Source organism: Enterococcus diestrammenae (genome assembly GCF_049384045.1).
Lineage (GTDB): Bacteria > Bacillota > Bacilli > Lactobacillales > Enterococcaceae > Enterococcus_C > Enterococcus_C diestrammenae.
Map to the genome: position 1 here is coordinate 1 of NZ_JBMRGR010000004.1, position 214,469 is coordinate 214,469.

Here is a 214,469-nt window from a genome sequence, read left to right on the forward strand (position 1 = left end):
GCATTTGGGTACACTGGCAAAGTTGATCATCATAAAAACCCTCCTCATATTTAGCAATAAGCTAAGTATAAAGGAGGAGTGATTGGTAGAAAATGCGTTGGATTATTTCTCGCTTACATTTAAAAGCTACTTTAAGCGATATTCAGTGGGAAAAAATTAAGGCCGACAATGATGGTCATATTTATACGATTCCACAATTTGCTCAGAAAGATGGTACCGTGGATGCGTCAACTAGTTATGGTGGCGAAGCTTTCTGGATTCAAAAACGTGTACTCAAATGGGCGAACTACCCAGAAATTAATACTGTCGAACAGTATTTTGATTTGATCAATAAGTATTTAGCTGAAAATCCTGATACTGATGGTCAAAAAAATATTGGTTTTGAAATCTTATCTGATGACTGGCGTTACTTCTGTTTGGAAAACCCACCGCAATTCTTAGCGGGATATCCAAATGATGGCGCAGCTATTGTCGATCCAGACACAATGGAAGCAAAAGTATATGACAAAATTCCAGAAGCCAAAGAATACTACAAGATTTTGTCTGAACAATTTGAAAAAGGAACGATTGACCCTGAAACCTTTACTGCTAAATATGACCAGTATATTGCAAAATTATCTTCTGGTCGAGTGTTGGGGATGATCGACCAAGGTTGGAACTTCCAATCTGCAAAAGATTCATTGGTTTCTCAAGGGAAAGATGAATTAACTTGGGCACCTCTTGATTTGACTTTGGATGAAAATGTTCAACCACAATACCGAGAAGGTGGCGTCTTGTCTACTCAAGGCGGGATTGGGATTACCACTAGCTGTAAAGATGTTGATGGCGTATTGCAAATGTGGGATGACATGGTTTCTGAAAAAGGGATGATCCTGCGCAACTGGGGCGAAAAAGGCGTTGACTATGAAGTTGACGACGACGGCATGTTCTACCGCACTGACGAACAATGGGCAAATTGGAAAGATACCGATTATGTTCAAAAGAATAGTGTAGCGTTTGGTTATATGCCTGGTTACCGTGGTTACTTGCCAGATGGAAAAAATACAATTTTGCCTTCTGAACAAATCTCTGAATTCCGCAAAACATTATCTGATATCGATAAAGAAGTGTTGGATGCTTACAAAGTAGACAACTGGACTCAAATGGTACGCTTGCAAGATCCAATTCAACCATGGTTCCCAATCTATACAGAACGGAACAAATGGACTTCTTCTGATCCAGCTGGGATTGCTAGTCAAAACATGCAAGAAGTGAAAATGCAATGGTTACCAAAAGTCATCATGGGCGGACCAGCAGCTTACGAACAAAACTGGGAAGATTATATGACTGCTTATGATAGTCAAATCGATTACAAAGCCTTTGAAGATACATTGACTAAAGAAGTGAAACGTCGGGTAGAAATCGAAAAAGAACTAGAAGCAAAAGTTGACAAATAGTCTGCTGTAGCGAGGTGATGGGAGTTGTGAAAATAACAACTCCCACAATCTTGCTTTGCTACATACTCGAAGATTTGGGGGAATAAGAAATGAGCGAAAATTCAACGATGTTAGATTCAAACGAGGGTATTCCAAAAGCAAAACGAAAAACATTTTGGGAACGTATCTGGGCTCAAAAAGATCTGTGTTTACTTTGTCTGCCATTTGTCATTTACATTCTTTTCTTTAATTATGCACCGTTATCTGGCTGGTTGATGGCTTTCCAAAAATACCGTCCTGGTACTGGTCTTTTTGATCAAGAATGGATTGGACTTGAAAATTTCCGAATGTTGTTTGCTGATCCAAACTTTTTACGGGTTGTCCGCAATACTTTGGCAATGAGTTTAATCAATTTGACTTTGAGTTTTGTTTTCTCGATTGGCTTTGCGGTCTTATTGAATGAAGTCAAAAATAAACATTTAAAGAAAATCATGCAAACTGTCTCTTATCTGCCTCACTTTTTATCATGGATTATTGTAACAGGGATCGTGTTGGATGTGCTGAGTACTGAAACGGGGATTATTAACCAACTACTGATGCAATTTAACTTTGTAGACAAGCCAATTAGTTTCCTTTCCGAACCGAAATATTTCTGGTGGATTGTTGGTTTCTCTAATGTTTGGAAAAGTACTGGTTGGGGAAGTATCATCTACCTTTCTGCGATGTCAGCTATCAACGAAGAACTGTATGAATCCGCCGAAATGGATGGTGCCAGCCGCTTGCGGAAAATCTGGCATATCACTTTACCAGGAATTAAACCAACAATCTTTATCCTCTTATTAATCAATATCGGAAATATCCTAAATGCTGGGTTTGAAGTGCAATACTTGTTAGGGAATGGCTTAGTTCAACAAGTTTCCCAAACTATTGATATTTTCGTGTTGAAATATGGGATTAGCTTGAACAACTACTCCTTTGCTACAGCAGCCGGGATTTTCAATGGTGTGATCAGTATCATCTTGATTACATTAGGTAATAAACTTGCCAAAGTTGCTGGCGAAGAAAGTTTGTTCTAATCAGAGGAGGAAAAAAAGATGAAACGAGTTGCGATTTCAGATCGAGTATTCGATATATTTAAGTGGATTTTTCTAATTTTATTCATGTTGGCAACCCTGTATCCAATCTTAAACACCTTAGCAGTCGCCTTTAACGACGGACTAGATGCTTTGCGTGGAGGGATTTATCTGTGGCCACGAACTTTTACCTTGGATAATTTCAAAGCTGTTTTAGCCAAACAATCGTTACTAAACGCAGCTTTTATCTCGGTGGCTCGAACGGTGATTGCTACTTTATCACAATTGTTTTTAACATCATTGTTGGCTTATATCCTTAGCCGAAAAGAATTTATCTTTCGGACGCCGGTTACCTTATTGTTCATCTTCACCATGTATTTGAATGCTGGGATGATTCCTAATTACATGTGGTTGAATAAAATCGGTTTGACGAATACATTTTGGGTTTATATCTTGCCGGGGATGATCAGTGCTTTTAACTTATTGGTTATCCGGACTTATATCCATGGAATCCCTGAAAGTTTAGTCGAAAGTGCCAAAATCGATGGGGCCAGTCATATCCGGATTTTCTGGAGCATTATCTTGCCATTGTGTAAACCAGTGTTGGCAACCGTTGCTTTATTTATCGCTGTTGGTCAATGGAACTCTTGGTTTGATGCGATGTTGTACAACGGCTTTAATGAAAAACTTAGTACGTTGCAATACGAATTGATGAAACTCTTGTCTTCTGTAACAAGTCAAGGGGCCAACGCCAATGATATGCAAAATGCCGCTCAAGCAGGTGGTGGCGGCATGGTGACCCCAACTTCGGTACGGGCAGCTACGACAATCGTCACAGCCTTGCCAATCGTCTGCCTGTATCCATTCTTGCAAAAATACTTTATCAGTGGTCTGACTATTGGTGGGGTTAAGGGTTAATTTAAGGCTTAAAAGAAAGGTTTTAAAAGGTGTTTATTATGGGAAAATCTGGAAATAGTCAAGCGATTATGGACAAGTTGAGTTTGGTAGCCGATTACTTATTGGTAGGCGCGCTCTGGCTACTTTGCTCAGTACCGCTTGTTACGATGGGGGCAGCAACTAGTGCCATGTATCGCACGGTTTATCAATGCATGTTCCAAAAAGAAGGCTATGTCTTAGGGACTTTTTTCAAGGCATTTAAACAGTCCTTTTTCCAAAGTTCATTGATTTGGACGGGGTATCTGGTGTTGGCAAGTTCTTTTCTGCTAAATCGTCAACAACTTGCTGGGAGTTATTCCTTGCTTTCAGATGCTATCCAAATTGTTTTAGGGATTTGTTTGTTGGTTCTCTTGCCCTTGGTGGTGTTGGTATTGGCTTATATTGCTCGTTTTGAAGATCCTTTAAAAATAATTTTACGCAATTGCGGTCTTTTAGCGCTAACCCATCTTGGAAAAATGATCCAAATGCTCGTCTTGTATACCGTAGTGATTGTAGGGATTTGGCTATTACCAGTTTTTGCTCTGGTGTTATTACCTGTTGTAGTGAAAAAAACAGTACCCATTTGTGAAAGCTTATTTGGATTTTGTACCATTGAAAATGTATCATAAGGATTAATTATCAAGATAAATCACATTCAGAAACACGGCAATATTCGAGCTAAATACATTGTAATGCTACTGTTTCCAGAAGCTGTCGGTAAATCCTACAGGCTGTAGTAGCAATGCCAATTTAGTTCGGATATTTTTCTTGCAGAAACGACTACTCTTCTTGTTTGATTAGCTGCATGATTTTGTAGTATATCCCAGTTGATCGTAGCAGAGTATTGTCGGATTGTTTCTTATTGTAAAGTTGAAAGAATGTTGGAGGAAAAAAAATGATTACCCATTCAGAGGCAAAAGTTGAAGCACAAAAAATTGTGGCACAAATGACCATAGACGAAAAAATTGGTCAAATCAATTTCCGCGCCCCAGCCATCCAACGCTTGGGCATTACGGATTATAACTATTGGAATGAAGCCCTTCATGGCGTGGCGCGGGCGGGAGTTGCCACCGTCTTTCCGCAAGCGATTGGCTTAGCAGCAATCTTTGATGATCAGTTGATGGAAGAAATTGCTGGGGTGATTGCTGAAGAAGGCCGTGCAAAATACAACCAGTACCACGCAGAAGGAGACAATGATATCTACAAAGGATTGACATATTGGTCGCCTAATATCAACATTTTTCGGGATCCACGTTGGGGTCGCGGGCAAGAGACTTATGGCGAAGATCCTTATTTGACGTCTCGACTTGGTGTGGCTTTTATCAAAGGCTTGCAAGGGGACGGCCCTTATCTGAAATTAGCGGCCTGCGCCAAGCATTTTGCGGTTCATAGTGGACCAGAAGCGGATCGCCATTCTTTCGACGCGGTAGTGAATGATAAAGATTTGTATGAAACTTATCTACCTGCTTTTGAAGCTGCTGTAAAAGAAGCCGATGTGGAAAGTTTCATGGGAGCCTACAATGCAGTAAACGGGATTCCAGCATGTGTGCACCCCGAATTGTTACAAGATATTTTACGTGGTAAATGGGCGTTTGAAGGGCATGTTGTCTCAGACTTTGGCGCTTTGGAAGATGTTCATGAGCACCATCACTATACTGAAAATGCGGCGCAAACCATGGCCTTGGCGATGAAGATTGGTTGCAATCTATGTGCAGGGAATGTTTCTGATAGCTTGCATCAAGCGTTAGCAGAAGGCTTGGTGACAGAAGCAGAAATTACACAAGCAGTAGTAGAACTTTACACAACTCGCGTTCGGTTGGGTATGTTTGATGAGACCAATCCTTATAATGCTATTCCTTATGAAGCCAATGATAGTAAAGAGCATATGGCACTATCTTTGAAGGCTGCCGAAAAAGCTTTAGTTTTGTTGAAAAATGATGGCATCTTACCGATTAAAAAAGAAAGCGTAAAAAATGTGGCAGTCATTGGCCCAAATGCTCGTAGTATCGAAGCGTTGCAAGGCAATTATTTTGGTGTTGCTTCACGAAATGTGACTTTCTTAGATGGCATTCAAGACTATCTGGAAGATGACGCGCGGGTGTATTATGCGCCGGGGTGTCACTTGTTCCAAGAATATGCAGAATCGACCTTGTCTCGTCCTCATGAGCGAGCATCAGAAGCAATCATCGCTGCCAAACATGCTGATACCGTGGTGATGTGCCTTGGCTTGGATCCGACAATCGAAGGAGAACAGGGAGATTCCGGTAATGTCTACGGTTCTGGTGACAAAGAGACGTTGGGCTTGCCGGCAGAACAGTTTCGCTTGTTAGATCAAATTTTAGCATTGGATAAACCAGTGATTTTGGTAGTGGCAGCTGGTTCAGCAATTTCTCTGTATGGTCGAGAAGAGCATCCAAATCTTCATGCTATCCTTCATGCTTGGTATCCTGGTAGCCAGGGTGGAAAAGCGTTAGCGAAAGTCTTGTTTGGCGAAATTAGCCCAAGTGGTAAATTACCAGTGACATTCTATCGGACCACTGACAATCTACCGGATTTCAAAGATTACGGCATGAAAAATCGGACTTATCGTTACTTGGAGGAAAGTCCTTTGTATCCATTTGGTTACGGTTTGACGTATGGCCAAATTGCTTTGGCTGATCTGCAAGTAGAGACGCAAGAAAAAGACTACTTGATCAAGGGAACCATTACCAATACCAGCGATTGCGCTATGGAAGAAGTACTACAGGTTTATGGTAAAACCGATTCGAAACATGAAACGTTAAATGGTAAACTCGTGGCCTATAAACGGGTAGCATTGGCAGCCGGAGAAACAAAAACGGTGACGGTACCTGTTGCCAAAATCAATCTTACTGTGGTTAATGAAGCGGGGGAACGATTATTTGATGGCGAACAAATTACCTTTACGTTAGGGACAACCGCGCCATGTTCACGGGCTCAAGAATTAGGCCAACCGGTACCACTTGTGGCGACAGTCCCACTTGTGGAAACCGTAGTAATTTAGTAGGAGAAACGGATGAAAACATATACGAATCTTTTTAAAACATATGGTTATAATGAAAATGAAATCCAAGACCGTTTAACGCAAATCTGGGAAGAAATTTTTGTCGGACCGGATAAGGTTTATTTTGAAACAGCAGATGCAGGTTATCTAGTGGATACCGGAAACGATGATGTACGGACAGAGGGCATGAGTTACGGCATGTTGATGGCGGTTCAGTACGACAAAAAGGAAGTCTTTGACCGGCTTTGGCGCTGGGTGATGACTTATATGTATATGGATAGCGGGGAACATGCCCATTATTTCGCTTGGTCGGTCGCTCCTTATGGTCAGAAAAATGCTTATGGACCCGCTCCGGATGGGGAAGAATTCTTTGCCTTGGCGCTGTTTTTTGCAGCCAATCGCTGGGGGGATGGAGAAGGGATATTCAACTACTCTCATCATGCCCGAGAATTGTTGAACTATTGTATTCATAAAGGGACTGAATTTCCTGGCATGCCTATGTGGAACAATGAAAACAAATTAATCAAGTTCATCCCGGAAGTAGAATTTACCGATCCTTCTTATCATGTACCGCATTTTTATGAACAATTTGCTCTTTATGCAGAACCTAGCGACCGGCCATTTTGGAAAGAGGCGGCGAGGGCTAGTCGAAAGTATTTGAAAAAGGCCATTCATCCAGAAACTGGGTTGAATCCAGAATACAGTTGGTACGATGGCAGTCCACAATTGGAAAGTGAACATCCGCATTTCTTTAGTGATGCCTATCGGACAGCCATGAATGTGGCGCTTGATATGCAGTGGTATGGTGAAGATGTTGTACTCAAAGATCGGTTGGCTCATTTGCAACAATTTTTCCATGCACTACCAGCTGGGGCAGAAAATTACATTTATACTGTGGAAGGGGAAAATACTGGAGAAGAAATCTTACATCCAGTAGGCTTGCTAGCAACCTTAGCCGCGGCCTCTCTTGCAAATCCTGAAACAGAAATCGCCCGAGAATTTGTGACACGTTTCTGGCAAACGCCCCTTCGTAAAGGCGTGCGCCGATATTATGATAATTTTTTGTATGCTTTTGCCTTTATGGCTTTGAGTGGTAACTATCGTATTTACTAATTTTTTGACTGGTCAGCAGAGGTATTGAGGAAAATCTCAGACTAGGCTGACCAGTTTTTTACATAGGGAATTTCATTTAGGAGGAATAAATGACGTGTGGCAACGAATCTGGGAATATCAGGAACAGGATTACCGCAGTGCTCCTTGCGAGATTGAACAACAAGTACAAGTAGTGCGAATTCGGTTAAATCATTATGGGGATCAATGGCGTGTATTGTTTTCTAACCTTTATGGCGGAGGGCCGTTAGTGTTTGATAAGGTGACTGCACAGGTGAAATCGGCAGAGCTCGTTGCACGCACACCGGTAGTTCCCCTGACTCTTCATGGAAAGGCGGAAATACAGCTAGCCCCTGGTTGTGAGCAGTTGGCAAGTGATCCTATTTTATTATCAGCTGCACCAGGAGAAGTGTTAGAAATCACTACTTATCTAGCCAAACCGGTGCAACTGACTAGTTTTCTAGTGAGTTATGCTCGTTTGCAACAGGAAGTGCTGAATTATCGTTGGGTTGAGAATTTCTGGACCCAGCCCTTAGATAATTATCAGCTCTTTCAAAAGGCGTTGTGGAATCCACGAATGTACGTTATCTATGGTATTTCGGGCCTACAATTGCAAGGAAACAGTCAGACCCTGATAGCTTTTGGGGATTCGTTGACACAACAGGGATTTTGGACGGATCATTTCAAACAGCGCCTGGTGACAGAAGGCTTTTCACAAGTGGCACTCGTAAATCGTGGTATTGGGGGAAACCGGGTATTGCTAGATACAGATGCTACAGCCGATGACTTTAGCCGTCATGGGCGAGCTGGGGTGAAGCGATTTTTGTCAGACGTTTTTGCGGATGGGCCGGTTAGTGGCTTGATCCTTTTTCATGGTATTAATGATTGTTTGACGATTGGCGAGAGACCTGTCGCTGAGGGATTAGCCGAATTAACCGCGGCTTTTCGTTTTATGATTGAGGAAGCCCATTTGCGGCAAGTGCCAGTGATTGGAGTGACACTTCTTCCTTTCAATCAATCGGCCTTTTACAGTGAAAAGTCCGAAAGTTTGCGTCAAGGATTGAATCATTGGCTGCGTAATAAAGCGCCAATTGATGCACTATGGGACTTTGATCAAGTCGCCGGAGATCCTCAAGATTCTCAAAAACTCTACCAATTATTTGATAGTGGCGACGGGTTGCATATTTCCAGTGTAGGTGGGAATCATTTGGCGGCTGCGGTTGATTTCCAGCAGTTGGCTACGTTACTTGGTATTGATTAAGCGAAAAATGGAGGGGTTCAAATGAAAGTCTTTACTACGTTACTATATGACAACAAACCCAATGTATCCTATACAAGTTATCTTCATGAAGGCTCAGAGGAAATTGATAAAGACCGGCAATTTCCGGCCATGATTATTTGTGGTGGGGGAGCATATCTAGGGATTTCTGATCGTGAAAAAGAACCGGTGGCCTTGCATTATTTGCAAGCCGGTTTTCAAGTTTTTGTATTGGATTATCAAACAGAAGCCACTGGTAATGCGCAATATCCGAATCCACTTTTAGATTTGGCGATGTTGATGAAACAAATTCGCCTGCAAGGGGAAACGTGGCAGATTGATAACGATAAAATTGCCATTATCGGCTTTTCAGCAGGAGCCAATCTTTGTGCTCAATTAGCAACCCATTGGCACAATCGTTGGCTAGCAGAAGGGGTTGGAACCGGCGATAATCAGCTTCTGAAACCCAATGCTGTTATTCTCGCTTATCCGTTATTGGACTTCATTGTCCAAGAAAAATATGCCAATCTAGATCCTCGGATTGACCTAAGTCTCAGCTATACCGACACCACGAAGCGAGATTTTATGCATCATGCCAATAAAGTCTTTTTAGGCAAAGAGTATACAGAAAATCGGATGAAAGAGGCAAGCCCTTATTATTTCTTATCAGGAAAAACACCGCCTACATTCCTTTGGACAACAGCCCAAGATGATCTTGTCTACCCGCAACAATGTTTGCATTATGCTAATAAAATGATGGAACTAGGTGTGCCAGTAGAGTTGCATTTATTTGAAGAAGGGCAGCATGGCCTCTCGTTGGGAACCTACCAAGCATCTGGTGATCCCACGTTGCAAAACGCTGATGTCGCTCAGTGGCAAAATTTAGCTTTACGTTTTTTACACCGGCGTTTCGGTGAATTTTAAAAGAATGAGGAAAACAGATGAAGAAAAGCCTTGAAACAATCCAGAATCCGATTATTCCCTTGGATTATCCAGATCCAGACGTCATTCGGGTGGAAGATACGTATTATATGGTCACCACTACGATGCACTTTATGCCTGGCTGTGAAATTTTACGTTCTTACGATTTATTGCACTGGGAACATGCGGCGTTTGTCTATGAGCGCTTGGATAGTACGGCAGGCCAGCGCTTAGCAGAGGGGAAAGACAGTTATGGCAAAGGAATGTGGGCGGCCTGTTTACGGTATCATGAAGGACGTTTTTATGTCTTTTTTGTCGCCAATGATACCGGCTTGACCTATTGTTATACCGCTGAAAAAATTGAGGGACCTTGGGATAAGAAAATCATTGAAGGTTTCTATCATGATTGTTCCGTGTTGTTTGAAAAGGAACGCGTTTTTATCGTCTATGGAAATAGTAATATCTGGTTGACGGAATTGAAGCCCGATCTCAGTGGCCCGAAAGTTGGGGGCATCCATCGTGTGATTGTCTCAGAAAAAAATCCTCGGTTAGGCTATGAAGGAGCTCATTTTTATCAAATCAATGGCAAGTATTACCTTTTCTTGATTCACTCAGATCCAAAGGTTTGGCGACGGATTGAGGCTTGCTTTGTAGCGGAGGATTTGGAAGGTGAATTTGTCGGCGGTGATGTCTTTAATGATGATAACGGGTATTGCAATCAAGGTATTGCCCAAGGTGGCATCGTGGATACGCCAAAGGGAGACTGGTATGCGATCTTGTTTCAAGATTATGGTGCAGTAGGACGGTTACCCATACTTTTACCAGTAACTTGGCAAGACGATTTTCCAGTTTTTGGTGAGGAAGAAAAGACGCCACAGCAATTTTTTATTACCGACAATCGACCGGAATATGTGTATTCGCCTCTTGTAGGGAGTGATGATTTTAAAACGTTAGCAAAAACGCCTTACCGACTAAAACCGCAATGGCAATTTAATCACGAACCGGACTTGTCTGGCTTCTTATTGGATCCAAAACGTGGCTGTGTGGAATTAACGACGACACGGCTTGCACAATCTGTGACAACGACGCCAAATGTCTTAACACAGCGGATGCGCTATCCAAAATGTGCAGCCACTGTGACAATCGATGGGACAAAAATGAAAGATGGGGATTGTGCCGGATTAGCTGCCTTTCAATCCGCTTATGGTTTTATTGGCTTATCCAAAGAGGAAGGCCAGTATTATCTTGTCATGGAGACCCGTGAACTAGATGATTCCAGTTTGCAAGCAATGCCTAAAGAGGCAACTAGCGGTAAATCCACTCGTATTTTGTGGAAAAGTGGAAAAGTCACGCTAAAGGTAGCCGCTGATTTTCATGAAATGACGGATTTGACCCGGTTTTATTACCAAAATGAAGGGACTTTTTTGCAATTAGGAGAGGCACATCCGGTGGCATTTAAAATGGATCATTTTAGCGGCTGTCGTTTCGGGCTATTTATCTATAATAGGAAAACCATTGGAGGCACTGCGTCGTTTCAGTCCTTTGATTACCAATTTTAGGAAGCGGGATTTGTTAGAAAAGCTCTAGTCCAATTGCTGTTTTGGTGGAAATATGTTATACTGTGTGCTACACGAAAGATATTGTTACGCGAGAAATACAAGGATATTTTTAAGAAATTTGATCCAACTGGCGCAGCTTCAGGGCTGCAAGGGTGTGTTAGTAGGTTATGGGAACACACTGTTTGAATGAGAAATACTTGATTTTAAGTAATAGTCTGATCCAACTTTAGAGTAAAGATATTGAGTAGTTAGATGGCCTTCTTCCGTCAGGGAGAGGGCCATCGTCTATTTTGGGGATGGCATCATCATAAAAGCCGAGTAAAAGAAGCTGATCTGTGTTAGAGAGCAAGGGGGAAAAATAAAGTCCGTCTAGGCCTAATTTTTAAGAAATTACTAACATAATAAAAGTTATTCTACCAACAATGGTGGCGAATTCAAGAAATAAGGAAGGCTAAATATGAACCGGTTCAAAAATATTAGTGGAAGCTATTGCATTTTTTTGAAAGGGTGTTATTATGTGTTTGAACCGGTTCAAATAAAATAGAATTGAGGAGCAACTTATGAAATTCGTAGACAAATTGTCGGAAAAATTATTGCCAATTGTGTCAAAAATCAATGGTCAAAGACATCTGCTGGCAATCCGTGACGCCTTTATTATTACGATGCCACTTGTTATGGCAGCTTCTTTTATGGTCTTATTGAATGCTTTAGTATTTTCCAATGCGACGGTGCAGAAATTTGTTGATTTAAGCTTTTTGTCAGACTTGGCAGTAATTGTCAATAATGGGACGATGAGTATCTTAGCGATTGTGGTCTGTTACAATATCGGGGTTAATTTAGCAAATTACTATATCAAATCCAAAAAAATTGATGATCCTTCCTTCAATGCTGTCCATGCTGGGGTTTTGAGTTTGGCGACGATGTTTATCTTGATGCCAATCAATACCACTGTTACTTTGGCTGATGGCGCAACAGCGGATGTGGCTGGGGTTTTCCCACAAGCATTGACGTCTAGCTCTGGTTTGGCAACAGCGATGATTTGTGCCTTATTGAGTACTGAATTGTTTGTTCACTTAGCCAAATTCAAAAAATTAAAAATCAAGATGCCAGATGGCGTGCCACCAGCAGTTGCCACTTCTTTCAATTCTTTAGTTCCTGAAGTATTGGTAGTTTTAGTTTTTGGGATTTTCGTCTTTGTTTTAAAAACGGCTACTGGGTTGAATGTGCCAGACTTGATTAACTTGGCGATTCAAACCCCATTAAAAGGGTTTGTCTTATCTGTACCGGGGATGCTTTTCTTACAATTCTTCTCCGATTTCTTGTGGGTGTTTGGGATGCATGGGTCAAGTATTTTAGCCCCAATCAAACAAGCGCCAATGTTGCAATCGATTGAAGAAAATATGACTGCTTTCCAAAATCATCAAGCAATTCCAAACATCATTACCGAACCATTTGCCAATGCATTTGGCTTGATTGGTGGTGGGGGCTGTATCTTGCCATTGGTTATCGCAATTTTGTGGGTATCTCGTCGCCGGGATGAACGCCAAATTGCTAAGATGGGGTTGACGACTTGTCTGTTTAATATCACTGAACCAGTCATGTTTGGTTTACCAGTAGTTATGAACCCAATCTTTATGATTCCATGTGCGATTATTCCTTCGATTAACTTAATCATTGCTTATTTTGCTACAAGTGTTGGGCTAATTGGAAAAACCGTTGCCGCAGCACCATGGATTACGCCACCGGTGATTCAATCTGTCATCGCAACAGGGGGCAATCTGATGGCCGGTGTCTTAACGGTAGCCTTAATTGTATTGGATGTCTTCTTGTTCTTGCCATTTGTGATGGCTTCCAATAAAGCTGCCCAAATGAGAGGAGACGAGTTGATTGGGTAAATATCCCTATCAAAATCCTGACTTGACGATTCGCCAGCGAGTTGCTGATTTGCTTGGTCGGATGACGATAGCAGAAAAAGTCGGTCAGGTAAACCAACATCTTTATGGTTGGGAATGTTATGAAAAACAAGCAGATGGCAGTGTCCGTCTAACAGATAAATTTAAAGAACACGTGGCTTGGGGAGGCGGTCTTGGTGCCTTGTATGGCTTATTTCGCGCCGATCCTTGGTCCCAAGTCGGCTTTGATAATGGCATCGCGCCAAAGGATAGTTGGCGTTTAGTAAATCAAGTGCAGGAATATGTCATGAGTCAATCTCGTTGGCAAATTCCCGCCTTGATCGTCGAAGAATGTCCCCATGGTCATCAAGGATTAGGGGGCGTCTCTTATCCTACCAATCTTGGTCGGGGGAATACCTTTAACACGGAGTTGATGGCAGAGTCTAGTCATTTGATGGCTCAAGAACTTGCTGCCAAAGGGGTTCACCTTGCGTTGGTTTCCACCTTGGACTTAGCCAAAGATCCACGATGGGGGCGCACAGAGGAATGTTTCGGGGAAGATCCGATTTTAGCTGCCAAAATGAGTGAAGCGGTAGTGAAGGGGTTCCAAGGGACATTGATTACCGAAAATCAAGCTTATTTGGATCAAACGGTGGCTGAAATTAACAAACAGCCGGGACAAATTGGGGTCGTTTTGAAGCACTGTATTGCTCAAGGAGAAGCTTTAGGTGGGCATAATTCGGGAACGGTTACCATCGGTGGTCGCGAGTTTAACGACGTTTACCGGCCGTTACTTCATAGCACCCGTAATGCGGTAGGTGTGATGGCGGCTTACAATGATGTGGATGGTGTGCCATGCCATATCAATGGGGAGCTTTTCCAAACCATCATGCGCAAGGAAATGGGCTATCAAGGGATCGTCATGGCTGATGGTGTCGCCCTAGATCGACTGGGAGATGTCTTTGACCGGCAAATCGATGGGGCGGCAGCTGCTCTGAAAGCCGGCGTTGATTTGAGCTTGTGGGATCAAACATATCTGACTATCCAGGAAGCAATCGCCTCAAATCTGGCGTCTGAAGCAGATTTAGATGTCGCTTGCGGTCGCGTTTTGGGGATTAAATTCCTATTAGGTTTATTTGAACAACCTTTTGTGGAAGATCCAGGTGCGGCTTTTGATGAATTGATGACTGCTTCCCAAGCCATGAACTTGAAAGTGGCAGCGGAATCTTTAACCTTGGTAAAAAATGATGGCTTGTTGCCTTTGTCACAAAACTTAAATAAAATCGCTGTGGTGGGACCGGCCGCAGATGGCTTATATGAATTGTTGGGAGATTATACGGCACCCCAAGATCCTAAATTAGTAGAGTGTACGATTTTCCATCAAGTGGCCAAAGCTTTTCCTAATGCAGAAGTGGTTTATGCTCAAGGTTGTGAAGCCCGCAATTTGGTAGATCAAGATGCCAAAATGGCAGAGGCTGTGGCTCTTTGTCAAGATGCAGATGGCATTGTCTTAGTTTTAGGTGGTTCTAGTGCCCGCAATTTTGATATGGAATTTTTGAGTAATGGAGCAGTTTCTTCTAAAGGAATTAATATGGATTCTGGGGAAAACGTGGATGTTGCTTCGTTAAGTTTAGGTGGCCGTCAATTGGAATTGCTAGAAGCCTTAGCGGCAACAGGAAAACCAATTGTCAGTGTCATGATCCAAGGGCGTCCGTATGATATTCAACGGGTAGAAGAATTATCCCAAGCAGTCTTGGTGGGATGGTTCCCAGGGCAACAAGGAGGCGCAGCTATCGCCGGGACGTTGGCTGGAGACTTTAATCCTAGCGGTCGTCTAGGCGTTAGCTATCCCTTGAACGCCAATCAATTGCCGGTTTATTATTACCAACGGGCAGCTTCTAAACAAGACAATTACTATGATCAATCAGGGGCACCGCTACATGAGTTTGGTTTTGGTCTGAGCTATACGAAATTTAGCTATGACTACTTGCACGTGACGGCAGATTCTGACACAATAACAGTGAAGGTCTCTGTGACCAATCGTGGCACCTACGCTGGGAGTGAAAGTGTCTTGCTCTTTGTTCGGTTGTTGGGAGGATCTGTCATTCAACGCCACAAATTGTTGAAAGATTTCATCAAAGTGACTTTGGAACCAGGGGAAACTCGTGAGCTGACCCTGCATTTGACCCCTCAACAGCTTACCTATACAGATAGTGATCGTCAGTTGAAACCAGCTGTCGGTTGTCGGGTGTTGGTAGGAAATCTTGAGGAAGAAATCTTTTTTACGAAATAAACTCTTTTAGGCGGTCGGCTGTTGCAGGCCGCCTTCTCTAGCAATTGCTGCCCAAAGTCAATCGGAATGTCACTTGTGATAGAAAGAAGGAAAGTCAACTATGTCATCAATTCGAGAAGTCGCCAAACTGGCAGGCGTATCTGTCGGTAGTGTCTCCCGCTATCTCAATGGGCAGCAATTAAAGGCTGTCAATATGGAAAAAATTGCTGCAGCGATCGCCACATTGGATTATAAAGAGAATATTATTGCCAAGGGCTTGAAAAACAATCGTAGTTTTTCGGTGGGCTTACTAATGAATAGTATTTCCAGTCAATTCGGGGCCGAGACTGTCAGTGCGATTGAAGGCGTGATGGAAGCTAAAGGCTACTCCATACTCCTCAGTGGTTTCAAAGGCGACGTTTCCCAAGTGAATAAAAAGATTGACTACTTAATGCAGCATTCTGTAGATGGCTTAATTGTCTTTATGTCTGAGCAGGATTGGGATGGAATGGAACGCTTGGCTGACTTGCCGATTCCTGTATTGACCATCAACAGTCCGGTTCAGCTAGCTGGCGTGGATCGGGTTCAAGTCGCCGACCGCAAAAGTGTCAGAGAAGTCATCAGCTATTTTGCTGAACAAGGGCATCAACGCATCGGCCTCTTGGCAGCTCCTCAAAATGATTATGTTGCTCGTGAACGGTTGATTGGGGCCAAGGAAGCGCTAGAGACACATCCTGAGGCACAGTTGGTGACGACTTTTGGGGATTATTCGCGGCTGAGTGGTTATCGCGGGGCGGAAGAATTGTTAGCGCAAGATATCACGGCTTTATTGGTGACAAACTACAATATGGCGATGGGGGTTTTGGAGTTTTTGCAACAGTCAAAAGACCCTCGAAGTCAGCAATTACTTTTGGCCCATTATGACTACACCCGCGAAATGGCCGACTTGTTACCCAATCGAATCATCATCAAACCGGCTACTGCAGTTATCGGACAACTTTGTGGCGAACGTTTGCTAGCTCGGATGGCCGATCCAACGAGTGCAATAGATGAGGGCGTCTGGGTAGAAAATGAATTATTTGGTCTAGGAGGCAATTTGCTACCAGATGGAAAGCAACGGTAAAAATTAGTAAACTGGTACTCGTTGGTTGCGTTTGGGCGCAATAAAAACATAGTCAAAAACACGACACAATGCTATTAATAGAAACCTTTTCATTGTAGAATGGCAATGTGTAAAAAAGATTCGCTAATGAAGGAGGAACACAGATGTATCAATTTCCAAAAGGCTTCTTGTGGGGAGCCGCTACGAGCGCACCACAATCAGAAGGCGCGGCAGCCATCGATGGCAAAAGCCCTTCTACTTGGGATAAATGGTTTGAAATGGAACCAGAACTTTTCTATGATCAAGTCGGTCCAGAAAATACGTCAAACGTGTACGAAATGTATAAAGAAGAAGTCGCAAATATGAAGGCGATGAATTTGAATTCGTATCGGACTTCCATCGCGTGGACTCGTTTGTTGCCAGATGGTAAAACTTTAAATCCAAAAGCAGTGGCTTTTTATCGGAGTTATTTCCAAGAACTAGTGGACAATGGAGTTGAACCCATCATCAACTTATTCCATTTTGATATGCCTTGGTGGCTGATGGAAAAAGGCGGTTGGGAAGCTCGGGAATCCGTTGATCACTTCGCCTATTACGCAAGTGTCGCTTTTGAACAATTTGGCGATATCGTGAAAAAATGGGCGACGTTTAATGAACCACTTGTTCACATTGAATGTGGGTATTTTGGGGATGCCCATTGGCCGAAAGTTCATGACTTCAAACGGGCTTTGCAGGTGGGCTACCACACGATGTTGGCTCATGCCAAAGCAGTGGCAGCCTTTAGAGCATCCAAATACAACGATGGCCAAATTTCAATCATTTTGAACTTGTCACCAGTTTATCCAAAAAGTGATGCGCCAGAAGATTTAGAAGCAGCGAAGTGGGCGGATCATATTTACATCCGTAGCTTCTTAGATTGTGCTGTTAAAGGGGCATTCTCTGAGGAGTTTGTCGCGATGCTTAAAGAAGCTGATCTGGCTCCTGTGACAGAAGCTGGTGACAAGGACATCTTCTTGAACAATACCGTGGATTTTGTTGGCTGTAATTATTACCAACCAATGCGGGTTCAAGCCGTTCCTGCAGCTGAAAAAGTCTGGCCGATTCGAGAACCAAGAGATTTGTTCCGAGGCTACGATTGGCCAGAAAAACGTATCAATCCACACCGGGGTTGGGAAATCTATCCACGAGGAATTTATGATATCGCTATGCGTCTGAAAAACAGCTACGACAATATTCCTTGGTATATTTCTGAAAATGGGATGGGTGTTTCTGAAGAAGAACGCTTTGAAAACCTTGATGGGGTGATTGAAGACGATTATCGGATTGAATTTATTGAAGACCATTTGGAAGAATTGCATCGGGCGATCCAAGAAGGCTCACCATGTTTTGGTTACCACTTATGGACGTTTGCTGACTGCTGGAGTTGGTTGAATGCTTATAAAAACCGATACGGCTATTACCGTGTTGATATCAAAAATGGTTTCAAGCGGACACCGAAAAAATCCAGTTTCTGGATGGCCAATGTTATCGAAAACAATGGCTTTGAACGGGAACATGTGTAATCCTTGACGATAACTCACTGAGAAAAGAGGCGAAATGCACTTTTCTCAGTGAGTTTTTTGTGAATAAAGAACTTATAAAAAATTTAGGCAGTATAGAGGCTGATGGTTCGGGATTTAAGTGGCGTATCATGCTGTCAGATTGATGTTACGAAAAAGGTGACATTTAGCTCCGAAATAAGTGAGACGTACTAGCTAGACCAACAATAGCATCATGAAAATAAAAATGATCATTAATTTTATGGTGTTTAAAAAATGAACCGGTTTATTTATGGAAACGAAGGAAAACTCATGGGCATGGGATTCTATCTGACTATGTCAAAATTGGCCTAGAGACAGCAATAAAAAACATATCAGGAGTTTAACAAATGCCCTTGAAAGCGGTTGATGAAAGGTCTATTATACAGAGGTCTTATGGATTATTTAAGAGAGAAAACTGCCTGTTTGATAACATGGCATCGCTAAATGAGCGCCTGCTTAAATCAAGTTATCCAGTGAGAAGAAAAAAATCTCACGACTGAGACGTAGAAAGGCCGGAAAAAATGAAACATATTCAACTATTAATTAAACCCGCCTCTTCCTTATGTAATTTACGGTGTAGTTATTGTTTTTACGCTGACATTAGTTCATTACGCCAAGTACGATCGTTTGGACGGATGAAACCCGAAGTGACGACCAAGCTGATTGACCATGTTTTTCAAGATTTAGAAGATGGGGATCATTTGACGATTGGTTTTCAAGGAGGAGAACCGACGCTAGCCGGTTTGAAGTATTTTCAAAATTTTGTGAAGCAAGTAAAAGCCCAGCCGAAACAAGTGACGGTGGATTATGCTATTCAAACCAATGGGCTGCTTTTAGATGAAGCCTGGTGTCAATTCTTAAAAACAGAAGCTTTTCTGGTGGGCTTATCCATCGATGGGGGCGCCGATTTTCACGATCGGCATCGTCCGGATGGCGCCCGTCGAGGGACTTACCAACGGGTGTTGGCGACAAAAAAACGGCTTGAGGATTTTGAAATTCCCTACAATGTCTTGTGTGTCCTGACGGAGGAAATGACGACGGAAGCGGAGAACATTTGGTCGTTTATTTTGCAGGAGCAGATCAAGTATATCCAATTTATTCCTTGTCTAGCCGAGCTAGGGGAGGAGGAAAATGCCTTTGCGGTCACTCCTCGGGGGTTTGCTCAATTTTACCGACAGCTCTTTGATTTGTGGCAAAAGGCTTTAAAAAATGGTCACTATGTTTCCATTAAACTGTTTGACGACATTGCCAATTTATTGGTCAATGGCGTGATGGGTGCTTGTGGCATGTTAGGCCGTTGTCAGATGCAATATGTGATTGAGGCCAATGGCAATGTTTATCCGTGTGATTTTTATGTGTTGGACGAACTTTGCGTAGGCAATATCACCCAACAGACGTTAAGAGAGCTGTTTGAACAACCATTGACGCAACAGTTTATCTGTGATCAGCCTCATTATGGGACTTGTGATACTTGTGAGTTTTTCAAGATGTGCCGCGGGGGTTGTAAGCGCATGAAAGAGGCTTGTTATGTCACCTCAGATACGGATGATTTTTGCGGGTATCGCGAAGTCTTGAAGAAAGTCGCCGCGCCTTTAGTGGCATTGGCGAGTTCACCGGTGGGACGTTGAAACGTTTGTACTAAAAGAGAGTAAAAAGAAAAGAGGGACTTTAAGTGAAACTGCAGTATTTTGGAACAGCGGCGGCAGAAGGGGTACCAGCCTTGTATTGTGAGTGTGAGTTGTGCCAAACCGCTCGTCGCAAGGGTGGCAAGGATATTCGTACCCGTTCCCAGTCACTACTGGATGAGCAACTACTGATTGATTTTCCAGGGGACACCTACGCCCATTATTTGCAATATGGGTTTGATTTATCCAACATTGGCCATCTACTGGTGACCCACAGCCATTCCGATCACTTTTATGCGGAAGATTTGGTGTTGCGTCTCAGCGGCTATGTGCCAAAGGTCTCCCAAACCTTAAATGTATACGGCAATCAACGGGTTTATGATTTTATGAAACGGGTCTTTGATCTGGAAGGTTACTGGGAGGAAGAGCGGGTGAAGTTTCATTTGATGACGCCTTTTCAAACGGTGGCCATCATGGATTATCAAGTTACTCCTTTAGCTGCTGACCATGATCAACGGGAAACATGTTTGCTGTATGGGATTAGCGATGGAAAAAAACAGATGCTTTATGCCCATGATACTGGCGAGTTTCCTGAAGAGACTTGGTCTTTTCTAGAAGAGACGCGGCCGTATTATGATTTTGTTTCCATCGATTGTAACCATCAAGCTGACGATAGTCCCCGCAATCATCAAGGCTTTCCTAATAATCTCAAAACGCGGGAACGGTTGTTGGCGTTAGGTATTGTCGATCACAAGACACAGTTTGTCTGCAATCATTTTTCTCACAATAGTAAACTGACTCATCAGGAAATGCTGGATCTGGTAAGCCCTTATGGATTCGATGTCGCCTATGACGGGTTAATTAAGGAGTTTTAAGCAACATGGAAAAAATGAAACAGCTAATCGAAACAGAAGGTCGTGCCTTAGCGAAAGTGACTTTAGGAACGGCGTTATTGGGATTTGCGTATGCTCAGTGGATGAAACCCAATGCCATCATCAACGGCGGGGTCACTAGCTTATCCATGATTGCCAATGAATTGACCGGTCTCCCATTGCTCTTGATGACAAATGGGATCACCTTAGTTTTATTAATCTTAAGTGGCATCTTTTTGGGACGAGGTAACTTGCTGCGTTCAGTGTATTCGAGCATTTGTTACAACTTATTTTTTAGCTTGTTTTATTTAGCCCCAATCAGTGCCCAGATCAACTTGCCGGTGGATTTTTTATTTGCTAGCTTGTTTATCGCAGCAGGCTATGCTTTGTGCCTGTCTTCGGATACCTCCACCGTTGGCTTGGACGTGGTGGCTTTAATCGTCCACCGCTATCGCCCCAAATTAGGGGTGGCCAAAGTGTTACGTTGGCTGAACTGGAGTGTCTTGGTTTTAGGCTTGTTTGCCTATAACTGGCAGGCGGTGGTCATCGGGATTGCTTTTAGTTATTTTAATAGTTTGTTATTAGGCCTCTTCTTACAGGAAGCGGATAATCCCTTGCTGCGTTGGTGGGGTCGCTTTCAGTCGAGGGTTTATCATACATCAAAATAAAAACATTGGGCTTGAGGAGCTCAGAAAAATGAGCTCTTCAGCCGACATTTGGGAGGAAACAAATAATGACAATCACATCAATCCAAGCGAGTAATGAAACTTTAGCTTGTGCCAAAGCCTTTAACCGCTTTTGGCAGCGCTTCACCGGTGAAACGCTGCCTCTGCAAGGGGAACAAGGCGACTTAGTCTTGCAACTGGATCCGGCAGTCCCACAAGATCAGATTTTGATTACGGCTGCCGCCGATGCCATTACAGTCGCTGCTGAAAATGAAAGCGCCTTGTTTAAAGGAACGATGATGGTGTTGCAACGCTTATTGGGAAAAGTTGCGATTATCTCGGAGACCATCACGTTGAGTCCCCAGAAAAAGTTATTGATGGTAGATATGGGACGCAAATTCTTTCCGCTGACAACCTTGAAAGAGTTGGTAGATAGTCTAGCAATCTTTAATTTTGATCAATTGCAACTGCATTTTTCTGAAAATGAAGGCTTTCGAATCGAGTCTGAACGCTACCCTTGGTTGGCATCTGCTGAGCATTTGACCAAAGCCGAAGTGCGGGAATTGATCCAATATGCCCAAGCGCAACACATCGAAATTATTCCGGATTTTGATTCTCCAGGGCACTTGAAGCATGTCTTGGCGGATAAACCGGAATGGCGGTTGGATAAACTTGCAGAAGATGGAACCTTGGTTAAGGATGAAAAAGCTCTAGATATCTTAAATCCAGAGGCAGTGGCATTTATTTGGTCAATTTATGAAGAGTATGCTCAGCTGTTCGTGGACTGTCGTTATTTCCATGTCGGTGCGGATGAATTTGTACCTTTCGATGATCTGCATAACTATCCAACATTAGCAAATTATGCTGCCGAAAAATACGGCCCTGAGGCAAGTGGTATCGAAGTCTTTATTGAGTATGTCAACAAAACGGTGGCTTATGTGCGGCAATTAGGGTTTATTCCGTTGGTTTGGAATGATGGCTTTTATCGAGTGAATCGGACAGAAGGCTTGCATTTGACCAAAGATTGTATGATCAGCTATTGGACGCGGTGGAATAAAAACATGGCCCCAATCCAAACCTTCATCGATTTGGGTTACACCGTGATTAACCATAACGACAATTACTTCTATTATGTACTAGGAGAGCATGCTTCATATACCTACCCAACCTATGAAAAAATCATGACCGGCTGGACACCAGTGGACTTCCCACAACAACAGGTTGTCAATGAGGACCAATTGACTTCAGTAGCAGCTAATGCAATTGCCATCTGGAGTGATATTCCAGATGCGCTGACCCCGGCAGAAGTCGTGGAAAATGTCTTTTATTTGATGGCGGCGCTAATGCAAAAAGCCGATCAACGATTATTAGGGAATCAGGACGTGATTCGCAATATCTATCAGGGATTACTTCAATAAGAAATAGGAAATAGGGAAAGAGGAAAATGATATGAAGAAAAATGTCTTGTTTTTACTAGCAGATGACCAACGTTTTGACACAATCCATGCACTAGGCAATCCTGATATTCAAACACCCAACTTGGATCGTTTGGTAGCAGAAGGCGTGACCTTTGAAAACGCCTATATTCCTGGTGGGACTTCTGGTGCAGTTTGTATGCCGTCACGGGCGATGATGCAAACCTCTAAACACTTGTTTGATCTGCAAGATCTCGGTGCGGTGATTCCTGATGAGCACGCGATTTTAGGTGAAGAACTCCAAAAAAATGATTATCACACAGTAGGGATTGGAAAATGGCACAACGGCACCAAAGGCTATGGTCGGGCCTTCTCAGATGGTGGTGAAATCTTCTTCGGTGGCATGTGGGATCATTGGAATGTGCCCGTGAATGAGTTTGACCCTGCAAAAGAGTACCGGGATTGGCGGACTTTTACCCAAGATCCTTTTTCTACCAACCACACGATTCAAATGCCGGCAGATCATTTGACGATGGGTAAACATTCTACCGATTTGTTCGCGGATAAGTTGATTGAAAAAATCCATGATGTTGCGACGATGGAGCAACCCTTCTTTTTGTACGGGGCCTTTTTAGCACCTCACGATCCACGTACTATGCCAGAAGCCTATAAAAACATGTACGATCCAGCTAAGATTCCTTTGCCGGAAAACTTTTTACCAGAGCACCCTTTTGAATTTGATGTCAAACGGGAACGAGACGAAAGCTTGGAAGCTTATCCCCGTCCTGAAAGTCGGGTTAGACAGCATATTGCTGATTATTATGCCATGATTAGTCATATCGACGCCCGCATTGGGACCATTCTCGATGCATTGGAAGAAACTGGGCAGTTGGAAAACACACTGATTATTTTTAGTGGGGACAATGGCATATCCATCGGTCAACACGGCCTAATGGGGAAACAAAATCTCTACGAACATAGCATTCATGTTCCTTTGGTTATGGCCGGACTAGGCTTACCAAAAGGCAAACGAGTGACCCAACGAGCACTGTTATTGGATATTATGCCAACGATTTTAGATTACACCGATACGCCGATTCCTGAGGGCCTGTTTGGACAAAGCCTCTTGCCGGTGATTGCTGATGAAAAACCTGGACGGGAAATGATTTATTTGAGTTTCACCCAAAGAATCCGCGGATTGCTGCAAGGTGACTATAAATTAATCGAGTATGCGACGGATTTTGGAGCCCACACTCAGTTGTTTAATATTAAAGAAGATCCTAAAGAAATGGTGAATTTGGCTGAAGATCCTACTTTTGCTGAAAAACTAGCAATCATGCAGGCAACATTGGTCCAACAAGCCGAAGTGATGGGAGATTTTGAGTTTCCACAAGGCAAAGAATACTGGGAAAAGAAAGCTGAGTTGGCAGGAAAATGACAAAACAACCAAATATTTTATTTATCGTAACAGACCAACAACGAAAGGATACCCTTTCTACCTACGGCAATCTGCCTGTGAACACGCCTAATTTGGATACGTTGGCAGATGCTAGCTTAAATTTTGACAATGCTTATGCGGTTTGTCCTATCTGCACCCCGGCTCGGGCTTCCATGCAAACGGGACTGTACCCCATGCATCATGGCATGTTAACCAATTCGTATAATTACGGCACGATGGTTCAAGAATTGCCCGATACGCCAGAATTATTGAGTCGCCGTTTGGCAGCGGCAGGTTATCAAGTGGGGTATACCGGCAAATGGCACTTGGGGACTGGTGCTGAGGCGGTACGCAAGGATCAGTATATCCAACAATTCATGGGAAATATTCACTTTGCCGAATTGGCTCAAAATACCCGCTCCGTTCCTACGACAGTTGGCTACCAAGGGGATGATTTCCCAGGACATGGCTTTGGCGGTTATATATACGATGAGTTGAAGGCCTATGTGGCAAGTCTGGGTAAAGAAACCAAGATTGAGCATGTGATTTCTGGAAACTATACATCCCATCAAGCTGGGGAAATCACTTCGGGGTTGGATACGACGATTGAACACTTCTTAGTAGAACGTACTAAAAAATGGTTGACGGAATTTAAGCAACAAGAAGAACCTTGGTATTTTCAATTGAATTTCTGGGGACCTCATGAGCCATATTATGCCCCTACAGAATTTCTGGACCAATACCGGGATCTGGAAATTGAACCTTGGGCAAATTATGCCGGAGATAGCGAGAATAAACCACGTATTCATGATGTCAAACGAGCCAATAATACCGATTGGGAAGAATTTGTACCGTATATTCGTCATTATTATGCCAATATGAGTCACATCGACTACCAAATCGGCCGCTTGCTTGATTTTTTGAAGGAACAAGGACTTTACGAAGATACTTTGATTATCTTCAGCTCGGATCACGGGGAATCATTAGGGATCCACAATGGGTTATGTGACAAGGCCATCTTCATGTACGAAGAAATCACTAGTGTACCATTGTTGATGAAACTACCTCAGGGGATGGAAGCGACGAGTGTCTCACAAGCAGCCGACGGTAAACTACGGGTGCCTGAGTTTGTCCAAACTTGCGACCTTTATTCGACGATTCTCAATGCAGCAGGCTTGCCAGCTGAAGCTGTCGCGAGAGATGGCCGCTCGGTTTTACCTTTAGTCCAAGAAGGTGAAAAAGTCAGTCACTGGCGGGATTGTGTCGTGACGGAATGTTCTGGTATCGGAGCCGTTCTCTTTTCGCAACGGGCTCTACGTTGGCAAAACTGGAAATATGTCTTCAATGCAGGAGATACCGATGAACTATATGATCTAGCGGAGGATCCGGGAGAATTACAGAACTTGATTGATGAAAAGCTTCCGATATTGGAAGAACTCCGACAAAAATTAGAAGATTGGATGGAAGCGCAAAAGGATAATCTGATCTTCGAATACCGCTATTTGTGTCGCCGGTAATCGATTGTTTATACTGGATTCTACTAATTAATGATTGAATAGCTAAAAAAGCCTACCCAGAAGATTTGCTAGTGGCAATCATTGGGTAGGCTTTTGCGTAATTGAAGAAGTTTACATCTATCTGCTAATGTCTGTCAGTTGGCCCATACAAACCTAAGAAATTTTATTTCTTTTAATTTAAAAAAATATTGAAATTTAATTTCTTATATGTATAATAGCAATTGTAAACGATTACTTTATTGGAGGGAAATTTGATGAACAAGTTGACAGATTTTATCGAGAAATACATTGCACCGCCATTGATTCGTTTTGCAAACTTGCGTTATGTACAGGTCATACAGCGTAACGGATTAGGAATCATGAGTTTGTTGATTATTGGGTCGATGTTTTTATTGGTTGCTTCATTTCCATATCAACCGTATCTTGATTTTCTAGGAGATTTTCGTTGGAAAATTGCTGCAGCATCAGGTGTAGGGACAGCATTTATTGGATTATATACCGTCATTACAACGTCCTATGCAACAGTGGAATGGTACAACAAGAATAAAAAAGAACATACGGATATTATGCAACCGATGATTTTGGCCGTGGCTTCCTGGTTTTTACTAAATCCAGCACAAACGGTACAAACAATCGCTGGTGCAACGCCGGAAGAAATTGCTAAAAATGCTCAAAGCATAGCTGATGGAACAACAACTGCAACTGCTTTTTCTGGTGTATCTACAGCTTATCAAGGGGCATTAGGAGTTTTTGCTGCGATTATCGTAGCCATTGCCACTGTTGAAATGTATCGTTTCTTCGTACGTCGCAACTTCACCATCAAAATGCCTGAAAATGTCCCACCAATGGTTTCTAACGCGTTTAGTGCTTTAATTCCAAGCTTGTTTGTTATTATTTTCTGGTGGTTGATTGGTTCTGTTTTAGAATTGAACTTACCAGAAATGATTATGAAGGTCTTCCAACCATTAGTAATGGTTGGTGATACCCCGGTTGCCATGTTAGTTGCAACGATTATTAACCGTGGTTTGTGGGCTGTCGGTATCCACGGTGGGAATATCGTTGGTGGAGTTGCCGGAACTTTCTGGACTCAGATGGTGGCCGAAAACCAAACAGCTTTCCAATTGGGCGAAAAATTACCACATATCTATACCAGTATTTTCCAAGACAACTATATCATGATTGGGTTGGCACCGCTGTGTTTGGCCTTGTTATTAGCAAAATCTAAACGCTACCGCTCATTAGGCGGCTTGGCTACTGCGCCAGCATTATTCAACATTGGGGAACCGTTGATTTTTGGTTTGCCAATTATGATGAACCCATTGATGATGATTCCGTTTGTTTTAGGACCGGTGGTTATGAACATTTTGGCAATTATTTTCGTCTCTTTGAACTTGTTGCCAATCCCAGTCTTATCTGTACCATGGATTACCCCAGCACCGATTAAAGCCTTTCTATCAACTGGTGGGGACTGGCGAGCGTTAGTTTTCGTCTTAGCTGGTTGGGTAATCAACTTCTTGATTTTTTATCCATTTGTAATCGCATTGGATCGTCAAGAACAAATTACTGAACAAGAAAACTAGAAAAACTGATAGAGGAGGCGTGATGGCAGCTTCAACAGCCCGAAAGAGCACAGAATTGTCTGCTATAAAGGCAAACAATTTCTTGTAACTTTTACTGTTGATAGAGGTCATCACGTCTCTTACGAATTAGGAGGAGACGATATGTTAGGTGTCTCAGTTTATTTAAAAGATTTAGATGTGTCATATTTGGAACAAGCAGCCAAGATTGGTGCCAAATACGTGTTTACCTCATTGCATATTCCTGAAGAAGATTTTTCTGACATTGATGTGAAATTACCATTACTTTTGGAAACCTGCCGCAACAACGATTTGTTATTGGTGCCGGATGTCTCACCAGTAACTTTTGAAAAATTGCAAATTCCCGCGGGGGATATGGAGGCGCTGAAAGCTTTAGGTGTCAAAGCGGTGCGTTTGGATTACGGCTTTGATGATATCCATCAACTGGTGACGTTACAAAAAGATTTCATCTTGTTTTTAAATGCTAGTGTAGTTAGTTTGACCTTCTTACAACAAGCAGAAGCAGCCGGCTTAGATTTGAATGAGATTCAGATGGCTCATAATTTTTATCCAAAAACCGACACGGGTTTATCAGCGTCTGCTTTTGAAGCTGATAACCGTAAACTGGTGGAACGGGGATTGAAAATCATGGCTTTTGTACCGGGGGATGCCTTGAAACGTTTTCCTCTTTATCAAGGACTACCAACGTTAGAAAAACATCGTGGGGTACATCCTTTTGTTGCAGCCGTAGAATTAATCAAAGACTTTGGCGTGACAGATATCTTGATAGGTGACAGTTTGGCACGTTTTGCCACCCTTGAAATGATTCAGCGCTATTTACAAGAACGAGTTCTCACCTTACCAGTCGCTTTATATGGTGGGCATCAAGATTTTTATGGACAGGAATTGGCTGTGCGTCGAGATATTCCAGAAAAAGTAGTACGTTTAGCCACTCCGCGTATTCCTAAAATTGCTATTGAAAAAACTTTGCAACGAAAAAAAGGGATGATTACCATGGAAAACGAGTTGGGTGGTCGCTATAGTGGCGAAATCAACTTGTGTCGAGAAGATTTACCATTTTCAGCAGCTACTAACTGCATCGGCTTTGTCCATCCTGAGTTTGTCGATTTATTGCAGTGGGTGGATCGTGACACGAAAATTCGTTTTGAACCAATCGATTTTGTATAAAGAGGGAGAAACTAATGGAAGAACAACAATTACGAAAGATGGTGGGTCGCCATTTTGTTGTTGGTTTTGATGGGCTAGTTGTCAATGACCACATTCGCAAAATGATTACCCAGTATTATGTCGGTTCGATTATTTTATTTAGTCGCAACATCCAATCTCCTCAACAAGTGTTTCAATTGATTAGTGATTTGCAACAATTAGCAGAAGATGCGGGCTATGATTATCCTTTGCTAGTTTCTGTCGATCAAGAAAATGGAGTAATTCGGCGTCTAGTCAATGGCTTTAGTCAGCTACCTGGGGCGATGGCAATTGGTAGTACCGGCCAAGTGCAAAATGCTTACGACAGCTATCAAGCTTCTGCCGACGAATTAGCAACAGTAGGGATTCACTGGAATTTGGCACCAGTGGCAGATGTGAACAATAATCCTACCAATCCAGTTATTGGTGTGCGCTCTTTTTCAGATTCTTTTGAAAGAGCAGCTGATTTTGTAGCCGAAGCTGTCAAAGGCATTCAGTCCCAGCATGTTGCCGCAACCTTAAAACATTTCCCAGGTCATGGGGATACAGCTGTGGATTCACATCTATCCTTGCCGGTTATTCATCACGATGCGGCTTACTTAATGGAAAACGAGTTGCTTCCATTCAAAGCTGGGATTGCAACTGAGGTAGCATCAGTCATGTTGGCTCATGTCTTTTTTCCTAAAATTGAAACTGCTGGGTTGCCGGCTAGTCTTTCAGCAAAAATGGTTTCATTATTGAGGGAGGATTTGAGATATGAGGGAGTAATTGTGACAGATTGTCTAGAAATGAAAGCTATTGCTGATGAAATTGGCACGGTAAGAGCTACGAATATTGCTTTAGCTAACGGCGTAGACATTGCTATGATTTCCCATACGGAAGCGCTGCAAACAGCTGCTATTGAGCAAGTATTGGAAAACGTCATAACTGATAAAAGTTATTTACAACAATTGGTGTCAACGGATCAGACTATTAAAGGATTTTTAGCAAATTATGGGGTTTGGACCAATCATCAAATGCTTTCAGATGAACTTTTGGAGGAAAAAAAATACCGACATACACAATTAGCTAAAGCCATTTATCAACAATCTGACATGGTCGTCAAAATGGGAGGCAAAACACCATGGAAAACGACAGATAAATTATTAGTAATTAGTTTTGAAAATGCGATTTTTTCTAACGTAGAGGACGCAAATCACTTGACGGTTCCTTTGAAGGAAATCATCCATGAAAAAGTTGCTAACGCAGTTTTTCAGACTTTTTCTTTAACGGAATCACCAGAAACAGCTTTAGCAATGCTGGATAATCTAGATAATTACGATCATATCTTATTCACTAGTTTCAATATAAAAAATGAAGCAGATTTGCAAGGTCAAATTTATCGTAAACTACGACAGTCAACAGCGGATGTTGCTGGAATTGCTTTGCGTAATCCCTATGATAGTCGTTGGCTACCGGAAATTGAAACGTATATAACCCCTTTTGAGTTTACTGAAGCAGCACTGCGCGTAGCCGTGGCTAAGTTGTTTGTATGAGAAAGATTATGAATAATAGTAGCTACGACAGAATTACTAACTTTTTAGAACAAGGTCGACAGGAAAAACTTTTTCCTTGTGGTTATTTGGAAGTACTTGATAAAACTACGACAATTGCTCAGTGGTCAGTCGGACAAATTCCAGACAGTCAAGATGAGCCTACAAGTCAGACCCGTTTTGATTTAGCCTCTTTAACGAAAGTTGTGGCCACTTTACCAGCTATTCTATTGTTCATGGAAGCAGGAGAGCTTACACCTCAAACGACTTTAGGTGAAAAATTACCGGCTACCAGACTGACGGCTCTGGCTCCAATAACTGTAAATCAATTATTAACCCATACGGCCGGATTACCCTCCCATGAACGCTTTTATGAACAAACCGAAAGAGATGTTCTTAGGGCAATCTTGGCGGTACCGTTTAACCATCAACCTGGGGAGCGGGTTGTCTATAGTGACTTGGGATTTATGTTACTGGGTAAATTGGTGGAAGAACTTAGTGGACAGTCGTTGAATGATTTCTGTCAAGAAAAAATCTTTGAACCTTTAGGAATGAAGCAGACAAGTTTTTCTCCGACGGGCGGAGTGCCTACCCGGGTAAAAGGTGCCCCAGATGACGGCAATGCCCGCTTTTTCAAAGAAGCGCTGGGGCATGCAGGGCTATTTAGTACTAGTGAAGATTTAGCAAGTTATTTACGATTTTGGCAGCGAAATTTTCAAAATAAGAAATTATATCAAGAGGCCACAACTTATCAGACAAAAGGGCAAGGGGATTGTCGTGGTTGGGGGTGGGTTAAACAGACTGGCAGCCAGAGTTTTTTTGCGGAGGCTAACTTAGAAGCATTTGGCCATACTGGTTATACGGGGACGAGCATATTTTGGGATCCCAAATGGCAAGAAGGTATAGTTTTTTTGACAAATCGTGTCTATAACAGCACTGATGCTCGCTTTGTAGATTATCGCAAACAATTGCATCGTATTATTTTCGAAGAGTTTGCTAGGGACAATAAAAAAGCATGAAGGGAGTCTGCTATATGACAGCATTTCTAATCGGTGGCGACTGCGGTGGTACGAAGTCGACCTTCGTCACAGTGACAGTTGATAATGGGAAATTGCGAAAAAAGATGACTTTGGGGCCTGCCAACGTTATCGCAGATCCAGTCAATAGTTTAACAGTAATTAAAGCTGGTGTGACTCGCTTGTTAGCAGAAGAACAGGATAATTGTGTTGGAATTGTGTTGGGAGTTGCTGGCCTTACTACAGCTGGAATCCAAGAACAATTGCAACGAGAATTTGCTTTCTTTGCGGGTCCTGTATGGCTGTTGGATGATGCCCAATTGGCCTTATATGGCAAGTTGATGGGGCGAGATGGAGCTTTGTTGATTGCGGGGACCGGTTCGATTGCTTATGCTCGGTATCAAGGTGTCTTTACCCGAGCTGGTGGTTTTGGGCATCTTTTAGGAGATGAGGGTAGTGGCTACTGGATTGGTCGGGAAGCTTTTCTGAGGGTGTGCAAGGCTTGTGATGATCCGAAAGTCACCGACGAATTGACTAAAGAAATGCTAGCTAACGAAGGGACCACCGACCCTATGATGGTGGTTCGGCATTTTTATCAGATGACTAAGTCAGATGTAGCGGCTTACTCCGCTTTTGTCGCAGCTTCCAAAACAGCTGCTGCTCGAGAAATTTTGTTAGCGGCTGCGGAGAAACTTGTCGAATTGGCATTAACTTTGAAATGCAAGGCACAGTTGCCAACCGGCTTACCTTTAGCTTTTTCGGGATCGATTTTGTTACAAAATCAGCTAGTTCAAGAAACGATACGGCAACGATTGGCCGAGGATTTCAAGGTATTGCCAGTAGTGAATGAGGAAATAAGCCTCTTGCAAGGTACTTATTATTATTTTTGGGAGCAACAAGTCTAATACCTGAAAAAATCCTTTGGCAGATAAAGTTGCTTGTGAATAGGAGAGACGAGAATGGTTTTAGCTGTAGGAATTATGAGTGGCACTTCATTAGACGGGATTGATACAGCGTTAGTCGAAATCACGGGAGTGTTGGAAAAGACGAGGGTGAAATTAGTAGATTTTGCTACAAAGCCATATCCTAAAGAGCTATTGAACCAGCTACATCACGCTTTGGAAGCAGAATCAGTGACGGTGCAACAAGTTTCTTCTTTAAATTTTCAACTAGCACTTTCCTATGCAGCAGTGGTGAAAGAACTTTGTGAACAAAACCAATTAACGACGGGGGAGTTAGCTTATGTAGCAAGTCATGGTCAGACTTTGTTTCATCAACCAGAGACACTTGGAGATTTTCCACCATCAACTTTGCAATTAGGAGATGCGGGCGTATTGGCCCAACTGTTGCAATGCACAGTTGTTTCTAATTTTCGTGAGGCGGATATGGCTGTCGGTGGACAAGGTGCACCTATCGTACCATTTGCTGATTTTTATTGTTATCAAGGAAACAAAGATCGAATCTTACAAAATATCGGTGGCATCGGTAACCTTACTTGGATTAAAAAAGGTGGCTCGCCAGCTGATGTAGTGGCTTTTGATACCGGTCCAGGAAATATGGTCATTAATGAGCTTACCCGACACTTTTATGATGAGGCTTATGACCATGACGGTAAGCATGCGGCTAACGGGCAAGTGTTGCCGGAACTAGTGAATCATTGGCTATCGTTGCCGTATTTCGCACAACCTTATCCGAAAACTACTGGACGGGAACTTTTCGGAAAAACATTTGTGGCGAAGATAATAGGCGAAAATTTTGAAATCGCACCGGATGATTTGATTGCTTCAGCAACGATGTTAACAGCAAAATCCATCACTCAGGCTTGTGCACAACTGACCACCGAGCCTTGTGAGTTGATCATAGCGGGTGGTGGAGCATATAACCCAGTCATGATGGCCATGATACGTCAGACAGTAGATGCCAACTTTATTGTCAAAACTCAAGAAGATTTAGGTTTTTCTTCTGACGCGAAAGAGGCAATAGCCATGGTGATTTTAGCACAACATACACTACAAAAAATTCCAAACAATGTGCCCAGTGCTACCGGAGCCAGAAAACCAGTAGTGCTAGGCCGGGTGACTTGGGCCTAAAAAAAGCCACCGATAAACGGTGAGCTCATAAGACAAAATTAAAATGTTTGGGCTAATTCTTGTGCTTTAGCCGAAGCTTCCGCCATGATGGCTTCACCTTGTTCGGGATGGTGATCGATACCTTCCACAAACAATTGTTCAACCTCTGCAACACCGACGAATTGCAAGATTTGTTTCACGTATTGGGAAGCGAAATCTTGACCTTGGTAAACACCACCGTTGGATTGGATGTGCAACGCTTTTTTTCCTTCGGTCATAGGGACAGGACCAGTTTCGGTGTAACGGAAGGTTTTACCAGCTACGTTGATGGTATCAAACCAAGCTTTTAAGCGGGTAGGGATGTTTAAGTTCCACAAGGCATTGCTGATAACGATTTTGTCTGCTGCCAAAAATTGCGCAGTAGAGGCATCAAAAGCTTTGATCTTCGCTTGTTGACTAGCCGACAGTGTTGAAAAATCCGTACCGGAGCGTAGTTGTTGCCAAGCTAGTAAGATTTCACCGTCGATTTCGGGAATGGCTTCTTCGTAAAGGTTAACGATGGTGATGGTATCATCTGGATTTGCTTTGCGGTAAGCGTCCAAAAATTCATCGAAAAGGCGGACGGAACGGGAAGTTTCACCAGTCATGGGATGGGCTTTAATAGCTAAGAGTTGGGTCATCGTAATACTCCTTTTAATTTAAAATATTTTTTGAATCTGGCACTTATTTTAAGTTAGTAATTATCGAAAAACAAACTTTGTGCTTGTCTTGCTTTTCACATGAATCAAAATAACTATAAAAATCATCCTATTGCTGATAAAGCAAAGGTTGGAGGAAAAATAGAATCTAAGACGAGGAGGTCCGCCGATGAAATCAATCGACTTGGACAAACTTACCACTGAAAAACGAAATACCGAGACTTTTGATTTGGATCAGATGTCTGTAGCAGAAGCTTTAAAAAAAATGAATCGAGAAGATCAATTGGTGGCGACAGCCGTGGAAAATCAATTGTCCGCGATCCAACCTGTTATTGAAGCGGTTATAGCTGCATTTCACCAGGAAGGACGTCTTATCTATATGGGTGCTGGAACTAGCGGTCGCTTAGGGGTCTTGGATGCTGCGGAGTGTGTGCCAACGTTTGGCGTGAGCCCAGAAATGGTTGTCGGTTTGATTGCTGGAGGACCTAGTGCAATGACGGTGGCAGTAGAAGGTGCAGAGGACAATCCAACACTGGGACAAAAAGATCTCGAAGGTTTACATTTAACTACCAAAGATGTGGTCGTTGGTATAGCGGCTAGTGGTCGTACGCCGTATGTTATCGGCGGTCTAGATTATGCAAACAAACTAGGAGCTACAACAGCATCGATTGCTTGCAATTTGAATGCTGAAATTTCAAAACACGCCAGCTTACCTATCGAGGTGGATTGTGGTCCGGAATTTCTGACAGGTTCTACTCGCTTGAAGGCAGGAACAGCTCAAAAATTGATTTTGAATATGATTTCTACCATTGCCATGATTGGCATCGGCAAAGTGTACAACAATCTCATGGTAGATGTTCGACCAACGAATGAAAAACTGGTGGAACGTAGCAAACGAATTATTATGGAAGCGACAGGTGTTGATTACGATACTGCTGCCAAAATTTTCACTCTTGCTGAAGGAAATGTTAAATTGGCGATTGTTATGATTTTGGCAGATGTTTCCAAATTAGAAGCCACTGAACGTTTGCAGGAATCCCAGGGGTTTATTCGTAAGGCTATTAGGTAAATCTGGAAAAATTATGGGTTTACTAGCAGTGACTCTCTAAGATTTTAAGAATAAAAAAATCGGTCTCCTTACACAAAAGTAAAGTGAGGATCCGATTTTTTTGATATTAGTTGCTTACAAATAATTTTGTCGGTATTCTTGCACACTATGATAAGATTGTCGAACTTTTTTTGCGTTATTGTGATCGTTTCCGATGTAGATATAAAACAATAGATCAATTGCCATCAGATGAGCGACAATCGAGTTCGTAGCCGCGCTTCGGAGATCGGATTCTTTTCCTCGGGAGACCTGTAAGGAGACATCACCCAATTTACTGAGGGGATTGTTTCCTAGACGTGTCATGGTGATGATGGGAATACCTAGGTCTTTGGCTGTTTCACCAAGATGTAAGATTTCTGGTGTTGCACCCGAGTTGGAAATTAGCCAAAGGAGGGACTGCTCTTTTTTGTTGACTAATTGGGGTAATAAACTATTGTAATCGTGTGTTACTGTGACAGAATTACCTAGACGGCTCCATTTTTGTTGGATATCAATGGCTACTAATTCGGAGGCACCAACACCAGCTACGAAAAGCCGCTCTTTTTTTTGAATCAACTGGATTGCTGCTAAGAGAGCCTCCTCTTTGAGAATTTCGGCGGTTTCTTTGATGGTCACTTGTGCATTGCGAGAAAAGCTACTTTTGAGTTCGTCGATGGAAGCACCAGGAGCCAAATCTGCGTAGCCTTGTCCTGTCAAAGGTTGTTGATTATCCACTGAAAGTTGCATTTTGAAATCGGTAAAGCTTTGAAAACCGACCTTTTTAACAAATCGTACCACTGTAGGAGCGCTGACTTTGGCAGCCTGTCCTAGTTGTTCAGCCGTCATAGAAGGAACCTTCCCAGGGTGAGTTTGGATATAGTTATATAAGCTGAGTTCAGCTATAGATAGTTCATTTTCCATACTTTCGATGCGATTAAGTACGCCCATAAAGGTACCACCTTTCAGACTATTAAATCCTTAAGAAACTTAAAAAAACAACTACGGCGGCAAGCTTCTCATGGTACTCATAGTATAGCATAGTCTTTGATTATTTAGACAGCTTAGTATCGGATGCGTACATAGGAAAAAACTTGCATTTTCCCAGTATTTCCAGTAGACTGTAAGCTGTGTGTGATACACACCAACTGCTACTTGGTTTGACGATTCACCAACGTCATACTCAGCTGCAGGGGACATTTTGAGAAAGAGGTGAAAAAAATGGCAATTTCTAAAGAACGTAAAAACGAAATCATCAAGCAATTCGCTCGTACTGAAGGAGATACTGGTTCTCCAGAAGTTCAAATCGCTGTTTTGACTGAAGAGATCAATGAATTGAATGCGCATATCCGTGTTCATAAAAAAGATCACCATTCACAACGTGGTTTGATGAAAAAAGTTGGTCACCGTCGTAACTTGTTAGCATACTTGCGTAACAAAGACGTGGCTCGTTACCGCGAATTGATCCAAGCTTTGGGATTACGTCGTTAATGAAGCGAAAAGCGAGGTTCACATCGAATCTCGCTTTTTTTGGTATTTTGACGTCTATTTCCAACGAATTTGGTAAGAACATTGACTCTTTTACTAGAGGAACCGATGAAAAAGTGACTTGCCACAGAGAAATGAGCCCTTTGGTGAAGGGGCAGATGCAATAATTACAGCCTGTGACGGTGGTGTAGCCAACTACTAACCAAAGAAAAGCCTAAAAGCTCGCTAATTATTTAGCGAGAAGCGGGGAAGCTTCTGGGTTTTTCTTTGTTTAGTAGGAGAGCCCACGGTCACAGAGAAATGGAGCGGAAAATGACGAAACAAGTATTTGAAACAACTTGGGGCGGACGTCCCTTAAAAGTGGAAGTTGGTCAATTGGCGAAACAAGCCAATGGTGCCGTTTTGGTACGTTACGGTGATACTGTGGTCTTGAGTGCGGCAGTTGCCTCTAAAGAAGCCAAAGATTTCGACTTCTTCCCTTTGACTATCAACTATGAAGAAAAAATGTATGCTGTTGGGAAAATCCCTGGTGGCTTTATCAAACGGGAAGGCCGGCCTTCAACGGATGCGACCTTGACTGCCCGTCTGATCGACCGTCCGATTCGTCCGATGTTTGCAGAAGGTTTCCGTAATGAAGTCCAAGTTACCAACATCGTTATGAGTGTGGAACAAGATTGCTCTCCAGCGATGGCAGCAATGTTGGGTTCTTCATTGGCGTTATCGATTTCTGACATTCCCTTTGATGGACCGATTGCCGGTGTTGAAGTCGGTCGGGTGAATGGCGAATATGTCTTGAACCCAACTGTTGAACAAGCTGGCAACACGGATATCGATTTGACAGTTGCTGGTACTAAAAATGCCATCAACATGGTGGAATCTGGTGCCAAAGAAGTTTCCGAAGATGACATGTTGGGGGCGTTGCTTTTTGGGTTTGAAGCCATCAAAGAAATGGTTGCTTTCCAAGAAGAAATCGTCGCTGCTGTGGGTAAACCGAAAATGGCCATCACTTTGTTACAAGTGGATGCTGACTTGAAAAAAGACGTTTACGACAACTATTATTCAGTGATGAAAACAGCTGTCATGACGGAAGAAAAATTAGCTCGTGAAGATGAAATCGAAAAAGTCAAAGAATTGGTGAAAGAAGTCTACGGTGAAAAATATGCCGAAGATGAAAATAGCGACCAAATCACCAAAGAATTGAAACAAATTGCCGAAGACTTGGAAAAAGACGTAGTACGGGAATTGATTACCATCGACAAAATCCGTCCTGATGGTCGTCAACTGGATGAAATCCGTCCGTTAGCTTCTGAAGTTGGTTTGTTGCCACGAGTTCATGGTTCAGGACTCTTCACCCGGGGGCAAACCCAAGCGTTATCTGCTTGTACCTTGGCACCTCTTGGGGAACACCAAATCATCGATGGCTTAGGGGTGGAAGACTCAAAACGTTTTATCCACCACTATAACTTCCCACAATTCTCCGTTGGTTCGACTGGTCGGGCCGGCTCTCCTGGTCGCCGAGAAATCGGACATGGGGCTTTAGGGGAACGGGCTTTGTTCCAAGTGATTCCTGATGAAACAGAATTTCCTTACACCATTCGTTTGGTAGCGGAAGTCTTAGAATCAAATGGTTCTTCTTCTCAAGCGTCAATCTGTGCGGGTACTTTGGCATTGATGGATGCCGGTGTGCCAATCAAAGCACCAGTAGCTGGGATTGCCATGGGTCTGGTTTCTGATGGAGAAAACTACACCATCTTGACAGACATCCAAGGTTTGGAAGACCACTTAGGAGATATGGACTTTAAAGTGGCTGGTACTCGTGAAGGGATCACTGCTTTGCAAATGGATATCAAGATTCAAGGGATTACAGAACAAATCTTAACTGAAGCTTTGGCGCAAGCGAAAAAAGCTCGTTTTGAAATCTTGGATCAATTGCAAACGACCTTGGCAGAACCTCGTAAAGAGTTAAGCCAATACGCACCGAAGATTGAAATGATTCAAATCGATCCTGAAAAAATCAAAGTGGTTATTGGTAAAGGTGGCGACACCATCAATAGCATTATCGACGAAACCGGGGTCAAAATCGATATCGATCAAGATGGGAAAGTTTCCATTGCTTCAGCTGATGCGGATGCAATCAAGAAAGCCATCAAAATCATCGAAGAACTTACCAAAGAAATCAAAGTTGGCGAAGTTTATTTGGGCAAAGTGGTTCGGATCGAAAAATTCGGCGCTTTTGTCAATTTGACGAAGGGGAAAGATGGCTTGGTTCACATCTCCCAATTGGCTAACGAACGAGTAGATAAAGTGGAAGATGTGCTTAAACTTGGAGATGAAGTTTTGGTGAAAGTGACCGAAATCGATCGTCAAGGCCGCATCAACTTATCTCGTAAAGCTTTGTTGAAAGACGACAAGAAAAACGCACCAAAAGCTTAATAGCCATTAATTAGTAAGGTTTGAAGATCACCGTTAAAGCGGTGGTCTTTTTTTGTGATAAAGGACTTATAAAAATTCAAGCTCCATAAAGGCTAATGTATCAGGATTTAAATGGTGACTCATGCTGTCATATTGATGTTACGAAAAAGGCGAAATTTAGCGGTCTAGAATTTGGATTGACGGTAGCTAGACCGGCAAATGCCAAATCCAAAGCAATTTGTCATTGCTAGTTCATCTTAGCGGTTTCTGCTTAGATGTAACTGTATGCGCAAATACCCCTTTAGCTGTGCCTATGGGCTTCAAACTTAGAGTAAGTGTCACTAGTGCACCAACTCTAAGTACTTTCATCTCAGACTTTAGAGCTACTATCAATCCGATTCTGTTTTGCTAAATCTCACCATTTTTACGGTACATATGCATCTCTACAAGAAAATAATTTGCTGGATTTACGAAGCAAAGTGAATAAATCGCTTATCGATAAAACAGGGCGGTCTTGCTGGAGGAGAATGCCTCGGGTTGTAGTGTTAAGGATGTCCGAGGAATTACTCGTTGTTGTCCAACGATTTTGTTGGACTTACAACAAGTTTGACTTCGGCAAGGTAAATGACAACTGTTTTTTGTTGGCATTTACCGGTCCCACTACCAACCGAGGCATTCTCCGTAAGCAAGACCGGCCGGCTTTCTTACGTGTTTGGAGGGAATAGGATCTTAAGCTTGCTTCTCTCTTTTCAGAAAGGTGTTGCGTTGAAAGCTCATTGATTAGGGCGGACCCAGTAACGTGTTCCCAATTTTTTTTTGCCTTACGCGGCTTTTTGGGAAAGTGCCTTTTGGTAAATAAGGTACATTTTTCTGGGGTGGTTGTTATGTATGAACTTTTTTTGGATAAGAAGGCGCGGCTGTTTTTCAATTTGTATCGCCAGTTACAAAGGGAAAATCGCCAATCGTTAGAAGGGATAGCTAAAAAATTAGCTATTTCCCAGTGGTCGGTGATGCGCCTGATTCGCCAGTTTCAATCAATGGGGTTGCACTTACGTTTGGGGATCGATATTTTACGTCAGGAGGGGCGCTTATACTTATTGACACTGGAGGACTTTGATGAAAGGCAACTATTTTTTAGGTTAATGGAAAAAAGTTTGGTTCTCCAGCTATTACAACTTTTATGGCAGCATCCTAATTTTACGGTAGCGGACTTAGCTAAAGCTGTGTTTCAGAGTCCTCCTACGATTCGGCGGGCATTGCGGGAAATCCAGCCCCTGTTGGCCCAATATCAGCTTGACATCAAATTAGGGCAGCCCCCACTTTTACGGGGTAGTGAAGCTGAAATTCGTTTCTTCTATCTTCACTTGCAGTTTTTAACAGCAGGGGTGGAATTTCAACTGAATCAGCAGAAAATTTTGGAGGAATGGCAGAAAGCAGCGATTAGGCGGGATCGTCAAGGGTTGCGGGTGAAAGAAGACTGGTTTGATCGCAATCAGGTGCAAGGTATGCTGAGTCTACCAGATTATCGATTTTCCGGTAAAGGCTTTGATTTTTTATGGCAACAACTCTCGGGATTAGAAACCATTTGGATTCCTTCACTTTTAGAAGAGCTGCTGCCTAAGGAATGGCTGAGAAACCAGAAAGATGGTGGTAAGGAAATCTATCTGGAGTTCTATCGCTTACATCTTTTAGCCTGGCTATTTTCCGGGAACTTAGCGCTATCTTTGGCACCATTGCCGGATAGGCCACAAGGAAATCAACTACTAGAAAAGCTCTTTCACCAACATCTGCCTGGTTATCAGCAATTATTGGACAAGCATCCGGAGCTGCCGTACTGTCATGAACTGATTTTTAGCAAATACCAGCAACAGGCTCAGGTTCATTGGCTATCTTTTCCTCTTATCGAGTAAGCGAAGCAGGTGAGGAGTGACCTGCTTTCTGTGGAAAACTGAAAAAGTGATTAGTGAGAAGTATCGCAAATTTGCGCTACTTCTTTTTTTCGCTAAAGTAGATCTTTCGATTATTTAATCCTAGAAATGCCCAAGGGACGATTATTGTGAAAATAACTTTGGCTTCTTCAAGACTTTTTTTGTGGGGTAAGGTAAAATAATAGATATAGCAAGGATGTAATCGATACCAAAGGAGGGGGAGACATGGGTTTATTCCAGCGACTGTTTGGTAAAAAAAACACGACGCCAGAAACAGCCCCGACGGTTGTTGACTCAGTAAAAGTCGAAAAAACGGCTGTGTCGGAGGAATGGCAAGAGCTACCGTTTTATGTGACAGCGGATGTCCCAGAAAAAGAACTGGTGACGGTGGTGGCGACGGCGATTGCGGCAGGTGATCAGCCAAACTCACAGTTTGTCGTGAAAAAAATTCAAGTCAAAAATCCGGAAGCTCAGTTGGTAAGTTTGATTGCCACGAGCATTGCAGCAGGTGATCAGCCGGATTCACAATTTATCGTCAAAAAAATTTATCAAAGAAAATAGATGGGGGAATGGGTTATGTTACGTAAGTTCAAAATCACAATTGATGGCAAAGAGTACTTAGTAGAAATGGAAGAAATCGGTGGCGTGCCACAACCTGTCACGCCAGTCCCACCAGTAGCAGCTGCTGCACCAATACCAGAACCACAACCAGCGGCACCTACGCCAGCACCTTCAGCACCAGTTGTTTCCACCGGTGATACCCATGGAGCTTTAGAAGCACCTATGCCGGGGACGATTTTTAAAATCTTGGTAAATATTGGGGACACAGTGAAGACCAATCAACCGGTAATGATTTTGGAAGCCATGAAGATGGAAAATGAAATCGTTGCGACTCAGGATGGAACAGTCAAAGCAATCCATGTTAGTCAAGGGGCGATGGTGAATCCTGGTGACCCATTGCTTACCATTTCATAAAAAAGGGGTCCTGGATATGACTAAGACGATACGATTTATGGAAACGGTCTTGCGGGATGGGCAACAAAGTCAAATCGCCACCCGGATGCCGACAGCCGATATGTTACCAATCTTGAAAACCATGGATGAAGCCGGATACTACGCCTTGGAGATGTGGGGTGGGGCGACGTTTGACGCCTGCTTACGCTTTTTAAACGAAGATCCATGGGAACGGCTACGATTGATTCGTAGCGAAATTAAACAAGCCAAGTTGCAGATGTTGCTTCGCGGTCAGAACTTATTAGGCTATAAAAATTATGCCGATGATGTGGTGCGGGAATTTGTCATTAAATCCATCGAAAACGGCATTGATGTGGTACGGGTGTTTGATGCACTAAACGATACGCGAAATTTGCGGACCTCGGTGGAAGCGTGTAAAGAAGCTGGTGGCCATTGTCAGACAGCGATTTGCTATACGACCAGTGATTTTCATACAGTAGACTATTTCGTGAAATTGACCAAAGAAATGGCCGCCCTCGGAGCAGATTCCCTCTGTATCAAGGATATGGCTGGAGTTTTGACGCCAGCAACGGGATTTGAATTGGTGAGCCGAATCAAAGACGTAGTGGATTTGCCATTGCAAGTCCATACTCATGCGACAGCTGGTATTAGCGAGATGACTTATCTCAAGTGTGCTGAAGCTGGAGCGGATATTATCGATACGTGTATTTCTTCTTTTTCTGGTGGGACTAGTCAGCCGGCGACGGAATCGGTGGCGATCGCCCTTGAAGGATTAGGTTTTACTACCGGCTTGCGACAAGATCGATTAGAAAAAATCGCCGATCATTTTGATCCAGTACGGGACCGTTTCCGTAAAGCGGGGACCTTGAATCCCAAGGTCAAAGATACTGAACCAAAATCTTTGGTGTATCAAGTGCCTGGGGGGATGTTGTCAAATCTTTTGAGTCAATTGACGGAACAAGGCAATGCCGATAAATACGATCAAGTACTAAAAGAAGTACCAAAAGTGCGAGCTGATCTGGGGTACCCGCCACTGGTGACCCCTTTGTCGCAAATGGTCGGTACGCAAGCCCTGATGAACGTGCTTTCTGGTGAAGAATATAAGTTAGTGCCTAAAGAAATCAAAGACTATGTCAAAGGTCTTTACGGTAAGCCACCAGTAGCAATCGCCCCAGAAATGGTGCAAAAAATCATCGGGGACGAACCCGTTCAAACCGTCCGTCCAGCTGATTTATTGCCACCGGAAATGCCGGGATTTGCAGAAGAGATCAAACAATACGCGCGGTCTACTGAAGATGTATTAAGCTATGCAGTCTTTCCACAACAAGCCAAAGACTTCCTAGGTCGCCGAGAAGACCCTTTTTACGATGTTCCAGTGCAAAATGTGTCGGTGTCATTGGATATTTAAGCTACCGATTGCTAGACGGTAAAATTTCGAGAGCCAAACTAGTTTGACGAGGGAGGCACATGAAGAAACTTACTTTAAACAAAAAAATTTTACTGGCAGAAATCTTGGTGATAGGGTTCTTTCTGATAGGTCATTTATCGCCGAGTTTAGCCATTCGGACCCATCTGTTTTTTTCTGGACATCCACTAGCCGGAATTAGTTGTCAGTTAACTTTTGTAGAGGCAAAGAGTGATTCTCTGGACGTCTATGAACTATCAGAGGCCGTTCAGGAAAAAGCTACTGGTAGCGTCTTCACTTGCTATGAAGTAACCCATTCTGTGGGTATTCTTTATTTTGCTAAGGCGCAAGGACAAGCATAAGATATAAAAGTCGAAAACAAAAAGAAGCCTCCGTTACTGGTTAATTGGTAACGGAGGCTTCTTTTCAACGCTTGGGTTAGTTTGTTTCACTAGGCAATAAAATAGTCTGACGGCTGCCATCGTCGTAGGCATACACTTCTTTTGGCAAGTCATAGCTATAAGGGAAAGGCAAGTCGATGGCCATCTCCACATTGCTATCTTCTTGAGAAAAGTGCATAGTGACGGTGCCGTTGTTATTGATTAAATCGAAGGCGATCAAATTACTCAATGGAATCACGCCTTTTAAATCAAGGTCAATGATTACCCAAATGCTGTCAATAAGCTCACCGGGCATGCTGGAGACAATGCCTACGGAGGCGTAACGGCTGCGATGACTGTCAAATACTTCATACATAATCAAAACCTCCTAAAAAGAATCAAAGTCACTGATTTGTCGTCAAATGACCTGGTTAATGGTTTGTTTTCACTTATTAAAAGAAAGAAGTCTCTAGTTGTATGATACTGGAAAGGGGCCAAAATGAAAACGAATGTGTCTTGGCCTTTAAGTTTTGGCAAAAAAGAGCCTCCATTTATCAAAATGGAGGGAAGTTCAGCAATCAGGTCTCGTTGGTTTTTAATTTTTTTAAGGCGTAACGATCATAAATAAGGCGGAAGAGACAACCGATTACTAAAAGTAGCCCAACCCAGTCAAAACGCTTTTCGACGATGAAGTAATAAATGAAAAGTAGCAGGCAAGCAATCAATAAAACAGCATCAAGATAAAAAAGAAATTTCCATACCCTCATCATGATTCCTCCTTAATAACGCTACCAACTATAGGATAGTCTCATTATAAACGATAACTATCAAAATGGAACAACTATTGAGGGTGCTTGGAGGCCTAAATAAATAGCACTTACAAGAAGTGGTCTCTTGCAAGTGCTACATTAGTCATGATTTAGTTATTTAAATAAACTTATTCGGCTTCTTTTTCACCAATAACTTCTGGTTGCGCTGCTTCGCCGGCTTCTTCGTCAGCTACTTCTTCTGCTTGAGGTTCCATGATGGCTACGATTTGTTCTTCACCATCGGTAACGATTGTATAGTCGTCCACTTTTGGAAGATCAGCAACTGTCAAAGCATCACCAATTGCCAAGTCAGTGATATCGACTTCGATACGTTCTGGCAATTTGTCAGGTGTTGCAGAAACAACCACACTGTACAAGTTTTGGGCAACAACACCACCGGATTTAGCACCGACAGATTCACCAACCAAGAGGATTTCTGCTTCGACTTCGGTTTCTTCAGACATGTTGACTGATAAGAATTCCACGTGAGTCAAAGTACGGGTGAAGGTATCTGCTTGGGTCTCTTTGATCAAAGTATTGACTTTTTTGCCGTCAACATCCATAGTGATGACGGTGTTGGCACCGTGGTCACGCAAGATTTTTTCTAGTTCTGCTGCAGAAACTGCTACCGGTGTACTTTCCACTTGGTAACCATTGATGATAGCAGGGACTTTCCCTTCATGACGCAATTTGTTGCGTAGGGAACGGGGACGGACTTCACGTTTTTCGACTGTTAATGATACTGACATAACTTGTTTCCTCCTAAATATTGAGTGTACTGCAAGGCGTCCTGTAGAAATCGATGCTCGCTTTGTTGCAACAGTGTTTTTCTGCTTCATACAAAGCGAATGCGCTGCCGTAGTAACGGTTTTTGTCACCTGAAATTTACCGGGTGATTGCCGAGGCTTCCACGACGGGAGGCACGATTGCCGTTGGCCTTGAAGAACAGTCATTTTTTAAAAGCAAATCTCGTTACTCTGCACATTGGATGGTGCGCACGATTGTACGCAAAAAAGGTAGTTGAAGACACAACTACCCAGCTTAAAGTTAAGTTCAACTTCGCCACCAGGCATGACACTGTGTGGAGCAAGAATTATTTACTTTACCTATTAACCTTAGGACGATTTTTCAATAAAGTCAAGGAAAGTGCTGGCGGGGCTTTTCATAAATTAAAAATATTGTCCCTTTTTTTCGGCGAAATCATCCCAGGAGAAAAAGCTCTCCGCCGTGTCAGGAAGAGGATTAGCCAGTTTTGAAGGAGACAGATCTAGGAAAAAAGATTGGAGCAAAAGACATGCGTTTGGATAAACTAATTGAAAAGCAGTTACAGACCAGCCGCAAACAGATGAAACGTTTATTTTTATCAGGGAAGGTGCGCGTCGATGGGCAAATCGAGTTGCGAGAAAACCGTAATGTCGACTCTAAGCTTCATGAAATTGTGGTTTCTGGGGAGCGATTAGTAACTGAAGAGCATTATTTTTTGATGAATAAACCAGCCGGTATCGTCACGGCAAATCACGATCACCAGCATCAAACCGTGATAGACCTACTAGCCCCTGCTGATCGGGTACCGGGAATCTATAGTGTGGGTCGATTGGATCGAGATACGACGGGCTTGGTTTTACTCACCAATAATGGGCCACTGGGGTTTGATTTGTTGCATCCGACCCGTAAAGTTAGTAAGGTTTATGAGGCCTTGGTGAACGAGTTGGTGACAGAAGCTGATGTGCTCGCTTTCGCTCAAGGAATCGTTTTTACTGGAGGAGAAGCTTGTCAGCCGGCTAAACTGGTGCCCCTATGGTATGATGACAAAAATGGTTACAGTCAAGTCCAGCTGACGATTGCAGAAGGCAAATTTCATCAAGTGAAAAAAATGTTTCTCGCTCGAGGAAAGAAAGTCATTGCTTTGAAGCGCATCGCCTTGGGACCATTGAACTTGCCTGCGGATTTGCCGGTAGGTGGTTACCGCCCTTTGTCATTAGCAGAGCTGGGGAGCTTGAAACCATACTTTTTATCCTAAAGTAAAAAAGCACTAGAAAGAGGGACTACTGTGAATTTTCAAACCTTATTATTTGATGTAGACGATACGTTATTGGACTTTCAGGCAGCCGAAGACCAGGCTCTACAGCGATTGTTTCGTGAGAAGAAGGTAGCATGGTCTCCAGCAATCAAGGCAGCCTATCAGCAAGTCAATCAGCAGTTGTGGCGGGACTATGAACTGGGGAAAATTTCTCGAAATGAAGTCACGGATACACGCTTTGGTAAGTTTTTTGCGACGTTGAATCAACGAGTGGATAGCCCTAAAATGGATCAACAATATCGGAGCTATCTGGCCCAAGGTAGTCAGTTATTGGCAAATAGTCGGGAAATTGTTGCCGACCTAGCCCAAAAGGCGGACTTGTATATCGTGACGAATGGTGTTTCAGAAACACAACGAAATCGTTTGACCAAAGCGGGGTTGTTGCCTTATTTTAAAGATATTTTTGTTTCTGAAGAGACGGGGTATCAAAAACCTATGAAAGAGTTTTTTGACTATGTTTTTCAGCGGATTCCCAATTTCAAGGCTAGCGAAACAGTGATTATCGGCGACTCTTTGACTTCGGATATTCAAGGGGGGCAAGGGGCAGGGATTGCTACCGTATGGCTGAATCCCGAACAACAGCCCCTCCTTCCAGGGATTACCCCCACTTATGAAATTCGTCAATTAGCCGAACTTTACCAAATTTTAGGATCAGACAATCCCTTAGCCAATAGGAAAAAATCCTTAGCAACGGGTCAAAAGTAAGCGGGAATGCGAAAAAACGTGGCATTTTCCCATCATTCTCTCTATAATGTTAGCTAGTGCGTCCAGCCAGCAGAAAGCCAGAATGACATGACTTAATGACGGTGTCACTCTTTCTTTCTGGGATTTGAAAAAAGGAGAGTTTTTCTATGCCTGCCAATAAACCTATTTTAATCGGTGTCACCGGTGGTTCAGGAAGTGGTAAAACCAGTGTCAGTCGTGCCATTTTCAATCATTTTCCCGATCATTCCATCATGATGTTGGAACAAGATTCTTACTACAAAGACCAATCAAACTTGAGCTTTGAAGAACGTCTGAATACCAACTACGACCATCCCTTTGCTTTTGATACCGACTTATTGATTGCCCATGTGGAGCAGTTAATGCGCTTTGAAAGTATCGAAAAACCCGTGTATGACTATGTTGCCCATACTCGTTCAGAAGTAACCATCTTGCAAGAACCCAAAGAAGTCATTATTTTGGAAGGCATTTTGGTTTTGGCAGATGAACGGTTACGTGACTTGATGGATATCAAACTCTATGTGGATACCGATGATGATATCCGTATCATTCGACGGATCAAGCGAGATATGGAAGAACGGGGCCGGACGTTGGATTCGGTCATCGAACAATATCTATCGGTGGTTAAACCGATGTACCATCAATTTATCGAACCCACCAAGCGGTATGCTGATATCATCATCCCAGAAGGTGGCGAAAACCATGTCGCTATTGACCTTTTGGCGACAAAAGTCGGTACTTTTTTAAACCATGATTAGTTAATTCTTAAGAAAAGACGCTCCTTGTTGTAAAGACAACAAGGAGCGTCTTTTCTTGATTTCCATAAATGAATTCATCGCCTCCAGAAAATGAGACGTGGCAAAGAGTAGAGGGGATTAAGATTAGCCAGTCTCCTTGAAAAGAAATAATCCCTCAAATGGGCATCTTGAAGTTCCAAACGGGCAAGCGCTTATTTCTAGGAACAGGTAGAAGGGTCGCTAGCGGAGTTGATGAAACGTAGCCCATTTCCCTTGACTAGTTTGCTATTGTCATCGGAGTTTTCCTGAGAGCGTTGAGTCAGTCAAAATGCGGATTATTTAAATTTTTGTTGAACAGTATATACTAAATAGTATATACTGTTTTCGAAGAGGAAAGAGGGGACGAGATGAAGCGGATTTCCCGTAATAAGTTGGTTATTGCGATTATTTATAGCTTGATATCCTCCATTGGACTAAACATGTTTTGGCTGCCAGGAAATATTTACGCCAATGGGCTAACTGGGCTGTCGCAACTACTAGTCCAACTGGGAAGGGATTATGCCGGTCTGCACCTCACCTTGCCTGCTGTAGTTTTGCTTTTTAATCTTCCTTTGTTACTTTTGGCTTGGTATAAGATTGATCGCATCTTCACCTTGTATACGATTTTTGCGGTGGTGCTGACATCAGTGGTGATGAAACTAGTGCCCGTGATTCAGCTGACCAGGGATCCAGTCATTTGTGGTGTCTTTGGTGGTGTGCTACATGGGTTTTCAGTGGGGCTGACGTTAAATAGTGATTTTTCTACTGGTGGATTAGATATTATTGGCATCTTGGTAAAGAAGGTCACTGGACGAAGTATCGGTAGTTTTTTCATTGCTTTCAATCTTATTTTGCAGTTCTTTGCGGGGGCGCTATACGGTTGGCAGTATGCTTTTTATAGTGCCGCAGCGGTCTTTATCAGCGGTCGGGTCGTGGATTATGTCAATGTAAAACAAAAACGAGTGCAAGTGCTGATCGTCACCGAACATGCCCAACAGTTGACGGCTTGTTTGCAGGCTGACTGTGGTCGTGGGATTACGGTTATCAATGATGTGGAGGGCGCCTTTGATCATCAACAGAAAAAACTCTTGATGATGGTGGTCTCTCAGCGGGAGCTTAAGTTGGTCAAAGCCGTGGTTGAAAAAGTGGATCGAAAAGCGTTTGTCTCTGTGGCATCGGGAATCAGTGCTAACCGCGTTTTTTATGAGTATTAAACGAGAGACTGTATCAGCATGGGACAGCTCTCTTGAAGTCAACAAACCATCGAAGGAGGACACCGATGACGACAACTAAAAAAGTTTTTCAAGAAGTTGCTAATCAATTGCGGCAACAAATCGCAAAAGGAGTCTATCAACCAGGGCAAAAATTACCTTCAGAATATGAGCTGGCCACCTTGTTTCAAGTTAGTCGATTGACTATTCGTAAAGCTTTAGCACTTTTGATGGATGAACATCTTTTGGCGAAAGAACCTGGTAAAGGGACCTATGTGATGAAGCCCAGTAAAGTTGCTAGTGGTGCAGGTGGCTTGCAAAGTTTTACGGAAAAAGCGAGACAAGAGGGACGAATGCCAATGACCAAAGTCTTAGCTTGTGAAGTGGCGACTGAACTGCCTCAATCGGTCGCAGTCTTTTTTGGCGATCAAGAGGAATTGATCGTACCCGTTTGGCGGATACAGCGGCTTCGTTTTTGGGAGGATGAGCCCATGACATTGGAAGAGCAATATGTACCTCAACGTTTTCTGCCAGAGGTTTCTAAGGAATTATTGCAGGGTTCGTTATTTGAAGCATTAGAAAAACAGGTAGAAATCGGCTATTCCCATCAAGAAGTCGAAGCAGTGCTGGCAGATGAAGAAAAAAGTCGGTTATTAGCGGTCACGGTGGGGGCACCGTTACTTTTGGTTCATTCGCTAACCTATTCACCGGCCGGGATACCGGTGCTTTATGATACATCTTACTATCGAGGGGATAAGTATACCTTTCGCAATACATTACAGAGGAAGCGATATCGATGAGAGACTACCAAGGGTTAGTAGCAACTCACTGGGAGGATTTTTTACAGGTACTGGCTCAGATGATGGCCATTCCTAGTGTCAAGGGGGCACCGGTTGCTGGAGCACCTTTTGGAGAAAAGCCGCGGGCAGCCTTAGATTTGGCCTTATCTTTGGGGAAAGCATGGGGCTTTAAGACGGGGCTGGTCAACGAGGCAGTGGCATACGTTGAATGGCAAGGGCAACATACGCCAGCTACTTCTAAGGATTATATTGGAATTGTTGGACATTTGGATGTGGTGGCGGCAGGTACGGGATGGCATTTCCCGCCTTTTGCTTTGACCCAAGACCAAGAAACCTTGTATGGCCGCGGAATTCTTGATAACAAAGGGCCCATCATGAGTTGTTTATACGGGTTAAAACTGTTAAAAGATCAAGGCTATCAGCCGGATAAGACGGTTCGCATCCTACTGGGAAGTGACGAAGAAAGTGGCATGTCGGATATTCCTCTTTATCTAGCAAAAGAAGTGCCGCCGACTTTTGGGTTTACACCTGATTGCAAATATCCCGTGGTTTATGGTGAACGGGGAGTGGTAGGCGTTTCCTTAGTGACAGCCTTCGCGCCAGAGGAACTGGCCAAGATGGGGACAATTGTCGGAGAGCAAAATCCTGCTAGCGTACCAGATCAGTTGGCAGTGACTTTGAGTGATGGACAGACCCTGACTGCAACTGGGGTGAGAAGTCCTAGTAATGCTCCAGAACTAGGTAAAAATGCGATTACCCTATTGGCGGAAAAATTGGCGACGACCGCTTTGCTGGCACCTCGAATCAGGCAGTATTTTCAATGGGTGGTTACGAGTTTTCATGAACAACATCACGGAGAAGGCATTGATTTAATGTTAGCAGATCCAGACTCGGGAAAACTGATAGTTACTCCGATATCGCTACAGAAAATCGCAGAAGACCAGTTGGAGTTGCGGCTTTCTTTTCGTTACCCAGTGACGGTGTCAGAAGATAGGGTCTTATCAGGACTTGAAAAAGCACTTTTTTCCGGGACCCAACTGACTGTAACCCGACGCCTGCCTAGTGTCGTCAAAGACAAAGACGGGGTCGAAATTCAAAAATTAACTCAGGTCTATGAACAAGCTACCGGGTTATCTGGCAGACCAGTGACTACCACCGGTGGTACCTATGCACGAAAAATGCCGAATATCATCGCTTTTGGTCCTTCTTTTCCGGGACAAAAAGGCATCGCCCATAATCATGATGAATATATGACAGTAGCTGATTTACAAAAGAATTTAGAAATTTATATCGCAGCGATAGAAGCATTGACGACAGCGTAAATGAACAGAGAAATGAGGGAAAGACGATGTGGGGAATTATTGCAACTTGGCGAATGGCTCATGATGGCGTTTTAGCCGCTAAAGAAATGTTAGCAGCTGATGCTTTTGCGGGGGATGCCATGGAAACCGCCATAAAAATGGTGGAGGATTATCCTTATTATAAATCGGTAGGCTACGGGGGCTTGCCCAATGAAACAGGTATTTTGGAGATGGATGCCGCGTATATGGACGGGACGACTTTTGCTATCGGGGCTGTCGCAGGCATCACTGATGTTCCCAATCCAATCGCTGTCGCCCGTCAGTTGAGTCATGAGAAATTCAATAGTTTTCGGGTGGGGGCAGGGGCGACCCAGTATGCCATGCTGGCAGGCTTCCCCCGCAAAAATATGCTGACTGAGCGCGCCCGCCGAATTTGGGAAAAGCGCTGTGAAGAGATTGCTAAAACGAATTTAAGTCCGTATGATGGCCATGATACGGTGGGGATGGTCTGCCTTGATCAAAACCAAAGGATGACGGTGGGGACTTCCAGTTCTGGTTTATTTATGAAAAAAGCAGGACGAGTGGGGGATTCGCCTTTATCGGGATCGGGTTTTTATGTGGATGCGGAAATCGGAGGCGCAGCTGCTACCGGCTTAGGGGAAGACTTGATGAAAGGTTGTCTTTCTTATGAGATTGTCCAGTTGATGGCAAGTGGGCTGACGCCACAAGCCGCTTGTGACAAGGCGGTTTACGACTTTACGGAAAAACTGACCCGACGGTATGGCAAGGCAGGAGCTTTCTCATTAGTTGCTATGAATAATCAAGGGCAATGGGGAGTGGCGACCAATGTTGAATTTACCTTTAGCGTAGCAGTTAAAGATGGGGTGTGTGGCATCTTTATGGCCAAACCAGGTGAAAATCAGACGACAGTCATTGAACCGATTACGCAAGAATGGTTGGATGCCTACGAGAAGCGAATTAAAGCACCAGTTTAATGGAAGAGTTTGTATCTTCTTGAAATCGTGAGACTAAAAAAACGGGCAACCATCGTTGGTAGCCCGTTTTTTGGTCTTATGAAAGAAAGCTGATAACACTTAAATACGCAATTTACTAAACGCGGGAAAAACGATGAGCGCGTTTGGAGACTAGAGATTGCTTTTATTTCGGTTTGCAATCAGTTAGAACTAATTTTGCTGTTGTTTTTCTCTTTTTACAAAACTTTTCCGATAAATTAATTCTGAACCCAATAAAACGGTTTTCGTAATGCGACGGGGATAGGTGAGTTGGTCGGCTAAGAGCTCGATGGCAGTTTTGGCCATTTCCTCAACATCAATTCGATAGGTAGTCAAAGGAGGAGAGACAAACTGTGCAATCTCGTTGTCATTGATGGAAATGATGGCAAGTTGCCCGGGCAATTTGATACCTAGTTCATTGAAGGCTTGCAAGGCACCAATTGCAAGGGTATCTGAAGCAATAAAGCAAGCTTCTGGTAGTGCATCACCTAGCTGATGCACCATATCGCTCGCTAGTTGGTAGCCTTCATCAATACTAAAAAGGCCTTCCGAATAGATATATTGCTCTTGCAACAGACCTTTAGAAGTTAAATAATCTCGAAAAACACGCTCGCGACTATCTAATTCCTCTTTTCCAGTTTGCGGATTACGATAGGTTCCACCGATAAAACCAATCCGGGTAAAGCCAGCTGCGAGAAATTCGTCGATGGCATCGCGTGTCATGGAGTCTGTGTCTGGCTTGACAGTGTCAAAGTGTTTAGGACAGAGGTTAATTTCAAGTAGCACCCCTTTTAACCCTTTTTGTTTCAAAATCATTAAGTCATCATGAGTTAAATCTCCCACACCAATAAAACCAGTGATGTCTTCTGGCAGCTGCGCTAATTGTAAACGATCGGTAATAAATTGAATCTCCATGTTGGCTTCTTTACCGAATTTAAGCAGTGCATTTTGGACTTGGGTGAAGTACATATCTTGAATAACTTGTGCTCGATTGAGGAAGAAAGGAATGGCGATCTTATACAATGTTGTTTTTATTTTTGAGCGATCATAACCCATACTCAAAGCGGTAGAGATGATATGCTTTTTCGTATCAGGAGTGATGGAGAGGCTTTCATCCCCTTTAAACAAACGAGAAATGGTAGCCTGAGAATAGCCCGAGGCTGCTGAAATATCTTTGATGGTAACCATAGTAAACCCTCACTTTCCTCTTTATCATAACGCAAGTAAAGAATAAAGTAAATTTATTTACTATTTAAATCGTAAATCATTCAAAAATACTAGTGATTTAATAGGGAATTTTGCTTCTTTCAGCATAAATTAGCAAAAAAATAAATAAAAGTATTTACAAAATTAGTAAATTAATTTATTATAAAAATGTAGATAGCGTTTCCACAAATGATAAGGGAGTGTAAAATATGAAAAAATCAAGATTGGCTATTTTGACGTTAGGTGCAACAGTGTTGGCATTGGCAGGTTGTGGACCCAAAGAAAGTTCTAGTGCTGCTGATTCTGGTTCCGACGGTAAAGGGCAAGAAGGTACAGTTGAATTATTAGTATGGGAAGATCAAGCGAAGACTGCTGGGATTGAAGATGCGGTTGCTACTTTTGAAAAAGAAAATAATGTCAAAATCAAAGTGGTAGAAAAAGCTTACGCTGGTCAGATTGAAGACTTACGTTTAGATGGGCCAGCCGGTACTGGCGCAGATGTCATCACGATTCCTGGTGATCAAATCGGAACTGCAGTGACAGAAGGTTTAGTGAAAGAGTTAGATGTAGATGATGCCACTAAAGAAATCTACACGGAAGCAGCAATGACTTCACAAATTGTGGATGGCAAAGTGTATGGCTTACCAAAAGCCGTGGAAACCCAAGTCCTTTATTACAACAAGGATTTAATTTCTGAAGACCAATTACCTACGACATTGGATGAATGGTATGACTACTCCAAGAAGATTACCGATAATGAAAAAGACAAATATGGCTTAATTGCGACGTTTGATCAAATCTACTATGCTCAAGGGATTATGGGGGGATATGGTGGCTATATCTTTGGTCAAAATGACGATGGTAGCTACAATCCAGATGATATCGGCTTAGCAAATGATGGTGCCATTGAAGGGGCAGAAGTCGTTCAGAAATTTTACGCTGATAAGGTATTGCCATCTGGTCTTGTTGGTGAACAGGGTACAAATGTTTTGGACTCCTTGTTTACTGAAGGAAAAGCAGCTGCTGTGATTTCAGGTCCATGGAATTTGGCGCCATACAAAGAAGCTGGGATTGACTATGGGGTCAAAGAATTGCCAATGTTGGGCAATGGTGAACATATGGGTTCATTCATCGGTGTGAAGAGCTACAACGTCTCCAGTTACTCTAAACATCCGGAAATTGCTGAAAAGTTTGTTGAATTCATCACTAACGAAGAAAATTCAAAAGTTCGTTATGAAAAAACACAAGAAGTACCTGCTGTAGCTGCTTTAGCTGATGATCCCGTCGTACAAGAAAGTGAAGGGGCAGTGGCTATTGCTACTCAATCCCAGTACGCTGAATTGACGCCAGGGATTACTGCGATGAATGCTGTTTGGGAACCTATCGATGCAGCTTTGCAAACGATTGCCACTGGTAAAGCAGAACCAAAAGCTGCCTTGCCAGCAGCAGTGAACCAAATCAAGTCTGCGATTGCAGCGACCCAGTGAGAAACTAACTAATGAGGGTCTGTAGATAAAACTGCCGACAATATGTGACACCAAGCTTGGGAGTCAGAGAAAAGCCAACTGAATGGTTCTTTTATGGCTCCCAAGAACTTTTTTAAGACAATGGTAGCTGACGTAAAGTCGGCGGACCGTTGTAGAACATAGGGGAGAGAATACAAATGGAAATGAACATCACCCAAGATTCATCTCGCAAAAAAAAGGCGGCGCTTCTCTCAATCATTCCTGGAGTGGGGCAATTTTACAATAAGCAAATTATCAAAGGCGCAATTTTTCTTATTTTCTTCGTAGCTTACCTTTTCGTTTTTAAAGATCTTTTCAATATGGGAATATGGGGACTCCTTACCTTGGGGACTGAGGTTCCACGAGACAACTCCATTTTCTTATTGGCGGAAGGCTTAGTTGCCTTGATTGTCATTAGTTTTGGTTTACTTTTTTACTTTTTGAATATTCGTGATGCGTATAAAAATGGTGAAAAAATCGGTATGGGACATAAGCCAGCAACCATTCGAGAATCTTACCAAGCATTGTTAGCAGAAGGTTATCCATATTTAATCAGTAGTCCAGCCTTCTTACTGCTAGTCTTCTCGGTCATTTTTCCGATCCTTTTTAGTATTGCGTTAGCTTTTACGAATTATGACTTGTATCACTCAGCACCGGCAAACTTGGCTGATTGGGTGGGACTGGAGACTTTTGCCAAAATTTTTACCGTGGATATCTGGCGGAGTACCTTCTTTGGAGTCATGGGGTGGACGATTGTCTGGACCTTGGTGGCTTCGACATTGCAAGTGGCGATTGGCGTGTTTCTTGCTATCGTAGTGCATCAAAAAGAAGTCCGCTTCAAGAAGTTTTTCCGGACGATTTTGGTTCTTCCATGGGCCGTCCCAGGTTTCGTGACTATCTTGGTCTTTGCGGGCCTGTTCAATGATAGTTTCGGTGCAGTGAACAATGTCATTTTGGATTTCTTCCATATTTCCCCGATTCCTTGGCTAAATGATGCCAACTGGACTCGGCTTGCATTGTTGATCATCCAAGGCTGGTTAGGCTTTCCGTACATCTTTATCGTGACCACTGGGACCTTGCAATCGATTCCTGATGATCTATACGAAGCAGCGACTATCGATGGCGCAACGGCTTTTCAGAAGTTTAAAACGATTACTTTGCCCTTGGTCTTGTATGCGATGGCACCAATCATCATCACTCAGTATACTTTCAATTTTAATAACTTTAATATCATCTATCTCTTTAATGCAGGTGGGCCGGCTGTACCAGGGTCCACAGCAGGAGGAACCGATATCTTAGTTTCTTGGATATATAAACTGACGATGCAAAACAGTCAGTATGCATTGGCAGCAGCTTTGACGATTCTCTTATCAATTTTTGTCATTGCTATCGCATTGTGGCAGTTCCGTCGCACCAATTCATTTAAAGAGGAGGTCTAAGTCATGGAAGTACATGTTTCAAGTATTAAACGCCAACGTACGATAAGAATGACCTTTACCTACTTATTGCTAGTGGCAATGGTGGTTGTGATCATTTATCCATTGTTATGGGCAGTGGGGGCTAGTTTCAACCCTGGGAATAGCTTGGTTTCCACCAGCTTAATCCCTGCTAATCCAACTACAGTCCACTATGAGAAACTATTTGCTGGTGAAGGCTCGTTGCTTTATGGTCAGTGGTATGTCAATTCATTGAAGATCAGCTTCTTTACCATGTTACTGACCCTCATCAGTGTTTCTTTCACGGCTTATGCATTTTCTCGTTTCCGCTTTACCGGACGAAAAAATGGCTTGATGCTCTTCTTGCTTTTGCAGATGATTCCGCAGTTTTCAGCATTGATTGCAATTTTTGTCTTGGCGCAAATGTTGGGTATGATTAATAGTCATTGGCTGTTGATTTTGATTTATGTCGGCGGTCAGATTCCCATGAATACGTATCTTTTGAAAGGCTATTTTGATTCGATTCCACTGGATTTGGATGAGAGTGCCAAGTTGGACGGAGCCAGTAATACAAGAATCTTCTGGCAAATTTTGATGCCTTTGTCACGGCCGATGTTAGCCGTGGTGGCTATGAATGGATTCACTGGACCTTTGGGAGACTTTGCTTTATCCTCAGTGCTATTGCGCAATCCAGAGTATTATACGTTGCCGATCGGTTTGTACAAATTGGTGACAGATAAGATGGGGGCTAGCTACACCACTTTTGCGGCGGGGGCGATTTTGATTAGTATCCCGATCGCTTTAGTCTTCTTGTTATTGCAAAAACATTTCGTGTCAGGCTTGACCGCCGGCGGAACGAAAGGATAGTTGTTGGTATGAATAACTATATGAAAGAATCCCGTTTACTTCACGGAGGCGATTATAATCCGGATCAGTGGCTAGATTATCCAGAGATTTTGGCTAAGGATTTGGAAATGATGGGACAAGCTCATGTGAACACAGTCTCGGTGGGTATTTTTGCATGGAGCGCGCTGGAACCTCGTGAAGGGGAATTTCACTTTGAATGGTTGGACAAAATCATGGATGATGTCCATGGGATGGGAGGCAACGTTATTTTAGCCACACCTAGTGGCGCGCGGCCGGCTTGGCTGTCCCAGAAGTATCCAGAAGTTTTACGCACCAATGCCAAACGGGAAAAGATGCTTCACGGTGGTCGCCACAACCATTGTTTTTCTTCACCAATCTATCGAGAAAAAGTTGCCATTATTAACCGTAAATTAGCTGAGCGTTATGGACAGCATCCGGCTTTGTTGATGTGGCATATTTCCAATGAATATGGTGGGGATTGCCATTGCGAGTATTGCCAGGAGAATTTTCGCACTTGGTTGAAAGCCAAGTACGGTAGCCTGGAAGCTTTGAATAAGGCTTGGTGGGGACCGTTTTGGAGTCATAGTTTTAGTGACTGGTCGCAAGTGGCGTCTCCGTCACCTTTGGGAGAGTCGGCGGTCCATGGGTTAAACTTGGACTGGAAACGGTTTGTGACAGATCAGACCATCGATTTTTATCGTCACGAAATCAAAGACATTCGGCGTTTGACGCCAGATGTGCCAGTAACCACTAATTTTATGGCAGACACGATGGACTTGGTACCTTTTTACAGCTTGGATTACGAAAAATTTGCCAAAGAGGTGGATGTCGTAAGTTGGGATTGTTATCCCGCATGGCACAACGATTGGGAGACCACCGCTGATTTGGCTAGTAAAGTCGGCTTTATCGACGACTTGTATCGCAGTTTGAAAGGGAAATCTTTTTTAATCATGGAATCCACGCCAAGTGGGGTTAACTGGCATCCGGTAAATAAGACCAAACGACCGGGGATGCACCTGTTAAGTGCAATGCAACACATTGCTCATGGATCGGATAGCAATCTTTATTTTCAATGGCGGAAATCTCGTGGCTCTTCGGAAAAATTCCATGGAGCAGTAGTGGATCATGACAATTCGACGGACAACCGAGTTTTCCAAGAAGTCGCCCAAGTTGGTAAGTTGATGGAAAAGATTGCCGCTGTTAAAGGTGCCAATAAACAAGCAAAAGTCGCCATTTTATATGATTGGGACAATAATTGGGCCTTAGACGATGCCCAAGGATTTGCGCAAGCTACCAAACGTTACCCCCAGACTTGCCAAGCTCATTATCGCTATTTCTGGGATCGGGATATCCCAGTGGATGTGGTGACGCCGAACTATGATTTGAGTCAGTACGATTTAGTGGTGGCACCGATGTTGTATTTATTGACGGAAACCAATATGCAGCATTTAGCAGATTTCGTCAAAGGTGGCGGCCGCTTAGTGAGTACCTATCTCACCGGAATCGTCAACGAGTCCGATTTGACGTATATTAATGGTTGGCCGGCCACTTTGCAAGAATTATTTGGTGTCAAAGTTAAGGAAACCGACGTCTATTACCCAAGAGATCACAATCAAGTGGTAATGGCGGATACAAGCTATTCTGTGAAAGACTATGCAGCTTTGTTGGAAGTTTTGGATTCGGAAATTGTGGCTCGTTATGGTGAAGATTTCTATGCCGGAGAAGCTGCTGTGACGAAGAAAACCACTGGTAACGGTACTGCCTACTTTGTGGGAGCACGAACGGACAATGATTTCTTAGTTGAATTTTATCAAGAAGTAACGGCAGGTTTGAACTTGGTTCCATCTTTGGTAGTCGCTGGGGATCCGGAAGTTTCAGTCCAAATGCGCACCGGTTCTAAAGGTGACTTTACCTTTGTTATGAATTTTTCTGAAATGACTAAAACAATCACCTTGGCGAGGGAGCAAGTGGATCTCTTGACTGGTAAAACAGTGCCAACTCAGCTTGAATTGCAACCTTATCAAGTGTGTGTGTTTCAAGGTTAGCTAGATAATAAAGCAAGTAAATGATAGATGCCCGTCAAGGTACGACGGGCGTTTTTTGTGGATAAAATATTGAGTGACGTTTGACATTTTCCAAAATCCTGATATGATGAACAACATGCGATGAGCCGAAAAGTCGACATCTGTCGACGATTCAACCATAGCCGCAACGAGGATCGCACCTCACCTGCCGGATTTGCAGGGTGGCTGAAGGGCAGGTAGTGGACGACCAGCCTTTCTATCGTCAATCTGACGGTATTGGAAGCAGACGGGTAGCCTTAATTGGTTACCCGTCTTTTTGCTGTGAAACACAGTGATTGGCTGCTGAAAGCAGACAGAACTGATGTTGAACAGTACTAGGCGACGAAAGGAGCGTAGTCCCCTTCGTATAGAAACACGACAGCTAATTATTAGGCGCGGACACTTTGTTTAACCATCCAGTCTTCTCTTGTTATACTAGAAGCAGGACAACCAACGTTTAAGTTAAGAAGGGTTGGCAACGATTATGGAGGTGACAAGATGATTCGTTATGGCATCATCAGTACCGCGCAAGTAGTGCCCCGCTTTGTAGCTGGAGTGAAGGAAAGTCAGTCTGGCGAAGTGGTGGCGCTGGCTTCTCGAAATCTGGCTAAAGCCCAACAAGTTGCGACAGAGCTGGAGATCCCTAAGGCTTATGGGAGTTATGAAGAATTGTACGCAGATTCGACCATCGATATTGTTTATATTGCGACTTACAATCAAGGGCATTATGCTGCAGCTAAACAAGCTTTGTCGGCTGGGAAGTCGGTGTTATTGGAAAAGCCATTTACATTGGCCGCTACCGAGGCGGAAGAACTTTTTGCCTTGGCAAAAGCAAAAGGGTTATTTTTGATGGAAGCCCAAAAAGCCTTATTCTTGCCAGCGACGACGGCAGTCCGTCAAGGGATTGCCGCTGGGGTGATTGGCGAGGTGAAGCGCATCGAGTCCGTAACTTCTTATCCCCATATCGACCATATTAGCTGGTTTCATGATTTGGCGGCCGGTGGTGGGGTGTTGCGGAGTTCCGGCAGTTATCCGTTGCAATACATGCAGCAAATTACCGGTGAAAAAATTACCAGTATCACGGGAACGAGTATCATGCCCGCTGGTGAAAGTGATTTACAGACGACCTTAGCCCTACAGCTAGGTGAAGGGATCTTAGCGAGCGTATTTTTGACGGTGGAGCTGGATTTGCCTAGCCAAATGACGATTTACGGTACGAAAGGCAAGATTGTTATTCCTCATTTTTGGAAGGCCAATCGCGTGAGTTTTGAGCCGACTGGTGAAGTCAATCAGCGTTTCTTTCCTTTTGACAGCGAGTTTGTTTACGAGGTGGAGCATGTCAATGATTGCTTGAAAAAAGGACGAAGCCAAAGTCCGGTGATGACGCCGGAGTTGACCATTGAGACGGTCAAGCAAGTGGAAGGTCTGTATCATAGTTGGCAATAAAACCAAATAGCCTACCCAGAAAATGGGGTAGGCTATTTATCTACTGTCATTTATTTTATCGGGATTCGGATCCGAAATAAGACGCCCTTTGGTTGCCAATCGTGAACGGAGATGCGGCCGGCGTGGGCAGTGACGATTTGTTTCGCGATGGCTAGGCCAAGACCGTAGCCACCAGTTTGTTTGCCACGGGCGGGATCAGTGCGGTGGAAGCGTTCGAAGATTTGCTTCTTCTCGTCGTCAGGGATGGCTGGTCCGGTATTTTTGACCTCTAGCAGCCAGGTGTCCCCTCCAGAGATTTCCGATTGGAGCAGGATCCTATCGCCGGCGGTAGTGTATTTCAGTGCATTGTCCAATAAAATAACTAAAAGTTGATGGATTTTACGCTCGTCGACAGAAACCGGAGTTTTGGCAAAATTTTCCACAAGAAAGAGCTTATCTTCCATCTCGGCAATCTCTTGAAATGGCGGTACTAAGCCCTCGATGAAGCTAGCTGGTTGCAAGGGTTGCTTATCCAGCACTTCTTCGTTGGCATCGCTTCTGGCAATGGTTAATAAATCCGTAGTAAGCCCATTGAGTCGTCGGGTTTCATTTAAGGCTTGGGCGATGCTTTCTGATTCTTCCATAATCGTGTGATTGGGCTTGGTGAAGAGTCGCTGTAAGGAATTTTGGATAATCGTTAGTGGCGTCCGCAACTCGTGGGAGGCATTTTCGACAAATTCCTGTTGCTTTTTCCAGGAGGCCAAGATGGGTTTCATATTTTGTTTGGAGATAAAGTAACTGACCGCAATGGACAACAACCAAAACAAAATCATACATAAAAGCAAAATTGTTTGGAAAGTTTGCATCGATTGGGTAATCTGATCGGTGTTTTCCATAAATTGAGCGTAGGCAACGTTGGAATCACCAGCGTCAGCAACCGGGATAGTCAAGGAATGGAAAGTCATCTTGCTACCGGCCTCTTCTCCGTCAGCGATGCTAATCTCTGTCACTTGCTCCAGCTTGCTAGTATCCAAGGTCAGGTTTTGTAATTCGTTAAAGCGCCCTCCTAAGACTTCTTTATTCAAAAGTTCTCCGGTGGCAGACCAGAGGATGACTTGAGAGTTGAAACGATTGCCAGCAGGATCATCAGTTTCGCCAGCGTTTTTTGGGGGAACCGGCATGTTTTCGATAGGATTTAAAAAAGGATTGTCCTGCTGGTAACGCTGGATTTCCCAATCAATCCGTGTTTGATTCTGAGACATTTTCTTCAAGGACTCATCCGTTTGACGATACGCAGAACTTTGCAACATCTGTAAGGTAATAAAACCCAGTGCCAAGAAAATCACCGCAAAAGCTGCCACATTTAAGAAGAAAAACTTAAGCCGCTGCTTGCGGGAGCTATCCGTATTCACTGGCAATCAGTCCCTTCTTTTATATTTTTTCTTGTAAAATGTACCCGACGTTGCGGAGGGTTTTGAAGTGTTTGTCCACCCCGCTAGGTTTTAAGTGTTTCCGCAAATGGCTCATGTACACTTCCACAACGGTGATGGTAGTCTCAGAGTCAAAGCCCCAGATACGGTCGAAAATCTGCTCTTTAGTGATAATCACATCTTTATTTTGGATGAAATAAACCAAAAGCTCGAATTCTTTTCCCTGAATCGGGAGCAGTTGACCATCCTGACAGCTGACTTCATTTTTTGCCAAGTTGCATGTAAGGGGGCCAAATGTCAGCAAGTTTTCATCATATAACCCAAGGGAACGCTTCAGCAGGGCTTTGACCCGCAAAATCAGTTCTTCTCGATAAAAGGGTTTGGTCAAATAATCGTCCGCCCCTTTTTGGAAGCCGGTCACCTTGTCTTCTAGGCCATCTTTGGCTGTCAGGATTAAGACTGGTGTCTGGATATTTTGTTGCCGGAGCTCGGCTAAGACTTGATAGCCATTTTTTTCCGGTAACATCAAATCCAGCAAAATCAGATCGTAGACGCCGGTCTCCGCTTCGTACAAGCCTTCAGCACCGTCATACGCTTGGGTGATTTCGCCAATACCACTGAGAATTTCTTTGATATCTTCAGAGAGAGTTTGCTCATCTTCTACTACTAATAGTTTAATCATTTAATTCACCTCGTCTTCGCCAAAAACTAGTTGTTCTTACAGCTAAAGTTTTGGCGTTTTTTGCGTAGTTTACTTTCATTCTACCATTGTTCCCATAAAGCCAGCTTAAATAGCATTTAAAAAAAGTTGTCGGGGTTAAGGGGCAGTTAAGTTGCAGGTTCTAAAGTATAGACAGCAAGGGCGCTTGAAAGCTTGCTTCGTCAGCAGTCGACAAGCGCTACACGTGATTTGCAAGTACCTCTCAGAGCGAGAAGGAGGATATCTATGAAACTAAAGAAAGCTTTTGAGCGTAAAGAAACCAAATACACCATGTCAGAAGAAACATTTCACCAATTTCAAACAGAACTCAATCAATGGATGCAGGTAGATGAATTCGGTCTACACACGATTATGTCCCTTTATTTTGACACTCCAGATTATGTGATGATTCAACATTCCATGGAAAAACCAAAATACAAGGAAAAGTTCCGCATCCGGAGTTATGGCGTACCTGATGAGCAGTCGACCATCTTTTTGGAAAGCAAGAAAAAAATCAAAGGGATTGTTTATAAACGTCGGATCCCCGTCAGCTATCAAGCTTATCGCAATTGGCAAACAGGGCAGGGACCATTTCCTGAAAGCCCCGACACACCCCAAATTAATCGCGAATTAAAATGGCTTTTTGCTCAGTACCATGAGTTAGCGCCGCGAGTGCTGATTGCGTATGACCGAATGTCGTATTTTTATGAAGAGGATCCAGATTTTCGTGTGACCTTTGATCAGCGGATACGCTATCGGGATACGGATTTGGATTTGACTAAAGGAAGCGGCGGCGCCTTGGTGGCTCCAGAAATTGGCGTCTTGATGGAAGTCAAAGCAATGGGAGCTTATCCTTTGTGGTTTGTTCATCTATTGACCAAATATGGTCTTAAGAAAGATAGTTTTTCAAAATATGCCTTCACCTATCGTCGTCACTTAGCTGATCATTTGGCACCGATTGAACAATTGCGAGAAGGCCGTGCAAAAGCGGCGAGTTTGGAGGAGTTATCCTCTTGGCAGATTGCTGCTATGAGTGAAAGCACACCACCTGCAAGTAACAGTCGGACTGCTTGGAAAACAGTAGCACCGACTTATTCACACCACTCAAAATAACCATCTGGAGGAATTTATCATGTTAGAAAGTTTATACACCAACGGGACTGAAAGCTTGTCCTTTTCACAATTAGGCATTTGCATGCTGATCTCCTTGGCCCTAGGACTGCTAGTGGCGGCGATGCATATGTACCGCAATACCTACTCAAAGAATTTCATCATCACTTTAGTTATTTTGCCCGTCTTGGTGCAGTCCGTCATCATGTTGGTCAACGGCAACCTCGGCACCGGGATGGCGGTCGTGGGGGCTTTTAGCTTGATTCGTTTTCGCTCAGTCCCAGGGGGCTCACGCGAAATCACCAGCATCTTCTGGTCAATGGCAATCGGCTTGGCTACCGGGATGGGCTATGCCGGCTTTATCGTCGTCTTGTCGGTGATTGTCGCTATCGCTTTAGTTATTTTGTACAGCCTGCCTTTTGCGGAACATCCGAAAGTTGCCGAACGGGATTTGAAAGTTACGATTCCCGAAGACTTGGATTATCCTCATTTGTTTGATGATCTGTTTGAAAACTATGCTCACAGTTCAAATCTGGAATCCGTCCGCACCACGACGATGGGGAGTGTCTACGAATTGCGCTACCGTCTTCTGTTGAAAGATAGCAACCATGAAAAAGAACTCATCGACGAAATCCGTGTCCGTAATGGTAATTTGCCGGTCGTTTTAGGTAAAGCCGCCACTAATCGAGATGAATTGTAAATTCCTTGAAGACACTGAAGAACGTGGCAAAAACAGGAAGTCACTTTCTTCGGTTCCACAATTGATGGCAAGAAAAAGGTGAAATTTAGCTCCGTAGGAATTGGTATGACGGTAGCTAGACCGGCAAATGCCAAATAAAGACCGATTTGTCATTTGCCTCTGAGCTTCAAACTTAGAGTAAGCGTCACAAGCGCCACTAACTCTAAGTATTTTCATCTCAGTCTTTAAAGCTACTGTTATACCAATTCTACTACGCTAAATTTCACCTTTTTCACGATATGTTTGCTACATTTTCAAGAAAGAGAATTGCTAGCCTTGAATAGCAAAAGATAGTCAATCAATTATCAACAAAATAGGGTGGAATTGCTTGATTTATAGCTTATGCTAGTTCGTTTGAAGCAGTGCTTTTCTGCTTCATGCTAGCGTAAGCGACGCAATGAACTGTATGCGTAGTCTCTATGACTAGCAGTCCAATGGTATACGGCACGAGAATCAAACTGATTTTTCGCTTTTTGAAAGATCAATTCTTTAATACGAGAAAGGATGCCAGTTGGACTTGCAAGATTTACCTAGTCCAATGGTATACGGCTCGAGAATCAAACTGATTTTTCGCTTTTTGAAAAATCAATTCTTTAATACGAGAAAGGAGTGGTTCCATGAGACCACGTAAATATTTAGCTTCATTTTTGGTGACGGCAGCGATTTTGTCTGCTTGTAGCCAACAACAAACTAGCAATAACACTGAAAATACTACAAATCAAACTTCAGAAAGTTTGACAATCAGCGAGGCTAGTAGTGCAGCAAACACGAGTGACGATAGCACCACTTTGACCGCAACAGCCACTGAATCCAGCGAAGCAGAGCTGTCGGAATACTACGGCAAATACGAAGAGGAAGATTTGGTTACCGAATACGATGGGGATAGTGCCACGACCATCACTTTGGGAGATACCAGCGAAGTCGATGGCGACGGTGCAGAAGTTTCCGACAGTACCGTCACCATTACTAAAGGCGGAACTTATGTGGTTTCTGGGACTTTAAGTCAAGGACAACTCGTGGTCAACGCTGGCAAGGAAGAGAAGGTTTACCTGATTTTGGATGGTGTGAAGATTACTAACAGTAGCGGCCCAGCTATCGATATCGAACAAGCCGAAAAAGTGATCACCACCTTGAAAGAAGGTAGTGAAAATACTTTGACGGATGGTACAGATTATCAACTAGCAGATGGCGAAACTGAACCAGATGCGGCTTTTTATAGTAAAGAAGATTTGACCATCAATGGTACCGGTTCGTTGACGGTTACAGGCAATTACAGCAACGGAATCCGCGGCAAAGATGATGTGGTACTCGTCAGTGGCACCTATCAAATCACTGCGAAAAATAATGCTATTAAAGGCAAGGATAGCGTGTCGATAAGAGGTGGTGAGTACACCATCACGACGGCAGAAGGGGATGGGATTCAAGCCAATAACGCCGAAGATACTACAAAAGGTTGGGTAGCCATCGATGGTGGGACCTTCACGATTAATAGTGGCCGAGATGGCATTCAAGCTGAGACGACATTAAAAACACAGAATACCGAAATGACGATCAAAACAGCAGATGGTGCCAATTCCGGGTCTCTCGATGCGGAAGAAAGTTACAAAGGCTTGAAGGCTACGACAGACTTAATCGTCACAGATGGCACTTACACCATCGATGCGGTGGACGATAGCATTCACGCCAATGGAACGGTGACAATCGACGGCGGTACTTTACAGCTGGCCTCTGGCGACGATGGGATTCATGCTGATAATAAGCTAACCTTCAATGACGGCCAGATAACGATTTCCCAATCTTATGAAGGCTTAGAAGCTGCGGAACTTTACTTTAATGGCGGTGTCATTGAAGTCACCGCCCAAGATGATGGAGTCAATGCTGGTGGCGGTAGCGATACCGACGAAACAGCTGGTCAATTTGGTGGCGATACCTTTGGTGGTGGGGGCCCTGGTGGTGGCGACCAAGCCGATGAGACTAAGTTTATCGAAATGGCTGGCGGTACATTGTTGGTCAATGCAGATGGCGATGGTGTGGACAGTAACGGCAATATTACCATGACTGGTGGTACGATGCTGGTCAACGGTCCGACGAACGGTGGCAATGGTGCGTTGGATTACAATGGTACGTTTGACATCAGTGGTGGGACCTTAATGGCCGCTGGTAGTACCGGGATGGCTTTGAACGTCAGTGACACCTCCACACAAACCGCCTTGGCAGTGACTTTTGATAGTAGTCAAGCGGCGGATACGTTGATTTCTTTGACGGATAGCGAGGGCAATTTGATCACGGCTTTCCAACCAACGAAATCTTTCCAACACTTAGTCATCAGTACGCCTGACCTTGCGACTGGCACGGTGAACTTGGCCAGTGGTGGCACAGCAAGCACCTTGTCAGACCAAGGTTTAGCTACTGCTGATACTACGATTACTGATAGCACAACCCTGTCTCAATTGACTCTAAGTGAGACGGTCAGCAGTCTGTCCCAATCCGGTGAAGCTGTCTCCAGCGGTATGGGGATGGGTGGGGGTATGGGTGGCCCTGGTGGTTTCTAAACTGCTTTTCTCAAAAAGCTTAACTGTAGCTATCAGTTTAGCTACAGTTAAGGCTTGCAATCTAGGCTTTATTCAAAAATAAAATTTGATACAAGGAGCGAAAACAGATGAATTTTATCAATCGGGCCCTCCAGAGTTTATGGGCCAAAAAAGGTCGCAGTTTGATTTTAATCGGGGTCTTTTCGGCCATTTTGATTTTTGTTTTGGCGGGACTGACGATTCGCAGTGGTGCCGAGTCTGCGACGAATGAAGCAAAGAAAAGCGTTGGAGCCACCGTCACGTTGAGTGCTGATCGGCAAAAGATGATGGAGCAAGCCAAAAGCGATAGTGGCACTAGTGAAGACGAAGCGAGCTCTCGCCCCGATCCTGGGAGTTTTACCAACACGCCAGTAAACTTGGAAGATGCGGAAAAAATTGCCGCCCTAGATGGGGTGAAATCCTACAGTTTTGAAGTCAGCACCTCAGCCACAAAAGGTGCTGACATTGAACCAATTGCCACAGAAGCGGAGTCTACAGAAGCGGAGTCCACTGAAGCAAGCACTAGCGATAGTGAAGCTGCTCAAAGTATGGGTGGCCCTGATGGCGAACAAATGCCAGGCGGCGGCATGGCACAAATGAGCATGGGGGATTTCCAGATCACTGGTGTCCTGGCTTCAGCTGATTACACCAGTTTTTCAGAAGGGACAGCAACCTTGACAGACGGAGAAGCCTTGACTGCTGACGATGTCGGCACTGACGCTGTGTTGATCGAGTCGGCCTTAGCCGAAGCCAATGACTTGGCTGTCGGCGATCAGTTTACTTTGAAAGATGCCGATGACAAGGACGTCACCGTGACAATCAAGGGTATTTACGAAACTTCCGACACCGGTACTTCCATGGGGAGAAACTTTAACTTTATGAATCCGGCCAATACGATAGTTGCTTCTTATACCTTAGCCAATCAATTAAACGGTGACGAAGCAGCCACCATTGATTCGGCAGTTTATCAATTGGAAGATCCACAAGAGATGGATGCTTTTGTGACAGCAGCGGAAAAACTGATTGATACCGATACTTTTAGTTTGCAAACCAATGATCAAATGTATCAGCAAATGCTCTCTCCATTGAATAATGTGTCAAGTTTTGCCAAAAATATCATCATCTTGGTGGCAGCAGCTGGGATTATCATCTTAACCTTGATCGTCATGATGTTGATTCGAGAACGGAAATATGAAATTGGCGTCTTGCTTTCCCTTGGTGAAGCTCGGAGCAAAGTGATTTTGCAGTTCTTCACTGAAGTTGTCGTCTGCATGGTGTTTGCTTTAGGGATTGCTTCGGCTAGCGGTAACTTAGTAGGCAATGCCGTGGGTCAACAGTTATTGAACCAACAAACCACTACGACAGCCAATGCCGCCCAAGATAACGCGGCTGCAGATAGGCCCTCAGAAGGCGGCCCTGGTGGCAGTCAAGGTGGACAAGCGCCAAGCGGAGGCCCAGGTGGTGGTCGTGGGGGTATGAATTTTGCCAGTGCCTTCACACAAACAGACGCCGTCAAAGAGTTGGACATCACTGTTTCACCTCAACAAATTGCCATGTTAGCAGGGATTGGGTTAGGAATTAGCCTGTTATCCATCTTATTGTCATCGGCGGGCATTTTACGACTGAATCCTAAGAAAATTTTGATTTCCTAACGCCATCACTTTAGAAAAGAGGAATACTTATGACATTAACCACCAAAGACTTGGGCTACTGGTACGGTCCAGAAGCGCCGCTGTTTCAGCATATTAACTTAATTTTTGAGCCGGGAAAAATCTATGCCATCTTAGGTTCTAGCGGCTCTGGCAAGACGACTTTTTTGTCCTTGATTGCTGGACTGGATACTCCAAAAGAAGGGGATATCGAATACAACGAGCAATCCCTCAAAAAAATTGGTTTGCGGCAATATCGTCGCAAAGACGTCTCCATTGTCTTTCAGGCTTATAATCTACTACCTTATATGTCAGCCGTAGACAATGTGGTTTGTGCGATGAAAATCGCCGGTACCCAACAAGCCGATCCGCAAGCCTATGCCCTTGGTAATCTGGAAAAACTCGGCCTCAACGAAGAAACCGCCAAGAAAAAAGTCACTCATCTTTCCGGTGGCCAACAACAACGGGTAGCCATTGCCCGGGCCTTGTGTTGCGACCATCAACTGATTGTCGCTGACGAACCGACAGGTAACCTTGACGCCACTACCTCAGCCGATATCGTCAAGCTCTTCCAAGAAATCGCCCATGAACAGCAAAAATGCATCATCTTGGTCACTCACGAGCAAGAAGTTGCTGATGCTTGTGATGTGGTCTATGAATTGAAAGATCAGACATTCCAAATGCGGGCTTCTTAACTTGCTGACGGAAAAGTAGGAGGAAAAAGACATGAAACCTACTGGAGAAGCGCCGTATTTGTGATACTATAGCATTAGCAAAGCCAGCTAGCAGCAGTCAATCGGTGACTTGTGCAGGCTGGCTTTTTGAAGGGAAAACTAAGTGGGGGTTTGGACCGCCAGTAAGAAGGTGAAGCAGATGCGTTTGATCATTGATGGCGATGGCTCGCCAGTGAAAAATGAGGTCATCGGGCTGGGGCAGCGATTTGGGTTATCAGTGGTGATTGTCACTAGTGTCGATCATTTTACCAACAAAGAATATCCTCCTCACGTCAGTTTTATTTATGTGGACAAAGGGGCAGACCGGGCGGATTATCGCATCGTCAAGGAAATCCAGCCGGGCGATTGGGTTATCACCCAGGATTATGGCTTGGCCTCTTTAGTTTTAGGCAAACACGCCCGCGTTTTTCACCACAGTGGCAAAGAGTACACCCCTGACAATATTGACGAACTTCTGACTCAGCGTTTCATAGGAGCACAACTACGCAAAGCTGGCAAGCGTACCAAAGGGCCGAAACCTTTTACTGCACTAGATCGCCAACAGTTCACCAAAATTTTGACACAGATGCTCCATCAAACAATGATAACGGGCACCTCGATACCATCAGAGTTGGAGAATTAGCAGTGGGGAGAGAAAAAGACCACCGGGCGTTTTGCCTCTCCCTAAAACCACTCGTATAATAAATGCAAAATAGCAGAAATGAGGAAGCAGTGTGACCAAGATTTTGATTGTTGAAGATGATCGAGCTATCGCGCAAAAAATCGGACAGTTATTGGCTACTCATGGTTATCAGTGGGAGGCAGTTTACAGTATGCAGCAAGCTTTGACAATTTTGACAGCAGAGCAGCAACTGGATTTGCTTTTAATCGATCTCAATTTACCCGATGGCTCCGGATATGCTGTTGGTACGCAAGCGAAGGCAGCGAAAATTCCTTTTATTTTTTTGACAGCAATGGAAGATGAAGCGAGCGTTGTAACAGGCTTTGACCTAGGTGGGGACGATTATATCGTGAAACCTTTTCGACCGATGGAATTGCTCTCCCGAATCAAAAACGTCCTGCGTAGACGGGGCAAAAGTCAAGCCGTCTTTACGGTAGAAGATCTCACTGTTGATGTTATCAAAGGATTAGTGACCAAAAAAGGGGAAGAGCTGTTTCTTTCGCCATTGGAATATCGGTTGCTACTTGTTTTTATCAATCACAGCGGGCAAGTACTCACGAGAGATCAACTTTTTCAAGAAATATGGGATTTGGCGGGGAATTTCGTCAACGATAACACTCTAACTGTCTATATCAAGCGTTTACGAGAAAAGATTGAAGTCGATCCACAACATCCGACTAAAATTAAAACAGTACGAGGCTTAGGATATAAATTGGAGGTCTAATTATGCTAATCTTTCGTAATCGTGATATCGCCCATAACACTTGGCTAGCTATGGTACTTTTGCTCTTGGGAGTTGTTAGTACGAGCTTTTTTTCATGGCAAGCAACGATAATCGTTGCTATCTGTGGTACAGCTATCATCTTATGCAATCTTATTTTACAAAAAAAGCAACAACAGCAGCTAGCCCAACTTAGTGAAGTCATCAATCAAGTGCTGCATGGAGAAGAGATGCTGGCGGTGGCAGCGGAAGAAGGAGAGCTTGCAATCCTTAGTAATCAAATCCAAAAGATGACAATCCGATTGCGGGAACAAGCCGATACGTTAAAACACGAAAAACAGCAATTGGCGCAGGCCCTTGCCAATGTCGCTCATCAGGTCCGAACGCCGTTGACCACCTTATTTTTGGTAGTGGATCGTCTCGGCTCACCCCAACTGGAAAAAAAAGAGCGCCAGCAATTGAATCGGGAGTTAGACAGTTTGTTGAAACGAATTGATACGTTGGTGACAGAACTGTTAAAAATAGCTAAGCTGGAAGCAGGGACTGTAGAGTATCATCCGCAAAAAGTAAAAATTGCGGATTTGATCGTAAAAGCCCAAGAACCTTTTGCCATCCCCCTCGAATTAGCAGCAATCGATTTTCAGGTGGTGGGGGATCAGGAGGCAACGATTTTTGCTGATATTACTTGGACTGTGGAAGCTCTGGGTAATTTAATCAAAAATGCTCTGGAACATACACCGGCTGAAGGAAAAATTTTCGTTTCCTACGAAGAGAATACCTTGTATACTGAAATTCTGATTCAGGATAGTGGTACGGGGATTCATCCGAATGATTTGCCTCATATTTTTGAGCGCTTTTATCAAGGTCAGCAACCCCATCCTGGCAATTTAGGCATTGGCTTAGCCTTGGCTCGAATGATCATTTCTCAACAAAATGGTAGTCTTATCGGAAAAAATTCTGCTACTGGCGGTGCAGCCTTTTCCATCCGCTTTTATCGTCGGACAATCTAACAAAAAAGCTAGCCGGATTCCAAAAAATGGAGAATCGGCTAGCTTTTTTGTTAGACTAAGTTGTTCTGTTTGGCTTCACGAATGAGCTCAACTACCGCATACAGTTGGACTAAGCAAAGACCACTAAGTCTAACTAGCATCTTTGGAATGAAGACGGAACCGACACATGATGTTCTTTATCATGTGTCGGTTCCGCTTTATTTTGAGAGCTGAAGGAGTTGATTGACGAATTTGGGCTAAGCAGTCATCCGCGGTTTTGCTTTTAACACCTCCACAATACAATCTTGCGGACAAGCTTCCTGACAGGCGCCGCAATTGATGCATTTGTCAGGATCGATGACGGCGACGTTATCGACGATGGCGATGGCATCCGTAGGGCAGGCTTTGACACAGCTACTACAGGTGATACAGCCGACATCACAGATTTTGCGAACAGCACCGCCTTTATCCAGATTGCGACAGGCGACAACGGGAGCGCCGGTGACGGGTTTCATACTGATGAGTTGTTTCGGACAAGCGGCGATACATTGGAGACAGCCGACACATTTCAGCGGGTCGACTTCTGCCACACCAGCCACCACGTGAATGGCGTCGTAGGCACAAGCTTGGACACAATCACCATAACCCATACATCCATAACCGCAGGCTTGTTGGCCGCCGAAGACTTGATTGGCGGCGTAACAGGTTTGGGCCCCTTGATAATTCATTTTTTTGCTGGTTAACTCACAGCGGCCGTTGCAGCCAACGAAAGCTGCGGTGGGGCGTTGTTCGTCGGCCGTAACGCCGAGTAAAGCGCTGATTTCTTGTCGAACTTCAGCACCACCAGGAGCGCAGAGGTTCGCTTCAGCTGTGCCATCAGCCAGCGCTTTAGCATAGCCATCACAGCCGGAAAAACCGCAAGCCCCGCAGTTAATTCCTGGCAAGAAGCTCCGGACTTTTTCCTCTTTTTCATTGACCGGTACTTGAAAGACGATCGTAGCGATGGAGAGGCCGACCCCGGCGACGAGTCCTAAGCCAGAGACGATTGCCACCGGAATAAGAATACTTTCTAACATGATTGCAACTCCTTTCTATTGGAAGAGGCCTTCTGCCAAACCGGCAAAGCCTAGAAATGACATAGAAACGATGGCCGCTGCGATTAAAGTAATCGGCATCCCTTTTAGCGCATCAGGAATATCGGCGGTTTCCAGGCGTTGACGGACACCAGCAAACAAGACCATGGCTAATAAGAAACCGAGCCCAGCTGCTAGGGCGTTGACGAGACTTTGACCATAGCTGTATTCCTTGGTGAAATGTAAAATTGTCACTCCGAGAACGGCACAGTTGGTGGTAATCAATGGCAGGTAAATGCCTAAAGCATTGTAGAGTGGCGGCATGTATTTTTTCATTACCACCTCTACCAGTTGTACGAGAGCAGCAATCGTCAGAATAAAGACGATGGTTTGCAAGTAATCCAGACTCATAGGCACCAGCACCCAAGCGTAGAGGGGATAGGTAACTAAGGTGGCCAAAACCATAACGAAGGTGACAGCTACGGACATGCCCACAGCGGTGTCCAGTTTTTTGGAAACTCCGAGGAAGGGACAAATCCCTAAAAATTGTGATAAGACAAAATTGTCGGTGAGAATTCCAGCAACTAAAATCGTAATCATCATTTGCATGGAGTGTCTCCTCCTTCTTCATTTTTGGCTGCAATACCGCCACAAGCCTCTGCAATGGGACAAGCGGTGCAGTCTGGTTCCGGACTCTTACGGTTACTGAGGCGATTGACTAACATGACCAACATCCCGAAGACGAAAAAGCCGCCAGGAGGGAGCAAGAAAATCGTCATGGGTGTGACGAAGCTAGGAGCGATAGCAAAGCCGAGAAAAGTTCCGGCTCCTAGTAATTCGCGGATCCCTCCCATGCAGATCAGTGCCAGAGTAAAGCCAATTCCCATCCCTAAACCATCTGCTGCTGCATGTAAAACAGGATTGTCTTTGGCGTAAGCTTCGGCTCGTCCTAAAATGATACAGTTGACAACAATCAATGGTAGATAAATCCCCAAGGTGGCATCGAGGCTCGGCGCTTTAGCTTTGATAATCAGTTGCACGACAGTTACAAAGCCGGCAATAATCGTAATAAAGGCTGGAATCCGTACCTTATCAGGAATCACATTGCGTAATGCTGAGATGACGATATTAGAGCCAATCAAGACGACAGTGGCAGCCACCCCCATCCCAAAGCCGTTGAGGGCACTCGTGGTGACGGCCAATGTCGGACAGGTCCCCAGCATCAGGCGGAGCACCGGATTTTCTTTGATGATGCCGCGAGAAAAGACTGTTGTTAATTTTTCATGTTCCATGTCAGCCCACCTCCTTTTCATAGAGTGCCAAAGCTTTCGTCACGGCCCCAGCTACCGCATTCGAGGAGCGAGTGGCACCGGTGACAGCTTGAATTTCGTTGTCCGCCGCTTTTTGTTTGACGACTTTGGGACTGCCGGTAAGGTTGTCAAATTGCTTGGTGAAGTCGCTGCGAGTGACGTTTTGCCCTAAGCCGGGAGTTTCTTGGGAAGCGTCCAAGATTTCAATGCCAGCGACTTGTCCTGCCGGCGTGATGGCAGTCATGACGGAAACCTCACTGCCATAACCGTATTCGGCGGTAATGGCGATAAAACCGGCAGTTTCTCCCGCAGCAGTGATCGCTTCGTAAAGTTGACCGTTGGCGGCGTCGTTGGTGAGTTGTTGGTAGTCTTCTGCTTTAATTAGTTTGGACATAGTGGTTTGTTGCTGTTGCCATTCTTGGGCGGCGATTTCATCGGAAAAAGCATAGCGAGTCCCAGCGACCGCTCCCGTAACCACTAAGCAGATGACGACGAGGCAGAAAGTTGCTGTCAAAATACTTTTGCTATTCTTCATTAATGGCCACCTCCTTTTTCGTCCCAAAGGCTTTCGGAATGGTATAGCGATCAATTAATGGGGTGATGATATTCATCAGCAAAATCGCATAAGACACCCCTTCTGGTAAAGCGGCAAAAAAGCGAATCAGTACGGTGATCAGACCACAACCGAAAGCGAAGATAATTTGGCCGGTGCGCGTGGTAGGGGAGGTGGTGTAATCCGTCGCCATAAAAATCGCTCCCAAAAGTAAGCCCCCAGACATCATCTGATATAGCGGTTCCCCTCCTAAAAGCCAGGAGAGCAGGCCTACAGTACCGATGAAAATCACAGGAATGGTGGGTTCAATGATCCTCCGCCACAAAAGATAAGCAAATCCTAATAATAGCGCCAAAGCCGAAGTTTCCCCAAGGCTACCAGAGCGCACGCCTAAGAACATATTCAATAAAGAGGGAATTTCGGCGCCCGTCTGCAAAGCCTGGAAATAACTAGCCGAGGTGACAGTATCCGTCCCTTGATGGAGATAGTAAAAAGGTTGATTCCAGACGCTCATCGCCGAAGAAAAGGACATCAAAAGAACGATACGGGCGGTGATTGCTGGATTGACAAAATTTTGTCCCACGCCTCCAAAGCACTCTTTGACGATGACAATCGCTACGATGCCACCGATTGCTGCCATCCATAAAGGCAAGGAGACCGGCAAGTTGAGACCCAATAACAAACCGGTGATGACGGCTGTCAGGTCATAGGTAGCATTGGGACGTTTTAAGAGTTTGCGAAATAAATACTCGCTTAAGACGCAACTGGTGACACAAGTCAAAATAACTAATAAGGACCGTAAACCAAAAATAATCCCGGCTGCAATGACTGCTGGTACGAGAGCGATGATGACATCCCGCATTATTTTGATACTGGATGAGCCGCTGTGGAGATGTGGACTGGCGGTAACAAGGAAATTATCAGACATTATTGTGCCCCCCTTTCGATGACTTTACCTTCTCGCATGTACTGCACCAACCGGCGATTCGACGGACAGACAAAGGCACAGCAGCCACATTCCATACAAGCCGCGACGTGATGTTCTTTGAGACTTTGGGCGTCTTTATTTTTTAGTGCCCGTTCGATTTCTAAAGGTAATAAATTCATAGGGCAGCCTCGTGTACAACGTCCACAACGAATACAGGGCATTTCTTGCGGTTGTGTTGCTGTTTTGGCGGATAAACAAGTGATGGCGTTGGTTTGTTTGGTGATTGGCAACGTCAGATCAAATTGCGCAATTCCCATCATGGGTCCGCCTAAAATGATTTTGGCACCAGCTGTTTCTTTTAAGCCACCACAAAAGGTCAGAATATCCTCAATCGGTGTGCCGATGGGAACCCGTAGATTTTTAGACTCAACAATATTGTCGCCATCCACAGTGATGCGCTTTTCAGTCAAAGGCATTCCAGTGTCCAAATAGTGTTGGAATAAGGAGATGGTGGAAATGTTTAATATCAGACAACCGGCAGATGCGGGTAATTCTCCGGGGGCTACCTTTCGGCCAGTAGTAGCGTAAATCAACATTTTTTCCGCCCCTTGAGGATAGCGGGTTGGTAATTTCATCACTTTGATCCGCTGGTGGTTGTTAGGGTCTGGCTGACGGTTTACGGCTTCAGCTAAGGCGGTAATGGCGTGGGGTTTATTGTCTTCAATACCGATGATGCCGGTTTTAATCTGAAGTTGATCCATGACCGTCAGCATACCAGTGATAATCCGGTCAGTGTTTTCGATGGCTTCGCGGTAATCAGAGGTGATATAAGGTTCACATTCAGCGCCATTGATGACTAGCGTATCTAGGGGTTCTTTGGCGGCTAGCTTTACGTGAAGAGGAAAGCCTGCACCACCGATACCTACTAAGCCGCTATCACGAGCCGCTTGGATTAGTTCCTTCTTATTGGTAATAGTCACTGGGCCCATCTCAGCAACAGGTGTATCGTTGCCGTCGTTTTCAATGGTGAAAGCGTCGATCCGTTTGCCATTTGCTAGCAAAATGGGTTTGATATGTTTGATTTTTCCGGAGACGGGGGCATGGATTGGTGCTGAGACAAAGGCTGAACTATCAGCGATGACTTGGCCGACTTGCACCAGCTCTTTGGCTTTGACTAGTGGTTGGCAAGGAGCGCCGATATGCTGCTGCAAGGGAATTACTACGAGCTTAGGGGCAGGTAAGGGCACCGTTGCCATGGTTGCAGTGGGTTTGTGGTGAGGTACGGAGACCCCACCTTTGAATTTTTCCATCATTTGGGCTAACATGAGTGTCGTCCCTTCTTTTGTTTGTATTTTAAAGCGCTATCATTATTATAGACCGCTCACTTGTTAAGAACAACAGTCTTTGTGAAATTTATTTTTATTATTTCCATATTAAAAGGGGGATAACGCTAGATTTATGGCTAATTGAGAATAGTGTTCAATTGGAAGATGTGAAAATTTTTCACAGACTTTTTTACGTATCTTTTTTAAAGGGACGAAAGAACATCGTAATTTTTTTGTTTACATGTTATTTTCAGTCGCTGACCTCAGAAAGTAAAATGAAACTAGAAGGGAGGAGCATTGTTGGTGGGTTTTAAATTCAATCTGTTACGCTTAGGGCTTTTATGCTAAAATATGGGAGAATGAAAAGATGAAACTTCATGAAGGCACGCGTCTGTAAGTGGCGAAGGCTTTGATAACGAGGCACAATCATGAGTTATCTGATTTGTCGCTACACTTGACAGCAGTGTCTTACAACAGGAGGAAAAACTTTTGAAAATTGTAATGTTATATGGCGGGCGCAGTGCGGAACACGAGGTCTCCATCTTGTCAGCCTACTCCGTTTTACAAGCGGTATATTATCATTATTATCAAGTGCAACTGGTGTTTATCACCAAAACTGGCGAATGGGTACAAGGGCCGTTATTGACAGAAGCCCCTCAATCGGAAGACGTTTTACACTTAACTTGGGGTGAAGGAGTGGAGAATGCCACTGGTAAAATTATCCAACCTTCCAGCATCAAAGAAGAAGAGGCCATCGTGTTCCCAGTGCTTCACGGACCAAATGGGGAAGACGGTACGATTCAAGGCTTTTTGGAAACAATCGATATGCCTTATGTCGGTGCAGGCGTTTTGACGAGTGCCTGTGGGATGGATAAGATCATGACCAAATATATTTTGCAGGCTGGGGGGATTCCGCAAGTTCCTTATGTCCCAGTTCTGAAAAATCATTGGAAAGAAAATCCAAAACAAATCTTTGAACAATGTGAAGGCACCTTGTTGTACCCAATGTTTGTGAAACCCGCTAATATGGGATCCAGCGTAGGGATTTCTAAAGCAGAAAATCGGGAAGAGTTGCAAAATGCCCTCCACGAAGCTTACAAATACGATACGCGAGCAATCGTAGAACAAGGAATCGAAGCCCGCGAAATCGAAGTAGCAATTTTGGGGAACGAAGATGTACGTACGACGGTTCCTGGCGAAATCGTGAAAGACGTGGCCTTCTATGATTACAACTCAAAATACATTGATAATAAAATCGTGATGCAGATTCCTGCTGAAATACCCGAAGATGTCCAACAGAAAGCTCAAGATTATGCGAAAAATGCCTATATCTTATTGGGAGGCAGTGGCTTGTCTCGCTGTGATTTCTTCTTAACCAATAAAAATGAACTTTTCTTAAATGAGTTAAATACGATGCCTGGGTTCACTCAGTTTTCGATGTATCCTTCTTTGTGGGATAAGATGGGACTGAAATACGGGGATTTGATTGAAGAATTGATCCAATTGGGAATGAATCGCTACAACCAACGCCATGAATTTTTGACTGATGTATGATAAATACCTGAAGCTCTGAGATAACTCTCAGGGCTTTTTCTTTGTAAGCGAATGGCTTGATAGTTGACTGAAAGACGCGCTAGGCTAGCTTTTATGGTACAATCACAGAAGGTATTTTGTGATAAAAATTGTGAGGTTATGAAGATGAAGTTAACCATTAAAGAAGTAGCAGAACTATTTGGTGCTACGCAAGTGACTGATGAAAGCCCTCTTCATCAAGTGGAGTTTGATAGTCGTAAAATTACAGCGGGGGATTTGTTTATCCCGCTGGCTGGAGCGCGAGATGGGCACGAGTTTATTGAAGCGGCTGTGGCAAATGGTGCGGTAGCGACATTTTGGAGTCAAGACCCAGCGTTGGTTCCCGCAGGAGTGACGGTGATTCCTGTGACAGATCCGTTGGCAGCTATGCAACAGTTAGCGGTGTATTACAAAGAAAAAATTGCGCCAAAAACAATTGCTATCACTGGGAGTAATGGGAAAACCACAACCAAAGACTTGACTGCAGCGGTTTTGGCACAAAAATTTGTCACTTATAAAACCCAAGGCAACTACAATAACAATATCGGTATGCCTTATACGATGTTGCATATGCCGGAAGATTGTCAGATGTTAGTGCTGGAGATGGGAATGGACCATGCCGGCGAGCTGACGGAATTATCAGAGATGGGCCGACCAGACGCGGCTGCTATCACGATTATTGGAGAAGCCCATATCGAAAATCTTGGCTCTCGCGCAGGGATTGCGCAGGCGAAAATGGAAATTGTTGCTGGTTTGAAAGCTGATGGCCTATTGTTACTACCTGCGGATGAACCTTTGTTGACACCACTAGTAGCTGGTTTGACGCAACAAGTGCGAACCTTTGGCATTGCTGATGGGGATATCACTGCAACCGTCACAGGGGAAAGTAAAGAACGAACCACCTTTGAAGTGGCTGGCGACCCATTTGAGATTCCCGTCATTGGTGCCTATAACGTCAAAAATGCGTTGATTGCTTATGGAATTGGTCAAGCGTTTGGGCTGACGACGGCTGAAATTCGCCAAGGCTTGGTAACGGTCACCTTGACGAAAAACCGTACCCAGTGGCTGACAGCGACAAATGGGGCTCAAGTCTTAAGCGATGTCTACAATGCAAATCCGACGGCCATGGCCTTAGTGTTGGATACATTTGGGAAACTAGAAAGCAATGGGGGCCGGAAACTGGCGGTCTTGGCAGATATGTTGGAACTGGGACCAGACTCCAGAAAAATGCACGCGGCTATGGCAGAGCATATCGGAGCAAGCTATGATGTGATTTTCTTGTATGGCTCTGAGATGACGGCCCTTTTCCATGCACTAACGGAAATGGATGCCGATCTAATGGTTTACCATTTTGATAAGCCAAATAAAGCGGCTTTAATTCAAATGATTCAAGCAGAATTATACCCCCAAGATAGCATTGTCCTCAAAGGAAGTAATGGTATGGGGTTGGCGGAAGTTGTAGCGGCTTTGGTGGAAGCGTAAGTAACTATCCTACTAGCTGAAGTAAGTATTTTGGTGCTAAAGAAAGCAGCCACTTGTAATTGTTGCCTCCTATACGAGAAAGCAACCGTTACAAGTGGCTGTTTTTTTGAATACTATGATGCTCCTCTTAAGCCATCAATAATGTTTTCTTTTTTTAGTTTATGAAAACCATAAAGCATGGTGATAAAAACAATGATGAAAACACAGGCAATACTGATGGCTATTGCCCCCCAAGGAATAATGAATGGTTGCTCGATACCAAAGTTCACTATTTTGTACAGAAGAAAATCTAACGCTAAGGCTAAGGATAAGCCCCAGAGTAAGGCCTTGCTACCGTATAAGAGACACTCGTAAGCCATCATCTGAGTAAATCCTTTGGGGCTCATTCCCACTGATTCCAGCATTGCAAATTCTCGTCGCCGTAGCATCAAGTTAGCAGAAATCGTGTTAAAGACATTGGCAATCGCAATTAACGAAATAACTGCAATAAAGCTATAAGCGATGACTTTGACTAGCAATAGCATATTTCTCAAGGTTTGTTCTTCCTGTTGAATATTGGAGACGAAAAAGTTAGTTAAGCCAGCTGCTTGCGCCATAGTTCTCATTTTTTTAGTAGCTTGGTCGGCATTAGAGCTAGTGGCTTGGTAAAGATAATGATGACTGGCGGAGCTGATGCCAGTATCCTCCATCGTTTCAAAGAGTCGATTGTAGTTATCTACTGGTAGATAAGCCGTTAGATAAGGATTATCGCTGCTGCTAAAGAGAGCGGGTAACTCGTTAATATAATGTTGCAAGGTAATAGGGTTTTTTAAGGTCACCATTTTGCCAGTATCATCACTACCACGAAGAGTCAACTGACGTGGTTGATCATCTTGAAACAAGGGATAACGTTCAGTCTTGCCAGTTTCTTGGCTGTAGGAAGTGATGACCTGATTTCCAAGAGCGTTGAGTTTTTTATCGAAATAATCCTCTTCTGGTAAAGCTAATTGCTTAAGCCAACCTTTGAAAGTCTGATCATCGAAGGCGACAATTTGGATGGAACCATAATAGATGTCTTTTTCCTTTGGCGCATCCCCCTCGTAAACTTCTAAATCGTCGGGATAAAATGGTGGATTATTTCCGTGAATAGCTCGGGGATTTAGCTGTTTTTTCGAAAGGGTGGTGGTGACAAAGTCTGATACCGACCATCCCCCTTGCTCGATTTCTGTCAACTGGTCATATTTAGCAAAAAGCTCTTTCAATTTGTCTTGATCAGTGACGTCATAGGCAGCCATTCGGACATCGCATTTTTCTTGCTGAAAGGAGTAGGCGATGCTTTTTTCACCGTACATTACCAGAGCAGAAGCCCCTATAAATAGAACAATTGAGACGATTAATGAAAGAATGGTGGGACGATAAGCTTTTTTATTTCGCTTGAAGTTTTTTTGGGCCAAGGTACCTGACAGTCCAAATAGCTTACCTGAGAGTTTTCCCGTACGTAGTTTTTTAGCATTCAGCTTGATTTGTTGTTGTTGAGAAATCACGGCCATTACGGAATGCTTTAGTGCTTGGCGGGCAGGTAACCAGGCGGATAATAAAATCATGATCAAGCCAATACAGGCAGCTGCTACTAAAGACTGCCAATTAACAGTTAAGGTAAGTTGCTGGATGACTGCGATAAGTTCCTGTTCTTGAAGTTTATCAGCTAAAGCGATGAGTCCGGTTTTTCCTAAGATGACAAACGCTAAACCTACCAAAATACCTAGGGGAATACCAATTAAAGCAATTGAAAATCCTTCAAAAATAACCGAGCGCCGAATTTGCTTTTTGGTTGCCCCGATGGAAGCTAATAAACCAAATTGTTGCAACCGCTCATTGACCGACATGGCAAAAGCATTGTGAATCAGTAAAATAGAGCCACCGGCAATTAGTCCAGCGAAAATCGCCGCTATCCCCAGAATCATCCAGTTTTTGTGAGTAGTCATACCGTCTGTTCCGTGGCCTTGAAGCTCTGATAACTCATTGTTTAAGGAAATTTCTACGTTTTCTGTATTTTTTGGTTGATGCTTTTTCTTAAAGGTCTGCCATTTTTCGGGGTGGGTTAGTTTTAAAAAGCGAGTTTGTTCTTGATCCAGCGTTGAGACACCTGCTACATAGAATTCATAGCTACGATTGCCGCTTTCACTGCTATATTTAGGTGATACAAAGCCTGCTATTTTATAGGTTTCTTTGCGATTGGGGGCTTTTTTTGCCAATAAATCAAGCAACTGCTCATCGCCTCTCGTTTCTCCCTGAGAGAAGGTAATTAAATCTAGTGAAAACAGGTCGCCAACTTTTAAATTTTTAGAAAAATCCTGGCGATAAGCTTCAGATACTAGAATTTCATGATTGTTTTTGGGGAGATGACCTTTGATTTTTCCTAATGGTCTTTTTTGAAAAGCGAGAAGATCATAGGCGTGGACCCATACACTACCGTAGGCTTCTTCAGAGGTATTATTAGGTGCCTGTGGATTGTTCAATAGTAAGTAGCCTGCAGTAGCGGTGGTATAACTTTCTTGAACTTCGCCTTTTTGAGGCAAGGTAGCTAAAAAATCAACTCCTTTTTGATCTAAGGTATCATAGCGTAAGGTGTAATCCCCGTTGTTGGTAATCGCATTTTTTATCAATAAGTGATGGGTGGAAGCAGCTAAAGTGGTGACAATGGTCATTAGTCCCACTGATAGAACGACACCGATAATCGTTACTAGTGTTCGAGTTTTATTTTTCTTTAGATAAGCCAAGGCGACCTTGTTTAAAATATTCACGAACGTAACACCTCATCTCTGGTGATCCGACCATCTTCAATTTGGATGATTCGATCTGCTTGCAAAGCGATAGCCTCATCATGAGTGATGACTAGCATCGTTTGGTTGTATTCTTTGTTGGACCGACGTAGTAACTCCATGATTTCTTGAGAATTTTGGCTGTCCAAGTTGCCAGTGGGTTCGTCAGCTAATAAGATGGCTGGTGCATTCATCAAAGCCCGCCCGATGGAGGTTCGTTGTTGTTGTCCGCCAGATAGTTGATTGGGGAGGTGACTTTGGCGAGTTTCAAGTCCGAGGGCAGACAGCAATTTTGAGAGTCGCTTTTGATTGACTTTACGGCCGTCTAATAAGACGGGCAAGGTGATATTTTCCACGACGGTTAGAACGGGGATTAGATTGAAAAATTGGTAGATAAGCCCAACTTCACGTCGGCGGAAAATCGCCAGTTCTTCGGGGTTTTGTGCATAGATATCCTTGCGATCAACAGAAACTTTGCCACTGGTAGGTGTATCTACGCCACCTAATAGATGCATCAACGTTGATTTACCCGAACCAGAGGGACCAATGATGGCGACAAACTCGCCTTTTTTGACGGAAAAAGAAACCCCGTCTAAGGCATGCACTGCATTTTCGTTCTTTCCATAAATTTTCGTAAGGTTTTCGACAGTTAATATATCCATTTTGAGGAAAAGCTCCCTTCATTTTTTTGCTTGCTACTATCATAACCCATGACTGTGACGGTGAAATGACTGTTAAGTGACTAATTGGTCACATGAGTTTTTTTCGTTTTTAAGGGAGCTTTGAAAACTTGATGAAAGTTTCATCCTGTGGTAGAATAGTGAAATGCCGAAAAGAAGAACCAGTTGGAAGAAACTCATCCACGAATTGACTAATAGTCTGGCGCAACAGCGTATTTTTGTTGCCTTTACGTAGAGACTGGGAGCCAAGTTTTGACGGACTTGTACCCAGTCTTTTTGCGGATATAAAGCATGAGGTGGCAACCGTGCCTCATCCATCTTTTCTGAATGCCTTCGTGAAGCGGTTTTCGGCGACGAAGCAGCTAAGAGCAATGACAGGGACCATTTCTTTTGGACTGTGGGAGAACCCGTGCATCTGAGGTCAGCCTACAAGGGCACGATCTCAAAGCCAAACCAACGCTTCAATCAACATCAACGTCGTGTCGGGAAACTCGACAATTAAACGACGACTAGGAGGATATTTTTTGAAATTTAATGAACTGAACTTGTCACCGGAACTGTTAAAAGCAGTGGAACGCTCTGGCTTTGAAGAAGCAACCCCAATCCAAGAAGCGACGATTCCTTTGGCTTTGGAAGGCCGCGACGTCATCGGGCAAGCCCAAACAGGGACCGGTAAAACAGCTGCGTTTGGTTTGCCAATGTTGGAAGAAATCGACGCAAGCAAACATGAACTACAAGGATTAGTCATCGCCCCAACACGGGAGTTGGCTATCCAAACACAAGAAGAATTGTACCGCTTAGGTCGGGACAAACGGATCAAAGTCCAAGCTGTCTATGGTGGTGCGGATATTGGTCGTCAAATCCGTGGCTTGAAAGACCGTCCCCACATTGTGGTTGGGACTCCAGGCCGGATGTTGGATCATATCAACCGTCACACTTTGAAACTTGGCACAGTTCAAACATTGGTTTTGGACGAAGCAGATGAAATGTTAAACATGGGCTTTTTGGAAGATATCGAAAAAATCATTGCCCAAGTCCCTGAACAACGTCAAACTTTGTTGTTTTCTGCAACGATGCCAGCCGCTATCAAAAATATCGGCGTGAAATTCATGAAAAACCCCGAACATGTCCAAATCAAGGCCAAAGAAATGACAGCGGATTTGATTGATCAGTACTATGTGCGGGCCAAAGACTTCGAAAAATTTGATGTGATGACTCGTTTATTGGATGTCCAAACACCAGATTTGGCCATCGTTTTCGGTCGGACGAAACGTCGGGTAGATGAATTGTCTCGTGGGTTGGAACTTCGTGGGTACAAAGCAGAAGGTATCCATGGGGACTTGTCTCAACAAAAACGGATGAGCGTCTTAAAAGCCTTTAAAGAAGGGCGCTTAGATATTTTGGTAGCGACTGACGTGGCCGCGCGTGGCTTGGACATCAGTGGCGTGACTCACGTCTACAACTACGATATTCCTCAAGATCCAGAAAGCTATGTTCACCGTATCGGTCGGACTGGCCGGGCTGGTAAAGGCGGGATGTCAGTAACTTTCGTGACACCAAACGAAATGAGTTACTTGCACACCATCGAAAACTTGACCAAAAAACGCATGACTCCTTTGCGTCCACCAACGGAAAAAGAAGCCTTCAAAGGTGCGTTAGGTGCAGCCGTGGAGCAAATCGAATCCAGTTTGCAAGAAAATGGCTTGGAAAAATATGCTCAAACTGCAGAACAACTTTTGGAAGGTTACGATCCGGAAACTTTAGTGGCTTTATTGTTGAAAACTATGGCTAAAGATCCAGCTGATCAAGTACCAGTCAAAATCACTCCTGAACGTCCGTTGCCATCTGGTAAAAAAGGTGGATATAACAAAAATGGTCGTCGTGGTGGCGGCGGTGGCGGAAATCGCAATCGCAAAGATGGTGGCAGCTATCGTGGTGGCAAGAGCAAAGGCGGCTACGGCAATAAAGATAGTTACAATAAAGATAAAAAATACAGCAATGATCGTCGCAAAAACGATCGTCGGGACAATGACCACAAAGATGGCGGTAAAAAACGTGGCTTTGTGATTCGCAGTAATAACGACTAAGTCTTGTCATAGACAGCAAGTAAAAATGGCGTGCAATCGCAAGTTTTGGCGATTGCACGCCATTTTGTTTTCAGATTTCATCTACTATACTAGCCTCTGCGAATACTGGACCAAGCTTAAGTCCAACTAGCACCGTCAAACTAAGTAGTGACAAAATCTCAAGCACCTAAACTCGAAACAGTGATTAGTCATCAGTAAGGCTAACTTGCTTGCTTTTTGGGCGAGTTACTCAAGCGTTGTATTTTTACTACAGATTATCAGTAGTGACAAAAGTGTTAGTTATTCTTTATAGGACTGAGGGGAAAATTACTTTTTTAGTATCTAAGGGGAATGATTTGAAAATATCTGTAAATAGTTATACAAAGGGATTTTTATTTGTATATTTTTCTTAAATGTTTATTTTTAATCTTGCTAATTCGCTGAATACGAAAAAGTTTAGAAAATGAATAGAATTTTCAATGACTAGTCTTTTTTCATGGTTTTTATTTAGATTTTTGGTAGAATGGGACTAGCTTGTTTTTTGTGGGACGATTTTGGTGACGAGGTTGAACCCCAAACTCCTGCTGTACATAGTGTTCATCGAAGAAAACAGGGAGTAAGCAACAAGCTGATAAAGGAGCAGTTGGTCATGATTAAAGGAATCGGGATCGATGCGGTGGACCTTGTCCGTATCAAAGAAATTATCGAAAAGAAACCACGCTTTGCCGCCAGAGTGCTCACTCCTGACGAATTAGCTATTTTTCAACAATTGCCTCCCAAGCGCCAAGTAGAGTTTTTAGCTGGACGTTATGCGTGTAAAGAAGCTTTCGCCAAAGCTTGGGGGACCGGCATTGGCAAAGTGACCTTTCAGGAGCTAGCGATTTTAAATGATGAGCTAGGAGCGCCTTATGTCAGTCAATCCCCCCATCAAGGACAAGTTTTTGTGAGTATCACCCATACGGATACGGTGGCGGTGGCTCAAATTTTATTGGCAGAATGACGCATCAAAAAGCTGACTTGATAAGTATCACTGGATGTATTTTGTAACCTTAATTGTTTGAAAGAAGGAATCATTGGTGGAATCACTGCATCGCCCAACGCGGATTATCGTCCATAAAAAAGCTATTCAAGAAAATATCGCAAATGAGCTGGCCCGTTTACCTAAAGGCCGTGAACTTTTTGCTGTGGTAAAGGCAAATGGCTATGGTCATGGAGCAGTGGCAGTAGCGCAGGCAGCGATTGCTGGTGGGGCAACTGGTTTATGTGTAGCCACTATTGATGAAGGGATTCAGCTGCGGGAGGCAGGGTTTACCGAGCCAATATTAATTTTAGGGGTCATCTCGCCGCTGTATTTGCCATTGGTGGCGGAATACCAGTTGGCATTTCCGGTGGGGAGTCTGGCTTGGCTGAACAAAGCTGCTAAGTTTTTGCAAGAAACCCCCGTGGCTCAGCCCTTACTGGTTCATTTGAAAGTAGATAGTGGCATGGGGCGGATCGGCTTTTCTACCCCTGTTGAAGTCTCCGAAGCAGTAGCAAAAATAGCACAGATTCCTCAAATGGCCTTTGAAGGGATCTTTACACATTTTGCGACAGCTGATGAGGCAGAGACGAGCTATTATGAAACCCAGGCCCAACATTTTGCGGATTGTTTGGCAATCTTAGACCAGCTTCCTCGCTACGTCCATTGTGACAATAGCGCCTCGGCTTTGTGGCATGATCAACCTTTGGGGAATATGGTACGATATGGGGTAGCTTTGTATGGGTTGAATCCTTCTGGTGGGACCCTTGAAGCCAGTTATCCGTTACAGCCGGCCTTGGAATTAGTTTCCCGTTTGGTACAAGTGAAGCAGGTGGCAGCGGGTACGGGTATCGGGTACGGCAAAACCTATACTAGCTCCCAAGACGAGTGGATTGGTACGGTACCTATCGGATATGCCGATGGTTGGATTCGCAAGATGCAAGGATTCAAAGTATTAGTAGCCGGCCAGTTCTGTGAGATTGTCGGTCGCGTCTGCATGGATCAGATTATGATTCGTTTGCCACAAGCGTTTCCTGAAGATACTTTGGTCACCTTGGTAGGGGAAAATGATGGGCAACGGATTACTTTACAAGATGTGGCGGATCAGCAAGAAACGATTCATTACGAAGTGGCTTGTCTGTTGAGCTCACGGATACCACGAGAATATATAGATTAGGATGAGGTATAGACTATGGTGAAACGCGGAGACATTTATTTCGCTGATCTTTCGCCGGTGGTTGGATCAGAACAAGGTGGGGTACGCCCTGTCTTGATTATCCAAAACGACCGGGGCAATCACTTTTCCCCGACTGTGATCATCGCAGCTATCACGGCGAAAATGGCAAAACCCAAGCTACCTACACACGTCGGCATCAAGGCCAGCGATACGGGAATTTCCCGAGATTCAGTGATTTTATTGGAGCAAATCCGAACAATCGATAAAAGTCGTTTGAAAGAAAAGGTCTGCCGTCTAGATGATAAAAAAATGTTGGCAGTGGATCAAGCGTTAAAGATTAGTATTGGTGTTGTCAATTTGACGGAAGCGACCAAATCAGCTATTTGACAACCTACATATCAATGACTAACGAGCAACCGATGGCGTAAAGCTGTGGGTTGCTTTTTTATAGACGAAATAAATAAAAAAGTTGTCAGTGAAAATACTCGATTACCAAGTATTTGAACGCTTGCTTGGCCAATAGCTTCAGCAACTTTTACTGGAATGCAATCTTGCTTAGCAATCGCTGCTTAGAATTGGTTGATTAAATGGCAGCGAAGAATAGGGAGGCGGTTGTTGGGTTAGTCATCATTAAAAAATGGGACTTTTATTTTTGGTATATTCAGAAAATTATTCTTGACCTGTGAGGCAATGTTCGCTATTTTTAAAATAGGAGTAGTTGCAATCTCTGGGGGGAGATTGGGCGAAATAGTAGGAATGATGGAGGGCAGTGAGAGTCGCAGAAAATGGGGTGAGAGTATGCGAGCGCTTTTGAGTAATACCACAGCACGAAGATTGCGTTTGATTGAGGCCTTGGCGCGGTTAAATACTTGGGTTTCCATCGAGCAGTTGGTACAGTTATTGAATTGTACGGACAAAACCTTGATGAAAGATGTGGAGATTATCAATGAAGAATGGGGAACTTATCTGAAGTTGGATTTTTCCAAAAGACGGGGATTAGCGATTCGTGCAGGGCAGACGAATAAAATTAAAAATGTCTACCAACAAGTCTTACAAGAATCCAGTGAATTTCAGTTTTTAGAGCGTATTTTTTTTGAACCAGACAAAGATGCCGAGTATTGGATCAATGAATTGTTTGTCAGCGAGACCTCCTTTTATCGAATGGTGCGGCAGATTAGTAAAGAGTTGAAAAACTATGGGCTCACCTTGGAGCGGAAACCTTTTTGTGTGACGGCACCGGATGAACGCTGGGTTCGTTTATTCTATCAAAGTTACTTTGAGGAAGCTTATGGGGGACGACCTTGGCCCTTTAAGATTAATCAAAAGGAAATGTTTTGTTATATTATGCGGAGTGCCAGTGATTTTGGCGTGATGTTGGATGATCGGGAACTGATTTTGGATGCTTTTTTGCTGATGATTACGATTATTCGAGCAAACCAGGGCTTTTTACTGAATGAGGCGGTCTACCAGCAACCAGAAGATATCATCGATCAGGTCATTTTGCAGTCGCGAAACGATATGGTGAAGCTTTTAGCTACTAGTGAGTATATCTTAGTGGATAAATGGTATCGGGAAGTTAGTCACGGCGTTTTTTATGAGTTTTATAATTGGGACAATCCTCAACAGGAAGTCCGTATCCAAAAAGCGGTGAATCACTTTTTGGATAAGCTGGTAAAGGCAGCGGATTTTTCTTTGGCGACTGAAGACCGAGAGAAAATCAGTCAGCGGATGATGTTATGGTATTTATCCTATACGATTTATCCTTATGACCGCACTATTTTGCTAAATCCGAGTGAATCGTCAGCGCGGAATATCCGTCGCTTGTATCCGGTATTTAGCAAGTTAGTGGAGGTCAACTTAAAAGAAATTGAAAAAGAATGTAATTTTCCCTGGGCAAAAGTCAAAGAAGAGGAAATCCTTTGTCTGATTTTGAAAGACTGGGCGCATCTTCCACGACATCTGGACTCACTGCGTCCACCAGTATCGTTGCTAGTGGTTAGCGATCGTGGCTTGAAACATAGTAAAATGTTACGAGACATCATCAAAGGCCAGGTTAAAGATAAGGTGAAAATTGATCTTTTCATTCACTCCACGTTGTTCATTAGCCCAGCGGAATTGGAATACTTTCATGAGTATGATATAGTAGTCGCAAATAACCCGGTACCGGAATATCATGATGACAATTTGCTGATGGTGGATAATTTTATGTCAGAGGCAGACTGGGATCGGTTGTACCATCGGATTCTCCGTATCCAAAATCGCAATTGGGATCATTATCTGCAAGAGCTGGATGTCAATCTCTTTAAAATGGGGGGAGAGGTCTACCCTCATCGACGAAAAAAACCGACGATTGCGACGTTTGTGATGGAAGAAGAGGGCACGGATTCGTTGGTTGAGTAAGCCTTTACGGTACTAGGGATAGGTGAGAAAAGAGGCAAAAACAAGATGAGTAATCAGCAGTGGCAATTGGTCAAGGAACATTTTTCTGAGGAACGGCAATACATTGACGGCTTTTATTATCGCCTGCGAACTTTAGCAGAAGATGAATATGAATTGGCCGTCATTCATGGTGGGGTTTGTGGAGAAAACATTTACCACCCGCGGATGAAAGTCAAAGAGACAAAGGGTATGTTGGTGCCTCTAAGTATGTACGATAATTATTCGTTTCCAGTGGTGAATCTCAGCTATGAAGACGCGCCGGAACGTTTGACAGATGAGCTACAAAGTTTACTGCAACAATTTTTGCAAGCTAAGGAATTGATATAAGTTAGTAGAATCGTTTCTAGATGAATGGAGACGATTCTTTTTCTATTGTCTCGTCGCTGGGGCAGCTTAGAAGAGAGGAGCATGATTCGGATGTTAAAAATGATTGTCTTTGATATGGACGGTTTATTGGTGGATAGTGAGCAGGTGTATCAAAGGGGGTGGATCAAGGTTGCCAATGACCATGGGATGACATTGACCAAAGAAGATATGGCTGGCTGGAGTGGTCGGAGTTTGAAGCAAACCCAGGCCAATCTGATAGCTCTGTTTGGTTCAGAAGAATTAGTCAACCAATTGCGACAGGAGCGGGAAGCATTTATCCAAGAAGAGCTAGTTACCGGGCAGTTGCAACTAAAGCCATACGCCCGGGAAGTCTTGCAAGTGGCTCGCAAAAAAGGACTGATCTTAGCTTTGGCAACTTCTACCTATCAAAAGCGGGCGCAGCATTTTCTTGATTACTTAGATTTTGGACAATATTTTGATTATCTGACATTTGGTGATCAAGTTGTCCAGATGAAGCCCGATCCTGAAGTGTATTTGACTTCTTTGGCAAAAGCTGGCGTGACAGCCCAAGATGCCATTGCGGCTGAAGATTCCTTATCGGGGGCGCTGGCTGCGACACGGGCGGGCTTACCGGTGGTTTTTGTACCAGATTTAGCTGCGGGGAATGCTTATACCGAAGAGGAAAAAGCTGGATTGAATATCTTGATGGAAGGGGCGAGTCTGAAAGTATTGATTGATTATTTGCAGCAGTTGTAAGAGGTCTTGCAAGTAGGTACAATCAGACGAACTGCTCGTTGGCTATTGAAAAGTAGCTTTAGCAAGGCAAGCCCGGATAATTTGACGGGCTTGCCTTTTACTAATCACAAAATTATCTTTTCCTGCAGAATCATGCTAAATTTAAAGTAAATATTAAGCTGGAAAAAAAGCTTGAAATTTGTAAGTGCTTGCATCTAGGACAGATGACAAAAAGTGTCTAAAAGCCGTGACATAGGCAAATTCTAGTGTAGCTGTCACTTTTTTTTCGTGCTAAAGTTTTCTAGACTATTCTATATAGCTTGACGAATGTGCTTCCTAAAGTTCAGGTGGACCATTCCCTCAACAGGGGATACCGATTTTAAGAGGATATTAAGTTCGTGGAGCCTTTCCAGTGATTTAAAGAAAGGGTTGTGGCAAGATGCAACACATCAAAAATGTCTTTCATTTGTATAAATTAGATTGGAAACGAATCTTTAAAAGTCCGGTGGCGGTATTTTTAATCATCGCTCTAATGATTCTACCTTCCCTATATGCTTGGTTTAATATCAAAGCATTATGGGACCCTTATGGCAATACCGGTGAGCTTCCGATTGCCATCTATAGTGATGATGTTGGCGGGAAGTTGCAGGATAAGAGTATCGCTATCGGGGATGAAGTCCTCGATACTCTGAAGGACAATAAACAACTAGGCTGGCGTTTTGTGAAGTCAAAAAAAGCCGTCACAGAAGGGGTGAAATCTGGGAAATACTATGCCGGTATTTATTTGCCTAAAGATTTTTCCAAAAATCTATTGAGTTTTGTCTCAGGGGATATCCAAAAACCAAAAATTGAGTATTACATCAACGAAAAAATCAATGCGATTGCCCCTAAAATTACCGATAAAGGGGCGAGTAGTCTCCAGGATCAAATCTCAGAAAACTTCATAAAAACCGCTAGTGATACCGTGGTTAAAGTGATGAATGAAGTAGGCTATGATATTGATGCCAATCTCTTAAGTATCAACAAGGCCAAAAATATGATTTTGGATACAGATAAAAATATCGATACCATCGATGGCTATGCGAAACAGATTGTAGAACTTAACGGCAAAATGCCAGAAATCAAGGCTAAGATTGCCAAAGCCGAAAGTTTTAGTGACTATCTCCCGCAAGTGGATGCAATGGGGGCCAAACTTGTTGCCCTCAACGATAAAATGCCGGAGTTGGAAAAACAAGCCAGCATGATTTTGACCTTGCAAGAAAAAATTCCAGAAATCCAAAATGCCGGTGAACAATTGGCACAAGTAGATGGGGATTTTGCGACGATTGAGGAAACCATGAACAATGGGATCAACGAAGCAAAACAAGGCTTAGAGATTATCCAGCAAGTCCAAGCTATCTTACCAGATGTGAAGTCGATGGGAGAAAATGCCGATAGTTTTGCCGCACAGCTGACAGATGCGGCAGGCAAGCTAAAAACCACTTTACCTGGGGTGGCGCAAAATGCGGGGAGTATCATCGACGGTCTTAAAATGGTGAATACGACGGTAGCAAGTGTGGCAAAAACCGTCGAAACCGCTGTGGCTGATGGTGAACTGACGGAAGAAGAAAAAGCCGCGATAGGAGATTTACTGACCGCCTTTGCCAGTGATCTGGGGGATCAGATGCAATTTGCCACGGATTTGCAAAGCTTTGTGACCCAGCTGCCGAATTATCAAGAGAGCAGTCTTTTGCAAGAATTGGTGAGCCGTTTAGACAATGTCAAAACCTTGTTGCAGGGATTGCAACAGCGTGTCAATGAACTGAATACGGCGGTTCAAAATGGCTCTGTCGAAGAGGTTAAAGCTGCGTTACAAACTGTCAAAAGTATTGCTGACGAACTCAACGGTATCCTCAACTTGATCGACACGCAACAAATCCAGTCCGAGCTACAAAGTGGACTGGACAAAGTGATTGCAACCATGACAGACGCCCACAATGCCATCAGTAAAGCCCAAGCCATTGACTTTGAAAGTTTGTTGGAAGGGACAAAAACAACGGTTGCTAATGCTGTTACTTTATTAGAAAAATATCAAAAAGAACTCCCTGCCATTAAACAAGAAGTCCATGATGCCAATACGATGCTTAACGGACACATGGATGAAATCGTCTCAGGCATCAATGAAGGCGCCGATCTTTATAACAATGAGCTCCCCGTCTTAAAGGAAAAACTTGCACTGGCAGCAAACTTTGTTACGAATGATTGGCCGGGAATCAAAAAGGAAATCCAAGATACCATGACGATGGTGGATGAAAAGTTACCGGAAGTCACCTCTGCTTTGGAGATGGCGACTGATTTGATCGAAAATCACTGGCCAACGCTTAAAGAAGGCATCCATAAAGCCGCTGAAGCTATCCGCAAGGGAGAAAAAGACGTCAACTTAGACGAACTGATCAAGCTTTTGAAATCAGATGCCAATGCTGAGAGTGACTTTTTCACGAAACCTGTGGAATTGGTGTCCCATCAAATGTATCCAATCGCCAATAATGGTTCTGCCAGCACGCCTTTCTACACGGCTTTGTGTCTTTGGGTCGGGGCGTTGTTACTTTCTAGTGTTGCCACCACAGCTTACCATCTGGAAGATGAGGATAAGAAGAAATATAGCAAACGGGAAACCTTTGTCGCTCGGATGCTGACGTTTCTAACAGAAGGCCTCTTCCAAGCGTTGGTGGTGGCTTTAGGAAATATCTTTTTATTGAAAGTTGATGTGCGAGAACCGCTTTACTCAGTACTCTTTGCGGTGTTGGTGGGCATGGCCTTCATGATGATTGTCTATGTTCTGGCGGCCCTCTTTGGGAATATCGGTAAAGGGATCGCCATTATCATCTTGGTGCTCTCGATTTCTGGTGGCGGGGGGAACTACCCGATTCAAGTCTCCGGCAAGTTCTTCCAGATGATTAATCCTTTGCTGCCGTTTACTCACGCGGTAGACTTACTTCGAGAATCAGCCGGAGGAATATACTGGCCCAACGCCACGACCAATATTTGGATCATGATCGGCTTGTTCATCGGCTTTTGTCTGATCGGCGTGATTGCCTATCCAAAAGTGGATGTCCTCACTCAAAAACTGGAAAATGTCTCCAAGGAAAGTCATTTCTTCCATTAAAAGCAAAATGCGTAAAAAACGCCGGCTGCTGACACAAAAGTTGGCAAGCGGGCGTTTTTACGCTAGACTGACCATGAAGGTTGATAGGAGAAAGGAACGATTGACATGACGATACCGGCTATTCGGCTAGTAATTAGCGATATTGATGGTACGATTTTGAACTCACAGCATCAACTCACTTTAGGATTAAAACAAGTGGTAGCTCAGCTGCAAGCAGCAGGACTACCTTTTGTCTTGACCTCAGCTCGTTCTCCCAAAGCGATGATGGCGATTGCGACTGAGCTAGGACTCACCACACCATTAGCTGCTTATAATGGCGGCTACATCGTAAATCCTAGCGACTCAGGGGCTTTTGAACCCTTGTTTAGCCAACCACTAGATTTCACAGAAGCCAATAAAGTCATCCAACTGGCCATTCATAATTTTCCTAATGTGGCAGTGAACATCTATGCTGCTACCGATTGGTTTGTGCCGGCCAGAAATTCATGGGTAGCTCAAGAGGAAGTTATTACTGGCATGACGGCAGAAGAGGTAGTCCTATCAGAATTTTTAGCACAGCAACCAACCATCCATAAAATCCTTTTTATCGGTGAAGAAGAGGAGATTACCAGTTTGGAAGGCGCAATCAGCAAATTGGTGTTGATGGAGTCCGCCAAATACCGTTCGAAAGACAACTACCTCGAATTCACCAATAAACTCGTCTCCAAAGAGTTGGCGCTACAAAAATTGGTGGCCCATTACCAAATTGTCCCTGAAAACGTAATGGCTATAGGGGATCATGACAATGATGTCAGTATGATCGCTGCGGCGGGCTGGGGGGTAGCGATGGGCAATGCCACTGAAGCTTGTAAAGAAAAAGCCGATTGGGTTACCGTGGATAACGATCATGATGGGGCGGCCTTGGCTATTCAGAAAATCTTAGAAGACTTGCCTGCCAATGATTGAGTATTGCGAAGCCCAAAAGTCCTGATAATTGGGAGCCAGACTGCCATTTATCAGGACTTTTTTTCGTTAAAATGACCGGTGTTTTTTACTGTCTTTTTTGCTGTAGAAAATGATTGACTTTTTGACGGCCAAAGCGTAGCATACATTTTGTTTGCCGATTTTCTGAAAACAAACAGAGAAGTATCGGGAAAACTAGCTACCCAAAGCTTTGGTTAGCATAGTTGAATTTTGATAAAGATGAGGGAAAAAAAGTGAATTATTTAAAACGTTTGTTAGTTGGGCGGCCTTTGAAGTCGGCGGAAAATGATGAGCAGAAACTCAGTCGTTTTGCCGCGTTGGCCTTGTTGTCCTCGGATGCTTTATCATCCATCGCTTACGGGACAGAGCAGATTGTAGTCGTGTTGGTGACCCTCTCTGCAGCTGCAATTTGGTATTCCTTGCCAATTGCTGCGTTTGTCATTATTTTATTGGTTTCGTTGACGCTGTCTTACCGGCAAATCATCCATGCCTATCCTCATGGTGGCGGTGCCTATGTGGTTTCCAGTGAGAACCTCGGAAAAAATGCTGGCTTGATTGCTGGTGGTTCGCTGTTAGTGGATTATATGCTGACGGTAGCCGTTTCCGTTTCCGCCGGGGCTGAGGCAATCACCTCGGCCATCCCCGCCTTGTATGGCCATCAAGTGGCCATCAGCGTGGTCATCGTCTTAGTGATTATGATGATGAATCTGCGGGGGCTACGAGAATCCGCTAGTTTCTTGATGGTGCCTGTATATACCTTCGTGGCGGTAATTAGCATTTTGATTCTTTATGGTCTGTTTCAAATTGTCACAGGAGCGGCTCCATTTCATGCGACTTCAGCCGTGGGAGCAGCAGTGCCAGGAATCAGTATCGCTTTGATCTTACGGGCCTTTTCTTCAGGTTCCTCCTCTTTGACTGGGGTTGAAGCCATCAGTAACGCCGTGCCTTTCTTCAAAAAACCACGGGCAAAAAATGCCGCTGCCACGTTAGCAATCATGGCAACTATTTTGGGCTTTTTCTTTGTCGGCATTACTTTTTTGAACTACTGGTATGGCATCGTACCTGAAACAGAAGTTACCGTCTTAGCTCAAATCGGGAAAGCTGTCTTTGGTCACGGGGTGATGTTTTACGTGCTCCAATTTGCAACAGCCTTGATTTTAGCCGTAGCTGCTAATACTGGTTTCTCTGCCTTCCCAGTTTTGGCTTATAACTTGGCGAAAGACAAATTTATGCCCCATATGTATCAAGACCGGGGGGACCGCTTGGGTTATTCTAACGGGATCATGACTTTGGCTGCCGGATCCATCATTTTGTTGTTCATTTTCCATGGCTCCACTGAACGCTTGATTCCATTGTATTCCATCGGCGTCTTTATTCCTTTTGCGTTGTCACAGACGGGGATGGTCATTCACTGGCGGAAGTTAGGTAAAGGTTGGTTAGCCAAATCCATCGCCAATATCGTCGGAGCTTTGATCTCCTATGCGATTATTGTGATCTTGTTTGCTTTCCGTTTAGGTGATATTTGGCCTTTCTTTATTATCATGCCCGTTTTACTCTTTATCTTTTATCAGATCCACCATCACTATCAAAATGTTGCTGAACAGTTGCGTTTGGAAAAAGATGTTGCCCTTCATACGTATGATGGTAATACCGTCATCGTCTTGGTGGGTAATGTGACGCGAGTAAATATCGGGGCGTTGAACTATGCCCAATCCATCGGTGACTATGTAGTGGCGATGCACGTTTCGACGGATGAGGATGTTGATAAAGAACGAGAAATCGAAGCTGAGTTTAAAGAGAAGTTCCCCGAAGTCCGCTTTTCTGTCGTGCATTCGAGCTATCGGTCCATTGAAAATCCGATCATTCGGTATGTGGATTTGGTAAGTAAAAATGCTCGTAAGCATAATTACACCACTACTGTCATCGTGCCTCAGTTTGTCCCAAGACATGGATGGCAAAATATCCTGCACAACCAAACGAGCCTCCGCTTACGGATGCGCTTGTCGTGGCGGGAAAATATCGTCGTGGGTACCTACAGTTATCATTTGAAGAAATAATAAAAAAGCCAAATGCCGGTGGAATTTCCGGCATTTGGCTTTTTTATAGATAAAGAACGTATAAAAAATTATGCTCCAAAAAGTATGATGTATCAGGAATTAAGTGGCGTATCAAGCCGTCATTGTGACGCCCGAAAAAGGTGGAATTTAGCTCCGTAGGAATTGAGATGACGATAGCTAGACCGGCAAATACCAAATACAAAGCAATTTGTCATTTGCCTTTGAGCTTCAAACTTAGAGTAAGTGTCACAAGTGCCACCAACTCTAAGTAATTCATCTCAATCTTGAAAGCTACTGTCATCTCAATCCTACTGCGCAAAATTTCATCTTTTTTACGGTACATATGCTACCCTATAAGAAAATAATTTGCTGAATTTACGAAGCAAAGGGAATAAATCGATTATCGATAAAACAGGGCGGACTTGCTGGAGGAGAATACCTCAGGTAGTAGTGTTAAGGATGTCCGAGGAATTACTTGTTGTGTCCAACGTTTTTTGTTGGACTTACAACAAGTTTGACTTCGGCAAGGTAAATGACAACAGTACTTTGGTTGGCATTTACCGGTCCCACTACCACCAGAGGGATTCTCCGGAAGCAAGTCCGGCCGGCTTTCTTAGACTAAACGTCTTATGGACATCAAGTTATTAAAAGCGAATGTCCTAGGAATAAAAAGGGAATCAACCTGTCCTCATTTATTGAGACGTTTTAGCAGGATCGAGTTTGCGTTCGACGATTCCTAAAACCCAGTCGGTGATAATAGCCATCAAAGCAGTCGGCAATGCACCGGCTAAGATGATGGAAGCACCGTCTGTTGCGTTGGTCCCGCGAATGATGATGTCCCCCAAACCGCCAGCACCCACGAATGCCCCGATAGCGGTGATTCCGATGGCGACGACTAATGCGTTACGGATCCCGGCCATAATTACTGAGACAGACAGAGGTAGTTCAATCATATATAGGCGCTGCCAAGAAGTCATGCCCATGCCTTTGCCCACGTCGAGAATGTTTTTATCCACTTGATTCATACCGGTGTAAGTGTTTTTGACAATCGGCAATAAGGAATACAAGAAGACGGTGACGATGACGACATTGACACCTAGGCCAAGGCCAATCATCAATATCGAAATCATTGCTAGGGAAGGCACGGTTTGGATGATATTAGCAATCCGGATAATCCAGTCGGCGATTTTGTGATGACGGCTGATCCAGATGCCCAAAGGAACCGCGACGATAGCTGCAAACAGCACGCCATAGATGGAAATCAAAAAGTGACGGAGAAATTGGGCGAAGACATAGCTGCCATTTTCTCTAAAATAGTAAATAAACTGTTCTAAGAGGTTCATCTGTTGCAAATCCATGTCCTCACTTCCTTTCCTCAAAATAGTTGTGGTTACTCAAAAACTCTTGGGCTACGACACTAGGTTCCACCAGATTATTGTCGGCCTGATAATTCAGTCGTTGCATTTCTTTTGTGTCAATGGTACCGGCTAACTTAGCAATGGCTTTTTTAAGCTTTGGTTCTTTGGCTATCAGTTGGTCGTTAATAATCGGGGCAGCATCGTAAGGCGGGAAGAAATGGCGATCATCTTCTAACATCACCAAATCATAGCTGGCAATGCGACCGTCTGTTGAATAACCTAGCACGATATCCATTTTGCCTGCGGATACCGCGTCATAAACGAGCCCGATTTGCATGGGTAAGATTCGGCTGAAAGAAAAACCATATTCTTCTTGGAACCCTTCGTAGCCATCCCCTTCTCGGGTAATCCAGGCAGTATCGACACCAGCCACCAATTCGCCAGCGTGTTTTTGCAAGTCACTGACTGTTTTCAGTTGGTATTTTTCAGCAGTATCTTTGCGGACCAAGAAGACGTAGGTATTGTCGAAGCCGTATGAAGGCATATAGGTCTGTTGGTAACGACTTTCAAATTCTTTTTCGACGATTTTAAAAGCTTCTTTGGGATCTTTTACAGGATCTAACCCAAGAGTAGTCGTCAAATCGGTCCCAGTATAACGAGCCGCTGAGATTTCGGCATCGCCATTCATCATGGCTTGGTGATTGATGGTGGTTGTCGCTAAATTGTTGATAATCGTCGTGTCATAGTCGGTATAATGTTCAATCATCCCTGCCACCAATGAGGCAAGGATTTGCGATTCTGAGGTAATGCCCCCGGTAATCGCGATGGTTTGGTCAGAAGAAGCACTAGCTAAGCCTGGCAATGAACAGCCGGCTAACGTCAGTAAAGAGACTAGAGCTAGTAGTACTGTTTGGAGTTTTCGTTTCAAATTATTGCGCCTCCCTTACTTGTTGCGGCGTCAGTTTTTGTTCCAATTTACCTAGGATAAAATCCGCCAACAAGGCGAGAATCGTTACGGGGATTGTCCCGGCAAAAATCAACGGTGGTTGGTAGTTATTCAATCCGGAGAAAATCATATCCCCCAGACCACCGGCACCGATATAAGAAGCCAAAGTTGCCCAGGCGATTACGTAGACGGCAGCTAGCCGAATCCCCGCCATAATCGTCGGCATCGCCAGTGGCAGTTCCACCATGCGAATGGACTCAAAATTGGTCATGCCCATCCCTTTGGCGACATCACGATAGTTGGCATCGACCCCTTTCATCCCGATATAGGTGTTTCGCAAGATCGGTAGGAGAGAATAGATAAACAAAGCGATAATCGCTGGTAGTTTGCCAACGCCAAAGAAAGGAATCATCAAGGCTAACAAGGCCAAAGAGGGGACCGTTTGTAAGGCACTGGTGATGGAAATCACGACATTGGCCACTTTAGGGGTACGCGTCAGTACAATCCCTAAAGGCACGGCAATCACAATCCCTAAGGCTAAGGCAATCGCTGAAATATACAGATGTTCGGCAGATTTTGCAATAATTTGGCTGCCGTATTGATTGAAAAAGTCAGTCATGGGCTTAGGCCTCCTCTTTCGCTGATTCCACGGCCTCACTAATCGTCGCTTCATCTCCCCAGAGGACATCGTAGACAATATCGACTAAGGAAGCGCGTGTCAGGATCCCGACTAAGCGATTGTCATCGTCGACTACAGGGACATATTTCAAGCCCCGTTTCAAAATCCGTTGCAAAATATTGCGTAATTGCGTTTTTTGATTGACGGAAATAACATTTGGATTCAAAATATCTCCCACGCTGGAAACTTTCCCACGCATTTTCTCCATGGTTTCCACGTCGATAAAACCTTTGAGAACATTGCTGTCATCGGTGACTAATAACGTATCAACCCGTTTTTCCCGCATCAGTTTGATGGCTTCTCGTAAGGATTTTTCTGGCGTGATGCTGACAGCTTTATTCAACATCACTTCCCCCACGGTGGTGGTATCCGGTTTGGCTTGCAACAGCCGATCTTCACCAATCAGTTCTTCAACAAACTCATTGGCTGGGTTTTTCAAAATGTTTTCTGGTGTATCAAACTGGATAACCTTGCCTTCACTCATGATGACGATACGGTTGGCTAGTTTTAACGCTTCATCCATATCATGGGTGACAAAGACGATGGTTTTACCCAGGCGTTCTTGGAGATCTTTTACCAAATCTTGTAAAGCATCGCGGGTGATGGGGTCCAAAGCGCCAAAAGGTTCATCCATCAAGATGATGTCTTGATCGGCTGCCAATGCCCGGACCACACCGATTCGCTGCTGTTGTCCACCAGAGAGTTCGCTAGGGTAGCGATCCAGCATTTCCCGTGGCAATTCGACTAAATCAATCATCTTTTCAGCCGTTTCATTGCGGGTGACTTCTGATACCTTCAGTAGGCGCTGAACTAAAGTGATATTTTCCCGAATGGTCATGTGGGGAATCAAGCCAATATTTTGAATGACATAACCAATTTTGCGGCGAAGTTCGACAGGGTTGAATCCTTGAATATCTTGATCATTGATTAAAATCTTGCCTTTAGTGGGTTCGTTCATCCGGTTGATCATCCGCATACAAGTAGTTTTCCCAGAACCAGAAGTTCCGATAAAGCAGATGAACTCTCCTTGATCAAAGGAAAGGTTAACATCTTCCACAGCCATTTTGCCGCCTTTGTAAATTTTAGTGACATTTTGAAATTCGATCATAAACTTTCACCTTCTATTTTCATTTTTTTACTCGCAAAACACCGTCGCCTGCTTTCGACGGTCAGTTCGATATTAGAAACAACATAAAATCCATTTCTTAGTGAATAAACCGCTGTTAAGGTATTGCTGTGTAACAGCCGGCTTTTCGCGAAGTATCATCATTAAGTGTGTCAAAGATTGGCAAAAAATTCAAATATACTGATTTTATCTGAAAAAAACCTCTCATAAAAGTGGCTAAAAATCGCTGCTATATAACAAAATATTACAACTTGTTACAATTGATAGGAGGGATTTAGTTGGGATAGGAGTGGGAGATAGAGGGGATTGAAGGGGAGCTAAGGAGATAACAATTTTTAAACATTAAAAAAAGCTGAGAAAAAACAGTAAGAACTGTGCTTCCTCAGCATTATTTTTTTATTCTTCTGGGTAGATATTGGCTTCGATGGCTGCTCGTTGGTCCGCCAAAAATGGTGGCAAGGCAAAGCTTTCGCCTAATGTTTCCAATGGTTCATCGATGGTAAAGCCGGGGGATAAAGTAGCAAATTCCATTCGATTGCCACCGGGTTCACGAATATAGAGGCTCTTAAAATAACCGCGGGAAACAATTTTTTCAATCTGCCAACCTTGACGTTGGGCCTTTTGATGGAGTGCTTCAAGGGCCGTTTCATCTTTCACCGCAAAGGCGACATGGTCGATGGCACCGCGTCCCATGTGCATTTTTTTATCGGTATTGGTGGCGATGATGTCCAGATGATCCGTTTCATTGAAGACAATCCGCCCCGTCTCATCCGCTTGCCAACCAAGTAGTTGTTTGAAAAAGGTGAGGGTTTTTTGTGGCTCTTGGACATGGATTTCAGTCCCATTTAAGCCAAGTATTTGATAGTCTCCAGGAATCTCATTGGCAACTTGGCGTTCCTTTGGTAATGGATCAGAAGCGACTTCAGTTAAGGTGAGCGCCACTTGATCAGGATCTAAAAAATGCAACTGGGTTTCTTCTCGGAGAACCTCGATGCCTTTTTCTTTCAACCTTTTTTCCCAATAGGTAAGGCTCCCCATGGGAATTTTCAGACCGATAGTCGCAAGAAAATGGTCGTTGTCATAGCGATTTCCTAAATGAGGGACGACAAAAAAGGTGACGACTGTTCCTGGCGTGCCTTGGTAATCACCATAATAGTAATGGAGCATGCGGTGATTGTCTTGGTTGACGGTATTTTTTACAAAGCGCAAGCCCAGTGTTTCGGTATAAAATGCCAAGTTAGTGTGACGATTTTTGGTGAGTAATGAAATATGATGAAAGGCTGTTGTCATGAAAATTCCTCCTAAGTCGGTCAATGAAGACTTACTAAAAATAAGTATAAGAGGTTCTGATGAAATCTGCCAGAAAATTGTCTTGTAGTCGAAAGAAGTAGGAAAACGTGCTAAAATAGCCAAGATGAAAAAGGCGCAACCCGCGCTTTATAGACTGAGGTATTATGGAATTTTCACAAGTTAAAATTCCATAATACCGAGTCTAAAAATGTCTGGCTTCACGAACTCGTTCAGCCTTTCTAATACTTATAGAAAAGAGTGACGCAAATGTTAACAACTGAAGATTTTGATTTTGATTTACCAGAAGAACTGATTGCCCAAACGCCTTTGCAAGAGCGGACGGCTTCTCGCTTGTTGGTGGTGGATCACCAAACAGGTGCAATCGCTGACAAGCATTTTCATGATATTTTGGCTGAATTAAACCCTGGGGATGCTTTGGTAATGAATGATACCCGGGTTTTACCAGCCCGGCTCTATGGTGAAAAGCCGGATACGGGCGGTCATTTGGAAGTCCTACTTTTGACCAATTTGGAAGGAGACACCTGGGAAACCTTGATCAAACCTGCCAAGCGGGCTAAAGTCGGCACAGAAATCAGCTTTGGCGATGGTCGCCTGAAAGCAGTGGTTAAAGAAGAATTAGAACACGGAGGCCGGATTGTCACCTTCCAGTATGAAGGAATCTTTTTGGAAATTTTGGAATCTCTTGGTGAAATGCCCTTGCCACCTTATATCAAAGAACGTTTGGAAGATCCAGAACGGTATCAAACGGTTTACGCCAAAGAAAATGGTTCCGCGGCGGCACCGACAGCGGGGCTTCATTTCACGAAAGAACTATTGGAAGAAATTGCCGCAAAAGGGGTAGAACTGGTGTATCTCACCTTGCATGTAGGTTTGGGAACTTTCCGCCCGGTTAGTGTGGACAATATCGCCGAACATCACATGCATAGTGAGTTTTACCGACTGACACCAGCTGCGGCAGAAAAACTCCGAACCGTCAAAGCTCAAGGGGGCCGAATCGTCGCAGTAGGAACCACCTCGATCCGTACCTTGGAAACGATTGGTACGAAATTCAACGGGGAAATCAAAGCGGATAGTGGGTGGACCGATATCTTCATTACGCCAGGGTATCAGTTTAAAGTAGTCGATGCTTTTTCTACTAACTTCCATCTACCAAAATCGACACTAGTGATGCTCGTCAGTGCTTTTGCCGGCCGTGAATTGATCCTAGATGCGTACCAACACGCCATCGAGGAGAAATATCGCTTCTTCTCCTTTGGGGATGCCATGTTTGTTAAATAGCTTCATGAAAAAGAGAAGTCTCTTTCCCTTGGAAGGAACTTCTCTTTTTTCCTATGTAAGTGAAAAGCCTCCTGTTGAGTTACTTTCGGTCTTTAGGGAGAGGGCACAATGGCTTGAGATACTAACGTGGATCTAAAAATACAAAGAAAGACCGGGCTCTCGAGTGCCCGGCCTTGTATTTGATGGAAGGATTTGATGGGAAAGAGTTAATTTGCAGATTATACATGCAAAGTAATAAATCTCTTGTCATAAACAAAAAACTTTGTTGAACTACATTTTCTACGCTAAAATCATGTGGATCTATTTTGTTGTGTTAAATGTGTTACTTTTGTTACGTATCTTTCTTCTTATTACGTGTTGTGCAAGTTTTGACAACCTTTGATACGCATTCACTATTTGTAAGTTTACCTCACACATATAAATCTAGGTGAATCTTGTACGTCTAACAACATTTTTACCTGTTTACTTTTCGCGATGCTTTTCTTCGAGATCTCCTTTCCCTTCAAAATTCATCCCTTCCTTACACTCATAATATAGCATATTTCGTAAGCGTTTACAAGCGTTAGGCTTTTGATTGTTAGATGATTTGAAAAGTATATTTGGGAGCTAGACCACTTTGAGTCATTTGTTTTTTATTAGTAAGGAAAAAAGCAGTAAGTAGAACGAACTTTTTGGAAAAAAGGAGTAAAATCCGATCAAGATGCCTATTTAGCGAGTATTTGATTTAAAAACGTCAAAAAATAAGACTAATTTATGAATTTTCGGCAAATGCTTTGAAAATATTAAAAATATCGTGTTATAGTAAAGTAAGGCGAGTAATTAACGAACATTTTAAAGGAGGAATGCCAATGACTGATTATCAAAAATCAATTCAGGAGATACAAGAACAACTTTCTTCGATTAGCGAGAGTGGTTTGACGCAAGAAGAAGCAGCAAAACGATTAGCAGAAAACGGCCCTAATCGCTTTAATGAAGAAAAGAAAGAGTCACTAGCAAAGAAAATTCTCTATAGTTTAACGGATTTTACCACGATTGTTTTATTGGTGGCAGCAGTGATTTCTTTTTACACGGCAATTGCGACGGATCATGGGGATTACTTTGAAGGAATTTTGATTGTTGCTATTGTAATCATTAATTCGATTTTGTCGATTGTCCAAGAAGGCAATGCCGAGAAGGCTTTATCGGCGCTACAAGATATGAATAAACAGACGGCCCTTGTCATCCGGGATGGCCAACAACAAGAAATCAATGCTGAAAAGCTAGTTATCGGTGATTTGCTTGTTTTGGAAAACGGGGCAATGGTACCGGCTGATGCTCGGCTAACGCAAACTTCCCAAATGCGGGTTGAGGAGTCCGCGTTAACCGGGGAGAGCGAACCAGTGGAAAAGGATGCCGCTTTTCTTGCGACGGCGGACTTACCGTTAGGCGATCAAGCCAACATGATTTTTAAAGGAACGACCGTCGTCAATGGCCGTGGGCGTGGGTTGGTGGTTGCGACGGGGATGGCTACCCAAATGGGGAAAATCGCGGGACTTTTGGAAAACAATGGCCAACAAGCAACGCCGCTACAAAAACGCCTGAATCAATTAGGCAAACGAGTCAGTATTTTAGCCCTTGCCGCCTCAGGACTGGTCTTCTTATTAGGTTATTTGCAAAATGAAGATTTGTTGGAGATGTTTTTGACGGCAATTTCGCTGGCAGTGGCAGCTGTACCGGAAACTTTGATGGTGATCGTGACCTTGACTTTGGCTCATGGTGTCCAAAAAATGGCGAAGAAACATGCCATCATTCGTCGCTTGCCAGCGGTGGAAACCTTAGGAACGGCTAGCGTGATTTGTTCGGATAAAACCGGGACACTGACGCAAAATAAGATGCGGGTGCGGCGCGTGTGGTCACGGGGAGATTTGGTCACAGACGTAGAAGAGCAGATGACGGAAGAAGCCATGGAAGTCTTGAAGATTGCTACCTTATGTAGTGATGTCTTAGTGTCACAAAATGAGGATGGCGAAACGGAGTATGCCGGAAATCCCACCGAAATCGCAATCGTCCGGGCCTTTGAAGAAAACTTCCATACCAAAAAAGAATTAGCAGAAGAGTATGTTCGGATTGCTGAGTTGCCTTTTGATTCTCAGCGAAAAATGATGACCACGGTCCATAAAAAAGGGAAAAAATACATTTCCGTTACCAAGGGGGCGTTTGATGTCTTGCTGTCCCGTTTTCGTTATGGTGATGTGGACCAAGCTGCTGTTGTTAATGATCGTTTTGGGAAAAAGGCTTTGCGAGTGATTGCGGTAGGCTACCGAGTCTTTGATGAAGAACCGACAGAGATTACCTCTGAGTTTCTGGAAAAAGATCTACAGCTGATGGGCTTAGTGGGGATGATTGATCCCCCTCGTCCGGAAAGTAAAGGAGCCATCGCTAAGGCCCGCAAAGCTGGAATTAAGACAGTGATGATTACCGGTGACCACGTGGTGACAGCGAGTGCGATAGCCAAAGAGTTAGGTATCTTAAAGAATAAAAAGCAAGCAATCAGCGGGGTACAACTGCAAGCGATGACTGACGAGCAATTGGATAGTCAGGTGAGGGATTTACGGGTGTATGCCCGAGTGACGCCTGAAGATAAGATTCGCATCGTCAAAGCATGGCAGCGGACTGGAGCTGTAGTCGCGATGACGGGGGATGGGGTCAATGACGCCCCCGCACTAAACGCTAGTAATGTTGGTTGTGCTATGGGAATTACAGGTACAGATGTTGCTAAGGGAGCCGCCGATATTATTTTGACAGATGACAACTTCGCCACGATTGTTGATGCGGTAGCCCAAGGACGGACAGTGTATCAAAATATCCGCAAAGCCATCAATTTCTTGTTGAGTTGTAATGTATCGGAAATCTTCACCGTTTTGATTGCGATGCTAGTTGGCTGGGGTTCGCCTTTTACCGCGGTTCAATTGTTATTTGTCAACGTCGTCGCAGATGGACTGCCAGGCTTTGCTCTAGGACGTGAGCCAGCGGAAAAGGGCATTATGGACCAGCCACCGATTCCCTCCAATGAAGGGGTTTTTGCCCGTGGTTTATGGCAAAAAATCGGTATCAATGCGCTGAGTTTTACTGTGGTCGCCTTATTTGGCTACTATCTTGGACGATTCGTAGATGGTGTCAGCCATTGGGTACCTGCCAGTGAGTCAGTTGGTCAAACAGTGGCTTTTCTGGTACTGGCTTATTCTTCAATTCTTCACGTCTTTAATGTTCGTAGTGAGCGTTCGATTTTCCATGTCAAGCTGTCTTCCAATAAATCCTTGTTTGAAATGGCAGTCCTAGCCCTTTTGATTACGACGACAATTGCCTTGTTACCAGTTACGCAAAATTTGTTTAGTTTGGTGCCTATTAGTATCAATCACTGGTTATTAGTCGGCCTTTTGTCCATCGTACCGATTTTTGTCAATGAGATGCTAAAATTCCATTTTAGCCCAGAAGCTGAAGAGGAATAGACTTAGAAACAAGCTCGGTAGGAAATAAGCGCGAAAGAAGATTGGCCAAAAGTTGGTGAATTCAAGTCCATAAAAAAGGAGTCGCCTGCGGATAGTAACGCAAGGGCGACTCCTTTTTTATAGATAAAGAACTTATAAAAAATTATGCTCCAAAAAGCTTGATGTATCAGTAATTAAGTGGCATATCATGTTCTATATTGATGTTACGAAAAAGGTGATATCTAGCGACCTAGAAATTGGGTTGACGGTAGCTAGACCGGCAAAAGCCAAACGAAAAATCTGTTTGTCTTTTACCTTGCGCATTCAAACTTATAGTAAGTGGTACCAAGCACCACAACTCTAAGTAATTCATTACGCATCTTTAGAGCTACTGTCAATCCAATTCTACTCTGCTAAATCTCACCTTTTTCACGGTACTCATGCTACCTACAAGAAAAAAATTTGCTGGATTTACGAAGTAAAGGGAATAAATCGCTTATCGGTAAAACAGGGCAGACTTGCTGGAGGATAATGCCTCGGGTAGTAGTGTTTAGGATGTCCGAGGAATTACATGTTGTTGTCCAACGATTTTGTTGGACTTACAACATGTTTGACTTCGGCAAGGTAAATGACAACTGTTTATTGTTGGCATTTACCGGTCCCACTACCACCCGAGGGATTCTCCGGAAGTAAGGCTGCCCTGTTTTTTTGTAGATTAAGGTAATTATAAATTTTAATCTATGTGAAATTTTATTTTTCCAAGGTTTATAGAGAATTACATACTGTTTTTCGATGGCACAATAATGGTGAAATTTAGCTTTCTAGGAATTGAAATAGCTATAGCTGGACCGGAAAATGCCAAATACCAAGCAAATCAGTTGCGGTCATTTTTTGCGCGTAAAGCAGAGAGAATCGAGATGGTATCGACGATTTCTTGTAGTGCAGCGCCAATCAGGGTGGGGATGATGCCGGTGGCTGCCACAAGCATTAAGCCGACACAGATAAATAGACCAATTAAGACAGATTGGCGGGCGATTTTCATAGTATCTTGGGCAATGGTCACAGCTTGCGCCACTGGGGACAAATCATCTTTCAAAATCACGGCATCAGCACTTTCGCTAGCAGCTGTCGATCCATGGGCCCCCATCGCAATTCCTACATCGGCAATCGCCAGTGCTGGTGCATCGTTGACTCCATCCCCTACCATCATCACTGGTCGCTCAGCTTCCGGGATATTTTGAATCACTTTAATCTTATCAGCTGGTAAACAATCGGCGTAGACCTCTGTGATGCCAGCCTCTTGGGCGATGTGATTGGCGATAGTTTGATGATCACCGGTCAACATTTTCAGATGACGCACGCCGGCTTTGCGTAAGGCTTCCATAGTAGCCGCCGCTTCTGGACGTAAAATATCATCAAAGGTTATATGTCCGACTGGTTTTTGATCCACAGCAACATAGACTGCTGTCTGGTCTTTTTGGTGACATTTAGGACAGCCGACAAAATCTGCCTTGCCGATCGTCAGCTGGTGACCCGCCACTGTTGCTTGGATTCCTTGGCCAGTCCGTTCTTCCAACTCTTCCACGGCTAGTAAAGGAAGTTGGCGTTTCTTAGCTTCTTGGACAAGGGAACGGGCTAAGATATGGGTTGATTCCTGTTCGGCACTCGCGACTAATTGCAACAATTCTGCTTCCGTATGCGTACCGGCAGCCACGGTAATTTTAGCTACTGAGAGACTTCCGGCGGTAATGGTTCCAGTTTTATCAAAGGTAATCGTCTGGGTGCGAGCCATTTTTTCGATGGCAGTCCCATTTTTGACGACGATACCATTGCGACTAGAACGACTCATGCCTGCGATCAAGGCAATCGGGGCAGCCAATATCAAGGGGCAAGGGGAAGCCACTACTAATACTTGAGCAAACCGGACGGGATCTTTGGAAACAAACCAAGCTATCCCACCAATCAAGTAAGCAATCACAGTAAATGGAACGGCATAGCGATCCGCTAATCGTACAAAATGAGCGGGCTTGTTTTGTGATTCTTTGACCAATTTAACCAAGGTTTGGTACTGGCTGTCAGCGGCTTTTTTGGTAACCTTAAAACGCAAAGGGGCATCACCATTTAACGAACCGGACATCACTTCATCCCCGACGACTTTGTCCACCGGTTTGGATTCACCAGTCAGAGAGGCCTCATCGACAAATGAGCTGCCTTCTGTGACGCGGCCATCAACGGGAATGACTTCTCCAGGTTTGACTAGTACGATGGCGTCCATGGGTACCTCATCTACCGGCAAATCAACAATCCCAGTATCCTTGATAACGTGGGCGATTTGCGGCGAATTATCCAACAAAGCCGTCAACTCACGACTGGCTTGGCGGCTAGCATAGTCTTCCAAACTATCCCCACCAGTCAACATAATCAAGACCACGAGACTGCTCCAATAATCGCCAACAGCTAAAGTAGCCACAATCGCTGTAATAGCGAGAATATCCACCCCATATTTGCCAGATGCGAGGGTTTTAACCATCCCAATAAACATGGAGATGGTCATCCAACCTCCGATAATTACGATCAGCCAAAAAGCTAACTGTGGCTGGTGAAACCCAAATTCTGCCAACAAGGCCACCGCCCCGACAATCAGGACTAGTAATAATTTTTTGAAGTTTGTCATCTCTCAAAGCACCTCCATTGAAAAATCTTGTGCTGAAGTTACGGGGCTCACCCCGTCATCAGTTGAGACGATCTTTTTTACACCATAAGAATAACGTATGTTCCAGGTTTAGAGATATCAAACAGGCTTAAGTGATAATGAAAATCGTTTCTTCAGCAAATCGCGGAAATCTGCGCGTATGATGAGTATGTGCCTGTTTAATTGGTACTTGTAAAGGAAAATCCAAATAAAAAAACAGCTTTCCTTAGTAGGACTAAGGAAAACTGCAAAAGAGCTGATTTGTCGTTTGTGTAGATTAAGCTAAGGAAACTTCATTTGGCAGATGGTTGTAAAAGGCAGCTTTGGTAGCGGAGATATAAGGATTTAACCACAGGTAGCCGATACCAAACGTCAGCAGTGCCAAAATATGCCAGCCAATAAAACTTAAATCAAGGATAAACAGTTCCATCTTATGACCATCCATCAGTTTACGGCTATAGGTAATTACATCCAGTGTCTTCGGCCGTTCCCCCGTACTTTCAATAATATCATAGAAAATATAGGTAGTTTGGGAATAAGCGTAGTACTTGATAAACATCGGAATCAACAATAGTAAGGCCCACAAACTTAAGAAGATGGACGTTACGATAGTAATCAAGAAAATACCCAAAAAGTATTTTCCTGAAAAAGCTCGCAATGCATCAGGAATCGGATTGATCATTTGCTTTTGTCCCCGTAATAAGTCCAAATAAGTCCAGTTAATCCCGCTGGAAAAGAGGGCACCGATGATGGAACCAACGATACTACCGCCACGGCTACCAGCGCCTCCGTTGTCATTGATTGCGTTTTGCATCTGATCAGCGGTGGCACTCCAATCAAAAGTAGTAGCCAAGACAATCACTGGGACTAATAGAACCAATAATGAAATAATAACAATGATCGTTGGGATTAAGTTGAGGAAAACAGCCTGCGTCCAACGTCCGGCCAAAACCGCCTTCGCTTCGTTTTTTAACTCTGTTCGTGTTGTCAAATTTTTCACTCCTTCAATAGGTAATCACTCTTGCTAATTTCCAGTATAGCAGAAATGCCAGAGCTGTCTTGTATTTTGCTATTGTTTTCCTCAAAAACCAATAAAAAGATGGAAAAGTCGGTGATTATGTATGAAACAGGTTGGGTTACTCCCTAGATCCCAGTAGAGTAATTGCTTGGTCGAACATTTGTTGTTCCCTCATGGTGGGAGGGATGAGCAGTTTGCTAGAGGATGGCAGGATGCGTATCATTTTTGGGATTTTCATTAAGAAGTCGCCAGCGCTATTTACTTTTAAAGAGGGACTCGCTATGATAGTTTAGTTGACGAAATTTCTGCGACAATGCCGTTTTTAAGGCCATTAGTCGTGCTATCACAAGATGAAAGTAGGGTAAAAATGACGCAACCAGCCATTTCTTATCGTTTGATAAAAAAAGAAAAACACACCGGGGCTCGTCTCGGGGAATTGATTACGCCTCATGGGACTTTTCCGACACCGATGTTTATGCCAGTAGGAACGCTAGCCACGGTGAAAACCATGTCTCCAGAAGAACTCAAGGAGATGGGAGCAGGAGTCATCTTAAGCAATACCTATCATCTCTGGCTTCGTCCAGGTGAAGATTTGGTAGCTGAAGCTGGTGGCCTCCACAAATTTATGAATTGGGATCAGCCAATTTTGACAGATTCCGGTGGTTTCCAAGTCTTTTCGCTGGCGGATATGCGTAACATCACCGAAGAAGGGGTCCACTTCAAAAACCATCTTAATGGCGCACCACTGTTTCTTTCCCCAGAAAAAGCTATCGATATCCAGAACAAACTAGGCTCTGATATTATGATGAGCTTTGATGAATGCCCACCTTTTGATGAAAGCTATGACTATGTGAAAAAATCCGTCGAACGCACCAGTCGTTGGGCTGAGCGAGGATTGAAGGCGCATGCCAATCCAGATCGTCAAGGTCTTTTTGGGATTATTCAAGGAGCCGGATTTGAAGATCTCCGCAAACTTAGCGCTAAAGAATTGGTGGGGATGGACTTCCCTGGTTATTCCATTGGTGGTTTGTCAGTAGGGGAACCCAAAGCCGAGATGAATCGGGTATTAGATTTTACTACGCCATTGATTCCCGACAACAAACCCCGTTATTTGATGGGGGTCGGGGCAGCGGATTCCTTGATTGATGGGGTGATCCGCGGCATCGATATGTTTGACTGCGTTTTGCCAACTCGGATCGCTCGTAACGGAACTTGTATGACCTCGAAAGGCCGATTAGTAGTGAAAAATGCGAAGTACGCACATGATTTCCGTCCGATTGATGAAAAATGCGATTGCTATACTTGCCGTAACTACACTCGAGCTTATATTCGTCACTTGATTAAGTGTGACGAAACATTTGGGATTCGTTTGACTTCTTATCATAACTTGTATTTCTTGTTGAACTTGATGAAACAAGTCCGTCAAGCAATTATGGATGATAATTTGTTGGAATTCCGCCAAGCCTTTTTCGAGGAATACGGCTTTAACAAAGAAAATGCGAAAAGTTTCTGATCTTCACATAAAAAACATAGTGAAAACCTAGAATATTTGTTATAGTGTTCTCTGTAACCTGTAGTTGGGAATCGTTTTCGTAAACGATCGACCCGTATCCACAGCAAAAATAATTAATGAGGTGAATTTACTAATGGAATTTCTAATTTTGATCATCCCGATGGCTTTAATGATGTTCTTCATGTCTCGCTCTAGCAAGAAGCAACAACAACAACGTCAAGATACGCTGAATGCCATGAAAGTTGGCGATGAAGTGATTACTATCGGCGGTTTGCATGGTGTCCTTTCAGAAGTCAATGAAAAAACAGTGGTCTTGGATTGCGAAGGCATCTACTTGGAATTTGAAAAGAGTGCTATGAAAACTGTGACTCCTGGTAAAGGGGTAGTCAACGACGATACCGTGACTACTGTCTCGGAAGAAGCTGAAGTGGCTGAACCAACAACTGCGGTTGAAGAGACCACCGGCGACACGACAGAAGAAACTAAATAAGCAAGCTACACCTGATGGTCAGTGATGGCGTCAGGTGTTTTTTTGACCCTAATTTTGTGGATTGCGGATGTTAGCCAGTCCTTTTAGAAAGTTCAAACTGGACCTTTTCAGAGGCTGCTGGTAGACTAAAAAGAAAAGTGGGTGGGCAAGTGAAGCTAGTGGATAAATGGTATTTTCGTGATAGTTTGCGCCGTAAGGAAAGGGAATTTAACGAATCAGGCTACAAGACGGTTACCCAAGAAGCGTTGTGGAACTACTGTGTTGATTACTTGTGGCCCCGTCAAAAAGCGACTACCCGTAGGCAACAGAAACGTGTGCTAGCTTTGATCACGCCCCATGCTTTTTTTGATTATCAACAGCTTAAAGCTCAAACCAAACAGACGACATTGGCAGACATGGGGGATTTATCGGATCTTTTTTAGTTTGTCTAGAAAAATAGGTAGCAAACTTCCAACTCGTTTGGAAGTTTTTTTGTACGCTAAGGTATTATGACATTTCACAAGTGAAACTTTCATAATACTAAGTCAAAAAATATCTGGCTTCACGAACTAGTTCAGCTACCGCAGAACGAGTTCGTTTCGCCTTTCTTCTCTAATTCTAAGCCGATTTTAAAATTGCTAAAAAAGTAAAATCATGCGCAATTTTTCACATCTTAAAAAAAGTGTAAAAAAAGTTTTTTGCAGAAGGAAAATAGCTGTAAATGCTTTCTTTATTGATGTATCAATCTTTTCAAAGCGTTGATATAATGGGGAGATTTGCTGGTTCAAAAAAACTGTGAAAAAGTTCACACAAAACTATTTACAAGTGAAAAACTTTCGTGTATCATTCTGTATGTGAAATGGTTAACAAAGAAAACATGGTCCACAATATAGGAGGATGACAATGGCTAAGACATTGGAAAAAGACGTAAAAACTGTTGACACGAAGACAGTAATCGATGAACTAGCAGCAAAAGCAAATGTTGCTGCAAAACAAATGGAAAACTTCACGCAAGAACAAGTTGACCACATCGTACATGAAATGGCGATGGCAGCCTTGGACCAACACATGATGTTGGCGAAAATGGCCGTTGAAGAAACTGGTCGTGGGATTGTGGAAGACAAAGCAATCAAAAACATGTATGCGTCAGAATATATTTGGAACTCTATCAAACATGATAAAACTATCGGGGTTATCGCTGAAGATGATCAAAAAGGGCTGATCGAAGTTGCTGGTCCAGTCGGTGTGGTTGCAGCTGTCGTTCCTACAACGAACCCAACTTCAACAACCATCTTTAAAGCAATGATTTCCTTGAAAACAGCCAACTCTGTAATCTTCTCTTTCCACCCATCAGCACAAGCTTGTTCAGTGGAAGCAGCGAAAATCGTACGGGATGCCGCGATTGCAGCTGGGGCTCCAGAAAACTGTATTCAATGGATTGAAAAAGAAAATTCATCCATCGAAGCAACGCAACAATTGATGAATCACCCAGGTGTGGCAATCGTCTTGGCAACTGGTGGTCCTGGCATGGTAAAATCTGCTTACTCAACTGGTAAACCTGCCTTAGGTGTAGGGGCTGGTAACGTTCCAGCTTATATCGAAAAAACTGCTAAAATCAAACGTGCGGTAAACGACGTGATCGTTTCTAAAACTTTTGATAACGGAATGATCTGTGCTTCTGAACAAGGGGTGATCGTTGACAAAGAAATTTACGACGAAGTAAAAGCTGAATTTGAAGCTCATCAATGTTACGTCGTGAAAAAAGCAGAATTGAGCAAATTAGAAGATGCTGTGATGAACGAAGCGAAAACAGGCGTCAATGCTAAAATCGTTGGTCATTCAGCAGTTGAAATCGCTACTTGGGCTGGTATCAAAGTGCCAGCTGGGACTAAGATGTTGATCGCGGAATTAGATGGTGTTGGTGCGGATTATCCATTGTCTCGCGAAAAATTGTCTCCAGTCTTGGCTATGATGAAAGCTGAAAATCACGAACATGGTTTTGAAATGGCTTTGGGAATGCTAGAACTTGGCGGTTTGGGTCATACAGCAGTTATCCATACGGAAGATGAAGACTTGCAATTGCAATATGGCTTGAAAATGAAAGCTTGCCGGATCTTGGTAAATTCACCATCTGCTGAAGGTGGGATCGGGAATATCTACAATGAAATGATTCCTTCATTGACTTTGGGCTGTGGTTCTTACGGACATAACTCCGTGTCTCGGAACGTATCTGCTATCAACCTGATCAATGTGAAGACGATCGCGAAACGGAGAAATAATATGCAATGGTTCAAATTACCTTCTAAGATTTATTTCGAAAAGAACTCTCTATTGTACTTGGAAAAAATGGAAAACGTTGAACGAGTAATGATCGTTTGTGACCCAGGAATGGTCCAATTTGGTTACGCTGATCGCGTACGGGAAGTCTTGGCTCGTCGTAAAAACAACGTGAAGATCGAAATCTTCTCAGACGTTGAACCAAACCCTTCAACAAATACTGTATACGCTGGTACGAAAGTTATGGTTGACTTTGAACCAGATACCATCATCGCTTTAGGTGGCGGTTCTGCAATGGATGCGGCGAAAGGCATGTGGATGTTCTATGAGCACCCAGATACGTCATTCTTCGGCGCAAAACAAAAATTCTTGGATATCCGTAAACGGACTTACAAGATTGATAAACCTGTGAAAACACAATTTGTATGTATCCCAACGACTTCTGGTACCGGTTCTGAAGTTACACCATTTGCTGTTATCACAGATAGTGAAACACACGTAAAATACCCATTGGCTGACTACGCGTTGACACCAGATGTGGCGATTGTGGATTCTCAATTTGTCTTGTCGGTACCTGCTGCCGTAACCGCTGATACAGGGATGGACGTTTTGACTCACGCCATCGAATCTTATGTGTCAGTAATGGCTTCTGATTACACTCGTGGTTTGAGCTTACAAGCAATCAAGATCGTCTTCGATTACTTGCAACGCTCAGTCGAAGTCGGCGATCTGGAATCTCGTGAAAAAATGCATAACGCATCAACTATGGCAGGGATGGCCTTTGCCAATGCCTTCTTGGGAATTTCCCACTCAATCGCTCACAAAATCGGTGGGGAGTACGGTATTTCTCACGGGCGTACTAACGCGATTCTTTTGCCACATATTATCCGTTACAATGCCAAAGATCCTCAAAAACATGCGATGTTCCCTAAATATGATTACTTCCGCGCAGATACTGACTACGCCGATATCGCGAAATTCTTAGGCTTGAAAGGCGAAACAACTGCTGAATTGGTTGAAGCCTTGGCAACTGCTGTATACGAATTGGGTAGAACGGTTGGTATCCAAATGAGCCTTAAAGCACAAGGGGTTACTAAGAAAACCTTGGATGCTACCGTTGATCGTATGGCTGAATTGGCTTATGAAGACCAATGTACGACAGCTAACCCGAAAGAACCGTTGATTTCTGAATTGAAAGAGATCATCATCGACGCTTACAACTGCGAAGCGTAAGCCCCAACAAAAGTAAATCACCACACTGCAACCCGCGAGACTTCTTAGCCGTCTCGCGGGTTGTTTTTTGTACACTAAGGTCTGATAGGTTTTAGTCGATGTGAAATCCTGTTTTGTCAAGGGTTATAGGAATTCTCCGGAAGCGAGTCTACTCTGCTAGTGATCCCTACGTGTTACGAGGACCACTAAACGTAATGGCGATCTAGAAGTGCGTTGCTAGCAAATACTCTTCACTGAGCAGCAATCAAGAGAATTGATGAATTTGCGAGAGTAGTAGGGTTGGTTTTGCTAATAAGTAGGAAGTAATAGGCATGATTAAAAAATGATGAGTTTTGGAATAGATAAAATACATATAATAAAGTAAAATAAAAGGGGAATATCATAAAATGGGGGCGTAGCGGATGATGAAATGGCGATGGACGACGAAGAAATGGACGCTTTTATTCCTGACGATTATTTTTTCTTTGCTATTTTTGCCTTTCGTGGGTCATCTGATGGCGGCTCCGACGGCTTTACAGCATAAAATTGATGGCGTAAAGGCGCAAAAGATGGTCGCCAACGAAGCTTATTATGCATTGCGGAAATCAGAGGACTCCCAGCAAGTCACTCGTCGTTTGGAAAATGAAATTATCCATCTAGAATCGCTGCTGGTAGCGCTAGAAGAGGGGAATGTTCAAGGGGCGCTGCCTCACGAATTGGCGATTGCGAAAAGTCGCTTAGTGGGAATTCGTGGGACCAATCCGACTTCGCCGAAAATCCAGCATCAAGAAGCTCGCGTGGCCCAATTGCAGTATTTTATCGATCATCCTGATAAGAAAGTGATTGATTTTGATTATGCCGAAAAGCTCCCGTTGTTGCCGTACTTAGCAGGGATTTTTCAGCAAATTCCTGGCGGCTTATTTTTTTTATGTTGCGGCTTGTTCATGGCAGCCAGTTTTTGTAAGCCTCAGTTTGCTGCTGATTTGGCTAGCTGGGAAAAATGGCCCTCTACGTCAGGAGGGCCTCAGTGTTGGGGAGCTACTTTTCAACGAGGGTTTGGTTGGTGTTTGGCGTTAGTAGGGGGAGCTTTTGGCGGGGTTAGTCTGTTGGTCTGTTTGAAAGATGGGCTAGGGGATGGTCAGTTACCGTTGTATTATCATGATTTTGCTGGTCAGTTACAAGCCATGACGCTGTGGCAATACCTGTTACGTTGTAGCGTATCGCTTTTATTGGGGCTTCTACTTTTGGCAGTGGGGACTAGTGTGTTGGCAAGATTTACCAAAAGGCTGTCGCTCCACTTGGGTGTTTTGGCGCTTTTATTGTTGCCCTCCCTATTTCCAGAGCTTCATCAACTGGTTAATGAAAGAGTGGCCCAGTTTTTGCCAATGAGCTATCTGGATTTGCCAAAGTTTATTTTGATGACAAATCCTTGGCAGAGCTTCTTGTTAAGTTGGGAAAAAGGGCTGACCTTGTGTCTCATTCTGGTAGCGTTCTTAGTAGCGGTGGGCCAAGTGGTAGATAGACGCAAAAAAAGTTCGGATGTAGTGCTAACTTCTGACCAGCAAATGGAGCGAAATCATTCTAAATGACGATGACGGAGGATAAAGTTGCTAAAAGCTTCATTAAAAATGCGGCAGAGTATGTTATCATACAAGAAGAAGAGAGCAGAAGGGGGCTTTGATTTTGTCAGAATTAGCAGATGCAATTGGTCAATTGAGCACTTCCCAAGAATTGTTGAATGAATTTGCCCGTCAAATGGAGCGACACCCGATGTATAGTAAGCCGACCTATCAAGAAAAAATCAATGATCTACGAGATTATTCCAACGGCTTGTCCGTAGTTACTTATCTGGTGCCACCGCAAAAAGAAACTCCCGCTGGTGACTTTAGCATAGCTACCATTTTGCGAGAACAGTTGGGCTTGATTGGCAATGTCTTGGCAGCCTTTGATTCAGAGGAGGGGCAGCAAGCAGCAACGACAGCATTTGACTTGAAAGATGCGGATCGACGACGAATCACTATGAGCTTGCAGGGCATGATCGAGTTGAACAATCTTTTGCGCCAAGAAGAGGATGTGACTTTGAGCCTCTCGGAGTCAAGCGCAAAAGCAACAACCCCACCGGTAGAAGCGAAAAAAGGCGGCTTCTTCAAGAAATTATTTGGCGGACGTTAAAAAACAGAACCTCCTTCGTTGTGTAACGAGGCGGTTCTGTTTTCTTATAGATAAAGAACTTATAAAAAATTAAGCTCCAAAAAGCCTGATGTATCAGTAATTAAGTGGCCTATCATGCCGATATTTTGATGCCCGAAAAAGGTGGGATGTAGCTCCGTAGGAATTGGGTTGACGGTAGCTAGACCGGCAAAAGCCAAACGAAAAATCTGTTTGTCTTTTACCTTGCGCATTCAAACTTAGAGTAAGTGGTGCAAGCACCACAACTCTAAGTAATTCTTTACGCATCTTTAGAGCTACTGTCAATCCAATTCTACTCTGCTAAATCTCACCTTTTTCACGGTACTCATGCTACCCACGAGGAAATAGTTGCTGGGTTTACGAAGCAAAGGGAATAAATCGCTTATCGATAAAACAGGCCGGACTTGCTGGAGGAGAATGCCTCGGGTTGTAGTGCTAAGGATGTCCGAGGGCTAAAGGAGCATATCGCATACAGTTCACCTAAGCAGAAATCGCTAAGGTGAGCTAGCAAATTACTTGTTGTTGTCCAACGATTTTGTTGGACTTACAACATGTTTGACTTCGGCAAGGAGCTATCAGAAGCATGACGCATACAGTTCATCTAAGCAGAAATCGCTAAGATGAGCTAGCAAAATGACAAATGTTCTTTAGTTGGCATTTACCGGTCCCACTACAACTCGAGGGATTCTCCGGAAGCAAGACCAGCCGGCTTTCTTATTTAGGAAGGTTCTCGTAGGCTGTATTTGCGGATATCTATGCTCCGGTTTTCGCACCATTCCAGAAGACTGCCAGAAAAGACGAGGGGGACATGGCGCAGATCTACCAGATTTTTTTGCCCAGTCAGTGTCATGAGCATTCGCAACTGCTTTTTCCAATCTTCAACAAGTTGGATGCCGGCCTCGATACCTTGATTTCTGACGGTATGAAGAATTTTTCCAGAAACTCCACAAGCGCGGGCCCCTAGTAAAAGGGCTTTGTAGATATCGTAGGCATTGCGGATACCACCAGAGGCGATGAGGTCGAAAATTTGGGGTACTTCTAAGGCTTCTAGCAAAGATTCTGGGGTGGATTGACCGAAATCTTGCAAGTAGGCGAGCTCTTGTTGGGGTCGGCGGGCATTTTCGATTTGGGTAAAACTTGTTCCCCCCCGGCCACTGACGTCGATGGCACTGGCACCAATGTTGACCAAGTCTTGGACCGTTTCACGACTCATGCCAAAACCAACTTCTTTGACGATGACGGGAACCGAAACATGGTGGATGATCGCCTCGATTTTGCTAAGCCAGCCACGAAAATCCCGATCCCCTTCAGGCATGACCAGTTCTTGGGGAACATTCACATGGACTTGGAGAGCGTTGGCTTCAAATAAGTCCACTGCTCGCTGGGCATCGGTGACGGAGGAGCCGGCGCCGATATTGGCTACCAGAAAACCCTCGGGATAGGTCTCCCGTACGATGGTAAAGCTATCCGCAGTAGTTGGATCTTTTAAGGCAGCGCTGACAGAACCGGTAGCCATCATCAAGCCAGTTGCTTTGGCGACGGTGGCTAATTTGTGGTTGAGTTCCCGGGTCATGTTACTGCCACCCGTCATGGCATTGATGAAAAACGGTGCGGTCAATTTGGTATCCAAGATTTCGGTGGTGAGGTCGGTTTCTGCTAAAGCCATTTCCGGAAAGCCGGTATGGACCAAGCGAATCAAGTCAAAATCATTAGGCCCTGCTTGGAAGAAAGCGTTGGCCAAGTCGGCGTGTTGGTCTTTACGGTTCATCAAAGGTCCTCCTATCAAAAGTGAATGCTTTGGGAAAACCCGGCAAGCAAATTGCCGGGTTTTAAGTCGTGTTTTAGTTTTGTGGGTAATGATAAACGTGCAGCGGTAGCGGAATGATTTCAGCCTTTTCCCAAGCGCTCATCAAAGGTAAAATTCCAGTTTTTTGGTCAGTAATAACGATGCCGCAGTCACCACCGCCGGCTCCAGAGGATTTAGCCGCTCCGTGGTATTGAGTAGCTAAATCACACATGGTCTTCAAAGCCGGTGTTTCGATAACGACACCGGTAATCCGCGTCAGCCGATGCAAGAGACCGCGATTTTCGATGATTTTTTCTTTAATCAAAGGGATATTTTTTTGATTAAAGGCTTGAATCATTTCCTCGACGCATTGCCGACTATCCGCGAGAAATTCGCGATAGCGCTCTTGACGATGTTCCTTGGACTCGTGGACTTGATCTACCAAATCACTGGTGGAAGCAGGGCTACCCGTCCAGCCAATCAAGAGGCGCAGGTTTTTCGGAGCAGCAAGGGGCTGAATCATCAACTGAGGCCAAGTGGCTTGCAAAAGTTCGGTCATGGTAAGTGTTTCTTGGGCGGTTTTGACCCACTGGGGATCGAAAGTGGAAAAGGCAATCCAGCCGCCGTAGCAACTAGCGGCAATATCGCCACAAGAGCCATTGCCTTGGACTTCTAAGTGGGCCAAGGCGGAAATTTTGAAGACAGTCATCTGATCCATGCCCAAACCATAGAAGGCGTCAAGGGCTTTGACGGTGGCTACTGTGACGGCACCACTTGAGCCTAGCCCGTATTTGCGACCGCTGGAATTGTCCAGTTCACTGGTGACTTTTAAGTCGTAGAAGGCGAGCGTCCGTCCTTGTTCTTGGGCGTATTTTTCAGTCAAATGAATCGCCGCCAAAATATAGTGAAAAGGATTTTCCCGGACATCTAGGACTAGCTGGTTTTTGCGGCGAGTCCATTTGATGGGCAAATCGCTGTATTGTTGCGATTGGATGCTACCGTTACCTTGGGTTTTGGCAATCGTGACGGTAATAAATTGGTCCACCGCGACGATCACGGCAGGATGACCGGGCTCCACCACGGCGTATTCACCGGCGATAAAGAGTTTCCCGGGGACGGATACTTCAATCATAAAAAGGGACTCCTAACTGAGTGTATCGGTATTTAAAAATAACGATAACGAATAATTTGTCTTAGAGATAACTGATGCCAGGGCCAGCATGGGCTAAAATTAGCCGGTCTGAGGAGAAGCTGTTCGAAAATGCTTGTTGAACAGCAGCTTCATCTTGGCGACGGCACAATACTTTGACGTTGGGACCGGCATCCATAGTGAAATAACATTCGGTACCCGTGGCCCGCAGCTGACGGACCAAATCCATCGCCAGCAAACTCTGAGGCGACCAATAAGTAAAAGGCGGTACTGCCGCCAAGGTGGTGGCGTGCATCTTGAGGCCGTTAGCTTCAGTAATTCTCCCCAAGGCAGTGAAGTCTTGGGTAGCGATGGCTTGTTTGATGGCAGCTAAATCTTCAGGGAGACTAGCTAACCAGCCTGGGTAAAAGGCGGACGTTGCCACGGTCCGGCGCATACCATCACGGCTGGAGACGTCTTTTTGTTTGTCGTTGATTAAGACGAAAAGCATCGCCAAATCATTTTCAAAACCATTGGCAGCAAGGGGATGAGCCAAACTAGTGATATCATCGATCCCTTGTTCCCATTCGACAAAGCCGCCGAAAATACTGCGACAGGCAGATCCTGAGCCCCGACGAGCCAGACGAGATAGTTGGCTGTCATCAAGCCCTAGTTGCAAGGCAGCATTTCCAGCAGCTGCTAAAGCGGCTAGTCCGCTGGCGGAAGAAGCTAGACCGGCTGCAGTAGGGACAAAATTCTCGCTGGTCACCGCTGCTCTAAGTTTTGTACCGGCTAGCTCTCGGAGTAAATCGAGAAACCGGCTAATTTTAGCAGTAGCCGCAGTGTTTTGCAGTTGACCATCTAACAGAAAAGTGTCAGCTTGCAACGCAGGGTCGAAGCTGACGGTCGTTTCCGTATAAAAAGCGTCTAAGGTAAGGGATAAGCTGTTGTTCATCGGAAGAATCAATTCTTCATCTTTTTTGCCCCAGTATTTAATCAAGGCGATATTGGTGTAGGCCCGGGCTTTTCCAGTGTGCATAAAATAAGGTGCTCCTTGCAAGAATAATAGGATAGCAAATGCTAATAAAACAGAAAAAATGGTTGTTTAGTGAAATTACAACCAAGCAGAAACGGCAGGACGGCAGCCTAATGCTTGTAACCAAGTTTCTTGGGCGCCAGCTGCGGTTAGTTGATTGGCGATGATTGCTGCGCTTTGGGTGTCACTGGCTAAAGCGATCATACAACCACCTCGTCCACCCCCAGTTAGTTTGGCTCCGAGGGCACCATTGTTCAAAGCGACTTGTACCAGATGATCTAAGGTGCCGTTGCTGACAGAAAGTTGTTGCAACAAGGCTTGAGCTTCATTCATTAAATTGCCAAGGCGATAGGACTGGTTGGCAGAAATTGCCGTTTTGGCTTCTCGCGTCAAGTCTCCTAAACGAGTAATAATTTGCTTGGTAGCAGTGGGAGCAACTGACATCAAGTGGGCTACATCTGCCACGGTATCGCGGGTTTTCCCTTTGACTCCCGTATCAGCGACGATCAGGCAGCCATCCAAGTTAAGGGGAAAAGGGATAAAGGGTTGTTGACGTTCAAATAAAATCGGCTCGGTGCCACTAGTGGCTGCGGCATCGATGCCACTAGGATTGCCGTGGGCGATTTTTTCGGAAGTATTTACATAGTGTAACAGACCAGAGGGTGTTTCTTCCACTTGCTGCCAAGCCAAAAAGGCGCGGGTCACCGCTACCGCCACCGCCGCACTCGACCCCATCCCCCGTTCGGCAGGGATAGTGCTAGTGATGCGGCAAATAACTGGGCCGGTAGCAAAATCGTGACGTAAAAGGTGTAATAATTCTTTGAGGTTGTTTAAGGCGGTGGGGGCTTTGGCTAAAGGACCAGAAAAATAGCTAGAATCTAGCCAATCTTCTGGCGCCGACTGGATTGTAGCCGTCACTTGGGCCGCCGAAAAAGGCAACGCAATCGCCGGCTCACCATAGACGACAGCGTGTTCTCCCATTAAGATGATTTTTCCATTGGCCTGACCGGTGGCAAGCTCCCTCACAATCGTACACCTCATTTATTACTGAATTTGGGCAAAAAAAAGCCCACTCTGGTTCATTTGTAGTGGTTCATGGTGGTACCGAGACCACCAACAAAGTGGAAACCTGACAAAGTTGTCATTTTCCTCGCTTCCTTATTCTACTAAATAATCGGGATTCCGTTAAGAGTTTCAGAAAAAATGCTGGGATTTCCAGCGGTTTCTTAATGAATTTTTGGAAAAAGCCCCTAGATTTTGCGATTTGTTTAATTAGAAATGAGTGCAGTAGATTCATTTGACCGTAAACCGTTTTCTGCGTTATAGTGGCTCAAGTGACTTTTTGAGGGCACAATAATGAGACGAATGAGAGTTGGAGGACGATGGCTGTGATCGTATTAGCAGGGACAATCGGTGCGGGAAAATCAAGTTTGACGGAGATGATTGCCAATCACTTAGGCAGTGAAGCTTTCTATGAATCTGTGGATAATAATGAAGTGTTGCCGCTTTTTTATGCTGATCCCAATAAATATGCTTTTTTGTTGCAAATTTACTTTTTGAACAAGCGTTTTGATAGTATTAAACAAGCTTTGAAAAATGAGGACAATGTTTTGGACCGTTCCATTTATGAGGATTCGTTGTTATTTCATTTGAATGCGGACCTCGGTCGGGCGACAGAAACGGAAGTCCGGGTTTATGACGAACTGTTGGCGAATATGTTGGAAGAATTGCCTTATGCGGCTCATAAAAAACATCCCGATCTTTTGGTGCACATCAAAGTCTCCTTTGAAACGATGCTAGCCCGGATTGAAAAACGGGGTCGTCCTTATGAACAATTGGACTACGATCCGAGCCTCTACGATTACTACAAAGAGCTAAATAGTCGTTATGATGCTTGGTTTGAGGCCTATAATGAAAGTCCAAAAATCCAAATCAATGGCGATTTGTTGAACTTCGTGGAAGACGAGCAAGCAGCGGTGGAAGTCTTGCGTTTGATTGACGAAAAATTGGCTGAAACCCGTCATATGCAGACGGTGGGCTGAGTTAGATTAGCTGAAATAGTTGAAGCAGCGGTGGGGAATCTTGTTGAAGGCTTTCCCGTCGCTGTTTTTGTAGACTAAGGTATTATTAATTTTTCACAAATGAAAATTCCATCATACCAAGTCTAGCAATATTTGGCTTCACGAACTAGCATTCTTCGGTATTAGTTCCTTTCTTTGGGCTTTGTCTGGACTACTGTTATAATGAAAGTAATAGTAGGATGATTATTGCTGAGGAGGGAGCGGATGGAAAAAATTCGCAGTTTTAATGAGGAAAAATCCGCGTGGGTCCAAGTAGACGCCCATGAAGTAGAGACTATCCGTCTAGTACAAGAGAAATATCAGATTTCTGACGAGATGCTGACGTACTCACTAGATAAAAATGAACGAGCGCGGGTGGAGTTTGATTCGGAAAACCAGGCTTTTCTGTTAATCTTTAATGTCCCTCATCGGGAAAAGACCGAAAATCATTATGAAACTAGTCCGATGACGTTTATCATCAAAGGGGGGCGTTTGTTTACTTTTACGACTGTGAAAACCCAGTATGTCAACGAACTGATGGAGCGTATTTTACACAAAACACCGCTACAAGGCGAGTATAGCTTGTTATTTCATACCTTGTTTGTCATCAGTGACGCCTTTTTCCCTTTGATTGAAGAGGTTAATAGCCAACGAACGCGCCTAAATAACAAGTTAAGGGAAAAAACTACCAATAAAAACTTGATTGCCATGAGTGATTTGGAGATTGGCCTGGTTTATCTGGTATCAGCTACTAAGCAAAACGCGGTGTTGTTGCAACAAGTGCAAGCCCAAAGCATCTACCATCATCTCAATGAAGTGGAAAAAGAACAGCTGGAGGATGCCTTGATTGAAGCGAAACAAGCGGTGGAAATGACCCAGCTGGCCTCGCAAGTTTTGGAGCAGCTTTCCGGTGCCTATAACAATTTGTTAAATAACAATCTGAACGACACCATGAAGTTTTTGACAATCTGGTCTTTGTTATTGACGGTTCCCACAATTGTCACTGGCTTTTTCGGGATGAATGTGCCGTTGCCTTTTTCAAACTCGGTATTTGGCTGGGGAATCGCGATGCTGATCAGTATTGTTTTGGCGGTGTGGATGTTATTAGCAATGTGGCGAAAGATCAAATAAACAAAGGGACTGGGGTGTTTTATGCTAGTTTTACACGAACCGAGACTTGACGAATTGGCTTTTCGTCAACAGCTTTTAGCTGATGAAGCGACGATGACGTATAATGAAGCTTATGGAGGGACAATCGCTTTTCCTGAAGAACGCTGGAAAAACTGGCACCAACGTTAGGTGGCTAATCATTCACCAGCCTTTTTTTACCGTTATTTAAAAAAGAGCCAAACGGAGAAATTTGTAGGAGAAGTTGCCTATCATTTTGACGAGGAGAGTCAGCACTATTTGTGTGATGTTATCGTTTTTAGTCCTTATCGTGGGCAGGGATTTGGTGATCAAGGGTTAAAATTATTGATCCAGGCGGCTACGGATAACCAGTTAACGACGCTTTTTGATCACTTAGCTCCAGGAAATCCAGCGGTGTCACTTTTTTTTGAAAAATGGCTTTACTATCGAAAATGAAACAACAGAGGGGACGCTGGTCAAACGCGTTTTATAAATGAAGAGACAAAAATCAGGTTAGTCGATTGGCCAGCCTGGTTTTTGTCTCTTTTGATTTACTATTACGCAATGACCAACCCCAAACTGGCACCAATTACCAAGGCCTGGGCTGGATCCACCGTCAACCCTTTTAACTGTTGGGCAGATAAGCCGATTTTTTCGAAAGTGTTCGTGGTGAAATCCAGACCGGCTAAAGATGTGTGGAGCCAGTTGGTGCCGTGGAGATCATTTTGTTTTAGTTGGAGATTTTTCCAAGTCAGGTCGTAAAACTCGGCTTCCCGCAGGCGACAGTTGGAAAAGGCGATACTTTTGAGGTTCGTATTTGCAAATGAGGCGTAATCCAGTAAGCAGTCTTCAAAAATGACATCCCGCAAGTAGCTTTCAGCAAAGTTGGTGCCAGTCAGTTTGCAATGGCGAAAGGTAACTTGATGAAAGCTTGCGCCCAACAGTTCGGTATTGGCTAAATCACACTTATCAAAGAGGACATTGCTAGCTTCAAACCGCTCGAGGCGATTTTTGACAAGGATGACTTTTTCTAGCTGACACTGGCGTAAGACAAGGTTATGACAGGTGAGGGAGCTTTGATCACTATCTTGGAAGAGACAATTTTGGTAAATTTCTTCGTCGTCTAAGAAAAAAGCGCCGGGAGAAAGATTGTTTAACTGGGGGGAGCTGATGGCCTGTGTTTTTTTCATGGTGATGCTCCTTCCTTTGTGAAAATAACTGTATCCAGTTTACCATGATGTCAGGAGTAATAGGGGTGCAAAAAGCTCTTTTTAGTGATGAGGTACCAGTGTTTTGCTGTATTAAAATATCAGGTGTACTGTTATATTTTATTTGTGTTTTTCTTCACTAGCGGAGCAAAAGACGAAATAAGTGTGAAAAACTTCTTTTGTGAATTTTTTGCAAAGGTTTTCCTTTCAGAAAGTAATGGAATTATTGATAATATAGGAGGAAATTAAGAAAGTTTGAAATCCTTTTATTTTTGTCAAATTCACAAGCATAAAGTTAGATTTGTGAAGAAAGTCTCGTTAGAATGAGGGTGTATTTAAAACTAAGGAGATGTAATACAATGACTAAAACTGTTATTATCGGTGCGAACCACGCAGGGATTGCAGCGGCAAATACATTGTTGGATAATTTTGCAGATCAAGAAGTCGTGTTAATCGACCGGAACACCAACCTTAGCTATCTCGGTTGTGGTACGGCGCTGTGGGTGGGCCGTCAAATCGAGGATTATCACGGCCTGTTTTATACGAAAAAAGAAGATTTTGAAGCAAAAGGTGCTAAGATTTGGATGGAAACGGTGGTCGACAATGTCGACTTTACCGAAAAAGTCGTGACTGGGACAACCAAAGATGGGGAAAAAGTGGTGGAAAGCTATGACAAACTAATTTTAGCCACTGGATCGCGACCAATCTCACCTAAAGTTCCCGGGAACGATTTGGAAGGGTTGCATTTCTTGAAACTTTTCCAAGAAGGACAAGCTGTCGATAAAGAAATTTCTAAAGATAGTGTGAAAACGGTAGCGGTTATCGGTGCCGGTTATATCGGGGTTGAAATCGCTGAAGCTGCCAAACGTCGCGGGAAAAAAGTCTTGTTGTTTGATGCAGCGGGACGTTCATTACCTAGCTACTATGACAAATGGTTTACAGATGACATGGATCAAAACTTGGCAGATCATGGCATCGAATTACACTTTGGTGAACTAGTTCGAGAATACAAGGGAACGACACGAGTTGAAGCAGTGGTATCTGACTCTGGGGAATACCCAGTAGATATGGTGATTAATGCCATTGGTTTTGGACCAAATGCTGAGCTGGGGAAAGACCATTTGGAATTGTTTGCGAATGGTGCTTACTTGGTGGATCGTCACCAACAGACCTCTGATCCAGCTGTCTATGCAGTGGGAGATTGTGCGACAATTTACTCCAACGCTTTACAAAAAACGACGTATATCGCTTTGGCTTCCAATGCCGTTCGTAGTGGGATCGTCGCAGGTTTCAACGTCGGTGGTAAGGTTGTCGAATCTGAGGGGGTTCAAGGCTCAAATGGGATTTCGATTTTTGGCTTGAATTTGGTTTCCACTGGCTTGTCCGTCGAAGCAGCTGAGAAAAATGGCTTGGCTGTCAGCTACGTGGACCACGAAGCTTTGCAACGACCAGCCTTTATGGAACACAATGCACAGGTGAAAATCCGGATTGTTTACGAAACGGAGAGTCGTCGCATCGTCGGGGCACAGTTGGCTTCCACAGAAGACATTTCCATGGCGATTCATATGTTCTCCTTGGCCATCGCTAAATCGGTGACCATCGATGAATTGAAATTGACGGATTTGTTCTTCCTGCCACATTTCAATGAACCTTATAACTACATTACCCAAGCAGCTTTGAAGGCGAAATAATCGAAGCTGAACCAATCAGTAAAGAAAAATCGGTAGCCGCGAGGGTTGCCGATTTTTCTTTTTAATTATGGAAAGCGCTTTCTGATATGTGTTATAATTAGTAGGTAAACACGGCGGAAATTCGCGGCTTATTCAATTGTCATTGTTTTTTTATTCCTACTTATTGTTTGAAAGGAGCGCCTCTGATGCTGATTACTTTTAACCAAATGGCTCGCTTTAAACCTACCACGACTGCCAAACGACTAAAGGCTTATTATCATAGTCAAGAGAGTCGTCCAGCCGTTTTTCTGAGTTATTTGTGCTTGATAAATGTGGTGGCGTCATTGTGTCCGACGGTGGTCAAATTAGAAGTCCAACTGTATCGTGAGGAAGTGCGGGAGTTGTTTTTTGCCAATCGTGAGGTGCCAGAGATTAGCAAATATTTGTGGCGTTTTCGCCGTTTTTTTACGGTGGCAGAATGCTGTGACTTGCTAAAAGGCAATGTAACGGAGCGGGTATCGGCATCTCGAGTGGCGGTTTTCGGTAATGAGATGGCCTTTTTTGGCCTAAATCAGCTGTCAATCAAGGGTTTTACTGCAGTAAGCGGCAATTGTTTAAATCCAATCCGGAAAGGGAAGCACACTTTTTCTATTGAATATTCAGAAAATTTAGAGAAAAGTGTTGACAGCTTGCCCCAGTTTAAGGTATTTTGTTACTAACAACTGACGTAGGTGATAAAAATGACGAATTTTAAACAAACATTGGAATTGTTATTATTATAGTTTTGGACTCTTTCTGGTATCATTTTAAGAAGAGTCCTATTCGCATTGCATAAAGGAGAACCTTTGTGGAATGCTTTTTTTATACTTTTTTTCACCAAGAAAAGAAATTGTTTGTGGTTGTTTTTTGTTTTAGAAGAATTTAGCAATTTAGTCAAAGGGGGCTGGAAGATGCGCAAGATTCAATTTTTTGATACGACGTTACGAGATGGGGAGCAGACGCCGGGAGTCAATTTCAATACAAAGGAAAAGGTTCAAATTGCCTTACAACTGGAAAAATGGGGCATCGATACGATTGAAGCGGGGTTTCCCATCGCATCGATAGGGGATTTTGAAGCGGTACAGGCGATTGCCCAAGCGGCTTCTCAGATGACGGTGGCTGGGTTGGCCCGTTGTCAGAAAAAAGACATCAATCGGGCGTATGAAGCATTAAAAGCGGCTCGCTATCCTCAGATTCATGTTTTCTTGGCCACTAGTGATGTTCACATGAAGTACAAGTTGAAAATGACGCCGGCTGAAGTCTTGGCAGCGATTAAAGAGCATGTCAGCTATGCGGCGACGCTTTTTGAAAAGGTTCAGTTTTCACCAGAAGATGCTACCCGGACGCGGAAGACCTTCTTGTTAGAGGCAGTCCAGACTGCCATCGATGCTGGGGCTACCATCATCAATATCCCGGATACGGTAGGGTATAGCAATCCGACCGAGTACGGCAAACTCTTTGCTTACTTAATCGACAATATCAAATCCGATCAAGAAATCATCTTTTCTTCTCATTGTCACGATGATTTGGGAATGGCCACGGCCAATGCGCTAGCTGCTATCGAAAACGGCGCCAACCGAGTGGAAGGAACCGTCAATGGTATCGGCGAACGGGCGGGGAATACGGCTTTGGAAGAAGTCGCTGTGGCCCTGCATATTCGCAAAGAGTACTACCAAGCAGCCACTAGCATTAGACTTGCGGAAACCAAACGAACCTCAGATATTGTCGCTCGCCTTTCAGGTGTAGCGGTGCCTCGCAACAAAGCGGTGATTGGCGCCAATGCCTTTGCCCACGAGTCCGGCATCCATCAAGATGGTGTCTTAAAAAATCCGGAAACCTATGAAATTATCACGCCACAACTTGTCGGCGTGGAAAATAACTCTCTGCCACTAGGGAAACTTTCCGGTCGTCATGCCTTTGTCACCAAGCTACAAGAATTGGGCTATCGGCTATCAGAAGAGGAAATCAAACCGGCTTTCCAACGCTTTAAGGCGTTAGCAGATAAGAAAAAACAGATTACCGATCAAGATTTGCTGGCCTTGTTGGCAGATGAAGTACGCTCTGAAGCTGATAGTGCCCATTTGACAGGGCTGCAGGTACAATACGTATCTTGCGGTCGTCAAGGTGCAATCGTTTCAGTGGCACAAGGCGAGACGACTCGCGTGGCTTCAGCAGTAGGTTCAGGCTCGATCCAAGCAATTTACAATGCCATCGATGATATTTTCCAACAGCAGCCGACTTTGGTGAGCTATGAAATCAATGCCTTGAGTGGTGGCGAAGATGCCCAAGCGGAGGTGCATATTTCCATCGAATGCCCTGAGACCAAGCGCCGGATCAATGGTATCGGCGTGGACTTTGATGTCTTGGAAGCATCAGCTAAAGCCTACGTACAGGCAAGTTCATTTTTGAAAAAGGAGGCGGCACAATCAGATGACTAAACATATCGTAGTACTACCCGGTGATGGGATTGGCCCAGAAATCATGAAAGCGGCTATCGCGGTCTTACAGGCCGCTGCGAAAACCAGCGGCGAACAGTTTACTTTTGAAGAAAAAGCTTTTGGCGGAGCAGGTATTGAGGCTGCTGGTGTCGGTCTGCCTGCAGAGACTTTAGCTGCCTGTCAAGCCTGTGATGCAATCTTGTTAGGCGCAATTGGCGGACCAGCTGGCTCCCCGTGGGAAAAGGCACAGCAAACCCCAGAACAAGGCTTGTTAGCCTTGCGCAAGGCCCTGAACTTGTTTGCCAATATTCGCCCAATCGCCGTACCAGATGCGTTGCTACCTTTGTCGCCGGTGAAAGAAAAGATTGTCAAAGGATGTGACATGATTATTGTCCGGGAGCTGACTAGCGGTATTTACTTTGGTACGCCTCGAGAGCTAGGGTCGATGGAAGCTTATGATACTTGTCGTTATACGGTGGCAGAAATCAAACGTATCGCCCATCGTGCCTTTGCCATCGCGATGACCCGGGGCAAACACGTGACTTCTGTCGACAAGGCCAATGTACTGGCTACAAGCAAACTTTGGCGCAAAACCGTCGAGGAAGTGGCGAGAGATTATCCCGAAGTGACGTTGGTGCATCAATTGGTGGATTCTTGTGCCATGCGTATCGTCCAACAACCGACGGAATTCGATGTGATTTTGACGGAAAATCTTTTTGGCGATATTTTGAGTGACGAAGCATCCGTCTTGCCTGGGACGCTAGGGGTGTTGCCTAGCGCTAGCCATTCGGAAGGCGGCGTCTCCTTGTACGAACCTATCCATGGTTCAGCGCCGGATATTGCCGGTCAAAACCTCGCCAATCCCACCTCGATGATGCTTTCGGTGGTCTTGATGTTGCGCCAAAGCTTTGAGATGCATGAGTTGGCCGATAAGATTGAAGCAGCGGTCTATGCCGTGATGAATGAGGGAATCGTCACTGGTGATTTGGGGGGCAAGGCTACCACTAGCGAAGTCACTGAGGCGGTTATTGCTAAATTAGGCGGCTAATGCTTGCGTTTGCGGTATTGGTCAGGAGCGGGTTGGGCAGTTTAGAAGATGGGAGAAGGATTGAATGGGGAAAACACTATTTGACAAAGTCTGGGACCGACATGTCATCAAAGGCGAAGATGGCGATGCCCAGTTGTTGTATATTGACTTGATGCTAATTCATGAGGTGACTTCACCGCAAGCCTTTGAAGGATTGCGCCAAGCTGGGCGGCAGGTGCGACAGCCAGAGAAAATCTTTGGCACGATGGACCACAATGTGCCCACGGTGGACATTCATAACATTACTGATTTGATTGCTAAAAAGCAGATAGATACCCTACGTCGCAATTGTGAGGAATTTGGCATCGAACTTTGCGACAACGGTTCGGAAGGTCAAGGTATCGTTCACATGGTGGGACCGGAAATGGGGTTGAGCCAGCCGGGGAAGACCATCGTTTGTGGAGATTCCCATACGGCAACCCATGGCGCATTTGGAGCGCTGGCGTTTGGAATCGGGACTAGTGAAGTGGAACACGTCTTTGCGACCCAAACCCTCTGGCAACGAAAACCCAAACGGATGGGTATCGAAATTAGTGGGGACTTGCAACCTGGTGTTTATGCGAAAGATGTCATCTTGGCCTTGATTGCCAAATACGGGACGGATTTTGGCGTGGGGTATGGCGTGGAATTTTACGGCGATACCATCCGCAAGATGTCTATGGATGAGCGCATGACCATCTGTAACATGGCCATTGAAGGTGGCGCCAAGATGGGGATGATTGCGCCTGATGAGAAAACCTTCGAATATGTAGCTGGACGTCGATTTGCACCAGCGAATCTAGCGGCTGCTATCGCTGACTGGCAGACCCTTTACACGGATGAAGATGCCCAATTTGATGCGGTCCTGACTCTTGATGCAGCGGCGTTGGAACCCTTTGTCACTTGGGGTACAAATCCGGAAATGGGGGTGCCGGTAAATGGGCGCTTCCCTGAAATCACCGATCACAATGACGAGTTGGCCTATGAATATATGGCCCTAGCTCCCGGTCAAAAGCCAGCGGATATTCCAGTAGAATATGTTTTCATCGGCTCTTGTACCAACGGCCGACTGTCGGATCTACAAGAAGCGGCCCAAATTGTAGCGGGTAAGCAAATCAAAGCGGGAGTGACGGGGATCGTCGTTCCGGGATCGCGACCGGTGAAACAAGCCGCGGAACACTTAGGACTAGATGAAGTCTTTCGGGCTGCCGGTTTTGAATGGCGGGAACCCGGCTGCTCCATGTGCCTAGGGATGAATCCAGACCGGGTACCAGAATTTGTTCATTGTGCTTCGACCTCCAATCGTAATTTTGTCGGACGGCAAGGGAAAAACTCGCGGACCCACCTTTGCTCGCCAGCTATGGCAGCTGCCGCAGCTTTGCACGGGCATTTTGTGGATGTGCGAGAAATTGTAAAGGAGGCCTTGTGAGATGGAGGCATTTACTGTATACACCGGCAAAACGGTTCCTTTTATGAATGACAACGTGGACACCGACCAAATCATTCCCAAAAGCTACCTAAAGCGGGTGGATAAAAAAGGTTTTGGTGAGTTTTTATTTGATGACTGGCGCTACCTTGCTGATCGCACACCGAATCCGGAATTTGTGTTGAACTACCCGGAGTACGGTGACGCTACGATTTTGATTTCTGGGGATAATTTTGGCTCTGGTTCGTCGCGGGAGCATGCCGCGTGGGCGTTGATGGATTACGGGTTCAAGGCAGTTATCGCCGGTAGCTTCAGCGATATCTTTTATATGAATGCCACTAAAAATGGCCTCTTACCGATTGCTTTGCCAAAAGCCGCTCGAGAACAGTTGGCAGCTTTGCCCGCAACGGCGGAGATTGTGATCGATTTGCCGGCTGAAGTGGTGCGTTCTGGGAGGAATGTCTGGTCTTTTGATATCGATGCCACTTGGAAAGACAAACTAGTGAATGGCTTGGATGAGATTGGCATTACCTTGCAAGATGATGAGTTGATCACTGCCTATGAGAATGAAAAAGTACCCGATTATTGGCGCTGAGGCGTTGCGCATTTTGAAATGGTAAGTATTGAGAGAACAGGTCTATAGCAGGCCTGTTTTGCTTTGAATTGGGCAAAAGGATGCTATACTGAAAGGAAACTTGGAGGCACAATTTATGACCGAAATCCGATTATTAACTGAGGCAGATCAACAAGCGTTAACCATACCCAATGAGGCCTTTCCTTTGATGGGACGGTTGGTAGTGACCCGGACAGCCGAAGCGTGGGGGTATCATGAAGAACTGTTACCCAAAGAAGCTTGGGAGGAGCAGACATTCCCTGATGAAGATTATCAGATTGCCACGGTGTTGCAAAAGGGGTTTGCGGTGGGCGCTTTTGAGGGGGAAACTTGTGTTGGACTGGCACTTTTTGAGATGGACTGGCTGAAATATGTCTATTTAGCAGACCTTAAAGTGAACCGGCAGGCACGGGGGAAAGGAATTGCCGCTGCTTTGTTAGAGGCAGGACGCAAGGAAGCAGTCAACCGAGGGAAAGCCGGCATCTGGACGATTGGTCAAGACAATAACTTAGGCGCTTGCCGGTTTTATTTGAAACAGGGATTTGTCATCGGTGGCTTGAATACCAATGTTTATCGCCACACGCAACAAGAAGGCAAAGGGGATGTTTATTTTTATTGGGAATAGCAAAAAACGGCTATCAGAAGGGCAGCGCGCCTCTGATAGTCGTTATTTTTGTCTTCGTTGTGTCAGCTAAACCTAAAAAAAGCGGAATGGGTTGTTTATAAAATGACCACCAGGTAGCCACTGTCGATGACGACCCGCAGGCTACCATCCCCTCTGGTTTGCGATTCATATTTCTCCCGCAATTGATTGTAGGAAGAAGGGATGGGGTACTGGACAGCTTGACCATTGATGATTAGCAAGTCAGCGACATTACGACTCGGTCCACTGGCATCAGGATACCCAAAATCAAAGAGAGAGACCCCAATCATTTCTCCAGGGACAGTGGTTACGAAGCGATTGCGGGCAGGACCCGCACCGATAATCGCCAACCGGTATTGGCTAAGCCGCTTGTGTTGTTGATTGACTAAGGGCTGAGCAAGAGTCAGTAATTGTTGGACGCGGTCTTGGTCTTCTTTGTAGGTGGCTTGTTGGGAAATCAATAGCTTGGTAGTGAAAGCTAGTTGACTAAGTGTGAAGTAGCCGACTAAAAGCAGGAGCCCTTTTTTCAATTTAGAGGTAGTCACGGATAGACTAGCTAGAAAGAAGCACAGCGCGATTACAAAAGGAAACTGCGGTGCCATACTTCTTGGCGGCAAAAGTGTCCCAGCGGCAATGACAGTTCCGACGGCGGATATCAAGAGGACCATCAGACAGATCAGATAGCTTAAGCGGCTTTGGAATGAGACTGTTTTGATTTTTACAAGGGGAAGCAGACTCAAAAGACCACCTATCAAAAATTGTGGACCATAAACCGGATTGATTTTCCAAAAAGAGGGAGCAATGGTAATTTTGCCGATGCTCTTAATCAGGGAATCCAGCGCTTCAGTGAAGGGGACTTGCCCCCAAAGCCGGTCGTTGCTACTGTGGTCCACATTTGCAATTTTTGTAATCTGTAAGACAAGTGTATCCCCCACAAAATATAAGCCAACTCCGAATCCAAAGACGAGGAGATAAGGTACAGCTTGTTTGATTAAGTCCATGAGAGCAAGGTTTTGTTGTTGTTTACTAAATTGCAGAAGCTGAAGTAATAAGATGCTAGCGGTCAAAGCGGTAAACAATAGTAGAAAGGATAAATAAATGCTACAAGCAAAACTGAGACAAAGGGTGGCAGCAATCATTTGCCACCAACTAGGAAATTTCATAGTAGTGCCAGCTAGTAGATAAGCTGCTAGAATGGTTAAAAAGAGACCGAGCATAAATTCAAAAATTTGGAGAACAAAATAAAATTGTGTCATAAAAAAAGGGCTGGTGACAAATAAAGAAGGAATCACCGCCAACTGGAGAGTTGAAACCTGGCCTTTGAGGCATTTCGCAAACAAGGTACAAAGTAGTAAACTACTGCTAATGAGTAGCAAAATCCCTAAAAGGTTTGCAAGATAAAGATTTGCGACATTTGATCCCTCCAGTTTTTTTAGCAATACTTGGCCAAAACGTCCGATACTAATCCAATGTTTCAAATAATCTTGAGGCACACTCAAATATTGATTGGTGTCCATCCCAAAAGTGATCTTCCCTAAAGAGAGGCCATAACATATCAATACCAAGATGATTGTATAAATGGTCAGTCCCTTTTGCTGCTTAATGAATCTTGGAAAACGAATAGCTCTTTCCGTCACTTCTTCCATTTCTTCCCACTCCTTACAATGCCTATAAGAATCATTAGGCGGCTAAATTTGCTTTAGATGACAGATGCTATTAATTAAAATAGCATCAAAGTGCATTTGTGGAAAGGGCTTCTGAAATCGAGTCCCATAAAAAAGAGGGACAAAGAAGCAGTTTGTTTGAGCATAGTCAAAAGCTTTTTTCTATGGGGAGCTTTAAGCAATTGGCTAAGGAAGAGCAACAATTTCTTTTTCATGAAAATCCCTTGACATTTTTTTCCAAACACCGTATACTGATAAAGTTGAGAAATCAAGCAGAGGCACCCGCTTCTCGCCTGAGTGAGTAGACTCGCTGGGCAGATACGTTTCAGACTACTATGGGTAGTGTGGATTTGGGTGCGAGTTCGATTGTCGAGCTCGTTTTTTTTGTGAGATTTGCTCGCGAATATACTTGGAGGTGAATGACCATAGCAAAGGATATGATGGTAAACGACGGCATTCGTGCACGTGAGTTACGTTTGATCGACCAAAACGGTGAACAGCTAGGGGTAAAATCAAAAGCTGAAGCATTAGCAATCGCAGAACGTTCCAATTTGGACGTAGTGTTGGTAGCGCCAAATGCCAAACCACCAGTTGCGCGGATCATGGATTATGGGAAGTACCGCTTCGAACAACAGAAGAAGGATCGGGAAGCCCGCAAAAAGCAAAAAGTCATCAATATCAAAGAAGTTCGCTTAAGTCCAACGATCGATGTCAATGATTTCAATACGAAACTGAAGAATGCACGTAAATTCCTTGAAAAAGGCGATAAAGTCAAAGCTTCTATCCGCTTCAAGGGTCGTGCCATTACCCACAAAGAGATTGGTCAGAAAGTTCTTGATCGCTTGGCAGAAGAAACTGCCGACCTTGCGACTGTCGAACAAAAACCGAAAATGGACGGCCGTAGCATGTTCTTAGTATTGGCTCCTAAAGCTGATAACAAATAACATCTTGCGACAAACATTGCACTTATTTTGAGGATGCTGGCTCTGAGTAGGCGACTACCCAGACTGTATACGTGTTAAAAACTAGCTTGGCGCAAGTCGAGAATCACTTTTAGCACATTAACAATAGTAGGAGGAAATCACAATGCCAAAACAAAAAACACACCGCGGTTTAGCAAAACGCGTAAAACGTACCGGTAAAGGCGGATTGAAACGCTTCCGTGCATTTACAAGTCACCGTTTCCACGGCAAGACCAAAAAACAACGTCGTCAATTGCGTAAAGCAAGCATGGTGTCAAAAGGCGATTACAAACGTATCCGTCAACAATTGTCACAAATGCGCTAATCTCGCATAACCCGATATTAAAATAAACGAACTATTCTAGGAGGAATACATCATGGCACGTGTCAAAGGTGGAACTGTAACTCGTAAACGTCGTAAAAAAGTCCTAAAATTGGCTAAAGGCTACTACGGTTCAAAACATACATTATTCAAAACAGCTAAAGAACAAGTAATGAATTCATACAACTACGCATATCGCGATCGTCGTCAAAAGAAACGCGATTTCCGTAAATTGTGGATTGCTCGGATCAACGCAGCAGCACGTATGAATGGCTTGAGCTACTCAAAATTGATGCACGGCTTGAAATTGGCTGAAATCGACATCAACCGCAAAATGTTGGCTGACCTTGCTGTCAACGATGCAGCAGCATTTACTGCATTAGCTGACCAAGCAAAAGACGCTTTGGCTAAATAAGCAAACAAACGTTGAGTTATCAACATTCGCCCCACTCCTTGTGAGTGGGGCTTTTTGCTTGATTTAGAGATAAGCTATATATTGAAGAACGGCTGAACCTTTAAAAAGCTAGCGGTCGTTAGTGGTCTTAGAATGGATAGCTGTTGTTTGGTATAATTAGTTACAGGAATATTTCCAACAGTTTGAGGTTGGGGTGGCTTTGAGCTTCTGTTTTCTGCTATTCTAGAAAGGAGACAGTAGATGAATCTTGGGATGTATTTTCGAAAAAACGCGCGCATTGTTTTTACGGACGGTAAGGAAACGATAGGATTTGTGGAAACCTACACTCCGGCATTTGATACTGAGGCTGAACTTTTTGATGAAATTGGAATTAAAGATAGTCCAGATTACCCTTGTTTTTTAGGAGTCAGCGCCGAAGAAATCGAATCAATAGAAATCATTGAATAGCACTTGATCAGGGCTGTGTCTGTGTATAGGGAGGAATGGTGAGCAGTGAAAACAATAAGCGTTTATCAGTGTGTGTTTGACAAAGAGATCCCTATGGAGTACGTAGGAAAGGTAAAGTATTCTGGTGAATCTTTTGGCGTTGATTCTTTGACCGATGGAGAAGTTTATGATGTTGTCCGAGATGAAACAGGCATGATTAAGATTGTAGATGATAGCGAAGAGGATTATATCTATGACCTTGTTAATCCAAAGCCGTTTAACGGTAGCTCGCCAGGAGGAAAGTTCAGAATTATTGACGATCCAAATAAGGAATTGGGAAAATATATTCTTCAGTGACAGTCGGTTATAAATATTTTGGAAGTAAGCGATGAAAATAGAAGAATATGATGTGGTTCGCACAAAAGATGGCCGAGAGCATACTGTCCTCTTGATTCATGGTGAAGATGAAGCGTATGAAGTAGCTGACGAAGAAGATGTTTTTGCTATTCCGAGAGAAGATACAGCAGAAGCAATCTGGAAAAGAAGCGAACATCCAATCGGACATTTTTAGCACTTAGTCATTAAAAAATGATTGAGTGCTATTTTTACGAATTTACGTTCGCTTTTGTTCAACAAAATATGGTATAATATTGTCATAATCCTTTAGATTATATCCGTTTAGTGGGCTTGGAAAACGCTTGTTTTCTAGGCTCACTTTTGATTTAATTATGTTAACGGATATAAATAGCGGAAAGAAGGATTATGATGGAATCTTATGGAATAAGGTCAGTGAGTAAATTTAATATTGAGGGAACGAAAATAGAAGTAACACGAACGGAAAACTCAACAATAATTGTCGGTGAGATATTAAAAACCGATTCTTCAATAAAAATAGGTAATATAGAATTTACAATTTTTAATTGTAAATATTTTAAAGAAAAGAAGTCCGATATAATTGTTGATGGAAATCCATTCACTGAGTTTAAGGAAGTGAATCCCTTTAAAATATACTACTCATCCAAAGAAAAATTGTTAATTGCCAATAGTAGTATTGGTATTTGTACTCCATTTTTGAAGTATTTAAAACAGAGTAATCCTGAATTAGTTTCATATTCTGGTATTGATTTTGATTTTGTTAAAATAGTAAGAAATAAAGCTTTAGTTGATCAAGTTTGGTTCAGTACCTCCGATACACATGCAAGAACTAAGAGTTTCAATGGTGTAAGAGTGGACAAAAATAAAGAAGCCATGAAAGCAATCAGTGATGGCAAAGCCAGTTTTATTAAGGTGCAAATAGATGTGGCATCCAATGGACAAAATAAAAAGAGAACCATCGGGTTCTCAAAAAAAAGTGGGCTTACTATTTTTAGAAATAACGATCCCAGTATAGATGACCTTCAAAAAAAATTACAGTTATTTTTAGATGCTTATAACACTTACGGAAGTTTTAAGTAACATCTGAAAGTGCTAAATAATGTTTTGATATTTCTTCCAGTTGTTTTAGATTTTCAGATTGAATTTCCATAAAATTTTTCTCAATAATAATAACAGACTCGCCTTGCTCGAATTTTAGTGAGAATGACTCAACTTCATTCTGATTTATTCTTCTTACCATTAATCCATACACTGGATTGTACCCTGAAAAAGAGAGCTTAAGAGTATATGTCGGATTTATAAGCATTGGTCCAATTTGTCGCTCGGTTCCTTGGTTGTCTTGTTTTCCTATGGTATTAAAGAGTTTTGAAAAAAAATCATTTGCTTTATCGAGTTCTTTCTTTGAGGATTTGAAGGACAAAGTACATTTATAAGAGCAGGTAATTTCTTGCAATTCCTCATCTATCTGAATACTTGATATCCTGTATTTTCTTATATCTGGAGATTCAATTTCAAACTCTAAATAATTTTCTTCATCATTCAATATTGATAGTTGAGAAGTTTGAGTAATAAGGCTAGTAAGGCGACTAGAAGACACATTGAATGCATCTTCATTGTAGGTTTGAAAGGCGTAATATAATTCCCAAGTCACTTGTGGTTTTCTCCAAAGATGATTTAAAGCATTATTGACAATAGAGAATACAAAAAAAGAGTCATTATAGAAGTACAATGCCAGGGCTACAACTACTGTTACTAATGTCCATATGGATTCATAGCCCGGTAGTAGATCTGGATTTATAAATTGTACAATTAAGTAAGCAGTGGATAGTGCTAGTATTAACAAATACTTGAATATTTTGCCCATAGGTATCACCTCTCATCCTATTCTATCAAATAAAAAAGGGGGCTACAATGAGAACGCTGAAAACAAGTAAAACCGCCCACAAAGTGAACGGCCGCCCCACGATAGATGAGAATTTTTTGACCCAGATTTGACCCAGATTTGACCCAGAAAAAATTTTAGTTTGTTGAAATGCTATAACATAGAAATCGTAAAACTATTGGCATTAAACGTTATTTATCTTTTGATAAAATCGTCTAAAATACCTATGATTAGCTGACCAAGCAAAAGACGCTTTGAACAAATAAGCAAACAAACGTTGAGTTATCAACATTCGCCCCACTCCTTGTGAGTGGGGCTTTTTGTTTGATCCAGAGCTAAGCTACATATTGAAGAACGGCTGAACCTTTAAAAAGCTAGCAGTGAGGTGGCTTTGCTAACTTTTCCAATCTCCGGTAAAATATAAAGAAACAATCGCTGGAGGCTAACATGGAAGAATATCAGATCACCGAAGCAATCCCCACCGTCTCAGAGTTTTTGGAGTTACGGAAAAGCTGTGGGTTATCCCCTCGAGGAGTAGTTGCGAGTGAAGTTGGTTTGAAAAATAGCTGGTATAGCATCTGTGTCCGACGTTCAAGGGACCAACAGCTAATTGGCATGGGACGCATCGTAGGAGATGGGGGGATAGCCTATCAACTGGTAGATATCGCGGTGCATCCCGCTCAGCAACAAAAAGGAATTGGTAAGCAAATCATGGCACAGTTGCTGATGTATCTTGAAAGGCAAGTCGATCCAAAAGCCTACGTTAGTTTGATTGCTGACCTTCCAGCAGACCAGCTGTATCAACAGTTCGGTTTTGTCCCCACAGCCCCCCAAAGTGTCGGAATGTATTTCAAACAGGGACTCTCAATAGATAGCCAACCAGATTAGAAGCAGCATAATTTAGAAAGAGGGAAACAGATGGCAAAAGCGTATACCAAGGATCTGATTCGTCAGACGATCATTGATTTATTAAATGAAGCGCCTCTCAGTCAGATTACTGTCAAAGAGATCGCCGCCACTTGTCAGATTAATCGCAACACCTTTTATTACTATTATTCCGATGTCTACGAACTTTTGGCGGAAATCTTTCAGACAGAAATCGAACAAGTAATCGAGGAATACAATGATACCTTATCGTGGGAAGAGAGCTTTTATGTTGCGACTAAATTTGCTCTGGACAATAAAAAAGCGATTTATCATATCTACAATTCGATGCGGCAAGAAGAAGTCATCAACTATGTTTACAATGTCGCTGGCAATGTGATGACTCGCTACGTGAAGCGGGTGAGCGCCAATATTCCAGCGAAAGAATTGGATCAGCTGTTGATTGCTCGCTTTTATCAGGCGGCCTTGACGGAAATGCTGTTACGCTGGATTGCGACAGGCATGAAAGAAGATCCACAAAAGGTGATTTCTCGAATTGGTTTGTTATTTGATGGCAATATCGAGCTTTCATTGAAACGCAGTACGGAGTTGGACTAAAGCTTTTCATCAAGGGGGAAAGGGCTGTTGTGCTACGGTGAATATTCTATTAGGCAGTGAGCACCAAATGTCTGGTTTTTTAGCATAGAAGAGTGATTATCCAATGTTTTCTCGCTTTTTTTTGGCTACCATAAAGGTGTCAAAAGATAGAAAGAGGGAGAACGGTATGGAATTAAAAACTGTTGATTCACGCTTAACCTTAACAAATGGCAACTACCATTCACTGGTTCATGCTAGAAAACCCAAAGGAATTGATGACAAACGGGCCTACCTGATTGGCACTGGGATTGGGGCCTTGGCAGCAGGGTGTTTTTTGATTAGAGATGCCCATATGTCAGGGGAAAAAATCACTTTCTTAGAACAGTTGGACTTACCTGGTGGTTCCTTGGACGGTTCCCTAATTCACGATCGCGGCTATGTAGCTCGTGGTGGCCGGGAAATGGGGCATCACTTTGAAGTGTTGTGGAATTTGTTTTCCAGCTTACCTTCAACCGAAGATCCTAGTATGTCTGTCTTAGATCATTTTTACTACACCAATTTGGATGATCCTAACTCCAGTAATTGTCGGATTACTGAGAAACAAGGGGAACGTTATGACAATGGCAAGTTCAATCTTGGTCAAAAATTAGCACGGGAACTGGCCGAATTCATCATGACTGCCGATGACCAACTGGAAGACAAATCGATTGAAGAGGTCTTTTCAGAGGAACTCTTGGCCTCAGACTTTTGGATTTATTGGCGGACGATGTTTGCCTTTCAAAATTGGAACTCGGCTTTAGAAATGAAATTGTACATGAATCGCTTTATTCACCATGTTGGTGGCTTGACCAAACTGGATGCGTTACAGTTTTCCCGTCATGATCAGTTCACATCCTTTGTAATGCCCATGGTAAAATATCTGCAAGATCATGGTGCAAAATTTGAATATGGGGTCACTGTTGAAAATGTGGTCTTTGATTTAGCTGAAAATAAAAAAGTTGCCACCAAAATTGTCGCTAAGGCAAAAGATGGCAAAGATATCTCGATTCCTTTAAAAGAAACCGATTTAGTTTTCATTACCAATGGCTCGATTACAGAAGGCTCAGGCTATGGGGATGATCAGACGCCAGCACCCTTCAACCAAACACCAGCGGGTTGCTGGACTTTGTGGAATAATATCGCAAAACAATCGACAGAATTTGGCCATCCAGAAAAATTCTGTGATGACCCAGAAAAAACCAACTGGGAATCTTGTACAGTCACGTGTCACGATGATAGTGTGCCTAAGTATATCGAAAAAATTACCAAACGCTCGCCCTATGGTGGTAAAACGGTCACCGGTGGGATTGTTACGGCTAAAGACTCTTCTTGGTTGTTGAGCTGGACCATCAATCGGCAAGGGCAATACCTCGGCCAACCAGAAAACGATGTCGTCGTTTGGGTCTATGGTTTGTTTTCCGATGTGCCTGGCGATTATATCCAAAAACCGATGCGGGATTGCACTGGTAAAGAAATCACCAAAGAATGGCTGTTCCATTTAGGGGTTCCGGTCAATGAAATTGAAGAAATGGCCAATACTTGTACCGCAGTGCCTGTTATGATGCCTTTCATCACCTCCCAATTCATGCCTCGGACGGCTGGGGATCGGCCTTACGTGGTTCCTAAAAATGCCGTGAACTTCGCTTTCTTGGGTCAATTCGCAGAAACACTGGACGATCCAGGACGGGATACGGTCTTCACTATTGAGTATTCTGGCCGGACAGCCATGGAAGCAGTCTATGTCCTGACTGGTGTCGAACTAGGGGTTCCTGAAGTCTACGCCTCTCGCTACGATATCCGTTATTTGCTAGAAGGTGCCAAGGAGTTGCTGGATGGCGAAAAACCGGATTTGAAGCTACCTGCATTGATTCAACACGGTTTGGAAAAGAAGATTGCCGGGACGGATATTGCCGTGCTTTTAAAAGAACACGGAATTATTTGAATGCTAGAACAAGAAAAGAAGTAAAAAAGGAGTTTCAGGCAGTGTCTGAAACTCCTTTTTTACATTCTCTTTCTTATTTTCTAATATGCAAATTCACATACTGCATGTGAAGGCTTTTATCGTGAAAAAAATCTTGTTTACCCTTTAGTTATCCATTATGATTTAATTAATCCCTTTTAATGAAGAGTGTAGGTGTTGGCTATTAAGACCAGCGGATTACCAAGCTTCAGTCAGGGAAAAACAACACATTTAACAGCTGTCGTAAAAGAGTAGGAGCGGCTTTTTTACTAAAGAGACAGCTTTACTATAGGGGAAGACAGAAATGAAAATTGAAAAGAAGAGGCTCGTGCAGGCGGGTCAAATCGTGATGGTGGCAATCATCATCATCTGTGCCATCTTCAGTATGCAGCCGCTGAAGGATGAAAAAGGTGCGAAGGTGGCTCTAGATCAAGGAAAGCTTAATTACACCGGTGATTTGGTGCGTCGCAAGTTTAATGGTAAGGGAACCTTGAAATTTGCGGATGGCAGTGTCTATACCGGTACTTTCAAAGACGGCTACTTCAATGGTCAAGGGGACTTTCAGGCGAAGGACGGTTGGCATTATGTGGGGGGCTTCAAGAAGGGCAAAGCACAAGGGAAAGGTGTTTTGACCTTAGAAACGGGCGCAATTTACAAGGGGCAATTTGAGGATGGGGTGTATCAAGAAAAATGAGGATCAAATGGTTTAGTGGCATTCGGGTTGTGGGCTTGGTGATGGTCCTCTTGTATCACTTTTATATCACCCAATTTTCTGGTGGCTTTGTGGGAGTCGATGTCTTTTTCACCTTCTCTGGTTTTTTGATTACTGCCTTATTTATCGATGAGTTACAAAAAAAGGGAACTATCGATTTATTGGGCTTTTATCGTAGGCGACTCGTCCGGATTTTTCCACCATTATTGTTGGCAGTCCTTGTATCGATGGTGTTTACTTTATTGGTGGGGAAAGATTTTGTAGCAGATATTGGCAAACAAATTGCTGCAGCTCTCGGTTTTACGACGAATTATTTTGAGATTGCCAATGGTGGCAGTTATGAAAATAACTTTTTCCCCCATCTATTTGTCCATACGTGGTCATTAGCGGTGGAAGTCCACTTCTATCTGATATGGGGCTTGTTGGTGAGCTTGCTGGGTCGCAGTATCAGTCGTTCAGAAATGAACCAACGACTGAAATTAAGCCGCTTTCGTGCGATGCTTTCCTTATTATCACTGTTCTTTTTGCTAATTACTTTTTTAGCGATGTTTTTACGGGCATTTGGACTGACGGAGTATTCTCCCATCTACTTTTCCAGTGTGTCCCATAGTTTTCCTTTTTTCATTGGTGCCTTTTTGGCGACTTTAACCGGGGTAAACAATGTCCCAAAGAAATTCATGGTGAGGGTCGAGCAATGGCAGCTTAAGCAAACGTTACTCGTTTTTTTTAGTGGTTTAGCCGTCTTAGTCGTCTTGGGATTGGTTTTGAACTTTAATCAGCGGGTTACCTACCTGTTTGGGTTCTTGTTGGCAAGTGGAGCGACGGCGCTGATGATCTATGGGGCGCGAATTTTGCATGAAAAAACGCCAAATAGCAAGGAGCCCAAAGTTTTAACTTTCTTTGCTGACATCAGTTACGGCATGTACTTGTTCCACTGGCCGTTGTTTACGATTTTCAGCAATCGAATCAGTAACCACCACTTGGCCGTTTTATTGACTGTTGGGTTATCGATACTCTTTGCGGCACTCTCTTACTATATATTGGAACCTCTGGTGGTAGGGAAAACACCGCAATTCTTTGACTGGGAATTGCGTTGGAACTGGCGCTACATTGGTATCCCCATGGCGGTGGTTGGAATGTTGTTATTGGGGACGACGGTGACAGTTGCAGCTGGCGCACCCCAGATGACCAGCCTTGAGCAACAGTTATGGACCAGTCATCTGCAACAAGATGAAGATGCGCTGCGGGATATGCGGGATTTGGTGGATCAGAAAAAAGCCACGGAATACCAGATGACAAAAGGCGTTAGCGTTATTGGAGATTCCGTGACCCTCGGTGTGCGTCAAGCCATTCTCGACCAAATCACGGATAGTCGCGTAGATGCGGCAGGGGGGCGTCGTCTTGAACAGGCCAATGCAGTGATGGCGAAACAGCAAAAGAAAAAATTGTTACGGGAATATGTCATCATTTCCTGTGGAACCAATACTTTTGCTGATTATGAACAGCGAATCAAAGAGCTCATCAATGACCTGGAACCAGGACACAAACTGATTTTTGTGACCCCTTTTGACGGGCGAGCCGATGAAACTTGGGATTCGCAAAAATTAGCCAATTTTGAACGCACCTTGCCAGATAAATATGATTTCATCACCATCGCCGATTGGAATAAAATCGCCGCTGAGCACATGGAAATATTTGTCGGCTCTGACACCACGCATTTTGCTGGAAATCCTGAAGGGGAAAAACTCTACTTGGAAATGTTACAAAAGGCCATTGCTGAGGCCAAAGCCAAACCGGTAAAATCAAATCAAGACTAATCCATCCCCTGGCTCTTAAATGAGGCGGGGGTTTTTAGTTTGAATAAAAAATTATGGAAAAATCATAAGCAAATGTTCGAATATACTATGGCAAACGCTCGTTGCTTCCTGCTTTCTTCGACCCGTCTTTCAAGTGTTTTCAGCCCACCAAAAAGCCTCCAGCACGCGTGCTGGAGGCTTTTGATCTTATCGGGAAGACCGGATTTGAACCGACGACCCCTTACTCCCGAAGCAAGTGCTCTACCAAGCTGAGCTACTTCCCGAAAATTGCTACAGGTCAACTATAGGACGACCATTGATTTTTTTCAAATAAAAAGAGTTTTTGAGCAAGCTATTAGGCTGGCTAGAGGATATCCTCTAAAATGAAGAGACCAAGCAAGTATTTTTGCTAAATCCAAGAAAGGTGTGGACACGATGACACTAGATTTCACCGGTACCATCTCCAAAGATTGTCTGACTCTGACTTTTGCCTCTGATCGTGGCGAAATCCAGCTTTTGCCGGCGACGACCAAGATGAAAGCAACAACTGAGTCGCCAAAAATTTTTGTATATCTGAAGGCACAGCAACCGACTCTTATCACCCAAACAGCGGTAAATCAAAAGCTGATTACTGAATATCAAGCAGACCAACTACTGCTGATCACGCCACCTTGGGAGCTAGAAATTCCTTATTTGATTGCCATGCTACATCAAACGTGGACGGACAATGGCTTAAAAGTGGCGACACTCACTGAAAATGCAAGTAAAGTTCCAGCTAATCAGCAGAAAACTTTAAGTGACTATCAAGAGGAGCTTTTTTTAGTATTAAAAGCTCTAGGCATCCATACAGCAAAAGTTCGTCACAAGCCCGCTAAAGCGCAGCACCGCTGGAATAAGGCAGTGTCAACTATTTCCTTTTTTATCGACCATGAAGGAGCGACTGGTGAGGCCCAATGGCAAAAGCGTAACGAGATGCTTTTGAAAAAAGGCGCTCAGCTAAAGATGAATCCTCCGTTAAAAAAGGATGGGAGCATTGGTTTTGATGTGCGTTTTGCCGAAAAACTCCGAGGAGATTTAGCCGCTAAAATCAGTGGTGATCGAACCACTGAGGATATTGTCCTCAAAAGTGTCAATGAACTGGGGCTCTTCTTATACTATGGCGGAACCAATGGCTGGTTGGTCTTGAAAGATCAGGCTGGTAAAACGATTGATGAATATACCGTCGTGAAGTAGCTAGGTAACCGATAGCAAGAAAATCTGTCAAAGGATTCTCAAAAAAAGCGATGATGGGAAAGTTTTTCCGGTATAATAAAAGCAGACTTGTGCACAGGACGAGTCTGCTTTTTAGTTGTCAACCTAGAGGAGGCTTGCAGGATGGATTTTGCCCAACAAGATTTTGATTATTATGAACGGACCGTCGGCAATATGTATCGGAAGTTTTATACGAAACGAATTGTGACAGTGGCCATCGCTTTAGTGATTATTTCCGGCTATAGTTGGCTGATAAATGAGCACTTGCTGCTAAATGGCTTATTGATAGTGATTTTGCTTGGACTGCTGGTTTATTTGGTTTTACAACGAGGAAAGTTTCCTGAGATCTATCAAGAGTTGTTGGCAGGAAATCAGCCCCAAGTGGTGATTGATCAAGTACAAGAAGATGAGTATAGCTATAATATTTATCGTGAAGAGGAAAAAATCGCGCGAGTGAATAAAAATGGGGTCCGTAATTTACCTTCTGCCAATAAAACCTATACCTTGATGGCCGGATTTGACAAGAAGTTTTTCTCGAATCAACCGCTAAGGCTAGTTTACTACGATATGTTGGAGCTGACCTATGAGGAAAAATTCCGCCTCAGTCGTGGGGGCTACAGCTCGATGCCGCGCTTTTTACGCCGCTTTACTTGGAGTAATTTGAAGGCCTCGGCAGGAAATGCAGTTAGTTTTATCATAGGCAACCTTTTTTTCTTATTCATTTTGTTCCGCTTAATTCGCTATGTGATTTCATTAATTCGAATGATGTTTTGACGAGGATAGGTGACTGTCCTCGTTTTTTTAGATTTTTTGCTTTTCTTACCGCTAAGAGAGAAAAGATCAATGTTATCAAAGAACAGTCAGGAGAGCAGGTTGGCATGATTGATAGACAGAAGACCCTATTTTATTTTAAAAATTGATATTCCGATTTTTTGTAGCAACTTGCATTATGTTTTAGAAAGAGAGGTTTTATCCTCTTTTCTCATGATAAAGAACTTATAAAAAATAAGCTTCAAAAAGGGTTGATATATCAGGAATTAAGTGGCGTATTGTACCGTCATTTTGATGCCCGAAAAAGCTGAAATTTAGCTCCGTACAATTTGGCTTGACGGTAGCTAGACCGGCAAATGCCAAATACCAAGCAATTTGTCATTTTTCTCTGAGCTTCAAACTTAGAGTAAGTGTCACAAGTGCCACCAACTCTAAGTAATTCATCTCAGTCTTTAAAGCTACTGTCAACCCAATTTTACTCCGCTAAATCTCACCTTTTTCACGGTACATGTGCTCTCTACAAGAAAATAAATTGCTGGATTTACGAAGCAAAGGGAATAAATCGATTATCAACAAAATAGGGCGGACGTGCTGGAGGAGAATGTCTCGGGTAGTAGTACCTAGGATGTCGGAGGGCTAAAGGAGCATGACGCATACAGCTCACCTAAGCAAATCTCGCTAAGATGAGCTAGCAAAATGACAACTGTTTTTTGGCTAGCATTTGCTACCACCCGAGGGATGATCCGGAAGCGAGTCCGGCTGGCTTTCTTAGTGGCGTACATAAAAGTTGAGAGCTAATTTGCGTATTTAGTAGCAAAGGAGTTGAGGAGATGTCCAATCTTGCCGAATCGTTAACGTTACAAAAGCAAATAGATAGTATAATCCAGGGATTCCAACTATTCATACAGGTTTTTTTGCCTTATTTTGGTATGTTAGCTGTTATTTGGGTAGCCAAACTATTATGGCGGAGGTATCAGCAAAAACAAAGCAAGATTTTGGCGGCTAATTGGAACTTTTCTGATATCGATCAAATGGATGGCCTAGCTTTCGAAAAATTTTGTGGGGTTCTATTAAAAAATCTTGGTTGTTCTCAAATTCGCCTAACACCAACAGTTGGGGATTACGGTATCGATGTTTTGGCAGTGACAAAATCGGGCCGAAACATTGGTCTTCAGTGCAAACGTTATCGCAATCAAGTCGGAATTAGAGCCATTCAAGAAGCCTATTCGGGCAAAGCTTTTTATCGTTTGGAGGAAGTTTATGTGGTGACGAATAGCCATTTTACGGTCGCTGCTCGTAAAATGGCCTTACGTAATGATGTTCAGCTTGTGGATCGAGAAAAACTCTTGAAATGGCTGAAGGCAGCTCAAAGAAATGCTGCCAAAGAAATAGGAAAATGACTTCTAGAATAGCTCAAGAACGAAAATTTTAGAAATACATGCCTTATTTTCAAGATTAAAAAACAGGCCCCGCAACAACGGGACCTGCTCTTCATTCTCATTCAACTTTTACGATAGTTATTTCACGGCATATTTTGCTGCTTGCGTTCCAGCTTGACGGCCGAAGATGATGATATCGGCTACAGCATTTCCGCCGATACGGTTGTTCCCGTGGATACCACCAGTGACTTCGCCAGCGGCATATAGCGCAGGGATGGCTTTGTCGCCTTCACCGATAACTTGGGTTTCCGTGTTGATTTTCACGCCGCCCATCGTATGGTGAATCCCTGGTGCAATCGCGATGGCATAATATGGCGCTTTTGATAAGTCATTGTCCATCCCGGTAGTCCGGCCAAATTCAGCATCGTTTTTGTCGGCTACAGCTTTGTTCCAAGTGTCTAAGGTCGCTTTCAAATCAGCTTCTGGCATATCGATTTCTTTGGCCAAGGCTTCGATAGTATCGGCTGATTTGACCAGACCGGATTTTTCATAGAAATCGATGGCTTTGACTCGTTCTTTGACGCCGGCATCAAAGACTAACCAAGCAGATTTTTCAGGTAAGTCAATGATTGCCGCGGAGACTTTATCGCGGGTTTCCATTTCGTTGAAGAAACGTTTGCCTGCTTGATTGACTAAGATGGCACCTTCTCCTCGAACGGCTTCAGTGATCAATAATGATTTCGTTTGATCAACGGTAGGGTGAATTTGGATTTGATCCATATCCACGGTTTGGCCGCCTAAAGCTTCAATCATTTTGATCCCATCACCGGTGGAGCCTTCTTGGTTAGTCGTGACATAGCCTTTAAGTTCCGGTTTGTATTGTTCAATCATATCCATGTTGGCACCGAAACCACCAGTAGTTACGATGACCGCTTTGGCAGCAATGGTTTTTTCTTTGCCATCGACTTTGACTTGTACGCCGTTGACGGTTCCATCCGCTTCGTTGATTTTGACGACGTCTGAATTGACGAATAAAGGAATTTCATTTTCATGAACGTTGCGCAAGAGGCCGTCTACCAAATATTCTCCGACAGCTGAACCGTCTGTAGGGCGGTGGGTCCGTTTGACGCTCATGCCCCCAGTGGTGGTCAAATTGTCCAGCGTGATATCCATCGAATCCAACCAATCAATGGCTGCGGCTGAATGATCGACTAAATAGCGGAGCAGTTGAGGATCATTGGTGCCGCCACCACCGGCTAGTGATTCTTCATAGAATTTGTCATTGCTATCTTTAATTCCTTGAGCATCTTGGAATTTAGTTTCTGAGGCATTCATCCCAGCAGAAGATTTTAACGTGTTCCCACCGGCAATCGGCATTTTTTCTAAAATAACTGGATTGGCACCCGCTTCTTTGGCAGAAAGGGCAGCAGCCATCCCAGCACCACCGGCACCGACGATGACGACATCATAGGCATCTTTCATTTCAGCTGGATCCGTGTATTCTTGTGCTGAAGCGCCAGAAGTCGCATCGCTGGAAGCAGCTGTGGAAGCCGTCGTGGTTTGTTCTGTTTTGCTAGTTGATTCCTTCACAGTGTTTGTGCTTGACGAGTTGGTTTGTTGATCAGAAGAACAGCCTGCCATCAGTAAAATAGCTGACAGTGTCAACAGTTTCCCTAAAGTTTTTTTCATTCATTGACCCTCCGTTATCTATTGTGTGAAAACTCACGAACTTAGTATAACAAAGAAGGCGGATAAATAACACTATAAGCCAATCAAAAAAATGCTCTTAAAAAAACTAGGTAATTAAGCTTGGGGCTCCGGCTGAATTTCGGCGAATTGTTGGAAAACTTCATGAAACGCTGGAGCGGTCTTCTTAAGAGAAGTGAGTCGATTTTTTTCGGTGGCGATGAAGCAATGTTTGCTACTACCGGTAGTCATCAATTGATTAGTTTTGTCATCGTATATGCGATAAGCAAAATCCATACGAGTACCAGTATACTGTTGTACATAGACTTCGATGCGGACCCGGTCGCCATAATGGATCATGTTTTTGTATTGGCAATCGACAGCGACAACCGGGACACTGATCCCAGCAGCTTCCAAAGTGTGAAAAGGCATGCCGAGAAAAGTCAGTAAATCGATGCGGGCCTCTTCAAACCAACGAATGTAATTGGAATGGTGGATGATCCCCATTTGATCTGTTTCATAATAGTGGGGTTCGCGTAAATAACCTGGATAAGGTGAAATCATGTTGGTGCCTCCTTAATAGGGAATCGGCCCTAATTTTTTTTAGCTTATCATGGGTTTGGGGATTTGCAAAGAATTTTTGGTGAGAGATCAGCGTAGTAAAAAATCAGTTGGGAAAGGGAATCTTTTCCTGGAGGTAGATGGTGAAATGATCCTTGATTTGTGTTATTTGTGCCGGTGCTAGGTCGTATCAATCAAACTCACAGGGCTAGTGTTATGCTTATTTTACGAGAGGGTCCAATGAAAACGGCTTGACTTTTTTCACTGAGTCTAGTAGATTTGTGTTAATATCAACAATCTGTGATGGAAAGAGTAAACAGTTGGCAGGTTTTTCAGAGAGAGGGAACATGGCTGGAAGTCCCTTACCCCGACTGGCGAAAGACATTCCGGAGATGAACGCGTGCAAAGCCGTTCCGTTTTGAGTACGTTACACTCGAAAGGAAGATCGCGCCAATCATGTAAGGCAGATCCTCGAAAACCAGGTGGTACCGCGTATGACTAGTCATCCGCCCTTGTGTCGAATATCGGCAGGAGGGCGGTTTTTTTTGTTGCTAAGGTAGGATAGAAATGCCACAAGTGAGCTTCTATTGGTCTAAGTCTAACGGTTTTTGACTTCACGAACTCGTGTCTTTCCAATCTTTTCAAATGGTTTTTGTCGCAGTTTCAATAAAAAAGGAGTTTTGATTATGAATTTTCAACGTCCAAAAGGTACCAATGATATTTTGCCAGGAGTTTCGGAAAAGTGGCAATTTATTGAAGAGACAGCTCGCTTGTTGTTTCGGGATTATCAATACCAAGAAATCCGCACGCCAATTTTTGAACACTATGAAGTAATTTCCCGGAGTGTCGGGGATACCACCGACATCGTGTCTAAGGAAATGTATGATTTTTATGACAAAGGCGAACGTCATGTGACCTTGCGTCCAGAAGGCACTGCCCCAATCGTGCGGGCTTATGTCGAAAACAAACTTTACGGTCCAGAATTTCCAAAGCCTTACAAAATGTTTTACACTGGTCCGATGTTCCGCTACGAACGTCCCCAAAAAGGCCGTTTGCGTCAGTTCCATCAAATCGGGGTGGAAGCATTTGGCTCAGCAAATCCAGCGACGGACGTGGAGACCATGGCGATGGCTTTGGACTTTTTCAAACAATTGGGCATCCAACAAATTCGTCTGGTAATCAATTCATTAGGGGACAAAGAAACCCGTCAAGCGTATCGAGAAGCTTTGATTGCTTATTTGGAACCACATTTTGCTGAACTCAGTGAAGATTCCCAACGACGGCTACATGAAAATCCACTGCGAGTTCTCGATTCTAAGGACAAACGGGATAAACAATTTGTGGCTGAAGCGCCATCGATTTTGGATTACTTAAGCGAGGCCGCGAAAGTCCATTTTGAAGCAGTGAAGGAAATGCTGGATGCGCTGGAAATCAGCTATGAAGTCGATAGCAATATGGTCCGAGGGTTGGATTATTATACCCATACGATTTTCGAAATCATGAGTGATGCGCCTGGTATGGGAGCGCAAGCCACGATTTGTGCAGGAGGACGCTATGACCACTTAGTTGAAGAACTCGGTGGCGAACCGACACCGGCTTTTGGTTTTGCGATGGGGGTTGAGCGGATTTTGCTAACCTTGGAATCAGAAGAAGTCGTCTTGCCAGCGTTGAACGAATTGGATGCCTATGTGGTCAGCCTTGGGGAAGAAACCAATGTGGCTGCTTTGAAAGTCGTTCAGGCGATTCGTAACTTCGGCTTTTCTGCTGATCGAGACGTGATGGGACGCAAAGCCAAAGCCCAGTTTAAATCTGCTGATAAAGCTGGTGCTAAGCTAGTCTTGACCATCGGTGGCAATGAATTGGAACAAGGAATCATCAACGTCAAAGGGATGGCAAGTCGTCAGGAAAAAGCCTTCTCGTTGACCGATATCTATGAACACTTTGACGATGTCTATGATGAAATGACGATGATGATGATGGATTCAGAAGACTAAAAAAATAAGCACTTTGCTAGAGTCACGACTAGCTTATTACAATACAAATGGGGGAAATGAACATGGCAAAACGGACAGTTTACTGCGGTTTAGTATCAGAAGCACAAGTGGATCAAACCGTTACTTTGAAAGGTTGGGTACAAAAGCGCCGGGATTTAGGTGGCGTAATCTTTATTGATTTGCGAGACCGGGAAGGAATCGTGCAAGTCGTCTTTAATCCTGAAAAAGATCGCGAAGCATGGGAAATTGCCGACAAATGTCGTAGCGAATTTGTCATTGAAGTGACTGGTATCGTGGAACACCGGGCGCCTGAAGCAGTCAATCCGAAAATGGCTACCGGTGCTTTTGAAATCATGGCTACTGATATCACGATTTTGAACCGGGCCAAGACACCGCCATTTGCAATCGAAGACGATCAAATGATCAGTGATGAAACCCGTTTGAAAAACCGTGTGATGGACTTGCGTCGGCCTAAGATGACCCAAAACTTGATCATGCGTCACAAGATCACCCATGCCGTTCGTAATTATTTGGATGACTTGGGTTTCTTGGATATCGAAACGCCTTATTTGGGCAAATCCACTCCAGAAGGTGCGCGGGATTACTTGGTGCCATCACGGGTACACCCTGGTCATTTCTATGCTTTACCGCAATCACCACAAATCTTTAAGCAATTGTTGATGTCAGCTGGCTTTGACCGTTACTACCAAGTAGCCCGTTGTTTCCGAGATGAAGATTTGCGAGGGGACCGCCAACCAGAATTCACTCAAATTGATATGGAAATGAGTTTCTTGGACATGGCCGAAATCCAAGAAATTACAGAAGGCTTGATTGCCAAAGTCATGAAAGAGGTCAAGGGCATCGACGTTACCTTGCCTTTCCCACGTATGACTTATGATGATGCCATGGCTCGCTACGGTTCTGACAAACCTGACACGCGTTTTGCGATGGAGTTAATCGACATTTCTGATGTGGTAAAAGATGTGGACTTTAAGGTCTTCCAAATGGCTTTGGATCAAGGAGGCGTCGTCAAAGCTCTAAATGCTAAGGGCGCTGCCAGCAAGTATTCCCGTAAAGACATGGATAACTTAGGGAAATATGTCGGTCAATTTGGGGCGAAAGGTTTGGCTTGGTTGAAAGTCGAAGAAGAAGGCTTAAAAGGGCCTATCGCGAAATTCTTTGGTGACAAACAAGATGCAATCATCGCAGCCACCGATGCTGAAGTTGGCGACTTGCTGATGTTTGGAGCGGACAACTATGCCGTTGTCTCCGCTGCATTAGGAGCTGTTCGTTCGAAGCTTGGAAAAGAGTTAGGTTTGATTGACGAAAGTAAATTCAACTACCTGTGGATCACCGACTGGCCACAGTTTGAATATAGCGAAGAAGAAGGTCGCTATGTCTCAGCCCACCATCCATTTACCATGCCAAAAGCCGAAGATGTCGAATTGTTAGCTACCGCACCAGAAAAAGTATATGCAGAAGCCTACGATATCGTATTAAATGGTTATGAACTAGGTGGCGGTTCCTTGCGTATTCATACACGGGAACTACAAGAGCAGATGTTCCGCACTTTGGGCTTTAGCGATGAAGCCATGGAAGAACAATTTGGTTTCTTGTTGGAGGCTTTGGATTATGGTTTCCCACCACTGGGAGGGATTGCTATCGGTTTGGATCGCTTCGTTATGCTATTGGCTGGTGAAGATAATATTCGTGAAGTCATCGCCTTTCCTAAAAACGGGAAAGCGATGGATCCGATGACGGAAGCGCCAAGCACCGTATCGCCATTACAATTGTTCGAATTGAGTATTGATGTGACCAAAGTAGAAGAATAATCTTTTCTTTTGAAAATAAAAAGTATATATATGTAATTAATGATTGATTTCGTCCAACTTCTGAGTGCCAAAATACGGCATCAAGAAGTTGGGCTTTTTTTGAGGCGAGTGTCGCAAGCACATTAGTTGGTTTCGCGAAAATTGCTTTAATGAAATTTGCCTGTGATAAAACTCGATGCGCGACTTTTGCGCTAGAAATGATGGCTTTAGCGGAGTGGCATTTGCCGGTCCAGCTATCGCCAGACAATGAAGCCAAAGCCTACCCTTCCCACAAAACAATAAAAATAGTCGGAAGCTAAAAGCTGTTTATCTATCATTTTTATAAGGCGCTCGGCTTCTCCTTTTGTTTTTGTCACTTTCCCCTTATAATTGAACTGTGTCTGGGAAGGGAAACTGCTAAATGTAGCCAAACTTTTGTTAGTGACGCAAGTAAGAGTGAAATGAGGATGCTCAATTATCATGGATAAACTGTTCAAATTGTTCCCCCACGCAGACTATGCCCAGAAATTTTCCTACTCGGTAGTCTACGCCATCTTGGCCTCGATTGGTGTCAATTTTTTCTATCAGCCAGGTCAGATTTATTCGTCGGGGATTACCGGGGTAGCGCAAATTTTGACCACCTTGTCAGAAGATTTGATTGGGGTGCACGTTCCGGTCTCTGCGACCTTATTATTATTGAATTTGCCATTATTTTTACTCGGCTGGTTTAAAATCGGCCACAAGTTTACGATTTTTACAGGGATTACGGTCGTCTTGACGTCATTATTTATGCAAATCATGCCGGAAGAGACCTTGACCACGGACCCGATTATCTGCGCCATTTTTGGTGGAGCCATCATGGGTGCTGGGGTTGGGTACACATTGAAAAGTGGGTTATCCTCCGGGGGACTGGATTTTGTCAGTATTGCCATTCGCAAAAAAACTGGCAAAACGATTGGCTCGATTTCGATTACTTTTAATTTGCTGATTATGATTGCGGCGGGTCTTTTATTTGGTTGGAAATATGCTTTGTATAGTGCTATCGCGATTTTTGTCTCTGGTAAAGTCACCGATGCCGTCTATACGAAACAAAAGAAGATGCAAGTCATCATTATCACGCGCCACCCGGAAAAAGTAATTCACAATATCCAAAAAAAATTGCGGCGGGGGATTACGATTATCAACGAAGCAGAAGGAGCCTACAAACATGACAAGCAAACCGTGCTGTTGACAGTAGTCACCCGTTTTGAATTGCCGATGTTGCGGGAGGCGATGAAGTCAGCTGATCCTCACGCTTTTGTCAGTATCGCGGATAATGTCCAGATTTTGGGCCGTTTTTACGAAGAAGATTTTTGATCTTGGTGCTTGGTTACCCCTAATTTTATATAGAAAAGTTGGAATTGATTATGGAAGCAAAACGACTGAAAAAAAGTCGCTACATCACCGGTCTCGATGGCGTGCGGACGCTGGCGGTGGTGGGCGTCATCTTATATCATTTGATGCCAGATAAAATGCGAGGGGGTTACCTCGGCGTGCCGTTATTTTTTGCCATCTCAGGCTATTTGATTACCGATCATTTACGGCAAGAGTGGGAACAAGAAGGCCGCATTTCTTTAAAGCAATTTTATCTACGGCGCTTGAAACGATTGTATCCCCCACTAGTATTTTTCTTTTTGACCACCATTACTTATATCACCTTGTTCCAGCGAAATTTGCTAAACAATTTAAAAGGTGTGGTCATCTCGACTTTGGGTTATTTTAACAACTGGTGGCAAATCAATCAGGGCTTGAGTTATTTTGAACGTTACAGCAATCCCTCACCTTTTACCCATGTTTGGTACTTATCGGTGGAGGCCCAAAACTACTTGATTTGGCCATTGCTCTTTATTTTATTGATGCTACTAGTGAAAAAACGCCGGCCTATCTTTCTGATCGTCTTTGTAGCCGCTTTGGCATCGGCGATCTGGATGGCAGTCCAATACGTTCCGGGGGCTGATCCGACTAGGGTCTATTACGGTACCGATACACGGATTTTTTCCATTTGGCTCGGGAGTGCAGCGGCCTTCATTTGGCCTTCAAACCGGCTACGGGCAAAAATTCCCCAACAAGCCAAGCGCATCCTTAATGGGGTGGGGCTGGCCAGCTTAGGTATTCTGATTCTAGCTTTCTTTAAATTGGATGCCAACTACACCTTTATCTACTGGGGCGGGATGTTTTTACTCTCAATCGTGGCGGTCCTTTTGATCATGGTGGTCGTTCACCCAGGGGCAAGCCTTGACAAATGGCTGACTAATCCCGTGTTTGCTTATATCGGTAAGCGGAGTTATGGGATTTACCTTTACCAATATCCGGTGATGATTTTTTATGAATCCAAGGTTAAAAATATTTCCAACAATCTGTGGCTGCATACGGTAATTGAGCTTTTGTTGATCATGATTTGTGCAGAGCTATCCTATCAGTTAGTGGATAAGCGCATGAAAAACTTCGACTATTCTAAAACTTGGCAAACTGTCAAAGGCTGGTTTACCCCACCGATTTTCTCTAAGCAAAAACCCTTTTTGCTTCCCGGCTTAGTGCTGGTGCTGGTTTCGGTGGTGGGCTTTGTCATCGCGCCTACCAACCATGTCACAGCCGAACAGCAGCGGATGCAAGAGCAAATCTTGAAAAATCGTGAAATCGCGGAGGCTTCCAAGAAAAAAGCCAAAGAAGAAGCCAGCAAGACGACAGATTCCACCGCTACTTCGGAAGAGACGACTGATTCGAGTGATAAGGAAGCAGCAGCCAAGTCTGAAGCGCAGCTGAAACAAGTCGCCACAAACTATGACTTGAGCCTCGAGGAAGTCAAAAGTGCCGAGAAGCTCCAGTTTACAGCTTTTGGGGATTCTGTCATGTTAGGGGCCGCACAGGGCTTGAAAGATGTCTTTCCCAATGCTGTCGTAGATGCAGATATCAGTCGCCAAATCTGGAATAGTTCGGATCTGATTGAATCTTTGGCAAAACAAGACCTGTTGTACGATCCGGTCTTAATCGGTTTAGGGACCAACGGCGACTTTAGTGATGCGCAGTTTGACAGCTTTATCAAACTCTTCGGAAACCGCCAAGTGTATTGGGTCAATGTCCATGCCCCATCTTTGCGGCTACAAAATGTCGTCAATGATCACTTGAATGAAATGGCTCAAAAATACGGTAACTTGACCATCATTGATTGGCACACCTATGCATCCAATGGGAGTGCAGATTGGTTCTATGAGGACGGGATTCACGTGACACCTAAGGGCTTGATTGCCTATGTGAAATTGATCAGTGAAGCGTTGAATAAATAGGACATGCTAATGAAAACGCGACTGAAGGCCTCTGGTGGCTGTCAGTCGCGTTTTTTGTGATAAAGAACTTATAAAAATTAAGTTCCAAAAAGCTTGATGGTTCAGTAATTAAGTGGCTTATCATGCCGATATTTTGATGCCGAAAAAGGTGAAATTGAGCGGCCTAGGAATTGGGTTGACGGTTGCTAGACCGGCAAAAGCCAAACGAAAAATCTGTTTGCCTTTTTCCCGGCCGGCTTGCTCTGCTTTTTAACCAGCGAGATGAGGTAGTAAAGCGAATCAATCGATTGTCGATAAAACACCGTACTTATAATTCTTTCAGTAAAATCAAATCATTCTGGCAGTCAGCACCTAATAGAAAGGAATGCTGAGAGACTTGGTGAAAGCCCAGTTTTTGGTAAAAGGCTTTGGCATTCTCGTTGTGTTCCCAGACGCCTAGCCAAACGGCAGACTTGCCCAAGGTGCGGGCTTGTTGCAGGGCAAATTCCAGCATTTTCCGCCCCAATCCTTGTTTTTGAAAAGCTTGGCGCAAGTAGATACGTTCGATTTCAAGGCTGTTATTTGCAATCGTTTCTGTTTGAGCCGCCGCGACATTGAGTTTTAGATAGCCGGCAATTTCAGCCGTCTCTGACTCTATCAGCAAATAAAAAGTACTTCCTGGCGTGGTGATCTCATGTGTCAATTTTTCATCTGTGTAGGCTTGGCTCAAATAAGCTTGCATATTTTCTGGTGTATTTTGAGCGGCAAAGGTCGCTGTAAACGTCTCAATGCCAACTTTTTTTAAAATTTTCAGATCCGCCATGTCACAAGGGCGGATGTTCACGTTTGTCAAAAGGATAACCTCCTAAGTTAATCGTTAGTCGTATTCAAAATGCTTCATCCAAAGTGGCAATGCCTCACTAATTTCAGTAGGTAGCACCACGTAACGGCTCTCTGCTAGGTTGTCAGCAATCAAACTATGGAGATAGACGGCCGCGGCAATGGTTTTACCGTTTTTGGGAAACTGGGCTAGAAAAGCGGTGATGATGCCAGCCAACGTATCCCCGGTGCCACCTGTTGCCATCGCTGGTGTACCATGAGGATTGCGGGCACAAAAACCATCTGCCGCAAAAATCGTGGTCCGATGACTTTTGGCAATCACGGTAGCCCCCAACTCTTTAGTGAAGGCCTTGGTGGCTCGACTTGTTTGCTGGGTGATGGGGATGCCGCTGAGACGCTGCCACTCCATCTGATGGGGAGTGAAAACCACCGTTTCAGGAAAGCGTAATAGCTGGCGGAGTTTTATCAAATTTCCCCCGGCGGCTTCCGCTAAGATGGTGATGGCGGAACCATCGATTACTAGCCATTGGTCAGGTTGACGTTTTTGCAAAACGAAGGCCAAAAGCTTCCGGACTCTTTCCGAATCGCCTAAACCAGGCCCAATCAAAAGAACATCAGCAGTTTCGATGACGGATTCGGTTAGGGCAAAGTCTAGCCAGTCCACAGCCATCGCTTCAGGGCGTCTGGTGTGGAGGGGGCCGTGGTTTTCTTTAGCTGTCACCACTGTCGTCAGACCGGCTCCCGCTTGGACACAGGCCTCAGCCGCCATCAAAATCGCCCCCCCGTATTGGCGGGCGCCACCGATTAGGACGCAGCGGCCATAATTGCCCTTGTGGCTGTCAGCGGGGCGAGGGGTAATGACTTGATGTAAGATGGCATCCGTTAGTTGTTCCACCTGAGCTTCCTCCTTGATCGCGTTTTTTTTATTATACCACGGAGAGGAGCAGCAACTTTGTAAAAGAGCTGACGGAATGATTCAGTTCGGTGTCATTTTCGCCAAAACAGTGGTATCATTGATAACGGGAAAACACATAAATGGAGGGAATTTCATGACCATTGATTGGAAAAAAGAAGTAGAAGCACGCAAAGATGACATGCTGAAGGACTTAGTTGAGTTATTGAAAGTTCGCAGTGATCGGGAAGACGACAAAGCGACTCCTGATGCACCATTTGGCCCAGGACCAAAAAATGCGTTGATCCACATGTTGGGCTACGGCGAACGGGACGGTTTTATTACTAAAAACGTCGACAATTATGCCGGTCATATCGAATACGGTGAAGGGGATGAAACTCTTGGTCTCTTCTGCCATATGGACGTCGTACCTGCTGGCGACGGCTGGGATACCGATCCTTATGAACCAGTGATTAAAGACAACAAGATTTATGCTCGTGGCTCCTCTGATGACAAAGGCCCAAGTATCGCTGCTTACTATGGCTTGAAAATCATCAAAGAATTGGGCTTGCCTCTTTCAAAAAGAATCCGTATCGTTGTGGGTACCGATGAAGAATCTGGTTGGGGAGATATGGATTATTACTTCCAACATGAAGAAAAACCTGACTTTGGTTTTTCACCAGATGCTGAATTCCCAATTATCAATGGGGAAAAAGGCAACGTGACCCTGCGCTTGCATTTTGAAGCAACCAACGCTGGCGATTTTGAATTGGTAAGCTTTGACTCCGGTTTACGTGTGAACATGGTTCCTGGCAATGCCGATGCAGTGATTCGTCTCGCTGGGGATATCAGCGTGGAGGACTTATCAGCTGCTTATACGGATTATCTTGCAGCTAACAATTTGACTGGTGAATTAGTCGGAGAAGGCGATCTAGTTAAAATCAACTTGATCGGTAAGAGTGCACACGGAGCAAGTCCCTTCGCCGGTGTCAATGCTGGAACCTACTTGGCGGCTTTCTTAAACCAATACCCATTTGGCGGCGGAGCAAAAGGCTTCTTGGATAGTGCAGCGACTTACGTACACTTGGATCATTACGGTGAAAAACTCGGCGTGGCTCACGAAGATCCACGTATGGGTAAATTGACGATGAATGCTGGGTTATTGAAATTCGGCGCTGATTTGGACGACAATTTCATCACCTTGAACTTCCGTTACCCAACTGGTGTGACTGCTGACGGTATGGTGAAAGACATCGCCGCAACTGTTGCGGACACTGGTGCTACTGTTGATCGGGAAGAACGGGATGCCGCTCCTCACTACGTACCGATGGATGATCCATTGGTGGCTAACTTGCTAGCTGTTTACGAAGAACACACAGGCGAAAAAGGCTACGAACAAGTAATCGGTGGCGGGACATTTGGTCGTTTGTTAGAACGCGGCGTAGCTTATGGGGCAATGTTCCCAGGCTATACGGACACGATGCACCAAGCCAATGAATTTATGAGTTTGGATGATTTGTACAGATCTGCAGTCATCTATGCCGATGCGATTTATCGTTTGGCAAAATAAAGCTAATAGAAAACGCCTCTCGGAAATCATTTCTGAGGGGCGTTTTTGCATGCTTTCGTGCTTAGTTAGTAGAGACTTTCGGAAAAGTGAGTCCTTTAGATGAAAAAAATCAGCCACATCCGTAGCTGATCCAATCTAATTGAGTATTATTCTTTCAAACGTTGAATATCCAAAACAGTGCCGGTCTTGGCGTCGGCTAAAAATTCGTAGCTCACGAGCTTGCCATCTTCCAAGCGGGTGATGCCGCCGGTGTATCCTTCTGAATGGACGGCAAATTTTCGTAAGGGTTGTTTTTCAAAGTTAATCCAGGAACCTTCAATCGGGCCTTCCTTTAAAAAGGCACCTTTGACGGTATTGAGGACAGCGTCGGCACTCAAGCGTTGACGCTTTTTAACCCATAAGGTAGAAGCGACACCGCCAACTAGCCCGACCCCCAGACCCAGTACTAGTCCGCCTTTGAACAAGCTTAGTTGATTTTCATTTTCCACAGTGACTTCCTCCTTTTTCTCGGTCCAATGATGCTTTCGTCATTTTAAGAGCTGCCAGATACTAACTAAATACAGAACGATTTATGACTAGTACAATTTTACCATATAATCGACAAAAGATGACATCTTACATACTCATTTAGGGTGGGTTTGAGGTATAATGAAACACGTAAATTCGAAAAGCTCCGGCTATTTCATCAGAAAGAAGGAATCGTTTTCCATGGAAGAAAGAACGTATCAACGAATCAAGACGTTAACCGAAATGCAGGCAACTTCTGGCTTTGAAGGCCCCATCCGCGAATATATGCGCAAAGAAATGACCCCCCTTGTGGATGAAATCCAACAAGATGGCTTAGGCGGGATTTTTGGAATTCGTCATCATGAAGCTGCCGATGCACCACGAATCATGGTGGCGGCTCATATGGATGAAGTAGGCTTTATGTTGACCGATATTACCCCGCGAGGTTTGTTCAAGGTCGTACCATTGGGGGGCTGGAATCCTTACGTGGTTTCTGCACAACGGTTTACCTTAATCACCGCTACTGGCAAAAACTACCCAGTGATCTCTGCATCGGTGCCACCACATTTGTTACGGGGCACTGGCGGGGGACAAGCCAATGTCACCGTGGATAGTATCTTATTTGATGCTGGTTTTGATTCCAAAGAAGAAGCTCTGGAGTTTGGCGTCCGTCCAGGGGATACCATCGTACCGGCAGTGGAAACCATTAAAACTGCAAATGGTAAAAATATCATCTCAAAAGCTTGGGACAACCGCTATGGCTGTACGGTAGTTCTGGAAGCCTTGGAAGCTTTGAAAGAAGAAAAACTAGGCCATACCTTGATTGCAGGGGCCAATGTTCAAGAAGAAGTCGGTTTGCGCGGCTCAAAAGTCTCGACTACGAAATTCAAACCGGATCTGTTCTTTGCAGTGGACTGCTCAGCGGCAGACGACCAAACCACTACAACTGGGACATTTGGTCATTTAGGCGAAGGGACCTTGATGCGTATTTATGATCCTGGTTTGATCATGTTGCCGCGTTTGCGAGAATACCTGTTGGATACGGCAGAAACCAATCATATTCCTTACCAATACTTTGTTTCCAAAGGTGGTACAGATGCTGGTGCCGCTCACACTTCCAATGAAGGAATTCCAAGTACCGTCATCGGCGTATGCGGACGCTACATCCACACCCATCAAACAATGTTTAGTATCGCTGATTTCGATGCGGCACGGGAAATGTTGATCCAAACTTTGAAAGGCTTGGATAAAGCTACTGTGGATACCATCGTCAAAGGTTAAGGAAGACAAAAACTCTGACAGGAATGCTGTCAGAGTTTTTTTGAAGAGTGGCTGTTGGGGGAAAAGAACACTCGATTGATAGGATGTGGGGAGCGTATGGTAAGCCACAACCCGATTTTTGAGAAATAACAAGCCCATTGGTTTTGTTAACCCGCACTTTTTGTCTCCTAGTTAAAAAGGTGTATAATTAAGGAAGAATATTGTAGAAAGTAGGCAAATAAATGATTATACCTAATAGTTTGGAAGAATTGGCAGGCTATGTCAAAAAAGGGCGGAACGTATTTTTCTTTACCGCTAGTTGGTGCGGGGATTGCCATTTTATCAAACCTTTTATGCCGGAGATTGCTGCTGATTTTCCGGAGTATACTTTTATCGAAGTTGATCGGGACAAGTTTATCGATGTGGCTGCAGAATGGAGCATTTTTGGGATTCCTAGTTTTGTGGTTACCGATGAAGGGCAAGAACTTGGTCGTTTGGTAAACAAGGACCGAAAAACTAAAGAAGAAATCGAAACCTTTTTGAAGAGTTTACCCGCGCAAGCCTAGGTTTATCCAGTGAGTTTTGCGGAGGAATGGTTGCTCCGTTATGAAGGAATCAAAAAAGGAGGGAACAAGATGGAATCACAAGAATATAAAAATATTTTAGTTGGTGTCGATGGTTCGGATCAAGCACAGCAAGCCTTTGTCAAAGCAATCGAGGTAGCGCGCCGAAACAATGGGAAAGTCTATGTTGCCAACGTGGTTCAACAACAAATTACCCCGATGCTGGGCTACGGGGAAATCAACCAAAGTATCATGGATCAAGAAACGGAAAGTGCTAAGGAGTTGCTCGAGACTTGCAAAACCTATGCCCGCGAACATGATTTTACCAATATTGAAGGCATTCTCACTTATGGCTCTGCTAAACAAGCGATGGCCCGGGATTTGCCTAAAAAATACCACATTGATTTAGTCATGGTGGGACAATCCGGATTAAATGCTGTGGAACGTTTTATGACGGGAAGCTTGGCAAGCTATGTCATTCGTCAAGCACCTTGTGATGTGTTAGTGGTGTCAGAAGAAGCGTAATACGGCCGATCTACCTTTGGCCTAGCGGGAATTCATCCTGTTTTTCGAATCCCAGCTGTGACCGTGAGCTTTTTTAAAGAAAGCTTACGGTTTTTTTTGAGCTAGCTGAGCTCCCTTAGCCTTTCTTAAGGCCGACAGATCGCAAATCTGAGGTTACTGGTAGCTAATGATAGCCCTCCATCTCAGCCATGAGACGGATTAAAAAAATATTTTTGACGTGAAGTTTGGCACCGTTTCTGATATGATACAAGTTGTGTGTTTTTACAAAACCGTTATTAGGAGGTCATCATTTTGATCTATTCATACAATCCCCAACAAGTAGGTGACACGCTACTTGTGATTGCTGCTGACGACAAAGGATTGGAACAAAGCGTCGAACGTAAATTTAATATCGCTGTTATCAAAAATAGTGAAGGGACGTTGGTCGGGTTAAATTTCTTCCAGCTTTCAGACTTTATGACGTTAGCAGGAAAAGGACAAGTTTATCCAACTGAAGCTCAAATTCAATTGCTTAACCAACAATTACAGCTTTCTGGTTTCCATGATATTCAATTGCCAACAACCGAAGCGCCTAAATTTGTGGTTGGCTATGTCAAAACTTGCATCGAACATCCCGACAGTGACCACCTCCACATCACTGAAACGGAAGTGGACAATGGCGAAGTCCTCCAAATCGTTTGTGGTGCCGCCAATATTGCTGCCGGCCAAAAAGTGGTAGTAGCAAAACCGGGGGCTATGATGCCAGATGGGATGCTAATCTGGCCTGGCGTCCTTCGTGGAGTGGAAAGTTATGGAATGATTTGCTCCGCTAGAGAACTTCATTTGCCTAATGCCCCTGAGAAAAAAGGCATCCTCGTCTTACCAGAAGATGCCGTCGTGGGTGAAGCATTTGCAGTAGGCTCAGCAAATTAATTTGCTAGACTTAGAAAAGAAGAGAGCAGCTCTTGATTTTTAAAATCAGAGCTGCTCTTTTATTGAAAAAAATCACCCCCTAGCCTCTCGCAATATTCTGCAGTAGGCTAGGGGGTGTCCTGTTAGTTGATTAGTTGTTGCCTTGGTTATTGCTGTTGCTGTTGTTGTCTTTATTTAAGACGGTGCTATCGATGGTTAAATCGATTTTGGCTGTCTCTTCTTTGTCACCGCGGTAGTAAGTCACCGTGATGCTATCACCGACTTTCTTGGTGTAAAGGACAGACTGTAAATCAGTGGTGCTGGTGATTTCCTTGTCATCGACTTTGGTAATGACGTCGTATTGTTTCAAACCAGCTTTTTCTGCTGGCGTCGCAGGGGAGACTTGGGTAATGACGACCCCACTCTTGACGCTAGTTGGTACGCCGAGAATTTGTTCTTGTTGTTGAGAAGTAACAGAAGATAGATCAACCATGTAAATTCCTAGCGCTGGACGAGTCACTTTCCCGTCAGCTTCTAGTTGATTGATGATGGTTACCACATCGTTACTAGGAATCGCAAAGCCCATCCCCTCAACAGAAATATCGGAACTTTCTGTTTGCGTGGTGGCGATTTTACTTGAGTTAATCCCGATGACTTGTCCGCCAGCATTGATTAATGGACCACCAGAGTTCCCAGGGTTAATCGCTGCATCTGTTTGAATGGCACTGATATTGACACCAGTTGAGGTATCAGCAATTGGTCGGTTCACGGAAGAAATAATCCCAGAAGTCACCGAGTTTGCGTATTGCGAACCTAATGGCGAACCAATAGCAATCGCTGGTTCACCGACTTTCAAGGCATCCGAATCACCAAATGTTGCGACTTCATCTACATCTTTGGAAGAAATCCGGATGACAGCTAAGTCAGTCACCGCGTCCGTGCCTAGTAATTCACCAGAAATTTTTGTGCCATCATTCATAACGACTTCCAACCCATTGGAGCCATCGACTACGTGGTTGTTGGTCACGACATAAGCATAGTCGCCATCTTTTTTGTAGATGACACCAGAGCCTTCACTGGCTTCCACTAAGTCACTGTTATCACTGCTGTCAGAGCCTTGGGTATCTTCATCTTGCGCTTGTCCAAAAAGATCTCCCCAAGGATTGTTACTGGATTGTTGTTGCTTTTGTAAGTTGATGACGGAAACAACTGCGCCTTGGACTTTTTCCACGGCCTTCGTGATATCTGAGTCCACATCCACCTTCACATTAGAGACTTGCGTTTGTTTGCTGTTGTTCGTATTGCTAGTGGTGCTATTGTTGGATGTTGGTGCAAGCGCCGAACCATTTGCTAAATAGAAGCCTCCGATTACCAAAAAGCCACCGACAACTCCACCAAGTAAACCTGTTAAGAAGCGTTTGCCTGTACCTTTAGTTTTTTTACGTTGTTCCATGATGTATCCTCCTCAATATAGGTCATTCACTTTGTGTTGCATCTTACCTGTCATTCATAGCTGAGACGGAGTAATTGAATGATTGCTCTAGTTCTAGTATAGTCTCAACCTCTGCCTTTAGTCTAACGGGAGACTTTGAAAAAAATATGAACGAACCATGCTGAAAAAAATAGTGATTCATGAAAAATTAAATAGCCGTTTCCCAATTTAGACCAAATTTGTGAATGAAATACGCGAGTTCTGTTTTAAAACAACATTTCCGTTACAAAGTAGCAAAAGCTGGGGAAAACTATCCACAGATTTATCCACACCCTGTGTAAAATGTGTATAAATCTGTGGAGAACTATTGTTCGTATCCAAAAGCCTAATTTTACCGACCTGAAAAATCCAGCTAGAATTCTAGCGATCCTGCAAATGTGGATAAAAACTGTGGTAAACTCATAGATAGTTATCAACAAGTTGAGGAGAACTTCCTCGTAGAAAGGAAAGGCACATGAATATCAAAATCATTTCTGTCGGTAAACTTAAAGAAAAATACCTCGTTCAAGGGATCAATGAATATGTCAAACGCCTCGGTGCTTATGCAAAGATCCAACTAGTAGAAGTTCCCGACGAGAAAGCGCCTGAAAATCTTAGTGATGCCCAAATGATGCAAGTCAAAGAAAAAGAAGGCGACCGCATCTTAGCCAAAATCAAAGAGGGGGAATACGTCTATGCGCTAGCCATCGAAGGCCAAAATCCCTCTAGCGAAGACTTTGCCCATCAAATCGATCAGCTAGGTATCCAAGGAAAAAGTCAACTGGTTTTTGTGATTGGGGGCTCGCTTGGTTTGAGCCCAGCCGTAATAAAACGAAGTAACAGCCAAATCAGTTTTGGCAAAATGACGTATCCCCACCAATTGATGCGTTTAATCTTGGTGGAACAGATTTACCGGGCAATGCGAATCAATCATGGGGAACCGTATCATAAATGATGCGGTTTTTGAGGTTTCCAATAAAAACAATCGAAAAATAATGTAGCGATTAAGCTAAACAGTTCCAAACAAATGAACAAGAGCGACAGAGAAGTGTATCTAAAAGTTTTAAAAAGATGGACAGTTACTATTCAAGAGAATCAAATCACTTTAACACTAAACTTAAAGTATAACTTTCTATTGTGTAATTATGAAAGGAGATTTCAAAATGGTACAACATCCAAGTTAGCAAATTATGTCTCAATTGATTAAACGTCAGTGGAATCTACATTCAATTCAAGCAGCCGTCGTGAATTCTAAAGGTGAAATCTTTTCGATTGGTGAAACTACTGTAGCAGACGATCATGATCCAACTGCTCATGCAGAAGTGAATGCCATTCGAAAAGCCTGTCAGCAACTTGGCACTAGTGAGCTGCCTAAAGAGTATTGGTTATACTCTACATTTGAACCGTGTCCGCTTTGTAGTTCCGCGGCAGTATGGGCTGGAGTTGAGGGTATTGTCTTCGCTAATAACTCAAATTTCAGAGGAAAGGAACAAAACTGGTCTTTTATTTCGTGTAGGGAAGTATTGGAAGCAGGTGCATACATACATGAGGTTAAATTAGTTTCAGATTTCATGATTGATGATATAAAAGGGTACTTTACTCGTCACGATGAATAGGAGCCATTCGTATTGAAATTGTGTATATTTGTAGAAAATTAGACAAACAAATATCTATTATCTCTATAAACTGCAATCCTACATCTATTTGTGGGATTGCGGCTTTATTTTTGGAGGGATAGCTATGTTTGAAAAAAGTGAACAACGCTTTTTAACATTATTCATCAAGGAAGGAGTGCTCCTAGAACTTCAACTATATGAATGGTGGTTGAAAGACCGGTCTTAAATAACAGCTAGCTTAGAGCCTGAATTGTTTGTAATTCAATTTAAGAAGAGGTAATCAACGAGGACGAAAACAGGGGAATAACTAATTAGATGCCACACAGAGAGCTAGACACACTATGTTTTTTATTCGTAAGTTTTTTATTTGTTCACCAAATTCCATGAAGAGCTCCTTTCTATCGATTGACTTGATTATAGGTAGGTGGGGCTTTTTTTCCTAGCAAGTATTGCTTGCATGGGGATAAAAGTAAGGAAAGGATTGCTTTCTGGATAGTATACTGGTTAACTAAGGGGTTTGCCAGTATCAATCATTTTGACTAGATTAGAAGGAGACGTACGGAGGATTTACTTAAGGGATTCTAAAAGGGCTTATCATGTGGGATGGGATTAGTTATACTTAGGGAGTTACTGGGAAAAGCCCACGATAGAAATACACAACTGATACATGAACCAAGGGCGATGAAAATGAATAATAATGATCGCTTGCTGCGATTGCGTTATGCAATCGATCTCAAGGATAGTGATATGATCAAAGCTTTTGAGTTAGGTGGCCTTACGCTGACAGGAGAGGAAGCGCGGGCTATGTTGACAAAAACGCAAGATAAGTGGGTAGACCATGCCGAAAGTAATGTGTATGAAAAAGCAGTCAACAATCAGATGCTGGATGCTTTCTTAAATGGGTTGATCTTATTGGCGCGGGGGCCGCAAAAAGAGCATTCGGTAGAGAAAACACCGCCACAAAATAAGGAAATCAAATATATCAACAATGTCTTACTCAAGAAATTAAAAATTGCCCTCACGATGACGACCGAAGACATCTTGGCTATTTTTGCAGAGGTGGAACTTTTTCCATCAAAAAGTGAAATTGGGGCTTTTTTACGTAAGGAAGGTCAGCGAAATTTCAAACCTTGTGGCGATAAATATATGCGGAATTTTCTTAAAGGGCTGGGGTTGTATAATCGGCGTGTGAATTCGTAATACTCGTGAAAAGGTAAGCCTGGGCTCTAGTTCTGATTGCTAATATGAGTAAAAGTTTTTCATCAAAAAAACCAACTATTGATATTCAGATAGAAAGAGTGGTTTAGTTACACTTATGGGTATGAGCGTCGTTACGACATTACTGACTTATCAATTTGTTGGCGTCATTTTTTGACGAAAACCAGTTAGTGGGAGAGAATAGATGCCTGAAGTGGACAAAGTAGATTAGCAACAACTCTTTTTCGGAAAGGCAAAGATTAGGTGAGTGGGATGCAAGCGTATTTTTTAGGGATTGATGTGGGCTCCACAGCGGTGAAAATAGCCATCATTAGTGAAGGGGTTAGTTTGTACCAAAATAGTGGCAAATTGCTGACCTATCATGGAGAAAATGGTGCTAAGTATCAACAAGCTTCTGAAGTCCTTCAGGTAGTCGAGCAACTTATTTTGGAGTTGCCGGCTGATTTGCGTAAAAAAGTGAAGGCAATTGGCTTTAGCGTGGCGATGCATAGCCTGATGCCGTTGGTGGCGGGTCAGTTTCAGGAACTTTTCCTCTGGTCCGATCAACAAGCGACTTCGGTGTTAAGCCAGTTACCTCAAGAGATGAGAGAAACCTTTTATCTGCACAGCGGTACCCCGATTCACCCCATGTCGCCTTTTGCGAAAATTTTATATTTCCAGCAAAGAATGAGTTACCCCTCTGGGACTAGCTGGTGGGGCTTAAAAGAACTGCTGATGGTTCATTTTACGGGTAAGGTGGCGATCGATGTGGCGACAGCTTCGGCTACGGGGCTGTGTTCACTAGCGACGGGAGATTGGGATGATGATATCTTGCATTATTTAGGAGTTTCTCGCCAGCAGCTCGCCCCCATTGTCCCCGTGAATCAAAAATTTACCCTCACGAAAGATTGTCAAAGACGATATGGATTGGGAGCAGATGTGGCTGTCTTTTGTGGTGGCAGTGATGGTTGTCTAGCGGCGTATGCCGGTTTGGCCACGACGGGTCTTGCTAATAGTTTGACAATCGGAACTAGCGGCGCATTACGTGCCATTGGTTCGGAAGTTAAGTTAGATAGTTTACGACAAAATTTTTGTTACCGCCTGACGGAGACTCTTGTTGTCACTGGCGGCCCTTCAAACAATGGTGGCAATGTACTGGCTTGGGCAAGCCAGATTTTTGGCGAGGCAACGAATTTTTATGACGAATTACCTACCGTCCTAGCAACTACTGAGATTGGCGCAAACGGCGTGAAATTCTACCCGTTTTTGAGTGGTGAGCGGGCACCATATTGGAATGCACAACTCACAGGGGGCTTTCAAAATTTACGGATTACCACGAAGCGACGGGAGCTGATTCGTAGTGTGTTGGAAGGGCTGCTGTTAAATCTTCGTAGTTTAAAACCAGCGATTATCGGAAATGGCCCGGTAAGTTTCAGCGGTGGTTTTTTTGAAACGCCAGAACTGGCCCAACTGGCAGTGGATATTCTCGGCAATCCAGCTGTTTTGTCTAAGGAAAACGAACCTATTTTTGGCCTGTACGCCTTGCTTTTTGGTGAGAAAAGTACCGCTGCAGCACCAAATTCGCAGCAGCTGATTGTTCCAAATCCAGTGGCGCAGCAAGCTTATGAACGCCTCCACCGGGATTACTTTGCAGATCTTGAGGGCTAGGTTAGATGATGAATGCTCGCTCGCAATCTATTTGACAAGTCCTTTTCGATATGATAAAAATGAGAACGTACAAATGAATAAGGGAATGAGTGTCTCCCTTGGATTATCCAAAACTGCCCAAACAGCTGATGACTTCTACAAATCGTCTATTTGTAGAACCCTCAGCTTTTTTTATTGACTAAGGTATTGTAAAAATATCTGATTTTACGGACTAGCTTAGTTACGATAGTGGGTTTGACTGACGCCAAGAGGGAAAGTCTGGCTGGCCGCTGTGATTTTAGGCGAAAGCAATCCTTGATAAAGGACGGTTGGTTGCTTACATCTTAATTTTCGGAAACGAAACGGGTTTGCTGGGGCTATCTAATTGGAAAAAGCGAGACTCATTCACGCATTAGAGAGGAAAAAAATGATGAATTTAAGTGGGATTGAAAAAAAAAAAATCAAAGAGCAAGTGATCCTCTGGGGGTTAGTCGTTCTTGTGGCGACCTTGATGGGGGTGGTTTCCCATCTGTTACTTTTAGCGCTACATACAGCGACCGACTTTCGTGAGAATCACAACTACTTATTACTAGTGTTGCCTTTGATCGGGGTACTGACAGCTTTTGTCTATCAAAATTTTGGGCAAGGCTCGCAAAAAGGCAATAACTTGATTATTGAGAGTACCCAAAAAGAAATTCATGTCCCTTTTCGTATGGGGATTTTCACCTTTATCTTTACCATCTTGACGCATTTATTTGGTGGTTCGGCTGGTCGTGAAGGTTCGGCAGTCCAAATCGGTGGGGTGCTAGCCAATCAAGCAGGAAAACGCGTGGGTTTGCCTTTTGACATGCGTAAGAAATTGATTCACGCAGGAGTTAGTGCTGGCTTTGCGTCGATTTTTGGCACACCTTTAGCTGGCGCCTTTTTTGGGATGGAAATCGTCTATATTGGAAAAATGGAGCGCTCTTCTTTGATTTACTGTTTTTTCGCCGCTTATTTTTCCAATTTTATTGCGAAAAGTTTAGGAACGACTCATGATTTGCACCAGATTGTGGACATGCCGACAGTCAGCGTTAAGGTCATCGTCGTGGTATGCCTTGCAGCGGTTTTGTTTGGAATCTTTGGCTTTTTATTCTCCTTTGTGGTTTCCGCATTGAAGCAATTTTATCAAGCCAAAATCAGTAATTATTTAGTTCGCGGGTTTGTCAGCGCCGCAATTTTTGTTGCTTTGATCCTGCTGTTTGCTGGTCAAAAGTATGAAGGCCTGAGTTTGAACATCATGGATGAGGCTTTCCTGGGAAAATCAACCTTTTTAGATCCGGTATTAAAGTTGCTGTATACAGGGTTGACTTTGGGCGCAGGCTTTCAAGGGGGAGAAGTGACACCTTTGTTTGATATTGGCTCCAGTTTGGGCAGTAGTATTGGTACGTGGCTAGGGATCTCGCCGTCTTTCTTAGCAGCTTTGGGACTGATTTCAGTCTTCGGTTGTGCCGCCAATGCGCCGATTACTACGATTATGTTGGGCATCGATTTGTTTGGCGTCCAAGCCTTGCCTTATTATGCCATCGCTTCATTTATCAGCTATAGCGTGACTGGTCATCATGGCATTTATGGGTCACAAACAGTCAGCGTTCCTAAACACGTCTTCTTGCAAGACCATGTGGGGTATCGGCTGAGTGAAATCAAAGAAAAGAAAAATTAGCATGAAGCGACAGATATAGGGTTTATCAGAGCAATCCGCTTAGAATAAAAATCACACCTACTTCACTGGTTATTAATCAGAGAAATAGGTGTGATTCTTTTTTATGAAGACTAGCTATTGGATAATTTTTGAATTAGCTTATTCAGCTAATTCACTTTGTCTCTCGGCTTCTAACGCTTGATGGTCACAAATTTTAAAGAATGGCCAGTATGCGACGATGGAAATCACTAATTGGATAAGTTGCCAAACTGGTGCTCGCCAGTCACCACCGGTAATTAAGAAACCATTAATCAGGGTTGGTGTGGTCCATGGTACTTGAGCTACCACCATGCCAATCAAACCAGCTTTCATAAGGAAATAAGTAATTCCTTGTAAAATCATTGGGACAGCAATAAAAGGAATCATCAAGGTTGGATTTAAGACTACTGGGAAACCAAACATGATTGGTTCACTGATTTGGAAAACGGCTGGCACCAAACCTAACCGACCTAATTGTTTGTATTGTTTGCTTTTTGCAAAGACCATACAGATGACTAAGCCTAAAATCGCACCTGTTCCACCGATATTCATCCCAAAGTTTAAGAAACCATCCGCAGTGATGTGAGTTGGTGTTTTCCCAGCTGCGACATCGTTAATGTTACTCGTTAAAAATTGGAGATAAACAGGGGAAGCAACGGCACCAAGAATATTGTTTCCGTGGATACCAAGAGTCCAGAGTAACAAAGTCAAGAAGAGCATGAATTCCATACCCCAGAAGCTATTCAAGCCAAAGACAAGTGGTGAGAAGATTGCTTGGATGACATCATTGATTTGAATATTAAGAACCACTCGAATCAGCCAGAAGAACAAGAGGGCAGCTGATCCGGGAATCAATGAAGCAAAGGAATTCGCAACAGCTGGTGGCACCGATTCAGGCATTTTGATGACGATGTTACGTTTGATGAAAAAGCGCATAATTTCACTTGAGATAATAGCAACAATAATAGCAGTAAACATACCTCCAGAACCTAAAGTAGAAGGATCAATCGCGAAATCTTTATTTAACATACATAATAAGAAAGCGATGGCGCCGACAGCGGTTCCAGTTAATGGGTCGATTTTATTGGCTTTGGCTGATTGATAGCTCATACCGATGGCTACGATGAGTGCCAAAATGCCAAAGGTTACGTTAACAGGTGCCTGTAGAATTCCTTGAATTGGGGCTATAGTATCGTACCAACCATTAATTGGTAGATTCCCAATAATCATAAAGATACTACCGAAAACCGTAAATGGTACAGTGATAATCATACCGTCTCGTAGGGCTACCAAGTATTTCATGTTACTAATTTTAGCTAATGCAGGACTAAATTTGTTCATAAACCAATTGGACAACGTTTTCAACTTTATTTCCACCTTTCGATTTGTGTATTCACAATATCAAAATTCGATGGTATTGTAATCAAAGATATTTCTAACTAAATACCAGAATTTGAAGGTGATATTATGCGCTATAGTTTTAAAAATAAGGATCGTTCACTGCCAATCTATATTGATAGTATTGGCTACGATTGGGACCAAGAGGCGATCAATCGACCAAAAGGCTATCCGTATGTCCACTGGTTACAGACTCATGAAGGCCGCGGCATTGTCGAATTGAAAGATCGTAAAATTATTCTAGAAAAAGGGCAGGGAATCTTGATAAATCAAGAAGTTCCTCACCGCTATGAAAAAGATCCGAGTTCTACTTCATGGAAAACGTCTTATTTTACTTTTGGGGGTTCATTGATTAAAGAAATGACGATGGTGCTGGGAATTCAGCAATATCGCTATATTGATACACCAGATCAGGATTTGTTACGCTTTGTCGAACTAAATCGCCAGGAGTTTCAAAAACCATTGGTGGATAACTACCAATCTTCACTATTGGTTTATGGCTTTTTATTAAAGATTAAGAAATATCAAACTCACAATCCTAAGAATCAGGAGCTTAATGAACGAATCATTCAGCCCATCTTGTCACTAATTGAAACTGACTATATGAAAGAGTTAAGCAATGAAGATTTCACACAGGTGACCAATTACAGCGTTCAGTACATTCTCGAAGTGTTCAGGAAAATTCAAGGAAATTCACCCCACCAATTATTGACTAACCATCGCATCTTAAAGGCGAAAGAACTATTGCTGAATCATCCAGAATATTCGGTGGAAGAAATTGGCGAAATGGTGGGCTTTAATACCAACAGCTATTTTATTTCCACCTTTAAGCAAAGCGAATATGTGACTCCGGGCAAGTTTCGAAATCTGTATCATTAATCACATTCAATTTGTAGTATTTTCTTGTAAATATCCGTAATTACAAATCCGAAAACAGATGCTATGGTTAGGGTGAGAATGATTAGAAACGGAGAATACTATGAACACTGAAAACGCTATTCAATTTCCAGAAGGATTCCTGTGGGGGGCGGCTTCAGCTGCTTATCAAGTAGAGGGAGCGAGTGCTGAAGGGGGAAAGGCACCTTCAATTTGGGATACTTTTTCGCAACTTCCCGGTAAGACCAAAAACGGCACCGATGGCAAGGTGGCAGTGGACCACTATCATCGCTTTCGAGAAGATATTCAATTAATGGCAAAAATGAATTTGAAAGCCTATCGCTTCAGTTTGGCGTGGAGTCGCGTTTTACCAAATGGAGAAGTCAATCAAGAAGGATTAGACTTTTATGGGGCGCTGATTGATGAGCTTATCGCAAACGGGATTGAGCCGGTTGTCACTCTCTATCACTGGGATTTACCGCAAGCTCTTCAAGATGAATATGGTGGCTGGGAATCACGGGAGACGATTCAAGCATTTCTGAAATACGCTGAGGTTGTGTTTAAAGAATTTGGTGATCGAGTGCGCTATTGGGTCACCTTTAACGAGCAAAATGTCTTCACTTCATTGGGCTACCGTTGGGCTTCTCATCCTCCTAATGTCTCTGATATGAAGCGGATGTATCAAGCCAATCATCTTGTCAATTTAGCCAATGCCGAAGTGATTTCCCTGTGTCATCGCTTGCTGCCAGACGCTTTGATTGGTCCTAGTTTTGGCTATGGGGAAGTGGTACCCGAAACTTGCCATCCCCAAGATGTGGTGGCGGCCATGGATGCAAATTTATTCAACAATGACTGGTGGTTGGAAGTTTATTGTCGTGGCACCTATCCCCAACGGATTATGAATGTTTTGAAGCAATTGGACTTGGATTTTGAAGTGACGGCTGCCGATACGGCAACGTTAAAAGCTGCGAAACCGGACTTTCTCGGAATTAATTATTACCATGGTGGAACCGTGCGCCGGCCATCGGCAACTGTTACGAATGAGAAAAATCTTGAGATGACCGACCCGTATTTAATGGCTGCCGATGGTCAAAAAGAAACGCCGGAGCACCTATTGTTTCAGTCTGTCAGCAATCCCTATTTAGCAAAAACAGATTGGGGCTGGGAAATTGATCCAGTTGGGCTGCAGATTGCCTTGCGAAACGTCTATGAGAAATACCAACTGCCAATTTTTATTACTGAAAATGGTCTTGGTGCTTTTGATACTTTGACCTCAACTGACGAAATTGACGATGATTATCGGATTACTTTTTACAGAGAGCATCTGTTGGAATTAGCCAATGCGATTGCTTGTGGTGTGCCTGTAATTGGTTATTGTGCTTGGTCCTTTACCGATTTGTTGAGCTGGTTGAACGGATATGAAAAACGCTATGGCTTTGTTTATGTTGATCGGACAGATGAAGATGTCCGGGAATTGAAACGAATTCCGAAAAAAAGCTATTTTTGGTATCGTGATTTGATTGCTAAAAACGGACAGCAATTGACGGAGGAGAAATGATGACGGATTATTCTTCGGGAATTTTATTCGGGGGCGATTACAACCCTGAGCAATGGGAAGAAAGCACTTGGCAAGATGATTTCGACAAGCTCTCCCAAGCCCAGGTGAATAGTGCCACCATCAATGTTTTTTCATGGCCGTTATTGGAACCAGCAGAGGGTGAATACGACTTTGAGCAATTGGATCGCATCATGGCGCATTTAGAACACAATCAGATTTGTGTGGTCTTAGCAACGGCGACGGCTGCTGTACCTCCGTGGCTAGCTCACAAGTATCCTGAAGTGATGCGCACAGATATCAATGGTATTTTGCAACGCCATGGGAAGCGACACAACGCCTGTCCCAATAGCCCTATTTTTAAAAGAAAAAGTAAAGCTTTGGTGGAACGCTTAGTCGCACGTTACCACACGAATTCGCTGATTACTCACTGGCATGTCTCAAATGAATATGGTGGTACTTGTTACTGTGAAAATTGTGCTAAAGCTTTCCGTGTTTGGTTAAAAGAACGTTATGGCACACTGGAAGCGGTGAATCAAGCTTGGAATAGTCATTTTTGGGGCCATACTTATGGGAGTTGGGAGGAGATTAATCCTCCGATGCGAACCAGCGATATTTTTTCTAGTGGAAAACCGGTTTTAGGCGGTGCAGCTCTTGATTACCGCCGCTTTCAATCAGATAGTCTCTTAGAAAACTACAAAATGGAACGAGACATTATTCGGAAATACGATAGCAAACGTCCAATTACTACTAATTTCATGGGGAGTCAAAAGGATTTGGACTATTTCAAATGGGCACCGGAATTAGATGTAATTGCTTGGGATAACTACCCTAGTTTGGATACGCCAGCTAGTTTCACTGCATTTTCCCATGATTTAATGCGGGGACTCAAGCATCAACCCTTTATGCTAATGGAGCAGACGCCTAACCAACAAAACTGGCAGACTTACAATGCGTTAAAGAAACCAGGGGAGATGCGGATGCTCAGCTACCAAGCCTTGGCACACGGGGCCAATACTGTCCAGTTTTTCCAATTAAAGCAATCTCGTAACGGAGCAGAAAAGTTTCATGGGGCACTGCTTTCTCATAGTGTTTCCACCCAAACCCGGGTATTTCAAGAAGTAGCTCAATTAGGCGGGGAACTAGCCCAGTTACCGCAAGCATTAATTGAAAGTGAGATTCATCCAAACGTCGCCCTTATTTTTGATTGGGAGAGTTATTGGGGGTTGGAGAATTGTATTGGTCCGACTACCCAGTTGGACTATGTTGCTAGTGTCTATCGCTATTACCAAGCCCTTTACCAACAAGGCATTGCGGTAGAAATTGTGTCCAAACAGGATGATTTTTCCCCTTATAAATTGTTGCTGGCCCCGTCAATGTATATTACCACTGATGAGGTGACTGAAAAGATCAAGGCATATACGGCAGCGGGTGGGGTTTTCTTGACCAATGTGATGTCTGGCTTAGTCGATGAGACAGACAATATTCATCTTGGTGGCTATCCTGGCCAGTGGCGGGAGCTGTTAGGACTTACTATTGATGAAATCGACGCACGACCGGCAGCACAAGCCGTCACCTTACACTCTGCTACAGGTATTGTCGGTCAAGGAAGGACCTTGTGTGATTTGATTACCCCTACGACAGCCCATTCGTTGGCTTGGTACGGGGATGAAACCTTCTATCAAGGACAGGCTTGTTTGACCGCCAATGAGTATGGCACAGGCTGCGCTTTTTATGTGGGAACTTATCTTGATGATCAAGGACTGGCTTTTCTGATGACCCAAGTATTAAAAAGGTCGCAACTAGCAGCCAAAGCAGCTGGCGAAGTGGAAATCATGACTCGGACCACTGAAAATCAATCCTTTACTTTTATCATTAATACTGGGGAACATCCGCAAAAAATCATGAATCCATATCCTGATGCTTATGAACTGTTGACTCAAACAAATAGCCCAACTGATTTGGAGTTAGCGCCTTTTGCGGTGATAATTTTGCAGCAAGACCATGAATGACGCCAAATTTAATAGTTTTCCTAAGAAGCGTTAGACGAGGGGTTCCATGAAACAAAAAATAATCAATCTGATTTTGAAAGGAGCAGGTTCCATTGAAATATTCTGACGGTGGTTGGCTTTTAAAAGAGGGCTTTGAAGTAAAATATGCGGTCCATGTATACGATGTACAACAACAAGCAGACAAACTTATTTTATATCTGCCTTATTCCCATGTTGCCCATAAAGGGGGCACTTTAGACGGTGGCTTGCTGACGATGGAAGTTACGACTCCCCACGAAGATGTTATTGCGATAAAAACCTACAATTACAAGGGAATACAAAAACAAAATCCCCATTTTGAAATCACTAAAGGGCTTGTGGAACCAGCGATTTCTGAAGATGAGACGACCTATCGCTATCAAGCAGGAAAACTTGCCTTGGTGATTACTAAAGGCGAAGATTTAACCATGAGTTTCTATTATCAAGATCGCTTACTTGTGCAAAGTTTCCCTCGCAGTAAGGCATATGTCGTCGACCCAGATGGCCGTCCCCATATCAGCGAACAACTATCCTTAGGGGTAGGGGAGAAAATTTATGGCTTGGGGGAACGTTTTACAAATTTTGTAAAAAATGGTCAAAGCGTAGATATTTGGAATGCTGATGGTGGGACTGGAACGGAGCAAGCTTATAAAAATATCCCATTTTATCTTAGCAACCAAGGTTATGGTGTTTTTGTCAATTCGCCAGATAAGGTAAGTTTTGAAGTTGGTAGCGAAAAAGTATCTCGTGTTCAGTTTTCAGTGCCTGGCGAAGAGCTGGAATACTATGTCATTGCTGGAGATACTTTGAAAGCTGTTTTGGGAAATTACACAGATCTGACTGGCAAACCAGCTTTGCCACCGGCTTGGTCATTTGGATTATGGTTAAGCACTTCTTTTCTAACAGATTATGATGAAGCAACCGTTAATTCATTCGTAGATGGCATGATGGAACGGGATATTCCCTTAGAGGTCTTTCATTTTGACTGTCTTTGGATGCGGGAATATGAATGGTGTAACTTCACTTGGGATGAACGTACCTTCCCAGATCCCATCAATATGTTACGCCGCTTAAAAGAAAAAGGCCTAAAAATCTGTGTTTGGATCAATCCTTACATTGGTCAGAAGTCACCGCTTTTTGACGAAGGTATGGCTCAAGGGTACTTCTTAAAACGCGGGAATGGCGACGTTTGGCAGTGGGACAAGTGGCAAGCGGGGATGGCGATTGTTGACTTCACGAATCCTGATGCGGTTGCTTGGTATCAAGGAAAATTAAAAACTTTACTAGATATGGGCGTTGACTGCTTCAAAACCGATTTTGGTGAGCGGATTCCCACAGATGCTGTCTACTTTGATGGTTCTGATCCTGAGAAAATGCACAATTATTACGCATACTTGTACAATGAAGTCGTGTTCGATCTCTTAGTCGCAGAAAAAGGACAGCAAGATGCCGTTGTTTTCGCTCGTTCAGCATCGGTGGGATCGCAGAAATTTCCAGTTCACTGGGGTGGAGATAGCACTAGTGATTACCCATCGATGGCGGAAAGTTTGCGCGCAGGGCTTTCCTTTGGGCTTGGTGGCTTTGGTTATTGGAGTCATGATATTTCAGGATTTGAAGCCGGCGCTGATCCAGATCTTTACAAGCGTTGGACGCAGTTTGGTCTCTTATCTTCTCACAGTCGTTACCATGGAAGTTGGCAATACAAAGTGCCATGGCTTTATGGCGAGGAAGCGGTGGCTGTCACTCGGTTCTTTACGAAAATGAAATTGCGTTTGATGCCTTATTTGCAAAATCAGTCGGTAAAAACAGCTGCTAGTGGTGTACCAATGATGCGGCCGATGGTATTGGATTTCCCTGAAGATATTGCCACGCATGAATTGGATCGCCAGTACATGCTAGGGGATGGCTTACTGATTGCGCCAATCTTTAATCAAACTGGTCAAGTGCAATTTTATGTACCAGAAACAGCTGGGGATTGGCTTGACTATTTGACAGGAAAAGCCTATGCTCCAGGAAAATGGTACCAAGAAACTTGTGACTATTTCCATTTGCCAGTGTTAGTCAAACCAGGTACGATTTTGATTATGGGTTCAAATGAGGGACAGGCGGAGTATGATTATACCGAAAATGTCGAAGTAAATCTGTTCAATCCCCAACTCGCAATCCCTTATACAGAAACGGTTTGTGATACATCAGGTAAGGTTGTTGCGACGATTACTTGCCAAATGCAGAATGAGACATTAGTTGTCGATAACCCAGATCATTTGTCGGGCAGTCTGGTCTTGCACTTGCCTGATAGAAAAATGACGTTTGATTTAACTTCGGGTACAACAGAGCGATCTTTAACTACCAAATAGTGATATTTCAAACCGCTAGCTTAGTCTGGCGGTTTTTTCTAGGGTTTCAAGCGAATCGTTAGTTAGGTTAACTGATTTTTTCGAATGGAAGTTGTAGCGTTGGCAGGTCATGATAAGTTGACTCGGTTTCCCCAAAAAAGGTGGCTGCGATTGCTGTAACGAAGAAGGTAACAAAGACTGTGATGTTTTTGTGGCGGAAGACATAAAAGCATCACAGTCTTTGTTATTTTCCTAGGGGGGATTGCTAACCTAGTCTCTATTGTTTTTATAATATCAAGTCTAACTATGTTTGGCTTCAGGGACTAGCGCTCTTCGGAATTAAGGGGGAACCGACTCATGATAAAGAACATCGTATGGCGGTTCCCCCTTAATTCTCGATAGCTAAACGAATTCGTTCGGCCTTTCTTATTGCTGAAAAAGCAACAGCAATAAGAAGCTCAGGAGGTCGAAACAGTAATGAATCGCAAAACTCGTGAGGATGGATTGGGAATTTTGGTAGCTCTGATTGAACCAAAAACGGGCAGATCCTTGAAGGAGGATAACTTGAATGATGGTGAGAAGGATGGAACCATTAAAATAGGTCCAGTAATGAATTAACCCAAAAATCACACATACCAGCAAATTGGCTACTAGGGGTGTCACAGAGCGTTTGAATAATTCATAAAAATAGATGCTAAACAATTCTTCTCCCAATAACGCAAAAGGCATAATCAGAAAGAAAAAATAAAGCGGACTGTTTGCAACAGCATTGCCTTTATGCAGGTGTGTGATGGAGACGATCGCGAGGGACAAGACTGTCGAGGTTAGAACGGTGAGTATCAGATATTTGAAAAAATTTTTCCAAAAAGCGACGGGCTTTTGAAAGAGCTGGCGGTAGCCTTGGGAACCAAAAACCAATAGATAGGCGATTGTACCAAAAAATAGTAGTGAGAAGTAACCTAAATTGGGAATAGCAAACCATTGATTTAGCTGATCGATGAGATAAAATCCAAGTACAACCAAACCGGTAGCGATAATTGTGGTATATGAAATTTTTGACATATAGTCGTCCTCCTGACTGATGGTGAAAAAATCTTTTTTAATCGAGTGATAAACAGTGGCATTTGCGACAAAAACGGCTGCTTTTTTCTTGGGACATTTTGATTGACTAAACTTTTGACTGTCATTGTTTTACCACGAATCGAAAAGAATTTTTCAGCAGGTCTGAAATACTGGACCAAAAACCTTAAAGAAGGCTCCTCATTTCTTCAGCCAGACTACCATGATCCAAATCAGTCAGGAGTTGCAACATTTGTTGAATATCCTGCTGGGCGGAAGCATCGCCCCTTTTTTTTCGAAGGACGGCTTCGAAGTATTTACCACAGAGTCGTTGAAAAAACTGTTCATAGCCGGTACTGAGTAAAAATAGCTGTTGAATTAAGACCTCAGCATAATCAAGTAGATTATCGGTTAAGGTTGCTTGAATCAGATTGACTAATAAGGTACAAAAAATATCCTTGCCACGATCGTAGTTTTGATAGCGAGGAAGGGATTTTGATAGCTGCTTGAAAAAAAGTAGTTGTTGTGGCGCTTCAATAAATTCTAAGGTATTGGCAAATAGTTGAATTTCTTGGAGCGTCCAAGTCTGAAGCTGAGATAAGTAACTGACAATCGTTTGGCGATCTTCTGGTAAGACGACGGTCGGATCGTATACACCTGTTTTTGCAGCCGAAGCGATAATCCGAATCCGGGAACGAACTTCCGCCAAATGAACGGTAGCAATGCCTTGAGGTTCATTTTTCAGTTGGTCAAAAAGCTGCTGCAAAGCCGTAAGATCATGACGATTGCTAGCTTGTGAGAAGCGAGCACGATAGCTGGATTGTGGGTTGAGATGATAATCGGCACCAATATACAGAAATTCATCTATATCCAAAGATAGCCGTTCCAAAATATCCAAAAGGAGAGTCGCCGAAATACTATGGTTGCCCTTTTCAAACTCAATAGCATAAGATTTTGAGACGATACCAAGATAAACTTCTTTTTGCGATAACCCTTTACTGAGTCGGATTTTACGAACCACTTCCCCGTGAAACATCAGCTCACCTACTTTCATTTTGCTGGCTGTAGAATAGCATATTTTTAGTGAAAAAGACGAGTCTAGCGCTTTAGCCAGCAAACAAAAAACGCAGGCAAAGGCGATCAGGAACATCGATTGCCTTTGCTTGCGTCTGCTCATTAGCGCCAACCAGCTTGTGGGGCGACATCTTTTAAAATGGAGTCCAACAGGTGAATGTTGTACTCCACCCCGAGTGTATTCGGGATGGTTACCAAGAGGGTGTCGGCTTCTTTAATCGCTTCATCTGCGGCTAGTTCTTTGGCTATTTTGTCGGGTTCGCCGGCGAAGGTTTTGCCAAAGATGGTCGGATTTTGATGATAAGCTAAAAAGCCGACGGAATCATAGTTTGCTTCTTCATCTTGATGACCGAATAATTGACGATCAAGGTCAGTGGTAATGGGTTGAATAGAGCGAGTTACTAAAGTTCGGGGTTCAAAGTCATGTCCTGCTTCTTTCCAAGCTTTTTTATAAGCCCGTAGCTGATTGGCCTGTTGGATATGGAAGGGTTCTTTGCTTTCGTAGTTGACCAAGGTGGAAGATTGCAGATTCATGCCATGTTGGGCAGCCCAGATAGCTGTTTCCTGTGAGCCAGCTCCCCACCAAATTCGTTGGCGCAAGCCTTCTGCATAAGGTTCTAGGCGTAATTTACCCGGTCCTTGGGGGAACATTGGTTGGGGATTGGGTTCGGCAAACCGTTTCCCTTCCAACAGATTCAAAAATTCCAATGTGCGATTGCGAGCGATGTCTTTTATTTCTTCTTCGCTGTAATTATAGCCAAAGTATTTCCAACCATCTAAGACTTGTTCCGGTGACCCACGACCGACCCCTAATTCCACTCGGCCTTGTGTAATAATGTCCGTCAAGCCGGCATTTTCGGCCATCATATAAGGATTTTCGTAGCGCATATCAATCAAACCAGTGCCGATTTCAATCTTACTGGTGCGTGCCCCGATGGCTGCCAGTAAAGGAAAGGGTGAACCGATTTGGTCAGCAAAATGATGCACCCGATAATAGGCGCCATCGATACCGATTTGTTCGGCAGCCATTGCCAATTCAATGGACTGTAAATAGGAATCTTCTGCAGTTTTCACCAGTGAACCTTGCTGCATCCAATGGCCAAAGCTTAAAAAGCCAATTTTTTTCATCGTATGTCCTCCTTGTTGCAAGTTGAAACTTACTTTTTGTAAGTGATATGATTATAGCGCCTTTTTTTAATAAAGGCGAGTAAGTTTGCTCGAAGGGATTGTTGGTTGATGAAGCTAGCTGTGCGGATTTCAAATAGGGACCATGACAAAACTTTGGTGTTATCCTCCAAAATGACGTTTCCCAGATGTTAGATACCTAAAAAAAAGCCTTTCTTACCTTAAGTGAAGGAGGAAGAAAGGCTTCATTATTGTTGTAACTCATCAGCGACATTTGTGTCATTGTTAGCTCAGCTTTATGAACGTTACTTAGTGGCTGCTACTAACTGAACTTAGAGGGAGCTGCTAGTTTTATTTTAATGGCATGACCATACTGATTTTACGGTCTAAACTAGGACAGTCTCTCATATTTTAGCAGCTGTCACTTTTCAATTATCTGATCAAAGAGTTAGAGCGGAGATCTCGCTTTTTATCGTGAACTTTTTATTGCCAATTACTAGAAGAGTAGCGGTAATTATCGTTTAAATAAAGAGATTCAAATCGGAATTGGTGGTATCTCCCAAATAAGTCGCCACACCGCCATATTCGACAAAATCAAAAAGTTCGGCACGATCGATGCCCATGATGTCCATACTCATTGTACAAGCCACGAACTTCACCCCTAGCTTGTTTGCCTTCTCGATCATCACAGGTAAGGGATCAACATTTTTTTGTTTCATCACCCCTTTGATCATTTTGGAACCCAGCCCCCCCATATTCATATTAGAAAGAGGAAGTTTGTTTGCGTTGCTGGGTAGCATGACATCAAAGAGTTTGGCCAATCCACGTTTTTCAATTTTTTGTTTCTTTAAAATATTTAAGCCCCAGAAAGTGAAGAAGATGGTCACTTGTTTTCCCATGGCGGCGGCTCCACTGGCGATAATCATCGATGCCAAGGCCTTATCTAAATTGCCGCTGAAGACTACCATTGTGGCCCCGTCTTTAGTGGCATGAAGAACGCCTTCTTCTGGGAGTTTATTTGTCAGCGGGGCTGCATCAGCAGTTCCTTTGGCAATACGGGCGGTCACTTTGCTGCCTTGAATTTGATTTTCCAATAAGGTATTGCCAGTATTTTTGCACCAAGCTTCAATATCAGCGACAAATCCAAAATCACTGGCTTGAACTTCTAGTTGTTGGCCGTTTTCCATCTGATCAATGGTTTCTTTGACTTTGAGAATGGGACCAGGACACTGCAATCCACAGGCATTGACCTGGATGGTTGCACTTGCCTCTGTTTTAGCCGTAGCTGTTGGTGCAGTCGCGATAGCTTGTGGTGCAGACGGGGTATTTTCCCGTCTTTTTACTTGATAGTGAGCTTGTTTGTAGGTTTTGTAGCCCCCGTCGATATTTTTTACATGAAAGCCGTTTTGCATCAAGATTCTAGCAGCGTTGTATCCTCGTAAGCCTACTTGACAATAGACATAGATCGTTTGCTCTTTGGGTAGTTCAGACATGCGCTGTCTTAGTTGGGACAACGGGATAAAGTGGCTATTTGCCAGTTTTCCAGTTGCCAGTTCGAAATCTTCACGAATATCCAAGAAATAGGCGTCGTTTTGTAAGAGTTCATCCACTTCCTGCCAAGAAATAGTTTCTACCCGTTTTGTCAAAAGGTTATCTGCGGTATAACCGAGCATATTGACAGGATCTTTGGCACTGGAATAAGGAGGGGCATAGGCCAATTCAATACCAGCTAGTTCATCGGCTTTGGCACCAAATTTCATGGCGGTGGCGATAACATCGATTCGTTTTTCCACGCCAGCGGTTCCCACTCCTTGGGCACCTAAAATTTTGCCATCCGGGCCAAAAAGCAGCTTCAAGGCGATGGGACTAGCGCCAGGGTAGTAGCCAGCGTGAGAGTTTGGATGGATATGAATACTCTGATAAGGAATCTCCAAGCGTTGCAAAGTTTTTTCCGAATCACCGGTAGAAGCAGCTGTGAGTTCAAAAATTTTTGCGACAGAAGTTCCTTGGGTGGCCGGGTAGCTTGCATCGATGCCATTGATGACGTCAGCGACTAAGCGACCTTGGCGATTAGCTGGCCAAGCTAGCGGTATTAATGTTGGCGTTCCAGAGACAAAATCAGACACTTCAATGACATCACCAATAGCATAAATGTCAGGAATATTTGTTTCTAGTTGTTGATTGACCTTGATGGCTCCTCGCAAGCCTAACTCAATGCCAGCTTCCTTAGCTAAGGTACTTTCGGGAGCGACGCCGATGGCCAAGATGGTCAAATCGCTAGAAATTTTGCGACCGCTGTTTAATAACAGTTGCTGGCCTTCTTGTTGAAAGGCTTTTAGTCCATCTTCAAGAATCAAATCGACGCCATGCAAATCAATTTGAGCATGGAGTATCTGAGCTAGTTCAAAATCAATATTGGGCATGACTTGCTTAGACATTTCAATCAGGTGAACTTGCAGGCCTAGGTCCACTAAGTTTTCCATCATCTCCAGACCGATAAAACCACCGCCGACGATGGCGACTTCTTTTACTTGCTGTTGTTGAATATAGTTTTTTATCTGATCCATGTCGGGAATATTACGGAGGCTAAATACGTTTTTGGCTGTTTCGAGTCCGTCAATCGGTGGAACTATCGCTTTTGCACCCGTCGAGATAATCAATGAATCAAACGTTTCTTCATAGCTTTCTTTGGTCTGATGGTTGGTGACCCGAACACTTTTTTTCATTGGGTCAATAGCGGTAACTTCGGAAAAATTCCGAATGTCTAGCCCATATTGGGATGACATGCCGGCGACCGTTTGCAATAATAAGTCCTCACGATTTTTGATGGTACCGCCAATATGGTAAGGCAGTCCACAATTGGCAAAAGAAATATATTCCCCTTTTTCAAAAAGGATAATTTCGTCAGTTTCATTTAATCTTCGTAACCGGGTGGCTGCAGTGGCTCCCCCAGCGACGCCCCCTATGATAACAATTTTCTTGGTCATGTATCCAAACTCCTTTCATTATCGAGATAATACCCTGTATAGGTATATCTCGTCAACTAATATGAAACACTAGATGAAAAGGTTTTATTTGTTAGCAATCTGACTAGTTTTAAGGAATTAAGAGAAAAAAATTTAAAGTAACGATCTTAAACAACTTTTTTATACTCTTTTTATGCATTATCCAGAGAAAATCGGTTGGAAAATACCGATAGGGGCATAGTGAGGGTTTACCTATCAAAAGTCTTTTTCTCCTTTTGGCAAAGTGCGAAACAACCATTAAGTTAGCAATCGCTTCCCGGCGCTCAAGGAATTAGCTATCTTTAAAAAAAACAAATTTGATACGCGTAAGAGGAGTCTTATTGGAATCTGCTAGAAATCTTAAAAAAACTACCAAACTAGGGATTTTCCTATACTTTTTGGCAATTTCGGTGTATTGTGATAAACGGGGATTTTTTAAGTTGATGTTTGGGTAGCCAAATGGATGCGCAAACAATTGGGACATGAGTAGAAAAATCTTAACAAATAAGTGAATAGGAGTGATTTTTTTGTCAAAAGCAGAAAAAGGCATGGGTCTATCCGCTTTAGCCATGATGATCTTTACCACCGTCTTTGGTTTTGCCAACGGACCAGTGGCATTTTATCTGATGGGCTATGGCTCAATCGTGTTTTACGTGATTGCCGCAATTTTATTTTTTATTCCCTTTGCCTTGATGATGGCCGAATATGGTTCGGCTATCAAAGGAGAAAATAGTGGGATGTACAAGTGGTTGGAGGTTAGTGTCGGTCCACGGTTTGCCTTTATCGGGACGTTCATGTGGTTTGCCTCTTACATCATTTGGATGGTTTCTACGGCTTCAAAAGTCTGGATTCCTTTTACCACGGCTTTTGCCGGTAGTGACCAGACCCAAAAACTGGGGATGTTCGGGTTGAATTCGACCCAGATGGTAGGATTGCTCGCTTGTTTATGGATGGTCTTGGTGACCTTTGTTTCCATCAAAGGGGTTAAAGGGATCATCAAGATTACGAGTCTTGGTGGCTTGGCAGTAACTAGTTTAAATGTGATTTTGGTTTTGGTTTCTGGTGTGATTTTGGTAGCAAATGGTGGTAAATTAGCTCAACCTTTGAACCACGTTATGGAATCACCCAACCCAGCTTATCAAACGCCGATTAGCTTATTGAGTTTTGCTGTATTTGCGATTTTCGCTTATGGCGGTCTAGAAGCGATTGGTGGTATGGTGGATAAGACGAAAAATCCGGAAAAGACGTTCCCTCGAGGAATCATGTTATCCGCATTGATTATTTCGGTGGGCTATGCTCTGGGAATTTTCCTCTGGGGTGTTAGCACGAACTGGGATTCCGTCTTGTCTGGCGATAGCACCAACTTGGGAAATATCAGCTATGTTATGATGAATAATCTCGGCTATGAACTGGGTCGAGGCCTTGGCTTGAGTACTGCCACGGCGTTGACTATCGGGAACTGGTTTGCTCGTTACACTGGGATTGGGATGTTTCTCGCCTATAGTGGGGCTTTCTTCGCCTTGACGTATTCACCGTTGAAGACCTTGATTATGGGTACGCCAAAAAAACTTTGGCCGAACAAATTTACAGAACTCAACAAAAACGGGATGCCTAGCTATGCCATGTGGGCGCAATGTCTTTTGGTAGTAGGGATTATTTTGTTGGCATCGTTTGGGACACCAAATCCATCTGCTTTTTATCGTATCTTGACTTTGATGGCCAATGTTTCAATGACTTTGCCGTATCTCTTTTTGATCTATGCTTTTCCGAAATTTAAACAAAAAAATGATTTGGAACGACCTTTTGAAGCCTTCAAAAATTATAAATGGACAGTTATTATCAGTGTTGTCGTTTTTGTCTTGGTTTTAGGGGCAAATGCCTTTACCATCTTCCAACCAATGCTGGAAGGCATGGGCGTTCATGACACGATTTGGATGATTGCTGGACCAGTAGGCTTTACTGTGTTGGGGATTATTCTTTATCAAAACTATGCTCGCCGTAGTGACAAAACTGAAAAATAAGTATTAATCATCGGTTGATAAGAGCTGTAGACTTGAGGGGAAACCTTCAGGAGTACAGCTCTTTTTCTGTGTGAAGAGCTACCCAAAAACAGTAAGTGATTTAAAATTGTTTTGTTTAGTAGAGGACCAAAATTTTCAAAAGGTTTGACAGGGGTGAAAACTCCTGTAGACTATTGCTAGAGTGGTTCTTGACGTGAATTGTGTAGGAATTTGTCGAGAATCTTGGGAGAGGTTAGTGATTATGAAGAAAAAACGAAACTTGGCAAAACGTAAACGGATCTTATTTATTATTATTTTCGTTTTATTGGCCCTGTCGGTGGTCTACGCTGCTGTTATGTTCACCCGAGCGCCATCGGGAATCTCCACTAAAGCTGGCGAGTTAGTAAAAAGCGATTATGTATTGATGGTGCTGCAGTGTGTGGTGGGGATGATCGTGATCTTTTTACCCGCCCAAGCAGAACAACGCTTTGGCATTGATGTGCCGGATTTGATGGAAATCATTTATTTTGTCTTTTTATTTTGTGCGATTTATTTAGGAGAAGTACAAAACTTTTATTATCGCGTGCCCTTTTGGGATACGATTCTCCATGGATTTAGTGCGGTGATGTTAGGGGCATTGGGTTTTTTCCTAGTGGATTTCATGAACCGAAGTCGCACGTTACATTTGCAGTTAAAACCTTTTTTTGTCAGTTTCTTTGCTTTTTGCTTTGCGACGACTTGTGGGGTAGTCTGGGAGATTTACGAGTATACTGCCGATCAGCTTTTGGGGACCAATATGCAGAAATTTATGACTGCTGATGGGGTGATTCTAAGAGGCCATGCCGCTCTCGGCGATACGATGAAGGATATCATCGTGGACATGGTCTGTGCCTTGATCATCGTGATGGTGGGGTATTGGAATCTCAAACGAATGGAACGTCGACGGATGCAGCCGACCATGAAACTTGTTGAAACGACAACTGTTACGAAGGATGACTAAGAGATGAAATGCGATAACTAGCAACTATAATAAGGATCCGAAATAGGAAAAGGTACTCGAAGATTTGAAATCGAGTACCTTTTTCGATAGTTTTTAATTGATAAAACGATTAGAAATGTATTAGAATAAGGGTTATAATGAAAACGTTTTATCGGAGGTACTCATGGGTTATATTATTGGAGTTGTATTATTGCTAGTATTTGGTTGTATCGTAGCCTTGATGAGATGCATCAGACGTAGAGCTGAGAAAAACGCTATGGCAATCGAAGAACTAGTCTCGAAAAAATTTCAAGAAGAGGTTGGACTTAGCAAAGCTTCCCATAAGAGTCACTCTGAGTATCCAACCCACTTGTTTCCTTCAAGTTATGGCTATGAGTCAAATGAGCATGGGAATTTTTATCCTAGTAGCGGGGGCAATAGGAGGATTTAATGGGATAACGTTTTTTTGATAAAGTAGGCTCGAAGCATCAAATCCTCGCCAAATCCCTGATTCCCTGATAAAATCCCACTGAAGACTTAAAAGAGGTGGGTTTTATGAAAAAGCCGAGAGCAAGAGTTGATCGAGAGGTTCTCTCGTTGGGGGACCAAGCAAAGCAAGAGGAAATTCAAGCGGAGTTTCTAAAGATTCGCGATACCGAAGAAGGGCGCTTGAAGGAGCATTTGGAGACCTTCAATGATGGCGTGATTGCGATTATCATCACCATCATGGTGTTGGAGGTGCCATTGCCGACAGCAGCGGATACATCTTATGGCACGTTTTTGCGGTCGATTTTCGTCTTTTTGATTAGCTTTTTTATTGTGGCAAATTTTTGGTATCAGCATCATCGGACTTTTGGCATGATAAAAAAGGCCAGTCGTAGTATTTTATTGACGAATTTTCTTTTTTTAGCGCTGCTGTCGATTATTCCATTGATGACCAAGTGGATTATGCAGGAGCCAGATAGTTTTGCCATTGCCAATTATGGCGTGGTATATTTTGTCGTCAGTATTACGGAGCTGTTGATGTATCGCTTTGCTTTCACCAATTTGTTGGGAAAATCGGATGCAGCTTTTCACTTTTCCAATCGTATGACTCTGATGCGAATTTGGGGGCAGTTGTTGCTAAATGTGTTGCTGATTTTATTAGCTTTGAAATGGCCCAGTGTGACGATGATCTTGTATCTGAGTTTGCCCATCATTAACTTTTTCTTCCCGAATCAACTGAACCTGCGCCGGCAGAAAAAAGTTCGAGTCAGAGCAGCCTTGAAACAGGAAAAGGAAAAACAACAGAAGCTCGAATAATTAGACGAGGTCTTTCCTATCAAGCTAGATAGGAGGACTTTTTTGATTTGAAAAGTTGAGTCTGGCGAAAAAATCAGTTATGTTTAAGGATAGAAGAGAATCGTAAAGAAAGAAGCTAATCAATTGAAAAAAATGAAGCGATGGCACAAAATCATTCTGAGCATCGTGATTGCCTTGATGGTTTTGCTCATTGGTAGCGTAGGATATTTGAAGTTTAGTGCTTATCCTCCCTCACAAGAAGCTGAAACTGCAAGCCAAATGAGTCAGCAAAATTCAGAATACCTTTTGTTTGAAGCACCAAAGGAAAGTGATCTCAACTTGATTTTTTATCCCGGGGCGCTAGTGGAGCTAGCCAGTTATAGTATTTGGGCATCACAAGTGGCTGAGGCTGGGGTGGATGTCTACATTGTAAAAATGCCGTTGAATATGGCATTTTTTGGAGCCAATCGAGCAGCGAAGATTGTTGCTGAAGCACCAGAAGAAACGTATCTTCTAGGAGGGCATTCTCTAGGGGGCGTGGTAGCGAGTCGTTTTGCTGCAAGTCAGGATGGGATTGCCGGCATGATCTATCTGGCCAGTTATCCAGATGAAAAAGGCGATTTAGCGCAAACTGAGTTGCCAGTCTTGTCTCTTAGTGCCAGCCAAGATGGTTTGGTCGAAGCCAAAGATCTTGCCGATACAAAGCAGTATTTGCCGAAAGATGCAACTTTTGAGGTGATCGAAGGGGGCAATCATGCTGGTTTTGGTAGTTATGGTGTGCAGAAAAAAGACGGTGAGGCCACGATTTCAAACGAAGACCAACAAAAGGAAATCAGCAAAAGGATGGTTGCTTGGCTACAAACCGAGAATTTCTTGCCTTAATGGGAATATTTTCACTAAGCATGCTAAAATAGAAAAGTACGTAGGAGGACTGGCCGGCGACTTTGCCGGTGGTCAATAAAAGGAGAACAACATGCGAAATATTAAACTAACACTAGAATACGATGGTCGTCGTTATCTAGGCTGGCAACGGTTGGGAGATTCCGAAAAGACGATCCAAGGGAAACTCGAAGCTGTCCTTAAGCAAATGACTGGTGAAACCATCGAAATCGTCGGCTCTGGTCGTACCGACGCCGGCACTCATGCCCGCGGGCAAGTGGCCAATTTTAAAACTGAGAGCACCATGATTCCTGAAGAGATGGTGGCAGTGATGAACCGGATGTTGCCGGGAGATATCGTGGTGAAAGCTGTCCAAGAGGTGCCAGAACGGTTCCATGCTCGTTACAATGCCAAGAGTAAGCAGTATAGTTATTGGGTATGGAACAGCCCGATTCCCACTGCTTTTGAGCGTCATCATAGTTTTCATGTGACCCAACCTCTTAACTTGGCAAAAATGGAAGCAGCCTGTGAAAAACTGGTAGGAAAACATGATTTTCTCGGCTTTTCTGCTTTAAAGAAATCGAAAAAATCTACCATCCGTACGATCGACTCCATCAAGATTGAAGGCGATCCTGGTACTGGGATGGTCCAATTCACCTTGGTGGGCAATGGGTTTCTCCATAAAATGGTGCGGATTATTGTGGGTACGTTAGTCGCAATCGGCACTGGAGCCATGGAAGACACAGTGATAGACGAAGTTTTTGCCAGTAAAGTCCGGATGGAAGCTGGGGAAACAGCACCGGCCCAAGGATTGTATTTGGATGAAGTGTTTTATCAATAAGTGAAAAAAGGTGTCAGCTGGACTGTGTTGTCTAGTTGGCACCTTTTTCAATCGTTACTTTTCTTTAGCTAAAATCAGCAAACTCCGTTTAGAGATTGTCACTTTACCTTTTTTCGTCTTAAGAACTCGCAATTCCGTGGTCCCCGCTTGCTGGTTGTCAGCAATGACGGACCATTTTGTAGGTAAGTCAGTGGTACTGCGGAGTTTGACGGTTTGTTCAACTTTGCCGCTGTTGACGATAACAGCTAGTTGTGACCATTTCCCAAGGCTAGTAGTATCGCTGATCGTATAAGCAATCAAGTTTTCGGTCTGATCCTTGGCAAAACGATAGGCGCTGGCTGCCTGGGCATCGCTACGGCGCAAGGCAGGAAAGGCTTGGCGAATTTGCCACATACCACGATAAAAGTTAGTTAGATCACTAAAATCCACTAGCTGGGACCAGTCCAGTTGGTTGACTTCGATCGGGGAAACAAAAGAGTTTTCATCTCCAAACTTTGTACGGGCAAATTCTTCCCCGGCTTGGATAAAGATACCACCGAGGCTAGTAAACTGGATGGCTGCCGCGATTTTATTCATCAAGACTAATTTTTCTTTGCGTTTGTACTTCAGTTTTTGGCCTTTTTTGGTGGTGGAACTTACCAGTTTGTCCCACAATGTCAGATTATCGTGGGCGGCGACGTAGCTGATGGTTTGATCTGGACGTTGAGTCCAAGCTATTGGAACGAGGGGGCTTTTTTTGCTACGACGGGTATCGGTATTGGCGAGGATAGCAGCTTCCACGTCAGCGTCGTGGTATTGCCGTTTTTTTTGCTTGCGACCGTTGGCACCTTGGATAAAGCCACCGTCTTTTTCTTCAAAGACAAAGCCCTTCATGCTGTCTCGAAAATCATCGTTGAAAACGGCGATACCCGGGGCTAGCTGTTCTAGATTGGTTTTGTTGGCGGCAAGATTTGGCGCCTTGATTTCGTTGGTGCCGGCATCCCAAGGTTCGCCGTACATCAAGACGTGCTGGAGGCTGTGTTCGTTGAGTGTTTTGCGAATCAGGTTCATGGTGGCGACATCAATCAATCCCATCAAATCAAAGCGAAAGCCGTCCAAATGATATTCTTGGGCCCAATAGAGAACTGACTCCACGAGGTATTTCCGCACCATGGTACGTTCACTGGCGACTTCATTGCCGCAAGCGGAACCGTCTGCAAAGCCCCCCGCTCCATCTTGACGATAAAAATAGTTAGGCTCGGTCAAGTTGAACCAAGATTCTTCCGTGAGAAAGGTATGGTTGTAGACAACATCGAGGATTACTCCCAAACCTGCTTGGTGAAGGGACTGAACCAGCTCTTTGAATTCGCGAATCCGACTGGTAGGATCAGCAGGATCGGTAGCATAGCGCCCTTCAGGAACATTGTAGTTTTTCGGATCGTAGCCCCAGTTGTAAGCTGTTGCTAGCTCATTGTTGGCAAAATCATAAGCCGGTAAAAGATGGATATAATTCACCCCGAGACTCTTCAGATGAGCCAGCCCAGTAGGAATATCCGGCTGATCTGGTAGATGGCTAGCACCTTCAGTGAAAGCGAGGTATTTTCCTTGATGACTTGCTTGGATACCGGCATTTTTGGCACTGCTAAAATCGGCAACATGGACTTCCCAGATGAAGGCATCCGTCAGCTTGCCAGTCAGTTCTTTTGGTGGGCAATCGAGGTGCCAGCCTGAGGGATCAGTGGTTGCCAAATCTATTATGGCTCCACGATCACCGTTTAAGCCCACCGCTTTGGCATAAAGGTCGACGGTTTCGACAGTTTCCTCGCCACGGGTGATCGCGTAGGTGTAAAACAACCCCTGCAGGTCTTCCTTGATAGTCGCAGTCCAGAGGGTTTTGCTAGCGGTCATGGGCATGCTTTTTAGCAGTGTATTTTCTTTCCGGCTACCTGTTTGGTACAAGTTCACCACAACTTTATCGGCAGTCGGGGACCATAGTTTGAAAGTTGAGGCTTGAGGTGTATAAGTAAGGCCCAAATGTTTTGAACGAGTCGTAGGCAGCTTATCCATGGAAATCATCCTTTCAATTGGCGAATAGTCAAGATGGCAGTGTAATTTTGAACGATCTTTGTTAGTTTCAGTATACCGAGGCTAGCAATTTTGGCAAAGGATTGCTTCTGGAAAATGTTGATTTCCTTAGCTGCTATTTTGTATATTCATTCATTTTTTTGCGAAAATTAGCTAAAAATAGAGTATACTAGTTAGTAACATTAACGAAAAAAGGGCCATCTGGTTGCCTTATACTACTTCATTTCATTTGAAGACATTCTCTTCTGATTTCTGCTGTGTGCAGGGGAGCGATGAACTGTATGCGTGTAGGAATCAAAGGGTATACGGCTGAAAAATTAAAACATTAATTATGAGGAGTGGGTTGGATGACAAAAGTAGCAATTGTTGGTTATGGTAATTTGGGTCGAGGGGTAGAACGGGCTCTGGCGGTGAATTCGGATATGGAATTGGTCGGAGTCTTCACCAGACGTGCGCCAGAAACTGTCGCAACAGAAGGGGCTTTGGTATTTGCGATGGCTGATTTGATCCAGCAAAAAGATAAAATTGATGTTTGTATTTTGTGTGGGGGGTCAGCGACGGATTTACCTCAGCAAACGCCAGAATTGACCAGAGATTTCAATACGGTGGACAGTTTTGATACCCATGCCAAGATTCCTGAGCATTTTGCTAAGGTGGACCAAGTGGCAATGGAGAACAAGACTGTTTCCGTAATTTCTACCGGTTGGGATCCAGGTTTGTTTAGCCTCAATCGGCTGTATGCCGAGAGTATTTTACCAACTGGCACTACTTATACTTTTTGGGGTAAAGGGGTGAGTCAGGGCCATTCGGATGCGTTGCGGCGAATCGGTGGTGTGGCGGATGCGACTCAGTACACCATTCCAAATCAAGAAGTAATCGACAAATTAAAAGCTGGTGCTCAGCTAGAGTTGACGACGCGGGATAAGCATTTTCGCGAATGTTTTGTGGTGCTAGAAGAGGGGGCTGATCCGGATGTAATCAAAAATGAGATTGTCACAATGCCAAATTATTTTGCGGATTATGATACCAAAGTGCACTTTATTTCCCAAGAAGAACTCAATCGGGATCACAAGGCAATGCCTCATGGTGGCACGGTGCTCCATGCCGGAGAAACTGCTCCCGGTGTCCATCAAGTGATCGACTACACGTTGAAATTGGATAGCAACCCGGAATTCACCGCCAGCGTTTTGGTAGCCTATGCTCGAGCCTGTGCCCGGTTGGCGAATGAAAAGCAATGCGGTGCTTATACTGTGTTGGATATCCCGCCAAAATATTTGTCGGCAAAAACTGTGGAGCAATTGCGGGTAGAACTTTTATAAATAGCTAATAAAAAAGCCGGGGAATGGATTCAATCTAATTCCTTGGTTTTTTTACGATCAAGTCTTATTCCTTGAACAATCCGACAACTGGCGTTATCATATTATCGTTGGATTTTTGGGATATGGCCAAACTGGTAAGGCGCCTGACTCTGAATCAGGTAAGTGCAGGTTCGAGCCCTGCTATCCCAATCTATAGTTAAATTTAAGAGGGATAAACACCGTTGCGCAAGCATTTTAAAGGTGTTTAGCCCTCTTTTTTTTACCAAACTAAGACAAGTCCCACAATTAATCGTGGGGTTGTCCTGTTTGTTTAATCACGAAAGTATGGTTACCCGTTGTTTCTCACATTTTTTCAATCCAATTTGAGCAGCTCCCAGCGCTCCGGCGTATTGGGAGAGAGGATCAGTGATGACTGGAGCAGCTACGTGTTGGGCGAGCACTTCTGTAAAAGTGCGACTTGCCGAAAGTCCACCGGTGAAAAGTATGGGGGCTCCTTTGGGCGGGCGCAGTTTGCTGTATTGACTGTTGATGCGCTTGGCGATGGCGTGGAGCACGCCGAGTGCGATATCCTCTCGGCGTTGGCCTTTGGCAATCAAACTGATGACTTCTGATTCAGCAAACACGGTACACATGCTGTTGATGGTGACTGGGCTGGCATCAGCGACAAATTCATCAAGGACTTCAATGTCTTCCCCTAGTGTGCGCATCATGACTTCTACAAAACGTCCGGTCCCGGCAGCACAGCGATCGTTCATGCTAAATTCACTAACACCACCTTGTGCATTGAGTAAAATAGTCTTGCTGTCTTGGCCGCCGATATCGATGACTTGCCCGGTGCCTGGTCGTAAATATTCCGCCCCTTTTCCATGACAGGTGATTTCCGTAACGATTAAATCTGCTGGTAAGAGTTTGCGCCCATAGCCTGTGGTGACTAGAAATATATCCTCATCAACTGAAGAGACTTTGGCGTCATCCGTTAATTGTGCAGCACAATCCAAAGCGGCTAATACTTGCACCATGGCTTTTTGGGGGTCTCCAGCAGTGGGAACCAGATGCTTTTTAACCAATTGGCGGTCGTTAAATAACACGCCTTTTGTGGTGGTGGAGCCAGAATCCAAGCCGATGACCTTCATCACACCGTCACCGCCAACATTTCGATAAAGGCAGCTACACGAGTATTGATTTGTTCTACATCAGCAGTGGAGTAATCTGTTTCAAGATACATATAGGGTGTTTGTTTTTCTTCTTGTAAGTAACGTTTTATCTGCAACGATTCCACAGAGAATGGAATACAGTTTTGCAAGACCATATCGATGACACCATCGACTTGATAGTCATCGATCATTTGACTCAACAGCTCTTTTCGGGGCTGATTGTTGGACATGCAAGCGCAACCAATTTGCAAATATTTGTCGGTTAAGGCTTGATAGACATCCGGCTGGGTTTCGTCGACAAGTTTTTCGACAGCTTTGGCGACGGTACAGTTTTCGAAGGCGACGACAATCGCCCCATTTTCTTCGATGGCACGGATGACTTTTTCTGTCACGCCACCGATGGGAGAGCCAGTGACTAAAATTCGAGGCTTATCGTCTAGCCGTAGACCTGCCAAATATTGAGCTTTGACTTTGGCGGTGGTTTCTTCCAGAGTGGTAATGATTTCCTCTTTGTCAAACTTGTATTGCGCCCCGTACATGACTTTGAAGATTTCGCTACCAGCGATAGCGGGAGGATTTAATTGGCCTAAGCGATAGAAATTTTGTTTTGCGATACGTTCCCGATTTTTTAAGTGAATGGCTTGGCGGATGGCATCCTCGGTGACGGTCACATCGAAATAGTCCTCCAGTTTTTCTTTGAAGGCCACCAACTCACTGTACCAAAGTTGTTTGCTAGCGACGGTGTCACGATTGTGGGGAAGTTGCATCAAATACAGATCCTTGAATCCCGCCATGTATTCGTACATTTTTTTCTTGCCATCACAAGTGGTTTCGCCAACTACCAAGTCGGAAAAATAAAAATACGGGCATTTGTCCGTCTTGCCAAAGCCGTAACTGGATTTAATCAAGGGGCAAAGGTTGCGGGGGAGATCTTCTTCCGCATCAGGGATGGTTTCATCAGAAGTGGAGCACAAGCTGATTTGAATCGCTCCAGCGGCTAAGACGAGCTCTTCTGGCATAAAGGTACAGTAGACGCCTACCACCGGCTGTCCGTTTTTCTTCATCTCTTTGACGGCGAGAAATCCTTGTTGGCGCGCTTCACCAAATTCATCGAAAATTTCTGGTAACGTTGTTTTAACTTCCATGTAATCGACCTCTTTGTCTATGATATATTTTGAAAAGATAGCGCTGCCTATCAGCGTATGTAAACGGTAACAATCGAAGTATAATCGTTGCTTTTCAGTTTGACAATCTTTCATGAGAGAAGACAAAGAGAATCGCTAAAAAATATTAATTATTAAAAAATAAAATTTTTGAAACATTAGGGAGTCTTAATGATAACGAGCATTTGTGCTTTCTTCCTAACAAAGAAATGGTACAATAATCAAAACTAGAAATGAGGAAGCAAAATGGCGGATCCAAAAGTATATCATATGACCTTTGCAAGTATCTATCCCTTGTATGTCAACAAAGTGGAGCGAAAAGACCGTACCCAAGCCGAGCTTGATGAAGTGCTTCGTTGGTTGACTGGCTATACTCAGGAGCAGTTGCTGGCACAAATTGCAGCAGCAGTTGATTTGGAACAGTTTTTTGCAGAAGCCCCACAATTGAATCCCAATCGTAGCCTAATCAAAGGAGTCGTCTGTGGCGTACGGGTGGAGAATATTGAGGAGCCTTTGATGCAAGAAATCCGCTATATGGATAAGTTGGTGGATGAATTGGCTAAAGGGAAGGCTTTGGCTAAAATTTTACGAAGCTAAGAAGTAAAAAGCTTGTCTGGCGGTTAACTGGCTAGATAAGCTTTTTTTAATTAAAATATTTTAGACGGTAAAAAAATATTTTAGATTTCCGCTATCTTTTTTTAGGAGAGCGTGTTAGACTCTATTTGAAGAAAGCGCTTAAAAATCGGGAGATACGATGGGAAAACGGGTCTACCTTGTATTTGGGGGAAAGTAATTTGAAATATTTATCTAAACTATTGCTAGTGTTGACTTTGCTTTTGGGAATTTCTGGTTGTAGTGACACTGAAGGAGCCCAAAGGACAGCTAAAACAATTAAACCCAAAACAACGTTGAAAATCGCAGCAGCCTCAAGTCTAGAGTATGCTTTCCAAGAAAAATTAATCCCTATGTACGAAAAAGCTCATCCGACAATTACCGTGGAAGGCACTTATGATAGCTCAGGGAAGCTGCAGACTCAGATTGAGGCAGGCATGGAGGCGGATTTATTTTTTTCGGCAGCTACGAAGCAGATTGATGCCTTAACCGCTGAGGACTTAGTGGACAAGACCACTGTGGAAAATATTTTAGAAAACAAGGTTGTCTTGATTACGCCCAATGATAATCCTGCTCAACTAAAAAGCTTTGGTGATCTCACCAAAGCCACTAGTATTGCTATCGGTGATCCTGAAAGTGTCCCAGCTGGTCAATATGCCCAAGCTATTTTAGAAAAACTCAATCTATGGGGTTCACTAGCCAATCGTTTTAGTCTTGGGACCAATGTGACGGAAGTTCTTCATTGGGTAGCGGCCGGCAGTGCTGAAGCCGGGCTGGTTTATGAAACAGATGCGAAGACCACTGATCAGGTGACGGTCATTGATGAAGCACCGGCAGCTAGTTTGAGCGAACCGATTCTTTATCCAGCGGCAGTGGTGAAAACGAGTCAGCATCCGCAAGCTACCAAGGATTTTCTCGCCTTTTTACAATCGGACAAAGCGGCCGCTATTTTTCGTGAGTATGGGTTTACTCCTTTAGCTTCAACCAAATAATAATTTCGAAAATAGCCCTAGACGAGGTGTATTGCACAACTGGTCTAGGGCTATCTATTTATTGCTTATGCAGTTTCTGGTTTTCTTCGTAGGCTTTGTTACTATGATAAAGGTCTCTTACCGTCCATGCCAGCAAAGCGAGAACCGCAATGATTAGTAAATAGGCAATTAGGTTAGCCATCTGGAGTTGACTAGCTGTGGCCTGGCTACCGAAAAAGCCTCTGATATCATCAGGCAATCCCCGTAAGTTCAAAAAGGTCAATGCAATCACGGAAATCCAGCCGAGTACTTGTAAAATAGGGCGATTGCGGAAGCGGGTTCCCATCATTGCGCTATTGTTGGTCATCATCAGTAGGGGCAGCATCGAAAACGGTAAGGCAAAAGCCAAGAAGACCTGCGAGTTGTTCATCAAGTTGTTTAGCGCTGTGTGTTCTTGCACGGGATCGTCACTTTGGGTAAAGAGGACACAGATCATTACTGGCACTACCGAAATCAAGCGGGTAACTAAGCGTCTTACCCAAAGTGGAATTCGTAAATGAATGAAACCTTCCATGATCACTTGACCGGTTAAGGTACCTGTGATGGTCGAATTCTGGCCAGAAGCTAGCAGTGCTACTGCGAAAAGCGTGGATAAAATTCCAGTTCTGGCAACTTCGACTAAAATCCCATTGCTCATGGTACTTGGATCGGACAATGCTTGAAACAGGCCGAAAAAGGAAGGGTCAGCCACAGTCCCTGATTTGAAGACGGCGACTCCCATGATTAAGAGTAAGGCATTGACAATAAAAGCCATCGATAGTTGAATATTCGAATCCCAAGTGGTGAAACGCACCGCTTGCGCCACTTCTTCTTGGTCGCTGTGATCGACAGCTCGTGTCTGGGAAACCGCCGAATGGAGGTATAAATTGTGAGGCATCACCGTAGCACCAATGATTCCTAAAGAGCCAGCAAGGGGTGTTTGCCCATTGACGACCGTTCCCTCAGAAAAAGTTTTAGTAGTAGGGATAAAACCTTTGATCACTTCACTCCAATCCGGATGAGACAACGCTACTTGATAAACGAAGACAAAGAGAATGACAAAAATCAAGCAGACCACGATGCCTTCGATTTTTCGAAAACCAATCTTAGTCAATAATAAGAGCAACAAGACATCGAAAACCGTAATAAACACGGCGATGACAAGGGGGATATGAAAGAGTAAATACAAGGCAATCGCCGCCCCAATAACCTCTGCAATATCCGTAGCCATAATGGCAAGCTCAGTGATAATCCATAAAATAATCCCTAAGCGTTTGCTAGTCCGAGCCCGGATTGCTTGCGCCAAATCCATCTGTGTGACGATGCCCAGTTTTGCTGCCATGTATTGAAGGAGCATGGCAATCAGACTGGATATCAAGATGACTGACATCAGTAAGTATTGAAAGTTTTGCCCACCGGTGATGGAGGTGGACCAGTTACCGGGATCCATGTAGCCCACTGCTACTAAGGCTCCTGGTCCAGAATAAGCGAATAGCGTTCGCCAAAAGCCCTTGCCTTTGGGAACTTTAACCGTACCATTGATTTCTTCCAAGGATAATCCATTGGTACGCGTAACCAATTTGTTGGACTTCGAGTGATTTTGGTGCATCCAAATTCCTTCTTTCTCCTAATTGGTGTCATTGTACACCCACTTTTCTGAAAATAAAAGAAAAAAGTTAGGTGAACCTAAAAATCATCTTTAAACTTATGAAACAGTCGTTTTTTTCATTCTAGCATAGAAGGAAAGCTTTCTTGAAATGAAAGGATGGGGCTTTTTGGAGTAACGGAGGATTTTTGCGAAAGTTCGGCGGCTGCGTTAAAATAAAGGCAATTCAATTAGTGGAAGGGATAGTCAAATGGAATTGCAAACAATCGTATACGGTACCACGGCTTACAAAGAAACCTTAGCGTTGCGTAATCGTGTGATGCGGCAACCACTGGGGTTAAATATTGCCGATGAAGATTTCTCTAAGGAAAGCCAAGCCTTGATCTTGGGCGCCTATGAAGCTAGTCAATTGTTGGGAGTAGGTGTGATGAGTCAGCAAGAAGACAACTGGCAGGCGGTGGATTATTTGTGTGTCGATCCGGAAATTCAAAGTCGTGGGGTTGGGCGTCAATTACTACAAAAGTTAGAAGAAATGGCCCAAGAAGCAGGTGCTCGAGGTGTTTGGCTGGAAGCACGAGTATCAGCGCAGGCTTTTTATGAAAAATTGGGTTATCGAGCATTTGGTAACATTTATCAAATGGCTCATGCACCGGTTCCCCATATCAAAATGGACAAACGGTTTGAATAAAGCGCCTTGGTTGTGGAATTTGCTTAGCTCCGTTACACTGGAACTAGCCATCACATAGGAAAAGAAAAGGGGCAACTAGCATGAAATTAGCTGAGTGTTTAATCACTAGAAAAGATTTGCAGGTCAAACTACAACAGTTGAAAAATCAAATGCGGGCAAATGTGCGGGTGCAAGAAGGTGATCAACCTTCTGTCGCGCCAGCAGCGATTTTACAAACTTATCAAGAAACTAGTCGAGAACTAGCCGAATTGATTACCCAGATCAATGAAACCAATGCGGTCGTTGTGATTGACAAACTGAAGATGACGTTGACAGCGGCTATTGAAGCTCGAGAAGCGGCACGGCGGGACTTCCAGATGTTGGAAGAAGCCATTAACAGCGCTGAACAACGGCAAGATATGTATTCACGCTCGGAGATCCGCATGGTGGTGACGATTGATTTACCAGAATATCATCGGAAACGGGATCAAATCGCCAAGAAAATCCGGGAATTTGATGTCGCCATCCAAGAGACCAATTGGCAGACAGATCTGCCGGAATAAGTCGTCCAATCATAGTGAGTAGCAGCCTTTAAATTGGGATAACAAAACCAACAATGGAGCCATTTTGAAACTTGACTAGGTGTTGTAACAAGTGATAGCTTCTCATGACAACTTAGACGGATGGCAACGTCGTCATCTTTTATGTTTATTACCAGTTATCAGTTTAAAGCTGTGAGGGTGGGTAGTGGGACTAGTGACCAATCAGGGGTGGGCAAATTGCCCGCTCTTTTTCAATACATACAGCTAGACAGACGAGGAGGATTGAAATGACAGCAAATTATTATCAATTGAATACTGAAAATGGCACAAAACTAGAACTGGCCTTATTTCCTGCTGATCAACCACGGGGGATTTTACAGATTATACACGGGGCTTTGGAATACAAGGAACGCTACTTTCCCTTTGCCCAGTTTATGAATCAGGCGGGGTATGTGGTGGTTTTATCAGACAATCGGGGACACGGGGGCTCAGTCTCTGCTAAAGATCCTCATGGCATCATGATGGACTTTCAGCAATTAGTGGCAGATCAAGTAGCAATCACCGCTTTTATCAAAGGAAAATACCCAGGACTACCTTTGACACTATTTGGGCACTCCTTTGGCTCGATTATTGCTCGTAATTATTTGCAACAACATGATGCTCAGTTGGATCGCTTGATTTTGACAGGAACGGCCAATTACGTACCAGTCGTGCCTTTAGCGGTAAAACTAGGGAGAGGCTTTACCAAAATACGGGGCAATGAGCAAGAAAGTAAAGTTTTAAACTATTTATCAGGCAATTTAGGTGTCGCCCATGATTGGCTATCAAATAATCCTGAAAATAACGCGCGAGCTAAGGAAGATCCTAAAATGGTGAAAGTCTATCCTGTGCGTAGTCTGCTGACCATTTGGGAAGGGGATCATGGACTGAAAGCTTATCACAAGTATCGCTGCGAAAAACCGCAATTACCGATTTTGAATCTGGTAGGAGCAGAAGATACCAAAATTACCGGTGGTTCTAAAGGGATAGCCGATACGATTAAAACACTACGAAAAATAGGTTACCAAAAAGTTGAGAGCCGCGAACTACCAGGGATGAAACACGAAATTTTAAATGAAATTCACCACCAAAAAGCTTATGATTTAATTTTGCTTTTTGCCGATCTGGGAACATTGGGAACCGTTTAAGCAGTAAGGCTAACGAAACTTGGTAAGCCAAAGAAAATATGTTGATGATAAAAAAAGAGAGCTTACTTCTGGAGAATCTTTCAAATTGTAGTACCTGAGGGATTCTCCAAAAGCAAGTCTGACCGATTTTCTTTAATTTCTTGCAAGTTTAGTCTTTTGGAATCCTGAAATGTTCGCAGATCTTCGTTAACAAAAAACCGTGAACTCGCGGAGCATGGAGGCATCGCGAGTTCACGGTTTTTTGATAGATAAAGAACTTAAAAAATAAGCTCCAAAAAGCCTAAAGTATCAGGAATTAAGTGGCCTATCATGCCGATATTTTGATGCCCGAAAAAGGTGAAATATAGCGACCTAGGAATTGGGTTGACGGTCTAGCTACTGTCAATCCAATTCTACTACGCTAAATCTCACCTTTTTCACGGTACATCTGCCACCCTACAAGAAAAAAATTTGCTGGATTTACGAAGCAAAGGGAATAAAGCGCTTATCGATAAAACAGGGCGGACTTGTTGGAGGAGAATCTCTTGGGTTGTAGTGTTAAGGATGTACGAGGAATTACTTGTTGTTGTCCAACGATTTTGTTGGACTTACAACAAGTTTGACTTCGACAAGGTAAATGACAACGGGTCTTTAGTTGGCATTTACCGGTCCCACTACAACCCGAGGGATTCTCAGGAAACGAGTCTGCCCTGTTTTCTTTTTTTGCGAGGGGGTTATTCTAATTTTGCTAAAGCTTTAGCTGGAATGGCTTCTTTTTGGACTTCTTCCCACTGAGTTACTTCTTGTTTCTTAGTGTTATAGGAAACTCTTAGGTAGGCTGATTTTCTAAGGGGACGGTCACGGTTAGCATTAAAATCTAACGCGCGTTCTTTACCATTTTCATCATAGCCTGTAAGCTGGTAGCGATAGTCCGTAAAGCTTTGGCCATTGTCTGCTTTGTAAGTAAATTTTTCGCCATCTGTGGTGATCTGTACGTAATAAGGGTCACCTTTCATAAGGTTGACCTCCGCAAATTTATAAAAACCAATCGCCACAAAGGCTGCTACTAACAATCCGATGCCAAATTTTAGTTTCATTAGGATCCTTCTTTCCATTTAAGTATTTTGATTATAGCTCTTTTTTATTTTTGACAACATCGAAATAGCGATCATTGAGCTAACATTTCTGTCATAAAAAGCGATGGTAAATCACCGCTTTGCAACCAGTTCGTTTAATCTCATTTCAAAATAAAAAAACCGAAAGCGGGGGACTTTCGGCTTGAGGGGGGAGTGTATCTATAGGGTGTTGCGGAAGTTTTCAATTCAAACAACGACTAAAGTAAGAAGGTATTGTTATTGAAACTATCAGATGGGTTCCAACTGGACTGCAAAACGGTAAAAGGGGAAGGGGGAAACCATTTTGCAAAAATCTCTGTTAGAACAGTCCAAATGCTTAACGGGGGTTCCTATGGATACTGCTCGTTTGTTTACAAGATTAGGATACAACGTTTTGGCACCGATAACAATTTTTTAGTGTTTATTTGAATAAAATATCAAGCAAAAAGTGACGCGAATTAGCTTAAAAAGACCGTCAAATCAAGGGTTTAACTAAAAGACTTCATTTATTTCCTAAAAAAGAAAAAAGTGGTCAAGTGTTATCTTTGTTGGCCAAACAAAAAGAGCAGTACCGACTTTCTCGGTACCGCTCCATGAGTTATGTGATTATTTCACAGATCCGGAAGTAATGCCCTCCACGTAGTATTTTTGCATATAGATAAACAATAAGGTGATTGGAATGGCAATCAGGACACAGCCTGCGGTAAAGGTCATAAACAAGGCATTAGCAGTGGTGCGGGTCATCATCGTATATAATCCGATAGCCACCGTGTAGTTTTGGATCTTGTCTCCCATGATGATGCGGGCAAAGATAAAGTCCATCCAAGGAGCCATAAAAGCCATCAAGGCAGTATAGACAATGATCGGTTTGGATAGCGGTAAGGTAATTTTGGTAAAAATCTGCCACTTATTGGCGCCATCGATCATGGCTGACTCATCAAGGGCCATTGGAATTGTATCAAAAAATCCTTTGGCGATATAAAAACCAAGAGCTGCCCCTGCCGAGTAGACGAGAATCAAAGCAAAGAGACTTTGGGTCAGGTTTAAAGCTTTCAAGATGTAGTAAACAGCGATCATGCTCATAAAGCCAGGGAACATGTTTAACACCAAAGCGACTTTTAAAAATGGTTTCCGTAACTTAAAGCGTAGGCGGCTCAAAGCATAGGCCATGGCGATGGTGATAAAAGTGGATAACAGACAACTGATGACGGCAACAAACAAAGTGTTTAAAAACCAGCGAACAAAAGGATAGTTGCCAGAAGCGTCCGTCAATAAGTTAATGTAGTTGCTTAAGGTAAACTCTTTGGGAATAATATACGGAACGAAGGCCCCACCTTCATTACGGAAACTAGTGAGGACAATCCAAAAGATAGGGAACATCCAAACCACGGCCATGATGATTAAAATAGCATAAATCAAGGTGCGGGTCATCTTTTGGCGGTTGTGATAGTTTTTCTTTTTTGTTTGTACGGCCATTTTTTACGCCTCCTTGAATGAATTGGTCCGTGTGTACATGATTAGACTGAAGACTGCGGAGAGGATAAAGATCAAAATCCCGATAACCGAGGCTAAGTTGTAGTCCATGGTATTGACAGTCAAATTGTACAGCCAGGTAACTAACAGATCAGTGGAACCGGCACCGTAAAAGTCAGAGTTGGTAGGGCCCCCACCGGTTAACAAGAAGATAACGTTGAAGTTATTGATGTTACCGATAAACTGTTGAATCAAAGCTGGCGTCATGACAAATAAAATTTGTGGGAAGGTGATGTTACGGAAAATTTGGAATTTATTGGCACCATCGATTTCCGCGGCTTCGATTTGATCGCGATCCAAATTTTGAATAATCCCAGTGGAAACCAGCATGGTGACAGGAATCCCAATCCACATATTGACGATAATGACGGTAATTTTGGCCCACATAGGATCGGTTAGAAATGGGATGGCGCTGTCAATCCAACCTAAATTCATCAAAATAGAGTTGATGGGTCCCGCGCCATTAAGCAAGTTGCGCATGATTAATAAGGAAACAAATTGGGGGACTGCCATGGTGATGACGAAGATTGTCCGCCAGAATTTCTTGTATTTGATGCCTTTGGATTGGATTAAGAGTGCTAAGATGACCCCGAAAAAGAAATTAGTGACGGTGGCCAAGACAGCCCAAATCAATGTCCAACCCAATACCGGGAAGAAGGTGCTAGCCATATCCCCTGTGATGACATTGCTGAAGTTTTCAAAGCCGACCCAGGTAAAGAGGCTCTTGGGCGGCAAGTGTTTGTGATCGTAGTTGGTAAAGGCGATGGAAATCATGTAGAGTAACGGCAATACTGTGAAAAACAGTACCCCCAACAAAGGGATGGTCATCAACGTAGCATGGAAGCGTTCATTCACCAAGCTTACCAAGTCATCTTTAGTCGAAGGAATCTTTTTGCCGGCTTGCTTTAGTTCGTAGATATTGCGTGCGCTACGTAAATTGATAATATACATAATGATCAAAAGGATACAAATCAAGATGGCCGCGATCCCAAAAAGTAAAATCAACATGGAGTTGTCGCCTTTTTGCAAGATATCGATACCGAGGTCTTCATTGTAGACTAGGCCTTGTTCTTTGGTTCCTAGCGTCTGTAACATGGCTAAAGTATGGAAACCGGCATAAAAGAGCCAGCCGATGATGCCGACTTGTGTTGCTAAGAAGATCAGACCCTTTAAGATTTGTTTGTTAGCCAAATTGGCCGCGCCCATCACGAGAAAAGATAATTTCGTAGGCAGATCGCCTTTTTTAAATAATTCGCGATAAGTGATGGGTTTCGGACCATTCTTTTTTTTGAACATGGATTTTCACCTTACTTTCTGGGTGTTAGGCGCCGAAGTCTCCGGTTGGCGGAGTCTTTAGCAATTTTAAAAGAGAAATGTCAGACCTCAGTCCAATTGGTGAGGTGAAGTGACGTTTTTTTCATTCTTCAAGGTGAAGCTTTTAGTAGCCAAAAATATCGAGGCTAGAAAATTAGCTAAAAGGAAAAGACCCCGTTGACGGGAGTAAGTAATCACGAGGTCTTCCCAGGTTATCCGTTGCATCTGTCAGAGATAAGCCATCAAGCGTAGGGGCTTGCCTTGAGAAAGCAAGGAATTATTCTTTTACTTCTTTAGAGGTATCCGCCACAAATTTGTCCAGTTTTGCTTGGAAGTCAGATTCAGGAATATTGCCTTTGTAGGCATCATTGATTAAGGCATCCATTGGTGGCCAGAAGGAAACCATTTCAGGTAATTTTGGCATGACAACAGTGTGTTCAGGGTCGGTCATTTCCATTACTGCTTTGGCCACAGCATCGTCAGTGACTTTGCTATCGGCTTGTGCTTCCTTATTAGAAGGGATCACGCCGTTTGTTTCAAATTCAATCATTTGGGCCTCTTTGTTAGTGATGTATTCAGCTAAAGCCATGGCTGCTAATGGTGCTTCGGTTTGTTGGTTAACACCGTACAATTTAACACCCATAAAGGCCATCATTTGTTTTGCACCACTACCGAAGTCAATAGTCGGATAGGCTGCCACGGCCATATTGTCTCCCAGTGCTTTTTCAACATCATTTTTAGACCAAGGACCGCTTAGGAAGGCATCCGTTTTACCAGATTGCAAGTTACTTAAAGCAGAATCAGCGGATTGGACAACGCCTGGATTGTCTTTTTGAGCAGCAATCCATTTCATGACTTCAATCCCTTGTTCATTGTTGAAGTTGGTACCTTGCAAATCTTCCCCGTTTTCACCGTAAAGGAGATCACCATTACTCATAAATAATGGACCGAAGATATAGTTGGCACCGGCCTCACCGAAGTTCGTACCAATTTTGCCTTTTTCAGTCAAGGTTTCCCAAGTTTTGACATCATCTGCTGAAAGTTTGGCTTTGTTATAATAGAGGACTTGTGATTCCACACCATATGGGTAGCCATAAATCTTATCCTTCCAAGTCACCCCGTTGACGGAAGCTTCAGTGTTGTTTTCTTTGATGGTTTCGGCTTGTTTTTTACCTACTGGATATAAGAGTCCAGCTTCGGCCATTTGACCTACTTGATCATGAGGCATCATAAAGACATCGGCAGCTTTTTCTGGGTCCTTGGAAACATCAGCTTTGGCATCTGCGGATGAACCGGCGGTAACTTTGACTTTGACATCAGGATTTTCGGCGACAAAATCATCCACGATTCCTTGGATGGCTTTGACGTGGTCAGTGTCGACCCACAGTTTCAAGTCCCCTGCGATTTTGGTTGCGTCACCTGAGCCGGAAGTAGCTGGTTTGCCACTGCTAGCGGTATCGTCGCCGCTCCCGCCACAAGCTGCAAGTGTGATTGCGGATAAGCCTAAGACTGCGCCGCTCATCAATAATTTTTTCCAGTTTGCTTTCATTTCTTTTTCCCTCCATAGTTGTGCCTAATTGGTAAAGATGATGTCGCTTACAAATACATTATGCAACCGATTGCGGAAATAGTCAAGGGTTTTCCTCTAAAAATGAAGAACTATTTTACTGTTTTTATTTTATTGAGGACAAATAAGGCGGTATTTCTTATTAAGTAGTGACTTTTTTAAGGGCATATCCTTTCTACTAAATAGCAGAAAAATAAGTGAGCAATCTTATGAATCAAACAAGCTCTTGTCTAGTAGGTGGGCCAGCTTTTCCTATCCTTAAAGGGAATTGCAATCATTTTTGCCACAAGAATAAAATGTTGTGCAATCGTTTGCTTAAAATTCTTGAAATAGCTTGCAGCATATGCCATAATGAGGGCGTAGAAATTGTAAAGGAAACGAACTGGTCCAGTGGTGTAGTGTGGGCCTAAAGTTCGAGAAAGGTGAAGAATATGAACACAGCAGCGATTTATCATCGTCCCGATAGTGAATTTGCTTATCTGTACACGAAAGAGACCATGCATTTGCGCTTACGCACCGCCAGAGGAGATTTAAAAGGTGTCAGTTTGCTCTTTGGCGATCCTTATTTGATTCATCAAGTAGATGGCTTTGAAACACCGGTGGCAATGACTCGGTATTTGACCACTAATCTGTATGATTACTGGGTTTGCGAAGTAAGCGCTAAATTTAAACGCCTATCCTATGGTTTTCTTTTGCAGGGCTACGATGGAACTGAGGTCTTTTATGGCGATCATGGTGTTTTTCCCTTTGCGCAAGAGTTCCTCGAAATGCCCAATAATTATTTCCGCATGCCTTATTTTCATGAAGTCGATCGCTTTAAAGCACCGGAATGGGTTAAAGGGACGGTTTGGTATCAAATCTTTCCTGAACGCTTTGCTAATGGTGATCCTACCAATGATCCAGAAGGGACCCTGCCGTGGGGTTCTAAAGCGCCGGATCGTCAAGATTTTTTCGGTGGCGATTTGCAAGGGGTGCTGGATCATTTAGATCATTTCGTTGAGTTGGGGATCAATGGGTTGTATTTTTGTCCAATTTTTGAAGCTTATTCAAACCACAAATACGATACCATTGATTATCTGAAGGTCGATCCGGCTTTTGGGGATGCGGCCTTATTGAAACAACTGATTGACGAATGTCATAAACGCGGCATCAAAGTCATGCTAGATGCAGTCTTTAATCATATGGGGGATGTTTCACCTCAATGGCAAGATGTCGTAAAAAACGGGGCGGATTCGCAATATGCCGATTGGTTCCATGTCAATCAATTTCCAGCTACTTACACGCCAGGAAACGACTTTGAGGACGCCAAAGACTTAACCTACGATGTCTTTGCGTTTACCCCTCATATGCCAAAGCTCAACACCGCCAACCCCGAGGTACAAGACTACCTCTTAAAGATTGCTAAATATTGGATTGAAGAATTTGATATTGATGCTTGGCGTTTAGATGTAGCCAATGAAGTGGACCATCATTTTTGGAAAAAATTCCGGCAAGTTTGTGATGAAACCAAAGATGACTTCTATATTTTGGGGGAAATCTGGCATTCTTCTCAGTCTTGGCTACAAGGGGACGAATTCCATGCAGTGATGAACTACGCCTATACCGATGCCATCATGGAATTTTTTGTCAAAGGCCAGATTCCTATGGACAAGATGGTGTCAGAAATTAATAGCCAGTTGATGTTGTATCGCAATCAAACCAATCAAATTCAGTTTAATGTACTGGATTCCCACGATACCCCACGCCTGTTGACACTGGCGCAAGGGGACAAGGATTTGATGAAGCAAGTAGTGGCCTTCACTTACCTACAGCCGGGGGTTCCATGTATTTATTATGGGGATGAATATTCCATGACCGGCGAGATGGATCCAGATTGTCGCAAATGCATGGTATGGGAACCAGAAGAACAAGACCAGGACATGTTTGCCTTCTTCAAAGAGATGGTTCAGTTGCGAAAAGACTGGCAGCCGCTTTTGTCAGAGGGGGACTTGCTCTGGGATGAGGTATCGGAAACAGATGGGATCATCCGCTTGACCCGCAAAACATCGACGGGGACACTCACTGGTATTTTTAATGCGGGAACTGTGACCTATGATTTAACGGTGGCACCTGACCAAATCTTGGTAGGAAATCTCCTTTCTCTGGAAGGAAAAGCAGGCCAGTTGTCGCCGAAAGGTTTTGTGTTACTAGGATAATTGCTGATAACCGCTGCGGACCAAAAGGCACCCAGCGGTTTTTTGAAAGAGAGAAGCTTCAGCGTATTTTGAGAGACTAACTATTATAAGTCAAGTGATAACTAGTTGAATTGGCAAAAAGAATAATAACAAATTCTAAGAGAATGG

The 214,469-nt window shown here is 43.7% G+C and carries 178 protein-coding genes, 2 tRNA genes, 1 pseudogene, 1 riboswitch and 1 other annotated feature; of the genes and pseudogenes, 131 read left to right on the forward strand and 50 right to left on the reverse strand.

Annotation, left to right across the window (positions count from 1 at the left end):
- Positions 1 to 92 precede the first annotated feature (92 nt).
- From ACO03U_RS03975 to ACO03U_RS04095, 25 genes are all read left to right on the forward strand, one after another.
- Entirely contained in the window at positions 93 to 1,436 is a 1,344-nt protein-coding gene (locus tag ACO03U_RS03975; RefSeq protein WP_204685677.1) for a type 2 periplasmic-binding domain-containing protein, read from the forward strand.
- Positions 1,437 to 1,525: 89 nt separating this feature from the next.
- A complete protein-coding gene (locus ACO03U_RS03980) occupies positions 1,526 to 2,491 on the forward strand; it encodes an ABC transporter permease (protein WP_423104401.1) in 966 nt (321 codons plus the stop codon).
- A gap of 18 nt (positions 2,492 to 2,509) precedes the next feature.
- Positions 2,510 to 3,406, forward strand: a complete 897-nt coding sequence (locus tag ACO03U_RS03985) for a carbohydrate ABC transporter permease (RefSeq protein ID WP_141873754.1) — start codon at positions 2,510 to 2,512, stop codon at positions 3,404 to 3,406.
- Positions 3,407 to 3,444: 38 nt separating this feature from the next.
- The gene (locus ACO03U_RS03990; RefSeq protein ID WP_204685679.1) at positions 3,445 to 4,053 is read left to right on the forward strand and encodes a DUF624 domain-containing protein; all 609 of its coding nucleotides are present in this window, start codon (positions 3,445 to 3,447) and stop codon (positions 4,051 to 4,053) included.
- Between the two features lie 266 nt (positions 4,054 to 4,319).
- Positions 4,320 to 6,446, forward strand: coding sequence for a glycoside hydrolase family 3 C-terminal domain-containing protein (locus tag ACO03U_RS03995; RefSeq protein WP_204685681.1), 2,127 nt, complete (start codon positions 4,320 to 4,322; stop codon positions 6,444 to 6,446).
- Positions 6,447 to 6,458: 12 nt separating this feature from the next.
- Positions 6,459 to 7,559: a family 8 glycosyl hydrolase gene (locus tag ACO03U_RS04000; protein WP_204685683.1), complete on the forward strand. Its 1,101-nt coding sequence runs from the start codon at positions 6,459 to 6,461 to the stop codon at positions 7,557 to 7,559.
- A gap of 94 nt (positions 7,560 to 7,653) precedes the next feature.
- A complete protein-coding gene (locus ACO03U_RS04005; RefSeq protein WP_161868224.1) occupies positions 7,654 to 8,817 on the forward strand; it encodes a GDSL-type esterase/lipase family protein in 1,164 nt (387 codons plus the stop codon).
- Between the two features lie 21 nt (positions 8,818 to 8,838).
- Positions 8,839 to 9,738: an alpha/beta hydrolase gene (locus ACO03U_RS04010; RefSeq protein ID WP_161868223.1), complete on the forward strand. Its 900-nt coding sequence runs from the start codon at positions 8,839 to 8,841 to the stop codon at positions 9,736 to 9,738.
- 17 nt (positions 9,739 to 9,755) lie between these two features.
- The gene (locus ACO03U_RS04015; protein WP_204685691.1) at positions 9,756 to 11,294 is read left to right on the forward strand and encodes a glycoside hydrolase family 43 protein; all 1,539 of its coding nucleotides are present in this window, start codon (positions 9,756 to 9,758) and stop codon (positions 11,292 to 11,294) included.
- A gap of 560 nt (positions 11,295 to 11,854) precedes the next feature.
- Positions 11,855 to 13,189 carry a PTS sugar transporter subunit IIC gene (locus ACO03U_RS04020; protein ID WP_161868221.1) on the forward strand — a complete coding sequence of 445 codons (1,335 nt, stop codon included), beginning with the start codon at positions 11,855 to 11,857 and terminating at the stop codon, positions 13,187 to 13,189.
- Complete coding sequence (locus ACO03U_RS04025; RefSeq protein WP_204685693.1) at positions 13,182 to 15,479, forward strand: glycoside hydrolase family 3 C-terminal domain-containing protein; 2,298 nt, start codon at positions 13,182 to 13,184, stop codon at positions 15,477 to 15,479. Before ACO03U_RS04020 ends, ACO03U_RS04025 begins: the two co-directional genes overlap by 8 nt.
- A 100-nt stretch (positions 15,480 to 15,579) precedes the next feature.
- Positions 15,580 to 16,581: a LacI family DNA-binding transcriptional regulator gene (locus ACO03U_RS04030; RefSeq protein WP_204685695.1), complete on the forward strand. Its 1,002-nt coding sequence runs from the start codon at positions 15,580 to 15,582 to the stop codon at positions 16,579 to 16,581.
- Positions 16,582 to 16,724: 143 nt separating this feature from the next.
- Entirely contained in the window at positions 16,725 to 18,122 is a 1,398-nt protein-coding gene (locus ACO03U_RS04035; protein WP_161868218.1) for a glycoside hydrolase family 1 protein, read from the forward strand.
- A gap of 539 nt (positions 18,123 to 18,661) precedes the next feature.
- Positions 18,662 to 19,768, forward strand: coding sequence for a radical SAM/SPASM domain-containing protein (locus ACO03U_RS04040; protein ID WP_204685700.1), 1,107 nt, complete (start codon positions 18,662 to 18,664; stop codon positions 19,766 to 19,768).
- A gap of 44 nt (positions 19,769 to 19,812) precedes the next feature.
- The gene (locus tag ACO03U_RS04045) at positions 19,813 to 20,640 is read left to right on the forward strand and encodes an MBL fold metallo-hydrolase (RefSeq protein WP_204685702.1); all 828 of its coding nucleotides are present in this window, start codon (positions 19,813 to 19,815) and stop codon (positions 20,638 to 20,640) included.
- Between the two features lie 5 nt (positions 20,641 to 20,645).
- Positions 20,646 to 21,305, forward strand: coding sequence for a YitT family protein (locus ACO03U_RS04050; RefSeq protein ID WP_237583863.1), 660 nt, complete (start codon positions 20,646 to 20,648; stop codon positions 21,303 to 21,305).
- A gap of 65 nt (positions 21,306 to 21,370) precedes the next feature.
- A complete protein-coding gene (locus tag ACO03U_RS04055; RefSeq protein WP_423104402.1) occupies positions 21,371 to 22,720 on the forward strand; it encodes a family 20 glycosylhydrolase in 1,350 nt (449 codons plus the stop codon).
- 31 nt (positions 22,721 to 22,751) lie between these two features.
- A complete protein-coding gene (locus tag ACO03U_RS04060) occupies positions 22,752 to 24,155 on the forward strand; it encodes a sulfatase family protein (RefSeq protein WP_204685711.1) in 1,404 nt (467 codons plus the stop codon).
- Complete coding sequence (locus tag ACO03U_RS04065) at positions 24,152 to 25,672, forward strand: sulfatase family protein (protein ID WP_204685714.1); 1,521 nt, start codon at positions 24,152 to 24,154, stop codon at positions 25,670 to 25,672. Before ACO03U_RS04060 ends, ACO03U_RS04065 begins: the two co-directional genes overlap by 4 nt.
- Positions 25,673 to 25,926: 254 nt before the next feature.
- A complete protein-coding gene (locus ACO03U_RS04070) occupies positions 25,927 to 27,252 on the forward strand; it encodes a PTS sugar transporter subunit IIC (RefSeq protein WP_204685716.1) in 1,326 nt (441 codons plus the stop codon).
- Between the two features lie 141 nt (positions 27,253 to 27,393).
- Positions 27,394 to 28,437 (forward strand): MupG family TIM beta-alpha barrel fold protein, encoded by a 1,044-nt coding sequence (locus tag ACO03U_RS04075; RefSeq protein WP_204685718.1) that lies wholly within the window; start codon positions 27,394 to 27,396, stop codon positions 28,435 to 28,437.
- Positions 28,438 to 28,451: 14 nt separating this feature from the next.
- Positions 28,452 to 29,990, forward strand: a complete 1,539-nt coding sequence (locus ACO03U_RS04080; RefSeq protein ID WP_204685720.1) for a glycoside hydrolase family 3 N-terminal domain-containing protein — start codon at positions 28,452 to 28,454, stop codon at positions 29,988 to 29,990.
- Positions 29,991 to 29,998: 8 nt separating this feature from the next.
- Positions 29,999 to 31,006, forward strand: coding sequence for a serine hydrolase domain-containing protein (locus ACO03U_RS04085; protein WP_204685722.1), 1,008 nt, complete (start codon positions 29,999 to 30,001; stop codon positions 31,004 to 31,006).
- A gap of 14 nt (positions 31,007 to 31,020) precedes the next feature.
- On the forward strand, positions 31,021 to 31,908 hold the full coding sequence (locus ACO03U_RS04090; RefSeq protein ID WP_204685724.1) for an N-acetylglucosamine kinase: 888 nt from the start codon (positions 31,021 to 31,023) through the stop codon (positions 31,906 to 31,908).
- Between the two features lie 54 nt (positions 31,909 to 31,962).
- On the forward strand, positions 31,963 to 33,093 hold the full coding sequence (locus ACO03U_RS04095; protein WP_204685726.1) for an anhydro-N-acetylmuramic acid kinase: 1,131 nt from the start codon (positions 31,963 to 31,965) through the stop codon (positions 33,091 to 33,093).
- Positions 33,094 to 33,131: 38 nt separating this feature from the next.
- Here ACO03U_RS04095 and ACO03U_RS04100 read toward each other — a convergent pair whose 3' ends face one another.
- Positions 33,132 to 33,752, reverse strand: a complete 621-nt coding sequence (locus ACO03U_RS04100; protein WP_161868207.1) for an FMN-dependent NADH-azoreductase — start codon at positions 33,750 to 33,752, stop codon at positions 33,132 to 33,134.
- A 187-nt stretch (positions 33,753 to 33,939) separates the two neighbouring features.
- On the opposite strand from ACO03U_RS04100, the gene murQ reads away from it, so the two are divergent.
- Complete coding sequence (murQ, locus tag ACO03U_RS04105) at positions 33,940 to 34,839, forward strand: N-acetylmuramic acid 6-phosphate etherase (protein WP_204685728.1); 900 nt, start codon at positions 33,940 to 33,942, stop codon at positions 34,837 to 34,839.
- Between the two features lie 114 nt (positions 34,840 to 34,953).
- Here the strand turns inward: murQ and ACO03U_RS04110 are convergent, their stop codons facing one another.
- Positions 34,954 to 35,805 (reverse strand): MurR/RpiR family transcriptional regulator, encoded by an 852-nt coding sequence (locus ACO03U_RS04110; RefSeq protein ID WP_161868205.1) that lies wholly within the window; start codon positions 35,803 to 35,805, stop codon positions 34,954 to 34,956.
- Positions 35,806 to 36,075: 270 nt separating this feature from the next.
- On the opposite strand from ACO03U_RS04110, the gene rpsO reads away from it, so the two are divergent.
- From rpsO to ACO03U_RS04145, 7 genes are all read left to right on the forward strand, one after another.
- Positions 36,076 to 36,345, forward strand: coding sequence for a 30S ribosomal protein S15 (rpsO, locus tag ACO03U_RS04115; protein ID WP_161868204.1), 270 nt, complete (start codon positions 36,076 to 36,078; stop codon positions 36,343 to 36,345).
- Between the two features lie 309 nt (positions 36,346 to 36,654).
- On the forward strand, positions 36,655 to 38,775 hold the full coding sequence (gene pnp / locus ACO03U_RS04120; protein WP_161868203.1) for a polyribonucleotide nucleotidyltransferase: 2,121 nt from the start codon (positions 36,655 to 36,657) through the stop codon (positions 38,773 to 38,775).
- Positions 38,776 to 39,638: 863 nt separating this feature from the next.
- Complete coding sequence (locus ACO03U_RS04125; RefSeq protein ID WP_204685730.1) at positions 39,639 to 40,664, forward strand: helix-turn-helix domain-containing protein; 1,026 nt, start codon at positions 39,639 to 39,641, stop codon at positions 40,662 to 40,664.
- Between the two features lie 243 nt (positions 40,665 to 40,907).
- A complete protein-coding gene (locus ACO03U_RS04130; RefSeq protein WP_204685731.1) occupies positions 40,908 to 41,243 on the forward strand; it encodes a hypothetical protein in 336 nt (111 codons plus the stop codon).
- 15 nt (positions 41,244 to 41,258) lie between these two features.
- Positions 41,259 to 41,657 carry an acetyl-CoA carboxylase biotin carboxyl carrier protein subunit gene (locus ACO03U_RS04135; RefSeq protein ID WP_204685733.1) on the forward strand — a complete coding sequence of 133 codons (399 nt, stop codon included), beginning with the start codon at positions 41,259 to 41,261 and terminating at the stop codon, positions 41,655 to 41,657.
- A gap of 16 nt (positions 41,658 to 41,673) precedes the next feature.
- Complete coding sequence (locus ACO03U_RS04140) at positions 41,674 to 43,065, forward strand: oxaloacetate decarboxylase subunit alpha (RefSeq protein WP_204685734.1); 1,392 nt, start codon at positions 41,674 to 41,676, stop codon at positions 43,063 to 43,065.
- A gap of 59 nt (positions 43,066 to 43,124) precedes the next feature.
- On the forward strand, positions 43,125 to 43,424 hold the full coding sequence (locus ACO03U_RS04145; protein ID WP_204685735.1) for a hypothetical protein: 300 nt from the start codon (positions 43,125 to 43,127) through the stop codon (positions 43,422 to 43,424).
- Between the two features lie 76 nt (positions 43,425 to 43,500).
- On the opposite strand, the gene ACO03U_RS04150 is transcribed toward ACO03U_RS04145, so the two are convergent.
- The 3 genes from ACO03U_RS04150 to ACO03U_RS04160 form a co-directional block, all read right to left on the reverse strand.
- The gene (locus ACO03U_RS04150) at positions 43,501 to 43,818 is read right to left on the reverse strand and encodes a DUF960 domain-containing protein (RefSeq protein ID WP_161868197.1); all 318 of its coding nucleotides are present in this window, start codon (positions 43,816 to 43,818) and stop codon (positions 43,501 to 43,503) included.
- A gap of 202 nt (positions 43,819 to 44,020) precedes the next feature.
- On the reverse strand, positions 44,021 to 44,209 hold the full coding sequence (locus tag ACO03U_RS04155; RefSeq protein ID WP_204685736.1) for a hypothetical protein: 189 nt from the start codon (positions 44,207 to 44,209) through the stop codon (positions 44,021 to 44,023).
- A gap of 170 nt (positions 44,210 to 44,379) precedes the next feature.
- Positions 44,380 to 45,000, reverse strand: a complete 621-nt coding sequence (locus ACO03U_RS04160) for a 50S ribosomal protein L25/general stress protein Ctc (protein WP_161868194.1) — start codon at positions 44,998 to 45,000, stop codon at positions 44,380 to 44,382.
- A gap of 545 nt (positions 45,001 to 45,545) precedes the next feature.
- Between ACO03U_RS04160 and ACO03U_RS04165 the strand changes: the two genes are divergently transcribed.
- The 7 genes from ACO03U_RS04165 (at position 45,546) to ACO03U_RS04195 (ending at position 52,137) form a co-directional block, all read left to right on the forward strand.
- Positions 45,546 to 46,271 carry a 16S rRNA pseudouridine(516) synthase gene (locus tag ACO03U_RS04165; protein WP_204686037.1) on the forward strand — a complete coding sequence of 242 codons (726 nt, stop codon included), beginning with the start codon at positions 45,546 to 45,548 and terminating at the stop codon, positions 46,269 to 46,271.
- A gap of 30 nt (positions 46,272 to 46,301) precedes the next feature.
- Positions 46,302 to 47,036, forward strand: a complete 735-nt coding sequence (locus tag ACO03U_RS04170) for a YjjG family noncanonical pyrimidine nucleotidase (RefSeq protein WP_204685738.1) — start codon at positions 46,302 to 46,304, stop codon at positions 47,034 to 47,036.
- 146 nt (positions 47,037 to 47,182) lie between these two features.
- Positions 47,183 to 47,812 carry a uridine kinase gene (gene udk, locus ACO03U_RS04175; protein ID WP_204685740.1) on the forward strand — a complete coding sequence of 210 codons (630 nt, stop codon included), beginning with the start codon at positions 47,183 to 47,185 and terminating at the stop codon, positions 47,810 to 47,812.
- 386 nt (positions 47,813 to 48,198) lie between these two features.
- The gene (locus ACO03U_RS04180) at positions 48,199 to 49,044 is read left to right on the forward strand and encodes a YitT family protein (RefSeq protein ID WP_204685741.1); all 846 of its coding nucleotides are present in this window, start codon (positions 48,199 to 48,201) and stop codon (positions 49,042 to 49,044) included.
- Between the two features lie 65 nt (positions 49,045 to 49,109).
- A complete protein-coding gene (locus ACO03U_RS04185) occupies positions 49,110 to 49,841 on the forward strand; it encodes a GntR family transcriptional regulator, LSA1692 subfamily (RefSeq protein WP_204685743.1) in 732 nt (243 codons plus the stop codon).
- Positions 49,838 to 51,163, forward strand: coding sequence for a Sapep family Mn(2+)-dependent dipeptidase (locus tag ACO03U_RS04190; protein ID WP_204685744.1), 1,326 nt, complete (start codon positions 49,838 to 49,840; stop codon positions 51,161 to 51,163). Before ACO03U_RS04185 ends, ACO03U_RS04190 begins: the two co-directional genes overlap by 4 nt.
- Positions 51,164 to 51,189: 26 nt before the next feature.
- Complete coding sequence (locus tag ACO03U_RS04195) at positions 51,190 to 52,137, forward strand: glycosylasparaginase (protein ID WP_204685745.1); 948 nt, start codon at positions 51,190 to 51,192, stop codon at positions 52,135 to 52,137.
- Between the two features lie 189 nt (positions 52,138 to 52,326).
- Here ACO03U_RS04195 and ACO03U_RS04200 read toward each other — a convergent pair whose 3' ends face one another.
- Complete coding sequence (locus ACO03U_RS04200) at positions 52,327 to 53,343, reverse strand: LacI family DNA-binding transcriptional regulator (RefSeq protein WP_204685746.1); 1,017 nt, start codon at positions 53,341 to 53,343, stop codon at positions 52,327 to 52,329.
- Between the two features lie 227 nt (positions 53,344 to 53,570).
- Between ACO03U_RS04200 and ganS the strand changes: the two genes are divergently transcribed.
- From ganS to ACO03U_RS04225, 5 genes are all read left to right on the forward strand, one after another.
- A complete protein-coding gene (gene ganS, locus ACO03U_RS04205; RefSeq protein ID WP_204685747.1) occupies positions 53,571 to 54,848 on the forward strand; it encodes a galactooligosaccharide ABC transporter substrate-binding protein GanS in 1,278 nt (425 codons plus the stop codon).
- 176 nt (positions 54,849 to 55,024) lie between these two features.
- Positions 55,025 to 56,305 carry a galactooligosaccharide ABC transporter permease GanP gene (ganP, locus tag ACO03U_RS04210; protein ID WP_416336751.1) on the forward strand — a complete coding sequence of 427 codons (1,281 nt, stop codon included), beginning with the start codon at positions 55,025 to 55,027 and terminating at the stop codon, positions 56,303 to 56,305.
- Positions 56,306 to 56,308: 3 nt separating this feature from the next.
- On the forward strand, positions 56,309 to 57,169 hold the full coding sequence (gene ganQ / locus ACO03U_RS04215; RefSeq protein ID WP_204685749.1) for a galactooligosaccharide ABC transporter permease GanQ: 861 nt from the start codon (positions 56,309 to 56,311) through the stop codon (positions 57,167 to 57,169).
- Between the two features lie 8 nt (positions 57,170 to 57,177).
- A complete protein-coding gene (locus ACO03U_RS04220; protein WP_204685750.1) occupies positions 57,178 to 59,214 on the forward strand; it encodes a beta-galactosidase in 2,037 nt (678 codons plus the stop codon).
- A gap of 516 nt (positions 59,215 to 59,730) precedes the next feature.
- On the forward strand, positions 59,731 to 60,678 hold the full coding sequence (locus ACO03U_RS04225) for a Gfo/Idh/MocA family protein (RefSeq protein ID WP_204685752.1): 948 nt from the start codon (positions 59,731 to 59,733) through the stop codon (positions 60,676 to 60,678).
- Between the two features lie 50 nt (positions 60,679 to 60,728).
- Here the strand turns inward: ACO03U_RS04225 and ACO03U_RS04230 are convergent, their stop codons facing one another.
- A complete protein-coding gene (locus ACO03U_RS04230) occupies positions 60,729 to 62,069 on the reverse strand; it encodes an ATP-binding protein (protein WP_204686038.1) in 1,341 nt (446 codons plus the stop codon).
- 19 nt (positions 62,070 to 62,088) lie between these two features.
- Positions 62,089 to 62,769, reverse strand: a complete 681-nt coding sequence (locus ACO03U_RS04235; RefSeq protein ID WP_161868176.1) for a response regulator transcription factor — start codon at positions 62,767 to 62,769, stop codon at positions 62,089 to 62,091.
- A gap of 264 nt (positions 62,770 to 63,033) precedes the next feature.
- On the opposite strand from ACO03U_RS04235, the pseudogene ACO03U_RS04240 reads away from it, so the two are divergent.
- The 8 genes and pseudogenes from ACO03U_RS04240 to ACO03U_RS04275 all read left to right on the forward strand — a co-directional run.
- Positions 63,034 to 63,726: pseudogene (locus ACO03U_RS04240) on the forward strand (VTC domain-containing protein); the annotation flags it as partial.
- Positions 63,727 to 63,919: 193 nt separating this feature from the next.
- A complete protein-coding gene (locus ACO03U_RS04245) occupies positions 63,920 to 64,597 on the forward strand; it encodes a DUF4956 domain-containing protein (protein ID WP_204685756.1) in 678 nt (225 codons plus the stop codon).
- Between the two features lie 656 nt (positions 64,598 to 65,253).
- Positions 65,254 to 67,188 (forward strand): carbohydrate-binding domain-containing protein, encoded by a 1,935-nt coding sequence (locus ACO03U_RS04250; protein ID WP_204685758.1) that lies wholly within the window; start codon positions 65,254 to 65,256, stop codon positions 67,186 to 67,188.
- Between the two features lie 107 nt (positions 67,189 to 67,295).
- Positions 67,296 to 68,858 (forward strand): ABC transporter permease, encoded by a 1,563-nt coding sequence (locus ACO03U_RS04255; RefSeq protein WP_204685760.1) that lies wholly within the window; start codon positions 67,296 to 67,298, stop codon positions 68,856 to 68,858.
- A 29-nt stretch (positions 68,859 to 68,887) separates the two neighbouring features.
- Positions 68,888 to 69,550 (forward strand): ABC transporter ATP-binding protein, encoded by a 663-nt coding sequence (locus ACO03U_RS04260; RefSeq protein ID WP_161868171.1) that lies wholly within the window; start codon positions 68,888 to 68,890, stop codon positions 69,548 to 69,550.
- Between the two features lie 178 nt (positions 69,551 to 69,728).
- Positions 69,729 to 70,211, forward strand: coding sequence for a YaiI/YqxD family protein (locus ACO03U_RS04265; RefSeq protein ID WP_204685762.1), 483 nt, complete (start codon positions 69,729 to 69,731; stop codon positions 70,209 to 70,211).
- Positions 70,212 to 70,302: 91 nt separating this feature from the next.
- Positions 70,303 to 70,974, forward strand: coding sequence for a response regulator transcription factor (locus tag ACO03U_RS04270; protein WP_204685764.1), 672 nt, complete (start codon positions 70,303 to 70,305; stop codon positions 70,972 to 70,974).
- Positions 70,975 to 70,976: 2 nt separating this feature from the next.
- Complete coding sequence (locus tag ACO03U_RS04275) at positions 70,977 to 71,981, forward strand: sensor histidine kinase (RefSeq protein ID WP_204685766.1); 1,005 nt, start codon at positions 70,977 to 70,979, stop codon at positions 71,979 to 71,981.
- 236 nt (positions 71,982 to 72,217) lie between these two features.
- On the opposite strand, the gene ACO03U_RS04280 is transcribed toward ACO03U_RS04275, so the two are convergent.
- From ACO03U_RS04280 to rsxC, 6 genes are read right to left on the reverse strand one after another with little or no spacing between them, the layout of a single operon-like run.
- Positions 72,218 to 73,036 (reverse strand): RnfABCDGE type electron transport complex subunit B, encoded by an 819-nt coding sequence (locus tag ACO03U_RS04280; protein WP_204685774.1) that lies wholly within the window; start codon positions 73,034 to 73,036, stop codon positions 72,218 to 72,220.
- A gap of 15 nt (positions 73,037 to 73,051) precedes the next feature.
- On the reverse strand, positions 73,052 to 73,642 hold the full coding sequence (locus ACO03U_RS04285) for an electron transport complex protein RnfA (protein WP_204685781.1): 591 nt from the start codon (positions 73,640 to 73,642) through the stop codon (positions 73,052 to 73,054).
- A complete protein-coding gene (rsxE, locus tag ACO03U_RS04290) occupies positions 73,633 to 74,325 on the reverse strand; it encodes an electron transport complex subunit RsxE (RefSeq protein WP_204685783.1) in 693 nt (230 codons plus the stop codon). The genes ACO03U_RS04285 and rsxE overlap by 10 nt, the downstream gene beginning before the upstream one ends.
- Position 74,326: 1 nt before the next feature.
- Positions 74,327 to 74,878: an RnfABCDGE type electron transport complex subunit G gene (locus ACO03U_RS04295; RefSeq protein WP_204685788.1), complete on the reverse strand. Its 552-nt coding sequence runs from the start codon at positions 74,876 to 74,878 to the stop codon at positions 74,327 to 74,329.
- Entirely contained in the window at positions 74,868 to 75,824 is a 957-nt protein-coding gene (locus ACO03U_RS04300) for an RnfABCDGE type electron transport complex subunit D (protein ID WP_204685789.1), read from the reverse strand. The genes ACO03U_RS04295 and ACO03U_RS04300 overlap by 11 nt, the downstream gene beginning before the upstream one ends.
- Positions 75,824 to 77,149, reverse strand: coding sequence for an electron transport complex subunit RsxC (gene rsxC / locus ACO03U_RS04305; RefSeq protein WP_204685790.1), 1,326 nt, complete (start codon positions 77,147 to 77,149; stop codon positions 75,824 to 75,826). Before rsxC ends, ACO03U_RS04300 begins: the two co-directional genes overlap by 1 nt.
- Positions 77,150 to 77,638: 489 nt before the next feature.
- Between rsxC and ACO03U_RS04310 the strand changes: the two genes are divergently transcribed.
- Positions 77,639 to 78,703 carry a D-alanine--D-alanine ligase gene (locus ACO03U_RS04310; RefSeq protein WP_161868163.1) on the forward strand — a complete coding sequence of 355 codons (1,065 nt, stop codon included), beginning with the start codon at positions 77,639 to 77,641 and terminating at the stop codon, positions 78,701 to 78,703.
- 144 nt (positions 78,704 to 78,847) lie between these two features.
- Entirely contained in the window at positions 78,848 to 80,203 is a 1,356-nt protein-coding gene (locus tag ACO03U_RS04315; RefSeq protein WP_204685792.1) for a UDP-N-acetylmuramoyl-tripeptide--D-alanyl-D-alanine ligase, read from the forward strand.
- 113 nt (positions 80,204 to 80,316) lie between these two features.
- Here the strand turns inward: ACO03U_RS04315 and ACO03U_RS04320 are convergent, their stop codons facing one another.
- Both ACO03U_RS04320 and ACO03U_RS04325 read right to left on the reverse strand, forming a co-directional pair.
- Positions 80,317 to 82,986, reverse strand: a complete 2,670-nt coding sequence (locus ACO03U_RS04320; RefSeq protein ID WP_204685794.1) for an ABC transporter permease — start codon at positions 82,984 to 82,986, stop codon at positions 80,317 to 80,319.
- Positions 82,983 to 83,666: an ABC transporter ATP-binding protein gene (locus tag ACO03U_RS04325; RefSeq protein ID WP_204685795.1), complete on the reverse strand. Its 684-nt coding sequence runs from the start codon at positions 83,664 to 83,666 to the stop codon at positions 82,983 to 82,985. Before ACO03U_RS04325 ends, ACO03U_RS04320 begins: the two co-directional genes overlap by 4 nt.
- 542 nt (positions 83,667 to 84,208) lie before the next feature.
- On the opposite strand from ACO03U_RS04325, the gene cshA reads away from it, so the two are divergent.
- From cshA to ACO03U_RS04375, 10 genes are all read left to right on the forward strand, one after another.
- Positions 84,209 to 85,771, forward strand: a complete 1,563-nt coding sequence (gene cshA, locus ACO03U_RS04330) for a degradosome RNA helicase CshA (RefSeq protein ID WP_204685797.1) — start codon at positions 84,209 to 84,211, stop codon at positions 85,769 to 85,771.
- 628 nt (positions 85,772 to 86,399) lie between these two features.
- Positions 86,400 to 86,750 (forward strand): holo-ACP synthase, encoded by a 351-nt coding sequence (acpS, locus tag ACO03U_RS04335; RefSeq protein WP_161868160.1) that lies wholly within the window; start codon positions 86,400 to 86,402, stop codon positions 86,748 to 86,750.
- 73 nt (positions 86,751 to 86,823) lie between these two features.
- Positions 86,824 to 87,945, forward strand: coding sequence for an alanine racemase (gene alr, locus ACO03U_RS04340; protein WP_204685799.1), 1,122 nt, complete (start codon positions 86,824 to 86,826; stop codon positions 87,943 to 87,945).
- Positions 87,946 to 87,960: 15 nt separating this feature from the next.
- Positions 87,961 to 88,332, forward strand: a complete 372-nt coding sequence (locus ACO03U_RS04345) for a type II toxin-antitoxin system PemK/MazF family toxin (RefSeq protein ID WP_161868158.1) — start codon at positions 87,961 to 87,963, stop codon at positions 88,330 to 88,332.
- Between the two features lie 351 nt (positions 88,333 to 88,683).
- Positions 88,684 to 90,345 (forward strand): AcpB/EbpR/MafR family transcriptional regulator, encoded by a 1,662-nt coding sequence (locus ACO03U_RS04350; protein WP_423104403.1) that lies wholly within the window; start codon positions 88,684 to 88,686, stop codon positions 90,343 to 90,345.
- A gap of 45 nt (positions 90,346 to 90,390) precedes the next feature.
- Positions 90,391 to 90,711 (forward strand): hypothetical protein, encoded by a 321-nt coding sequence (locus ACO03U_RS04355; protein ID WP_161868157.1) that lies wholly within the window; start codon positions 90,391 to 90,393, stop codon positions 90,709 to 90,711.
- Positions 90,712 to 90,801: 90 nt separating this feature from the next.
- On the forward strand, positions 90,802 to 91,467 hold the full coding sequence (locus ACO03U_RS04360) for an HAD family hydrolase (RefSeq protein WP_204685801.1): 666 nt from the start codon (positions 90,802 to 90,804) through the stop codon (positions 91,465 to 91,467).
- A gap of 418 nt (positions 91,468 to 91,885) precedes the next feature.
- Positions 91,886 to 94,591, forward strand: coding sequence for a YhgE/Pip domain-containing protein (locus ACO03U_RS04365; RefSeq protein WP_204685803.1), 2,706 nt, complete (start codon positions 91,886 to 91,888; stop codon positions 94,589 to 94,591).
- 105 nt (positions 94,592 to 94,696) lie between these two features.
- Entirely contained in the window at positions 94,697 to 95,536 is an 840-nt protein-coding gene (locus ACO03U_RS04370; protein ID WP_204685805.1) for a Cof-type HAD-IIB family hydrolase, read from the forward strand.
- A 251-nt stretch (positions 95,537 to 95,787) separates the two neighbouring features.
- Positions 95,788 to 97,611 (forward strand): APC family permease, encoded by a 1,824-nt coding sequence (locus ACO03U_RS04375; protein WP_204685807.1) that lies wholly within the window; start codon positions 95,788 to 95,790, stop codon positions 97,609 to 97,611.
- A 692-nt stretch (positions 97,612 to 98,303) separates the two neighbouring features.
- Here the strand turns inward: ACO03U_RS04375 and ACO03U_RS04380 are convergent.
- From ACO03U_RS04380 to ACO03U_RS04400, 5 genes are all read right to left on the reverse strand, one after another.
- Positions 98,304 to 98,969 carry an ABC transporter permease gene (locus tag ACO03U_RS04380; protein WP_161870404.1) on the reverse strand — a complete coding sequence of 222 codons (666 nt, stop codon included), beginning with the start codon at positions 98,967 to 98,969 and terminating at the stop codon, positions 98,304 to 98,306.
- Positions 98,970 to 98,973: 4 nt separating this feature from the next.
- Complete coding sequence (locus ACO03U_RS04385; protein ID WP_204685809.1) at positions 98,974 to 99,897, reverse strand: osmoprotectant ABC transporter substrate-binding protein; 924 nt, start codon at positions 99,895 to 99,897, stop codon at positions 98,974 to 98,976.
- Between the two features lies 1 nt (position 99,898).
- Positions 99,899 to 100,534 (reverse strand): ABC transporter permease, encoded by a 636-nt coding sequence (locus tag ACO03U_RS04390; RefSeq protein ID WP_161870402.1) that lies wholly within the window; start codon positions 100,532 to 100,534, stop codon positions 99,899 to 99,901.
- Between the two features lie 4 nt (positions 100,535 to 100,538).
- Positions 100,539 to 101,702: a betaine/proline/choline family ABC transporter ATP-binding protein gene (locus ACO03U_RS04395; protein ID WP_204685811.1), complete on the reverse strand. Its 1,164-nt coding sequence runs from the start codon at positions 101,700 to 101,702 to the stop codon at positions 100,539 to 100,541.
- A gap of 414 nt (positions 101,703 to 102,116) precedes the next feature.
- Positions 102,117 to 103,010 (reverse strand): VOC family protein, encoded by an 894-nt coding sequence (locus tag ACO03U_RS04400; RefSeq protein WP_204685818.1) that lies wholly within the window; start codon positions 103,008 to 103,010, stop codon positions 102,117 to 102,119.
- Positions 103,011 to 103,277: 267 nt separating this feature from the next.
- Here ACO03U_RS04400 and queA point away from each other — a divergent pair, with 267 nt between their 5' ends.
- The 3 genes from queA to ACO03U_RS04415 all read left to right on the forward strand — a co-directional run bounded on the left by queA (position 103,278) and on the right by ACO03U_RS04415 (position 108,140).
- A complete protein-coding gene (queA, locus tag ACO03U_RS04405) occupies positions 103,278 to 104,309 on the forward strand; it encodes a tRNA preQ1(34) S-adenosylmethionine ribosyltransferase-isomerase QueA (protein ID WP_204685820.1) in 1,032 nt (343 codons plus the stop codon).
- Positions 104,310 to 105,157: 848 nt separating this feature from the next.
- Positions 105,158 to 107,797, forward strand: coding sequence for a cation-translocating P-type ATPase (locus ACO03U_RS04410; protein ID WP_204685822.1), 2,640 nt, complete (start codon positions 105,158 to 105,160; stop codon positions 107,795 to 107,797).
- A 187-nt stretch (positions 107,798 to 107,984) separates the two neighbouring features.
- On the forward strand, positions 107,985 to 108,140 hold the full coding sequence (locus ACO03U_RS04415) for a hypothetical protein (protein ID WP_204685824.1): 156 nt from the start codon (positions 107,985 to 107,987) through the stop codon (positions 108,138 to 108,140).
- Between the two features lie 510 nt (positions 108,141 to 108,650).
- Here the strand turns inward: ACO03U_RS04415 and ACO03U_RS04420 are convergent.
- On the reverse strand, positions 108,651 to 110,450 hold the full coding sequence (locus tag ACO03U_RS04420) for a heavy metal translocating P-type ATPase (protein WP_204685826.1): 1,800 nt from the start codon (positions 110,448 to 110,450) through the stop codon (positions 108,651 to 108,653).
- Between the two features lie 295 nt (positions 110,451 to 110,745).
- Positions 110,746 to 111,459, reverse strand: a complete 714-nt coding sequence (locus ACO03U_RS04425) for a DUF975 family protein (protein ID WP_204685827.1) — start codon at positions 111,457 to 111,459, stop codon at positions 110,746 to 110,748.
- 394 nt (positions 111,460 to 111,853) lie between these two features.
- On the opposite strand from ACO03U_RS04425, the gene tgt reads away from it, so the two are divergent.
- The 6 genes from tgt (at position 111,854) to ACO03U_RS04455 (ending at position 119,129) form a co-directional block, all read left to right on the forward strand.
- Entirely contained in the window at positions 111,854 to 112,999 is a 1,146-nt protein-coding gene (gene tgt / locus ACO03U_RS04430) for a tRNA guanosine(34) transglycosylase Tgt (protein ID WP_161870395.1), read from the forward strand.
- A gap of 133 nt (positions 113,000 to 113,132) precedes the next feature.
- Positions 113,133 to 113,489 carry a preprotein translocase subunit YajC gene (gene yajC / locus ACO03U_RS04435; RefSeq protein WP_204685830.1) on the forward strand — a complete coding sequence of 119 codons (357 nt, stop codon included), beginning with the start codon at positions 113,133 to 113,135 and terminating at the stop codon, positions 113,487 to 113,489.
- A gap of 149 nt (positions 113,490 to 113,638) precedes the next feature.
- Complete coding sequence (locus tag ACO03U_RS04440; RefSeq protein ID WP_161870393.1) at positions 113,639 to 113,911, forward strand: post-transcriptional regulator; 273 nt, start codon at positions 113,639 to 113,641, stop codon at positions 113,909 to 113,911.
- Between the two features lie 460 nt (positions 113,912 to 114,371).
- Positions 114,372 to 116,978 (forward strand): bifunctional acetaldehyde-CoA/alcohol dehydrogenase, encoded by a 2,607-nt coding sequence (adhE, locus tag ACO03U_RS04445; protein ID WP_161870392.1) that lies wholly within the window; start codon positions 114,372 to 114,374, stop codon positions 116,976 to 116,978.
- Positions 116,979 to 117,379: 401 nt separating this feature from the next.
- Positions 117,380 to 118,546, forward strand: coding sequence for a hypothetical protein (locus ACO03U_RS04450; RefSeq protein WP_204685833.1), 1,167 nt, complete (start codon positions 117,380 to 117,382; stop codon positions 118,544 to 118,546).
- Positions 118,547 to 118,640: 94 nt separating this feature from the next.
- Positions 118,641 to 119,129: a hypothetical protein gene (locus tag ACO03U_RS04455; protein WP_204685835.1), complete on the forward strand. Its 489-nt coding sequence runs from the start codon at positions 118,641 to 118,643 to the stop codon at positions 119,127 to 119,129.
- A gap of 736 nt (positions 119,130 to 119,865) precedes the next feature.
- On the opposite strand, the gene fni is transcribed toward ACO03U_RS04455, so the two are convergent.
- From fni to mvk, 4 genes are all read right to left on the reverse strand, one after another.
- Positions 119,866 to 120,915 (reverse strand): type 2 isopentenyl-diphosphate Delta-isomerase, encoded by a 1,050-nt coding sequence (gene fni, locus ACO03U_RS04460; RefSeq protein WP_204685837.1) that lies wholly within the window; start codon positions 120,913 to 120,915, stop codon positions 119,866 to 119,868.
- Positions 120,916 to 120,988: 73 nt separating this feature from the next.
- A complete protein-coding gene (locus tag ACO03U_RS04465; RefSeq protein WP_161870387.1) occupies positions 120,989 to 122,065 on the reverse strand; it encodes a phosphomevalonate kinase in 1,077 nt (358 codons plus the stop codon).
- A 61-nt stretch (positions 122,066 to 122,126) separates the two neighbouring features.
- Positions 122,127 to 123,101: a diphosphomevalonate decarboxylase gene (gene mvaD, locus ACO03U_RS04470; protein ID WP_204685839.1), complete on the reverse strand. Its 975-nt coding sequence runs from the start codon at positions 123,099 to 123,101 to the stop codon at positions 122,127 to 122,129.
- Positions 123,102 to 123,176: 75 nt separating this feature from the next.
- The gene (gene mvk, locus ACO03U_RS04475; RefSeq protein ID WP_423104404.1) at positions 123,177 to 124,124 is read right to left on the reverse strand and encodes a mevalonate kinase; all 948 of its coding nucleotides are present in this window, start codon (positions 124,122 to 124,124) and stop codon (positions 123,177 to 123,179) included.
- A gap of 356 nt (positions 124,125 to 124,480) precedes the next feature.
- On the opposite strand from mvk, the gene ACO03U_RS04480 reads away from it, so the two are divergent.
- The 4 genes from ACO03U_RS04480 to ACO03U_RS04495 all read left to right on the forward strand — a co-directional run bounded on the left by ACO03U_RS04480 (position 124,481) and on the right by ACO03U_RS04495 (position 126,742).
- Complete coding sequence (locus ACO03U_RS04480) at positions 124,481 to 125,140, forward strand: deoxynucleoside kinase (protein WP_202625865.1); 660 nt, start codon at positions 124,481 to 124,483, stop codon at positions 125,138 to 125,140.
- Between the two features lie 243 nt (positions 125,141 to 125,383).
- The gene (locus ACO03U_RS04485) at positions 125,384 to 126,289 is read left to right on the forward strand and encodes a magnesium transporter CorA family protein (protein ID WP_204685850.1); all 906 of its coding nucleotides are present in this window, start codon (positions 125,384 to 125,386) and stop codon (positions 126,287 to 126,289) included.
- 21 nt (positions 126,290 to 126,310) lie between these two features.
- The gene (locus ACO03U_RS04490; protein WP_204685852.1) at positions 126,311 to 126,457 is read left to right on the forward strand and encodes a hypothetical protein; all 147 of its coding nucleotides are present in this window, start codon (positions 126,311 to 126,313) and stop codon (positions 126,455 to 126,457) included.
- The gene (locus ACO03U_RS04495) at positions 126,458 to 126,742 is read left to right on the forward strand and encodes a GNAT family N-acetyltransferase (RefSeq protein ID WP_204685854.1); all 285 of its coding nucleotides are present in this window, start codon (positions 126,458 to 126,460) and stop codon (positions 126,740 to 126,742) included.
- Positions 126,743 to 126,843: 101 nt separating this feature from the next.
- On the opposite strand, the gene ACO03U_RS04500 is transcribed toward ACO03U_RS04495, so the two are convergent.
- Positions 126,844 to 127,476, reverse strand: a complete 633-nt coding sequence (locus tag ACO03U_RS04500; RefSeq protein WP_204685859.1) for a pentapeptide repeat-containing protein — start codon at positions 127,474 to 127,476, stop codon at positions 126,844 to 126,846.
- 377 nt (positions 127,477 to 127,853) lie between these two features.
- Between ACO03U_RS04500 and nox the strand changes: the two genes are divergently transcribed.
- From nox to ACO03U_RS04535, 7 genes are all read left to right on the forward strand, one after another.
- Positions 127,854 to 129,185, forward strand: a complete 1,332-nt coding sequence (nox, locus tag ACO03U_RS04505; RefSeq protein ID WP_161870380.1) for a H2O-forming NADH oxidase — start codon at positions 127,854 to 127,856, stop codon at positions 129,183 to 129,185.
- A 185-nt stretch (positions 129,186 to 129,370) separates the two neighbouring features.
- Entirely contained in the window at positions 129,371 to 129,883 is a 513-nt protein-coding gene (locus ACO03U_RS04510; protein WP_204685860.1) for a hypothetical protein, read from the forward strand.
- 231 nt (positions 129,884 to 130,114) lie between these two features.
- On the forward strand, positions 130,115 to 131,641 hold the full coding sequence (locus ACO03U_RS04515) for a 2-isopropylmalate synthase (protein ID WP_204685866.1): 1,527 nt from the start codon (positions 130,115 to 130,117) through the stop codon (positions 131,639 to 131,641).
- Entirely contained in the window at positions 131,634 to 132,689 is a 1,056-nt protein-coding gene (gene leuB / locus ACO03U_RS04520; RefSeq protein WP_204685872.1) for a 3-isopropylmalate dehydrogenase, read from the forward strand. Before ACO03U_RS04515 ends, leuB begins: the two co-directional genes overlap by 8 nt.
- A gap of 64 nt (positions 132,690 to 132,753) precedes the next feature.
- Positions 132,754 to 134,136 carry a 3-isopropylmalate dehydratase large subunit gene (gene leuC / locus ACO03U_RS04525; protein ID WP_204685877.1) on the forward strand — a complete coding sequence of 461 codons (1,383 nt, stop codon included), beginning with the start codon at positions 132,754 to 132,756 and terminating at the stop codon, positions 134,134 to 134,136.
- 1 nt (position 134,137) lies between these two features.
- Positions 134,138 to 134,728 (forward strand): 3-isopropylmalate dehydratase small subunit, encoded by a 591-nt coding sequence (leuD, locus tag ACO03U_RS04530; RefSeq protein WP_204685879.1) that lies wholly within the window; start codon positions 134,138 to 134,140, stop codon positions 134,726 to 134,728.
- A 115-nt stretch (positions 134,729 to 134,843) separates the two neighbouring features.
- Entirely contained in the window at positions 134,844 to 135,371 is a 528-nt protein-coding gene (locus ACO03U_RS04535) for a GNAT family N-acetyltransferase (protein WP_204685881.1), read from the forward strand.
- A gap of 95 nt (positions 135,372 to 135,466) precedes the next feature.
- Here the strand turns inward: ACO03U_RS04535 and ACO03U_RS04540 are convergent, their stop codons facing one another.
- The gene (locus ACO03U_RS04540) at positions 135,467 to 137,035 is read right to left on the reverse strand and encodes a glucosyltransferase domain-containing protein (protein ID WP_204685889.1); all 1,569 of its coding nucleotides are present in this window, start codon (positions 137,033 to 137,035) and stop codon (positions 135,467 to 135,469) included.
- Positions 137,036 to 137,317: 282 nt separating this feature from the next.
- Positions 137,318 to 137,446 (forward strand) — a sequence feature (ribosomal protein L20 leader region).
- Positions 137,447 to 137,472: 26 nt separating this feature from the next.
- Here ACO03U_RS04540 and infC point away from each other — a divergent pair.
- From infC to ACO03U_RS04575, 7 genes are all read left to right on the forward strand, one after another.
- Positions 137,473 to 137,997, forward strand: a complete 525-nt coding sequence (gene infC / locus ACO03U_RS04545; protein WP_161870372.1) for a translation initiation factor IF-3 — start codon at positions 137,473 to 137,475, stop codon at positions 137,995 to 137,997.
- Between the two features lie 142 nt (positions 137,998 to 138,139).
- A complete protein-coding gene (rpmI, locus tag ACO03U_RS04550; protein ID WP_161870371.1) occupies positions 138,140 to 138,340 on the forward strand; it encodes a 50S ribosomal protein L35 in 201 nt (66 codons plus the stop codon).
- A gap of 52 nt (positions 138,341 to 138,392) precedes the next feature.
- On the forward strand, positions 138,393 to 138,752 hold the full coding sequence (gene rplT, locus ACO03U_RS04555; RefSeq protein ID WP_016623661.1) for a 50S ribosomal protein L20: 360 nt from the start codon (positions 138,393 to 138,395) through the stop codon (positions 138,750 to 138,752).
- Positions 138,753 to 138,992: 240 nt separating this feature from the next.
- Positions 138,993 to 139,199 carry a hypothetical protein gene (locus ACO03U_RS04560; protein WP_204685890.1) on the forward strand — a complete coding sequence of 69 codons (207 nt, stop codon included), beginning with the start codon at positions 138,993 to 138,995 and terminating at the stop codon, positions 139,197 to 139,199.
- A 45-nt stretch (positions 139,200 to 139,244) separates the two neighbouring features.
- Positions 139,245 to 139,535: a hypothetical protein gene (locus tag ACO03U_RS04565; RefSeq protein ID WP_423104405.1), complete on the forward strand. Its 291-nt coding sequence runs from the start codon at positions 139,245 to 139,247 to the stop codon at positions 139,533 to 139,535.
- A 31-nt stretch (positions 139,536 to 139,566) separates the two neighbouring features.
- Positions 139,567 to 139,749, forward strand: a complete 183-nt coding sequence (locus ACO03U_RS04570) for a hypothetical protein (protein WP_204685891.1) — start codon at positions 139,567 to 139,569, stop codon at positions 139,747 to 139,749.
- A 194-nt stretch (positions 139,750 to 139,943) separates the two neighbouring features.
- Positions 139,944 to 140,633, forward strand: coding sequence for a hypothetical protein (locus ACO03U_RS04575; RefSeq protein WP_204685892.1), 690 nt, complete (start codon positions 139,944 to 139,946; stop codon positions 140,631 to 140,633).
- Here ACO03U_RS04575 and ACO03U_RS04580 read toward each other — a convergent pair.
- Complete coding sequence (locus tag ACO03U_RS04580) at positions 140,626 to 141,417, reverse strand: hypothetical protein (RefSeq protein ID WP_204685893.1); 792 nt, start codon at positions 141,415 to 141,417, stop codon at positions 140,626 to 140,628. The genes ACO03U_RS04575 and ACO03U_RS04580 overlap by 8 nt on opposite strands.
- A gap of 465 nt (positions 141,418 to 141,882) precedes the next feature.
- Here ACO03U_RS04580 and ACO03U_RS04585 point away from each other — a divergent pair, with 465 nt between their 5' ends.
- From ACO03U_RS04585 to ACO03U_RS04605, 5 genes are all read left to right on the forward strand, one after another.
- Complete coding sequence (locus ACO03U_RS04585) at positions 141,883 to 142,323, forward strand: GNAT family N-acetyltransferase (protein WP_204685894.1); 441 nt, start codon at positions 141,883 to 141,885, stop codon at positions 142,321 to 142,323.
- A 30-nt stretch (positions 142,324 to 142,353) separates the two neighbouring features.
- The gene (locus ACO03U_RS04590; protein ID WP_204685896.1) at positions 142,354 to 142,917 is read left to right on the forward strand and encodes a TetR/AcrR family transcriptional regulator; all 564 of its coding nucleotides are present in this window, start codon (positions 142,354 to 142,356) and stop codon (positions 142,915 to 142,917) included.
- A 166-nt stretch (positions 142,918 to 143,083) separates the two neighbouring features.
- A complete protein-coding gene (locus tag ACO03U_RS04595) occupies positions 143,084 to 144,877 on the forward strand; it encodes an oleate hydratase (protein WP_204685897.1) in 1,794 nt (597 codons plus the stop codon).
- A 322-nt stretch (positions 144,878 to 145,199) separates the two neighbouring features.
- A complete protein-coding gene (locus ACO03U_RS04600; RefSeq protein WP_204685898.1) occupies positions 145,200 to 145,589 on the forward strand; it encodes an MORN repeat-containing protein in 390 nt (129 codons plus the stop codon).
- Positions 145,586 to 147,424 (forward strand): acyltransferase family protein, encoded by a 1,839-nt coding sequence (locus ACO03U_RS04605; protein WP_204685899.1) that lies wholly within the window; start codon positions 145,586 to 145,588, stop codon positions 147,422 to 147,424. Before ACO03U_RS04600 ends, ACO03U_RS04605 begins: the two co-directional genes overlap by 4 nt.
- A 189-nt stretch (positions 147,425 to 147,613) precedes the next feature.
- Here the strand turns inward: ACO03U_RS04605 and ACO03U_RS04610 are convergent.
- A tRNA-Pro gene (locus tag ACO03U_RS04610) sits at positions 147,614 to 147,687 on the reverse strand.
- A 151-nt stretch (positions 147,688 to 147,838) separates the two neighbouring features.
- Between ACO03U_RS04610 and ACO03U_RS04615 the strand changes: the two genes are divergently transcribed.
- The 3 genes from ACO03U_RS04615 to ACO03U_RS04625 all read left to right on the forward strand — a co-directional run bounded on the left by ACO03U_RS04615 (position 147,839) and on the right by ACO03U_RS04625 (position 150,825).
- On the forward strand, positions 147,839 to 148,636 hold the full coding sequence (locus tag ACO03U_RS04615; RefSeq protein ID WP_204685900.1) for a hypothetical protein: 798 nt from the start codon (positions 147,839 to 147,841) through the stop codon (positions 148,634 to 148,636).
- Between the two features lie 141 nt (positions 148,637 to 148,777).
- A complete protein-coding gene (locus ACO03U_RS04620) occupies positions 148,778 to 149,428 on the forward strand; it encodes a hypothetical protein (RefSeq protein ID WP_204685901.1) in 651 nt (216 codons plus the stop codon).
- 827 nt (positions 149,429 to 150,255) lie between these two features.
- Positions 150,256 to 150,825, forward strand: coding sequence for a restriction endonuclease (locus ACO03U_RS04625; protein ID WP_204685902.1), 570 nt, complete (start codon positions 150,256 to 150,258; stop codon positions 150,823 to 150,825).
- A gap of 117 nt (positions 150,826 to 150,942) precedes the next feature.
- Here the strand turns inward: ACO03U_RS04625 and ACO03U_RS04630 are convergent, their stop codons facing one another.
- Together ACO03U_RS04630 and ACO03U_RS04635 are read right to left on the reverse strand one after the other, a co-directional pair.
- Positions 150,943 to 152,493, reverse strand: a complete 1,551-nt coding sequence (locus ACO03U_RS04630; RefSeq protein WP_204685903.1) for a flavocytochrome c — start codon at positions 152,491 to 152,493, stop codon at positions 150,943 to 150,945.
- A 114-nt stretch (positions 152,494 to 152,607) separates the two neighbouring features.
- Positions 152,608 to 153,051 carry an acyl-CoA thioesterase gene (locus ACO03U_RS04635; protein WP_204686058.1) on the reverse strand — a complete coding sequence of 148 codons (444 nt, stop codon included), beginning with the start codon at positions 153,049 to 153,051 and terminating at the stop codon, positions 152,608 to 152,610.
- A 686-nt stretch (positions 153,052 to 153,737) separates the two neighbouring features.
- On the opposite strand from ACO03U_RS04635, the gene hisS reads away from it, so the two are divergent.
- The 4 genes from hisS to ACO03U_RS04655 all read left to right on the forward strand — a co-directional run bounded on the left by hisS (position 153,738) and on the right by ACO03U_RS04655 (position 160,179).
- Complete coding sequence (gene hisS, locus ACO03U_RS04640) at positions 153,738 to 155,045, forward strand: histidine--tRNA ligase (RefSeq protein WP_161870360.1); 1,308 nt, start codon at positions 153,738 to 153,740, stop codon at positions 155,043 to 155,045.
- 62 nt (positions 155,046 to 155,107) lie between these two features.
- On the forward strand, positions 155,108 to 156,877 hold the full coding sequence (gene aspS, locus ACO03U_RS04645) for an aspartate--tRNA ligase (RefSeq protein WP_204685904.1): 1,770 nt from the start codon (positions 155,108 to 155,110) through the stop codon (positions 156,875 to 156,877).
- Between the two features lie 459 nt (positions 156,878 to 157,336).
- Positions 157,337 to 158,212, forward strand: a complete 876-nt coding sequence (locus ACO03U_RS04650; RefSeq protein ID WP_161870358.1) for a YitT family protein — start codon at positions 157,337 to 157,339, stop codon at positions 158,210 to 158,212.
- 50 nt (positions 158,213 to 158,262) lie between these two features.
- The gene (locus ACO03U_RS04655; protein ID WP_204685905.1) at positions 158,263 to 160,179 is read left to right on the forward strand and encodes an acyltransferase family protein; all 1,917 of its coding nucleotides are present in this window, start codon (positions 158,263 to 158,265) and stop codon (positions 160,177 to 160,179) included.
- Positions 160,180 to 160,486: 307 nt separating this feature from the next.
- Here ACO03U_RS04655 and ACO03U_RS04660 read toward each other — a convergent pair whose 3' ends face one another.
- Positions 160,487 to 161,011, reverse strand: a complete 525-nt coding sequence (locus ACO03U_RS04660; protein ID WP_423104406.1) for a GNAT family N-acetyltransferase — start codon at positions 161,009 to 161,011, stop codon at positions 160,487 to 160,489.
- 24 nt (positions 161,012 to 161,035) lie between these two features.
- The gene (locus ACO03U_RS04665) at positions 161,036 to 161,893 is read right to left on the reverse strand and encodes an NAD(P)H-hydrate dehydratase (protein ID WP_204685908.1); all 858 of its coding nucleotides are present in this window, start codon (positions 161,891 to 161,893) and stop codon (positions 161,036 to 161,038) included.
- Positions 161,894 to 162,047: 154 nt separating this feature from the next.
- Between ACO03U_RS04665 and pepV the strand changes: the two genes are divergently transcribed.
- Positions 162,048 to 163,460, forward strand: coding sequence for a dipeptidase PepV (pepV, locus tag ACO03U_RS04670; protein WP_204685917.1), 1,413 nt, complete (start codon positions 162,048 to 162,050; stop codon positions 163,458 to 163,460).
- 146 nt (positions 163,461 to 163,606) lie between these two features.
- Here pepV and ACO03U_RS04675 read toward each other — a convergent pair whose 3' ends face one another.
- Positions 163,607 to 163,948: a hypothetical protein gene (locus ACO03U_RS04675; RefSeq protein WP_161870353.1), complete on the reverse strand. Its 342-nt coding sequence runs from the start codon at positions 163,946 to 163,948 to the stop codon at positions 163,607 to 163,609.
- Positions 163,949 to 164,168: 220 nt separating this feature from the next.
- On the opposite strand from ACO03U_RS04675, the gene pepA reads away from it, so the two are divergent.
- The 4 genes from pepA to ytpR all read left to right on the forward strand — a co-directional run bounded on the left by pepA (position 164,169) and on the right by ytpR (position 167,227).
- Complete coding sequence (gene pepA / locus ACO03U_RS04680) at positions 164,169 to 165,248, forward strand: glutamyl aminopeptidase (RefSeq protein ID WP_204685919.1); 1,080 nt, start codon at positions 164,169 to 164,171, stop codon at positions 165,246 to 165,248.
- 221 nt (positions 165,249 to 165,469) lie between these two features.
- On the forward strand, positions 165,470 to 165,793 hold the full coding sequence (locus tag ACO03U_RS04685; protein ID WP_161870351.1) for a thioredoxin family protein: 324 nt from the start codon (positions 165,470 to 165,472) through the stop codon (positions 165,791 to 165,793).
- 69 nt (positions 165,794 to 165,862) lie between these two features.
- Positions 165,863 to 166,315 (forward strand): universal stress protein, encoded by a 453-nt coding sequence (locus ACO03U_RS04690; protein ID WP_204685921.1) that lies wholly within the window; start codon positions 165,863 to 165,865, stop codon positions 166,313 to 166,315.
- 291 nt (positions 166,316 to 166,606) lie between these two features.
- Positions 166,607 to 167,227, forward strand: a complete 621-nt coding sequence (ytpR, locus tag ACO03U_RS04695) for a YtpR family tRNA-binding protein (RefSeq protein WP_204685923.1) — start codon at positions 166,607 to 166,609, stop codon at positions 167,225 to 167,227.
- A gap of 130 nt (positions 167,228 to 167,357) precedes the next feature.
- Here ytpR and ACO03U_RS04700 read toward each other — a convergent pair whose 3' ends face one another.
- Positions 167,358 to 168,659: a S1C family serine protease gene (locus tag ACO03U_RS04700; RefSeq protein ID WP_204685925.1), complete on the reverse strand. Its 1,302-nt coding sequence runs from the start codon at positions 168,657 to 168,659 to the stop codon at positions 167,358 to 167,360.
- A gap of 493 nt (positions 168,660 to 169,152) precedes the next feature.
- Here ACO03U_RS04700 and rlmH point away from each other — a divergent pair, with 493 nt between their 5' ends.
- The 5 genes from rlmH (at position 169,153) to ACO03U_RS04725 (ending at position 174,839) form a co-directional block, all read left to right on the forward strand.
- Positions 169,153 to 169,632, forward strand: coding sequence for a 23S rRNA (pseudouridine(1915)-N(3))-methyltransferase RlmH (gene rlmH, locus ACO03U_RS04705; RefSeq protein WP_161870347.1), 480 nt, complete (start codon positions 169,153 to 169,155; stop codon positions 169,630 to 169,632).
- A gap of 235 nt (positions 169,633 to 169,867) precedes the next feature.
- A complete protein-coding gene (locus ACO03U_RS04710; RefSeq protein ID WP_161870413.1) occupies positions 169,868 to 170,293 on the forward strand; it encodes a nucleoside deaminase in 426 nt (141 codons plus the stop codon).
- A gap of 687 nt (positions 170,294 to 170,980) precedes the next feature.
- Positions 170,981 to 171,493 carry a YehS family protein gene (locus ACO03U_RS04715; protein WP_204685927.1) on the forward strand — a complete coding sequence of 171 codons (513 nt, stop codon included), beginning with the start codon at positions 170,981 to 170,983 and terminating at the stop codon, positions 171,491 to 171,493.
- A 270-nt stretch (positions 171,494 to 171,763) separates the two neighbouring features.
- Entirely contained in the window at positions 171,764 to 173,158 is a 1,395-nt protein-coding gene (locus tag ACO03U_RS04720; RefSeq protein ID WP_204685929.1) for a gluconokinase, read from the forward strand.
- Between the two features lie 72 nt (positions 173,159 to 173,230).
- A riboswitch (Fluoride riboswitch) is annotated at positions 173,231 to 173,303 on the forward strand.
- A 261-nt stretch (positions 173,304 to 173,564) separates the two neighbouring features.
- Entirely contained in the window at positions 173,565 to 174,839 is a 1,275-nt protein-coding gene (locus tag ACO03U_RS04725; RefSeq protein ID WP_423104407.1) for a chloride channel protein, read from the forward strand.
- A gap of 138 nt (positions 174,840 to 174,977) precedes the next feature.
- On the opposite strand, the gene ACO03U_RS04730 is transcribed toward ACO03U_RS04725, so the two are convergent.
- Positions 174,978 to 176,222 (reverse strand): PTS sugar transporter subunit IIC, encoded by a 1,245-nt coding sequence (locus tag ACO03U_RS04730; RefSeq protein ID WP_423104408.1) that lies wholly within the window; start codon positions 176,220 to 176,222, stop codon positions 174,978 to 174,980.
- 102 nt (positions 176,223 to 176,324) lie between these two features.
- Between ACO03U_RS04730 and ACO03U_RS04735 the strand changes: the two genes are divergently transcribed.
- The 4 genes from ACO03U_RS04735 to yicI all read left to right on the forward strand — a co-directional run bounded on the left by ACO03U_RS04735 (position 176,325) and on the right by yicI (position 183,073).
- Positions 176,325 to 177,134: a helix-turn-helix transcriptional regulator gene (locus tag ACO03U_RS04735; protein ID WP_161870340.1), complete on the forward strand. Its 810-nt coding sequence runs from the start codon at positions 176,325 to 176,327 to the stop codon at positions 177,132 to 177,134.
- Positions 177,135 to 177,234: 100 nt separating this feature from the next.
- On the forward strand, positions 177,235 to 178,689 hold the full coding sequence (locus tag ACO03U_RS04740; protein ID WP_204685944.1) for a glycoside hydrolase family 1 protein: 1,455 nt from the start codon (positions 177,235 to 177,237) through the stop codon (positions 178,687 to 178,689).
- Positions 178,689 to 180,698 (forward strand): beta-galactosidase, encoded by a 2,010-nt coding sequence (locus ACO03U_RS04745; RefSeq protein ID WP_204685946.1) that lies wholly within the window; start codon positions 178,689 to 178,691, stop codon positions 180,696 to 180,698. Before ACO03U_RS04740 ends, ACO03U_RS04745 begins: the two co-directional genes overlap by 1 nt.
- 92 nt (positions 180,699 to 180,790) lie before the next feature.
- The gene (yicI, locus tag ACO03U_RS04750; protein ID WP_204685955.1) at positions 180,791 to 183,073 is read left to right on the forward strand and encodes an alpha-xylosidase; all 2,283 of its coding nucleotides are present in this window, start codon (positions 180,791 to 180,793) and stop codon (positions 183,071 to 183,073) included.
- Positions 183,074 to 183,478: 405 nt separating this feature from the next.
- On the opposite strand, the gene ACO03U_RS04755 is transcribed toward yicI, so the two are convergent.
- The 4 genes from ACO03U_RS04755 to ACO03U_RS04770 all read right to left on the reverse strand — a co-directional run bounded on the left by ACO03U_RS04755 (position 183,479) and on the right by ACO03U_RS04770 (position 189,297).
- Entirely contained in the window at positions 183,479 to 184,114 is a 636-nt protein-coding gene (locus ACO03U_RS04755; RefSeq protein ID WP_204685963.1) for a CPBP family glutamic-type intramembrane protease, read from the reverse strand.
- 184 nt (positions 184,115 to 184,298) lie between these two features.
- On the reverse strand, positions 184,299 to 185,147 hold the full coding sequence (locus ACO03U_RS04760) for a helix-turn-helix domain-containing protein (RefSeq protein ID WP_204685972.1): 849 nt from the start codon (positions 185,145 to 185,147) through the stop codon (positions 184,299 to 184,301).
- A gap of 140 nt (positions 185,148 to 185,287) precedes the next feature.
- Complete coding sequence (locus ACO03U_RS04765; protein WP_204685974.1) at positions 185,288 to 186,313, reverse strand: LLM class flavin-dependent oxidoreductase; 1,026 nt, start codon at positions 186,311 to 186,313, stop codon at positions 185,288 to 185,290.
- Between the two features lie 518 nt (positions 186,314 to 186,831).
- Positions 186,832 to 189,297, reverse strand: coding sequence for an FAD-dependent oxidoreductase (locus ACO03U_RS04770; RefSeq protein WP_204685983.1), 2,466 nt, complete (start codon positions 189,295 to 189,297; stop codon positions 186,832 to 186,834).
- A 545-nt stretch (positions 189,298 to 189,842) separates the two neighbouring features.
- Between ACO03U_RS04770 and yjeM the strand changes: the two genes are divergently transcribed.
- From yjeM to truA, 5 genes are all read left to right on the forward strand, one after another.
- On the forward strand, positions 189,843 to 191,336 hold the full coding sequence (gene yjeM, locus ACO03U_RS04775) for a glutamate/gamma-aminobutyrate family transporter YjeM (protein WP_423104409.1): 1,494 nt from the start codon (positions 189,843 to 189,845) through the stop codon (positions 191,334 to 191,336).
- 241 nt (positions 191,337 to 191,577) lie between these two features.
- On the forward strand, positions 191,578 to 192,315 hold the full coding sequence (locus tag ACO03U_RS04780) for a DUF2238 domain-containing protein (RefSeq protein WP_204685992.1): 738 nt from the start codon (positions 191,578 to 191,580) through the stop codon (positions 192,313 to 192,315).
- Between the two features lie 534 nt (positions 192,316 to 192,849).
- Positions 192,850 to 193,596, forward strand: coding sequence for a TMEM175 family protein (locus ACO03U_RS04785; protein WP_161870332.1), 747 nt, complete (start codon positions 192,850 to 192,852; stop codon positions 193,594 to 193,596).
- A gap of 132 nt (positions 193,597 to 193,728) precedes the next feature.
- On the forward strand, positions 193,729 to 194,457 hold the full coding sequence (locus tag ACO03U_RS04790) for an alpha/beta family hydrolase (protein ID WP_204686073.1): 729 nt from the start codon (positions 193,729 to 193,731) through the stop codon (positions 194,455 to 194,457).
- Between the two features lie 91 nt (positions 194,458 to 194,548).
- Positions 194,549 to 195,295 carry a tRNA pseudouridine(38-40) synthase TruA gene (truA, locus tag ACO03U_RS04795; protein WP_204686000.1) on the forward strand — a complete coding sequence of 249 codons (747 nt, stop codon included), beginning with the start codon at positions 194,549 to 194,551 and terminating at the stop codon, positions 195,293 to 195,295.
- 54 nt (positions 195,296 to 195,349) lie between these two features.
- Here the strand turns inward: truA and pulA are convergent, their stop codons facing one another.
- On the reverse strand, positions 195,350 to 197,341 hold the full coding sequence (gene pulA / locus ACO03U_RS04800; RefSeq protein WP_204686010.1) for a type I pullulanase: 1,992 nt from the start codon (positions 197,339 to 197,341) through the stop codon (positions 195,350 to 195,352).
- Positions 197,342 to 197,706: 365 nt separating this feature from the next.
- Between pulA and ACO03U_RS04805 the strand changes: the two genes are divergently transcribed.
- Together ACO03U_RS04805 and ACO03U_RS04810 are read left to right on the forward strand one after the other, a co-directional pair.
- Positions 197,707 to 198,678: a diaminopimelate dehydrogenase gene (locus ACO03U_RS04805; protein WP_204686012.1), complete on the forward strand. Its 972-nt coding sequence runs from the start codon at positions 197,707 to 197,709 to the stop codon at positions 198,676 to 198,678.
- 116 nt (positions 198,679 to 198,794) lie between these two features.
- A tRNA-Gln gene (locus tag ACO03U_RS04810) sits at positions 198,795 to 198,867 on the forward strand.
- Positions 198,868 to 198,992: 125 nt separating this feature from the next.
- Here the strand turns inward: ACO03U_RS04810 and ACO03U_RS04815 are convergent.
- Both ACO03U_RS04815 and ACO03U_RS04820 read right to left on the reverse strand, forming a co-directional pair.
- A complete protein-coding gene (locus tag ACO03U_RS04815) occupies positions 198,993 to 199,811 on the reverse strand; it encodes an acyl-CoA dehydratase activase (RefSeq protein WP_204686075.1) in 819 nt (272 codons plus the stop codon).
- A complete protein-coding gene (locus ACO03U_RS04820) occupies positions 199,811 to 200,977 on the reverse strand; it encodes a double-cubane-cluster-containing anaerobic reductase (protein WP_204686015.1) in 1,167 nt (388 codons plus the stop codon). The genes ACO03U_RS04815 and ACO03U_RS04820 overlap by 1 nt, the downstream gene beginning before the upstream one ends.
- 264 nt (positions 200,978 to 201,241) lie before the next feature.
- On the opposite strand from ACO03U_RS04820, the gene ACO03U_RS04825 reads away from it, so the two are divergent.
- Together ACO03U_RS04825 and modA are read left to right on the forward strand one after the other, a co-directional pair.
- Complete coding sequence (locus tag ACO03U_RS04825; protein WP_204686018.1) at positions 201,242 to 201,592, forward strand: DUF2200 domain-containing protein; 351 nt, start codon at positions 201,242 to 201,244, stop codon at positions 201,590 to 201,592.
- A 197-nt stretch (positions 201,593 to 201,789) separates the two neighbouring features.
- Complete coding sequence (gene modA, locus ACO03U_RS04830; protein ID WP_204686021.1) at positions 201,790 to 202,599, forward strand: molybdate ABC transporter substrate-binding protein; 810 nt, start codon at positions 201,790 to 201,792, stop codon at positions 202,597 to 202,599.
- Between the two features lie 58 nt (positions 202,600 to 202,657).
- Here modA and ACO03U_RS04835 read toward each other — a convergent pair whose 3' ends face one another.
- Positions 202,658 to 204,226: an Nramp family divalent metal transporter gene (locus tag ACO03U_RS04835; RefSeq protein ID WP_161870325.1), complete on the reverse strand. Its 1,569-nt coding sequence runs from the start codon at positions 204,224 to 204,226 to the stop codon at positions 202,658 to 202,660.
- Between the two features lie 247 nt (positions 204,227 to 204,473).
- Between ACO03U_RS04835 and ACO03U_RS04840 the strand changes: the two genes are divergently transcribed.
- The 3 genes from ACO03U_RS04840 (at position 204,474) to ACO03U_RS04850 (ending at position 206,619) form a co-directional block, all read left to right on the forward strand.
- Positions 204,474 to 204,911 (forward strand): GNAT family N-acetyltransferase, encoded by a 438-nt coding sequence (locus tag ACO03U_RS04840; protein ID WP_204686024.1) that lies wholly within the window; start codon positions 204,474 to 204,476, stop codon positions 204,909 to 204,911.
- A gap of 80 nt (positions 204,912 to 204,991) precedes the next feature.
- The gene (locus tag ACO03U_RS04845; RefSeq protein ID WP_204686027.1) at positions 204,992 to 205,453 is read left to right on the forward strand and encodes a DIP1984 family protein; all 462 of its coding nucleotides are present in this window, start codon (positions 204,992 to 204,994) and stop codon (positions 205,451 to 205,453) included.
- 266 nt (positions 205,454 to 205,719) lie between these two features.
- On the forward strand, positions 205,720 to 206,619 hold the full coding sequence (locus ACO03U_RS04850) for an alpha/beta fold hydrolase (RefSeq protein ID WP_204686029.1): 900 nt from the start codon (positions 205,720 to 205,722) through the stop codon (positions 206,617 to 206,619).
- A 713-nt stretch (positions 206,620 to 207,332) separates the two neighbouring features.
- Here the strand turns inward: ACO03U_RS04850 and ACO03U_RS04855 are convergent.
- From ACO03U_RS04855 to ACO03U_RS04870, 4 genes are all read right to left on the reverse strand, one after another.
- Complete coding sequence (locus ACO03U_RS04855; protein ID WP_204686032.1) at positions 207,333 to 207,695, reverse strand: YxeA family protein; 363 nt, start codon at positions 207,693 to 207,695, stop codon at positions 207,333 to 207,335.
- A 624-nt stretch (positions 207,696 to 208,319) separates the two neighbouring features.
- Positions 208,320 to 209,144, reverse strand: coding sequence for a sugar ABC transporter permease (locus tag ACO03U_RS04860; RefSeq protein WP_416336755.1), 825 nt, complete (start codon positions 209,142 to 209,144; stop codon positions 208,320 to 208,322).
- A gap of 48 nt (positions 209,145 to 209,192) precedes the next feature.
- A complete protein-coding gene (locus tag ACO03U_RS04865) occupies positions 209,193 to 210,542 on the reverse strand; it encodes a carbohydrate ABC transporter permease (RefSeq protein WP_204686033.1) in 1,350 nt (449 codons plus the stop codon).
- A gap of 295 nt (positions 210,543 to 210,837) precedes the next feature.
- On the reverse strand, positions 210,838 to 212,109 hold the full coding sequence (locus tag ACO03U_RS04870) for an extracellular solute-binding protein (RefSeq protein WP_161870317.1): 1,272 nt from the start codon (positions 212,107 to 212,109) through the stop codon (positions 210,838 to 210,840).
- A gap of 449 nt (positions 212,110 to 212,558) precedes the next feature.
- Here ACO03U_RS04870 and ACO03U_RS04875 point away from each other — a divergent pair, with 449 nt between their 5' ends.
- Complete coding sequence (locus ACO03U_RS04875; RefSeq protein WP_204686034.1) at positions 212,559 to 214,322, forward strand: glycoside hydrolase family 13 protein; 1,764 nt, start codon at positions 212,559 to 212,561, stop codon at positions 214,320 to 214,322.
- The last annotated feature ends 147 nt before the right edge of the window (positions 214,323 to 214,469 follow it).

What these genes read in the sequence shown, in the direction of transcription:
- ACO03U_RS03975 (WP_204685677.1), top strand. Translation starts at nt 93, where the DNA reads ATGCGTTGGATTATTTCTCGCTTACATTTAAAAGCTACTTTAAGCGAT.
- ACO03U_RS03980 (WP_423104401.1), top strand. Translation starts at nt 1,526, where the DNA reads ATGAGCGAAAATTCAACGATGTTAGATTCAAACGAGGGTATTCCAAAA.
- ACO03U_RS03985 (WP_141873754.1), top strand. Translation starts at nt 2,510, where the DNA reads ATGAAACGAGTTGCGATTTCAGATCGAGTATTCGATATATTTAAGTGG.
- ACO03U_RS03990 (WP_204685679.1), top strand. Translation starts at nt 3,445, where the DNA reads ATGGGAAAATCTGGAAATAGTCAAGCGATTATGGACAAGTTGAGTTTG.
- ACO03U_RS03995 (WP_204685681.1), top strand. Translation starts at nt 4,320, where the DNA reads ATGATTACCCATTCAGAGGCAAAAGTTGAAGCACAAAAAATTGTGGCA.
- ACO03U_RS04000 (WP_204685683.1), top strand. Translation starts at nt 6,459, where the DNA reads ATGAAAACATATACGAATCTTTTTAAAACATATGGTTATAATGAAAAT.
- ACO03U_RS04010 (WP_161868223.1), top strand. Translation starts at nt 8,839, where the DNA reads ATGAAAGTCTTTACTACGTTACTATATGACAACAAACCCAATGTATCC.
- ACO03U_RS04015 (WP_204685691.1), top strand. Translation starts at nt 9,756, where the DNA reads ATGAAGAAAAGCCTTGAAACAATCCAGAATCCGATTATTCCCTTGGAT.
- ACO03U_RS04020 (WP_161868221.1), top strand. Translation starts at nt 11,855, where the DNA reads ATGAAATTCGTAGACAAATTGTCGGAAAAATTATTGCCAATTGTGTCA.
- ACO03U_RS04030 (WP_204685695.1), top strand. Translation starts at nt 15,580, where the DNA reads ATGTCATCAATTCGAGAAGTCGCCAAACTGGCAGGCGTATCTGTCGGT.
- ACO03U_RS04035 (WP_161868218.1), top strand. Translation starts at nt 16,725, where the DNA reads ATGTATCAATTTCCAAAAGGCTTCTTGTGGGGAGCCGCTACGAGCGCA.
- ACO03U_RS04040 (WP_204685700.1), top strand. Translation starts at nt 18,662, where the DNA reads ATGAAACATATTCAACTATTAATTAAACCCGCCTCTTCCTTATGTAAT.
- ACO03U_RS04050 (WP_237583863.1), top strand. Translation starts at nt 20,646, where the DNA reads ATGGAAAAAATGAAACAGCTAATCGAAACAGAAGGTCGTGCCTTAGCG.
- ACO03U_RS04055 (WP_423104402.1), top strand. Translation starts at nt 21,371, where the DNA reads ATGACAATCACATCAATCCAAGCGAGTAATGAAACTTTAGCTTGTGCC.
- ACO03U_RS04060 (WP_204685711.1), top strand. Translation starts at nt 22,752, where the DNA reads ATGAAGAAAAATGTCTTGTTTTTACTAGCAGATGACCAACGTTTTGAC.
- ACO03U_RS04065 (WP_204685714.1), top strand. Translation starts at nt 24,152, where the DNA reads ATGACAAAACAACCAAATATTTTATTTATCGTAACAGACCAACAACGA.
- ACO03U_RS04070 (WP_204685716.1), top strand. Translation starts at nt 25,927, where the DNA reads ATGAACAAGTTGACAGATTTTATCGAGAAATACATTGCACCGCCATTG.
- ACO03U_RS04075 (WP_204685718.1), top strand. Translation starts at nt 27,394, where the DNA reads ATGTTAGGTGTCTCAGTTTATTTAAAAGATTTAGATGTGTCATATTTG.
- ACO03U_RS04080 (WP_204685720.1), top strand. Translation starts at nt 28,452, where the DNA reads ATGGAAGAACAACAATTACGAAAGATGGTGGGTCGCCATTTTGTTGTT.
- ACO03U_RS04085 (WP_204685722.1), top strand. Translation starts at nt 29,999, where the DNA reads ATGAATAATAGTAGCTACGACAGAATTACTAACTTTTTAGAACAAGGT.
- ACO03U_RS04090 (WP_204685724.1), top strand. Translation starts at nt 31,021, where the DNA reads ATGACAGCATTTCTAATCGGTGGCGACTGCGGTGGTACGAAGTCGACC.
- ACO03U_RS04095 (WP_204685726.1), top strand. Translation starts at nt 31,963, where the DNA reads ATGGTTTTAGCTGTAGGAATTATGAGTGGCACTTCATTAGACGGGATT.
- ACO03U_RS04100 (WP_161868207.1), bottom strand. Translation starts at nt 33,752, where the DNA reads ATGACCCAACTCTTAGCTATTAAAGCCCATCCCATGACTGGTGAAACT.
- murQ (WP_204685728.1), top strand. Translation starts at nt 33,940, where the DNA reads ATGAAATCAATCGACTTGGACAAACTTACCACTGAAAAACGAAATACC.
- ACO03U_RS04110 (WP_161868205.1), bottom strand. Translation starts at nt 35,805, where the DNA reads ATGGGCGTACTTAATCGCATCGAAAGTATGGAAAATGAACTATCTATA.
- rpsO (WP_161868204.1), top strand. Translation starts at nt 36,076, where the DNA reads ATGGCAATTTCTAAAGAACGTAAAAACGAAATCATCAAGCAATTCGCT.
- pnp (WP_161868203.1), top strand. Translation starts at nt 36,655, where the DNA reads ATGACGAAACAAGTATTTGAAACAACTTGGGGCGGACGTCCCTTAAAA.
- ACO03U_RS04125 (WP_204685730.1), top strand. Translation starts at nt 39,639, where the DNA reads ATGTATGAACTTTTTTTGGATAAGAAGGCGCGGCTGTTTTTCAATTTG.
- ACO03U_RS04130 (WP_204685731.1), top strand. Translation starts at nt 40,908, where the DNA reads ATGGGTTTATTCCAGCGACTGTTTGGTAAAAAAAACACGACGCCAGAA.
- ACO03U_RS04135 (WP_204685733.1), top strand. Translation starts at nt 41,259, where the DNA reads ATGTTACGTAAGTTCAAAATCACAATTGATGGCAAAGAGTACTTAGTA.
- ACO03U_RS04140 (WP_204685734.1), top strand. Translation starts at nt 41,674, where the DNA reads ATGACTAAGACGATACGATTTATGGAAACGGTCTTGCGGGATGGGCAA.
- ACO03U_RS04145 (WP_204685735.1), top strand. Translation starts at nt 43,125, where the DNA reads ATGAAGAAACTTACTTTAAACAAAAAAATTTTACTGGCAGAAATCTTG.
- ACO03U_RS04150 (WP_161868197.1), bottom strand. Translation starts at nt 43,818, where the DNA reads ATGTATGAAGTATTTGACAGTCATCGCAGCCGTTACGCCTCCGTAGGC.
- ACO03U_RS04155 (WP_204685736.1), bottom strand. Translation starts at nt 44,209, where the DNA reads ATGAGGGTATGGAAATTTCTTTTTTATCTTGATGCTGTTTTATTGATT.
- ACO03U_RS04160 (WP_161868194.1), bottom strand. Translation starts at nt 45,000, where the DNA reads ATGTCAGTATCATTAACAGTCGAAAAACGTGAAGTCCGTCCCCGTTCC.
- ACO03U_RS04165 (WP_204686037.1), top strand. Translation starts at nt 45,546, where the DNA reads ATGCGTTTGGATAAACTAATTGAAAAGCAGTTACAGACCAGCCGCAAA.
- udk (WP_204685740.1), top strand. Translation starts at nt 47,183, where the DNA reads ATGCCTGCCAATAAACCTATTTTAATCGGTGTCACCGGTGGTTCAGGA.
- ACO03U_RS04180 (WP_204685741.1), top strand. Translation starts at nt 48,199, where the DNA reads ATGAAGCGGATTTCCCGTAATAAGTTGGTTATTGCGATTATTTATAGC.
- ACO03U_RS04185 (WP_204685743.1), top strand. Translation starts at nt 49,110, where the DNA reads ATGACGACAACTAAAAAAGTTTTTCAAGAAGTTGCTAATCAATTGCGG.
- ACO03U_RS04190 (WP_204685744.1), top strand. Translation starts at nt 49,838, where the DNA reads ATGAGAGACTACCAAGGGTTAGTAGCAACTCACTGGGAGGATTTTTTA.
- ACO03U_RS04195 (WP_204685745.1), top strand. Translation starts at nt 51,190, where the DNA reads ATGTGGGGAATTATTGCAACTTGGCGAATGGCTCATGATGGCGTTTTA.
- ACO03U_RS04200 (WP_204685746.1), bottom strand. Translation starts at nt 53,343, where the DNA reads ATGGTTACCATCAAAGATATTTCAGCAGCCTCGGGCTATTCTCAGGCT.
- ganS (WP_204685747.1), top strand. Translation starts at nt 53,571, where the DNA reads ATGAAAAAATCAAGATTGGCTATTTTGACGTTAGGTGCAACAGTGTTG.
- ganP (WP_416336751.1), top strand. Translation starts at nt 55,025, where the DNA reads ATGGAAATGAACATCACCCAAGATTCATCTCGCAAAAAAAAGGCGGCG.
- ganQ (WP_204685749.1), top strand. Translation starts at nt 56,309, where the DNA reads ATGGAAGTACATGTTTCAAGTATTAAACGCCAACGTACGATAAGAATG.
- ACO03U_RS04220 (WP_204685750.1), top strand. Translation starts at nt 57,178, where the DNA reads ATGAATAACTATATGAAAGAATCCCGTTTACTTCACGGAGGCGATTAT.
- ACO03U_RS04225 (WP_204685752.1), top strand. Translation starts at nt 59,731, where the DNA reads ATGATTCGTTATGGCATCATCAGTACCGCGCAAGTAGTGCCCCGCTTT.
- ACO03U_RS04235 (WP_161868176.1), bottom strand. Translation starts at nt 62,769, where the DNA reads ATGATTAAACTATTAGTAGTAGAAGATGAGCAAACTCTCTCTGAAGAT.
- ACO03U_RS04245 (WP_204685756.1), top strand. Translation starts at nt 63,920, where the DNA reads ATGTTAGAAAGTTTATACACCAACGGGACTGAAAGCTTGTCCTTTTCA.
- ACO03U_RS04250 (WP_204685758.1), top strand. Translation starts at nt 65,254, where the DNA reads ATGAGACCACGTAAATATTTAGCTTCATTTTTGGTGACGGCAGCGATT.
- ACO03U_RS04255 (WP_204685760.1), top strand. Translation starts at nt 67,296, where the DNA reads ATGAATTTTATCAATCGGGCCCTCCAGAGTTTATGGGCCAAAAAAGGT.
- ACO03U_RS04260 (WP_161868171.1), top strand. Translation starts at nt 68,888, where the DNA reads ATGACATTAACCACCAAAGACTTGGGCTACTGGTACGGTCCAGAAGCG.
- ACO03U_RS04265 (WP_204685762.1), top strand. Translation starts at nt 69,729, where the DNA reads ATGCGTTTGATCATTGATGGCGATGGCTCGCCAGTGAAAAATGAGGTC.
- ACO03U_RS04275 (WP_204685766.1), top strand. Translation starts at nt 70,977, where the DNA reads ATGCTAATCTTTCGTAATCGTGATATCGCCCATAACACTTGGCTAGCT.
- ACO03U_RS04280 (WP_204685774.1), bottom strand. Translation starts at nt 73,036, where the DNA reads ATGTTAGAAAGTATTCTTATTCCGGTGGCAATCGTCTCTGGCTTAGGA.
- ACO03U_RS04285 (WP_204685781.1), bottom strand. Translation starts at nt 73,642, where the DNA reads ATGCAAATGATGATTACGATTTTAGTTGCTGGAATTCTCACCGACAAT.
- rsxE (WP_204685783.1), bottom strand. Translation starts at nt 74,325, where the DNA reads ATGGAACATGAAAAATTAACAACAGTCTTTTCTCGCGGCATCATCAAA.
- ACO03U_RS04295 (WP_204685788.1), bottom strand. Translation starts at nt 74,878, where the DNA reads ATGAAGAATAGCAAAAGTATTTTGACAGCAACTTTCTGCCTCGTCGTC.
- ACO03U_RS04300 (WP_204685789.1), bottom strand. Translation starts at nt 75,824, where the DNA reads ATGTCTGATAATTTCCTTGTTACCGCCAGTCCACATCTCCACAGCGGC.
- rsxC (WP_204685790.1), bottom strand. Translation starts at nt 77,149, where the DNA reads ATGTTAGCCCAAATGATGGAAAAATTCAAAGGTGGGGTCTCCGTACCT.
- ACO03U_RS04315 (WP_204685792.1), top strand. Translation starts at nt 78,848, where the DNA reads ATGAAGTTAACCATTAAAGAAGTAGCAGAACTATTTGGTGCTACGCAA.
- ACO03U_RS04325 (WP_204685795.1), bottom strand. Translation starts at nt 83,666, where the DNA reads ATGGATATATTAACTGTCGAAAACCTTACGAAAATTTATGGAAAGAAC.
- acpS (WP_161868160.1), top strand. Translation starts at nt 86,400, where the DNA reads ATGATTAAAGGAATCGGGATCGATGCGGTGGACCTTGTCCGTATCAAA.
- ACO03U_RS04345 (WP_161868158.1), top strand. Translation starts at nt 87,961, where the DNA reads ATGGTGAAACGCGGAGACATTTATTTCGCTGATCTTTCGCCGGTGGTT.
- ACO03U_RS04355 (WP_161868157.1), top strand. Translation starts at nt 90,391, where the DNA reads ATGAGTAATCAGCAGTGGCAATTGGTCAAGGAACATTTTTCTGAGGAA.
- ACO03U_RS04360 (WP_204685801.1), top strand. Translation starts at nt 90,802, where the DNA reads ATGTTAAAAATGATTGTCTTTGATATGGACGGTTTATTGGTGGATAGT.
- ACO03U_RS04365 (WP_204685803.1), top strand. Translation starts at nt 91,886, where the DNA reads ATGCAACACATCAAAAATGTCTTTCATTTGTATAAATTAGATTGGAAA.
- ACO03U_RS04370 (WP_204685805.1), top strand. Translation starts at nt 94,697, where the DNA reads ATGACGATACCGGCTATTCGGCTAGTAATTAGCGATATTGATGGTACG.
- ACO03U_RS04380 (WP_161870404.1), bottom strand. Translation starts at nt 98,969, where the DNA reads ATGGATTTGCAACAGATGAACCTCTTAGAACAGTTTATTTACTATTTT.
- ACO03U_RS04390 (WP_161870402.1), bottom strand. Translation starts at nt 100,534, where the DNA reads ATGACTGACTTTTTCAATCAATACGGCAGCCAAATTATTGCAAAATCT.
- ACO03U_RS04395 (WP_204685811.1), bottom strand. Translation starts at nt 101,702, where the DNA reads ATGATCGAATTTCAAAATGTCACTAAAATTTACAAAGGCGGCAAAATG.
- ACO03U_RS04400 (WP_204685818.1), bottom strand. Translation starts at nt 103,010, where the DNA reads ATGACAACAGCCTTTCATCATATTTCATTACTCACCAAAAATCGTCAC.
- queA (WP_204685820.1), top strand. Translation starts at nt 103,278, where the DNA reads ATGTTAACAACTGAAGATTTTGATTTTGATTTACCAGAAGAACTGATT.
- ACO03U_RS04410 (WP_204685822.1), top strand. Translation starts at nt 105,158, where the DNA reads ATGACTGATTATCAAAAATCAATTCAGGAGATACAAGAACAACTTTCT.
- ACO03U_RS04415 (WP_204685824.1), top strand. Translation starts at nt 107,985, where the DNA reads ATGTTCTATATTGATGTTACGAAAAAGGTGATATCTAGCGACCTAGAA.
- ACO03U_RS04420 (WP_204685826.1), bottom strand. Translation starts at nt 110,450, where the DNA reads ATGACAAACTTCAAAAAATTATTACTAGTCCTGATTGTCGGGGCGGTG.
- tgt (WP_161870395.1), top strand. Translation starts at nt 111,854, where the DNA reads ATGACGCAACCAGCCATTTCTTATCGTTTGATAAAAAAAGAAAAACAC.
- yajC (WP_204685830.1), top strand. Translation starts at nt 113,133, where the DNA reads ATGGAATTTCTAATTTTGATCATCCCGATGGCTTTAATGATGTTCTTC.
- adhE (WP_161870392.1), top strand. Translation starts at nt 114,372, where the DNA reads ATGGCTAAGACATTGGAAAAAGACGTAAAAACTGTTGACACGAAGACA.
- ACO03U_RS04450 (WP_204685833.1), top strand. Translation starts at nt 117,380, where the DNA reads ATGATGAAATGGCGATGGACGACGAAGAAATGGACGCTTTTATTCCTG.
- fni (WP_204685837.1), bottom strand. Translation starts at nt 120,915, where the DNA reads ATGAACCGTAAAGACCAACACGCCGACTTGGCCAACGCTTTCTTCCAA.
- ACO03U_RS04465 (WP_161870387.1), bottom strand. Translation starts at nt 122,065, where the DNA reads ATGATTGAAGTATCCGTCCCCGGGAAACTCTTTATCGCCGGTGAATAC.
- mvaD (WP_204685839.1), bottom strand. Translation starts at nt 123,101, where the DNA reads ATGCACACTGGAAAAGCCCGGGCCTACACCAATATCGCCTTGATTAAA.
- ACO03U_RS04480 (WP_202625865.1), top strand. Translation starts at nt 124,481, where the DNA reads ATGGCTGTGATCGTATTAGCAGGGACAATCGGTGCGGGAAAATCAAGT.
- ACO03U_RS04485 (WP_204685850.1), top strand. Translation starts at nt 125,384, where the DNA reads ATGGAAAAAATTCGCAGTTTTAATGAGGAAAAATCCGCGTGGGTCCAA.
- ACO03U_RS04490 (WP_204685852.1), top strand. Translation starts at nt 126,311, where the DNA reads ATGCTAGTTTTACACGAACCGAGACTTGACGAATTGGCTTTTCGTCAA.
- ACO03U_RS04500 (WP_204685859.1), bottom strand. Translation starts at nt 127,476, where the DNA reads ATGAAAAAAACACAGGCCATCAGCTCCCCCCAGTTAAACAATCTTTCT.
- nox (WP_161870380.1), top strand. Translation starts at nt 127,854, where the DNA reads ATGACTAAAACTGTTATTATCGGTGCGAACCACGCAGGGATTGCAGCG.
- ACO03U_RS04510 (WP_204685860.1), top strand. Translation starts at nt 129,371, where the DNA reads ATGCTGATTACTTTTAACCAAATGGCTCGCTTTAAACCTACCACGACT.
- ACO03U_RS04515 (WP_204685866.1), top strand. Translation starts at nt 130,115, where the DNA reads ATGCGCAAGATTCAATTTTTTGATACGACGTTACGAGATGGGGAGCAG.
- leuB (WP_204685872.1), top strand. Translation starts at nt 131,634, where the DNA reads ATGACTAAACATATCGTAGTACTACCCGGTGATGGGATTGGCCCAGAA.
- leuC (WP_204685877.1), top strand. Translation starts at nt 132,754, where the DNA reads ATGGGGAAAACACTATTTGACAAAGTCTGGGACCGACATGTCATCAAA.
- leuD (WP_204685879.1), top strand. Translation starts at nt 134,138, where the DNA reads ATGGAGGCATTTACTGTATACACCGGCAAAACGGTTCCTTTTATGAAT.
- ACO03U_RS04535 (WP_204685881.1), top strand. Translation starts at nt 134,844, where the DNA reads ATGACCGAAATCCGATTATTAACTGAGGCAGATCAACAAGCGTTAACC.
- ACO03U_RS04540 (WP_204685889.1), bottom strand. Translation starts at nt 137,035, where the DNA reads ATGGAAGAAGTGACGGAAAGAGCTATTCGTTTTCCAAGATTCATTAAG.
- infC (WP_161870372.1), top strand. Translation starts at nt 137,473, where the DNA reads ATGACCATAGCAAAGGATATGATGGTAAACGACGGCATTCGTGCACGT.
- rpmI (WP_161870371.1), top strand. Translation starts at nt 138,140, where the DNA reads ATGCCAAAACAAAAAACACACCGCGGTTTAGCAAAACGCGTAAAACGT.
- rplT (WP_016623661.1), top strand. Translation starts at nt 138,393, where the DNA reads ATGGCACGTGTCAAAGGTGGAACTGTAACTCGTAAACGTCGTAAAAAA.
- ACO03U_RS04560 (WP_204685890.1), top strand. Translation starts at nt 138,993, where the DNA reads ATGAATCTTGGGATGTATTTTCGAAAAAACGCGCGCATTGTTTTTACG.
- ACO03U_RS04570 (WP_204685891.1), top strand. Translation starts at nt 139,567, where the DNA reads ATGAAAATAGAAGAATATGATGTGGTTCGCACAAAAGATGGCCGAGAG.
- ACO03U_RS04575 (WP_204685892.1), top strand. Translation starts at nt 139,944, where the DNA reads ATGGAATCTTATGGAATAAGGTCAGTGAGTAAATTTAATATTGAGGGA.
- ACO03U_RS04580 (WP_204685893.1), bottom strand. Translation starts at nt 141,417, where the DNA reads ATGGGCAAAATATTCAAGTATTTGTTAATACTAGCACTATCCACTGCT.
- ACO03U_RS04585 (WP_204685894.1), top strand. Translation starts at nt 141,883, where the DNA reads ATGGAAGAATATCAGATCACCGAAGCAATCCCCACCGTCTCAGAGTTT.
- ACO03U_RS04590 (WP_204685896.1), top strand. Translation starts at nt 142,354, where the DNA reads ATGGCAAAAGCGTATACCAAGGATCTGATTCGTCAGACGATCATTGAT.
- ACO03U_RS04595 (WP_204685897.1), top strand. Translation starts at nt 143,084, where the DNA reads ATGGAATTAAAAACTGTTGATTCACGCTTAACCTTAACAAATGGCAAC.
- ACO03U_RS04600 (WP_204685898.1), top strand. Translation starts at nt 145,200, where the DNA reads ATGAAAATTGAAAAGAAGAGGCTCGTGCAGGCGGGTCAAATCGTGATG.
- ACO03U_RS04605 (WP_204685899.1), top strand. Translation starts at nt 145,586, where the DNA reads ATGAGGATCAAATGGTTTAGTGGCATTCGGGTTGTGGGCTTGGTGATG.
- ACO03U_RS04615 (WP_204685900.1), top strand. Translation starts at nt 147,839, where the DNA reads ATGACACTAGATTTCACCGGTACCATCTCCAAAGATTGTCTGACTCTG.
- ACO03U_RS04620 (WP_204685901.1), top strand. Translation starts at nt 148,778, where the DNA reads ATGGATTTTGCCCAACAAGATTTTGATTATTATGAACGGACCGTCGGC.
- ACO03U_RS04625 (WP_204685902.1), top strand. Translation starts at nt 150,256, where the DNA reads ATGTCCAATCTTGCCGAATCGTTAACGTTACAAAAGCAAATAGATAGT.
- ACO03U_RS04630 (WP_204685903.1), bottom strand. Translation starts at nt 152,493, where the DNA reads ATGAAAAAAACTTTAGGGAAACTGTTGACACTGTCAGCTATTTTACTG.
- hisS (WP_161870360.1), top strand. Translation starts at nt 153,738, where the DNA reads ATGAATTTTCAACGTCCAAAAGGTACCAATGATATTTTGCCAGGAGTT.
- aspS (WP_204685904.1), top strand. Translation starts at nt 155,108, where the DNA reads ATGGCAAAACGGACAGTTTACTGCGGTTTAGTATCAGAAGCACAAGTG.
- ACO03U_RS04650 (WP_161870358.1), top strand. Translation starts at nt 157,337, where the DNA reads ATGGATAAACTGTTCAAATTGTTCCCCCACGCAGACTATGCCCAGAAA.
- ACO03U_RS04655 (WP_204685905.1), top strand. Translation starts at nt 158,263, where the DNA reads ATGGAAGCAAAACGACTGAAAAAAAGTCGCTACATCACCGGTCTCGAT.
- pepV (WP_204685917.1), top strand. Translation starts at nt 162,048, where the DNA reads ATGACCATTGATTGGAAAAAAGAAGTAGAAGCACGCAAAGATGACATG.
- pepA (WP_204685919.1), top strand. Translation starts at nt 164,169, where the DNA reads ATGGAAGAAAGAACGTATCAACGAATCAAGACGTTAACCGAAATGCAG.
- ACO03U_RS04685 (WP_161870351.1), top strand. Translation starts at nt 165,470, where the DNA reads ATGATTATACCTAATAGTTTGGAAGAATTGGCAGGCTATGTCAAAAAA.
- ACO03U_RS04690 (WP_204685921.1), top strand. Translation starts at nt 165,863, where the DNA reads ATGGAATCACAAGAATATAAAAATATTTTAGTTGGTGTCGATGGTTCG.
- ACO03U_RS04700 (WP_204685925.1), bottom strand. Translation starts at nt 168,659, where the DNA reads ATGGAACAACGTAAAAAAACTAAAGGTACAGGCAAACGCTTCTTAACA.
- rlmH (WP_161870347.1), top strand. Translation starts at nt 169,153, where the DNA reads ATGAATATCAAAATCATTTCTGTCGGTAAACTTAAAGAAAAATACCTC.
- ACO03U_RS04710 (WP_161870413.1), top strand. Translation starts at nt 169,868, where the DNA reads ATGTCTCAATTGATTAAACGTCAGTGGAATCTACATTCAATTCAAGCA.
- ACO03U_RS04715 (WP_204685927.1), top strand. Translation starts at nt 170,981, where the DNA reads ATGAATAATAATGATCGCTTGCTGCGATTGCGTTATGCAATCGATCTC.
- ACO03U_RS04720 (WP_204685929.1), top strand. Translation starts at nt 171,764, where the DNA reads ATGCAAGCGTATTTTTTAGGGATTGATGTGGGCTCCACAGCGGTGAAA.
- ACO03U_RS04725 (WP_423104407.1), top strand. Translation starts at nt 173,565, where the DNA reads ATGATGAATTTAAGTGGGATTGAAAAAAAAAAAATCAAAGAGCAAGTG.
- ACO03U_RS04735 (WP_161870340.1), top strand. Translation starts at nt 176,325, where the DNA reads ATGCGCTATAGTTTTAAAAATAAGGATCGTTCACTGCCAATCTATATT.
- ACO03U_RS04740 (WP_204685944.1), top strand. Translation starts at nt 177,235, where the DNA reads ATGAACACTGAAAACGCTATTCAATTTCCAGAAGGATTCCTGTGGGGG.
- ACO03U_RS04745 (WP_204685946.1), top strand. Translation starts at nt 178,689, where the DNA reads ATGACGGATTATTCTTCGGGAATTTTATTCGGGGGCGATTACAACCCT.
- ACO03U_RS04755 (WP_204685963.1), bottom strand. Translation starts at nt 184,114, where the DNA reads ATGTCAAAAATTTCATATACCACAATTATCGCTACCGGTTTGGTTGTA.
- ACO03U_RS04760 (WP_204685972.1), bottom strand. Translation starts at nt 185,147, where the DNA reads ATGTTTCACGGGGAAGTGGTTCGTAAAATCCGACTCAGTAAAGGGTTA.
- ACO03U_RS04765 (WP_204685974.1), bottom strand. Translation starts at nt 186,313, where the DNA reads ATGAAAAAAATTGGCTTTTTAAGCTTTGGCCATTGGATGCAGCAAGGT.
- ACO03U_RS04770 (WP_204685983.1), bottom strand. Translation starts at nt 189,297, where the DNA reads ATGACCAAGAAAATTGTTATCATAGGGGGCGTCGCTGGGGGAGCCACT.
- ACO03U_RS04780 (WP_204685992.1), top strand. Translation starts at nt 191,578, where the DNA reads ATGAAGAAAAAACGAAACTTGGCAAAACGTAAACGGATCTTATTTATT.
- ACO03U_RS04785 (WP_161870332.1), top strand. Translation starts at nt 192,850, where the DNA reads ATGAAAAAGCCGAGAGCAAGAGTTGATCGAGAGGTTCTCTCGTTGGGG.
- ACO03U_RS04790 (WP_204686073.1), top strand. Translation starts at nt 193,729, where the DNA reads ATGAAGCGATGGCACAAAATCATTCTGAGCATCGTGATTGCCTTGATG.
- truA (WP_204686000.1), top strand. Translation starts at nt 194,549, where the DNA reads ATGCGAAATATTAAACTAACACTAGAATACGATGGTCGTCGTTATCTA.
- pulA (WP_204686010.1), bottom strand. Translation starts at nt 197,341, where the DNA reads ATGGATAAGCTGCCTACGACTCGTTCAAAACATTTGGGCCTTACTTAT.
- ACO03U_RS04805 (WP_204686012.1), top strand. Translation starts at nt 197,707, where the DNA reads ATGACAAAAGTAGCAATTGTTGGTTATGGTAATTTGGGTCGAGGGGTA.
- ACO03U_RS04815 (WP_204686075.1), bottom strand. Translation starts at nt 199,811, where the DNA reads ATGAAGGTCATCGGCTTGGATTCTGGCTCCACCACCACAAAAGGCGTG.
- ACO03U_RS04820 (WP_204686015.1), bottom strand. Translation starts at nt 200,977, where the DNA reads ATGGAAGTTAAAACAACGTTACCAGAAATTTTCGATGAATTTGGTGAA.
- ACO03U_RS04825 (WP_204686018.1), top strand. Translation starts at nt 201,242, where the DNA reads ATGGCGGATCCAAAAGTATATCATATGACCTTTGCAAGTATCTATCCC.
- ACO03U_RS04835 (WP_161870325.1), bottom strand. Translation starts at nt 204,226, where the DNA reads ATGCACCAAAATCACTCGAAGTCCAACAAATTGGTTACGCGTACCAAT.
- ACO03U_RS04840 (WP_204686024.1), top strand. Translation starts at nt 204,474, where the DNA reads ATGGAATTGCAAACAATCGTATACGGTACCACGGCTTACAAAGAAACC.
- ACO03U_RS04845 (WP_204686027.1), top strand. Translation starts at nt 204,992, where the DNA reads ATGAAATTAGCTGAGTGTTTAATCACTAGAAAAGATTTGCAGGTCAAA.
- ACO03U_RS04850 (WP_204686029.1), top strand. Translation starts at nt 205,720, where the DNA reads ATGACAGCAAATTATTATCAATTGAATACTGAAAATGGCACAAAACTA.
- ACO03U_RS04855 (WP_204686032.1), bottom strand. Translation starts at nt 207,695, where the DNA reads ATGAAACTAAAATTTGGCATCGGATTGTTAGTAGCAGCCTTTGTGGCG.
- ACO03U_RS04860 (WP_416336755.1), bottom strand. Translation starts at nt 209,144, where the DNA reads ATGACCCGCACCTTGATTTATGCTATTTTAATCATCATGGCCGTGGTT.
- ACO03U_RS04865 (WP_204686033.1), bottom strand. Translation starts at nt 210,542, where the DNA reads ATGTTCAAAAAAAAGAATGGTCCGAAACCCATCACTTATCGCGAATTA.
- ACO03U_RS04870 (WP_161870317.1), bottom strand. Translation starts at nt 212,109, where the DNA reads ATGAAAGCAAACTGGAAAAAATTATTGATGAGCGGCGCAGTCTTAGGC.
- ACO03U_RS04875 (WP_204686034.1), top strand. Translation starts at nt 212,559, where the DNA reads ATGAACACAGCAGCGATTTATCATCGTCCCGATAGTGAATTTGCTTAT.